General features: G+C 47.9%; 230 protein-coding genes, 2 pseudogenes and 1 other annotated feature (2 of these 233 running past the window's edge). Of the genes and pseudogenes, 189 read left to right on the top strand and 43 right to left on the bottom strand.

Going from position 1 to position 230,686, the window contains the following annotated elements:
• The 6 genes from JNUCC32_RS13605 to glnA all read left to right on the top strand — a co-directional run.
• On the top strand, positions 1 to 234 hold the 3' end of the coding sequence (locus tag JNUCC32_RS13605) for a YdcF family protein (protein ID WP_192572408.1). Its footprint begins 420 nt before the window's first position; the window shows 234 of its 654 coding nt (coding positions 421–654); the start codon falls outside the window, past its left edge; the stop codon is at positions 232 to 234.
• An 82-nt stretch (positions 235 to 316) separates the two neighbouring features.
• A complete protein-coding gene (locus JNUCC32_RS13600; RefSeq protein WP_096773369.1) occupies positions 317 to 1,300 on the top strand; it encodes an AAA family ATPase in 984 nt (327 codons plus the stop codon).
• Between the two features lie 120 nt (positions 1,301 to 1,420).
• The gene (gene hflX, locus JNUCC32_RS13595) at positions 1,421 to 2,713 is read left to right on the top strand and encodes a GTPase HflX (RefSeq protein WP_192572407.1); all 1,293 of its coding nucleotides are present in this window, start codon (positions 1,421 to 1,423) and stop codon (positions 2,711 to 2,713) included.
• A gap of 147 nt (positions 2,714 to 2,860) precedes the next feature.
• Entirely contained in the window at positions 2,861 to 4,114 is a 1,254-nt protein-coding gene (locus tag JNUCC32_RS13590; RefSeq protein ID WP_192572406.1) for a methionine gamma-lyase family protein, read from the top strand.
• An 81-nt stretch (positions 4,115 to 4,195) separates the two neighbouring features.
• On the top strand, positions 4,196 to 4,606 hold the full coding sequence (locus tag JNUCC32_RS13585) for a MerR family transcriptional regulator (protein ID WP_006209652.1): 411 nt from the start codon (positions 4,196 to 4,198) through the stop codon (positions 4,604 to 4,606).
• A 61-nt stretch (positions 4,607 to 4,667) separates the two neighbouring features.
• Positions 4,668 to 5,996: a type I glutamate--ammonia ligase gene (gene glnA, locus JNUCC32_RS13580; RefSeq protein WP_015734665.1), complete on the top strand. Its 1,329-nt coding sequence runs from the start codon at positions 4,668 to 4,670 to the stop codon at positions 5,994 to 5,996.
• 70 nt (positions 5,997 to 6,066) lie between these two features.
• Here glnA and JNUCC32_RS13575 read toward each other — a convergent pair whose 3' ends face one another.
• The 3 genes from JNUCC32_RS13575 to JNUCC32_RS13565 form a co-directional block, all read right to left on the bottom strand.
• The gene (locus JNUCC32_RS13575) at positions 6,067 to 7,221 is read right to left on the bottom strand and encodes a site-specific integrase (protein WP_192572405.1); all 1,155 of its coding nucleotides are present in this window, start codon (positions 7,219 to 7,221) and stop codon (positions 6,067 to 6,069) included.
• A 75-nt stretch (positions 7,222 to 7,296) separates the two neighbouring features.
• Positions 7,297 to 7,707, bottom strand: coding sequence for an ImmA/IrrE family metallo-endopeptidase (locus JNUCC32_RS13570; protein ID WP_192572404.1), 411 nt, complete (start codon positions 7,705 to 7,707; stop codon positions 7,297 to 7,299).
• Positions 7,708 to 7,717: 10 nt separating this feature from the next.
• Positions 7,718 to 8,170 (bottom strand): helix-turn-helix domain-containing protein, encoded by a 453-nt coding sequence (locus tag JNUCC32_RS13565; protein WP_192572403.1) that lies wholly within the window; start codon positions 8,168 to 8,170, stop codon positions 7,718 to 7,720.
• A 228-nt stretch (positions 8,171 to 8,398) separates the two neighbouring features.
• Between JNUCC32_RS13565 and JNUCC32_RS13560 the strand changes: the two genes are divergently transcribed.
• The 42 genes from JNUCC32_RS13560 (at position 8,399) to JNUCC32_RS13355 (ending at position 39,911) form a co-directional block, all read left to right on the top strand.
• Positions 8,399 to 8,608, top strand: a complete 210-nt coding sequence (locus JNUCC32_RS13560) for a helix-turn-helix domain-containing protein (RefSeq protein ID WP_228468957.1) — start codon at positions 8,399 to 8,401, stop codon at positions 8,606 to 8,608.
• 1 nt (position 8,609) lies between these two features.
• The gene (locus tag JNUCC32_RS13555) at positions 8,610 to 8,888 is read left to right on the top strand and encodes a group-specific protein (RefSeq protein WP_192572402.1); all 279 of its coding nucleotides are present in this window, start codon (positions 8,610 to 8,612) and stop codon (positions 8,886 to 8,888) included.
• Between the two features lie 165 nt (positions 8,889 to 9,053).
• On the top strand, positions 9,054 to 9,296 hold the full coding sequence (locus tag JNUCC32_RS13550; RefSeq protein ID WP_192572401.1) for a hypothetical protein: 243 nt from the start codon (positions 9,054 to 9,056) through the stop codon (positions 9,294 to 9,296).
• Positions 9,297 to 9,477: 181 nt separating this feature from the next.
• Positions 9,478 to 10,392 carry a DnaD domain-containing protein gene (locus tag JNUCC32_RS13545; protein ID WP_192572400.1) on the top strand — a complete coding sequence of 305 codons (915 nt, stop codon included), beginning with the start codon at positions 9,478 to 9,480 and terminating at the stop codon, positions 10,390 to 10,392.
• A 358-nt stretch (positions 10,393 to 10,750) separates the two neighbouring features.
• Positions 10,751 to 11,095, top strand: coding sequence for a Cas9 inhibitor AcrIIA9 family protein (locus tag JNUCC32_RS13540; protein ID WP_192572399.1), 345 nt, complete (start codon positions 10,751 to 10,753; stop codon positions 11,093 to 11,095).
• Between the two features lie 4 nt (positions 11,096 to 11,099).
• Complete coding sequence (locus JNUCC32_RS13535) at positions 11,100 to 12,656, top strand: PcfJ domain-containing protein (RefSeq protein WP_192572398.1); 1,557 nt, start codon at positions 11,100 to 11,102, stop codon at positions 12,654 to 12,656.
• Entirely contained in the window at positions 12,653 to 13,567 is a 915-nt protein-coding gene (locus JNUCC32_RS13530) for a DUF3102 domain-containing protein (protein WP_192572397.1), read from the top strand. Before JNUCC32_RS13535 ends, JNUCC32_RS13530 begins: the two co-directional genes overlap by 4 nt.
• Positions 13,564 to 13,836 (top strand): hypothetical protein, encoded by a 273-nt coding sequence (locus JNUCC32_RS13525; protein ID WP_192572396.1) that lies wholly within the window; start codon positions 13,564 to 13,566, stop codon positions 13,834 to 13,836. Before JNUCC32_RS13530 ends, JNUCC32_RS13525 begins: the two co-directional genes overlap by 4 nt.
• 1 nt (position 13,837) lies before the next feature.
• Complete coding sequence (locus JNUCC32_RS13520; protein ID WP_192572395.1) at positions 13,838 to 14,038, top strand: hypothetical protein; 201 nt, start codon at positions 13,838 to 13,840, stop codon at positions 14,036 to 14,038.
• Positions 14,039 to 14,060: 22 nt separating this feature from the next.
• Positions 14,061 to 14,468: a hypothetical protein gene (locus JNUCC32_RS13515; RefSeq protein ID WP_192572394.1), complete on the top strand. Its 408-nt coding sequence runs from the start codon at positions 14,061 to 14,063 to the stop codon at positions 14,466 to 14,468.
• Positions 14,469 to 15,003: 535 nt separating this feature from the next.
• Positions 15,004 to 16,191, top strand: coding sequence for a hypothetical protein (locus JNUCC32_RS13510; RefSeq protein ID WP_192572393.1), 1,188 nt, complete (start codon positions 15,004 to 15,006; stop codon positions 16,189 to 16,191).
• Between the two features lie 260 nt (positions 16,192 to 16,451).
• Positions 16,452 to 17,159: an acetylglutamate semialdehyde dehydrogenase gene (locus tag JNUCC32_RS13505; protein ID WP_192572392.1), complete on the top strand. Its 708-nt coding sequence runs from the start codon at positions 16,452 to 16,454 to the stop codon at positions 17,157 to 17,159.
• A gap of 301 nt (positions 17,160 to 17,460) precedes the next feature.
• A complete protein-coding gene (locus tag JNUCC32_RS13500) occupies positions 17,461 to 18,006 on the top strand; it encodes a site-specific integrase (RefSeq protein WP_009594507.1) in 546 nt (181 codons plus the stop codon).
• Between the two features lie 316 nt (positions 18,007 to 18,322).
• Positions 18,323 to 18,850, top strand: a complete 528-nt coding sequence (locus JNUCC32_RS31595; protein WP_228468956.1) for a DUF1441 family protein — start codon at positions 18,323 to 18,325, stop codon at positions 18,848 to 18,850.
• The gene (locus tag JNUCC32_RS13490) at positions 18,834 to 20,657 is read left to right on the top strand and encodes a phage terminase large subunit family protein (RefSeq protein WP_192572391.1); all 1,824 of its coding nucleotides are present in this window, start codon (positions 18,834 to 18,836) and stop codon (positions 20,655 to 20,657) included. The genes JNUCC32_RS31595 and JNUCC32_RS13490 overlap by 17 nt, the downstream gene beginning before the upstream one ends.
• Positions 20,648 to 20,878 (top strand): DUF6148 family protein, encoded by a 231-nt coding sequence (locus tag JNUCC32_RS13485; protein ID WP_036643349.1) that lies wholly within the window; start codon positions 20,648 to 20,650, stop codon positions 20,876 to 20,878. The genes JNUCC32_RS13490 and JNUCC32_RS13485 overlap by 10 nt, the downstream gene beginning before the upstream one ends.
• Positions 20,878 to 22,383, top strand: a complete 1,506-nt coding sequence (locus JNUCC32_RS13480) for a phage portal protein (RefSeq protein WP_228468955.1) — start codon at positions 20,878 to 20,880, stop codon at positions 22,381 to 22,383. The genes JNUCC32_RS13485 and JNUCC32_RS13480 overlap by 1 nt, the downstream gene beginning before the upstream one ends.
• Entirely contained in the window at positions 22,334 to 24,358 is a 2,025-nt protein-coding gene (locus tag JNUCC32_RS13475; RefSeq protein WP_192572389.1) for a prohead protease/major capsid protein fusion protein, read from the top strand. The genes JNUCC32_RS13480 and JNUCC32_RS13475 overlap by 50 nt, the downstream gene beginning before the upstream one ends.
• Before the next feature lie 37 nt (positions 24,359 to 24,395).
• Positions 24,396 to 24,788, top strand: coding sequence for a hypothetical protein (locus JNUCC32_RS13470; RefSeq protein ID WP_192572388.1), 393 nt, complete (start codon positions 24,396 to 24,398; stop codon positions 24,786 to 24,788).
• The gene (locus JNUCC32_RS13465; RefSeq protein WP_192572387.1) at positions 24,785 to 25,111 is read left to right on the top strand and encodes a hypothetical protein; all 327 of its coding nucleotides are present in this window, start codon (positions 24,785 to 24,787) and stop codon (positions 25,109 to 25,111) included. The genes JNUCC32_RS13470 and JNUCC32_RS13465 overlap by 4 nt, the downstream gene beginning before the upstream one ends.
• A complete protein-coding gene (locus JNUCC32_RS13460; RefSeq protein WP_192572386.1) occupies positions 25,108 to 25,659 on the top strand; it encodes a phage tail protein in 552 nt (183 codons plus the stop codon). The genes JNUCC32_RS13465 and JNUCC32_RS13460 overlap by 4 nt, the downstream gene beginning before the upstream one ends.
• Entirely contained in the window at positions 25,659 to 26,132 is a 474-nt protein-coding gene (locus tag JNUCC32_RS13455; RefSeq protein ID WP_192572385.1) for a hypothetical protein, read from the top strand. Before JNUCC32_RS13460 ends, JNUCC32_RS13455 begins: the two co-directional genes overlap by 1 nt.
• Positions 26,125 to 26,469 carry a hypothetical protein gene (locus tag JNUCC32_RS13450; protein ID WP_192572384.1) on the top strand — a complete coding sequence of 115 codons (345 nt, stop codon included), beginning with the start codon at positions 26,125 to 26,127 and terminating at the stop codon, positions 26,467 to 26,469. The genes JNUCC32_RS13455 and JNUCC32_RS13450 overlap by 8 nt, the downstream gene beginning before the upstream one ends.
• Positions 26,470 to 26,472: 3 nt before the next feature.
• Positions 26,473 to 27,915 (top strand): phage tail sheath family protein, encoded by a 1,443-nt coding sequence (locus JNUCC32_RS13445; protein WP_192572383.1) that lies wholly within the window; start codon positions 26,473 to 26,475, stop codon positions 27,913 to 27,915.
• Between the two features lie 11 nt (positions 27,916 to 27,926).
• On the top strand, positions 27,927 to 28,448 hold the full coding sequence (locus tag JNUCC32_RS13440; protein ID WP_192572382.1) for a phage major tail tube protein: 522 nt from the start codon (positions 27,927 to 27,929) through the stop codon (positions 28,446 to 28,448).
• A gap of 21 nt (positions 28,449 to 28,469) precedes the next feature.
• Positions 28,470 to 28,799, top strand: coding sequence for a phage tail assembly protein (locus JNUCC32_RS13435; RefSeq protein ID WP_192572381.1), 330 nt, complete (start codon positions 28,470 to 28,472; stop codon positions 28,797 to 28,799).
• Between the two features lie 238 nt (positions 28,800 to 29,037).
• On the top strand, positions 29,038 to 29,793 hold the full coding sequence (locus JNUCC32_RS13430; protein ID WP_192572380.1) for a phage tail tape measure protein: 756 nt from the start codon (positions 29,038 to 29,040) through the stop codon (positions 29,791 to 29,793).
• A gap of 123 nt (positions 29,794 to 29,916) precedes the next feature.
• On the top strand, positions 29,917 to 31,644 hold the full coding sequence (locus JNUCC32_RS13425) for a phage tail tape measure protein (protein WP_192572379.1): 1,728 nt from the start codon (positions 29,917 to 29,919) through the stop codon (positions 31,642 to 31,644).
• Positions 31,641 to 31,847: a tail protein X gene (locus tag JNUCC32_RS13420; RefSeq protein WP_192572378.1), complete on the top strand. Its 207-nt coding sequence runs from the start codon at positions 31,641 to 31,643 to the stop codon at positions 31,845 to 31,847. Before JNUCC32_RS13425 ends, JNUCC32_RS13420 begins: the two co-directional genes overlap by 4 nt.
• A gap of 7 nt (positions 31,848 to 31,854) precedes the next feature.
• The gene (locus JNUCC32_RS13415) at positions 31,855 to 32,886 is read left to right on the top strand and encodes a phage late control D family protein (protein WP_192572377.1); all 1,032 of its coding nucleotides are present in this window, start codon (positions 31,855 to 31,857) and stop codon (positions 32,884 to 32,886) included.
• A gap of 2 nt (positions 32,887 to 32,888) precedes the next feature.
• Entirely contained in the window at positions 32,889 to 33,353 is a 465-nt protein-coding gene (locus tag JNUCC32_RS13410; RefSeq protein WP_192572376.1) for a phage baseplate assembly protein V, read from the top strand.
• A complete protein-coding gene (locus JNUCC32_RS13405) occupies positions 33,350 to 33,748 on the top strand; it encodes a phage tail protein (RefSeq protein WP_192572375.1) in 399 nt (132 codons plus the stop codon). Before JNUCC32_RS13410 ends, JNUCC32_RS13405 begins: the two co-directional genes overlap by 4 nt.
• Positions 33,745 to 34,086 (top strand): GPW/gp25 family protein, encoded by a 342-nt coding sequence (locus JNUCC32_RS13400; protein ID WP_192572374.1) that lies wholly within the window; start codon positions 33,745 to 33,747, stop codon positions 34,084 to 34,086. Before JNUCC32_RS13405 ends, JNUCC32_RS13400 begins: the two co-directional genes overlap by 4 nt.
• Positions 34,083 to 35,192: a baseplate assembly protein gene (locus JNUCC32_RS13395; RefSeq protein WP_192572373.1), complete on the top strand. Its 1,110-nt coding sequence runs from the start codon at positions 34,083 to 34,085 to the stop codon at positions 35,190 to 35,192. The genes JNUCC32_RS13400 and JNUCC32_RS13395 overlap by 4 nt, the downstream gene beginning before the upstream one ends.
• Positions 35,185 to 35,745 carry a phage tail protein I gene (locus tag JNUCC32_RS13390; RefSeq protein WP_192572372.1) on the top strand — a complete coding sequence of 187 codons (561 nt, stop codon included), beginning with the start codon at positions 35,185 to 35,187 and terminating at the stop codon, positions 35,743 to 35,745. The genes JNUCC32_RS13395 and JNUCC32_RS13390 overlap by 8 nt, the downstream gene beginning before the upstream one ends.
• A 1-nt stretch (position 35,746) precedes the next feature.
• Positions 35,747 to 37,396, top strand: a complete 1,650-nt coding sequence (locus JNUCC32_RS31590) for a tail fiber protein (protein ID WP_228468954.1) — start codon at positions 35,747 to 35,749, stop codon at positions 37,394 to 37,396.
• Positions 37,397 to 37,511: 115 nt separating this feature from the next.
• Positions 37,512 to 37,889, top strand: coding sequence for a hypothetical protein (locus JNUCC32_RS13380; protein WP_192572371.1), 378 nt, complete (start codon positions 37,512 to 37,514; stop codon positions 37,887 to 37,889).
• Positions 37,890 to 38,030, top strand: a complete 141-nt coding sequence (locus JNUCC32_RS13375) for an XkdX family protein (RefSeq protein ID WP_192572370.1) — start codon at positions 37,890 to 37,892, stop codon at positions 38,028 to 38,030.
• An 84-nt stretch (positions 38,031 to 38,114) separates the two neighbouring features.
• A complete protein-coding gene (locus tag JNUCC32_RS13370; protein ID WP_009594467.1) occupies positions 38,115 to 38,582 on the top strand; it encodes a phage holin family protein in 468 nt (155 codons plus the stop codon).
• On the top strand, positions 38,527 to 39,324 hold the full coding sequence (locus JNUCC32_RS13365) for a peptidoglycan recognition protein family protein (protein ID WP_192572369.1): 798 nt from the start codon (positions 38,527 to 38,529) through the stop codon (positions 39,322 to 39,324). Before JNUCC32_RS13370 ends, JNUCC32_RS13365 begins: the two co-directional genes overlap by 56 nt.
• 1 nt (position 39,325) lies before the next feature.
• On the top strand, positions 39,326 to 39,601 hold the full coding sequence (locus JNUCC32_RS13360; RefSeq protein WP_192572368.1) for a holin: 276 nt from the start codon (positions 39,326 to 39,328) through the stop codon (positions 39,599 to 39,601).
• 145 nt (positions 39,602 to 39,746) lie between these two features.
• Entirely contained in the window at positions 39,747 to 39,911 is a 165-nt protein-coding gene (locus JNUCC32_RS13355) for a hypothetical protein (protein WP_192572367.1), read from the top strand.
• On the opposite strand, the gene JNUCC32_RS13350 is transcribed toward JNUCC32_RS13355, so the two are convergent.
• On the bottom strand, positions 39,895 to 40,818 hold the full coding sequence (locus JNUCC32_RS13350) for a DUF6414 family protein (protein ID WP_192572366.1): 924 nt from the start codon (positions 40,816 to 40,818) through the stop codon (positions 39,895 to 39,897). The two genes, JNUCC32_RS13355 and JNUCC32_RS13350, sit on opposite strands and share 17 nt — an antisense overlap.
• Before the next feature lie 394 nt (positions 40,819 to 41,212).
• Here JNUCC32_RS13350 and JNUCC32_RS13345 point away from each other — a divergent pair, with 394 nt between their 5' ends.
• Positions 41,213 to 41,368: a hypothetical protein gene (locus tag JNUCC32_RS13345; RefSeq protein ID WP_192572365.1), complete on the top strand. Its 156-nt coding sequence runs from the start codon at positions 41,213 to 41,215 to the stop codon at positions 41,366 to 41,368.
• Positions 41,369 to 41,390: 22 nt separating this feature from the next.
• Here JNUCC32_RS13345 and JNUCC32_RS13340 read toward each other — a convergent pair whose 3' ends face one another.
• A complete protein-coding gene (locus tag JNUCC32_RS13340) occupies positions 41,391 to 41,603 on the bottom strand; it encodes a hypothetical protein (protein ID WP_192572364.1) in 213 nt (70 codons plus the stop codon).
• Between the two features lie 132 nt (positions 41,604 to 41,735).
• On the opposite strand from JNUCC32_RS13340, the gene JNUCC32_RS13335 reads away from it, so the two are divergent.
• The 3 genes from JNUCC32_RS13335 to JNUCC32_RS13325 all read left to right on the top strand — a co-directional run bounded on the left by JNUCC32_RS13335 (position 41,736) and on the right by JNUCC32_RS13325 (position 43,659).
• Entirely contained in the window at positions 41,736 to 41,957 is a 222-nt protein-coding gene (locus JNUCC32_RS13335; protein ID WP_192572363.1) for a helix-turn-helix domain-containing protein, read from the top strand.
• Positions 41,958 to 42,049: 92 nt separating this feature from the next.
• Entirely contained in the window at positions 42,050 to 43,321 is a 1,272-nt protein-coding gene (locus JNUCC32_RS13330; protein WP_228468953.1) for a DNA polymerase IV, read from the top strand.
• Positions 43,318 to 43,659, top strand: a complete 342-nt coding sequence (locus tag JNUCC32_RS13325; RefSeq protein WP_192572362.1) for a YolD-like family protein — start codon at positions 43,318 to 43,320, stop codon at positions 43,657 to 43,659. Before JNUCC32_RS13330 ends, JNUCC32_RS13325 begins: the two co-directional genes overlap by 4 nt.
• A gap of 146 nt (positions 43,660 to 43,805) precedes the next feature.
• On the opposite strand, the gene JNUCC32_RS13320 is transcribed toward JNUCC32_RS13325, so the two are convergent.
• Positions 43,806 to 44,366: an Ltp family lipoprotein gene (locus JNUCC32_RS13320; protein ID WP_228468952.1), complete on the bottom strand. Its 561-nt coding sequence runs from the start codon at positions 44,364 to 44,366 to the stop codon at positions 43,806 to 43,808.
• Positions 44,367 to 44,591: 225 nt separating this feature from the next.
• Here JNUCC32_RS13320 and JNUCC32_RS13315 point away from each other — a divergent pair, with 225 nt between their 5' ends.
• Together JNUCC32_RS13315 and JNUCC32_RS13310 are read left to right on the top strand one after the other, a co-directional pair.
• On the top strand, positions 44,592 to 45,857 hold the full coding sequence (locus JNUCC32_RS13315) for a DUF4062 domain-containing protein (RefSeq protein WP_192572361.1): 1,266 nt from the start codon (positions 44,592 to 44,594) through the stop codon (positions 45,855 to 45,857).
• A 138-nt stretch (positions 45,858 to 45,995) separates the two neighbouring features.
• Entirely contained in the window at positions 45,996 to 46,181 is a 186-nt protein-coding gene (locus JNUCC32_RS13310; RefSeq protein ID WP_192572360.1) for a hypothetical protein, read from the top strand.
• A gap of 19 nt (positions 46,182 to 46,200) precedes the next feature.
• Here the strand turns inward: JNUCC32_RS13310 and JNUCC32_RS13305 are convergent, their stop codons facing one another.
• The gene (locus JNUCC32_RS13305; protein ID WP_192572359.1) at positions 46,201 to 46,716 is read right to left on the bottom strand and encodes a hypothetical protein; all 516 of its coding nucleotides are present in this window, start codon (positions 46,714 to 46,716) and stop codon (positions 46,201 to 46,203) included.
• A gap of 236 nt (positions 46,717 to 46,952) precedes the next feature.
• Between JNUCC32_RS13305 and JNUCC32_RS13300 the strand changes: the two genes are divergently transcribed.
• On the top strand, positions 46,953 to 47,498 hold the full coding sequence (locus JNUCC32_RS13300) for an RNA polymerase sigma factor (RefSeq protein WP_430623458.1): 546 nt from the start codon (positions 46,953 to 46,955) through the stop codon (positions 47,496 to 47,498).
• Positions 47,491 to 48,297, top strand: coding sequence for a hypothetical protein (locus JNUCC32_RS13295; RefSeq protein WP_192572357.1), 807 nt, complete (start codon positions 47,491 to 47,493; stop codon positions 48,295 to 48,297). The genes JNUCC32_RS13300 and JNUCC32_RS13295 overlap by 8 nt, the downstream gene beginning before the upstream one ends.
• A 68-nt stretch (positions 48,298 to 48,365) precedes the next feature.
• Here JNUCC32_RS13295 and lexA read toward each other — a convergent pair whose 3' ends face one another.
• Positions 48,366 to 48,992, bottom strand: coding sequence for a transcriptional repressor LexA (gene lexA / locus JNUCC32_RS13290; RefSeq protein ID WP_009596010.1), 627 nt, complete (start codon positions 48,990 to 48,992; stop codon positions 48,366 to 48,368).
• A gap of 176 nt (positions 48,993 to 49,168) precedes the next feature.
• Between lexA and JNUCC32_RS13285 the strand changes: the two genes are divergently transcribed.
• The 5 genes from JNUCC32_RS13285 (at position 49,169) to JNUCC32_RS13265 (ending at position 52,255) form a co-directional block, all read left to right on the top strand.
• Positions 49,169 to 49,540, top strand: coding sequence for a LysM peptidoglycan-binding domain-containing protein (locus tag JNUCC32_RS13285; RefSeq protein ID WP_009596006.1), 372 nt, complete (start codon positions 49,169 to 49,171; stop codon positions 49,538 to 49,540).
• Positions 49,541 to 49,831: 291 nt separating this feature from the next.
• On the top strand, positions 49,832 to 50,038 hold the full coding sequence (locus JNUCC32_RS13280) for a DUF896 domain-containing protein (RefSeq protein ID WP_015734670.1): 207 nt from the start codon (positions 49,832 to 49,834) through the stop codon (positions 50,036 to 50,038).
• A gap of 158 nt (positions 50,039 to 50,196) precedes the next feature.
• On the top strand, positions 50,197 to 50,721 hold the full coding sequence (locus tag JNUCC32_RS13275; protein WP_009596012.1) for a hypothetical protein: 525 nt from the start codon (positions 50,197 to 50,199) through the stop codon (positions 50,719 to 50,721).
• A 43-nt stretch (positions 50,722 to 50,764) separates the two neighbouring features.
• Complete coding sequence (locus JNUCC32_RS13270; protein ID WP_192572356.1) at positions 50,765 to 51,556, top strand: HAD family hydrolase; 792 nt, start codon at positions 50,765 to 50,767, stop codon at positions 51,554 to 51,556.
• 294 nt (positions 51,557 to 51,850) lie between these two features.
• The gene (locus JNUCC32_RS13265; RefSeq protein WP_015734672.1) at positions 51,851 to 52,255 is read left to right on the top strand and encodes a FixH family protein; all 405 of its coding nucleotides are present in this window, start codon (positions 51,851 to 51,853) and stop codon (positions 52,253 to 52,255) included.
• A gap of 99 nt (positions 52,256 to 52,354) precedes the next feature.
• Here JNUCC32_RS13265 and JNUCC32_RS13260 read toward each other — a convergent pair whose 3' ends face one another.
• The gene (locus tag JNUCC32_RS13260) at positions 52,355 to 52,891 is read right to left on the bottom strand and encodes a cupin domain-containing protein (protein ID WP_090911665.1); all 537 of its coding nucleotides are present in this window, start codon (positions 52,889 to 52,891) and stop codon (positions 52,355 to 52,357) included.
• A gap of 169 nt (positions 52,892 to 53,060) precedes the next feature.
• Between JNUCC32_RS13260 and metH the strand changes: the two genes are divergently transcribed.
• From metH to JNUCC32_RS13150, 22 genes are all read left to right on the top strand, one after another.
• Positions 53,061 to 56,501, top strand: coding sequence for a methionine synthase (metH, locus tag JNUCC32_RS13255; RefSeq protein WP_192572355.1), 3,441 nt, complete (start codon positions 53,061 to 53,063; stop codon positions 56,499 to 56,501).
• A gap of 86 nt (positions 56,502 to 56,587) precedes the next feature.
• Positions 56,588 to 57,514 (top strand): ribonuclease Z, encoded by a 927-nt coding sequence (rnz, locus tag JNUCC32_RS13250; RefSeq protein WP_096773378.1) that lies wholly within the window; start codon positions 56,588 to 56,590, stop codon positions 57,512 to 57,514.
• Between the two features lie 360 nt (positions 57,515 to 57,874).
• Entirely contained in the window at positions 57,875 to 58,663 is a 789-nt protein-coding gene (locus JNUCC32_RS13245) for a TIGR01457 family HAD-type hydrolase (RefSeq protein WP_192572354.1), read from the top strand.
• Positions 58,664 to 58,716: 53 nt separating this feature from the next.
• Positions 58,717 to 59,535 carry an Fpg/Nei family DNA glycosylase gene (locus JNUCC32_RS13240; RefSeq protein ID WP_192572353.1) on the top strand — a complete coding sequence of 273 codons (819 nt, stop codon included), beginning with the start codon at positions 58,717 to 58,719 and terminating at the stop codon, positions 59,533 to 59,535.
• Entirely contained in the window at positions 59,525 to 60,373 is an 849-nt protein-coding gene (locus JNUCC32_RS13235; protein WP_192572352.1) for a deoxyribonuclease IV, read from the top strand. Before JNUCC32_RS13240 ends, JNUCC32_RS13235 begins: the two co-directional genes overlap by 11 nt.
• Positions 60,374 to 60,388: 15 nt before the next feature.
• Positions 60,389 to 60,727, top strand: a complete 339-nt coding sequence (locus JNUCC32_RS13230) for a cyclic-phosphate processing receiver domain-containing protein (protein ID WP_096773382.1) — start codon at positions 60,389 to 60,391, stop codon at positions 60,725 to 60,727.
• Positions 60,728 to 60,780: 53 nt separating this feature from the next.
• The gene (locus JNUCC32_RS13225) at positions 60,781 to 61,071 is read left to right on the top strand and encodes a thioredoxin family protein (RefSeq protein ID WP_228468951.1); all 291 of its coding nucleotides are present in this window, start codon (positions 60,781 to 60,783) and stop codon (positions 61,069 to 61,071) included.
• Positions 61,068 to 61,841 carry an ABC transporter ATP-binding protein gene (locus JNUCC32_RS13220; RefSeq protein ID WP_192572350.1) on the top strand — a complete coding sequence of 258 codons (774 nt, stop codon included), beginning with the start codon at positions 61,068 to 61,070 and terminating at the stop codon, positions 61,839 to 61,841. Before JNUCC32_RS13225 ends, JNUCC32_RS13220 begins: the two co-directional genes overlap by 4 nt.
• A 5-nt stretch (positions 61,842 to 61,846) precedes the next feature.
• A complete protein-coding gene (locus tag JNUCC32_RS13215; RefSeq protein ID WP_192572349.1) occupies positions 61,847 to 62,923 on the top strand; it encodes an SAM-dependent methyltransferase in 1,077 nt (358 codons plus the stop codon).
• Between the two features lie 160 nt (positions 62,924 to 63,083).
• Positions 63,084 to 64,550: a serine/threonine protein kinase gene (locus tag JNUCC32_RS13210; RefSeq protein ID WP_192572348.1), complete on the top strand. Its 1,467-nt coding sequence runs from the start codon at positions 63,084 to 63,086 to the stop codon at positions 64,548 to 64,550.
• A gap of 28 nt (positions 64,551 to 64,578) precedes the next feature.
• The gene (locus JNUCC32_RS13205) at positions 64,579 to 65,682 is read left to right on the top strand and encodes an SAF domain-containing protein (protein ID WP_192572347.1); all 1,104 of its coding nucleotides are present in this window, start codon (positions 64,579 to 64,581) and stop codon (positions 65,680 to 65,682) included.
• A gap of 54 nt (positions 65,683 to 65,736) precedes the next feature.
• Complete coding sequence (locus tag JNUCC32_RS13200; protein WP_015734685.1) at positions 65,737 to 66,444, top strand: hypothetical protein; 708 nt, start codon at positions 65,737 to 65,739, stop codon at positions 66,442 to 66,444.
• Complete coding sequence (locus JNUCC32_RS13195; protein ID WP_192572346.1) at positions 66,441 to 67,310, top strand: CpaE/TadZ family protein; 870 nt, start codon at positions 66,441 to 66,443, stop codon at positions 67,308 to 67,310. Before JNUCC32_RS13200 ends, JNUCC32_RS13195 begins: the two co-directional genes overlap by 4 nt.
• Positions 67,297 to 69,210, top strand: a complete 1,914-nt coding sequence (locus JNUCC32_RS13190) for an ATPase, T2SS/T4P/T4SS family (RefSeq protein ID WP_192572345.1) — start codon at positions 67,297 to 67,299, stop codon at positions 69,208 to 69,210. Before JNUCC32_RS13195 ends, JNUCC32_RS13190 begins: the two co-directional genes overlap by 14 nt.
• Positions 69,200 to 71,272 (top strand): hypothetical protein, encoded by a 2,073-nt coding sequence (locus JNUCC32_RS13185; protein ID WP_192572344.1) that lies wholly within the window; start codon positions 69,200 to 69,202, stop codon positions 71,270 to 71,272. The genes JNUCC32_RS13190 and JNUCC32_RS13185 overlap by 11 nt, the downstream gene beginning before the upstream one ends.
• 83 nt (positions 71,273 to 71,355) lie before the next feature.
• On the top strand, positions 71,356 to 71,814 hold the full coding sequence (locus JNUCC32_RS13180) for a hypothetical protein (protein ID WP_009596009.1): 459 nt from the start codon (positions 71,356 to 71,358) through the stop codon (positions 71,812 to 71,814).
• Positions 71,815 to 71,838: 24 nt separating this feature from the next.
• Entirely contained in the window at positions 71,839 to 72,234 is a 396-nt protein-coding gene (locus JNUCC32_RS13175) for a hypothetical protein (protein ID WP_228468950.1), read from the top strand.
• Positions 72,235 to 72,239: 5 nt separating this feature from the next.
• Positions 72,240 to 72,794 carry a hypothetical protein gene (locus JNUCC32_RS13170; protein ID WP_192572343.1) on the top strand — a complete coding sequence of 185 codons (555 nt, stop codon included), beginning with the start codon at positions 72,240 to 72,242 and terminating at the stop codon, positions 72,792 to 72,794.
• A complete protein-coding gene (locus JNUCC32_RS13165) occupies positions 72,781 to 73,770 on the top strand; it encodes a hypothetical protein (protein WP_192572342.1) in 990 nt (329 codons plus the stop codon). Before JNUCC32_RS13170 ends, JNUCC32_RS13165 begins: the two co-directional genes overlap by 14 nt.
• A 122-nt stretch (positions 73,771 to 73,892) precedes the next feature.
• Positions 73,893 to 75,446 (top strand): ABC-F family ATP-binding cassette domain-containing protein, encoded by a 1,554-nt coding sequence (locus tag JNUCC32_RS13160; RefSeq protein WP_192572341.1) that lies wholly within the window; start codon positions 73,893 to 73,895, stop codon positions 75,444 to 75,446.
• A 313-nt stretch (positions 75,447 to 75,759) separates the two neighbouring features.
• On the top strand, positions 75,760 to 76,569 hold the full coding sequence (locus JNUCC32_RS13155; protein ID WP_192572340.1) for an aminoglycoside phosphotransferase family protein: 810 nt from the start codon (positions 75,760 to 75,762) through the stop codon (positions 76,567 to 76,569).
• Between the two features lie 183 nt (positions 76,570 to 76,752).
• Entirely contained in the window at positions 76,753 to 77,829 is a 1,077-nt protein-coding gene (locus tag JNUCC32_RS13150; protein ID WP_192572669.1) for a ThiF family adenylyltransferase, read from the top strand.
• A gap of 84 nt (positions 77,830 to 77,913) precedes the next feature.
• Here JNUCC32_RS13150 and JNUCC32_RS13145 read toward each other — a convergent pair whose 3' ends face one another.
• Positions 77,914 to 81,276: a discoidin domain-containing protein gene (locus tag JNUCC32_RS13145; RefSeq protein ID WP_192572339.1), complete on the bottom strand. Its 3,363-nt coding sequence runs from the start codon at positions 81,274 to 81,276 to the stop codon at positions 77,914 to 77,916.
• Between the two features lie 266 nt (positions 81,277 to 81,542).
• Here JNUCC32_RS13145 and JNUCC32_RS13140 point away from each other — a divergent pair, with 266 nt between their 5' ends.
• Entirely contained in the window at positions 81,543 to 82,262 is a 720-nt protein-coding gene (locus tag JNUCC32_RS13140; protein WP_192572338.1) for a response regulator transcription factor, read from the top strand.
• A 40-nt stretch (positions 82,263 to 82,302) separates the two neighbouring features.
• Here JNUCC32_RS13140 and JNUCC32_RS13135 read toward each other — a convergent pair whose 3' ends face one another.
• Positions 82,303 to 82,797 carry a C40 family peptidase gene (locus JNUCC32_RS13135; RefSeq protein WP_192572337.1) on the bottom strand — a complete coding sequence of 165 codons (495 nt, stop codon included), beginning with the start codon at positions 82,795 to 82,797 and terminating at the stop codon, positions 82,303 to 82,305.
• Between the two features lie 268 nt (positions 82,798 to 83,065).
• Positions 83,066 to 83,710 carry a thiamine diphosphokinase gene (locus JNUCC32_RS13130; protein WP_192572336.1) on the bottom strand — a complete coding sequence of 215 codons (645 nt, stop codon included), beginning with the start codon at positions 83,708 to 83,710 and terminating at the stop codon, positions 83,066 to 83,068.
• A gap of 137 nt (positions 83,711 to 83,847) precedes the next feature.
• Between JNUCC32_RS13130 and JNUCC32_RS13125 the strand changes: the two genes are divergently transcribed.
• Positions 83,848 to 84,495 (top strand): trimeric intracellular cation channel family protein, encoded by a 648-nt coding sequence (locus JNUCC32_RS13125; protein WP_192572668.1) that lies wholly within the window; start codon positions 83,848 to 83,850, stop codon positions 84,493 to 84,495.
• Between the two features lie 70 nt (positions 84,496 to 84,565).
• Positions 84,566 to 85,030: a low molecular weight protein-tyrosine-phosphatase gene (locus tag JNUCC32_RS13120; protein WP_096773396.1), complete on the top strand. Its 465-nt coding sequence runs from the start codon at positions 84,566 to 84,568 to the stop codon at positions 85,028 to 85,030.
• 303 nt (positions 85,031 to 85,333) lie between these two features.
• On the opposite strand, the gene JNUCC32_RS13115 is transcribed toward JNUCC32_RS13120, so the two are convergent.
• On the bottom strand, positions 85,334 to 86,062 hold the full coding sequence (locus JNUCC32_RS13115) for an alpha/beta hydrolase (protein WP_036665370.1): 729 nt from the start codon (positions 86,060 to 86,062) through the stop codon (positions 85,334 to 85,336).
• A 256-nt stretch (positions 86,063 to 86,318) separates the two neighbouring features.
• Between JNUCC32_RS13115 and pdhA the strand changes: the two genes are divergently transcribed.
• The 8 genes from pdhA (at position 86,319) to JNUCC32_RS13075 (ending at position 97,085) form a co-directional block, all read left to right on the top strand.
• Complete coding sequence (pdhA, locus tag JNUCC32_RS13110; protein ID WP_036665657.1) at positions 86,319 to 87,386, top strand: pyruvate dehydrogenase (acetyl-transferring) E1 component subunit alpha; 1,068 nt, start codon at positions 86,319 to 86,321, stop codon at positions 87,384 to 87,386.
• Positions 87,387 to 87,552: 166 nt separating this feature from the next.
• Positions 87,553 to 88,530, top strand: a complete 978-nt coding sequence (locus JNUCC32_RS13105; RefSeq protein ID WP_009589183.1) for an alpha-ketoacid dehydrogenase subunit beta — start codon at positions 87,553 to 87,555, stop codon at positions 88,528 to 88,530.
• Between the two features lie 29 nt (positions 88,531 to 88,559).
• The gene (locus JNUCC32_RS13100) at positions 88,560 to 89,882 is read left to right on the top strand and encodes a dihydrolipoamide acetyltransferase family protein (protein ID WP_015734700.1); all 1,323 of its coding nucleotides are present in this window, start codon (positions 88,560 to 88,562) and stop codon (positions 89,880 to 89,882) included.
• A gap of 3 nt (positions 89,883 to 89,885) precedes the next feature.
• Complete coding sequence (lpdA, locus tag JNUCC32_RS13095) at positions 89,886 to 91,301, top strand: dihydrolipoyl dehydrogenase (RefSeq protein WP_009589200.1); 1,416 nt, start codon at positions 89,886 to 89,888, stop codon at positions 91,299 to 91,301.
• Between the two features lie 196 nt (positions 91,302 to 91,497).
• Entirely contained in the window at positions 91,498 to 92,292 is a 795-nt protein-coding gene (gene thyA, locus JNUCC32_RS13090) for a thymidylate synthase (protein WP_192572335.1), read from the top strand.
• A gap of 68 nt (positions 92,293 to 92,360) precedes the next feature.
• Entirely contained in the window at positions 92,361 to 92,849 is a 489-nt protein-coding gene (locus JNUCC32_RS13085; RefSeq protein WP_036665368.1) for a dihydrofolate reductase, read from the top strand.
• Between the two features lie 341 nt (positions 92,850 to 93,190).
• A complete protein-coding gene (locus tag JNUCC32_RS13080; RefSeq protein WP_015734702.1) occupies positions 93,191 to 94,678 on the top strand; it encodes a glutamate synthase subunit beta in 1,488 nt (495 codons plus the stop codon).
• Positions 94,679 to 94,793: 115 nt separating this feature from the next.
• Positions 94,794 to 97,085, top strand: coding sequence for a type IA DNA topoisomerase (locus JNUCC32_RS13075; protein WP_192572334.1), 2,292 nt, complete (start codon positions 94,794 to 94,796; stop codon positions 97,083 to 97,085).
• Positions 97,086 to 97,158: 73 nt separating this feature from the next.
• On the opposite strand, the gene JNUCC32_RS13070 is transcribed toward JNUCC32_RS13075, so the two are convergent.
• Both JNUCC32_RS13070 and JNUCC32_RS13065 read right to left on the bottom strand, forming a co-directional pair.
• Positions 97,159 to 97,896: an HAD family hydrolase gene (locus tag JNUCC32_RS13070; RefSeq protein ID WP_192572333.1), complete on the bottom strand. Its 738-nt coding sequence runs from the start codon at positions 97,894 to 97,896 to the stop codon at positions 97,159 to 97,161.
• A 16-nt stretch (positions 97,897 to 97,912) separates the two neighbouring features.
• Positions 97,913 to 98,830, bottom strand: a complete 918-nt coding sequence (locus tag JNUCC32_RS13065; RefSeq protein ID WP_192572332.1) for an ArsR/SmtB family transcription factor — start codon at positions 98,828 to 98,830, stop codon at positions 97,913 to 97,915.
• Positions 98,831 to 98,959: 129 nt separating this feature from the next.
• On the opposite strand from JNUCC32_RS13065, the gene JNUCC32_RS13060 reads away from it, so the two are divergent.
• From JNUCC32_RS13060 to JNUCC32_RS13035, 6 genes are all read left to right on the top strand, one after another.
• Positions 98,960 to 100,141 carry an MFS transporter gene (locus JNUCC32_RS13060; RefSeq protein WP_192572331.1) on the top strand — a complete coding sequence of 394 codons (1,182 nt, stop codon included), beginning with the start codon at positions 98,960 to 98,962 and terminating at the stop codon, positions 100,139 to 100,141.
• 83 nt (positions 100,142 to 100,224) lie between these two features.
• The gene (locus tag JNUCC32_RS13055; protein WP_009589188.1) at positions 100,225 to 100,944 is read left to right on the top strand and encodes a phosphonate ABC transporter ATP-binding protein; all 720 of its coding nucleotides are present in this window, start codon (positions 100,225 to 100,227) and stop codon (positions 100,942 to 100,944) included.
• A 140-nt stretch (positions 100,945 to 101,084) separates the two neighbouring features.
• A complete protein-coding gene (locus JNUCC32_RS13050) occupies positions 101,085 to 102,329 on the top strand; it encodes a hypothetical protein (RefSeq protein ID WP_139083827.1) in 1,245 nt (414 codons plus the stop codon).
• Positions 102,330 to 102,332: 3 nt separating this feature from the next.
• On the top strand, positions 102,333 to 103,031 hold the full coding sequence (locus JNUCC32_RS13045) for a response regulator transcription factor (protein ID WP_009589197.1): 699 nt from the start codon (positions 102,333 to 102,335) through the stop codon (positions 103,029 to 103,031).
• Positions 103,028 to 104,482 carry a sensor histidine kinase gene (locus tag JNUCC32_RS13040; protein ID WP_015734708.1) on the top strand — a complete coding sequence of 485 codons (1,455 nt, stop codon included), beginning with the start codon at positions 103,028 to 103,030 and terminating at the stop codon, positions 104,480 to 104,482. The genes JNUCC32_RS13045 and JNUCC32_RS13040 overlap by 4 nt, the downstream gene beginning before the upstream one ends.
• Positions 104,483 to 104,733: 251 nt before the next feature.
• Positions 104,734 to 105,261, top strand: coding sequence for a GNAT family N-acetyltransferase (locus JNUCC32_RS13035; RefSeq protein ID WP_192572330.1), 528 nt, complete (start codon positions 104,734 to 104,736; stop codon positions 105,259 to 105,261).
• Positions 105,262 to 105,408: 147 nt separating this feature from the next.
• Here the strand turns inward: JNUCC32_RS13035 and JNUCC32_RS13030 are convergent, their stop codons facing one another.
• Positions 105,409 to 106,623: a glucose-1-phosphate adenylyltransferase gene (locus tag JNUCC32_RS13030; protein ID WP_096773405.1), complete on the bottom strand. Its 1,215-nt coding sequence runs from the start codon at positions 106,621 to 106,623 to the stop codon at positions 105,409 to 105,411.
• Between the two features lie 223 nt (positions 106,624 to 106,846).
• Here JNUCC32_RS13030 and glgB point away from each other — a divergent pair, with 223 nt between their 5' ends.
• Both glgB and glgA read left to right on the top strand, forming a co-directional pair.
• On the top strand, positions 106,847 to 108,826 hold the full coding sequence (gene glgB, locus JNUCC32_RS13025; RefSeq protein ID WP_192572667.1) for a 1,4-alpha-glucan branching protein GlgB: 1,980 nt from the start codon (positions 106,847 to 106,849) through the stop codon (positions 108,824 to 108,826).
• The gene (gene glgA, locus JNUCC32_RS13020; RefSeq protein ID WP_096773407.1) at positions 108,823 to 110,256 is read left to right on the top strand and encodes a glycogen synthase GlgA; all 1,434 of its coding nucleotides are present in this window, start codon (positions 108,823 to 108,825) and stop codon (positions 110,254 to 110,256) included. Before glgB ends, glgA begins: the two co-directional genes overlap by 4 nt.
• A gap of 91 nt (positions 110,257 to 110,347) precedes the next feature.
• Here glgA and JNUCC32_RS13015 read toward each other — a convergent pair whose 3' ends face one another.
• Positions 110,348 to 112,096, bottom strand: coding sequence for an alpha-glycosidase (locus JNUCC32_RS13015; protein ID WP_192572329.1), 1,749 nt, complete (start codon positions 112,094 to 112,096; stop codon positions 110,348 to 110,350).
• Positions 112,097 to 112,667: 571 nt separating this feature from the next.
• Here JNUCC32_RS13015 and JNUCC32_RS13010 point away from each other — a divergent pair.
• The 3 genes from JNUCC32_RS13010 to JNUCC32_RS13000 all read left to right on the top strand — a co-directional run bounded on the left by JNUCC32_RS13010 (position 112,668) and on the right by JNUCC32_RS13000 (position 115,737).
• The gene (locus JNUCC32_RS13010) at positions 112,668 to 114,110 is read left to right on the top strand and encodes an ABC transporter substrate-binding protein/permease (protein WP_036665363.1); all 1,443 of its coding nucleotides are present in this window, start codon (positions 112,668 to 112,670) and stop codon (positions 114,108 to 114,110) included.
• Positions 114,097 to 114,819, top strand: coding sequence for an amino acid ABC transporter ATP-binding protein (locus tag JNUCC32_RS13005; protein ID WP_192572328.1), 723 nt, complete (start codon positions 114,097 to 114,099; stop codon positions 114,817 to 114,819). The genes JNUCC32_RS13010 and JNUCC32_RS13005 overlap by 14 nt, the downstream gene beginning before the upstream one ends.
• Positions 114,820 to 115,005: 186 nt before the next feature.
• Positions 115,006 to 115,737, top strand: a complete 732-nt coding sequence (locus JNUCC32_RS13000) for a 3D domain-containing protein (RefSeq protein WP_192572327.1) — start codon at positions 115,006 to 115,008, stop codon at positions 115,735 to 115,737.
• A gap of 80 nt (positions 115,738 to 115,817) precedes the next feature.
• On the opposite strand, the gene JNUCC32_RS12995 is transcribed toward JNUCC32_RS13000, so the two are convergent.
• On the bottom strand, positions 115,818 to 116,666 hold the full coding sequence (locus JNUCC32_RS12995; RefSeq protein WP_192572326.1) for a polysaccharide deacetylase family protein: 849 nt from the start codon (positions 116,664 to 116,666) through the stop codon (positions 115,818 to 115,820).
• Positions 116,667 to 116,832: 166 nt separating this feature from the next.
• On the opposite strand from JNUCC32_RS12995, the gene JNUCC32_RS12990 reads away from it, so the two are divergent.
• The 7 genes from JNUCC32_RS12990 (at position 116,833) to mobB (ending at position 122,544) form a co-directional block, all read left to right on the top strand.
• Complete coding sequence (locus JNUCC32_RS12990) at positions 116,833 to 117,855, top strand: NADH:flavin oxidoreductase/NADH oxidase (RefSeq protein ID WP_036665360.1); 1,023 nt, start codon at positions 116,833 to 116,835, stop codon at positions 117,853 to 117,855.
• Between the two features lie 160 nt (positions 117,856 to 118,015).
• Positions 118,016 to 118,684 carry a PspA/IM30 family protein gene (locus JNUCC32_RS12985; RefSeq protein WP_009589445.1) on the top strand — a complete coding sequence of 223 codons (669 nt, stop codon included), beginning with the start codon at positions 118,016 to 118,018 and terminating at the stop codon, positions 118,682 to 118,684.
• Between the two features lie 198 nt (positions 118,685 to 118,882).
• Positions 118,883 to 119,287 carry a DUF350 domain-containing protein gene (locus JNUCC32_RS12980; RefSeq protein WP_009589371.1) on the top strand — a complete coding sequence of 135 codons (405 nt, stop codon included), beginning with the start codon at positions 118,883 to 118,885 and terminating at the stop codon, positions 119,285 to 119,287.
• 31 nt (positions 119,288 to 119,318) lie between these two features.
• Positions 119,319 to 119,825, top strand: coding sequence for a DUF4178 domain-containing protein (locus JNUCC32_RS12975; RefSeq protein WP_009589430.1), 507 nt, complete (start codon positions 119,319 to 119,321; stop codon positions 119,823 to 119,825).
• A gap of 10 nt (positions 119,826 to 119,835) precedes the next feature.
• Positions 119,836 to 120,567: a DUF4247 domain-containing protein gene (locus JNUCC32_RS12970; RefSeq protein WP_015734720.1), complete on the top strand. Its 732-nt coding sequence runs from the start codon at positions 119,836 to 119,838 to the stop codon at positions 120,565 to 120,567.
• Positions 120,568 to 120,754: 187 nt separating this feature from the next.
• The gene (locus JNUCC32_RS12965) at positions 120,755 to 122,044 is read left to right on the top strand and encodes a molybdopterin molybdotransferase MoeA (RefSeq protein WP_192572325.1); all 1,290 of its coding nucleotides are present in this window, start codon (positions 120,755 to 120,757) and stop codon (positions 122,042 to 122,044) included.
• Complete coding sequence (mobB, locus tag JNUCC32_RS12960) at positions 122,041 to 122,544, top strand: molybdopterin-guanine dinucleotide biosynthesis protein B (RefSeq protein ID WP_192572324.1); 504 nt, start codon at positions 122,041 to 122,043, stop codon at positions 122,542 to 122,544. The genes JNUCC32_RS12965 and mobB overlap by 4 nt, the downstream gene beginning before the upstream one ends.
• 10 nt (positions 122,545 to 122,554) lie before the next feature.
• Here mobB and xerS read toward each other — a convergent pair whose 3' ends face one another.
• A complete protein-coding gene (gene xerS / locus JNUCC32_RS12955) occupies positions 122,555 to 123,637 on the bottom strand; it encodes a tyrosine recombinase XerS (RefSeq protein ID WP_015734723.1) in 1,083 nt (360 codons plus the stop codon).
• A gap of 200 nt (positions 123,638 to 123,837) precedes the next feature.
• Here xerS and JNUCC32_RS12950 point away from each other — a divergent pair, with 200 nt between their 5' ends.
• The 6 genes from JNUCC32_RS12950 (at position 123,838) to JNUCC32_RS12925 (ending at position 129,958) form a co-directional block, all read left to right on the top strand.
• A complete protein-coding gene (locus tag JNUCC32_RS12950) occupies positions 123,838 to 124,341 on the top strand; it encodes a GNAT family N-acetyltransferase (RefSeq protein ID WP_192572323.1) in 504 nt (167 codons plus the stop codon).
• Between the two features lie 82 nt (positions 124,342 to 124,423).
• The gene (locus JNUCC32_RS12945; protein ID WP_192572322.1) at positions 124,424 to 125,197 is read left to right on the top strand and encodes an SDR family NAD(P)-dependent oxidoreductase; all 774 of its coding nucleotides are present in this window, start codon (positions 124,424 to 124,426) and stop codon (positions 125,195 to 125,197) included.
• Positions 125,198 to 125,321: 124 nt separating this feature from the next.
• Positions 125,322 to 126,209 carry an aldo/keto reductase gene (locus JNUCC32_RS12940; protein ID WP_192572321.1) on the top strand — a complete coding sequence of 296 codons (888 nt, stop codon included), beginning with the start codon at positions 125,322 to 125,324 and terminating at the stop codon, positions 126,207 to 126,209.
• A 533-nt stretch (positions 126,210 to 126,742) separates the two neighbouring features.
• Entirely contained in the window at positions 126,743 to 128,089 is a 1,347-nt protein-coding gene (locus tag JNUCC32_RS12935; protein WP_192572320.1) for an ABC transporter substrate-binding protein, read from the top strand.
• 117 nt (positions 128,090 to 128,206) lie between these two features.
• Complete coding sequence (locus JNUCC32_RS12930; RefSeq protein ID WP_009589479.1) at positions 128,207 to 129,064, top strand: carbohydrate ABC transporter permease; 858 nt, start codon at positions 128,207 to 128,209, stop codon at positions 129,062 to 129,064.
• Between the two features lie 21 nt (positions 129,065 to 129,085).
• Positions 129,086 to 129,958 carry a carbohydrate ABC transporter permease gene (locus tag JNUCC32_RS12925; RefSeq protein WP_009589480.1) on the top strand — a complete coding sequence of 291 codons (873 nt, stop codon included), beginning with the start codon at positions 129,086 to 129,088 and terminating at the stop codon, positions 129,956 to 129,958.
• Positions 129,959 to 130,078: 120 nt separating this feature from the next.
• Here the strand turns inward: JNUCC32_RS12925 and JNUCC32_RS12920 are convergent, their stop codons facing one another.
• Positions 130,079 to 131,017, bottom strand: a complete 939-nt coding sequence (locus JNUCC32_RS12920) for an NAD(P)-dependent oxidoreductase (RefSeq protein WP_192572319.1) — start codon at positions 131,015 to 131,017, stop codon at positions 130,079 to 130,081.
• A 285-nt stretch (positions 131,018 to 131,302) separates the two neighbouring features.
• Here JNUCC32_RS12920 and JNUCC32_RS12915 point away from each other — a divergent pair, with 285 nt between their 5' ends.
• The gene (locus JNUCC32_RS12915; protein WP_096773420.1) at positions 131,303 to 131,737 is read left to right on the top strand and encodes a MarR family winged helix-turn-helix transcriptional regulator; all 435 of its coding nucleotides are present in this window, start codon (positions 131,303 to 131,305) and stop codon (positions 131,735 to 131,737) included.
• A 56-nt stretch (positions 131,738 to 131,793) separates the two neighbouring features.
• Complete coding sequence (locus JNUCC32_RS12910; protein ID WP_192572318.1) at positions 131,794 to 132,429, top strand: NAD(P)-dependent oxidoreductase; 636 nt, start codon at positions 131,794 to 131,796, stop codon at positions 132,427 to 132,429.
• Between the two features lie 344 nt (positions 132,430 to 132,773).
• Here JNUCC32_RS12910 and JNUCC32_RS12905 read toward each other — a convergent pair whose 3' ends face one another.
• Positions 132,774 to 133,235 (bottom strand): alpha-crystallin domain-containing protein, encoded by a 462-nt coding sequence (locus tag JNUCC32_RS12905; RefSeq protein ID WP_192572317.1) that lies wholly within the window; start codon positions 133,233 to 133,235, stop codon positions 132,774 to 132,776.
• Positions 133,236 to 133,356: 121 nt separating this feature from the next.
• Between JNUCC32_RS12905 and JNUCC32_RS12900 the strand changes: the two genes are divergently transcribed.
• From JNUCC32_RS12900 to JNUCC32_RS12880, 5 genes are read left to right on the top strand one after another with little or no spacing between them, the layout of a single operon-like run.
• A complete protein-coding gene (locus JNUCC32_RS12900) occupies positions 133,357 to 133,578 on the top strand; it encodes a spore germination protein (protein WP_192572316.1) in 222 nt (73 codons plus the stop codon).
• An 18-nt stretch (positions 133,579 to 133,596) separates the two neighbouring features.
• Positions 133,597 to 133,824: a spore germination protein GerPB gene (locus JNUCC32_RS12895; RefSeq protein WP_192572315.1), complete on the top strand. Its 228-nt coding sequence runs from the start codon at positions 133,597 to 133,599 to the stop codon at positions 133,822 to 133,824.
• 47 nt (positions 133,825 to 133,871) lie between these two features.
• Entirely contained in the window at positions 133,872 to 134,489 is a 618-nt protein-coding gene (gerPC, locus tag JNUCC32_RS12890) for a spore germination protein GerPC (protein WP_192572314.1), read from the top strand.
• Positions 134,467 to 134,652 carry a hypothetical protein gene (locus JNUCC32_RS12885; protein WP_015734741.1) on the top strand — a complete coding sequence of 62 codons (186 nt, stop codon included), beginning with the start codon at positions 134,467 to 134,469 and terminating at the stop codon, positions 134,650 to 134,652. Before gerPC ends, JNUCC32_RS12885 begins: the two co-directional genes overlap by 23 nt.
• Positions 134,649 to 135,068, top strand: coding sequence for a spore germination protein GerPE (locus tag JNUCC32_RS12880; RefSeq protein WP_192572313.1), 420 nt, complete (start codon positions 134,649 to 134,651; stop codon positions 135,066 to 135,068). The genes JNUCC32_RS12885 and JNUCC32_RS12880 overlap by 4 nt, the downstream gene beginning before the upstream one ends.
• Before the next feature lie 60 nt (positions 135,069 to 135,128).
• Here the strand turns inward: JNUCC32_RS12880 and tlp are convergent, their stop codons facing one another.
• Entirely contained in the window at positions 135,129 to 135,356 is a 228-nt protein-coding gene (gene tlp / locus JNUCC32_RS12875; RefSeq protein ID WP_009589405.1) for a small acid-soluble spore protein Tlp, read from the bottom strand.
• Between the two features lie 222 nt (positions 135,357 to 135,578).
• On the opposite strand from tlp, the gene JNUCC32_RS12870 reads away from it, so the two are divergent.
• The 3 genes from JNUCC32_RS12870 to JNUCC32_RS12855 all read left to right on the top strand — a co-directional run bounded on the left by JNUCC32_RS12870 (position 135,579) and on the right by JNUCC32_RS12855 (position 138,717).
• On the top strand, positions 135,579 to 136,877 hold the full coding sequence (locus JNUCC32_RS12870; protein ID WP_192572312.1) for a YCF48-related protein: 1,299 nt from the start codon (positions 135,579 to 135,581) through the stop codon (positions 136,875 to 136,877).
• A 608-nt stretch (positions 136,878 to 137,485) separates the two neighbouring features.
• Positions 137,486 to 137,902 (top strand): DUF2500 domain-containing protein, encoded by a 417-nt coding sequence (locus JNUCC32_RS12860; RefSeq protein ID WP_015734745.1) that lies wholly within the window; start codon positions 137,486 to 137,488, stop codon positions 137,900 to 137,902.
• A gap of 65 nt (positions 137,903 to 137,967) precedes the next feature.
• Positions 137,968 to 138,717 carry an SDR family NAD(P)-dependent oxidoreductase gene (locus JNUCC32_RS12855; RefSeq protein ID WP_192572311.1) on the top strand — a complete coding sequence of 250 codons (750 nt, stop codon included), beginning with the start codon at positions 137,968 to 137,970 and terminating at the stop codon, positions 138,715 to 138,717.
• Between the two features lie 109 nt (positions 138,718 to 138,826).
• Here the strand turns inward: JNUCC32_RS12855 and JNUCC32_RS12850 are convergent, their stop codons facing one another.
• Positions 138,827 to 143,245, bottom strand: coding sequence for a cadherin-like domain-containing protein (locus tag JNUCC32_RS12850; RefSeq protein ID WP_228468949.1), 4,419 nt, complete (start codon positions 143,243 to 143,245; stop codon positions 138,827 to 138,829).
• 200 nt (positions 143,246 to 143,445) lie between these two features.
• Between JNUCC32_RS12850 and JNUCC32_RS12845 the strand changes: the two genes are divergently transcribed.
• The 8 genes from JNUCC32_RS12845 (at position 143,446) to JNUCC32_RS12810 (ending at position 153,106) form a co-directional block, all read left to right on the top strand.
• Entirely contained in the window at positions 143,446 to 145,779 is a 2,334-nt protein-coding gene (locus JNUCC32_RS12845; RefSeq protein ID WP_192572309.1) for an AraC family transcriptional regulator, read from the top strand.
• A gap of 137 nt (positions 145,780 to 145,916) precedes the next feature.
• The gene (locus JNUCC32_RS12840) at positions 145,917 to 147,548 is read left to right on the top strand and encodes an extracellular solute-binding protein (RefSeq protein WP_192572308.1); all 1,632 of its coding nucleotides are present in this window, start codon (positions 145,917 to 145,919) and stop codon (positions 147,546 to 147,548) included.
• 84 nt (positions 147,549 to 147,632) lie between these two features.
• Positions 147,633 to 148,592 carry an ABC transporter permease gene (locus JNUCC32_RS12835; protein WP_009589453.1) on the top strand — a complete coding sequence of 320 codons (960 nt, stop codon included), beginning with the start codon at positions 147,633 to 147,635 and terminating at the stop codon, positions 148,590 to 148,592.
• 13 nt (positions 148,593 to 148,605) lie between these two features.
• Positions 148,606 to 149,487, top strand: coding sequence for a carbohydrate ABC transporter permease (locus JNUCC32_RS12830; protein ID WP_036665327.1), 882 nt, complete (start codon positions 148,606 to 148,608; stop codon positions 149,485 to 149,487).
• 14 nt (positions 149,488 to 149,501) lie between these two features.
• Positions 149,502 to 150,629 carry a glycoside hydrolase family 88 protein gene (locus JNUCC32_RS12825; RefSeq protein ID WP_192572307.1) on the top strand — a complete coding sequence of 376 codons (1,128 nt, stop codon included), beginning with the start codon at positions 149,502 to 149,504 and terminating at the stop codon, positions 150,627 to 150,629.
• Between the two features lie 173 nt (positions 150,630 to 150,802).
• Positions 150,803 to 151,438, top strand: a complete 636-nt coding sequence (locus tag JNUCC32_RS12820; protein ID WP_192572306.1) for a copper resistance CopC family protein — start codon at positions 150,803 to 150,805, stop codon at positions 151,436 to 151,438.
• Positions 151,438 to 152,526, top strand: a complete 1,089-nt coding sequence (locus JNUCC32_RS12815) for a copper resistance D family protein (protein ID WP_192572305.1) — start codon at positions 151,438 to 151,440, stop codon at positions 152,524 to 152,526. Before JNUCC32_RS12820 ends, JNUCC32_RS12815 begins: the two co-directional genes overlap by 1 nt.
• A 145-nt stretch (positions 152,527 to 152,671) precedes the next feature.
• Entirely contained in the window at positions 152,672 to 153,106 is a 435-nt protein-coding gene (locus tag JNUCC32_RS12810) for a GNAT family N-acetyltransferase (RefSeq protein ID WP_192572304.1), read from the top strand.
• 122 nt (positions 153,107 to 153,228) lie between these two features.
• Here the strand turns inward: JNUCC32_RS12810 and JNUCC32_RS12805 are convergent, their stop codons facing one another.
• Positions 153,229 to 154,101 (bottom strand): AraC family transcriptional regulator, encoded by an 873-nt coding sequence (locus JNUCC32_RS12805; protein WP_192572303.1) that lies wholly within the window; start codon positions 154,099 to 154,101, stop codon positions 153,229 to 153,231.
• A gap of 200 nt (positions 154,102 to 154,301) precedes the next feature.
• Between JNUCC32_RS12805 and JNUCC32_RS12800 the strand changes: the two genes are divergently transcribed.
• From JNUCC32_RS12800 to JNUCC32_RS12780, 5 genes are all read left to right on the top strand, one after another.
• Complete coding sequence (locus tag JNUCC32_RS12800) at positions 154,302 to 156,986, top strand: glycoside hydrolase family 78 protein (RefSeq protein ID WP_192572302.1); 2,685 nt, start codon at positions 154,302 to 154,304, stop codon at positions 156,984 to 156,986.
• Between the two features lie 132 nt (positions 156,987 to 157,118).
• Complete coding sequence (locus JNUCC32_RS12795; protein ID WP_009589484.1) at positions 157,119 to 157,541, top strand: cell wall hydrolase; 423 nt, start codon at positions 157,119 to 157,121, stop codon at positions 157,539 to 157,541.
• 88 nt (positions 157,542 to 157,629) lie between these two features.
• On the top strand, positions 157,630 to 158,031 hold the full coding sequence (gene gerQ, locus JNUCC32_RS12790) for a spore coat protein GerQ (protein ID WP_374705876.1): 402 nt from the start codon (positions 157,630 to 157,632) through the stop codon (positions 158,029 to 158,031).
• 444 nt (positions 158,032 to 158,475) lie between these two features.
• A complete protein-coding gene (locus tag JNUCC32_RS12785) occupies positions 158,476 to 159,795 on the top strand; it encodes a hemolysin family protein (protein ID WP_192572301.1) in 1,320 nt (439 codons plus the stop codon).
• A 162-nt stretch (positions 159,796 to 159,957) separates the two neighbouring features.
• Entirely contained in the window at positions 159,958 to 160,455 is a 498-nt protein-coding gene (locus JNUCC32_RS12780) for a hypothetical protein (protein ID WP_192572300.1), read from the top strand.
• A gap of 68 nt (positions 160,456 to 160,523) precedes the next feature.
• Here JNUCC32_RS12780 and JNUCC32_RS12775 read toward each other — a convergent pair whose 3' ends face one another.
• The 4 genes from JNUCC32_RS12775 to JNUCC32_RS12760 all read right to left on the bottom strand — a co-directional run bounded on the left by JNUCC32_RS12775 (position 160,524) and on the right by JNUCC32_RS12760 (position 164,912).
• Complete coding sequence (locus JNUCC32_RS12775) at positions 160,524 to 161,342, bottom strand: DUF4367 domain-containing protein (RefSeq protein ID WP_192572299.1); 819 nt, start codon at positions 161,340 to 161,342, stop codon at positions 160,524 to 160,526.
• The gene (locus JNUCC32_RS12770; RefSeq protein ID WP_036665307.1) at positions 161,320 to 161,910 is read right to left on the bottom strand and encodes an RNA polymerase sigma factor; all 591 of its coding nucleotides are present in this window, start codon (positions 161,908 to 161,910) and stop codon (positions 161,320 to 161,322) included. Before JNUCC32_RS12770 ends, JNUCC32_RS12775 begins: the two co-directional genes overlap by 23 nt.
• A gap of 370 nt (positions 161,911 to 162,280) precedes the next feature.
• Entirely contained in the window at positions 162,281 to 163,510 is a 1,230-nt protein-coding gene (locus JNUCC32_RS12765) for an aminopeptidase (protein ID WP_192572298.1), read from the bottom strand.
• Between the two features lie 169 nt (positions 163,511 to 163,679).
• On the bottom strand, positions 163,680 to 164,912 hold the full coding sequence (locus JNUCC32_RS12760; protein ID WP_036665303.1) for an aminopeptidase: 1,233 nt from the start codon (positions 164,910 to 164,912) through the stop codon (positions 163,680 to 163,682).
• A 145-nt stretch (positions 164,913 to 165,057) separates the two neighbouring features.
• On the opposite strand from JNUCC32_RS12760, the gene JNUCC32_RS12755 reads away from it, so the two are divergent.
• On the top strand, positions 165,058 to 165,345 hold the full coding sequence (locus JNUCC32_RS12755; RefSeq protein WP_192572297.1) for a hypothetical protein: 288 nt from the start codon (positions 165,058 to 165,060) through the stop codon (positions 165,343 to 165,345).
• A gap of 88 nt (positions 165,346 to 165,433) precedes the next feature.
• Here the strand turns inward: JNUCC32_RS12755 and JNUCC32_RS12750 are convergent, their stop codons facing one another.
• Positions 165,434 to 166,786 (bottom strand): TrkH family potassium uptake protein, encoded by a 1,353-nt coding sequence (locus tag JNUCC32_RS12750; RefSeq protein ID WP_192572296.1) that lies wholly within the window; start codon positions 166,784 to 166,786, stop codon positions 165,434 to 165,436.
• 77 nt (positions 166,787 to 166,863) lie between these two features.
• On the opposite strand from JNUCC32_RS12750, the gene JNUCC32_RS12745 reads away from it, so the two are divergent.
• From JNUCC32_RS12745 to JNUCC32_RS12730, 4 genes are all read left to right on the top strand, one after another.
• Positions 166,864 to 167,781 carry a DMT family transporter gene (locus JNUCC32_RS12745; RefSeq protein ID WP_192572295.1) on the top strand — a complete coding sequence of 306 codons (918 nt, stop codon included), beginning with the start codon at positions 166,864 to 166,866 and terminating at the stop codon, positions 167,779 to 167,781.
• Between the two features lie 111 nt (positions 167,782 to 167,892).
• Positions 167,893 to 169,029, top strand: a complete 1,137-nt coding sequence (locus JNUCC32_RS12740; RefSeq protein WP_192572294.1) for a zinc-dependent alcohol dehydrogenase — start codon at positions 167,893 to 167,895, stop codon at positions 169,027 to 169,029.
• Positions 169,030 to 169,199: 170 nt separating this feature from the next.
• Positions 169,200 to 169,934: an AzlC family ABC transporter permease gene (locus JNUCC32_RS12735; protein WP_036670975.1), complete on the top strand. Its 735-nt coding sequence runs from the start codon at positions 169,200 to 169,202 to the stop codon at positions 169,932 to 169,934.
• Entirely contained in the window at positions 169,925 to 170,251 is a 327-nt protein-coding gene (locus JNUCC32_RS12730; RefSeq protein WP_009589408.1) for an AzlD domain-containing protein, read from the top strand. Before JNUCC32_RS12735 ends, JNUCC32_RS12730 begins: the two co-directional genes overlap by 10 nt.
• A gap of 102 nt (positions 170,252 to 170,353) precedes the next feature.
• Here JNUCC32_RS12730 and JNUCC32_RS12725 read toward each other — a convergent pair whose 3' ends face one another.
• Complete coding sequence (locus JNUCC32_RS12725; RefSeq protein WP_192572293.1) at positions 170,354 to 171,295, bottom strand: NAD-dependent epimerase/dehydratase family protein; 942 nt, start codon at positions 171,293 to 171,295, stop codon at positions 170,354 to 170,356.
• Between the two features lie 173 nt (positions 171,296 to 171,468).
• On the opposite strand from JNUCC32_RS12725, the gene JNUCC32_RS12720 reads away from it, so the two are divergent.
• The 6 genes from JNUCC32_RS12720 to JNUCC32_RS12695 all read left to right on the top strand — a co-directional run bounded on the left by JNUCC32_RS12720 (position 171,469) and on the right by JNUCC32_RS12695 (position 178,268).
• Complete coding sequence (locus tag JNUCC32_RS12720) at positions 171,469 to 173,394, top strand: LTA synthase family protein (protein ID WP_192572292.1); 1,926 nt, start codon at positions 171,469 to 171,471, stop codon at positions 173,392 to 173,394.
• A gap of 200 nt (positions 173,395 to 173,594) precedes the next feature.
• Positions 173,595 to 174,593 carry a biotin synthase BioB gene (gene bioB / locus JNUCC32_RS12715; RefSeq protein WP_192572291.1) on the top strand — a complete coding sequence of 333 codons (999 nt, stop codon included), beginning with the start codon at positions 173,595 to 173,597 and terminating at the stop codon, positions 174,591 to 174,593.
• A 127-nt stretch (positions 174,594 to 174,720) separates the two neighbouring features.
• Positions 174,721 to 175,110 carry a rhodanese-like domain-containing protein gene (locus tag JNUCC32_RS12710; protein ID WP_015734771.1) on the top strand — a complete coding sequence of 130 codons (390 nt, stop codon included), beginning with the start codon at positions 174,721 to 174,723 and terminating at the stop codon, positions 175,108 to 175,110.
• Between the two features lie 150 nt (positions 175,111 to 175,260).
• Positions 175,261 to 175,599 carry an antibiotic biosynthesis monooxygenase gene (locus tag JNUCC32_RS12705; protein ID WP_036665294.1) on the top strand — a complete coding sequence of 113 codons (339 nt, stop codon included), beginning with the start codon at positions 175,261 to 175,263 and terminating at the stop codon, positions 175,597 to 175,599.
• Positions 175,600 to 175,771: 172 nt separating this feature from the next.
• On the top strand, positions 175,772 to 177,025 hold the full coding sequence (locus JNUCC32_RS12700; RefSeq protein WP_192572290.1) for a DHH family phosphoesterase: 1,254 nt from the start codon (positions 175,772 to 175,774) through the stop codon (positions 177,023 to 177,025).
• A gap of 73 nt (positions 177,026 to 177,098) precedes the next feature.
• Complete coding sequence (locus tag JNUCC32_RS12695) at positions 177,099 to 178,268, top strand: cell wall-binding repeat-containing protein (protein WP_228468997.1); 1,170 nt, start codon at positions 177,099 to 177,101, stop codon at positions 178,266 to 178,268.
• Between the two features lie 282 nt (positions 178,269 to 178,550).
• Here JNUCC32_RS12695 and qoxD read toward each other — a convergent pair whose 3' ends face one another.
• From qoxD to JNUCC32_RS12665, 6 genes are all read right to left on the bottom strand, one after another.
• Positions 178,551 to 178,838, bottom strand: coding sequence for a cytochrome aa3 quinol oxidase subunit IV (gene qoxD, locus JNUCC32_RS12690; protein ID WP_009589381.1), 288 nt, complete (start codon positions 178,836 to 178,838; stop codon positions 178,551 to 178,553).
• A gap of 1 nt (position 178,839) precedes the next feature.
• Positions 178,840 to 179,436 carry a cytochrome aa3 quinol oxidase subunit III gene (gene qoxC, locus JNUCC32_RS12685; RefSeq protein WP_009589471.1) on the bottom strand — a complete coding sequence of 199 codons (597 nt, stop codon included), beginning with the start codon at positions 179,434 to 179,436 and terminating at the stop codon, positions 178,840 to 178,842.
• Positions 179,433 to 181,376, bottom strand: a complete 1,944-nt coding sequence (gene qoxB / locus JNUCC32_RS12680) for a cytochrome aa3 quinol oxidase subunit I (protein WP_009589459.1) — start codon at positions 181,374 to 181,376, stop codon at positions 179,433 to 179,435. Before qoxB ends, qoxC begins: the two co-directional genes overlap by 4 nt.
• 63 nt (positions 181,377 to 181,439) lie before the next feature.
• On the bottom strand, positions 181,440 to 182,444 hold the full coding sequence (qoxA, locus tag JNUCC32_RS12675; RefSeq protein ID WP_096773452.1) for a cytochrome aa3 quinol oxidase subunit II: 1,005 nt from the start codon (positions 182,442 to 182,444) through the stop codon (positions 181,440 to 181,442).
• A 431-nt stretch (positions 182,445 to 182,875) separates the two neighbouring features.
• Positions 182,876 to 183,457 carry a hypothetical protein gene (locus JNUCC32_RS12670; protein WP_192572288.1) on the bottom strand — a complete coding sequence of 194 codons (582 nt, stop codon included), beginning with the start codon at positions 183,455 to 183,457 and terminating at the stop codon, positions 182,876 to 182,878.
• Complete coding sequence (locus JNUCC32_RS12665) at positions 183,447 to 184,895, bottom strand: MocR-like pyridoxine biosynthesis transcription factor PdxR (protein WP_192572287.1); 1,449 nt, start codon at positions 184,893 to 184,895, stop codon at positions 183,447 to 183,449. The genes JNUCC32_RS12670 and JNUCC32_RS12665 overlap by 11 nt, the downstream gene beginning before the upstream one ends.
• Before the next feature lie 145 nt (positions 184,896 to 185,040).
• Between JNUCC32_RS12665 and JNUCC32_RS12660 the strand changes: the two genes are divergently transcribed.
• Together JNUCC32_RS12660 and JNUCC32_RS12655 are read left to right on the top strand one after the other, a co-directional pair.
• A complete protein-coding gene (locus JNUCC32_RS12660; protein WP_096773455.1) occupies positions 185,041 to 185,658 on the top strand; it encodes a LysE/ArgO family amino acid transporter in 618 nt (205 codons plus the stop codon).
• 98 nt (positions 185,659 to 185,756) lie between these two features.
• Positions 185,757 to 186,569, top strand: a pseudogene (locus JNUCC32_RS12655) (sugar phosphate isomerase/epimerase family protein).
• Between the two features lie 99 nt (positions 186,570 to 186,668).
• On the opposite strand, the gene JNUCC32_RS12650 reads toward JNUCC32_RS12655, so the two are convergent.
• The gene (locus JNUCC32_RS12650) at positions 186,669 to 188,516 is read right to left on the bottom strand and encodes an ABC transporter ATP-binding protein (protein ID WP_096773457.1); all 1,848 of its coding nucleotides are present in this window, start codon (positions 188,514 to 188,516) and stop codon (positions 186,669 to 186,671) included.
• Positions 188,509 to 190,245 (bottom strand): ABC transporter ATP-binding protein, encoded by a 1,737-nt coding sequence (locus tag JNUCC32_RS12645; RefSeq protein WP_192572286.1) that lies wholly within the window; start codon positions 190,243 to 190,245, stop codon positions 188,509 to 188,511. Before JNUCC32_RS12645 ends, JNUCC32_RS12650 begins: the two co-directional genes overlap by 8 nt.
• Before the next feature lie 193 nt (positions 190,246 to 190,438).
• Here JNUCC32_RS12645 and JNUCC32_RS12640 point away from each other — a divergent pair, with 193 nt between their 5' ends.
• From JNUCC32_RS12640 to JNUCC32_RS12630, 3 genes are all read left to right on the top strand, one after another.
• Positions 190,439 to 191,365: a M15 family metallopeptidase gene (locus JNUCC32_RS12640; RefSeq protein WP_192572285.1), complete on the top strand. Its 927-nt coding sequence runs from the start codon at positions 190,439 to 190,441 to the stop codon at positions 191,363 to 191,365.
• Complete coding sequence (locus JNUCC32_RS12635) at positions 191,362 to 191,922, top strand: VanZ family protein (RefSeq protein WP_192572284.1); 561 nt, start codon at positions 191,362 to 191,364, stop codon at positions 191,920 to 191,922. The genes JNUCC32_RS12640 and JNUCC32_RS12635 overlap by 4 nt, the downstream gene beginning before the upstream one ends.
• Positions 191,923 to 191,983: 61 nt before the next feature.
• On the top strand, positions 191,984 to 192,367 hold the full coding sequence (locus JNUCC32_RS12630; protein ID WP_096773521.1) for a hypothetical protein: 384 nt from the start codon (positions 191,984 to 191,986) through the stop codon (positions 192,365 to 192,367).
• Between the two features lie 132 nt (positions 192,368 to 192,499).
• Here JNUCC32_RS12630 and JNUCC32_RS12625 read toward each other — a convergent pair whose 3' ends face one another.
• A complete protein-coding gene (locus tag JNUCC32_RS12625) occupies positions 192,500 to 193,726 on the bottom strand; it encodes a nitrate/nitrite transporter (RefSeq protein WP_192572283.1) in 1,227 nt (408 codons plus the stop codon).
• Between the two features lie 437 nt (positions 193,727 to 194,163).
• On the opposite strand from JNUCC32_RS12625, the gene nirB reads away from it, so the two are divergent.
• From nirB to JNUCC32_RS12605, 4 genes are all read left to right on the top strand, one after another.
• A complete protein-coding gene (nirB, locus tag JNUCC32_RS12620) occupies positions 194,164 to 196,317 on the top strand; it encodes a nitrite reductase large subunit NirB (protein ID WP_192572282.1) in 2,154 nt (717 codons plus the stop codon).
• Between the two features lie 31 nt (positions 196,318 to 196,348).
• Positions 196,349 to 198,469 (top strand): assimilatory nitrate reductase catalytic subunit NasC, encoded by a 2,121-nt coding sequence (nasC, locus tag JNUCC32_RS12615; RefSeq protein WP_192572281.1) that lies wholly within the window; start codon positions 196,349 to 196,351, stop codon positions 198,467 to 198,469.
• A 74-nt stretch (positions 198,470 to 198,543) separates the two neighbouring features.
• Positions 198,544 to 198,766, top strand: a binding site (T-box leader).
• Between the two features lie 43 nt (positions 198,767 to 198,809).
• Positions 198,810 to 199,277, top strand: a complete 468-nt coding sequence (locus JNUCC32_RS12610; RefSeq protein ID WP_192572280.1) for an HIT family protein — start codon at positions 198,810 to 198,812, stop codon at positions 199,275 to 199,277.
• Positions 199,274 to 200,071, top strand: a complete 798-nt coding sequence (locus tag JNUCC32_RS12605) for a PP2C family serine/threonine-protein phosphatase (protein ID WP_192572279.1) — start codon at positions 199,274 to 199,276, stop codon at positions 200,069 to 200,071. The genes JNUCC32_RS12610 and JNUCC32_RS12605 overlap by 4 nt, the downstream gene beginning before the upstream one ends.
• 75 nt (positions 200,072 to 200,146) lie before the next feature.
• Here JNUCC32_RS12605 and JNUCC32_RS12600 read toward each other — a convergent pair whose 3' ends face one another.
• Entirely contained in the window at positions 200,147 to 201,367 is a 1,221-nt protein-coding gene (locus JNUCC32_RS12600; RefSeq protein WP_192572278.1) for an RNA polymerase sigma factor, read from the bottom strand.
• A 194-nt stretch (positions 201,368 to 201,561) separates the two neighbouring features.
• Between JNUCC32_RS12600 and JNUCC32_RS12595 the strand changes: the two genes are divergently transcribed.
• Positions 201,562 to 201,963 carry a hypothetical protein gene (locus JNUCC32_RS12595; RefSeq protein WP_192572277.1) on the top strand — a complete coding sequence of 134 codons (402 nt, stop codon included), beginning with the start codon at positions 201,562 to 201,564 and terminating at the stop codon, positions 201,961 to 201,963.
• 91 nt (positions 201,964 to 202,054) lie between these two features.
• On the opposite strand, the gene JNUCC32_RS12590 is transcribed toward JNUCC32_RS12595, so the two are convergent.
• On the bottom strand, positions 202,055 to 202,966 hold the full coding sequence (locus JNUCC32_RS12590) for an aminoglycoside phosphotransferase family protein (protein WP_192572276.1): 912 nt from the start codon (positions 202,964 to 202,966) through the stop codon (positions 202,055 to 202,057).
• Positions 202,967 to 203,204: 238 nt separating this feature from the next.
• Here JNUCC32_RS12590 and JNUCC32_RS12585 point away from each other — a divergent pair, with 238 nt between their 5' ends.
• On the top strand, positions 203,205 to 203,519 hold the full coding sequence (locus JNUCC32_RS12585; RefSeq protein ID WP_192572275.1) for a DUF1904 family protein: 315 nt from the start codon (positions 203,205 to 203,207) through the stop codon (positions 203,517 to 203,519).
• Positions 203,520 to 203,670: 151 nt separating this feature from the next.
• Positions 203,671 to 204,615, top strand: a complete 945-nt coding sequence (locus tag JNUCC32_RS12580) for an aminoglycoside phosphotransferase family protein (RefSeq protein WP_192572274.1) — start codon at positions 203,671 to 203,673, stop codon at positions 204,613 to 204,615.
• A 91-nt stretch (positions 204,616 to 204,706) separates the two neighbouring features.
• On the opposite strand, the gene mraY is transcribed toward JNUCC32_RS12580, so the two are convergent.
• Entirely contained in the window at positions 204,707 to 205,657 is a 951-nt protein-coding gene (gene mraY / locus JNUCC32_RS12575; RefSeq protein WP_176502375.1) for a phospho-N-acetylmuramoyl-pentapeptide-transferase, read from the bottom strand.
• A 434-nt stretch (positions 205,658 to 206,091) separates the two neighbouring features.
• On the opposite strand from mraY, the gene JNUCC32_RS12570 reads away from it, so the two are divergent.
• The 24 genes and pseudogenes from JNUCC32_RS12570 to JNUCC32_RS12455 all read left to right on the top strand — a co-directional run bounded on the left by JNUCC32_RS12570 (position 206,092) and on the right by JNUCC32_RS12455 (position 229,810).
• A complete protein-coding gene (locus JNUCC32_RS12570; RefSeq protein WP_228468948.1) occupies positions 206,092 to 206,637 on the top strand; it encodes a phage lytic cycle repressor MrpR family protein in 546 nt (181 codons plus the stop codon).
• Positions 206,638 to 206,757: 120 nt separating this feature from the next.
• On the top strand, positions 206,758 to 207,291 hold the full coding sequence (locus JNUCC32_RS12565; RefSeq protein ID WP_176502377.1) for a GNAT family N-acetyltransferase: 534 nt from the start codon (positions 206,758 to 206,760) through the stop codon (positions 207,289 to 207,291).
• A gap of 158 nt (positions 207,292 to 207,449) precedes the next feature.
• The gene (locus tag JNUCC32_RS12560) at positions 207,450 to 208,115 is read left to right on the top strand and encodes an NUDIX hydrolase (RefSeq protein ID WP_228468947.1); all 666 of its coding nucleotides are present in this window, start codon (positions 207,450 to 207,452) and stop codon (positions 208,113 to 208,115) included.
• Between the two features lie 230 nt (positions 208,116 to 208,345).
• A complete protein-coding gene (locus JNUCC32_RS12555; protein WP_192572273.1) occupies positions 208,346 to 209,113 on the top strand; it encodes a hypothetical protein in 768 nt (255 codons plus the stop codon).
• 359 nt (positions 209,114 to 209,472) lie between these two features.
• Positions 209,473 to 210,180 carry a hypothetical protein gene (locus JNUCC32_RS12550; RefSeq protein WP_192572272.1) on the top strand — a complete coding sequence of 236 codons (708 nt, stop codon included), beginning with the start codon at positions 209,473 to 209,475 and terminating at the stop codon, positions 210,178 to 210,180.
• Positions 210,180 to 210,779, top strand: coding sequence for a hypothetical protein (locus JNUCC32_RS12545; RefSeq protein ID WP_192572271.1), 600 nt, complete (start codon positions 210,180 to 210,182; stop codon positions 210,777 to 210,779). Before JNUCC32_RS12550 ends, JNUCC32_RS12545 begins: the two co-directional genes overlap by 1 nt.
• Before the next feature lie 300 nt (positions 210,780 to 211,079).
• Positions 211,080 to 211,625, top strand: a complete 546-nt coding sequence (locus JNUCC32_RS12540; protein ID WP_192572270.1) for a hypothetical protein — start codon at positions 211,080 to 211,082, stop codon at positions 211,623 to 211,625.
• A 171-nt stretch (positions 211,626 to 211,796) separates the two neighbouring features.
• Positions 211,797 to 213,593: a DUF7380 domain-containing protein gene (locus JNUCC32_RS12535; RefSeq protein ID WP_192572269.1), complete on the top strand. Its 1,797-nt coding sequence runs from the start codon at positions 211,797 to 211,799 to the stop codon at positions 213,591 to 213,593.
• Between the two features lie 156 nt (positions 213,594 to 213,749).
• Positions 213,750 to 214,958, top strand: coding sequence for a hypothetical protein (locus JNUCC32_RS12530; protein ID WP_192572268.1), 1,209 nt, complete (start codon positions 213,750 to 213,752; stop codon positions 214,956 to 214,958).
• 183 nt (positions 214,959 to 215,141) lie between these two features.
• Positions 215,142 to 215,981, top strand: coding sequence for an MAE_28990/MAE_18760 family HEPN-like nuclease (locus tag JNUCC32_RS12525; RefSeq protein ID WP_192572267.1), 840 nt, complete (start codon positions 215,142 to 215,144; stop codon positions 215,979 to 215,981).
• Between the two features lie 459 nt (positions 215,982 to 216,440).
• Complete coding sequence (locus JNUCC32_RS12520) at positions 216,441 to 216,674, top strand: hypothetical protein (protein ID WP_192572266.1); 234 nt, start codon at positions 216,441 to 216,443, stop codon at positions 216,672 to 216,674.
• Between the two features lie 840 nt (positions 216,675 to 217,514).
• Positions 217,515 to 219,752, top strand: coding sequence for an NACHT domain-containing protein (locus JNUCC32_RS12515; protein ID WP_192572265.1), 2,238 nt, complete (start codon positions 217,515 to 217,517; stop codon positions 219,750 to 219,752).
• A gap of 261 nt (positions 219,753 to 220,013) precedes the next feature.
• On the top strand, positions 220,014 to 220,430 hold the full coding sequence (locus tag JNUCC32_RS12510; protein ID WP_192572264.1) for a GNAT family N-acetyltransferase: 417 nt from the start codon (positions 220,014 to 220,016) through the stop codon (positions 220,428 to 220,430).
• A 235-nt stretch (positions 220,431 to 220,665) separates the two neighbouring features.
• Positions 220,666 to 221,154: a hypothetical protein gene (locus tag JNUCC32_RS12505; protein ID WP_192572263.1), complete on the top strand. Its 489-nt coding sequence runs from the start codon at positions 220,666 to 220,668 to the stop codon at positions 221,152 to 221,154.
• 242 nt (positions 221,155 to 221,396) lie between these two features.
• Positions 221,397 to 221,711 (top strand): hypothetical protein, encoded by a 315-nt coding sequence (locus JNUCC32_RS12500; RefSeq protein ID WP_192572262.1) that lies wholly within the window; start codon positions 221,397 to 221,399, stop codon positions 221,709 to 221,711.
• A gap of 211 nt (positions 221,712 to 221,922) precedes the next feature.
• Complete coding sequence (locus JNUCC32_RS12495; protein WP_192572261.1) at positions 221,923 to 222,420, top strand: hypothetical protein; 498 nt, start codon at positions 221,923 to 221,925, stop codon at positions 222,418 to 222,420.
• Positions 222,421 to 222,627: 207 nt separating this feature from the next.
• Positions 222,628 to 223,188 carry a hypothetical protein gene (locus JNUCC32_RS12490; protein WP_192572260.1) on the top strand — a complete coding sequence of 187 codons (561 nt, stop codon included), beginning with the start codon at positions 222,628 to 222,630 and terminating at the stop codon, positions 223,186 to 223,188.
• 195 nt (positions 223,189 to 223,383) lie between these two features.
• On the top strand, positions 223,384 to 223,995 hold the full coding sequence (locus JNUCC32_RS12485) for an HD domain-containing protein (protein ID WP_192572259.1): 612 nt from the start codon (positions 223,384 to 223,386) through the stop codon (positions 223,993 to 223,995).
• A 309-nt stretch (positions 223,996 to 224,304) separates the two neighbouring features.
• Positions 224,305 to 224,634 (top strand): hypothetical protein, encoded by a 330-nt coding sequence (locus JNUCC32_RS12480; protein ID WP_192572258.1) that lies wholly within the window; start codon positions 224,305 to 224,307, stop codon positions 224,632 to 224,634.
• Positions 224,635 to 225,505: 871 nt separating this feature from the next.
• Positions 225,506 to 226,054 (top strand): annotated as a pseudogene (locus tag JNUCC32_RS12475) (ATP-binding protein).
• A gap of 244 nt (positions 226,055 to 226,298) precedes the next feature.
• On the top strand, positions 226,299 to 227,066 hold the full coding sequence (locus JNUCC32_RS12470) for a nucleotidyltransferase domain-containing protein (protein WP_192572257.1): 768 nt from the start codon (positions 226,299 to 226,301) through the stop codon (positions 227,064 to 227,066).
• Positions 227,067 to 227,281: 215 nt separating this feature from the next.
• The gene (locus JNUCC32_RS12465; protein ID WP_192572256.1) at positions 227,282 to 228,094 is read left to right on the top strand and encodes a class I SAM-dependent methyltransferase; all 813 of its coding nucleotides are present in this window, start codon (positions 227,282 to 227,284) and stop codon (positions 228,092 to 228,094) included.
• 263 nt (positions 228,095 to 228,357) lie between these two features.
• The gene (locus JNUCC32_RS12460) at positions 228,358 to 228,954 is read left to right on the top strand and encodes a chloramphenicol phosphotransferase CPT family protein (protein ID WP_192572255.1); all 597 of its coding nucleotides are present in this window, start codon (positions 228,358 to 228,360) and stop codon (positions 228,952 to 228,954) included.
• Between the two features lie 202 nt (positions 228,955 to 229,156).
• Complete coding sequence (locus JNUCC32_RS12455) at positions 229,157 to 229,810, top strand: lysozyme inhibitor LprI family protein (RefSeq protein WP_192572254.1); 654 nt, start codon at positions 229,157 to 229,159, stop codon at positions 229,808 to 229,810.
• Between the two features lie 218 nt (positions 229,811 to 230,028).
• Here the strand turns inward: JNUCC32_RS12455 and JNUCC32_RS31785 are convergent, their stop codons facing one another.
• Positions 230,029 to 230,112, bottom strand: coding sequence for a putative holin-like toxin (locus JNUCC32_RS31785; protein WP_220687457.1), 84 nt, complete (start codon positions 230,110 to 230,112; stop codon positions 230,029 to 230,031).
• A gap of 364 nt (positions 230,113 to 230,476) precedes the next feature.
• Between JNUCC32_RS31785 and JNUCC32_RS12450 the strand changes: the two genes are divergently transcribed.
• A protein-coding gene (locus JNUCC32_RS12450; protein WP_192572253.1) for a GNAT family N-acetyltransferase crosses the window boundary here: on the top strand, positions 230,477 to 230,686 show its 5' portion. The gene runs 222 nt beyond the window's last position; only the first 210 of its 432 coding nucleotides appear in the window; its start codon is at positions 230,477 to 230,479; its stop codon lies beyond the right edge, outside the window.

The raw sequence follows: 230,686 nt of genomic DNA, 5'->3' as shown, positions 1-230,686 counted from the left end.
CTATACAGCCAAGCGATCATGGAGGAGCACGGGTGGAACACCGCTATCATTGTAACCCATGATTACCACGGGACGAGGGCCATGGAGGTCGCAACAGCCCTTGGCTACGATCAACCCTCGATGTCGCTGACGGAATCTACCGTTCTGCCCATGGCCAAGCACAAGTCCCGGGAAGTGCTGGCTTATACGAAATGGACGGCGGATCGGCTGTTGATCGCCATGGGTGTCCTATGAGGACGAAACTTCTAATAAGCAGGCTGTAAATAGAATACATTGGAATAGATAGTCAGCCCTTTGGATAAAGAGGTGAGGAGCAATGAACGGGCGTGTAACGGCCGCTAACGGCCGATCTGAAGGACGGCCATCCCGGCAGATAAATGTCGTGCTCCGCAGCGCGGAACCCCCACTCATCAGCAGTGCGGTTCCGGAACGCGAACCGGCCCCTTCGCCGAACCCTGTTTCCCAGCACAGTCTATTCCAGGAAATACAAAAAGAGCTGGATCAGCTGGTAGGTCTCGAACAGATCAAAGACCTGGTGTTTGAAATCTATGCTCTGCTTCAAGTAGCCCAGATGCGTTCGGAAGCAGGCTTATTAAGCGGCGGTCATGTATACCATATGATTTTCAAAGGAAATCCCGGTACGGGCAAAACGACGGTCGCCCGCATCGTGGCGAAGCTGTTTCAGAAGATGGGCGTGCTGAATAAGGGTCATCTGGTCGAAGTGGAGCGGGCGGACCTCGTAGGCGAATATATCGGCCACACGGCACAAAAGACCAGGGAACTGGTCAAGAAGGCGTTGGGTGGCATTTTGTTCATCGACGAGGCCTACAGCCTCGCGCGCGGAGGCGAGAAGGATTTTGGCAAGGAAGCGATCGATACGCTTGTCAAAGCCATGGAGGATCATAAAAACCAGTTCATTCTTATTCTGGCGGGTTACAGCGACGAGATCGATTTTTTTATGGATTCAAATCCCGGTCTCTATTCCCGTTTTCCGATCCAGATGGACTTCCCCGATTACAATCTGGATCAACTGATCCAGATTTCCGAGCTGATGGCGAAGGAGAGGGATTATATCTTGATGCCGCAGTCGCTGAGCAAGCTCAAGGAACACCTGCAGATGGAGAAGGATCACGGACTACACGCCTTCAGTAATGCACGTTATGTAAGGAATGTCATCGAGAAATCGATAAGGAATCAATCGGTTCGGCTGCTGAATCAGTACGTAACCGGAAATCCCGGCAAGCTGGAGCTTATGACCCTGCGGCCGGAGGACTTTAAGTTAAACGGAAAATTACAATGATTTTAAGCTTGTCTTCGAACATAATGAAGGGGTAACGCTGCTTTCTTTGGATCATAATGTTTATTGCAGGCAGCAGCGGTTAGTTAAATTAGGAGACGTATCGTTAGAAGGAGTTGCTATATGACAAATATAACGCATGATACCCGGACAGAGATCGAAGATAAGGCCGTTCTGGTCAGTTTGGTAACGGACGCGGTTAAACGCACCGGGATTAATCCGGAACACTCGCTGCAGGAGCTGGTTCAGCTGGCCGAAACCGCTGGAGTAGAGGTGCTGGATGTCATTACGCAAAATAGGGAAGTGCCGGATTCCAAATGGTTCATCGGCAAAGGGAAAGTCGAAGAGCTGCGCATGGCGATTGATGGCTTAGGCGCAACCACGGCCATATTCGACCAGGAATTATCGGGAGCGCAGGTTCGAAATCTGGAAGAATCGCTTGATGTCAAGATTATCGACCGGACTCAATTGATTCTGGATATTTTCGCGCAGCGGGCGAAAACGCGTGAGGGAATTATCCAGGTGGAGCTGGCCCAGCTTACGTACCTGCTCCCGAGGTTATCGGGACATGGCAAAAATCTGTCCAGGCTCGGAGCGGGAATCGGGACGCGCGGACCGGGGGAGAGCAAGCTCGAAACCGACCGCAGGCATATTCGCGACAGAATCAGCGATCTGAAGCGGCAGTTGGATGAAGTCACCCGGCATCGGAAGCTCCATCGGGAACGCCGGAAGAAGAGCGGGGCCGTGCAGGTTGCGCTTGTCGGTTACACCAATGCCGGCAAATCGACTTTGTTGAATCGGTTAACGGCCGCAGACGTTTACATCGAAAATCAATTGTTTGCGACGCTGGATCCCACTTCGCGCGTGCTGGAGCTGCCAAGCGGCAAAGAAGTCGTGCTTACGGATACCGTAGGATTCATACAGAATCTTCCCCATGATCTGGTGGCTGCGTTCCGTGCGACGCTGGAAGAAGCAAACGAAGCCGATCTGATCCTTCATGTCGTGGATGCTTCTTCACCTATGCGGGACGAACAGATGGCGGTGGTTCAGTCCATTCTTCAGGATTTGGGAGCCGCCGATAAACCTCAAATCGTCCTGTTTAATAAAAAGGATGCATGTGAGCCGGGCCAGCTGGAAATGCTGCCGACGGGTGAGGGGCAATTAAAGATCAGTGCGTACGTTGATCAGGATTTGGAATCGGTGCGCGAAGCGATTCAGGACCGGCTCTCCGGAGGCAACGTCACGTTCCGGATTCCGGCCGACCGCGGCGATTTGAACTCGGTAGTATACCGGGTCGGAGACGTCCTGGAGCAGTCTTTTGACGAGAATGATATCCTCTATGAGGTCCGGATCAATAAAGCGGATTATGAAAAGATGGGTTATTTGCTTCATGAGTACGTTCAGAATGGATCTTAAGCATAGGTAGTAAATGCGCATAAGCCCCTGTTCAGGGGCTTATATTGCGTGTTCGGGGCGGTTTTGAAACGTTGATGAGTTCTATGTAACAAAAATATGTGTTAAGATGTGAGACATCATGTGTATAAGAGGAGAGAGCAGTTTGTCATGGCAAGATTTTCGCAAGATATACTTGAATTGAGCAGTGAGATTGAGTCCAAAATCAGTCGGCGTATACGGGAGATTGACACCATTGTTGATTTTAATCAGTGGAAGGTCATTGATGCTTTCCAGAAATTTCAGGTGAGTGATTTCCATTTTGCGGGTTCCACCGGCTATGCCTATAATGATCGTGGCCGTGAAGTGCTGGATGAAGTTTACGCTGACGTATTCAGAGCCGAATCAGCCTTGGTCCGGCCCCATTTTGCTTCGGGAACCCATACGATCTCGACGGCTTTGTTTGGTGTATTACGACCGGGAGATGAGCTGCTGTATATTACAGGGCGTCCCTACGACACGCTGCATAAAGTCATTGGCGAGCCCGGGGACGGCACCGGATCGCTGCGCGATTTCGGTATCGGCTATCGTGAGGTGGCCCTGACAGAACAAGGGGACATTGATTGGGAGCGGGTTGAGAGTGCCATCGCGCCTTCAACGAAAGTTATCGGTATCCAGCGTTCCCGGGGATATGATTGGCGGTCTTCGTTTACCGTTGCCCAGATTGGCGAGATGGTAAGCCGTATACGGTCCATTCGCGAGGATGTAATCGTGTTTGTGGATAACTGCTACGGTGAGTTTACGGAGCGTCTGGAACCGACGGAGGTCGGCGTTGATCTGATGGCGGGTTCCCTAATCAAAAATCCTGGCGGCGGCATTGCCGAAACCGGCGGCTACATATGCGGCAAAGCAGCCTATGTCGAGCAGGCGGCGTATCGGTTGACTGCACCCGGAATCGGACGTGAAGTAGGGGCAATGCTGGGAACAACCCGAGGAATCTATCAGGGCTTATTCCTGGCACCTTCCACCGTCGGGCAAGCCATTAAGGGAAGCGTCTATGCTGCTGCGATGTTTGAAGCCGTGGGATTTACGACCAAGCCGGGCTGGCAGGATGAGCGTACCGATTTGATCCAGGCGGTATCTTTTAGCGGAGCGGAACATCTGATCGCTTTTGTACAAGGGATTCAACGGGCCGCTGCCGTGGACAGCCATGTGGTTCCCGAACCTTGGGATATGCCGGGATATGAGCATCCGGTGATCATGGCGGCAGGCACGTTCATTCAGGGAGGAAGCCTGGAATTGTCCGCGGATGCGCCTATCCGTTCACCCTATATCGGCTACATGCAGGGTGGTTTGACTTATTCTCATGTTAAATATGGGGTACTTATGGCACTCCAAAGCATGAAAGATCGTAAACTATTGTAAGTTATCCTTACATGCGGTTGACGTGGCTGATCAGGAAATGTACAATAGGATCAGAATAACCACTTGGAAGGTTGATGAGATATGGGTGATGAGATTCGGAGGAATATGGCGTTATTTCCGATAGGCATTGTTATGAAGCTTACGGATCTATCTGCCAGACAAATTCGCTATTATGAGCAGCATAATTTAATTGTCCCAGCCCGTACGTCGGGCAACCAACGCCTGTTTTCCTTCAATGATGTGGAGCGACTGCTAGAGATTAAGGCTTTGATTGAAAAAGGCGTGAACATTGCCGGCATTAAGCAAGTCATGAACCCGGTCACGAAAGAGTCTGAAGAGGCTACCGTCATTACGCCGGATACGGAGAACAGACGCCGTGAGATGTCGGAGTCGCAGCTGCGCCGGTTGCTGAAGCAGGAATTGATTACCGCTAAAAGACCGGGTCAGGTTTCATTGATTCAAGGGGAATTATCCCGGTTTTTTAATAAATAAGGATTGCCATGCTGTCATTCTTCATGGAGCCTAGTTTTTTATTTAAAAAGGAGAGGATAAAGTGAGTTATACCAGAGAGGACATTCTACGCATCGCCAAAGAAGAAAATGTTCGATTTATCCGCTTGCAATTTACAGATTTGCTGGGAACGATCAAAAACGTTGAAATTCCGGTAAGCCAGCTGCCTAAAGCGCTTGATAATAAAATGATGTTTGACGGTTCTTCCATCGAAGGGTATGTGCGTATCGAGGAATCCGATATGTACCTGTACCCGGATCTGGATACCTTCATGATCTTCCCTTGGGTATCCGAGGATCGCGTCGCACGTCTGATCTGTGATGTTTACATGCCGGACGGCACCCCGTTTGCGGGAGATCCGCGCGGCATTCTGAAGAGAGCACTGAAGGAAGCCGAAGAGATGGGCTTCACTTCCATGAATGTCGGTCCGGAGCCGGAATTCTTCCTGTTCAAAACCGACGAAAAAGGCAATCCGACGATGGAGCTGAATGACCAAGGCGGATACTTTGACCTGGCGCCTACGGATCTCGGCGAGAACTGCCGCCGTGACATCGTGCTGACGCTGGAAGAGATGGGCTTCGAAATCGAAGCTTCTCACCATGAGGTTGCGCCTGGCCAGCACGAAATCGACTTCAAGTACGCAGATGCGATCAAAGCGGCTGACCAGATTCAAACCTTTAAATTGGTTGTTAAGACGATCGCTCGTCAGCATGGGCTGATTGCAACGTTTATGCCAAAACCGCTATTCGGCGTAAACGGCTCCGGCATGCACTGCAACCAATCGCTCTTCAAAGGCGGCGAGAACGCGTTCGTTGATGAGAGCGACGAGCTTGGCCTGAGCGTAACGGCTCGGAACTATATGGCGGGTATTCTTAAGCATGCACGCGCGTTTGCTGCGATCACGAACCCGACGGTGAACTCGTACAAGCGTCTCGTGCCTGGTTACGAAGCACCTTGCTACGTGGCATGGTCTGCAAGTAACCGCAGCCCGATGATTCGTATTCCAGCATCCCGCGGTCTGAGCACGCGCATCGAAGTGCGTAACCCGGATCCGGCTGCGAATCCGTATCTGGCTCTGGCTGTCATGCTGAAAGCTGGCTTGGACGGCGTTAAGCGTGAGCTGTCGCTTCCGGCACCGATCGACCGCAACATCTACGTGATGACGGAAGAAGAGCGCATCGAGGAAGGCATCCCAAGCTTGCCGGCAAACCTGAAGGAAGCGCTCAACGAATTGATCCGCAGCGAAGTCATTTCCGATGCACTCGGTGACCATGCGCTGGCTCACTTCTACGAGCTGAAAGAGATCGAATGGGATATGTACAGAACGCAAGTTCACCAATGGGAACGCGATCAGTACATTACAATGTATTAATAGAGGAATCCCTTGCGCCGTAAGGCGTGAGGGTTTTTTGTTTTTGGGGGCAGGTGGTGTGGAATGATAGCTATTCTTGTTTCACCCCCGAAATGCCCCCGAAATTATTATTCTTCTCGTATTTCTCCATGTTGTCTGTTTCGATTTTTTTGGAGATGTGAGCGTAAATATCAGAGGTTATTTGTATACTTCCGTGACCTAAACGTTCCTGGACATATTTCATATCAACTCCAGATTCAAGCATTAGTACAGCATGTGTATGTCTAAGACCGTGTATTGGCATGCTGGGTATGCCTGCGCGCTTTAGGATTCTTGAGAATGAATTAAAGAGTGAAGACTTAGGAATGAATTTTCCATCATCTTTACAAAGAACTAGGTTGAGATCGTGTCTGTAAACATTATTTAGTGCTAGCTTGTTTTGATTTTGATAATTCAGATGATACTTCAGATCGTTTACAAGTGACTTGCTCATTCGTATTGTTCTTTTTGAATTAAAAGTTTTTGTATCCCCGAATAGGCTCTCATTTTCTTTAGCACTAAAATCAAGGGTTTTACTAATATTAATAGTTTGATTCTTGAAATCAATGTCTGTCCATTGCAACGCTGCTGCTTCACCTTTTCGCATTCCAGTCTCAATAAGCACTTTAAAGAAAATCCAATAGATGTACCCATACTGATGAGCAGATTGTAGAAATTTGGGAATATCACAAGATTCAATGAATTGTACAGATTGTTCCTTTTTATGTCCTTTGATGGTTACTCCATTACAAGGATTTTTTTCGATTTTGCAAAGAGTAACAGCCTTTTCCATAGCATTATGCATTGTGGCATGAACCAATTCAACAGTTCTTTTACTGTAGTTGCTTTCTGTTAAGGAGTTTAGAAATTTCTGATACATAATTGGTTTGATGTCTTTAATTCTAATTTGTTTGAAATATGGAACGATGTGATTATCAATGTTATTCTGATGCAAAATCAACGTGTTTTTCCTAATAGTCCCCTCCTTGTATTCTTTAAGCCAATTTTGGAGAAAAGTAGATAATTCAATATCATCGGTCTGTTCAAAACCTTCATTGATTTTCTTCTCAAAATCAGCAGCAGCCAACTGCGCTTCTTTTTTTGTGAGGAAACCTCTTTGTGATTTTTCTCTGAATTTCTGAGTGAAGGGATCTTTATATTTCACTCGGTATTCCCAGCCTGTACTGTGTTTCTTGAAATTTGCCATTCAATTCCCTCCATAGGAACGCCAGTTCCCCTTAATATGTATGTTAAACCGCCTTGCAGCGGTGAAAGCGCAAGGTTATGAATAGAGGTTATGAAGTTCTTTTGGAATACCACAACGAAGAAGATAATTTTCTAAGGATTCATCTTCGTTTTGGTTAGTCGAATAGGTAAGGAGTTTCAGTGCAAAAACATTAGCTTGTTTTTCAAATTTTCCGGCGTTAAAAAAGGTGTGCTCATCAAGCCAGAAACGGCTTATGCCTGGGTGTAACCTATCGTGCCCGAGTTCATGAGCACAAACTACCTTTTGCCATTGCTCGTCTAAACCGTTGTGAATTACGATAAACCTTCGCCTTAGCTTTCGGTAGTATAGTCCTCGTGTACCTTCATCAAACTCTGCATATCGAATCAGAATATTCAATCCTTTGGCAATCTCGAAGGGGTCATTTGTCTTAAACTTTCGTACAAGTTTATGAATAGTAGTATCCAAACTGAACCACCTACTCTTTGTTGTCGTTTGAGGTGTCTTTAGTTTTGTTGTTCTTTCTACCGTAAGTTTCTTTGTTTAATTCTTTTGCCTCCCAAAACAGCCCCGTTAAAACATCCAACACTCGTTGACGTTTTTCGCCCTCAATGGGAACCCCATCAAACATGACAGGTTTATCATCCTCAAGCATTTTTTTGAAGTCAGCTATGTCTTTTGCAGAAGCCCATTCTGGAATTTCTAATGGGTTTGATTCTGACGATTTCTCAACTGATCGACCTAAAAGATAATCAACTGATACATTGAAGTATTCAGCTAACTTAGATGCTATTTCTGTACTCAAAGATCGTGTTCCTTTTTCTAGGTTGTATAAGTATTGTGGAGTAATTCCAAGATATTCGGCAACATCCACACCGCTAATATCCTTGAGTTTTCTTAGCTCTCTTATTCTATTGGGATAACCAGGCATGATTTTCCAAAACCCCTTTAAACTAATTGATGATTATATATTATCAACAAATAGATTAATAAACAAACATCAAATAGATTAAAAATGGAGCAAATGGACGAAAAAATGAGCAAATAAATTAAACAATAGGATTAATAAAGGAAAATGCTTGAAAATGCATCTATTTGATTAATTTTTCGTTTGATTATATTAATCTATTAGATTAATATTTAAACAAGGAGGTGATTAATGATGAGTATTTCAGAACAAGTAAAACCGATTATCGATAGTAAAGGGCTTAATCCATCAGAGCTGGCTCATTTAATAGGTTGTTCGCCACAGTATATGCACAACTTGCTCAATGGCAGCAGAAGATGGAATGAAACAACACTAAATAAAATTTGTGACGCTCTGGATCTGGAGTTCAGAGTGTTACCCAAGATAAAGGAGAGGAATTGAAATGAACGGATTACTCGAAATCAATATAGATGAATCGGAGGTAAAGAAGCTATGCAGAGAACGTATAACGGAGTTAATTAAAGAAATTGATGCCGAATATGTCTTTTGGGATTCCTCAGAATTAAAAAAACGGACATGCATGAGCTGGAATACCATTCAGGATAACTTTTTTAATGATAAGCGGTTCCCTAAGGTGAAAATCGGTGGAAAGTGGTATTTTCCAGTTCGTGAAACGAGAGAGTTTTTACAACATTGGCTTTATGAGCAAGGGGGCAAATAAATTGTCTCCTGAGCGTTTAGAACAACGATGTGCTGCAACTTCTAGGCTGAATGAAATCCGTAAGTTATTAATTCATGGACATTTGTTGAATGATGCTGGCTTTGACCTGATGAGCAATGAGGCCGCCAGGTTGGAAGCAGAGTTACGGAGAAAGGAGGCAGAATCTTGAAGGATGTATTTTCTAGTAGGGACAAGAAACGCCGCTCGATCAGGAAAGAACTCAACTCTCTATACCGCGAATTTATGGAGGCGGAAGCCGCTAAAGATCTTAAATTAATGATTTCATTGGATCAAAGAATCAGGTCACTAAAAGGGACTTTGTTGCGCATTGATCCGGCGGAAGAACCGGAGCCATGCAATAGAATACCCAAAAAAGAACAAAGATCACGTCTGGGAAACGTGATCTAAGTCGGAACTTTTTAAAAATTTTGTACATCGATTATACCAAATTTGAGATGGCTCAACAAGTCGTCGTGAAATTATTCAGGATTTACTAGGCTATGTCACGCATCCGTCACACGTGACATAGCCGTGACAACAAGAGCATGTCACAGATACATGCAGCAGCAGACGGAAGGAGGTCACGTTTTTGGCGTGGATAGAAAGTCACCAGTCTTTACCCGGACACCCTAAAACCAAAAGATGTGCTCGTAAGCTTAAGGTATCTATTCCTACTATGGTCGGACTTCTTCATTTGCTTTGGTATTGGGCCATGGACTATGCCCCAGATGGTGATTTAACAAAGTTTGAACCTGATGATATCGCAGATGCCATGCAGTGGGAGGGTGATGCCGATCAATTGCTCTCCGTGCTTACAGATGCAAGGTTCATCGATCAGGACAACGGACATCTTCTGATACATGACTGGTTTAATTATGCTGGCCGACTCATTGAAAAACGAGAGCAAAACACTCAACGGAAACGAAAGTCACGGGAAAAGGCTAAACAATCAGATGACCGTCACGCATTCGTCGCGCGTGACACAACCGTGACGAATGAAGGAGTCACGGGGCTACCTAACCAACACAACCAACACAACATAACCGAACCTAACCAACCATACCAAACCGAACAACAACCAACAGAACCAAACCCGATCAATCCAGTCGGTAGTAGTCGTCCTGAGTTTGAAATGAATCCTTATAGAATGTTTGAAAATGAAGGCTTCGGGACCATTAGTCCTGTGATCAAAGACCAGATCGACGACATGTTGATTACATACGGTGAACGTTGGATATGTGAGGCAATGAAGCGATCTGTAGTAGCCGGTAAACGAAAGATATCCTACGTAGAAGGCATTTTAAAGAACTGGAAAGCTGAGGGGATTGATGAACCTTGGACGAAGGAGCAGCCAAAGAAACGGACAGGCTCCCAAAGTAAATCAGGCAAACCGTCAATTCCAATCATGACTAACGAACCGCCACCTGACAATCATATAACTGATGAACAAATGGCCGAGATGATGGAGTTTGCTCGTCAGATGTCGGATAAACCAGATGCGTAGGTTATGGCTGAACAAAGCTCAGGCGCAAGCGTCCAGAATGCCATGCCTCATACCTCGACAGGTCGAAATCGACGGCAAATGGGTGTGGGAAGGTAAATGGGTGAGCGCTCCTGAACCGGTTGCAGACATTTTGCTGACGTACACACGTTGCACTCAATTAGGTTGTCCAGTAGGTGAAAAGGAAAAGCCAGCTGCATACGTATATTGCTCGAGCGAACTCAGCAGTTACCGATATGTGCCGATATGGCCCAGGTTCATAGAGCAGATCGATATAAGCAAAGTGAACGAGCTGGAATTACGAGTGCTTAAACGCCGAAGAGGCGATGGAGTTAGAGATAAATCGAAAGGGTGAACTGAGATGGAACAAGCAGTGAAGAAACTGCAAGACGAGATCACAGGCAGCCAGAGCAATCCATACATCCAGGTAATCGGAAATTTTTTGATTCAACATGTACAAGCCCATCCAGAATGCGCGGAGAAGATTCTGGATAAAGGCAAGAGCATTGCCAAGAGCTTGGAAGCTATGAAAAACGAAGCAAAAAAGAAACAATCAAACGGCATGGCCATGTTAACAGATGCTGAAGGCTATGCAATTGTCTTGAAATACTTCGAGATCGACGGGCAACCTGTCCAAGCCGTGCAAACCATTCAACCAGAGCCGGAAGTTTCACGATTCGATGTGAAGCTTGACGACTTCATGTGAGGTGATGGCGATGAAATATGAAGAATTCAAAGCCCATTTCCCGGAGAAGATCAGCGCTCAGTTGGAACGGTATGTGACAGACAACGTTTTTAAGGAAAGCCGGTACTTGTTTATTAAAACGGTCGCAAAGGTGCAGTTTGCTTATTGTACACATTGCAAAAAGCAACATCGCCCATTGGAGAGATTGCGTCACAAGCAAGTAGAACTTGCTATATGTCTGAACTGTAAATCCAAGTGTGGCGTCCGGTCGGCGGGGATCGGCAGAAAATTCATGTGTGATACTGCGGTGCTGGTCTGGTACGAAAAGTCTGTGCAAGACAACCAAGCCATAACGGCCAGGGTGATTAGCGTCTATCGGGATTATAGCGGTGACTTCAAAGAAGTGATCACCAAATACAATTCCAGTCATATGTACTTGTTTCAATCGGGAAACAGCACCTATTTTAGCTACTCAATGAAACAGCCTAAAAAGCTACGTTCGGCATTTGATGGGGAATATAAGTATGGAAGTTGGAAGAAGCATATGTCCGTGAAAAACATTCGCCAAGCTGTACAGGGCACGCCGTTTCAATACTGCACTTGGGAGCAGTACACCAAGTACGACAACGGTGCATACATCAGCGATATGACCGAGTTTTTCGACTTAGCTGCACGTTATCCTTGCATCGAATACCTGACCAAATCCGGATTTTCCTCCATGGTGTGGGCCAAGCTCTACAGAGATAAAACATATGGTGCAATCAATTGGAATGGGAAAACGATATTCGATGTACTCAGGCTGAACAAAGCGGAATTGAACGAGATCCGCAAGTCAGGTTTGGAAGTATCCCCTCAGGCACTGAGAACTTATCAAAAAAATCGAAAAAAGGACATGGGGTTAGGGGTGGTAGAGTCGATATTGGCGGCGGATCTTGAAATGCCGATCTACCAGGACTATCTTAAAGAGCTACTCAGGTTGACTACCGAGAAAGCAATTTACAAATACGTGTTAAAGCAGATACGGAATCATGGTGATCACTATAAGCGTGCAGCGAATGTTATCACGGATTGGCGAGATTACCGCTTAGATTGCCTGGAATTGAATATCGATATCAGGGAGGATAGAAATCTATTCCCGAACGATCTTCATGAAGCGCATGACAAGTTGAGGAAACAGATCAAAATGAAAGCGGATGAAGCGTTGAACAAGAAAGTCGCTAAACGAGTTTCGATTCTTGAATCATTCCGATTTGAAAAGTATGGTCTCATTTTACGACCAGCAGAATCAACGATTGAACTCTTTGACGAAGGTAAAATGCTTAAACATTGTGTGGGCAGATATTCGGAAAGATACGCGACAGGGTACTGCGATATTTTCTTTATCCGAAAGGCAGAGGAACCGGACAAGCCGTTTTACACCTTGGAGATTCAAAAGGGCAAGATTGTCCAATGCAGGGGGTTCAAGAACAACGATATGACTCATGAAGTTGTCGCCTTCGTTAAAGCATTCGTTAAAGAGAAGCTTACAAAAAAGAAAAAATCCAGAATCAAACTAAATAGCCGCCAGGAGGTTGCCGTATGACAACGCAAATTATGTTACGTTCACCTGAAGTTATCGCTGCTGAGATTAGATCCATTGACCAACAAGCAAGGCAGTATGTCCTTCAATCCGCTATCGATATCGGTAGAAAGTTAAAAGAAGCAAAGGAACTTGTTGCGCACGGTGAATGGGGCGGCTGGCTCCAGGACAACGTGAACTACAGTCAGTCAACGGCCAACAATTTCATGCGAGTATCCGAAGAGTATGAGAATTCCCAAACGCTTGCTAATTTAAGTTACACGCAGGCGGTCGCGCTGCTCTCCATTCCAGCCGAGGAACGGGAATCCTTCGCGGAAGAGAACAAGGTAGAGGATCTTTCAACGAGAGAACTTCAAACCTTGATCAAAGAGAAAAAGGCGCTGGAGAAGCAGCTGAAAAAGGCTAATGAGCAGACGGAGTATGAACGAATGGAACGCGAGAAGGTGGAAAGCAGCTTAGCCGAAATGCAGAAACAGAACGGCATGAACTATGAACTGGCCGAGCGTTACAAGTCCGATCTGGAAGCAGCTCATAAAATTGGAGATGTCGATCAAATTAACGCGATTCAGAAGAAACTCAACGAAAAAGAGTCTGAGTTGGTGGACAACCAGAAGAGAATCAAGGAGCTTGAAAAACTACTCAAGGCCAAACCGATTGATATCCCAGCGCCTGAAATTATCGAAAAGGTACCGGAAGATGTAGAGAAAGAATTGGCCCAGCTGCGCGAACAAGTGAAGCGAAATGAAAACAAGGCAATGGCAAAGTTCGCTGTTATTTTCGAAACAGTAGTCAAGGACTTTGATAATCTGCTCGGTGCATTATATGAAATCAAAACAACAGCACCTGATGAACATGCTAGATTTTTGAATGCAGTTTCTGGCCTGCTTGGACGAATGTCAGAAAAAGCGAAATGAGTACGCTGATCCCGAAAGCAGCTCAAATGGTCGATGATGCGTTACATCGGGTGATTCAAAAAGGAAGCAAAATCGAGAACTTGAAGCTGATGGTTTGTCCATCAGCTCCGATTTCTCAAAATCAGACGATAGAAACCAGATTCGGAGTATTGCGGATTGAACCAGGCATGTATGTCCCAAAAGGGGTGGCTTACATAATTGAAGACCCACTACGTAAAGGGTTCGGGTTTGCCTGGGTGTCTAAACGGGATGAGATCAAGGAGGCATAGCATGAGGATCGATAAATTAAAGACTGGTCGAACATACGTATATCGAAACGGTTTGTTGCGCCGGCTTGAGAAAATAGAAGTCAAAGAAGGAATATTGTCAGCGGGTTATATACCGATTGATCGTAAAGGAAGCGAAGGCCAGATCCGATGGTCCAAAGCTGAAACGTTTGCTCAACATGCGTTGGGAGAGGCCAAATCATGAATATGAAAGAAAGGAGCCAAGTATGGGGGCAACGGTGATTCAAATGGAAATATACCCGAGCGTGACAGAAGCCGAACGTAAAACTGTAAAAAAGCTATTGACCAACTATCCAAAGTTTTCCCGTCAGGTTAATGATGTGAGGCGGAGAGATCCAGAAAGTTTAACGCCCCAGCAGCAGAAAGTTTTAAATGAAGGCGGTCGGATATTAGATGAAATTAATGTTGCTGTTGGGCTGATTATAGATGAAGAAGTAAAAAGGATTTTTGAACACAGGTACATCAAAGGTGTTAAATATTCTGGAACGATAGATGCTTTCTGGTCGGAGCATGGGCGCAGTGAAAAAACGATTGATCGCCGAATAGGGGTCGGTGTGGATACGATTGCGGAACATTTGAAGCTATGCGGAATCATCGGAAAAAGTGACGGTTAACTGACGCAGTAATGACGGCGGTTTGACGCCAAAGTGGCGGTTGATTAGCTATACAGTAGGCACATAGAGAGGAGTTCAACCTCTCCGGTGTGCCTACTGCCCGTTATCGCGGTAGGAACTCGGCCGCGCTGTGGGATGGAACGAATCATCCTTAGACGTTCATCGTCAGGGGTTCGGTGTGAGGTGGGGTTCGATGCCCCGAAACCGCTCCATCCGGGCGGGATAGAAGTACGGATTCTTCATGGCCTTCAAGGATTAGATAGGTTCGAATCCTATCAAGGCCTTAATAATATACGAAGGAGCTTCCATATGAAGCCGAACCAAGACGAATCAATGTTCCAACAGCCCGAGAAATGCAGAGGCTGTGAGTGGGGGGCCTGGACCGGCACTAAGCAAACTTGTATCCGAAAAGAATGCCAGAGGGATAGTATAGCTACTAAAAAACGTGACTGTTTTTTCTATCTCCCCAAAACTTTTTGATAAAGGGTTCCTATTTCTATAATCTGTGTTATTATTTTAGGAAGAATTACCCAAAATGATAAAACAGGTGGTCTATATGACGGATATATTTGAAGCAGAAAATGTTAATGATTCTGAGTCCTCTTACAAAAAGTTATTAACATCGACGATATCTGAAGGATATCCAAAGTATATACAAGACGGCTTGCTAAAGAATATGGAGAAGGGAGAGGTTTTGCTTTTAAGAAAAAGAAAGACACCCCGATCCGAAGACATCCTTGATCTATCAGAGGTAGAAAGCACGATTGATCGACTTTCATTGGCTATTGACCGTGAACAGAAAGCAGTAAAGCATATTGAGCGGAACGAATTCTATAAATCGTATAAATACGCTGCATTTTTTCATGTTAATCAAATAAAGGAAGATCTAATTAATGACTTGCTAGATAAAGGGGAAATCAACGACTTTGTAAGTCCTAGTTACAAACACGATTTCTCTACCAATATATTACAAGGCGTTGCCAAGCCAACCCTTTTTGTGATTGGTAATGTCTTTATGTTTAAGTTTAGTAAAGTTCTGAGTGGTCATGTTCCTGGATCGGGAGAAAAAAAGCAAATTAAGTACCCAATGCTGGGTATTTATTTTAAACACATGAATATCCTTGAAGTCCGATTAGATAGTGCGAGCGCGATGTTTAGACCATCTGAATTATTTTATGAATCGCAAATCGGCTCTGTTTTAGATTGGTTTGCAAAAAAACTTCAATGTTCCTTTAAACCAGTTAATTTTCCTCCGGTTATTGAATACATCAGAAAAAATAAACAACCAGAAGTAGTAGTAGATGCTCAATCAATGAGTTTCCAAAAAGGTGGAAAAGCTATTCTTGAGAATGGAATCAATGAAAATTACGTTCTTCCTTTACTCGGTGAATTGAAGGAATTGATGAGTGCTAATAAAGAACTCTTTGATAATAGCCCAGAAATAAAAAAGTTGCTTGAAACCTTCGTTACTGAAACCGAAACGCTCGCGGACTTACCATGGATTACTTTGGTTTGGAAAAGCGACAAGACTAAAGTGAAGTTCAAGTTCGGTGTCACAGATGAAGATTATACAATTTTACAGTATTATGGTCGTCATTCTGAGATGGAGAAGATGGATTATGTCACCGAGTATATTATTAAAAATCAGAAAGAGCTTAGAAAAATCGAAAAAGCTAACGCCGAGCAAGCTAGAGAGCTTACTCTCGATGATCAAGTCGTATAAAAAAGGGGATTATATTTACCCAGGTGCAATTATTAGGCATCTTGATATCCCAATGAGTGAAGTTTATGGCATTCTAGAAACTGTAAAAGACCTGGGGATAATAAAACCGCATTACGAGTTATATTGTAGAAATTGTAGGAGATTTACAGGGATCGGATACGAAACGATTAACCAGCTGCCACAATATGTTGAATGTGAAGAATGTATAACTGAGTTAGATCCAATTAAAGACAGCATAGTTATTTACAAGGTGATCATTGATGGGTGATGTCGGGCTTTCAATTAAAGAATATTTCTTAAGTCAGTATGCTGATGAGAAGACGAGGTTTAGAGAAATCACAAGGCTTGATGAAAAAGACGAACATGAATATAAAGTACTTCTTGAAAAGCTAATTAAGCTACATGAAGGATCAGGTAAAGCAACTACAGGAGAAAAGGGGAAAGCCCTTGAACATTTGGTGACATTTCTTCTCGAAAAATCAAGTATATTTAACGTGTATGAGAATATAAGGAACACCACCAATGAAATCGACCAGCTGCTTGAGCTAAATCACATCGGAAGAGACCTGAAGAAATTTATTACACTTCCTGGGGAAATGTTTCTCTCAGAATGTAAGAACTATAATAAAAAAATTGGTGTAACATGGGTTGGAAAGTTCTTTACACTTCTTGCCTCAAATCAATCTAAAATTGGTCTTCTTTTTTCTTACTATGGCCTTGCGGGGAGTAATTGGAGTTCAGCTTCTGGGTTAACGAGGAAGCTTTTCTTACTCAGGGAGAAACTAGAGGATCGAACACATATTATCGATATCAATATCAAGGATTTCAAAGCGATAGAGCAAGGTAAGAGTTTATTGGAGATTATTGATGCAAAAATGAAAGCACTAAGAATCCAAACAAACTTCGATAAATTCCTTAAGGAAAAACACCCTGCTTTATTAGAAAATTCGGATGATGACGTTGACTAGTCGCCTTTAAAGGCGACTTTTTTTATTTCCGCTGAAGGAACTGAAGCTCATTCTTATAAAGTTTGTAGAAAATGTTGCTGCAATAAGTAAGCTAACCAAAATTGGTTACAGGAGCGATTCCGAATTACATACAGTGTTGGATTAATCGATACTGAAAAACCATGTTGTAATTGGGGACATAGATCCAGAGATGTTTGTTTGTCTTAATAAGGATAAGCGATCCATGAAAAGAAAGGGTTGGCTTTTCTAAAGTATCTAAAAGAGATATTCCCAAACGCTTGGGAATTTGTGAGGTGGTGATATGAATTTTGTTCAACCGATACGAGATCAAGAAACGATTGAAGCGATTAAAGATTTCCTGATGCAACAATCCCATCGGAATTACATGTTGTTTGTATTCGGCATTAATACCGGTTTGCGTATCCAAGACATGCTTAAGTTTAAAGTCAAAGACGTGATGGGCGAATATCTCGTCATGACAGAGATGAAGACCGGGAAGCGAAAGATAATGAAGATTCCACCGGTACTGAAGCGAGAGATAAAAAGGTACATCGCCAATATGAATCCGGAGGATGTTCTCTTTCCCTCCAGGCAAGGCGGGAAGAATAAACCGATTAAAAGGGACATGGCCTATAAGATTATGAAGGCAGCAGCCAAAGAGTTTGGCCTCGTGGATATCGGCACCCATACTCTTAGGAAGACGTTCGGCTACCACATGTACCAAAAGAAAAAGGATATCACCTTGGTTCAGAACTTGCTTAACCACTCAGACAGGAGCATTACGATGAGGTATATTGGCATGGATCAGGACATGATGGATGCGGCCATGAATGACTTTGGTTTATAGAGATCCCTTCATTGAATGAGTGTGGAACTCAAACCATGAAAGAAGCTGAAAGCCTTGGGAGAGTAAGAAGAAATCAACCTGAATGAGTTATGCTCTTTATTAAGATATGAATAACTTAGAGAGCAGAAGAGGCCATTCAGTTCATATATAGAAGGTGATGAAGCCTGAGAGCCCAATCGTGGCGCGGCCTCGCGGTTTTTTGGGTCGCGGGTCCTTCCCAGGGGGTGGGTGCCTATGCGGGTACGAGTGAGCCCGGCATTCCACCGAATTTTATAAAAATTGCACACTATGCATTGTGCAAAAAGGAGGGGGTTATATGGGTGAAAAAGTGAGAGCGAAAATGATCGACGGAGCCTTATGTATCGCGACTTCTGAGCTTTGCGAAGTGTTCAATGTTCACCGCAATACGATTGCACAATGGGAGCGAAACGGAATGCCCAAAAAGGCCCGAGGATGGTACTCGTTAAAAGACACCATCAAATGGGTGACGGATAACCGGGGCGTGAAGAAGAATCCGGACGACGAAGAAGGAATGACATTATCCCAACAAAAGCTGAAATATGAAGCGCAGCTGAAAGAGCAGCAGGCCGAAGCGGCAACATTGAAAAATGCTATCTCCAAAGGTGAATACATTAGACGCGAAGACGTTGTGAGTGAGCTCCAGCGTTTTTTTATTTCTCTTCGACGATCGATGGGAGGATTCAGCCGCAAGATTGCAATGGAGATTTCGCCGTATCTGGAACCGGAACAAGTTCGTTTGATCGAACAGAATATTGCTGATACCACAAACGCCGCTTTGCTCCAGCTGTCTGTCCGAGGTGTGTACGATGCCAAAAAGGACTGATGAGCATTGGCCGGAATGGTTGCACGCTGGCCTTGACGTATTGCGGCCTCCGGAAAAGCTATCGGTGTCAGAGTGGTCTGATCGTAATCGAATTCTCGATGAGAGATCCGCCGAACCTGGCCCATGGAGGACGGAACGCACGCCATATCTTCGGGGCATCATGGATGCATTCACTGATCCTCGGATTGAGGAAATCATTTTTGTGAAACCGACCCAGGTCGGCGGCACTGAAAGCCTCAACAATATGTTCGGGTATACCATTGCCCAAGATCCAAGCCCGGCGCTCATCGTTTATCCGATGCTCGATTTGGCCGAGTTTACTTCCAAGAACCGGCTACAACCGATGATCAGGTTAAGCCCAGCCCTCAATGAGCGCTTTAAAGAAGAGGACAGCAAGCTTCTGGAGCTCCAGTTCAACGGAATGTACGCCGTTATCGCAGGCGCGAACAGTCCGGCGTCGCTTTCTAGCCGGGCCATTCGATATTTGTTCATGGATGAGGTGGACAAGTACCCGAAAAATTCCGGAAAAGAGGCTGACCCGAGGGCGTTGGCACGGGAGCGGACCAAAACCTTTCCGTTTAATAAAAAGATCATGCAGACTTCAACGCCGACGCTGAAAGGTGGGCCGATATGGCAAGCCTGGCTGACGGCGGATGTTCGTATGCATTATTACGTTCCTTGTCCGCATTGTGGTTATTTCCAGACATTTAAGTACAAACAAATTATTTACAATAAGAGTCTGGATCGGGAGAAAATCAAGGAAACGGCCCATTATCAATGCGTACATTGCGAGCAAATCATTCGGGATGCTCATAAACCTGCCATGCTGCGCGGCGGCGAGTGGCGATCAGAGAACGGCTCCACGGTTCCAGGGATTAAGACGGGCTTTCATTTGAATGCGATCTATAGTCCGTGGGTTCGATTTGGTGATGTCGCGTATGAATTTGTATCGTCAAAAAATACGCCTGAAGAGTTTATGAACTTTATCAATTCTTGGCTGGCGGAACCTTGGGAAAATACGCAAGTCAAACTGAGTAGCAGCAAGGTGCTCAGTAAGGTGAGCGGTTATGAAGAGGGTGTTGTTCCGGAACGAACAATTCTGTTAACTGGCGGGGTTGACGTGCAGAAAGACCGGTTTTATTACACGATCCGTGCGTGGGGCGAGAAAATGGAGAGCTCTAATATTCGCCATGGAGTCGTTGAAACGTGGGCGGAGATTGAAGATGCAATGAACATCTCCTATTTCACCAGGGACGGGACCGAATACTTTGTGAATCTTTGTGCCGTGGACTCCGGATATAACGCTGATGAAACCTATGATTTTTGCGCTCAGAATCCGGAATGGGCTGTTGCAATCAAGGGTTCGAACACACCTTTGCGAACAAAGTATACCCTGACCAAGATTGACCGGGCGGAGCGAGGCGTTTTTGGCCTTTCTCTTTATCTCGTAGACGGCGGTTACTATAAAGACTTTATTTCAGGCCGATTAAACCGAGAAGAGGACGGTCCCGGTGGCTGGTATGTATATATCGATTGCGATGAGGATTACGCGGAGCAAATCACGGCTGAAGAAAAGGTAATTGAGAAACATGGAAAGCGGGAAATTGAGGTTTGGCGCAAGAAAACAGCCCATGCAGATAACCATTACCTTGACTGTGAAGTTTATGCCGCATTCGCGGCGGATTGTTTGGGTATCCGGTATATGCGGTATGAACAGACGCCTGAGAAGAAAGCGGCAGGAAGTGAAAATGTCCCGGTAAAGCCTGCGAATAACAATTGGGTAGGGGGTGGAGGCTCATGGCTATGACGCCGCTGGAAAGATTGGAACAATTGAATATGGAACTGGCTGAGGTACGCGCAGCGATTAGCGCAGTATTGCGAGGGGCGCAAGAATATCGAATCGGGAGTAAATCATTCCGTCGTGCAGATCTTGGCTTGTTATACGAGGAACGGACACGCCTCGAAAGAGAAATCGCCGATATTGAAAACGGCGGGATGTTCCGAGCAGTTTACTTTGAAGGGAGGTGATGAATCTGAATTGGCTAGAACGGTCCATTGCCACGGTCAGTCCGCAATGGGCATATAAACGAATGGCTTGGCGGTCGGCGGTATCCGCATTTGATAGCGGGAGTACAGGGCGTTTGAATCGTAACTGGAATCCTGGCACTGAAGGATATGACAATCTCTCTCGGGGAGAACGGACGCTTGTTCGACATCGAGCACAAGACCTTGAACGAAATAGTGATATCGCCGGTGCAATCTTATTAGCGTTTGAACGAAATGTTGTCGGAAGTGGAATGATGCTTCAGGCGAAGATTCCGCATACCAAACCGGGTAATGAGGATGGTCAAATAAACCATGCCATCGAGGACCTATGGGAAGAGTTTTGCAAAGCTGAGAATGTGGATATCACGGGAACGCAATCCTTGGATGAGATTGAAGAAACTCTTTTACGACGGTATATCGTGGATGGCGGAATCATTGTCGTCAAGGTGTACACAAAAGATGATAAATTTCCTTTCAAAATCCAAATGCGTACAGTGGATGATTTGAATGATCTGAATACGATCGTTCCAACGGAAAATGGCAATCGGATCGTGGAAGGGATCGAGCTAGACAAGTTTAATAAGCCTGTTGCATATCATTTCAAGAAGTTAGACGGCCAAACGCTGCTGCCTGGAGAATCGGTCCGGGTTGAGGCGAAGGACGTCATTTTTTTATTCAAAAAAAATTCGCCAAAGCAAATCCGGGAAGTGTCGCAGCTCGCGACGGCCTTACCGCGAATTAAGGATGCGAATCAGTTTATCGAGGCGGTATCCATTAAGGAGCGGGTGTTGGCATGCCTTTCCGTTTTTATCAAACGAGAAACACCATCTAATGGCGGTCCAGGACGCGGGGTTTCGCAATTCGCGAATACGGATCGTAAGGATTACAGCGGGATGTCCATAACGCCGGGCATGATCGGCGAATTAAATCCTGGAGATGAGGTTCAAGCCGTCATACCAGCAGGACAAGCCTCCAACTCGAAAGAGTTTATTACGACGTTGGTTCGGTTGTCTTCAGCCGGAATCGGTCTTAGCTATGAAGCGGTGTCGCGTGACTTATCTCAAGTTAATTACTCTTCCGCCCGACAGGGACTGATCGAGGACCGGAAGCTATACAAAAAAATGCAAAAAATGCTGATTAAAAAGGTGCTTACTCCGATCTATCTTGAATTTTTGGACGCGATGCACCTGACAGGGCAACTCGAACTGCCTCATTACAGCAGCAACAAAAAAGATTACCTCGCTCATGTCTGGATACCACCAGGTTATAACTGGATCGATCCAGGCAAAGAAGCTAACGCCAACAAGACAGCGCTGGAAACCAATCAGGACACGCTCGCGAGAATTTGCGCAGAACGGGGTGAGGATTGGCGCGACGTTTTGAAACAGCGGGCAGCGGAACGGAAATATGAAAAGGATTTGTTGAAGGAGGATGACGGTGAAGGACAATCTGAAGATGCCGACGATCTTGACGAGGACAAGAACTAAGGAGCCGTCAACGTTAACACGCACCTTGACCTTTCAGCGGGACACGGTTAATGAATCGGACCGCACCGTGGAGCTCTCGTTTTCGAGTGAAGCACCATACGAGCGTTATTTCGGTTCTGAAATATTAAGCCATGATCCGGAAGCGATTGACCTTTCTCGCCTGGAGGAAGTCGGCGTACTGCTGTTTTCCCATGGCCGTGATGCGAAGTATGGTCGTATGCCAATTGGCAGCATTGAAAAGGTCTGGTTAGACAGCTCGCAGCGGAAGGCTCGGGCGCTTGTCAAATTCGATGATGATGAAGATAGCGACCGAGTATTTCAGAAAGTGCTCAAAGGGATTATCAAGGGCGTTTCCGTTGGGTATTCCGTTAGCAGCTGGGAAGAGGTCAAAGCGGGCAAATCATCGGCCAATGGACGCTTTACAGGTCCGGCCTATGTGGCTTTGAAGTGGCAACCATTTGAAATCAGTGTTGAACCAACGCCAGCTGATCCATCAGTTGGTGTAGGAAGAAGTCATAATGATGAAAGCGAGGATGAAGGAATGAAGGGATTAAAAATGTTGGCTTTGGCCGCACAAGGCTTAATGCATGCACCTGATACGGGAGCGGGAGCAGGTGGAGGAAATCCGGCACCTGAAGGCGGCGAACGCGCTGGAGCTCCAGCAAATACACCGCCTGGAATTGATCCAGAGGCGTTGAAACGCCAGGCAATGGAAGCAGAGCGCTCCAGAGTGTCGGGGATCTCGCAACTTTGCCGGGATTTTGGTTTGGATGCGAATCCATTTATCCAGGATGGCAGCACGTTGGAAAAGGTTAAAGATGCGATTTTAACCAAGCAGCGCGAAAGCCGCGCGCCGCATCCATCTGGCATTGAGTTTGGGGCGGAGGATCAAGACAAGTTCCGAGATGCGGCAACGGATGGATTGCTGATGAGAGCAGGTCGTTCGATCATCAAACCGGCTGCAGGAGCATTGGAGCTTCGTTCCATTCGCTTGCGTGATCTTGCGGTGGAATGTTTGGAACGCGCTGGTGTTCAAGGTGCGCACAGAATGAGCGATGAAGATCTCCTGAGACGTGCGTTGTCCCCGGATTCAACGTTCCAATCGATTCTATCGAACGCAGCGAGTAAAACACTTTCGCAAGCCTATCAAGAGGCTCCAACCACGTTCCAATACTGGACGGGGAAAGGATCGAATTCCGACTTCAAAGCAGCTGAACATTATCGCATTTCCGAAGCGGGCGACCTGGAACTGACACCGCAAAATGGTTTGATTCCGTATGACACGGCTATGAAAGATGAGAAGGTGACGAAAGCTGTCCTGACTTACTCCAAGCGTTGGGGGTTCACGCGCGAAGCGTTTATCAACGATGACTTGGGCGTGTTGAACAAGGTGCCTGCCGCTTACGTTATCGGCGCCAAGCGCGGCATTAACAAGCTGGTGTACAAAATGCTAGCCACAAACCCACTCATCTTTGACAGTGAGAAGTTGTTCAGTGCCGCACACAACAACTTGGGAACTCCAGGCGCAATCAGCACAACGACGATGAGCGAAGGCCGCAAAAAGATGCGCACGCAAAAAGGAATTCGAAATGAGGCCACGCTGAACATTGCTCCAAAGTTCCTTTTGGTTCCAGCCGAGCAGGAAACAGGAGCAGCACAGTACATCCGAAGTGAAGCTGATCCAGAAGGCAAACACAGCGGAGTGACGAACGTCTTCCGCAACTCCATGGACATCATCGTGGACGCGGAACTTGATCAGTACTCCGAGTACGCTTGGTACCTGGCTGCTGATCCGAACATTGCGGATACGATTGAGGTGACATACCTTCGTGGTCAGGAAGAACCGACATTGGAAACGGATATTGCCTTCGACCGCTTGGGCATGGATTTCCGAATCTACTTTGATTACGGTGTTACGATCTTGGACAGCCGCGGACTCTTTATGAACCCTGGACAAGCCCCTTCAAATCCATAAGCTTTCGTTAATCTATTACAGGAAGGAATGAAGCAAAATGATACTGAAAGAACCTTTGAATTTTGCTGGCCGGTTGTATGCAGCGGGGGAGAGCGTGAAAGGTCAGCTCCCCCTCGACATGATCGAGGCTTTGCGAAAGAATAACAAGCTGGATGAGGTTGCGAATGACACGGAGACGGAAGTCACGGAACAGACGCAAGACGATTTCAATCTTGATAGTGGCGGAGGGTCAAACGACTTGGGCAATCTCCCGGTTGTTGGTAATACGATTCTTTCTCCTGAAGACTTCAAAGAGTTGCCTGCTCCTGATCAAAAAGATCGCCTCAAGGCTTTGGAGATTGAGCCAGCCAGCAAGGCAGAGGACCGTCTTGAGCAATACGAAACGTGGTATTTTGAACAGGTCGCCAACGCTGCCCCGGATGCCCAATGAGTTTCTTTCAGGAGCAATTGGAGCGGGATGCCCGGAACGTCTTCTTGAATCCGGAAGAATTCGGGACGCCTCATATCGTGAATGGCCGTGAAATGATCATCGTCATCGATGAAGATCAATTGCAGCACCGAAAATCCAGCGCTTCGAATCCCACGGATGGGGTTTATAACGCTTCTCTTCTCTTTTATGCCTTGAAAACGGACTTCGAAAAACGGCCAATTACGGATTCGTCCATACGGATAGATGACCGTAATTTCAAAGTCGCGGATGTCCAAGAGGATGAGGTCATGTACACGATTACGCTGAAGCGGGTCGGATCATGATTACGATTGACGCCGACAAGCTGAAAGAGGTTGAAAAGCGATTAAGCCAGTATCCGAAGCAAGCGCCAGCAGTCTTGTCCAGGGCATTAAATCGGACGGCAACCAATGTAAAATCCAATGCCTCGAAAAAGGCACGCGAAATCTACCGGATCAAAGCCCAGGACGTAAACAAATCCTTTAAGATCAACCGGGCTTCGCGAAACAATTTAGGGGCTTCAGTGGTTTCGACTGGCGGGAGCATCGGGCTTGAGAAATTTAAAACCAACGCTCGGGAACCGTCAGCGAAAAAACCACGGGCCTTCAAAGCGGCTGTCAAAAAACAGGGCAGTCTGAGAACGATTCTACGGGGCTTTGTCGCCAATATCAGTGGCGTTAAGGTGTTCCAGCGTACAAGCAAGAAAAGGCTTCCTATAACGCGCCTGTTCGGCCCTCCGGTGCCTCAAATGGTGGATAACCCGGAAGTGCGACAATTCATTAATGAGCAGGCCGTGGAGACCTTCGAGAAACGATTGGATCATGAGATAAAACGAGTCATGGAGGGGAACTGATGGCTACTCCCTATCTACTGCAAAAAGCCTTGGTCGAAGAGATCAAGGTTCTTTTTGCTGGCTTTGAAACGGAGAATGCGGCCGGGGAACTGGTACCGTTAAATGTGTATCCTCAATCGCTTCCAGAAAAGACGGATGAAGAGGATTCTGCCCATTTCCCATATATCGTCGTTCGGATTATCGATGGCGGAATTGGAAGTGAGGAAGAAGCAGCTGCTTGCCGGATGGTGTTCATTGCTGGAATCTACGATTCAAATCCGGATTATCAGGGAAATCAGACGATTTTGAATATCTTGCAGCGGATTCAAACGCATTTGTTGGCAAAACGAATCATTGACGGGAAGTTCTCCATTCAGTATCCGTACAACTGGCAAATTTATGATGATGAAGACCTGCATCCGTATTATTTCGGCGGAGCAGAAACCAATTGGACCCTGCCAGCGGTTCAACAGGAGGTGGATGACGATGAATGAAATCCAAGAAGAAATATTAAATCCGAAAGTCGATAAAACGCCACGGAAGAAGAAAGAAAAACCGGAATCGGACAAATCGCCAAACGCTTGGGAATATGAGACAGCCGTTATCTATGTTGGCCCTACCATTCCGAAGCTGGCGCGATATACGACCTTCCGAGCAGGTTTTCCGCGACAGATTCAAAAGTTGATGGGGCAAATTCCTGAGCTCAAAGATTTATTTGTTCCCGTTCCGGAATTTCCAAAATTGCGGTTACAAACGGAAACGGTAGGCACGCCGTTACATGCGGCCTATCAGGCGGTATTGTTCGCACAGACGCAGAAAGGAAGTGTTTAACGTATGGCAGAACGTCATGGTGTTTATGTAACGGAGGTACCTGCATCTATACTCACGCCGGTTTCGCCACTGGCGACTATTCCGGTTGTATTCGGAACGGCACCTATTCACATGTCTAAACTGGCATCGCCTCCAGTGAATGTGCCTTTTTTGGCAGAGAGCTGGGAGCAATACAAAGACGCTCTAGGATACTCGGAGGATTGGGAGAATTATACGCTTTGCGAATTTGCTTTCTCTCATTTTCAGCTGTATAAACAGTCTCCAGCCGTTTTCATTAACGTGCTTGATCCAGAGATGCATAAAGAGAGTGTAAATCCTTCCCCGGTAACTTTGACGAGCGGCACTGGCACGATTAACGTTCAGGGTATTTTGATAAATACGGTTAAAGTATCGTCCACGGGTCAGACGCCAACGGATTATGTGCGGGATACCGATTATACACTTTCATTCAATTCTGCCGGACATCTTATACTGACCGCGAAGCCAGGCGGGGCAATGATTGCGGAAAGCTCCGTCAATGTCGGATATGACAAGCTGAAACCTGAAGATGTGGATTCGGGGGTCATCGTCGGCGGAACGGACGGCGTTACAGGGGCAGTTACAGGCCTTGAAGTATTGAAACAAGTGTTTCCTCGTTTAAGAGTTGTTCCAGGTCTGATTTTAGCTCCTGGCTTTTCTCATGACCCGGTGGTTGGCGCGGTCATGGTTGCAAAATCACGCAAGATCAACGGGAATTTCAACGCTCAAGCGATTACGGATATTCCGGGAAATCAAACGGCAGCTCAAGTTGATAAATGGAAAGAGGACAATCTCTACACAGACAAAGCCCAGTTCAATACATGGCCCAGAGTAACCAAGTCTGGCCGTACCTATCGGTTATCGACGCATTTGGCAGGTGTTATTTGTCAAACTGATGCCGAGAACGACGGTGTTCCATATCGTTCGCCGTCCAATAAGGCCCTTCATATCGACGGCATTGTACTCGATGACGGTAAAGTAGTTGCCCTTGGCCCGGACGAGGCGGAATTGATCAATGCGGAAGGAATCGTAACCGCTTTGAATTTTATTGGTGGTTTTCGTTCGTGGGGCAATCGTACGGGGGCGTTCCCGGATGCTATCGACCCTCAGAGCTCCTTTATCCCGGTGAGGCGCATGTTTGACTGGTGGAATAACACCATCATTTTGACTCAGTGGATGTATGTTGATGATCCGGCAAATAAACGTTTGGTGGAGGCGGTCGTTGATTCGCTGAACATTCGCCTAAATGGGTTGCAGTCGTCTGGCTTTATCCTGGGTGGACGGATTGAGTTTAACAAACAAGACAATCCGAAGGAATCCACGATGAACGGCAAGCTGAAATTCCGGAATTACTTTACACCACCGTCTCCAGGTCAAGAGTTGGAATTCATGGTGGAATATGATGCAGAATACTTGTCTGCAATTTAGGAGGGGTACCCTTGGCTGGCAAACAAATACCTGATAGATTAACGAATTTCACGGGTTATCGCAACGGATCGGAATACCTCGGAGTCGCCGACGTGGATCTTCCGGATTTAGAGTCGTTGACGGAGACGATCAACGGCGCAGGCATAGCCGGAGAGATCGAAAGTCCGTTGATTGGCCACTTTGGTTCCATGGTTACGACACTGAACTGGCGTGTGCTGGATCGTGCCAATTTCAAACTGGCCCGGCAGGAAATGCAACACCTTGACTTTAGAGGCTCGATCCAAACATTAGATGCTACGCAAAGCTATATTCATATCCCGGTTCGCGTTACCATTCGAGGCATGCCGAAAACAACGCCTCTTGGAAGCTTTTCCGTTGGTGGCACTATGGACAACTCGAATGAGCTGGAAATATTCTATCTCAAGATTATTTATAACGGTGAGACTGTGGTTGAAATTGATAAAACGAATTTCATTTGTATCATTGACGGCGTTGATTATCTAGCCCAGGTTCGCGAGAATCTAGGGCTTTAATAAAAGGAGGAACAACGAATTATGGCGGAAAAAAAGCAAGAAAGCCAACCGGTGAACAACGAGAATGTTTACCAATTGACCCGACCAATCACCTTTGAAGGTGAAGAAATTAAAACCTTGAATCTGGATTTCGACAGCTTGGGCGGTCATGAACTTATGAATTGTGCGCGATTGGCCCAAAGCATGAATCCGGAAGAGGTTCCAGTGTATCGAGCGCTGTCGATTAATTATCAGGTTGCGGTAGCAGCAAGAGCAGCGGGCGTTGCTCCTGATGTGATTTTGAACTTGAAGGCAAAAGACTTTACCCAAGTGACTCAAAGGGCAGCCAATTTTTTAATCAGGGAGGAATAAGCGGGGATATTGTTCAGGATCTACGAGAAACGGCAATCATCCTTTGTTCGCTTATTCCAGGTTCAAGCTTAACGTTCTGGCTTAGTCAGCCGCTCAAAGACCTTGAGGGCTGGCTTGCAGCCTGCGAGAACGTCGAAAAACGAAAGAAGAATCAAAAACCGAGCCCAAATACCAGCCGTAAGGTGAAAGCAAGGAGGCGGGGCTAGGGATGGCTAGAACGTATGAAACGATATTTGCCTTGGGTGGACAAATAAGCCCGACGTTCAAAAAAACGTTCAAATCCGCCGGCGATGCAACGAGAAATATGGAGCATGGGTTGCAAGCGGTGAACCAAGAGGCGAAGGAAGCCCGAGGGGTCTTTGGTAAGCTGGGCAAGGTAACAGGTGATTTCGGAAAAGCTCTTTACCGTGTTACACAGTATTCAGGTGCTTTTGCCCTTGTCCAAGGCGCAGCCGGATCTATCGGGGATCTAGCTAGTTCGATTACGGATTACCAAGACAGCATGAACCAACTACAAGCCTCAACAGGGGCAAGCAAACAAGAGATGGCCGCACTGTCTGGTTCGGTTAAAAATTTGTACAACCAAAACATCGGGGAAAACTGGAATGACTTGGCCGATGCGTTAAGCAGGGCGAAACAAGTCACGAAGGAAGAAGGCAAAGAGCTCGAAATGACGGCCCGAAATGCGATTGTTTATCGGGACGTGTTCGGAGAAGATATTCCGGAGTCAGTTAAAGCCTCGGATACGATGGTAAAAAACTTCGGGATTACGAGCGATCAAGCTTTTAACCTGATGGCTCAAGGTGCTCAAAAAGGTTTAGATAAATCCGGCGAACTGCTGGATTCTTCGAACGAATACGCACCACACTTTGCATCACTGGGATTTTCCGCGAATCAAATGTTTGATACCTTCAGCGCTGGACTTGAGTCCGGCGCTTTTAATTTGGATAAAGTCGGTAAAGCTCAGCATTGCCGACTTAAAATCGCGGCATAAAGCAAGAAGGGTGAGATTCCTGACTTGAACCGAAGGCTGTCATGATGGCAGTCAGGGGCAGAGCATAGAGGGTGAAAAGATATAATCCCTCCACGAGACCGCGACACCGCAAGGTGAAAACATATGCCGAACTTACAGGAATTCAACTGTAAGAGCCGAGGGATAAAAAGCCTTTGGGATAACAAAAAGGATGCGGTAAAAGAGTTCAATATCCGATCTAAGGACATGTCCAAAACATCAGTTGAATCATACCAAGCACTCGGGCTAAATGCGGAAAAGATGTCCCAAACCTTTGCGAAAGGCGGTCCAGAGGCGCAAGCAGCTTTCAAACAGATTGTTCATTCGATTTCATCCATTGAAGATCCTGTTAAGAAAAACGCAATTGGCGTGGGCCTCTTCGGAACAATGTTTGAAGATCTTGAAAAAGATGTTGTTGCTGCGATGGGTACCGCCCGAAGTCAGTTTGACATGACCAAGGATACCATGGGCGAAATCACGGAAATTAAATATGATTCTGTTAAATATGCGTTTCGAGGAATCGGTCGTCAGCTCATGACGACGTTCATCATGCCCATTGGTGATAAAGTGCTCCCGTTGCTAAATGATTTTAGTAATTGGTTTCAAGGAGCGATGCCTGGCATTCAAAGTTTTTTCGGGAAAATCGGAGGATCTATCGATAAGGTGTTTGGAGGTATCGGGAAGACTATTGGCCCGATTTTCGAGAGCTTATTCAGCGGTGATATCGGCGGGGCAGGATTCAACTACGCAAAAATGCTAGGGATGTCCGATGGAGATGCAGCGGCGATTGGTAAAGGCTTTGCAGGTGTCTTCTCCGAAGTCATGTCCTTGAAAGATCAATTCCTGAAAGGCTGGGACAATGTAATGCCTCATATCAAGAGCATTATGGATTCCGGGAAGAAGATCTTTCAGCAATTCGCTCCAGTCGTGGCAAAGGTCGCCATCGGGGTGTACCAGGCTGGTACGAAAATTGTTCGAGCCTTATTACCCGTTGGTCAGTATATCGGGGCCAAGCTTTGGCCGATCGCTTCCAAGGTGTTTGGATTCCTTGCCAATGATGTGGCTCCAGCCATCTCCCGTGCATTTTCCAGCATGGTGCCGGTCTTTACTTCGGTGGCCGGGAAAATCGGCCAAACGATTTCCGCTGTATTTACGGTAGTCAAACCGATCATTGACGGATTGGTAGGTGCGTTTAACGTTGCCTTCCCTGTGATTAAAGCGGTCGTTGTCGGAGCCATCGATACAGTGTCTGGTGTGTTCAATGGCTTAATGACGACGCTTGGCGGGATCTTGGATTTTGTGAGTGGTGTGTTTACCGGAGATTGGTCGCTTGCGTGGTCGGGTGTTGTGGACACGTTTGCCGGGATTTGGTCCGGGCTGAAAGCATTAGTCGCTGCACCGATCAATGCGGTTATACGCCTAGTGAACAAAGCCATCGAAGGTATCAATAATGTCAGCGTCGATATTCCGGATTGGTTAGGCGGCGGTACCCTCGGGTTTAACGTTGGCTTGATTCCGGAACTTGAAGGATTCGCTAAAGGCGGGATTGCAACCAAGCCTTCCATATTTGGCGAGGCTGGTCCTGAAATGGCGATTCCACTGAATAACAAACCGCGTTCACATGCCTTGCTGGATAAGGCTAATCAGATTATGGGTGGCCCTTCAGCAGCTGCGAGCTCCAGCCCGATCTACATTACCTATGCGCCGAAAAACTATTGGAGTGGAGACGTCTCGAAAGAGAAGGCCCAAGAGATTACGCGGATACAGCACGATGATTTCGAGCAGCGGATGAAAAAATACACGAAACAAAAGCAAAGGGTGAGTTTTGCATGACGACGTACACAACCATACAGGGCGATACCTGGGACGGCATTTCCTTTAAAGTTTATGGCGAGGAAGAGCACGTTACCTACCTCATGCGAGCAAATCCGGATTATATGCGAACAACCGTGTTTTCAGGCGGAATCACATTGATGATTCCGCCTTACCCGGTTGGGCAATCCAGCAGTTTGCCACCGTGGAAAAGGGAGGGATAGAGCAGGGATGAAAACGATCGAGGCGAGGCGTTCCGAGCTGATATTATCGTATAACGGATATGATCTTTCCTTGGATATCACCAAGGGCTTACTTGATTTCACGTACACGGATGCCCCTCCGGGGGAGCTGGATGACCTTCAGATTAATTTGCAGGATCGAAACAATCTTTGGCAAAGTCCAGATTGGATGCCCTTACCTGGTGACAGTATAAAAGCTGAAATCCGCACGCATCATTGGGAAAAAGAGGGGGAGGTCAAGAAGCTGCCGCTTGGTGATTTCGAAGTCGATTCATTTCAATTAACGGGCGCACCGGACACGGTATCCATCAAAGGAGTAAGCCTTGGGGTTGGCTCCAGTATTCGGCAGGAGAAACGAACAAAAGCATGGGAAAAAGCCACGCTAAAAACGATTGCGGGTGAGATTGCCAAACGGGCAGGGCTGAAGCTAAGCTATAACGCACCTGTAAATCCAACGTATGACAGGCTGGATCAAACGGAGGTCTCCGATCTAGCTTTTTTATTTGAACAAGCTAAAGCGGAAGGGCTGTCCGTCAAAATATCGGGTAAGCAGCTGGTGTTGTTCGATGATTTCGAATTCGAAAAATTGCCGGTAGTCGCTACCTTCAAGCGTGGGAGAGATCGAATTTTATCCTATGACTTTAATTGGAGCTCGTCGTATGCATCCTATGTCGCCTGCGAAATCAGCTATACCCAAGCTAAATCAAAGAAAACGATTAAAGTGAAGTATACGCCGCCCGGCGCTCCCAAAATCGGCCCTATCCTGAAAATTAACGAGCAAGTAGACAACGAAGCGGAGGCACTCCGAAAGGCAAGGAATGCGCTGCGCGAGAAGAATCGCGAGATGGGCGAAGCTAGTTTGAGTGTGGTTGGCGATATTCGTATCGCTGCCGGGGTAACGATCCAGGTCGAGGGTTTTGGTACGTTTGACGGCAAATATTTAGTAGTGAATGTAAGTCACGGGATCGGAAGTTCAGGCTATGTCACGAACATGACGATACGGCCAGTGTTGGGGTGGTAAACATGAGCGTCATTGAAAATCTAATCCGCATTGGACTGGTTTCCTCTGTCAATGCGAAAAAGCATACCGTTCGAGTGGTGTTTGAGGACAAAGATAACCTGGTTTCGGGCGATCTTCCTGTTATTGTCCCATACAGCGCCAGTGCGAAAGCTTATCGGTTGCCGGAAGTCTCTGAGAGCGTCCTATGTGTTTTTCGCGGGAACGGCATACAGAATGGATTTTGCTTGGGTAGCTACTATACAGACGAGGACGTGCCTCCTGTCTCAAATAAAGATCAGATAGGGACTTGGTTTGAGGATGGAAGTTATGTCTTCTATGACCAGGCTTCAGGCAGTTTACACGTTAAAGCTGCCGGTAATGTTCGGATCGAAGGAGATCTAACGGTGACAGGCTCCATCACATCGGAATCGCTTCAGACGAAATCCATCATGACGGACTCAATCACACGGGCAGGTGAAGCGCTGTGAACAAGATCGGATATTTAGGAGACGTTGTATTCGTCGTTTCAGAAAAAACGCTCAGAACCTTCAACGAATTCACACGAAGCAGCTCGTCACGTTGGGCCAAGCATGAAGTACTAGGCAAGAAACCATTATCCCAATGGATCGGACCGGGCTTGGATACAGTATCCTTTACGATGCGGTTCGATGCACAATATCGCATGAATCCACGCAAAGAATTAGACCGGTTGACGGCTTTAGATCGTAAAGGGAAGGCTTTACCATTAGTAGTTGGCGGAAAGGGCGTCGGCGTGGGATTATGGGTCATTACGTCCTTGGAACAATCATGGTTGAATATCGATCATCTTGGAAACCTCTTGGCCGCAACGGTGAATATCTCATTGGAGGAATACGTGAAATGAGCGAATACATTGTGGATATGACAATGCCAGCGAAGATGAATTTCCGTCCGGCCACCTTGGCCGAAGAGATCGGGCAAAACATCCGGACGATTGTAACAACGCCGTACGGATCAGCACCGTTTGCCCGATCAATTGGGTTGGATTATGAAATGGTTGATGAGCCACTGCCCATCCTGAAGGCAAGAATGAGCGGTGTAATCACGATGGCCATCGCCGAACAAGAGCCCAGGGCTGAAATTACAGAGATCCTTTTTCACCTTAATGACCAAGATAAGATGAACGGGCGTTTGCTGCCCATCATCAAGTATAGAATTGCCGAAGGAGGGGATTCCGAATGAGCGAGATTAAGTTCATAGACGATGACCCACAAGTGACCATAAACAACATTCTAAAGATGCACGAGGCGATAACCGGTCGGCAGCTGTACCCAGCTGATCCGGAACGCCTTTTTATTTTGTCGCTATGTGAGATTATTGTTCAGCAGAAAGTTTTAATCAATGAGGCGGCAAAGCAAAGTCTTTTACGGTATGCAACCGGGGAAGTGTTAGAGGCAAAGGGTGAAATGTATGATACAGCTCGCCTGCAAGCTGAGCCATCCAGGACAACGGTTCAGTTTCAGCTGTCCATGCCGTTAACATCGGCGGTTATCATTCCAGCAGGAACGAGAGTCGGCCCACAAGGCGGCGGAGGGGAGCTGTTCTTTATAACTGTTAACGTCCTGGAGATTAAGCCGGGCGAGGTATCCGGAAATGTTCCTGCTGAGTGTTCGATTCCTGGCATTGATGGCAACGGGTTTTTACCTGGGCAATTGACGGAGTTGATTGATCCTATTCCTTTTGTGCAAAGTGTAACGAACATATCTGAGAGCTCAGGCGGCGCTGCCGTTGAATCGGACGAGGCTTATCGCGAACGCATTCGGACTGCGCCCGAATCGTTTAGCGTAGCCGGACCGGATGGAGCATACGAGTATTGGGCGAAAACTGCAAGCTCAGCCATTATTGATGTTGGCGTTGAATCCCCTTCGCCTGTGGAAGTTGTATTGATTCCGTTATTGGTCGGTGGGGAGCTTCCGCCTCAAGAGGTTTTAGATGCCGTGGACGCTGCCTTGAATCGTAAGGTCCGACCCTTAACGGATCGTGTCACGGTCCAACCTCCGGAGCCTGTTGATTACAATATCAAATTAACCTACTGGATCAGTAGAGAGAAAGCAGCTGATTCAGCAGTCATACGGAGCAATGTCGAAACTGCCATAGCCGAATATCGCTTGTGGCAAAAATCCAAGCTTGGCCGGGATATCAATCCCTCGGAACTCATTCGGCGCGTTATGGCAGCTGGAGCCTTGCGATTGAATGTCTTAGAACCATCTTTCACCGAATTAACGAGGATGCAAGTAGCAAGAGAAAGCCAAGTCGTTTTTGATTTTGGAGGGCTGGCAGATGACTGAGATTTCACAAGTAAGTATGCTCGATCTCCTGCCTCCAAATCTCAAACGAGATCCAGCGCTAGCGGCAGCAGCTAAATCGATTGATGAAGAACTACGGAGCATTACAGCGGCAATTTCGAAGCTTTCCAGATATGACCGGCTCGATGAATTGACGGACGCTGAAGCTGATGAACTCGCTTGGGAGATGCATGTTGATTTCTATGATACAAGTCTTCCGCTTAGCCAAAAACGCGAGCTGGTGAAAAATGCGATCCCATTCCACCGGCGAAAAGGGACGCCAGCGGCCGTCGAGGAATTGGTGTCGATCCTTTTTGGTGAGGGCAAAGTCGAGGAATGGTTCGAGTACGGCGGAGATCGAGGATACTTCCAGGTCATAACGAACAATCCGGAAGTGACCCAAGAGCGTGCTCAGGAGTTTTATCGAGCGGTTGAGTCAGTCAAGCGAAAAAGTGCGCACCTGGAGCGTGTAATCTTGTCTCAATCCGAACCGATGAATCTCTATTTTGCCGGGGTGCTTCGTATGGGCGAGAAAATGACAGTAAGGATGGTGTAATATGGGCGCGTTTGGCGGATTAATTCAAACAAATAAAGGCCGGAACCTCCAGGCCAAGGCGGAAACCGGAACGCAGCTGAAATTTACAAGGATGGGGATCGGAGACGGGCAGCTTAGCGGCCAATCCATTCCCTCCATGAATCGGTTGATTAGCGAGAAGAAATCTCTCCCAATCACTAGGTTGAAGACGCAGCTTCCAGCTCAGGCAATTGTCGGGGCGGTGTTGTCTAATCAGGATGTAACTACAGGGTTTCATTTTCGGGAGATGGGGATATTTGCGGAAGATCCAGATGAGGGAGAAATCCTTTATGCCTACGGGAATTCCGGAAGCGGAGCAGCGGAGTACATTCCAGCAGGAGGCACGGCAGACATCATTGAGAAAACAATCGATATGATTGTTACGTTCGGACAGGCTCAGAACGTATCGGCGGTTATTAATAGTTCCCTGGTGTATGTAACCCATGAAGAGTTGGCCGAGGCTTTGGAAGGGTTGGACCCGGATATCCCGGGGGCGTCGCTCACACAACCGGGTATCGTACAGTTGTCCAATGCAACGAACGGGACGAGGGAGAATGTGGCGCCAACTGAAAAGGCACTCAAGGCGGCATATGACCGGGGGAGCGAAGGGGTGACAGCAGCGGCAGCTGCACAGGCGAAGGCGAATGCTGCAGAAACACCAGCGGGCGCACAGGCGAAAGCGAACACAGCCGAGGCAAATGCGAAAAACTACACGGACACAAGACCTTGGCAAAAACATAGAGTGTCTGCTGATGATGGGGCAGCAATTGATATATCTGGCCAGAATTTGAACAATATCCTGCTGACTGGGTTTTATAAAGGAAACGGCATGATCAATGCCCCTGCCTTGTCCAGTGGCTGGGGTTACGTGGAAGTAATCCGACATACCGATACATGGGTCTTACAAAAAGTTTACGATCTTCACGCGGATCGCTTTTACATGCGGAGACGGACAGATCCCGGTTGGACTGCGTGGACCCAAGACCTTTTTCAATCTGTCGCTAACGGGAAACAGGCGATCGCTACCGCCATTAGCGGCAAGGGTATAGCGGCATCAGGTAGCGACGAGTTTGCAGTATTGGCGAATAAGATTTCGCAGATTCAAACGAGCTCATATCAACGGACATATTATGACTGGTCTTCTGGGACACTTCCCGTCCAAAGAGGTGTGATGAAATATACTACCCTTGCAGATTTGGGTGTGGTGAAAGGTGTTTTATCTGTAATGTCATACACAACAGGTACGCATCCCGACTCTACGTACAGTGCAATGGCACGTACATGGGTGACAACCGGTGCTTATACTAATGATACTGTCACAGCAGGATTTTCTTTGACCAATAGTTTGGGACAAGTGCAATCTTTAGCAACACTTACAGATAACGAACCGTACACATATAAGCGTGCCGAACTTTATCTATTATCACTTCACGTGGATATCCCCAACAGAAAGTACACAATTGTGACATACAACTACCAATCAGAAAGATACAATTTATCAACGAATTTATTTACGCCTGAATTTAACTTAACTGTGCCACTATCTCTTAAAACAGTCAGTTATACAAATTCGAGTGCAGCAAAGGATGCTGAAGGTGACGGTCGGATTAAAGGGTTTGTCACAATAACCTAAAGTAAAGGGGATGCGATAAATGAATCCATCAAGAGACATTATTCCAGTCCCTAATTACTAGGTTAAACACTAATAGGATTTAGTTATATGATCATTTAAAGGAGAGTGAATTGCCGTGTATGTTATATACCAAGAAGTAACTCAAACTACTGGTAAAGTATCAGAGATAATCTTTGTTCCATCTGCAGCCGACATGAAAAGAGGTGGTCGTGAGATAGAAGATGGATCAATGGTCTATCCAGTAAATATACCAGGTATGGAATCAAATTTAATGATAAATCTGGAAAATAATGAGCTGTATTACGACTACTACGCAACAGAAACAATTTATACAAAGGTATCTGGTTTGCAACAAGCAAATGCGGAACTCAACTCAACCATCGGGTCATTGTTACTTGAGAGCGCAAACGATAAAGCTACCATATCGAACCTAAACGATACTGTCGGCAATCTGCTGCTCGAGGTCGCCGCACTGAAAGGAGGTGCAGAGTAAATGTGGTATCCAATCATCAAGCGTTATTACGATAGCCAGCATCCTTTATATAACGAAGACAGTCTGAAAACCTTTGTAGTTGCAAAGATGATCACTCCAGAAGAATACAAGCAAATCACAAACGTTGATTATGCAGCATAACGCGCCGTGAGGCGTATTTTTTATGCCCCTGGGTGGTCTGGGGGCTCTTTTTAATAGAGAGACAAAGACAGGAGGAAGGGTCGAATGGGGGAATGGTCTTCAATAATTAAAACCATATCCACAGCTTTGGGGGCACTGGCCGGGTATATGTTTGGAGGTTGGAACATGTTAATGAACTTGCTTCTATGGCTTGTCGTCCTCGATTGGTTAACCGGTTGGGCGGCCGCATGGATAAAAGGAGAGCTCAAAAGCAGAAAGGGATATCATGGAATTGCACGTAAGGTTGCGATTTTCGGGCTTGTTGTGATCTCACATTTCATCGATGTCATATTAGGAGGGCAACAGTATTTTCAAAATGCTGTGGTCTTTTTTTATTTGGCGAATGAGTTGTTATCGATAATCGAAAATGTGGGTCGCATGGGTGTGCCGGTCCCAAAGATATTCAGAAAGGCAATCGAGGAATTTAATGAAATAAGTGGGGAGAAGGATGACGGTAATGAAAATGGTCGATCTTCGGGGGAAACTCCCGATTCACAAGACAAAGCGGTATAGTACCCGGAAACTGACGGACATCCGTTCGATTGCCATTCATCACTCGCTTACATTAACGGGGTCACCTGAAGCCTTCGCGACTTATCATGTTAACACCAATGGATGGCCGGGCATCGCCTATGCTTTTGTGGTCCAGCGTGACGGCACCGTGTACAAGTGTTGGGACCCTGAAAAGGTCACTTATCACGTTGGAAACAGTAATAAGCACGCTCTTGGAATTTGTATGGTCGGAGACTTCCGGACACAGCAGCCGACGCCAGAGCAGTACCAGGCGACGCTTGAGCTTGTACGACAGATCCGGAAGGTCATTCCTTCCGCTCAGCAGATCAAAGGTCACAGCGAATATCCAGGCTATTCATGGAAGGCATGCCCCGTCATTGACATGGAAAAGTTCCGGGATGACGTGGACGGCAAAACAATCGAAAGGGATGATAGCATGAATGCATCTGAAAAAGCTGCATTTGAGGCATTGGTACGGAAAGTTGCCAGTTTAGAGAACAGTAAAAACGTTCTGAAGAAAGGGTTGCAAGAACAAGGCTCTACCATCAAAAAACAATCGGCCCGCATAGCAGAGCTTGAAAAACTGCACTTCATGGAGGCTCCTTCATGGGCTAAATCAGCAGTTAATGAAGCTATGGCAGCTGGCTTGATCAGCTCGCCAAGTGGGGGAAGTTATGACTTTTATCGATTGCTGACGGTCCTTCAGCGCGGCGGGATGATCATTAAGAGAGGGGATGTTTAAAATGAAAAACGAAGTATTAACATCAGTTTTGACCTTTGCCACGACATTAGCCGTTATTGTATTGGCTTTAGTGCAATTTGTTAAGAAAACAATCAATATGCCTTCCAATGTTGTACCATGGATTGGCTTAGGTATTGGCGTTTTAGTAGGCGCTGCTGCCTACCCATTTACTGATCTCGACCTGACTTTACGCCTTTGGGCTGGTGGTTTTGCCGGATTATCTGCAACCGGCTTTTTTGAATTAGTTTTTAGTGATCGAAAAGGGACAACAAAATAAGCAAAGCAACACCTAGTAACTAATAATTTGATGAACACCCTGTTAGTTATGCTGACAGGGTGAATATTATTCCAGAAAAAAAACGGGTTTATCAATAGCAAATTTGGGGAAAGTTAAGTATACTGTGGTAAAGGCGGTGTTTTTAATGAGAAAACACATAAAAACATTTATAGATCAAGGAATAATAAGAACCAATAAAGAAAAAGAACTCTTTGATAAAGAGTTCAAAATGGTATCCGATCGAATCGCTTTAGAAAAAGAAAATATGAGAAAGAAGTCAAAGGAAAGATCACTTATTCGAAATAGATAGCAACAGGGGATACAATTGCGTCTCCTTTTTTTATTGACTTCATTTGACTAAGAATTAGTTCCACTATTCCATGGATACTGCTAGATAAATCCGCAAAATTTCCTTGTTCCTCGAAAATATTAGTTTCAAACGATTCGAATATTTTTGTAACCCTCCCTATTAAAGTAACTTTAATACCAGAACCTTCTCCATACTTGAAATTTAGTTCTTGGCTACTTTCCCTTAGATAATCAGATTTTAATGGCGCTATATAATTACCTTGTTTAAGATAAAGTTTTGTTGGAAGTATAGAAGATAAATATTTCATTACTACTTCCACGGCTTTAATCCCTTGTTCGAGTTGAGAGTTCTGTTGTTTGGAATTCTGTTTGCCTGAATTTTGATTTGAATTCGCTGTGTTGCTGGCGATTCGGATTAAATTCTTCATTGAATCTGGGTCTGTAAGGTTTCTAATATACTCTAAGTCAAACAAACTGAAGTGGGATGTTATCTTAACATAATTCCCTATTTGCTCTTCTATATTTGTAGAATCAGTTATAATATTCAGTAGTTGTTTTTCAACTAAATATTCTTCATAATCATCTAGAGCATTATCATGAAGTTGTTTAGAAACAATTTCTTTGCCAGCGTCAGTTTGTGTTAAAGATACTGCTTCCTCATATTGTTTATTCCCACTGTATTTATAAATTATTTTTCCACTCGGTGAAGAAATTATAAATGGAATGTCCACGCCCCCAGTGCTGGCTTCTCCCTGGATATCATTTGTACCAGATTTCTTGGCAACATCACTATTTGTTTGGGTATCTTGTTGCATATGTTCAGTGATGTTTGATAATGGTAATCCTTTGTATTTTTGCGCCATAAAAGAATTGATGAAATCTGTGTTAAGATAGATTATTTCTTTCAAATTTGTCCCTCCATATTCTGTAAGTATTCGTGGAAAAATTACACAATTCTATTTACATTATATACTAATGTAAGTATAAATAACTACAAAACACGTTTTAAATATAGGCTTTTTGTATTACCTCTAATAATCTTATGCTATAAACCAGGTTCGAATTATAACTTTATTGCAAGTGTCCTAAAAGGAGATTACGTATTTACTATATACCCCATGTGGCTTATAATCGTCTTAATATCAACGGTAGCACCGTGGTGCAATCCGATGGAATCGGTAGAAAGTACCTCACTGGCTTAGGCTGGCGGGGTTCTTTTTTTTGTTTAGCGAAGTTTATTTATGCCATGAGTTAATATATAATATTGGAAACAAGATGATCCTGAATAAGGAGGGAAATCTGGTGACTAAGAAAATCCAGTATCTCGACTACGCCGTACAGGACAATGTTTTGATACCTCTGGTCTATCTTTCTTCTGAACAATTCGACCAGTTGATGTTTGAATACGATTCTTTTAACCTGAAACAGGTACGGCGGCGTAAAAAAAGAGGGGCCTGATCTCGGCCCCTCTCCCTGAAACTTATCCGCGACGCTTGTGCTGCGTCATGCGGTGGTGCAGGTCATACGCCCGCTGTTCTGCCTCCGTGAGGGCATACCGTCCAAGTATCTGATCCTCACGATTTTTGAACTCCTCCTTGGTGATCCGTCCCAGCCCCATCTGGTCTCGGGTCACTCTTAGGAGGTGTTCGCGTTTTTGGAGCTTTTCAAAAGCGTCCTTAAGTAGTTTGTCCATCCTTGTCTCTCACCTCCTTTCTGATTTAATTATATACGATAATCGTATAATTGTAAACGAAAATCGTATAAATTATTCAAATATCGTTTACATTTAACGATAATCGTATATAATAAAGTTGAGGTGATCGAAATGTTCAAGCTCAAGCTGGACAAAATACTATTTGAAAAGAGAATGAATGCGAATCAATTATCTGAATTGACCGGAATCCGCTATCCTACAATACTGGATATGGTCAAGAACAAATCAAAAGCATGGTCTCCTGATAATTTGGACAAGGTATACAAGGCGCTGGAATTAAGCAGCGTTACTGAATTAATTGAATATGTGAATGAAGAAGCCACCGAGGCATAGAGCGCGGTGGCTTTTTTTTACATTGATAAAAGAACGTTAGTTCGCATATAATACAAACAAATGTTCTGGTTTTGATCGAAGGAGGAATACGCGTGAAATCATCCAAACGTGTAATCATGCTTGGTGACTGCCAATCCTTTTATGCCTCAGTTGAAAAGGCCGAACACCCTGAATATAAGGATCGGCCTTTGGTAGTCGCAGGAGATCCGGAACGCCGTTCAGGAATTGTATTGGCAGCCTGCCCACTTGCAAAAGCGAAAGGAATCACTACAGCAGAACGACTTGGGGAAGCAGTGGCAAAGTGTCCGGATCTCGTTGTGATTAAGCCGCGGATGCAGCGATACATTGACGTATCCATGCTGATTACGGACATTTACAAGCAGTACACGGACTTGGTTGAGCCGTACAGTATTGATGAGCAATTTCTAGATGTAACCGGCTCGATGCATTTGTTTGCGGACACTCCTGAAGAGATGGCCCGAATTATCCAGACCCACGTTCAGGCAACCACAGGCGTTTATACTCGCTTCGGGATTGCCGAAACCAAGATCCTCGCCAAAACCGCCTGCGACAATTATGCGAAAAAGAATCCATCCGGGATTTACATCTTGACTAAAGACATGCTGCCGGACACGCTGTGGAAACGGCCCGTAAGTGACATGTTTATGGCTGGGAGCAGGATGACGAGACATTTTACTACTATGGGCCTCCCTACGATCGGCCATGTCGCACAGACCCCGTTGGGCAAGCTCAAACAGATGATGCGACGGAAATTCGGCAAGAACTCTGACATTAATGCTGAAATGTATTGGCGGATCGCTAACGGAATCGATTACAGCCCCGTACGACCGGGGACCCACCAGGTCGCCCCTAAATCTGTCGGCCACATGATGACCTTACCGCGGGATTACGGCACCATCGAAGAGATTAAGGTCGTGCTGCTGGAACTCACGGAACTGGTTTGCCAGCGCTGTAGGGCACTTGGTTTCATGGGTCATGTTGTATCGGTCGGGTGTATGGGAGCTGACTTTGATCGCCCCACTGGCTTTTCAAGACAAATGAAGATGGAGGACCCCTCCAACATCACCATGCAAGTATATCGCTGGGCCTGCAAGCTACTGGCAGAGCATTGGGATGGCATGCCGATCCGGAGGGTGGGCATTAGTGTGACGCAGCTCACTCCCGATAACGAATACCAGATGTCTCTATTTGATACTGGCCGCGAGCGTCAAATGGCATTAGAGCGTACAACCGATGCATTGAAACAGAAGTACGGGAACTCAATCGTGATTCGAGCTGTCTCTATGACGGCAGCTGGGCAGGCACTCGATCGATCGGCTAAGATAGGGGGACATTATAAATGACGACGTCACGTAAAAAGCTTGAGGGTAACGGTCTATGGGAGTCTAGCCGGATGATGCTTCCGGAACATAAAGAAACAATCATCCGCCGGCAGCTCGAAGAGGGAAGGAAGTATAAGCCGGTTCTTGATCCGCAGGAAATGGAATTGATTGAACAGGCGCTGGCCGAATCATTTCATATGCACCGTACAATCAAATTGCGTTTATTCGATGAATATGAGGACCAGGAACTGACCGGCACAGTATCCACAATTCATACGTATCGACGGGAAATCAAGCTTGCGACCGGTGCAGGCGAATGGGAATGGATCAAGATCGATGACATTGTTTCGGCAAATTGAAAATGCTCGCCAAATGAGAACTCCGTTGGATCAGGCTGATTTTTGAAAATCCCAAGCGTTTGTGAATATAAAGATTAGCTCTGCTGAGTGGAATCGGTAAAAAACACCCCACTAACCTTATTCGGTCTGTGGGGTGTTTTGTTATTTTATTCTAAATTATCTATCGCGTATTGCGCTTCTTCCTTAGTAAATTTTTCACCGTATTCAGAAATCAATTGATCGTAAATAGCATCATCTGACATATTCATAGATTCTGCATACTGTTGCGCTTTTATTAATGCATTTTCTTTCCAATCGAATACAATGTTATCGATAGCATATTGAGCGGCTTCCTTAGGGAAATTCTCTCCATATTCTGAAGTCAATTGATCGTAAATGCCTGCCTTTGACATACTCATAGCTTCCGCATACTGTTCCGCTTTTTTTAATGCCGATTTATGTTCCCTAGGGACATTATCTTCTTTCGGTTCTTCTTTTGGTTCTTCTTTTAGTTCCTCTTTCGGCTCTTCTTTTGGCGCCTCTTCTTTAACATCCTCTTTGACACTAGTTTGTTCATCATTTTTCGCCGTGGTATCAGGCTCTGCAATTACTTCCTTGTCCGGCGCTGCTTGTTTTGGTTCTTCTGAATTCCCAAGATTGCCTATGACTCCAACCACAATAACAATAAGTACCCAGAACCACCATTTCTTATAAAGCGGCTTTTTCAAAACGTTCTTCCCCCAATTCTGTGATAATATGACAAACAATAGTCTATCAGAACTAGGATTTATTTACCATAAGATTTATAGAGATATCATAAATCTGCATTTACAGATTAAACCAAACAAGCTAACATTATTATGAATAGAATGGTTCTATGTGTAGTCATGATAGGTGAAATTTACACTTCATTAGGATCGTTCTACTAATATGATAATTCTGAGGTGACCTAATTGAGTTTTTCCGCTGAAGTGTTACGTGTTTTTATAGCATCCCCCTCTGATGTATCCGCTGAACGTAATGAAATAACAAATGCAATTTTTGAATGGAATCATTCATTTGCTGAAACATTAAATGTAGTACTCCTACCTGCAAGATGGGAACGTGATGTGGTTCCGGCCTACAGAGGAAGTGATCCTCAACAGATTATAAATGAACAAATTACGTCTAAATGTGACATAGTTATTGGCGTCTTCTGGAGTAAATTGGGGACACCAACAGAAGGTTTTGTTTCAGGGACATTAGAAGAGATTGATCTATTTATTAAGTCTGGAAAAGAAGTTCTTGTTTATTTTGTTGATAAACCCGTACCACGTAGTGGTATTAATTACGATGAATTGAGAAGAGTTGATGAATATAAAGCTGAGTATCAACAAAAAGGGATATATGCTAAATATGATTCCCTGAGTATTAAAGAGCACCTTTATAAAAAAGTGTTAGACTACAAAAAAAAAGTAGGAGATGAGAGACAACAAAATGACGTAGGGGTTGAACCAGGTGCTGTTGAAACAAAAAAGGCAAGTGAATTGATGACTGTTCCTGTTTTTCATTCTAATCCAGAAGTTGTTAAAGTGAAGGAGTTCTGGGAATCTAGGGTTTCAGAGATCGAAAAAGGAAACACAGTTGTTCCTTTAGTGGAGGATTTAACAACATATTTAAGTGTCCATGTGGTACCTCACAACAATTACTCGTTGTCTATAAAGGATATGGATCAAACTGTAGTTAAACTTAGACCCCTCTATACTACTGGTTGGGATCATCTAATCAATATAGATGGTCTTATGACATATGCGAAGTGGCCAAATTATAATCATCCTCACTCTTATGTTCAGTTTTATAAATCAGGAGGTATTGAGTCAGTAGACAACGGACTCTTAAGATCGGTAGACTCGCGAAAAAAGATACCGGTATACAAATTGCAGAGAGACATAATAGATCGTGTGTTTTATTATTTAACCGCTCAAAAAGATGTCGGAGTTGAAGCGCCAGTATCTGTATTTATTTCATTGGTGAACATCAAAGGATATACACTTGCGATAAGTCCAGATTTTTTCAATCATAATTTTGCTGAAGTTTATAACAGGGATAATCTACACCTTCCTGAAGTAGTGATATCTGATATGGCAGTGAGTCAAGATGAGTTGTATCAAATGTTTAGATCTTCATTTGATACTTTATGGAACGCCTTTGGATTTGCACAGTCGAGGTATGAGAACTAATAAAGGACCCATGGGGTCCTTTATTAATTGCTAGTTTGTTTATTTTTGAAGTTTTAAGAGTAATGCCTTCTTGTTAAAGTTATGCCCCCAAAATGTCCCCCTGATTGCCCCCAAACTTAAAATAAAGGATACAAAGGTATGAAAAGCTTGAAATTTAAAGCCATGAAAAACGCGCTATATAATGAAGGGAAAATTTTATTTGAAAGCTTTGACCATAAACAGAACGCAAGTTCACCAATGGGAACGCGATCAGTACATTACGATGTATTAATAGAGGAATCCCCGCTGCCAAGTGGCAGCGGGGATTTTTTAATGCAAACATGATTTCAGCATTTAAAATTCATTAGTAAACAGCATGAATTGTGAGTCGGTATGGATCTAATATATTGAAGCCCATGTTCCCGTATACCATAACATAGTAATTAGGGATGGTACCGTCGCTTTTTAATCCCGGTACACTAACGCCGGCGACACCGTTTATTGCATAGGAGCGAGCAACTTCAGTATATCCATTTTGGCCAGGCACTTTCTCGTAGACTGCAAAGTTATAATTAAAGTAAGAGCCAGGCGAATATAGACTGATATTATAGGAACTTGCGTTATTAGTCGGCAAGTGCCAGAAATCAAGATCGCCCATGCTGCTAATATATCCATAGTTTGTACCGTTATCCCATTCATACAACACGGCAGTGTCAGCCGATTCATAATTATCGTTGGGCTCACTTTCATAATTCGTCAGTGCCTGAATAGTGGCTGTATCTGAATCAGGGTTCGGGCTTGGGGAATTTGCAAAGGCAGAATGAGCAGTAGCAAGAATTAATACCGTTGCGATAAATGTTGCTATGGATAATTTCTTCATTTAACTACCTCCCAAAAACAGTTTAGGTCGGCCAACCTCCTAAATAATACCATTAAATATTAGAGATTGTAAGTTAAATATGTTAAATAGTGTCTTTATATCTACATTTTAGCGCAAATGAAAGATCGGGTTGTTTATACTTTATAGAATAGAATCTTCCCTTACCTACGGGAGATTCTTTTTTATTTTGCGAAAAAAGGAACCTTTGCTCGCTTCCATGACTCTAATTAGATGAGGTGAATCGGTTGGAGCTCGAATACTTAAAGCAGATGACGGTCATGGACAGCCAGACGCTGGATAAAATCATGAATGAATATGGAAACGATGTGTGGAATTATGCGTATTTTTTGACCAAACAGCATGCCTTGGCAGACGATATTGCACAAGAAGCCTTTATTAAGGCCTATTACGGCATACATACCTTTCGCGGTCAGGCGACGCTGAAAACGTGGCTGCTAACGATCACGCGACATACGGCGTTTCGGTACAAACAGGCTTTTTTCTTTCGGAAAGTCATCCTTAAAGACAAGCTTACCGCCAGTTCGTCAAGCCGGTCAGCGGAAGCGGAATATTGGGACGAGCAGTATACGGATGAAATATGGGCAATGATTATGACTTTGCCGAGCAAGCTTAGGGAAGTATTGGTCCTGGACCTATACTATGAAATGCCGATGCATGAGATTGCGAAGCTGCTTCATATTGCGATAGGCACTGTAAAATCCAGATTGCATCGGGCCAGGAAAAAAGTACAAAAACTAATGAAGGAGAAGAACGATGAGTGAGGATAAACCAGACTGGTACAACCGTGCTAAAAAAGCTCCTTTTTCAAATGAAAAGTTCACGTCCGAAATGAAAAAAAACGTGCATAGGTCCGTGATTTTCACCGACAGCAAACCTAAACGTCGAAAGTACTTACAAGTTGGATTGGCTGGCGGGTTCATGCTTCTGATTATTTTAATTGCCTTTCAATTGCCTTTTGGCGGGGACGAACAACAGAGAGCAGGGACTATGCCCCCTACTAAGGAGGAGACAATCCGGGCACAAGGCGTAACGGATGAAGGACAGTTAAACGTTATTGCAGTTGGACAGGAAAAAATAACGACATTGGGTGCACCGAGCTGCTTCGGTATCGAAACAGATCGGTCGTTTACCGGAAACTACAGCGTGCAGTATAGCACTAACCAAGTTACAAATGAAGTCACTACGCTGGAGGGGCTTACATTTATTCAACCGACATCTGCTCCGGTTGATATGATTCGCCTGCCGTTTCAAGATGCCGATGTATTTATACTCGCACCGCAATATAGGGACTGTCATGGCATACAAATCTATGCGTTCGCCGTAGAGCATGAAACGGGTAATGCCGTGCAGCTTCGATTTCAGGATGAGTCCTTGGTATCCTACTTTTCGTATTATAGACCAGGTACGGCTCCCGAGGTGAAGGAGAATAAGCTTGTTCTGCAGTCTACGGAGGGACCGGGAGGCGAAGGTTCGCCGGACTATGTTTCTGAAAGAATGTATCAATTAGATCTTAAGCAAAATGCGTTGGTTCTAGTGTTGCGTAAGACCGGAACGTTCTAGTGCATGTCCTAAAAAAGAGGTTACCATCCAAATAAGGAAGGTAACCTCTTATTCATAATTCTATGGAATTAGTGTACGTCCCTGAAGAGACCGATCACTTTCCCGAGAATCGTAACATGGTTCAAGCGCAGCGGCTCATAGGTAGGATTCTCCGGCTGCAATCGTACATGGTCCTTCTCCTTATAGAAGGTCTTCACGGTTGCTTCATCTTCTTCTGTCATTGCTACGACAATGTCACCATTGTCCGCGGTTTGCTGCTGGCGAACGATGACGTAGTCACCGCTGTGAATACCGGCTTCAATCATACTGTCGCCGACTACGGACAACATGAACACCTTATCGTCGCCCACGTAATGCTGCGGGAGCGGGAAATAGTCTTCAATGTTCTCCATGGCCGTAATCGGCACACCTGCTGTGACTTTCCCGACGACAGGCACTCTGGCAATGGTGTGCGTAAACAGATTCGCGCTCTCGGATTCTTCTTGGCCAAGCAGCTCGATCGCTCTTGGTTTCGTAGGGTCACGGCGGATCAGGCCTTTCTTCTCCAAACGGTCCAGATGACCATGGACCGTAGAACTGGAAGCTAGTCCGACAGCCTCGCCGATTTCCCGGACAGAAGGCGGGTAACCCTTGCTACGAACTTCGTTGCGGATAAACTCTAAGATCGCCAGCTGGCGGCTGGATATTTTCGACATGCCGTATCAACCCCATTTAGTAACGTTTGGGAAAATTATAACATAGAACTACCGTTCGTACAAACATAAGTTCTAAAATAAAAATAGAACAAATGTTCTTTTGGGTATTGAATCAAACAAGTGTTCGTGTTAAGATGAATCCATAAGAGAACACTTGTTTGGGAGATGATGATTCCATGTTGAAATACAGTACATACCGCAGCATTTATGAGAACGTTCCGGTGGTAACAGAACAATCATCGAAGACTTGGGGCATTTACTTGAAATCGAAGATAGCTTCGATCCCTTTGAATAAACTGTTGTTCACCCTGCTAATTGTGGCCATCTTTTGGACAGGTGCATATTCCGTTTTTGCCGGTGGGACAGAGAAGCCGACTGGAGAGAAGCAGGTGATCGTTCAATATGGCGATAGCTTGTGGCGAATTGCTTCCCTTCACAAACCTGCGGATATGGATACACGCGTATATCTGGATAGCATACGAAGAATGAACGGATTGAAGGGTCCGGACATACAGGCTGGGGAAGTGCTGTCATTGCCGGTTTGGTGATTTGACGTTGCTTCTAACCAATTGGCATTCATACTCCATATAATCACCACATACTACTGGTTACTTCCTGTTTAATTACACATCATATTCTGCTTGTCAGATTGAATCATTTACGCGTAATAGTGCGTTTACAATAGATAACTATAGATTACCTCTCCATAGACGGTATTCGTTTATGCGCATCATATGTTCCTATTTGTTCTTAGAAGAGTTTGCAAGGGCTCAGTTGCCTTGACAAGCTCTTTTTCACATGTTTAAGTTATACATGATATCGAAATTGGAGGAGAAGTCATGGACATCGATACTTTGGTAGAACGCATCAATGTATTAGCAAGAAAGAAGAAGAATGAAGGGTTGACCGAGGAGGAGCTCAAAGAGCGGGCCGAGCTTCGGGAAATATACCTTAACAATATTCGCAGTAACTTTAGACAACAGCTGGAATCGATTGAATGGGTTGATGAAAACGAACAAAAAGGCGGCCCGCGATTAAAGCACTAGTCGATAACCGTTCAAGGATATATATTCAGAGGATCCGTGAACAGATCGAAGGATAGCATAATAATACTTGGGGTACCGGCCATTCGGATAATCGATTACGGTTACCCCAAGTTTATATGGTTTATAAACATTTTGATTATGAGTTCAGGGGGAACCAAATGTCACGTTCATGGGAAAGAAAAGTCAGCAAAAATATGTCGCAACTTAACAAACAGCGCAAAAAGCAGGGATTGACCTCGTATCAAGGGTCTGCGATTAATGATAAGCATGACGTGTTTAAGGGACGTAAGTATGTACTTCCGTTAGTGCTTGTTGCATTGGCCGGTTTGTATGCGCTTCTCGGAACGGCAACTTCACAGGCAGCCGGCGGAAGCAATGATGTATTGAATTGGGTTGGCGTCAGCTTGTATATCCTGTTGGCGCTCATGATATTTCTCCGCAAGCCTTATTTGAAGATTGAGCGGGCTTCCGTGTCGACCATGAAGTTCAACCGGGAACGCCGTCTGGCCGTATCGGATATCGAGAAGATCAAATTGGCTTCGGGTTCCGTCGTGATCCAAGGCAAGGGAAAAGCAGGCAACTGGGTGTTCTCACGAATGATGAATCTTTACGATACCAAAGCCATGGGCGAAAGATTGGAAGAGTTTGCAAAGACTCATCAAATTCCAGTGGAGCACAACTAACCCGATTGAGTAGATCACAATGTATATGAGGAGTGGGAGAGAAATGCCGATTGCTGCGGTTTTGTTTGATTTGGACGATACGTTGTTGTGGGATGAACGCAGTGTAGAAGAAGCGTTTGAAGTGACATGCCAAGCCGGAGCGGCGGAAACCGGCGTTGATGCCGGCGCGCTTTTGGCCGCGGTGCGTGAAGAAGCAAGAGCATTGTATGAATCCTATGATACTTTTGCTTTTACCAAAATGATCGGGATCAATCCGTTTGAAGGCTTGTGGGCTAATTTTACGGCTGGATCCCAGCCCGAATTCCGAAAGCTGCAAGAATTGGCTCCCGTATACCGCAAGGAATCCTGGCGTCGCGGACTTCATCGCCTTGGCGTTGATAATGAAGCGTTGGCTGAGACGTTGGCAACGCAATTTGCTGCGGAACGCAGAACAAGACCTTACGTATATGAAGAAACCTTTGAAGTGCTGAAGGAATTGCAGGGTAACGTGAAGCTGCTGCTTCTAACGAACGGAAGTCCGGATTTGCAGCAGGAGAAGCTTGATGGCGTTCCGGAACTGGTCCCTTATTTTGACCACATTATTATCTCGGGTGATTTCGGCAAAGGCAAGCCGGATGTTTCCATATTCAAGCATGCGCTTGATCTGTTAGGCGTCGAGGCGGATCAGGCCGTGATGGTGGGAGATAAGCTGACCACAGATATTAAAGGCGGCAATGCCGCAGGACTGCATACGGTTTGGATCAATCGGGTAGACCGGCCTCATGATCCGGCCATTCAGCCGAAGTTTGAGATCAAACATTTATCCGAGCTGCATGCTATTGTGGCGTCCTTATAAATGACGTGATCAAGAGTTCACGACTATTCTACAAGATCTATTAGCGAGATATATTAGCGTACATAGGAACAGTCCTGGCAGCAGCTGATGCGATTCGGGGCTGTTTTTTTGTTGGTTGCCATGTTTGAAAGGAAAGAGGCTGTTGGCAGTGACAAACGTCACACAATTGTAAGCTGCATGAGATAGAAGTTAAAGAATAATGCGATATAATGAATTAGGAAAATGACGCTGTTTGGAATGGACCATTACGTGAATAAATCATACATAGCATGAATTCGTAAAAGAGGTGGTTGGATGACCAGGAAAAAGATGGCCTTTATTGCAGCCATGGTGTTGATGGCGGTTGCGCTTGCCGCATGCAATGACAGCAAGGCGGCGCCCAGTGATGATGTGATGGCGGAGCCGATTATCGTAGAGCTCTCTCTGACGCCAGAGAGCATTAAGGCAGGCGAGAAAGTGTTGATCGAAGCGAAGGTAACACAAGCAGGCAGCCCGGTCGAAGATGCAAACGACGTGGAATTCGAAGTGACGCTGGAAGGCGGAGGCGTTCAGGCAAAGGTTCCGGTTAAGCATGATCAAGGCGGGGTCTACAAAATGGAGAAAACCTTCGAGGAAGCAGGAACCTATCGCATCGTTTCCCATGTCACGGCAAGAGGGCAGCACTCCATGCCGCTGAAGGAATTGACGGTAACCGAGTAATACACCATACACAGCCAATAAATAAGGCAGCGCATCCATCCGTTGGGCGGATCATGCGCTGCCTTATTCCATTTTCCTATTCAGTCAGCCGCTTTAGGCTTATTGGAATTGGGGATCTTCTACCGGAGTAGCTACCCAGCCGTTCTCTTCAATAAAGAGACGAACCGCAATGATCTGCTTGTTCTCCATCAGCGTGAAGAAATGAGGCGTATTTTCCGGTACGGAAATAACGTCGCCCGGCTCAAGCTCTACGTTAAAGTAACCGACATCGTCGGAGCCTTTAATAATGAAGATCCCTTTGCCGCCAACGATCGCTCGGATTTCGTCTTCCGAGTGGGTGTGAACTTCTTCGAATTTTTTAAGCAGGTCCTCTATATTGGGCGTGGACTCGGAAAGCGTGATGACATCCCAGATTTTGTAGCCGCGTCTTGCAGCCAGGTCGCGAATTTCTTCGTCAAAAGTGTCCAAAATGCGCTGCTTATCTTCATCACTCAGCTTGAAATTTTCTTGAAGATCTGCCGGGAGTTTATCCATATTCCAATGCTCATAAACAACCTCTTGGTTATTCAGGAATTCCCGAACATTTTCTTCCCCAGTAATGCGTTCGTTCGTGTTGCGAATCACGATTTCTGCCATAGCTTTAACCCTCTTTCTCCCGTTGGATTAATATGTATTATAGCCCCCCTCACCGCATTTGTCATCTGCAAATGTTGATTTGTACCGATAGCTGCGCAATATTTCGACTTTTCTATTGAAAAGTATTCTGATACACTAAGATTTAACGTTTTCGGGGGAGGTTTATGAGTTGAACAAGCCTAGCTTACAAGAAGTGCTTAAAGAACGAATATTAATTCTTGACGGTGCCATGGGCACGATGATCCAGCAAGAGGACCTCTCGGCTGAAGATTTTGGCGGCCCGGAGCTGGATGGCTGCAATGAAATGCTGGTCATTCATCGGCCCGACGTCATTCAAAAAATACATGAACAATATCTTGAAGCAGGTGCCGACCTGATTGAAACCAATACATTTGGCGCAACCTCCGTTGTGCTTGCTGAATACGATATACCTGAACTTGCCCGGGAAATCAACCTGAAAGCGGCTCATCTGGCCCGCGCTGCAGTTGAGAAATATTCCACGCCGGACAGCCCGCGATATGTCGTGGGTGCGATGGGTCCGACAACCAAGACGCTGTCGGTTACCGGCGGCGTGACCTTCGCCGAATTGATCGAGAGTTACGAGGAGCAAGCCGTAGCCTTGATTGAAGGCGGCGTGGATGCCCTATTGCTCGAGACGTCGCAGGATACGCTCAATGTGAAAGCAGGGAGCATTGGGATTCGACAAGCGTTTGATAAGACAGGCGTCACCCTTCCCATCATGATATCCGGCACAATCGAACCGATGGGAACAACGCTTGCGGGGCAGAACATCGAGGCGTTTTACATTTCTTTGGAACACTTGAATCCGGTATCCATCGGCCTGAACTGTGCAACGGGTCCGGAGTTCATGCGCGACCATATCCGTTCCTTATCCGAAATGTCGAGAAGCGCGATCAGCTGTTATCCGAATGCGGGTCTGCCTGACGAGAATGGTCAATACCATGAATCTCCTGAATCGCTTGCCCAAAAGATGGGGGCTTTTGCTGAAAAAGGTTGGCTTAACATCGCTGGGGGATGCTGCGGTACGACACCTGACCACATCCGGGCTTTAAAACAAACGATGGATGGCTTCACCCCACGTCCGCTTGAGGGCGGGCACTTGCCGGCATTGTCCGGCATCGAGCCGGTATATATCGAGCAGGAAAACCGTCCGTATATGGTGGGCGAAAGAACAAATGTTCTGGGTTCGCGCAAATTTAAGCGTTTGATCGTGGAAGGAAAATATGAGGAAGCTTCCGAGATCGCTCGTGCTCAAGTCAAGAATGGCGCCCATGTCATTGATGTATGCGTACAGGATCCGGATCGCGAAGAAGCTGAGGATATGATCCAATTCCTGGAGCTGGTGGTCAAAAAGGTGAAGGTGCCGCTGATGATCGACACAACCGATCCGGCGGTCATTGACTTGGCCCTGCAATATTCGCAAGGGAAAGCGATCATTAACTCCATTAACCTTGAAGACGGCGAGGAGAAATTTGAGCATGTGACTCCGTTGGTGCACAAATACGGCGCTGCGGTCGTCGTAGGTACCATCGATGAGAGCGGTCAAGCGATTCATCGCGACGACAAGCTCAAGGTGGCGCAGCGGTCTTATGATCTCTTGGTGAACAAATACGGTATTTCGCCTGAGGATATTATTTTCGACACGCTTGTGTTCCCTGTAGGTACGGGTGACGAGCAGTACATCGGATCAGCCAAGGAAACGATAGAGGGCATTCGCATGATAAAAGAAGCCATGCCCAAAGTGCATACGATCCTCGGCATCAGCAACGTTTCCTTCGGATTGCCGGAAGCGGGCCGTGAAGTGCTGAACTCCGTGTATCTGTACGAATGCACGAAGGCCGGATTGGACTACGCAATCGTGAACACGGAAAAGCTCGAGCGCTATGCCTCCATTCCGGAGGAAGAGAGGCGTCTGGCGGAGGATCTGATTTATCGAACCAATGATGAGACGCTGGCGGCATTCGTCGCCGCGTTCCGGGATAAAAAGGTAGAGAAGAAGATAAAGGTATCCAATCTGACGCTGGAAGAAAGACTTGCCTCTTATGTGGTGGAAGGCTCCAAGGAAGGCCTGATTCCGGATTTGGATGAAGCCTTGACCAAATACGGCGCGCTGGAGATCATTAATGGCCCGCTAATGGCAGGGATGACCGAGGTTGGCCGCTTGTTTAACAACAACGAGCTCATTGTGGCGGAGGTGCTGCAAAGCGCCGAAGTGATGAAAGCCTCCGTGGCGTATTTGGAATCCTTTATGGAGAAAAACGAGTCGTCTGTCAAAGGGAAAATCATGCTGGCCACCGTGAAGGGCGACGTCCATGATATCGGTAAAAACCTGGTGGAGATCATCTTGTCCAACAATGGTTACCAAATCATTAATTTGGGTATAAAAGTACCACCGGAGCAAATTATCGAGGCTTACCGGCGGGAGCAGCCTGACGCCATCGGGTTATCCGGTTTGTTGGTCAAATCGGCACAGCAGATGGTATCCACCGCCCAGGACTTGAAAAACGCGGGCATTAGCGTTCCGATCATGGTTGGCGGGGCCGCGTTGACGCGGAAGTTCACGAAGACGCGCATCCGCCCCGAATATGACGGAATGGTGCTCTACGCGAAAGACGCGATGGACGGGCTTGCATTGGCCAACCAGCTGAGCGATCCGGTGCTGCGGACCCAAATGGCTGAAGAGATTAAGGCGGAGCAGGAAGCGGATGCAGCGGCGCCACAGGTTGTAAAAGTAATGCCGAAGCTGTCTGAAGGACTCCGATCCAAAATATCGACCGAAGCCCCGGTGTATATACCGCCGGATATGGAGCGGCATGTGCTCCGGAATTATCCGATTTCGCACATCCTGCCTTATATCAACATGCAGATGCTGTTGGGACATCATTTAGGCCTTAAAGGATCCGTGGAACAACTCCTCAAAGCCAATGATCCGAAGGCGGTATCGCTTAAGGAAACCGTTGACGGCATTCTGGAAGAGGCAGTTCAATCGGGAATCATACAGGCACATGCCATGTACCGTTTCTTCCCGGCGCAGTCGCGAGGAAATGATATTATCATATACGATCCAAAGGATGCATCGAAAATATTGCATACCTTTACGTTTCCAAGGCAGCAGGTGGAGCCGTATCTGTGCTTGGCGGACTTCCTGAAATCCGTAGACAGCGGGGTGATGGATTACGTCGGGTTCCTGGTCGTTACGGCAGGGCACGGCGTCGGGAAATTGTCCGGGGAATGGAAGGATAAAGGCGACTATCTCCGTTCCCATGCACTTCAATCGGTTGCCCTGGAAACGGCTGAAGGGCTGGCAGAACGAATTCACCATATGATGCGGGATACGTGGGGATACCCAGATCCGGCAGACATGACGATGAAACAGCGCCTGGGAGCGAGATACCAAGGCATTCGCGTATCCTTCGGATATCCGGCATGTCCGGATCTGGAGGATCAGGAGCCTTTATTCAAATTGATGCAGCCAGAAGATATCGGCGTTCATCTTACCGAGGGTTTCATGATGGAACCGGAGGCGTCGGTATCCGCGATGGTGTTCAGCCATCCGGAGGCTCATTATTTTAACGTGGATAAAGCTTAACATTTGAATACCGGTACAGCCGGTTTGAAATCCTCCGAATGTTTCGGGGGATTTCTCCGGTTTACAACCGAAAGGGGAGAAGAGGGATGGAACTCTATTTTCTAGGAACAAATGCGGGGGTTCCGACGCTGCAGCGTAACGTGACCTCGATTGCACTGCGAATGCTGGAAGAACGAAGAAGTCTGTGGCTGTTTGATTGTGGAGAAGGCACGCAGCATCAAATATTAAAGTCCCCACTCAAGCTGTCCAAGCTTGAAAAGGTATTCATTACCCATATGCATGGTGATCATGTATTCGGTTTGCCAGGTTTGCTATCCAGCCGAGGTGCCCAAGGGGTAACATCACCCCTGACGATTTATGGTCCCCCAGGCATCAAAGTCTTCATTGAAACTACGCTGAGCATCAGCCAATCGCGCGTTCCTTATACGATGGAGGTCATCGAGCACACCGGTGGCGTTTTGTTTGAGGACGATAATTTCCTCGTGGAATCGGCCAAGCTGGATCACAGGGCCGAGAGTTACGGCTACCGTGTCGTGGAGAAGGATCTCCCTGGCAGTCTGGACCTGAAACGGTTGGCGGACTATGGACTCAAGCCAGGGCCGCTCTATGGCAAGCTGAAAAGAGGGGAAAGCGTGGAACTCGGCGACGGCCGATGGATTCATGCCTCGGATGTGCTCCTGACACCGAAAAAAGGGAGGGTGGTCACGATTCTCGGGGATACGCGGCCATGCGCAGGCGTGGAGGCTTTGGCCAAGGACGCGGATCTCCTGGTCCATGAGGCCACGTTCATGGAGGATCTGTCGGAGCTCGCGCACGAATACTATCACAGTACCGCCAAACAGGCGGCGGAAGCGGCTGAACGGGCTGGGGTAAAAGCGCTGTTCTTGACCCACTTCAGCTCCCGGTATAAGGATATCGATCATTTACAGCCGCTGCTAAACGAAGCGCGGGAGATATTTGCGAATACGCGATTGGCGGAGGATTTCGGGTTGTATCCTATCCAGCGTTCCTAGGCACGCACAGCGGTGAATTACGTGGAAATATCGGGTGGTCGGGGGCATTATTTTCCGGGAAAGCGCAGGATGCGACAAAGCGGTTCATAAACGCTAAGACTTGGACAGTCTTCGATTTCTTTCGACGCGTCGACCGTCAGAATGAAGCGATCGGCATGAACCTTGCAACCGGTAATGGGCTTCTTTACAATAATACTATCGGTATTTCTAAGTTCATTATAGTAAAGGACAGCTGAATGCCTGCAGCCATACATATATTTATGATGATTAACCCTTACAGCACGGCCTTGAATGGTCACCTTTTCATCAGATGAATCATTTATGCCGTGAAGGAAAGAAATAAAGAAGGTGCATTTATTCATGGAAAAACCAAAAGGATTGCTGATTGACCTGGACGGAACGCTGTACCATGGCCGGAATCGAATCGAGGGGGCTGACCTGCTGATCGAGCGGTTGAAAGAAATGCAGATTCCGTTCCTGTATGTAACGAACAATTCTTCACGCACGCCGGAGCAGGTGGCGGCTCACCTGATGGAGATGGGGATTCCTGCTTTGCCGGAGGAAGTATGCACATCCTCCCTCGCTGCAGCTAAATATATCGCTGAGGAGTCGCCCGGTGCCAAGGTGGCGATGCTCGGGGAAGATGGACTTCGCAAAGCGCTGTTGTCCGCGGGCCTTACCATCGTGGAGCAGTCCCCTGAATACGTCATTCAAGGAATCGACCGCTCGTTTGATTACGAGAAGTTAACCCGTGCCGTTCGCTGGATTCAGGAGGGAGCTGTGTCGATCTTGACCAATCCGGATCTGCAGCTGCCATCCGATACCGGCCTGATGCCTGGTGCTGGCTCGCTTGGGGCTGCGATCGAGGCCGCTTCGGGAGTTAAGCCGACGGTTATCGGTAAGCCGTCCTCGATCTTGATGAAGTATGCCTCGGATCGCTTGGGTTTGGCTCCGGAAGATACTTATGTAATCGGAGATAATATCCGTACGGATATTGCCGCTGGCGTGCATGCCGGCTGCAAGACGGTTCTCGTCATGACCGGAATCACGACCGATCGCAATATGGAAGCGCATTTGGAAGCCGCCGGCGTCACGCCAGACTATATATGCCGGGATTTGAACGAAGTGATCAGCCTGCTGTGTTCATGATAAGCAAAAGTATTATACATAAACTTGTGTCTTGACGAAAGGGAAGATGAATCATGCCGGAACTGCCGGAAATGGAGAATTACCGAAGATTGTTATCTCAGAGCATTCTGAATGTGCCGATCACCGATGTGGTCGTGAACCGCGAAAAATCCTTGAATGTGACGATTGACGAGTTTACTTCGGCCCTGAAGGGAAGCAAGGTCATTTTTGTGGAGCGGAGAGGCAAGCACCTCATATTCCATTTGCATAACGGAGGCAGACTCCTGCTGCATCTGATGCTGGGGGGCATTTTGTATCTGGGAGGCAGGGATGAGGAGCGCCCTTCCCGTTCGACCCAGGTCGAGATCACGTTCGGTGACCAGGTGCTGTATTTTATCGGCCTTCGCCTGGGTTATCTGCATTTTCTAACAGCGAGGGAAACCGAGAACGCCCTAAAAGACCTTGGTCCTGAGCTTCTGGATCGGCGAATGACCAAAGCGCGTTTCGTCGAACTGATTGGAAAACGGCGGGGCGCCTTAAAAACGACGCTGGTCAATCAACAAGTCGTCGCCGGCATCGGCAACTGTTATGCGGACGAGATCGCTTTTGATGCCCGAATCCACCCGCTATCCAAAATTCAGGATTTGCCGGAGGAGTCGCTAGAGCAGCTGTACGACAGCACCGTCAAAGTGATGCACGAGGCAACGGACGGCGGAGGATACATGGAAATGCCCTTTCAGGAAGGGGATGAGCTGACAGGTGCTTATAACGACGAATGCAAAGTGTACGATCGTGAAGGAGAGCCCTGCGTTCGCTGCGGTATGCCGATCGTGAAGGCGGAGCACGCCTCGCGCAAAGTTTTCTTTTGCCCGAATTGCCAGCATGAAGTCTAAAGTCCGGATTGGAAGCCATGTCAGCACACGGGGCGGATTTCTCGCGGCAGCCCAGCATGCAGCCGGGATCGGTTCACTGGCGTATCAGTATTTTCCGAAAAATCCTCGCAGTCTTCACTTGAAGACGCCGGATGTCCGCAATGCTGCGGCTTGCGCGAAGTTTTGTCGGGAGCAAGGTCTCGTCTCGATCGCGCACACGCCTTATCCAACGAATATGGCGGTTGGTTTGACCCGAGGAGAAGAATTTTATCGGTTGACCGTGGATTCCCTTAAGAATGATCTTATGATTGCCGAGGCTTGCGGGTCGCTGGGCATCGTTGTACATTTTGGGCATCTCAAGAGCCAGAACGTGCTTGAAGGGTACCAGAACATTATTCGCTGCATGAATGATGTGCTGGCTTCCTGGGCGGGCAGGGCCAAGCTGCTGATCGAGAATCAGGCGGGAGACCATGGAGCTATGGGAATGACGCTTGAAGAGTGCGTTAAGGTTAGACAGCTTGCCGATTATCCGGAAAAAATAGGCTTTTGTCTGGATACCTGCCACTTGTTTGCCGCCGGAGGCTGGGACTTATCGAATACGGATGAGCTCCTTGCCAGAGGCAAGGAGCTAGCCTATTGGGAATCGGCGGTAGCCGTTCATTTAAACGATTCGAAATATGGAGCCGGCTCAAGAAAAGATCGCCATGCCCGCATCGGGCAAGGCATGATAGGAACAGAAGCATTGAAGCGCCTGGTTCTGGCACCGGAACTTGCGGGTAAGGCATTTGTCTTGGAAAGTGAAAAAGGAGCTGACGGCACGCATCGGGAAGACATCGCCAAGGTGCTGTCCTGGTCCTGATCGGGAGAGGGTAGGATGATTCATCTTTATTTAGACGACTGGCGCCCCAATCCGAAAGGATTCGCGCTGGCTCGAAACGGGGAAGAATGTTTGCTGATGCTCCGTGAATGCGAAGTGGACGTTCTGTCGCTTGATTTCGAACTCGGGCATGGCCAAATGAACGGCGGAGACGTCGTTGCGGCCATGATTGCCGAGAATCTACAGGCTAATGAAATATATTTGCACACCTCAAGCCCGTCGGGCAGAAGAAAAATGTATGAGCTGCTCTATGAGCACATGCCAAAAAGCGTCAAGGTCCACAATGGACCGATGCCCGATTCCGTGCTGCGGGAAGTTGCCCAAGGTTCAAGATGATTGAGGTTACGCAGCGCGAACTGTTGGAGAGGCTAGAATGGCAGGAGCGTCTGATGAAGCGTGACGCGAAGGCGGATCCTGTCATCGTTTTTTTGCATACGCCATTATGCGGTACTTGCGCGGCAGCGCGTAAGATGCTGGATGTCGCGGAGTTTGTGGTGCCCGATGTACAGCTGCTGGCAGCGGACGTGAATTTCCTTCCGGGCATCGTGGAACGGTATCAAATTCGAAGCGTCCCGGCACTGCTCGCGATCCCATCAAGCCCTGGAGCAGACCCGGAAGTGCTTTATCGGATGGGCTCCGTACAGGATATCGTCAGTTTTGTAAGGAGCGTGAAGCCATGATTTCTTTGCAGCACCTGTCGCTCATTCGGGGGAACCGCCACATTTTGGATGATGTCAGCATTGAAATGAAATCGGATGAGAATTGGGTGATCCTGGGCAGGAACGGATCCGGCAAAACAACGCTGCTGGAAATGATGACGGGATATATGTTCCCTTCCAGTGGACGCGTAGAAGTGCTGGGCCATGTATACGGCCAATGTGACGTTCGGGAGGTTCGTAAATCCATCGGTTATATCAGCCAATCGCTGCTGGAGAAATTGACGCTGAGCGACCCGGTGTGGGAGGTTGTCGCAACAGGGGCGTATGCCTTTTTACGCTTTTATCAGGACATTCCGGAAGAGGCCAGAAGTTTAGCCTACAGCCTGCTGAACGAAATGGATTTCGGCCGCTTGGCGGAGCTGCCTCTCGGGACCTTGTCCCAAGGGGAACGGAAAAAAGTGATGCTGGCACGCTCCCTGATGGCCAATCCGAAGATTCTGATTATGGATGAACCGTGTGCCGGTTTGGATTTGTATGAACGGGAGAAGATGCTGCATGAGATTGACCGGCTGAGGCAGCGTAATATTACGGTCGTGTACGTCACGCATCATGTCGAGGAGATTGTCCCTTTATTTACTCATGTGGCGCTTATTAAAGACGGGCGGTTGACGGCCGCGGGACGCAAAGATGAAGTATTGAACCATGAACTTATCAAACAAACTTATGATATCGACGCTCAGCTGGAATGGGATGGCGGACGTCCCTGGATCAAAGTTATTTCTGGAGGTTAATCCGTTTGGACGAATTAATTGTAATGCAGGAACATGAGGAACAGAATCAGAACCATCGGGATTTTCACAGTAAATGGGTATGCACGGCAAATCATGGTTTCGCTCCGTATGCCCAGGAAGAGCTGCGCCGGATGTTTGGCAGCATAAAAAGCACCATGATGATGCCAGGCGAGGTGTTTTTGATGACACTCGGCAGCTCCGAAGCTGAGGCTAAGCGGCTGATTACGTCAAAGCCTCCTATTTTCCTGCGGCATCTCTTTCCGGTACAATGGGAAATCGCGGCCGAATCCGTAGACGCAGCGCTGCAATTGACAGCAGATCATGTGCTGAGGCGGGAGGAGATTAGCCAAAGCCGCGCATCCATCCAAATCCGCAAGACGGATAACAGTTCATGGAAGGAGAGCCCTGCAGCCCTTCGGGACGATTTGCAGCTTCGCTTGGCACCGCTTGAGCTGGAATACACGGTCCAGGCACCCGAATGGATCATTTCACTATTCGCTGCTGACAATGTCTGGTATGCCGGTGTGTCGCGTCCGGAGGACAACCTCTCGGATTGGAACGGAGGCGCGGTCCGTTTTCAGCGGGAAGAGGGTCAAATCTCAAGAGCCAAATTTAAGCTGCTTGAAGCCGAGAAGCAGTTCGGGATACCCTTCGAGACGTTCCGCAAGGCTGTCGATATCGGAGCAGCGCCGGGAGGCTGGACATCCTTTTTATTGGAACGCGGCTTGCAGGTTACGGCGGTGGATCCGGCGAAAATGCACCCATCCCTGGAAGGGCATAAAAACCTGCGTGTCATCCACAAGAATGCTGCGGACGTAACGTTTAGAGAGCATGAGTTCGATCTGCTGGTATGCGATATGAGCTGGAGTCCCAAACTGATGGCCCGAATGGTGACCGGGCTGCTGCACAGCCTTGAAACGGGCGGCACGGCCGTCGTCACGGTCAAGCTGCTGACCAAGAAGCCAATGGCATTGGTGAAGGAGATCATGTCGGTATTTGAAGCGTCCAGAATGCAGATTCAGGGAGCGAAGCAGTTGTTCCATAATCGGGACGAGATTACGCTTTATATGATTAAGTATTAAAAAAGCCTTTACAAGTTCAAGTATTTTGTTCTATAATGATTCCAAAATTAACCAACGGCAACTTAAAGGGAAAGCATCCCGCTATGATCACGTTTCAGTGATACGGCGGAGTGCTTTCCTTTTTTTGTTGTGCTTGTAAGTCAGAGGAGAGGGCATTGAGATGAATCAGCCTTGCAAATTGGTGCATGGGGATGTATTGGGTGAGCGTTACGTCATTGACCGCGTCATCGGCGAAGGGGGCATGAGCTGTGTATATCTGGCCGAAGATCTGAAGCTGCCCGGGAAGCAATGGGCGGTGAAGGAGACTTTGTCTGATCCGGGTATGCAGCGCACCGTTCAGGATGAGGCACAGCTTCTGATTAAACTGAGCCATCCGCGTCTGCCGCGCATCGTCGATTTTTTTCGTGATGAGGACAACGGCTATACCTATTTGGTTATGGATTACATTCAAGGCATGACGTTGGAAAAATATTTCCGGGGTTACCGTGGAAACGTGAATCCGGACTTCATCATGGAGCTGACGGAGCAGCTGCTGGACGTCCTGGAGTATCTTCACCTTCACGAGCCCCAAGTCATATTCAGGGATTTAAAGCCTTCGAACATCATGCTGACCGATCAGCTGGAAGTCCGACTCATCGATTTCGGAATCGCGAGAAGCTACAAGCATGAGAGCGGCGAGGATACGGTCAAGCTCGGCACGGTCGGATTTGCGGCACCGGAGCAATACGGTGGCAGGCAAAGCGATGCCAGATCGGATTTGTACGGATTGGGGGCGCTTCTGCTTTATCTCTCGACCGGCGGCAAATTCAGCGAATGGATCACAGGAGTGGAGCGCCATATTCGCGGCGATTTGCCAAGAGAGTTAGTGCCGGTTATCCGAAAGCTGCTTCAATATGCTCCGGAGCATCGATATCAATCGGCAGCTGAAGTTCGGTCCGCGCTGAAGCGGCAGCATTCGATTTCCGCGAATCTATCTGCGGTTCAAACCAGCACGGTGCCCGGGACGCTTGTTGCGGCCGTACTAGGTGCATCGTCCGGCGTAGGAACCACGCATAGCTGCATCGCCTTCGGACATTTCCTTGCTTCAAGGTACGGAAAGGTAGCCGTCGTTGAAATGAGCGCCAAATCCACCTCGTTCAGCCGCATACAGGAAATAGCGGAGGGCGGAAGGCTCGGCTCTATCCGCAAATTCGAGATTAACGGGATCCACTTTTGGCGACAAACAGCGAGGACGGAAGTGATTTCGCTGCTCGGGGGCAGTTACGATGCGGTTGTATTGGATTTGGGGGCGTACAGGGACAGCGAAAGGCTGGAGGAATTCCTGCGGGCCGATCTGCCGATTGTTATCGGTTCGGGAGCGGAGTGGAGGCGGCATGATGTGGCGACGCTGGCCCGAATGCTGTCCAGGCACCCGCAGCCGGGCCGGATCTATGCCCTGCCCCTTGCCGGAGAAGAAACGATTCAGGAGATGAGGAAAACGCTAGGCACGAATAAGGTTTATGCCTTGCCCCTGCAATTGGACCCTTTCGAAATACCTGACAGCAGTCGGCAGGCATTCGCCCGGCTCTTCCAGGACTACTTGCCGCAGGCTGAACGGAAGCGAAGATTCAGGTTTCTTAAGAATTGACCGCATTTGAACCGAAGGAGATGAAGCCATGCCGATTATCAGGAGGCGAAGCCGCAAACTGATATTTGCCGGACTTGCCGGCGCAGCCGTAACTGGGGCTGTATGTGCCGGCGCCATGTTGTATTATGTGCACGGCTCTAAAGAGGAGCGGCACGTGGAGCGCACCCAATACGAGCAGCGAATCGCGGAGCTTGAAGAGACCCAGCTGCAGCAGCTCAATTCGATGCAGGCGGCATGGGTCCCGGTAAGAGATATTCCGCCGGGTCATTTCATAGAAGCCGAGGACATCAAGGAAGTGCGTATGCCGTATGACGGCTCGTCCGGCAATCTCTTCTCGGGCAGGGAAGAGATTGCCGGGAAGGGCGCCAAGATCGAGCTGCTTCAGGGAATGCCGATTACCGGCGCGATGCTCTTTGAAGAGGAGCCGACGCGGCCCGATCTCCGTCACCGGGAGATGAAATCCGTATATCTGCCAAGCGACTTGCAAAAGGGGGATGTCATTGATGTTAGAGTCCAGTTCCCAACCGGACAGGATTACATCGTTTTATCCAAAAAGAAGATCGACAGGCTCCAAAATCCGGCATTTTGGACAACGTTAAGCGAGCAGGAAATCTTATTGCTCTCCAGCGCATTGGTTGACGCTTATCTGCATGATGCTACGCTCTATGCGCTTACCTATGTAGAACCCGAGCTGCAAGAGAGAGCGATTCCGAACTATCCGCCGAACGCGGAGGTGACGAAGCTGATTGCAAGCAACCCGAACATCGTGAAGAAAGCCGAGAAGCAATTGGAGCTTACGCTCCGAAACACGCTGGAAGACGATTTAAGCAAACTCCAGCCGAGTCAGCAAGCGCAAGTGTCCGACATGCCTCCTAATTCCGCCTATGCTGGCGGAGCCAGGAGTCCGGATTCTTGGAGCCCGGCATCCAATATAAATCCCCCTGCAAAATCCGCTACCGGAACGAGTTACGATGGCATTCTCCCGAACGATGACGTGAATACGGAGGTTACGCTTCGGGAAGAGAAGGCTTCGGAGGCCGAGCAGATTTTGGGGTCAACCGGGAGGACAGATGCCCAGGACGGCAGTGATAAGACACCGCCAGAGGCTGATTTCATATTCTCGAGCCCGTAGGAATGACAAAGTGAGCCCCTGAGAACAGTTGGTAAGCGAAGGAGTGTAACCAAAGTGAAGAGGTGGATATTTTCGGGCATCTGCGACAAGAGCGATATGCTCCTGTACATGTGCAAAATACTAGCCAATGGAGACAGCAGGGTGCTGCTCGTCGATGGCGCGATAGATGCGAAGTACAGACATTGCATTAGCGTAATGCATCCACAGCTGCCGGTCATGGAGTTTGCCGGTTTCGATGTGGCAACAGGATTTGGGAGTTATACGTCACTGATGGATTATCTGGAAGAAATGAATGAGAAGAAATATGACTATATTGTGATGGACGTGGAGAAGCCGCAATTTATGGACAAGGATCAGTGGGATACGGCGGATGCCCATGTTTGGGTCAGCGGATTCGAAGTAACGGGATTGCGAAAGAGCGCGGCCTTGCTGGATGAACTAAGAGCAGCAAGAACAGATGACCCGCTGCCGCCTTTCCATCGCGTATACGTACAGGTTATCGAAGACCTGGCGGACGGATCCTATATTGAAGGCTTTATGGAGGATAGCCGGATTCAATGGCTGGGCCCCCCTGTGAAGATGCCTTGGGATGAGTTGTTTTTTGCGCTGAAAATAAAAAACGAACATGCAGGCAGACTGGGCATCAAGCCATTGTCACGACAGTATAAGCGGTCGCTTACCGAACTGATTCGGATCCTGACGGAGATGGAGCAGCGGCATATCCGCCGGGCGTTTAGGCAAGCGGGAAGGAGGCATGCATGAGTCTGATTGCTGTATGGAGCCCATTAAAAAGCGGGAGCGGCAGCACGCTGTTGGCCGCATGTTTACCGATCGTATTGGCGTTTGAATACCAGGTCAAAGTGCTGCTTGCCCATGGTGGACAAGCAGGAGAACGAGTGGAACAGGCCTTTGCGCTGAAGGAGGAAGCGTTCGATTATATGGCGGCGTTTCAGGATACCGGATTGGATGCCCTCGAACGGCTCAATGCAAGCGGGAGGCTGAATCCAGATAATGTCCGCAATTATGCCCTGCCGCTGCTGTCTGATCGGCTAGATCTTTTGTGCGGACCGAAGCCGACGTCGGCCAATGATTTCAGTTCGGCTAGACATGCGGAAGGTGTGAATCGGACTGAACTAATGTTCAAGGTCTTGGCGTCCTCCAAACGAAGTTATGACGTTACCGTAGCGGATGCCGGAAATGGTGTTCCCCGAGCTGCGGATCGTGCAATACTTCAAGCGGCAGACTTGATCATCGTTGGATTGAATCAGAATTTGCATGTCCTGAAGAGAGAGCTTGAGAAGGAAAGACTTCCTCCGGAGCTGAAGGAAAAAGACTGCTTGTACATGATCGGCAAATATGATCGGGAGAGCAGCTGCACACTGCAAAATATGAAGCGCCGCTTTGGAATCAAAACGATGGCGGTTGGCGTTCCGTATTGCTCCGGCATGACGGATGCATGGAATATGAGTTCGATTATTCCCTACATGCAGCGCAACCGTGGGGGCGCGGACCTGAAAGGTTTGAATTCACTGTATAATGCCGTCCGTCACCTGGCTGATGCGTCGGCTGAACAGCTCGGACTTCCGTCCGGCCGTTCGAAAGCGGGGGGCCTGCATGCTTTTGGGTAACGCCTTGAACACGATGTGGATCATCATCCTGGTTTTGTTAGTCGTGTTGTTTGTCTATCTGCGTTATATGGATACCCGCAAACCGGCGGCTGCTATAACGCGGGGCTCGGATCCCTATTCGATCGAAGCCATGACGGCATTTGTTAAGGAAAGCCTGCATCAGCTGACGCACAGCCAATTGTCTGATTTAGGGCTGCACGAAGAAGCGTATCGCCGCAGGCTGAACAAGCGGAGCGAATTGCGAAGCGCGCTCAAGGGCTGCGTATCCGGTGATGCGATGGACAAGGCGTATGTTAAGGATTTTTTAAAGCAGCTGCTTGTCAAGGATCTGGGATTGAACGAGTCCAACATTGATGCAGCCATTCCGTTTGAAAGCCTAACCGAATTAACGGCCCAGGATCAATTCGAGATTCTCTTGTACTTGTACCAGCAGCGGCACGGGGAGGATGCTTTATCCGTACTTCTGGAGACATACGATCTTGCGCAGCCTCGCGTCATTCCCGGTTACGGGGAGGGCAGCGTTTATGCGGTTACCGCGGAAGACATTGCTTATATTTATGAGTCAGAGCAGCGTACGCTTCTGTTTCAGGAGAAGCTGGATATCGTCGTTCAGCGCATTTATCAGCAGTACAAAGGATTTTCCGTCGTGGATGAAATCAGGGATCAGCGGATTGACGGGATCAGTGGGGGAGTCAGCGGCGTTCCCGTCGACCGCGATAGCGGACAGGGTACTTCTTTTTACGGACCGGATGATTTTTTGGGGCTAGGTCTTTCGAATGCCGAATTGCCTGCATCAGGCTGTGAGAGCGTCTGGATTTTTTACCGGGGTGTTTCGCTTCATCTTGCTTTTTTATCGTTTGGTTCGATGCTGGAGCTTAAGCGGGTATGTCAAAACATATACAAATATAATCATCCGGGACAGCTGTCGGAAGCCAGCGGTTACAAAGTGAATGAGATGAAGGATGGCTCCAGGGTTGTTGTGGTAAGGCCACCGTTTGCCGAATCCTGGGCATTTTTTGTACGCAAGTTCGATTTGCCCAAGGCTACGCTTGATCAATTGATTACGGGGAGCGGCTCCGAGTTGGTGATCGGTTTATTGAAATATTTGATGAGAGGCAGCCGGATTACGGCGATTACCGGTGCTCAAGGATCAGGAAAAACTACGCTGCTGATGGCAATGGTTGGCCATATCTATGCCTCCTATACCCTCCGGGTTCAGGAGATGGCCTTCGAGCTTCACTTAAGGAAAATCTACAGCCGCAGGAACATTCTCAGCTTCAGGGAAACGGAGCATATCAGCGGACAGGCAGGGCTGGATCTGCAGAAGAAAACCGACGGTACGGTCAATATCCTTGGTGAGGTTGCTAGCGACGAGGTTGCGTCATGGATGATACAGATGTCTCAAGTGGCAAGTCTGTTTACCGTGTTTACCCATCATGCCAAGACATTCAGGGATTTGGTTCAATCCCTGCGCAACTCCCTGCTCAAGAGCGGCGCGTTCAGGCAAGAGCACATTGCCGAGCAGCAGGTGGTCAGCGTGATCAACTTTGACATTCATATGAGAAGAGACGCTTTCGGTAACCGTTACATAGAGCGAATTACAGAGTGCATTCCGGTGGATAAGGGGGCTCTGCCGCAATTCGAAGTTTCTACGGAAAACAATTGGAAGAGCAGCATGGAGGAGTATTTTCATTTAAGCTCAGAGCATATGCGGAGACTGAACGAGGACCGCTGCTATGTGTCCCGCAATGTGATTGAATACCGGGACGGTGCATATATTGCTTGCGCCAAACTATCCGAAATCAGCATTCGCGAAATGACCGAGCAGATGCATCCGGAGGATGCGGAGGAATTCAGAATATTTCTGGACTCGGGCTGGGGGGAACAACGTGGCCTCTAAAGACGTGTTAATCCTGATATTCATTACATCCCTGACGCTGTTCTCGATTACGTTCGGTTTGGTGTCGTGGATGTCCAGAAGACGAGGAAACCGTGGAAATTATGCCGGAAGGTTCGATGCGGGTGAAGCAAAGTCGTTTCGCGGTATATACCGTCAATGGTTCCAATTGGCTTATATGTATGGAGTGAAACTCCCGCTCGTCCAATCGTATATCAAACGGATCAGACAGAGAATCGCGATCATCCATCCTTACGATGAAATTTCGCTTCGGTATGAGACGGTGAAGCTTGCCTGCGCGATTACAGGGATTATCGGGTTAACGGCCTTATTGCTGATATGGAGTCATCCGGACCTGGGGTTTATCGTGATAGTCATCCTTGCCGCCGTGGTTATTAACAATATGCTTGTTGAGATGTTCATTAACCGGCTGGAGCGGAAGCTGCTTGTTCAATCGGTTGAATTGTTCTCCCTCGTCCGTCATCATTATCAGCAGCATGGAATGGTCGAGGAGGCTTTGTATGAAGGGGCAGAGACTTCGGGACATGAAATCTCCATACATGCCCATCGGATCTATAATGCCCTCGTATCCCAAGATCCTAATGATGAGCTGGAGCGATATTATGAGGTAGCGCCTAACCGGTATTTAAAGGCGTTTGCGGGCATTTCCCATCTGGTAATGGAGTTTGGCGATCATGCGAGAAAACAAGGCTCTATTTATCTCCTTGGGCTCAGCGGTTTGACCAAGGAAATCCAATTGGAAATATTGCGAAGAGACAAGCTTGATTACTTGATGAAGGGCTTGAATGCAATTGCGCTGGCCCCGGTTTTTTTTACGAAACCGATCGAACGGTGGGCGAGAAGCAGTTTTCCGTCGATGGATGAGTTTTACATGAGCAAGCTCGGATTTGTGACCAAGATATCCATTTACGTCATTATCCTGATTTCTTACATCCTGCTCCAGAAGCTCCAGCAAAATCGGGAAACCGACTACCGTGCAGTGGCACGCAAGGTGTCGTGGGAAGAAAGAATGTACCGAATTCCAACTATTCGCTGGCTTGCGGGGATCATGACTCCGACCCCAGGCACGATGAAATATGACAGCCGGGTTCGGCTGCTGAAGGAGAGCAATGCGAAAATCAAATTCGAGTGGCTGTATATCAGAAGGGTGACGTTTTTTTTCCTCGGTTTCTTTTTAGCGCTGTCGCTGGCCGTTGGACTGCATGTACAGTCTAGGCATCATTTGTTGTATGTCCCCGTTCCATTAAATCATTCTCTGTTCGGACAGATGAATGATGATGAGCGCTTGCAGGCAGAGGAGACTGCCCGGCGGGATCGGGTAATCATGGAGCAGCTGCAAATGTCAACGAAAGCAACGCATGATCAGATCCAACAGGCCGTAAGAGATACAGATTCTGTTGGTTTGACCAAGGAACAAATTGAGATTGCAGCCGATCGAATCATGACCAAGCTGAAGCGGTATGACAGCGAGTATTTGAAGTGGTGGGAGCTGCTGCTCTCCTTCATGGCAGGTATTGCAGGTTATGGGGCGCCACTGTGGCTGCTGTATTTTCACCGGAAAGTGCGAAACATGGAAATGCGGCATGAAGTATATCAATTTCAGACGGTCATATCGATCCTGCGCGGTATGGAGCGAATCACGGTTGAAGTTATATTGGAATGGCTTAACCGGTTCGCCGTTATTTTCAAGGTTCCCATTCAAAAAAGCCTGCTTCACTATGAACATGGCGCGCAGTTGGCTTTACTGGAGCTGAAGGAAGACGTCTGGTTACCCGAATTTCAACGGTTGGTGGACAAGCTGATCCTTGCGGTGGATAAAGTTCCGATCAAGGACGTATTCGACGATCTCGACGGGGAGATGATATTCAGCTTCGAGCAGCGCAAGCAGGAATATGAAGCGATGATCGACACGAAAGCCGCATGGGCGCGGATGATCGGTTTTACTCCGATGTATGCGCTGATCTTTATGTATCTTGTCATTCCGCTGATCGGCATGAGTTTCTCCCAAATGGAAACGTATTATGAGCAAATTCAACGACTTTGAAGCAATACAAGGCCTAAGCACTACTGAAACGATAATCACTAGGTTCATATAAAAAAACAATAAGGGAAATGAGGGGGATTTCAATGAATAACGCATCATCCGCATTAAAGGTTGCAGCAGGCATATTTTTGACCATTGCCCTGATTACGATCGTTGTCATTTTGTTTATTTCGGCCCAGGAGGCAACCAAAACCGCCCAGAACAATTTTTCGGATATACAGACGGAGCTGTCCCAGGCAGCCTTTACCGTGTATGACGGAACGACGATCAGCGGTTCTCAAGTTACGAATGCACTGCGCAAATATAAGGACAAGGATCAGTTCGGCGTTTTCATTGCAACAGGTAAAAATAAAGCAGGGCAATGGTACGGCAACGTACTGGAGTCGGACGGATCGATCCTGAATCCGGATTCCAGGCAAGGGAACATCAACCTTGTCATGGATGAGAAAAGCCCGGAGTACGTCAACCCAAGCGGGAAGTTTAGGGCGACCATCGTGAAAGACAATTCCAACGTGATCCGGGGCATTAAATTCGATCAATAGATATGAATAGAAAGGTGAATAAACTTGCGCGAAGCAACAATAAGCATGCTTGAATTGGCTGCGGGGGTGGCGTTGTTTCTCGGCGCATCCTTGTATGCTTTCCATATTCAGGAAATGGTTGGCGGCGGGATAACAGCCGCGGACCGAATGACTCAAGAACAGCATGCCGGAGTGACAACCGTAAAGATGACTAACGATAACGGGAAGCTGACCTATGTAGGAAGCGAAGTCTTGTTTACGCTGCGAGAATTAGAGGCAGGCGACTTTACCGTTGATGTGGATGGAACGGTGTTCCATTCAGGCATTCATCCGGAGGAGCTGGATGTTTCGATCATCGACTTAAATGCTCGGTATCATGCGGAGTACATTCGGGGAGCGGATGGGGAAGTAGATCGGATCCAGTTTCTAAAAGCGAGGTAACAACCATGTCTAATTCGGTATCGAAATGGTTTGCGGCATTTCTGGCGCTCCTTCTGTTATATTTGGTTCCCGCTGGCGAGATGGCAAGAAGACAGGATGACCTGTCACGACTCATCGTTTATCAATCCGTTACCAAATTCGTAGACAGTGTTCGCACTAAGGGATATATTACCCCGACCATGTATAATGACTTCCTTCAAGAGTTGGCGGCCACAGGGAACATTTACAATGTCGAGATGGAGCATCATCACAAGAAATACCACCCGGAATATGCCGATCCTTCGGATCCCGGATCATTCTTGAACCGTTATTCCGTTGTATATGATGCTTATTATCAGGATGATCTGATGGGGTATCTGTTCCCGGACTCGAATCTGGATAAAAGCGATGATAGCCGCCGCTACCGTCTAACTGCCGGCGATCACTTTCAGGTTAGCGTTACCAGCTTGAATCGCACACCCGGATTGGTGATATTCGATACGTTGACAGGATCCAATTCAGAAGGAACAGCAGCTATCGCATTCCCTTACGGAGGATTGGTTCTGAATGAAGATTACTGATCTTGCCATCGTGTTTACTGCCGTGTTCTTCCCCATGTTTCTCGTCCTAGGCATGCGCGCCGAGAGCCTGGAGGATGTCCGGTTTGCCGAGATGAAATATACGGGTGCTCTGCGCACGGCCGTTCAAGACGGCGGGATGAAACTGAACGATAACGAGACGCAGTCCAAGGAGTCGGCTTATGATTCCGTGAAGTATATGCGTGCGGATAAAGAACAAGCGCTGGAGTCATTTTCCCGGACATTGTATATCAACATGGGGATCGGAGATGACAAGGCTGCACAAGCTGCCTTATGGCGGTATATTCCTGCCATCGTTGTGCTGGACTATGACGGGTATTATTTGTTTGTATCACAGCCCTATGTTGACGATGACGGCAAGGAGCTTATGGAGCATCGATGGACTCCCAAAATTCCTTATGCCTGGAATGATGGCAGCGGCAACAGCATTCAGTTTACGCTGGATTCTTACGTTCAGGTATATGAATCCAATTCCTCTATCTGGCATTCTGGATTTCGGAAGGATCTCATTGGCAGAACAGGCGTGGCTTTGTTGGATCATGAGGATGTGTTTGAACAAGTCCGGCGGATCACCATCGTGAATACGGTTCAAGAGCGTCTAGCCTATTACATACAGCTCCACAATCAAGTGGCGCTGCGGAACGGAATCTCTTATACGTTCACGCTGCCTTTGATTTCCCAGGAAGAGTGGGTAAATACGATTGATGATATCGGTATGATGGCTTTCATTCAAGGCATTCCCATGGGCGAACAATATTACAATAACTACGCGCTTGGAGGCGGCCGACTCGTTAAAGCTCCGACCTATTTCGGCGCGGTGGATGACAGGGGGCTCCCCTATTATTATCGGGATACCTGCTCATTCAACGATCGGGTGGAGGAGGTGTTTCCGAATGCCAAGGAAGCAGCGGCAGCCGGTTATCATGAGAAAAGCTGTTATAATCCCGGTGTCCCGTGATCCCCGAAAATCGTAGTTTCGGCCGGACTCGATGATGTGTTACAATAAACTCTTGACTGTGTACAATTCGCTAAATTAACATGAAATAAGTTCATTTTATACAGACAGGAGTTACTATAGCCATGAGTTTATTGACCGTAGAGAACGTATCGCATAATTTCGGGGATCGTACTCTATTCAAGAATGTATCTTTTCGTTTGCTGGCCGGCGAACATGTCGGTCTTGTCGGAGCAAACGGCGTAGGCAAATCAACATTAATGAATATTTTGACGGGTCAGCTGCTTAAAGACAGCGGCAAGGTAGAGTGGACGCCGAAAATCCGTTACGGATACTTGGATCAGCATACCAAGCTGACACCGGGGAAAACGGTACGCGATGTTTTGAAGGATGCCTTTCTGCCCCTGCTGGAGCTGGAAAAAGAAATGATGGAAATCACCAATAAGATGAGTGATGCGACTCCTGAAGAGCTGGAACTTCTGCTCGAACAGATGGGCGAGATTCAGGAGCAGCTGGACATCGGGGATTTCTACATGCTGGACGTAAAGGTTGAAGAAATGGCGAACGGTCTAGGGTTGTCCGTGATCGGCCTGGATCGCGATGTGGCGACATTAAGCGGTGGGCAGCGCACCAAGGTGCTGCTGGCGAAACTTCTGCTGGAGAAGCCTAACGTTCTTCTATTGGACGAGCCTACCAACTATCTGGATGTTGAGCACATTGAATGGCTGACTCAATATTTGAAGCAGTACCCTTATGCGTTCATTTTGATTTCCCATGATACGGAATTTATGAACCAGGTGGTCGACGTCATCTATCATTTGGAATTTGCGAAATTAACGCGTTATACAGCGAACTACGAGAAGTTTCTGGAAATGGCCGATATCAACAAGAATCAGCATATCGATGCCTACGAGAAGCAGCAAGAGTTCATTAAGAAACAGGAAGACTTCATTCAGCGGAACAAGGCCCGCTACTCCACGTCCGGCCGAGCAAAGAGCCGGGAGAAGCAGCTGGATCGCATGGAACGGATTGACCGTCCTGAGGAAGCGGCTAAACCCGTGTTTAACTTCAAGGAAGCCCGCGCCAGCGGTAAAACGGTATTTGAGGGCATTGATTTTGAGATTGGCTACGATCGGCCATTGCTTCCCAAATTGAGCATCATGATCGAACGCGGAGAGAAGATTGCCATTGTCGGATGTAATGGCGTGGGTAAATCAACGCTGCTCAAGACCATCTTAGGGAAAATCCCGGCCTTCTCGGGCAAGACATATCAAGGGGACTTTCTCGTGCCCGCTTATTTCGAGCAGGAAGTACGTCCGGGGAATATCACGCCGATTGATGACGTGTGGAACGAATTCTCACATTTGAACCAGCACGAGGTTCGTGCGGCCCTTGCTCGCTGCGGACTCAAAAACGAGCATATTACCCGTCCGATGAAGGCGCTTAGCGGTGGCGAACAGGCAAAAGTCCGTCTGTGTAAACTTCTGATGCGCGAGAGCAACTGGATTCTGTTTGACGAACCGACAAACCATCTTGACGTTGTGGCCAAGGAGGAACTAAAACGTGCCTTGAAGGAATACAAAGGCACCATACTGTTGGTTTCCCACGAACCTGAATTTTATGAAGATTGGGTAACGAAGATCTGGAACGTCGAAGATTGGTCCAACCAGAACGCTTGACCCCATTGACGGATCACAATCCAGCGCACAAGTTGGATGATGAACCTGAATCTAAACGAGTTTAATCGTTACTCCTTAAGGATGACCGGAAGCACGCTGCTGGTCATCCTTTTTGGCGTACTCGATCCTCTTCGGCTCTCGGTCCTGCTATGGATGAATCCTTTTTTATGATATGCTAGAAGCAACTTGACATGAACGGAGGAGATGTTGATGGAAGACATGGATTTGACCATCGGGGCATCAATATATGAAGGGAATACACTTCCATAGCCCCATTAACCGTGTTATTCCCTTCCGAAGGGGAGACGAGTTCATGAATTCGGAAAATCCAACAGGACAGGGAGAGGGCCTTATTCTCTCCGCCGAGAAGTCGGTTGTACGACGAGGTCAGGTTGTGTATCGACCTTGCGGGGAATGGACCCCGTCCGTACACTCCTTATTAAGGCATTTGAAGCAAGCAGGGTTTACGTCCCTGCCTGATATTATTGGCTCGGGTTGGAATGAGGAAGGTCAAGAGACGTTAAGTTATGTAGAGGGCGAATTTGTTCATCCCGGACCTTGGAGCGATGAAGCCATCGTCGCTGTAGGACGATTATTACGTCAGCTTCATGACGCTTCCGCTACATTCTCGCCGGGTCCCCAGGAAGTATGGAAACCGTGGTTTCTACGTGAACTAGGCAATGCCGGGGTTGTATATAGCCATGGTGATGTTGCGCCTTGGAATATGGTTACCCGCGACGGGATGCCTTACGCTTTAATTGACTGGGAATTCGCGGGACCTGTACAGCCGCTTGTTGAGTTAGCCCGGGTATGCTGGCTCTTTCCGCAGCTGCACGATGATGATGTTGCCGAAAGAGTCGGCTTGCCGGATGCTAATGCCCGTGCAAGGCAGCTCCGTTTATTGGTTGACGCTTATGGCGTCGAACCTTCTCTTCGAACGGACTTGTTGGATATGATCGTAGAGGTGGTCGTGCGGGAAACGGCTGAAGAAGCCATTGAGCAGCAGGTATCGCCGGAAACGGAAGGTCTGTTATGGGGGATCGCCTGGAGAGCTCGGAGCGCTGCCTGGATACTGCGTCATCGTAGTATCCTTGAGAAGGCGCTGAATACCCGATTGTGTTAAGGCGAAATTCGTTAAACCGCCCATCCTGTTTAGCGGGATGGGTATTTTTGATCATGAATAGCTTTTGGTCAGATTTTATGAAAGTCAAACTTCATTAGCATGTTCGGAGAAATGGATCGGGAGGAAACATACATGTCTGGACTACATGATAACAGGGGGAAGGCAATCCTCAAGGGACACCAAATGAACACTGCTTTGGAGTCCTCGGAGGGCAAGGAGGCTGCTAAAGCGGAAAGAGAGGATCGGTATTCCAGGCAAGAGCGGTTCACGCCATTGGGAAAGGAAGGACAGCTTCGCCTCCGGAACAGCCGCGTGCTCGTTCTAGGCGCAGGGGCGCTGGGAAGCGCCGTGTCGGAGACCTTGGTTCGCGCAGGCGTCGGACACGTGACCATCGTGGACCGGGATTACGTGGAATGGAGCAATTTGCAGCGTCAGCAGCTGTTTACCGAGCAGGATGCCATCAACCGGCTGCCAAAGGCCGTAGCTGCTGCCAAGCGGTTATCCGAGATCAACTCGGACGTCAGCGTGGAAGGTGTCGTTATGGATGTACGAGCCCACGAATTGTCGGTGCTGTGCCAAGGCGTTGACTTGATGATGGACGCTACCGATAATTTTGGAACCCGGCTGATCTTGAACGACATCGGTTTCAAGCATGGAATTCCGTGGATTTACGGGGGATGTGTCGGGAGCTCCGGGATGAGTTATACGTTTTTACCGGGAGAAACCCCATGTTTGAACTGTTTGCTTGGAATGATTCCTTTAGGCGGCGACACTTGCGACATTAACGGCATTCTCCCCCAAGCGGTACAGATGGTCGCTGCCCATCAAACGATGGAAGCGCTGAAGCTATTATCCGGAAACCGCCAAGCCTTGAGGAAAAAGATGCTGTCTTTTGATTTATGGCGTAACGAACAGTTGGAATTTGGAGTAGACCGTGCGAAAAAATCGGACTGCTCCACATGCGGCGAGGAACCGACATACCCTTATCTGTCGGCTGAGCATGCCGATAAAAGCGAAGTGCTGTGCGGCAGGGACACCGTGCAGATCCGGCCGGGCAGACCCATGCAGCTTCAACTGGAGGAGATGGCGGATCGATTGAACAGCCTGCCTCAAGGAAAAGCTACCGTTACCCCATATATGATCATTTTTCAGGCAAGTCCGCACCATTTGGTTATATTTCAAGACGGCAGAACCCTGGTGCATGGCACATCGGATATCGCCAAGGCTAGATCGCTATATAATCAATACGTTGGCGGTTAAATAAGAAGGAGCAAAGCTAACGTGCTTCATCCCACATCGTATACGACAAAGGAGTGAGCCTCACAGGCCCACTCCTTTTATCGTTTAATCCCCAATCGCTTCATTCAAAATTAAATGGAAACCATTCTGGATGAAATAGAGATCAGGGTGAGCGATATTTTGCATGGTCAGATTGTTGAATGTTGCGGACCCGTTGCCCGTGTACGTGTAGATCGCCGCACCCGGATGCGGACTCGAGAATCTCGAGGACGTTACTCCGTCAAGTCCCGTACCGTCTATACGGATATGGTTAAACACGATGTTCTCAAACCCGCCGCCATAACCGAACTGTACCGCACTGCGCTGGGTGTTCAGAATATCGATGTTGGTAAACGTAACATTGCGGATCGGATCATTCGATGCTTCAAGGTCGATGGCCCCGCGCTCCCCGTTGTACAAGTCTTTACTGGTACCACTGCCAATGATGGTGGTATCGGAGAACAGAATGCCGGTATTATTCTGGAAATGATATCCAGGGAATACCGTGTTCATTCGGATGCCGGAACCGCCAACGGTGTCTACAATCAAATTGTGAGTGGCCTTGTGACCGCTTCCCCCAAAGAAAGCGATGGCCGCCGCGCGCCAGTTGTTTTCGATGGTGTTATAGGAGAAGGTGTTGTTAACACCCGCTGGTGCACCGTTCACGTTACTCGTCCAGACAGCGAGTCCATCGTCGCCGTTATTTCGAATGCTGCTGTTGCGCACCGTCGAATGGCTGGTCCCCTGCGCAAAATTAACCCCATCCGCTAAGTTGTTGCGGATCCGGCTGTTTTCTATGACCAGCCCTTCTGCGATCTTGGCCGGCGTATGGGCATAATCGCCAACCCAGAATCCGCATTCGAAATGCTCCACCCACACATTGTGAATCTTGGAGTTGGTGCCGAAATTGTCCATGAATCCTTTGTAAATGGCATTCTGATTATATCGGGACCGCAGATTCGAGTTGAGATAGATATGGCTGAAATCCAGCTGGCCCCCGATTCGAAGCGAGATCCCGCCGGAAGCCGCATTCGGGTTGGTAAATTGGATGTTGGTGTGCCAGATGCCTGCCCCCATAATCTTCATGTCATTGATCATATTGCCGACCGAGCCGATCTTCCACATATTGCCCAAATGGAACGTCCCCTCAGGAATGTAAAGGGTTTTGCCTGATGAGGTCGCTGCCTGCACGGCAGCCTCAAATGCCGTTAGGTCATCTTGGCCGTCGTTGGGGATCGCACCGAAATCCGTGACGGAGACCGAGTTGGCAGGACGGGCGATAGCCGCAGTTACCGGCTCGATTTCGATGAAATCGACGCCGTATTCCAGGTTATCCGCATTAGACTTCTGAATACGGATTTTGTCTCCCGGCTGAAGCGCCGTATCCATTTTCCAGTGTACTTCATCGAACCGGAATAGAGGACGTCCTCCTCCAGGCGCATCTGCCGGATGATCGCTGGAAAAATACTGCCAGCTGTAGTAGGACGTTAATGGAACCGTCTTCTTCTTCGAACCGTTTACATAGACGTCGAGCGAGCCGTCTAATCCCATGCCGTCCGATGAGTCCGGCATCGTATATCGCATGGTGATGCCTGCGCCCCCTTCGCCTTCACGAACCGTCCATTCCAGGTTGGATCCGCTTGTAGGGAGAGCAACATAACGTTGTCCGGATGCTTCCGATGCCGTGAGCGCTTGATCGAACGTGGGCGCTGATTTTAGCAATGCGCCGCCGCCGCGTATGGCGTCATCGGTATCATAGCGGGTATACGGCATGCTGGCACCGCGTGATGAGTACACGGTTAGGTTGGCATGACTGACATTGTTCTCCCGTTTAACCGGTACTTCGTTAGCATCGGGTGCCACGGAGGTTGTTAATGTATAGCTGCCGCTTGCAGCGGTCCATGTGCCGGGAATTTGGACGGTGGCGGATGCGCCTGCGGCAAGGGCACCATGGTAGCTACCGTTAAAGGTCTGGATCGTTGATCCGGCCGGATTCTTCAGTGCAACGGAAATCGCATGCGAGCCGCTAGCCGTGGCTTTGTTGCCTTGGTTCTTAAGATTGACGGTAAAGGCTACGGCATTGCCGGTCATAGGCGTGGTTGGCGTCCACTGTATCGTTCCTACCAAATCGGAGCTTTCCACGCTGCCAATAACCAAAGGGGACGAATGGGAATAGCTGTTGTTCCCATCGTTCAGCTCGATGATGTTGTCATCCTCGTCGACCTTGGCGCTGAGGGTATACGATGCAGCCGCTGGGGCTCCGGTTTGCAGGGAGACCGTGGCGGAAGCTCCTGCTGCAAGCGGCCCTAACGGCGAGGAGCCTGCTTTTGCGTCATTCAGGTAAAAATTGACCGTCGTAGCGCCGGCTTCCGCGCTTCCAATGTTTTTAACCGTGGCATGCAGTGTGATATCATCGTTTTCGCTCGGAGAAGACGGCGTCCAGGACATATCCGTAATGGTAAGGTCCGGGTTCTCGCCGGCGGTGCCATACACTTCAATTTCCGCAATCTGTCCCGCAGGGGCGCCGGAATTCGATGTTATGTTCAATTGCAGACGTTTAACCGTTGCATTTACCGGAATCGTTACGAAATTTCCGGAAGCGGGGGCGAACGTATAGGACTGAGCCGACACCAGATTACTAAAGGTCGTTGTAGTTTGGTCATGCCCAAGGACTTGTATGGTTTGCGTGCGGGCGCTCCATTCCGTAGACGGATTCAGTTTCAGTACGATGGAGGTAATATCATGGTTTGATTCCAGATCCAGGGTCAGCGTACTGGGGTTGCTGCCGCCTTCCCAGTAAGTTTGGACGTTGTTGTCGTTAGCATGGGCCGCTACATACGTGAAAGTGCTTGAGGAGGCGGTAATCGGTTTGCCGCTCGCGACATTGTTTCCCGTTGGAGGCGTCGGAGGGGAGACCGATGGTCCATAAATTTCAAATTCAGACAGCTGCGCAGCCGGCCATGTCGTATTGTTGGCTACACTTAAACGAACATATCTCGTGCTCGTTTCGTCAAAACTCACGGTCACCGAGTTTCCTTCGGCAGGGTCGAATGCATAGTCGGCCGGACCCGTGATATTTGTGAATGTCGTGCCGTTCAAGCTGCCTTGTACGCTCAGCGTTTGAGTCCGCGGCTCCCAGCTGGCAGGAAGTTTTAGGACGAATTCGTTGATGCTGGTGGCGGTACCGAGATCAACTTGTATCCATTGCGGGAACGCATGGTTGGTGCTTTCCCAGTACGAATTTGGATTGCCATCGTTTACGTTGGACGGCCCGTAGGTTTGGGATTGGCCGCTAGCCGTCACGTTTTTGCCGATGGATAGGTTTATTCCGCCTGCTGCAGAAGCCTTAGCGGGAGGCCCGGCGGCCGTGAATACAATGGATACCAGCATGATTACGACTAGAGGCCATCCCACGAGTTTGTTGCGCATATTATTTTTCCTCCTTCATCATGTTGATGAGTTATACCGGGTAAAGATATCCCCCTTTCCTGATCTTATATCCATTATAAAAATAACGTCTCGACCGAAATAAGATGCAATTCTACGGAAATCGTATGCGATCCCAGCATCTTTTGGATCAGGCTTGAATTTTTGTAAGAAAATGCGTTCTGGTTGTTCTTCATCCATTGCAGGAGTGAAAGCAGGATGAAACAGACATACTTACATTATTAAGCGATGAAAGCGGGGGAGAACCCGTGGACAAAGTCATTTTGATCGCGGCAGACAATCAAGCTCGGATCCAGACGATAACGGAGATACTAGAACAAGCGGGTTATAAGGTTACAGACGCTGCGAATTATTCGGAAGTGGTTGCCGCACTGCAGCGCGCAGGCGCAGACCTGCTGCTCATCGACAGCAGACTGCCGGGTATGAACCAATTCAATCTCGTGGAGCGACTGGCGGGCAGAGGGGAACAGCTCCCGATCATTGTCATCGGAAGCGACGGTTCTAACGAAGCGATTCATGCTTTGGAAGCTGGAGCCCATGACTACATCCCGAATGACAGAGATGAGAGGGAGCTGTTGGCGCGAATTGCCAATTTGCTGAGGCTTTTTCAGACAGGACGCGCGGAACAGGAGGAGATCATCCGAATCGGAGATCTGGTGATCGATCCTTTGAGCCGCAATGTAATTCGGGAAGAGGAGCCCGTGGAACTGACTCATCGCGAATACGATTTGCTGTTGTTTTTGGCTCGAAGGCAGGGGCAGGTATGCACGCGTGAGGATATTTTAAAACAGGTATGGGATTATGATTTTCATACGGGTACCAACGTGGTCGATGTCTACATTCTCCATTTGAGAGAGAAGATCGATAGAGGGCGCAAGCAAAAACTGCTTCGTACGATACGGGGGGCCGGTTATAAGCTTTTATCCCAGAAAGAAATCGATGCAAGCAAAAAAGACCGCCTTCCCTGAGCGGAAAGACGGTCTTCGATATGATAAGTGGAAAATAAGACTACAGTACGCGACGAGCTTTCAGGTAAGTCTTGCTCCAGTTGCCGGACAGGCTGGAGATCGTTACGCCAGGCTTGCCGTAAGTGTGCAAGATTTTGTTGTTGCCCATATAAACGGCAACGTGTGTTACGTTTCTGCCATTCGCACGGCTTCCGCTCGAGAAGAATACCAGATCGCCGGCTCTCAGGTTCGATTTCGAAACGGCCTTGCCGACCTTGGATTGGGCAGCGGACGTACGCGGCAGGTTCACGCCGTATTTTTTAAAGATATGTTTCATGAAGGAAGAGCAATCAAACACTCTTGTCGTGGATGTGGATGCTCCGAATTTATAAGGTGTTCCCATATATTGTTTACCGAAGTTAACGACTCGAGTTCCTGTGCTTACGGATGCTGCTTCTACAGGTGCCGGCGGTGCAACAGTTAGTAATGCGCCTACGCCCAAAGTTGCGCTCAAGCTGATGACTACGGCTTTCTTAATCCAATTCTGTCGATTCATGTTGTATGACCTCCAAGCAGTTATTGTTTTTTGCGATGAACCGAGTATATCAGATTTGAAACCGGCCATAATCTGGATAATCGGCGGAAGTCCTTGGGCCGCATGAAATGAAAGCGAATTATTAAAATATCATTAAAAGTAACAAAAAATTAAGAATTTCGGCTGATTCGCGAGTTCTAAACAAGAAAAAACCCTTGATATACAAGGATTTTTCAAAAGAATTACGAGGTTGAATATTTTGCGATAAAAGATGACAAAATAGTAATGATTAGCGATCCTTGCTTTGAATAATGAGCAGCAGACCGCCTTCGATCCGAACCGTTCCTTTCTCCTCGGCCAGCCTGTTGCTGACCCCGAGCGACTGCCCCAATCGCAATGTGGCATCTTGGAGCGGATACTGAAAACCTTCGAGATAAATGCCGGTAACTTCCGTGGTGAGCGGCAGAAGGGAGACATATGTAAACCCTTTGTTCTCGACGAGACAGCTGGAGCCCGTCAGGGTAATAAAATTGTTTTCATCTAATATGGAACACGGGATATGATGCTGAAGGCCGCGTATGAGCATGTGGATATTGGCCAGCGTATGATCCAGGCGCGTGCCCGTAGCCCCCAGAATCATGATGGATTCGGGCGAGCGTTCCATAGCCAGCTCGAAGGCAAGCTCGGTGTCGGTCAAATTTTTATCGATCGGGTCACAATCGATGACCTTTCCGCTCATGGAGTGGACACGATCCATCTGCTCGGGCGAAATGGAATCGAAATCTCCGACGGACAGATCGGGTTTGATTCCATGTTCAATCAAGAAGAGAGCGCCGCGATCGGCTCCTATAATGAAATCCCCTTCTTGGACCTCATTCAGGAATCCCGTTGACAACTCCCCACCTGTGAAGATCAGGACGCGAGTGTGTTTCATTATATATTCCTCCTTTTTCGAGAGAATTGTCATTGAATTCTAGTATAGTGCAGTTTTCATGCTTGCACAATTTTAATAGGCGCGGCTACAATGTAGTATGTAAATTGACGGGGGAGCGGGGGAACTGAATTTTGGACATGCATGTGTTTGACGTATTCAGCATCATTGGCACCATTGCGTTTGCCATGTCCGGAGCTTTTGTGGCAATGGAAGAGGAATACGATATTTTGGGGGTTGTGGTGCTTGGATTGGTCACGGCCTTCGGCGGGGGTATTATAAGAAACGTCCTGATCGGCGTGCCGGTTACCACCCTGTGGGGTCAGGGAGATTTAATCATGCTGGCGATGATTTCGGTTTTCGTGGCGTTTGTGCTGCCGCTCGGCTTGATTCAGCATTGGAAGAAAACGGAGGCCTTGTTTGATGCAATCGGGTTATCCGCCTTCGCGATTCAAGGAGCATTATATGCTACGCAAATGAATCATCCATTGAGCGCGGTCATCGTGGCGGCTGTGCTGACAGGCAGCGGCGGAGGAATGGTCCGCGATTTGCTGGCCGGGCGGAAGCCGCTCGTGCTGCGCGACGAGATTTACGCGGTCTGGGCCATGTCAGCAGGTGTCGCTATCGGCTTAGGGGTCGCCACCAAGACCTGGCAGCTGTTGACCTTATTTGTTATAGTCATCGTTTTCAGGATGCTGTCCGTTCTATATAAATGGAGATTGCCCAGAAGGTCGCTGCACGCAGCCCAGTCTTCGGCAGCCAGCGGAAAAGAAGTCAGATCCGGTTAAAATAAGGTATGGAACAGATTAAATAAAATTTCTCGATTGCGATTCATCATAGCGTGGAGGTGGAAGGACCATGGTATCCGTTTTGTTTGTATGTTTGGGCAATATCTGCCGCTCGCCCATGGCGGAAGCGGTGCTGCGGCATAAAATAGTACAGCGCGGGCTGCAGGATCAAATAAGCGTGGATTCGGCCGGCACCGGGGATTGGCATATCGGCAGCATTCCCCATGAAGGCACGAGAAAGCTGCTCGACAGCTGGCGAATCAGTTATGAAGGAATGGTCGCGCGCAAGGTAGTCAGCGAGGACCTTGAACGTTTCGATTACGTTATCGGCATGGATGATTCGAATGTAACGAATATCCGCAAGTTAGCTGGAGGCGATCAGGCTGAGATTTTGAAGTTCATGGATTTGCTGCCGAACGAAAAATTGCGCGAGGTGCCCGATCCGTATTTCACCGGAAACTTTGACGAAGTGTACCGGCTGATTGATGCGGGGTGCGACATCTTACTGGACAAAATCATGGAAGAAAAGCTATAATCGATTCGAACAAGCGGTGAATCAGCCGCTTTTTTGAAGAACATCATTGAAAGCGATACCAAGAAGAACGGGCTGCTGAACATAAAAGATGAACAATGCACATTCCATAAAAAATGCGCGGTTGTTCATCTTTTTTTGGAGTGGGGCAGAAGCTGCAGACGATCATGTCCTAGCTTTGCCTCACAGGTATTCTTTTTGCCAACGGATTTCAATCGTAACGCATGGAGTCCCGAGTGGGACAGTTAAACCATTTTGCAGTAACAGGTCATTTATATAGCCCATGGATTTTGCCGATTCAAACATTTAACCAAGGAAGTACATAAGGGCAGCAGGGAGCTCTTTTTGCCAAAATCCCCAAAGGTGACGACCTTCTTTTTCAAGATATGATACGGTAGCACCCCGTTCTTCCAGCAAAGCCTTTGTTGAGCGATTTAATTCGACGAAGTTATAGACACCTGTATCGGTTGCGTAGTTGTCTTCTTGCAAGCCTACAATCATGTAAATGTTGAGCCAGGACAAATCACGCTCTTCCTGAATCATGTTCTGGGTCTTCTCATAGTAGGCCCCGGACAAGCTGATGATTCTTGTGAAAAGATGCGGATAACGCAAGGCCAAATGCACGGAGACGCTTCCCCCGAGGGAGTCGCCGGCAAGCACTCTTTCCGCAGGCTCTTTGCGCACGGGATATTTTTGCTCCACGAAGGGAATAATCTCTTCGGCGAAGCAGGACAGGTAAGCATCGAAGCGGTTGCCGAACGGCGCGTACTCCTCGGTTCGTACCTTGGTGTTCACTTCCACGCCCACAATGATGAACGGCTCCACGCCTTCTTCGAGGATGAGCTGGTTGGCCCAGGTCGCGATGCGGCCGAAGTTGAAAAATTCCTCTCCGTCCTGACAGTAAACGACGGGATAGCTGAGGATTTCATTGTATCCGGGAGGAAGATAGATGCGCAGCGTTCGAGTCTCCTGCAAAAACTTGCTGTCAATCACTTCTTTTACGATGGTTCGCTTCAATAAACGTTCATTCGTCATCATTCGTCACCTTTTTCGGGTTAGTTTTTGAAATGCGGTAAACAATAAGTTAAAATTACCCTGACATGTTGAAGTTGTCTGCTGTTCTATGATGTTTGTCATACTGTTATAGTATTATTCGTCAACTGTTATACATACAAACGTGAAAGAATATGAAATTTTATCCCGTATTTCTTTGACGAATGGAGTGAAACAGGTGTATAATAATTCTATAACAGCGGAACTTGATATTCAAATATTTATTGAGGTGAAAAAAATGACCAAGGTTCCTTATGAAGTATATACCGAGGAAGTAGGTACTCTATCTGTACTTTCCCCGGATGGCAAAATCGTAAACAAAGATCTTCTGCCTGAATTGTCGGACGATCAACTGAAAGAAATTATGTACCGTATGGTATTTACCCGTACTTGGGACGACCGCGCCGTAAACCTCGGCCGTCAAGGACGTCTCGGTTTCTACGCTCCTGTATCCGGTCAAGAAGCTACGATGGTAGGCAGTGAGTTCGCGCTTGAGAAAGACGACTTTATCTGCCCGGGCTACCGCGATATGCCGCAAATCGTATGGCATGGACTTCCGCTCTACCAAGCATTCCTTTATTCCCGCGGACATCAGCATGGCGGACAAATTCCCGAAGGCGTTAACGTATTGATGCCTCAGATCATCATCGGCGCGCAAATCCTGCATGCCATGGGTATCGCGATGGGCTACAAATTGAAGAAGCAAAAACAAGTGGTTATTACGTATACCGGTGACGGCGGCTCTTCCGAGGGCGACTTCTACGAAGGCCTGAACTATGCAGGCGTGTACAAACTGCCGGTCATCTTCTTCGTGCAAAACAACGGCTATGCAATCACGACTCCGTTCTCCAAGCAGACAGCAGCATTGTCTATCGCGCACAAAGCTGTAGCAGCCGGCATCAAAGGCGTTAAAGTTGACGGCATGGACGTTCTCGCGGTGATCAAAGCGGTTCAGGATGCTGCAGAGCGCGGCCGCAACGGTGAAGGCGCAACGCTGATCGAAGCCGTGACATACCGTTTCCGTCCGCATTCCTTGTCTGACGACGCTACGAAATATCGTACGAAGGAAGAAGAGGGCGAGTGGAACGAGAAGGATCCGATCGCGCGTCTTGCGAAGTACCTGGAAGCCAAAGGCCTCTGGACAGAAGAAGATACAGCTCGCGTGAAAGAAGAAGCGAAAGCGAAAGTCAACGAGCAAATCAAAAAAGCAGAACAAACGGAAAAAATGACGGTACCTGGTTTGATCGACAGCATGTTCGAGCAAACGCCGAAGCATTTGGAAGAACAGAAAGCCGATTTCCAATAAGAGTGACGGGCCGATGATTGTCAAAGGTTGATCCTGGATGATCATCCGGTTTGTCATGGGCGCATCAGGTCTTGTTTTTAAATAACGTTTAACATCGATATATAGCCTTATAAGGCATCACACTGGAAGAACAGTGAACTGTATTTCTTAAGGAGGAAATGAAGCAATGGCACAAATGAACATGAAAGAAGCGATTCGCGACGCCATGCGCGTTGAATTGAGCCGTGACCCTAACGTTGTCATCTTCGGTGAAGACGTAGGTAATGTCGGCGGTGTTTTCCGGGTAACGGAAGGCCTTCAAAAAGAATTCGGGGAAGAGCGCGTATTCGATACGCCGCTGGCAGAGTCCGCTATCGGAGGTTTGGCGGTAGGTCTCGGTATTCAAGGCTTCCGTCCGATCGCTGAAATTCAATTCGTTGGATTTATCTTTGAGGCACTCGACCAAATCGTCGTTCAAGCAGCGCGTATGCGTTACCGTTCCGGCGGACGCTACAACTCCCCGATCGTGTTCCGTACACCATTCGGCGGCGGGGTAAAAGCGGCTGAGCTGCATACCGACGCACTCGAAGGTTTGATCACACAAACCCCGGGTATTAAAGTTGTAGTACCTTCCAATCCTTATGATGCAAAAGGACTCATGATTGCAGCGATTCGCGACAATGACCCTGTATTCTTCATGGAGCACTTGAACCTGTACCATGCGTTCCGCGCTGAAGTTCCTGAAGGTGATTACACCGTTGAGCTTGGCAAGGCTAACGTGGTTCGCGAAGGAACGGACGTTACGATCATCGCTTACGGCCTGATGGTTCATACTGCTACGAAAGCGGCAGACGAGCTTGAAAAGAACGGAATCAAAGCCGAAATCATCGACCTGCGCACCATTTCTCCAATCGACATCGATACCGTGCTGGCTTCGGTTAAGAAAACCAACCGCGCCATCGTGGTTCAAGAAGCACAGAAATCTGCCGGCGTAGCCGCAGAAGTAATCGCTCAAATCAACGAGAAAGCGATTCTCCACCTGGAAGCACCGGTGCTTCGCGTTACGCCGCCAGACACCGTGTATCCATTCGCTCAAATCGAGGACACTTGGTTGCCTACTCCGGCGCGTATCGTTGATGCCGTAAATAAAGTATTGAATTTCTAATAGCAGCAATTTCTAGGGAGGTTTTTCAGTTGGCAAAATTCGAATATCGTTTTCCAGAGCTGGGCGAAGGTTTGCATGAAGGTGAAATCATCAAAATGCATATCAAGCCGGGCGACAAAGTAACAGACGACGACATCATCATGGAAGTGCAGAACGACAAGGCGGTCGTAGAAGTTCCTTGTCCCGTGAACGGTACGGTTCAAGAAGTTTTTGCCAAGGACGGTCAAGTATGCCGTGTCGGTGAAGTGGTTGCAATCATCGATGCTGAAGGTGACATTCCTGAGCAAGAGGCTCCTGCCGAAGAGCAGTCCGCTCAAGAAGCCGACGCAGCGAAAGGCAGCGCAGATACGACGTCTTCCCCGGCTCAAGATGCTCCTGCTGACGCTAAACAAGGCGGAAACGGCGAAGCAGCGACGCCTGCAGCACCTAACCGTGAAGTTCTGGCTACGCCAAGCGTGCGCAAATTCGCTCGCGAGCAGGGCGTTGACATCGCACAAGTTCAAGGCTCCGGCAACAACGGAAAAGTGACCCGCGAAGATGTAGAAGCCTTCAAGAACGGTGGCGGCCAAGCAGCAGCAGCTCCGGCTCAAGAAGCTGTTTCCGAGACGAAAGCGGCTCCTGCAGCAGCATCCGCAGCGGTGGACACTCGCGCAGAAGAAGAGCGCGTGCCATTCAAAGGTATCCGCAAAGCGATCTCGAATGCTATGGTTAAATCGGCTTACACCGCTCCTCACGTTACGATCATGGACGAAGTGGACGTAACCGAGCTGGTAGCGTTCCGTACCCGCATGAAACCGATCGCTGAGAAGAAGGGCACGAAAGTTACGTATCTGCCATTCATCGTTAAAGCACTTGTTGCGGCAAGCCGTCAATTCCCTGCTTTGAATGCGATGATCGACGAAGAAGCGAACGAAATCGTGTACAAAAAGTACTACAACATCGGTATCGCCACGGATACAGATAACGGTCTGATCGTACCGGTTATCAAAGATGCGGATCGTAAGAGCATCTGGATGATCGCTGACAGCATCCGTGATCTGGCTGCACGCGGCCGTGAGGGCAAACTGGCTCCTAACGAAATGAAGGGCAGCACGATTTCCATCACGAACATCGGTTCCGCAGGCGGCATGTTCTTTACACCGATCATCAACTTCCCGGAGGTTGCTATCCTCGGTACCGGCCGCATCAGCGAAAAAGCGGTTGTGAAGAACGGCGAGATTGTAGCAGCACCTGTTATGGCGTTGTCCTTGAGCTTTGACCACCGTATCATCGACGGCGCAACGGCTCAAAACTTTATGAACTATATTAAACAACTGCTCGCTAACCCTGAGCTGCTTGTTATGGAGGTGTAACTAATGGTAGTTGGAGATGCTTCTTTAGATATTGATACTCTAGTCATTGGTGCTGGTCCTGGTGGTTACGTGGCGGCGATTCGTGCCGCCCAACTGGGTCAAAAGGTTCTGATCGTTGATAAATCGGAACTCGGCGGCGTTTGCTTGAACCGTGGTTGTATTCCTTCCAAGGCTTTGATCGCTGCAGCTCATCAGTTCGAATCCGCGAAGCATGCCGATGCATTCGGTATTTCCGTGGAGAACGTAACCGTTGATTTCGCGAAAACGCAGGAATTCAAAAACGGCGTTGTCAAAAAAATGACCGGCGGCGTAGCCGGTTTGCTGAAAGGCAACAAAGTGGAAGTTTTCAACGGCGAGTGCATGTTCATCAACGAAAACGAAGCGCGTGTATTCAATGATCATGAATCTCCGCGTTACCGCTTCAAGAACTGCATCATTGCTACAGGTTCCCGTCCAATCGAACTGAAGCCATTCCCGTTTGGCGGACGCATCTTGTCTTCCACCGAAGCATTGAACCTGCCTGAAGTACCGAAGAGCATGATTGTCATCGGCGGCGGCTACATCGGTGCCGAGTTGGGTCAAATGTACTCCAAATTCGGTTCCAAAGTAACGATCATCGAAGGTCTGGACAGCGTTCTGGCTGGCTTTGACAAAGACATGACAAGCCTCGTTACCAAGAACATGAAGAAAACCGGCATCGAAATTATCACAGGTGCTAAAGCTGAAAGTGCTGAGCAAAACGATAAAGAAGTTACCGTGAAATACTCCGTGAATGGCGAAACCAAAGAAGTAACAGCTGATTACCTGCTGGTTACGGTTGGCCGTCGTCCGAACACGGACGGAGAGCTTGGTCTGGACCTGATCGGCCTCGATATGGATGAGCGCGGATTCGTGAAAGTCGACCATCAAGGACGCACCAGCATTCCGCATATCTTCGCAATCGGGGATATCGTGTCCGGCCTGGCGCTTGCACACAAAGCTTCCTACGAAGGTAAAGTGGCTGCTGAAGCGATCTCCGGAATGCCGTCCGTCGTGGATTACAAATGTATCCCGGCCGTTGTGTTTACGGATCCTGAATGCTCCAGCGTAGGTTACACCGAAGCTCAAGCGAAGGAAAAAGGCCATAAAGTAAAAGCTGGCAAATTCCCTTACGCAGGCAACGGACGTTCCGTATCCTTGAACCATCCGGAAGGCTTCGTGAAAATCGTGGCCGAAGAGGGAACAGGGCTTATTCTCGGAGCGCAAATCGTGGGTCTGGAAGCTTCCAACCTGATTGCCGAGCTCGGCCTTGCTATTGAAATGGGCGCTACGCTTGAAGATGTAGCTTTGACCATCCATGCGCATCCGACGCTGGGCGAGATCGTTATGGAAGCGGCGGAATTGGTAATGGGTCATCCGATCCACATCATTGCCCGTTAATCCGTAGACGTATTTTCGAGTCATTATATATTCAGCCAGGAGGCAGAGAACGCGCAGGCGGTTTCTGCCTCCTGTTTTTTTATGAAGATATGCCAACGGATACCCGCCCTCTCCGGGCAGGGTTATTTTAAGCATCCCAATCATTCCGTGAACATGGTAGACTGAGGATATGAGATTTTAGTGAGGTGACTATGAGATGAAACAATATTTGGAGCTGCTGCAGGACATACTGGATCATGGCGTAGAGAAGGGAGACCGGACGGGTACGGGAACGTTGTCCGTATTCGGAAGACAGCTGCGTTTTGACCTATCCCAAGGGTTTCCGCTAATGACAACCAAGCGGATTCATCTGAAATCGGTCGTACATGAGCTTTTGTGGTTCTTGAGCGGTGAAACGAATATCCGGTACCTAAAAGAGAACGGCGTGCGGATATGGGACGAATGGGCGGATGAAAACGGGGATTTGGGCCCTGTCTACGGCTCGCAGTGGCGGGCATGGGAAACGCCGGATGGACGCCATATCGATCAGATCGCCAATGTCATCGATTCGATTAAGAATAATCCTGATTCCAGACGACATATCGTCAGTGCCTGGAACGTGGCGGAGATTGATAACATGAAGCTGCCGCCGTGCCATTTTGTATTCCAATTCTACGTGGCGGGCGGGAAGCTTTCCTGTATGCTTACCATGCGCTCGGTGGACAGCTTCCTCGGGCTGCCGTTCAACATTGCCAGTTATGCGCTGTTAACCCATATGGTTGCCCAGCAGTGCGACCTGGAGCCGGGGGAATTCATCTGGTCGGGCGGCGATGTCCATATTTATTCCAACCATATGGAGCAGGTGAGAACGCAGCTTGAACGCGAGCCATATGCGCTGCCGAAGCTGGTGATCAAGCGCAAGCCGGACAGCATTTTTGATTATGCGTACGAGGATTTTGAATTTGAGGGTTATCAATACCATCCGACCATTAAGGCGACGGTTGCCGTATAAGTTTAAATTGGGTTATGGAGGCTCCATGCGGTGACATCCATAAGATCAATGGAAGGAGAGACGGTGTAATGATATCGATGATATGGGCAATGGGCAAGGATCAGGTGATCGGGCTGAACGGCACGATGCCGTGGCGCTTGCCGCGGGATATGGCCTTCTTCAAGGAGAAAACCCTCCATAAAACGATCCTGATGGGGCGCAAGACTTGGGATTCCTTTGGCGGCAAGCCGCTGCCTCACCGAAAGAACATCGTGCTGACGAGAGATGAGAGCTTTACGTTGACGGAGGATCAGGGCATCGTGATCCATGACATCGAGAACGCGTTACCCTATTCGAAGAATGAGGAACTGATGGTGATTGGCGGATCGCAGATTTATGAATTGATGCTGCCGAAAGCGGATCGTCTGTACTGCACGTTCATTGACGAGAGTTTTGAAGGGGATACGTACTTTCCCGAAGTGAACTGGGAAGAATGGAAGATCGTCGAAGAAGTTCCCGGCATCACGGATGAAAAAAATCCGTATGCCTACCGTTTCGTTACGTTTGAACGGAAATAAACAGCTCGATGGCACGATTCGGAGGGATAGACTTACCGCCTTCCGTCCATGTTGACAATGCTTTCATAGTAGGATAATACAAATGATCATGCATATAGTCCATTTAACAGGCGAAAAGCGAAATGCTACTATATTTCTAATGTTTATGCAAATGGCTGCTTAAATAGCCGCGAGTAGTGGGGATTCATGCTTTGATAAAAATTTTTTTAGCATAAATAGAAAAAATAAATCAGGCTGAAACCTGTTTCTTGGCTCATCTGACGATAGATGTCGGATGATTTATGATATGATAAATTGTACATGGTAATCAGCATGGATAGAACGGATGGGGGTAAAGCAGTATGTCTACACCAACAGGATTTATGGAATATCAGCGCCAGCTTCCGGCAGACCGGAGCCCGGCTGAACGAGTTAAAGACTGGGAAGAGTTTCATAAACATTTAGAAGAAGATGAGCTCCAGACCCAGGGAGCACGCTGCATGGACTGCGGTACGCCATACTGCCATACAGGAATCGATATGGTCGGCGGCACATCGGGCTGCCCGATCCACAACCTGATCCCGGAATGGAACAATCTTGTATATCGGGGCTTGTGGAGAGAAGCTCTGGAGCGTCTCCACAAAACGAACAATTTCCCTGAGTTTACCGGACGCGTATGTCCAGCGCCTTGCGAGGGTTCTTGTACCGTCGGTTTGATCGGGGAGCCGGTTACGATCAAATCCATCGAGCAGGCGATTATCGACAAAGGCTTTGAAGAAGGCTGGGTCGTTCCGGAGCCGCCCGAGAAGCGCACAGGAAGACGCGTAGCCGTTGTCGGTTCCGGTCCGGCAGGACTGGCGGCAGCAGCACAGCTGAACAAAGCGGGCCATTCCGTCACCGTCTACGAGCGTGCGGACCGCATTGGCGGCTTGTTGACCTACGGGATACCGTCCATGAAGCTGGACAAGGGCATCGTGCAGCGCCGTGTCGATCTGCTCGCGGCGGAAGGCGTCGAATTTGTCGTGAACACCGAGATCGGCAAGGATATTCCCGCCAAGCAGCTGATGGAAGACTATGATGCCGTCGTACTCTGCGGCGGTGCAACAAAGCCGCGCGAATTCAACATTGAGGGCAGTGATCTCAAGGGCATCCATTACGCGATGGATTACCTGAACGGAACGATCAAGAGCCTGCTGGATTCCGGTCTTGAAGACGGCAACTATTTGTCGGCAAAAGACAAGGACGTTATCGTCATCGGCGGCGGCGACACCGGCTCCGACTGCGTGGCGACAGCGCTGCGTCACGGCTGCAGCAGCGTTACCCAGTTCGGTACGCATAAACAGGCTCCGCTGCAGCGCGATCCGATTGCGAACCCTTGGCCGCAATTCCCGAACGTGTATACACTGGATTACGCCCACGAGGAAGCCAAAGCGCTGTTTGGCAACGATCCGCGGGAATTCTCCATCATGACCACGAAATTCGTCGGAGATGATGAAGGGAACCTGAAAGAGCTTCATACCGTTCAAATCGAGCGCATTGTAGATGAAACCGGCCGTAAAGTGTATCAGCCGATTCCGGGCACGGAAAAAGCGTTTCCTGCACAAATGGCGTTCATCGCGATCGGTTTTGACGGACCGGAGCAGACGCTGGTAGAACAGCTTGGACTTGAAACGGACCGTCGTTCCAATGTTAAAGCGCCGTATGGCAAATATACGACGAATGTGGATAAAGTATTTGCAGCCGGCGACATGCGCCGCGGACAAAGCCTTGTCGTGTGGGCGATCAATGAAGGCCGCGAGGTGGCACGCGAGGTAGACAAATATCTGATGGGCGCGACCGTACTGGTTTAATCCTTCTCCTAAATATGCTATCATGAATATAGTAGTTAAAGGGACTTCGCGAGAGCGAAGTCCTTTTTGGAGTTAGCCTCCGCGCCAGGCTGCTCATCGGGGAGGAGAATGTCATTTGAAAACGTTGGTCATTGCCGAAAAGCCGGATATGGGACGGAATATCGCTGCGGTCATCGAGCCGCGGGCCAAGAACAACCGTACATATCTTGAAGGTGAGCAATACATCATAACTTGGGCTATCGGACATCTGGTTGGGCTGGCGGAGCCGGATGCATATGATCCGAAGTACAAACGCTGGAATTTACGGGACCTGCCTATCATTCCGGAGCAATTCAAAATCATCCCGAATCCGAAAACCAAGGATCAGCTGAAGGTCATTGGAGAGGTAGCCAAGCGCTGCAGCCATATCGTGAATGCCTGCGATGCGGGACGAGAAGGACAATATATTTTCGCACTAATCCAACAACAATTAAAACTGAAACAGCCTGTAAAAAGACTATGGATCTCGGATTTAACGCCGGAAAGCATTGGCCGCGGCTTTGCGGAGCTTAAGGACGGCGTTGAATTCGAGAATTTAACGCAAGCTGCGCGCGCACGCAGCGAAGCCGATTGGTTGATCGGCATGAATGCGTCGCGCGCCTTTACGACCCGCCATCAGACGTTGCTGTCGGTTGGCCGGGTGCAGACGCCGGTGCTGGCACTGATCTATGACCGGCAGAAGGAGATCGAAGCCTTCGAATCGCAAACGTTCTACGACGTGAAAGCTTTGTTCAAGCAGGATCAGCTGGAGTATACGGGAACCTGGCAGGGAGAGCGGCTGACCTCGCAGGAGAAAGCAGAGACGATTGCAGCCAAGGTCCATGGAAAGAACGGCACCATCACTAAATATGAAGTGAAGGAAACGAAGGAATACCCGTTCAAATTGTATGATTTGACCCTGCTTCAGCGTGAAGCCAATGCCAAGTACGGTTACTCTGCCAAAAAAACGCTGGATCTTGCGCAAGCGTTATATGAACGCCACAAGGTGATCTCCTATCCGCGTACGAACTCCAACTATGTGAATGAACAGAATATCGAAGGCATGCACAAGGCCCTTCATATGCTCAAATCGACCTCGTATGCATCAATGGCCGCAGGAGCGGATCCGAGCCGGGTGCACGTCAACAACAAAGCGGTATGCAATCCGCAGCGGGTTGAAGATCACCATGCCATTCTGCCGACATTAAAGCGGCCGGGCACGCTCAGCAAGGAAGAGCAGCATATCTACGATCTGGTCATCACCCGGTTTCTGTCGCATTTTTATCCTCCGGCCATGTACAAGCAGCATACGGTGCTCACCGAGGTCGAAGGGGAAACATTCAAGACGGGAATCAAGGAGCTTTTGTCGCTTGGATGGAAGGTGTTGATTGCCCAGGATACGGAGAAGAAGAAATCCAAATCTTCCAAGAAGGGGAAAGAGGACGAGGAAGAGGAGAATCAGGAATGGAACGACCGTTCCTTTGACCTTACGCCCGACAAGCCGGTGCAATGCAAAAAATCCGAAGTGAAGGAAAAGGCTACCCAGCCGCCAAAAAGTTATACGGAAGGCACGCTGCTGAAGGCCATGGAAAGCGCCGGTAAGTCCATTGAGGATGAAGCGCTTCGGGATGCGATGAAGGATAGCGGTCTCGGAACGCCGGCAACCCGGGCAGCCACCATCGAGCGGTTGAAAAAGGTCGGATATATTACGATGCAGGGCAAAAAAATCACCGTAACGCAAAAAGGAAGAACGGCGGTGGAGCTGATCCGGCATGCCGGCGTCGAATTGCTGGCTTCGCCCGAGATGACAGGCCAATGGGAGCGGCGCCTCCACCAGATCTCCAAAGGCGAAGCTTCTGCTGACGTATTCATGCAAAACGTGCAGAAGTTCACCGTTTCGATCATAAACAAGGTATCCTCGCAGCGTCCGGCGCCTTCGTCGCTTTTCGGCGGAGATGAGGACAAGTCCAAAGGAAGAGGGAAGCGAAGCGCGTCTAAAGCGGCCCCAGCCTCGAAAGCGAAGAATGAGCGCACGAGCAAGCCCACTCCGAAATCAGCGCCTGCCGATTCAAATGAAGCGCCGTCCGTACGATCTCCCTTGGGGCGCTGCCCAAGCCCCGGATGTGACGGGCATATTATTGAAGGGCGCAAAGGTTACGGCTGCGCGAATTTCAAAACCGGCTGCAGCTATGTCATCTGGAAGGAATTTGCCGGAAAACAAATTTCTCATGCGATGCTGAAATCCTTGCTGCTTCAGGGAAAGACCCAAGTGTTATCCTTTAAGAACGAGGACGGCAGCACGTATAAGGGCAGGCTTGTCCTTGCTGCGGGCGGTAACGGGCAGCTGGCCGTTCAGGCCGTGGACTCCAGTGCGGCCGTAAAATCGTAGAACGTCGAGGGTTAAGCCAAAATAACGAGCCGATCCGGGATATTACTCCAGGATCGGCTCGTTGTCCGTTCGATTAAGTTAAATGCTCTTCAATGACTTCCGGCACTTCAGTCAACGCCGAAACGGTATAGAGCACATTATGCGGCTCTTGCTTCAGCTCGACCAGATTATACTGCCACTCGCGCTGCTGCTTGATGTAGATGCTGTTAATGCCTGCCGTCAATGCCGGAACGACATCCGTGCGGAGCGAGTTGCCGATCATCCACGTGTTCGAGCGGACGAACGACCCCATGCCGAGAATCTCCTCAAGCGCCGTGATGTTTTTATGCTGGCGGATATAAATCCGGTCTTTAAAATAGTCCGCCAGCTTCATCTGTTCGATTTTTCGCTTCTGTATTCTCGTTTCGCCCCCGGTATAGAGGTGAAGGCAGTGGCCATCCTCTCGAAGCTTCTCCAGCGTTTCGACCATGCCGGGGTAGGCTTCAATCTCCTGCTCGTATACGCTGAGCCCCAACTGGTAGAGAAGCTCCTCTTCCTTAGGCGAGGTATCTCTCCCGTGAATTCGGCCGAAAAAATGGTATGTATCGATTAGGGACTGGGGGAAGTTCGCGCTCGCGAATCCCATCTTGTCGATGCCGGCTACGTCGATTTCCATTTGCTTGGCTCGGATTTCTTGGGTGGTTACTTCATAAGGCTGAAACCATTCGGTCATCCATTCGAAATAATCGCCGAGAATCAGGTCGAAATACTTGTTGCAATGTATTAATGTATCATCCATGTCGAAGATAATATGCTGAGATGTTTTACTCATGGTACGCTCCTTCATACTAGGAAAGTCGAATGTAAGTCTCCAGGAACATTTGCAGCTCGGCTGCACCATCCGGCCGTAGGCTGAATCTTTCGTTATTTTCGGATTTCAGATGGGAGCGCAGCAGGCCCGCCGCCCTCAAGATCATCAGGTGGTGCATCAATTGCTCGTAGGGCTGTCCCAATTCGGACGCCATTTCGGACACGGCCTTCGGCTCATCCGCAATATATCTCAGCAGACGCAGACGTTCCGGATCCGCGAGAGCCTCGGTCATGCGCAGGAGAACGACGGGCGGCTCATCCTCGTCTTCTTCCGGTATATCAATAGGGTACTGCAGTAGGAGTACATTATCATAGAAGCAATAGGTATTGATCGGACGAAAATGCGTACCCGGGAACAAAACCACGTTTTCTTGCGGCACGTTATCCAGAATGACTCCGCTGGAAGCATATTCGATCAGATTTTCGTCGTCCATTTTCGGAAGCAGCATTCGTTTCTCTTCGGCATCTTCCTCCAGAAGATGGTACAGCTCAGGCTCCACTTCGGAAAAGTAGTGCTCATACCAGAGCTTCATCAACGGTGTGTAGTTTTCTCGAATTCTGGCCGTTTCATCCCGCGTGAGGGACGGCAAGTGAGGCTGAAGCAGGCCATGAAGCTCTTCCACCGGGGAAGATTCGATCCAGCCCAGAAAATCAGGGATTTCAAGGTGCTCTCCTCGAAGCATGATCAGGGCGTATAAGACATCGTAATCCGCGAGCGGCCATGAGCGGGCTCCACTGAACTGGACACGTACATGCTGCGGCAAACGCTCATCCATCTCCGTTATCAGCTGTTTTCCAATATCCAGGTTATCGGTCCATTTCCTTGTTGCATATATCATGAAGCTGCCCAGCAGCTCATAAACCATGGATACATCGATACTAACTTTATATTTCATGTACGGATACCCTCCCAATTGATGGCATTGTTATTATTATGGCTTGTATCGATTGGGCTTGTCCACTATAATGTTCATTTGGCTGTTTAAATTCATCGTTTTTTCATATTAGAGGAGGACTATATTTCAGTGACAGAAGCTGTTACCCCCCGTCAAGGGAGAACTCATTATTTTATTTTAATTGCCGTCGTGGTTGCGGCTGGTTTAAGCCAGGGACTGCTATTGCCGGTGCTGGCTATTTTTTTGGAACGGATGGGCATCTCATCCTCCATGAACGGATTGAACGCGGCTGCTTTATATGTAGGCTCATTTGCCATGACGCTGGTTGCGGAACGGCTTCTCGGCTGGGTCGGTTTCAAAAAACTGATCGTATCGGGTCTCGTGCTGGTGATGCTGTCGCTGGTCGCTTTCCCGTTGATTCCGAGCGTAGCCGTCTGGTTTGTGCTGCGGGTGCTAGTGGGCATCGGCGATAGCGCGCTGCATTATGCCGCCCAGCTGTGGGTGCTGATGATGTCAACCGTGAAGAACCGGGGGCGGAGCATTTCCTTTTACGGCATGTCCTACGGTCTGGGATTTAGTATAGGGCCGCTCGGCATTCCTCTTCTGAAATACGGCGAAGCGGTACCGTTTCTGATTCTGGCTGTGCTGTTCTTGTTCATTCTGCTGGTCGTTCTGTTCAAACTTCCGAATTTGAAGCCGGAAAAAAGCGAGCAAGGAGAGCAGCAGCCGGCCGGCCGCTATCTCAAGAGCTACCGGCTGGCCTGGTTTGCCTTGATTCCCGCATTTTTATACGGATACATGGAAGCGGGGATTAACAGCAATTTCCCGGTCTATGGGTTAAGAAGCGGGTTCACTTTAGGCGAAATTTCGACATTGCTGCCCTTTGTCGGCATCGGCGGACTCCTGCTGCAGCTTCCCCTCGGCATCTGGAGCGATAAATTCGGACGCAAGCGGGTGCTGACGATCGCGGGGATCGTGGGAGGCTGCAGTTTCCTGCTGATTCCGGTAGCCGGAACGAATTTCTGGGCAACCTTACTATTACTGACGGTGGCCGGCGGCTTGGTCGGTTCTTTCTTCTCCCTCGGTCTGGCTTATGCCGCGGACATCCTTCCCAGGGTGCTGCTGCCGGCGGCCAACGTCGTGGCTTCCTTCCATTTCAATGCCGGCAGTATCGCAGGGCCGAATGCGGGCGGCGCTATCATGGAAACCGGGTGGAACGGGGGAATCTTCGTTTTGCTCGGCGGCTTGTATATTGTGTTTGCGTGCACGGGATTATGGTTCAAAGGCAACAGCGTTTCATTCGATAAATAGAAACATGCGTTCTCATGGCAATTGCTTTCGCTTTCTTCTAAACTAGAGAGTAGGAATATGCACTTGACGGGAGAGACGATAACATGATTAAAGTGGATCGGCTGAAGAAAACGATGGGTCCTGAACGTACACCGGTGTTAAAGGATATCACATTTCAGATGGAACACGGGGAAATGATCGGTCTGATCGGTGCGAGCGGAAGCGGAAAAAGTTTGCTGATGAGCTGTCTGTCGATGCAGCAAAAATGGGACGGCGGCAAGCTGACGATTGACGGCGAAGATATGATGAATCCCGCCGGAAAACGAAGAATTCGACGGGAATGGGCTTATCTCGAGCAGAATCCTTCCCTAAACGTAAATCGAACGGCGCTTAAGAATGTATTGATCGGACAATCCAGCCAAACGCCGCTGTGGCGGATGGTTACCGGGATGGTCCGGTCTGATGATTATATGGGAGCCATGGATACGATCGAGCACCTGGGTTTGCTGGACAAGGCAAAACGCAAGGCCGGCGAGCTGAGCGGCGGCGAGAAGCAGCGGATTGCCATTGCCCGGGCGCTCGTTCACGGCGCTAAGGTGATTTTGGCGGACGAGCCTGTCACGGGACTCGATCCGGCCTCAGCCGAGCATGTTTTGAAGACGCTAAAAACCTTGTGCGAGGAAGAGCGTCTGACGGTATTTACCGTCATCCCGCTTGAGCTTGCGGAGAAATACTGCACCCGAATCATGGGGCTGTCGGGCGGCCAACTGGTAGTGGATGTGACCGGAAGACGTTTAACCCATGGCGAGAAGTCAAGACTGTAATTATTGATCACTTGACGCAAGGCGAAAGCATAGAAATGAGTTGATACTTATTGAAATATAGAGTGATGCAAGCCCTCTTGGCCGGCTTGTTACTATTTATCATAAGCGGCTGTACCTTTATCCAGGATCCGGTGTCTTTAATGAAGCGACCGGATCTGCCGACGGACAAAGCGACGCTGAACGGCGCCATCCAGTCCGCGCTCCAGAAGATCAAACTGGACAACGGCGCTATCATTCGGCCGCGAAGCGACGTCGACAGCAGTTCGATCCGAATTCATGACCTGGACAATGACGGCGTTATGGAAGCCGTCGTTTTCTATCAGACGCCGGATGAAGAGGTGAAAATCCACGGCATGATCATGCAGCAGCAGGGTGATACCTGGGTGAAGAGCCTCGATTTCGACGGAGAAGGAACGGTTTTGGAGTCATTTGATTTCGTTGATTTTACGAACGACGGCAAGGTTGACATCGTAGCCGGTTTCTCCCGCGGAGAAGAGAATCTTCAGAACCTGCTGGCCGTGTATTCATTCTCCGGGGATTCGCTCGAAAAAATCCCGGCTTTGCCGTATACGCATTTCAATATCGGAGACATGAACGGCGACAAGGTCAAGGATATTACGGTGGTATACCTCCAGCAGAAAGAGCTCTCGTATATCAGCACCTATCAATACGACAAATTCGAGGATGCTTTCGTTGAGCTGAACAAACTGGATTTGGGACCAAATATCGAAAGTTATTACAATGTTGTCGCAGGTAAAGTGGCCAAAAACAAAGAAGGTATCATCTTGGATGCTTCGGTCGTGTCCAACTCTTCCTATTCCAAGCTCATTATCATGGAGGACAACAAGTTTATTGACGTGCTCCAGGATGAACTGCTTACTTACAAGGAACTGCCGGTTGAGAGCGAGGACGTGAACGATGACGGTATTTTAGAGTTTGGTGTGCTTACTAGGCCAAGCGGCTGGGAAGATCGGCTGATCCTGGACGAAATCCCGTTCTTCACCACGTACTTCCAGTGGGACGGAGAGGTGCGGGAGAGCAACGAAGTAGAAGGGCTTCAATTCGTGCTCCAAAGATACTACGATATGAATAATCGCTTCTATCTGGATTTTCCGCCGGATATGTACAATAAAATTACCATTACGCCGGAATCCAACAAAAATGCTTATTTGAATTTTGTCATGACCGACACGGGAGAGTCCGTCGCGGAAATCAAGTTTTTCTCCACGGCCCAGTGGGGGAAAGCCGAATCCGATTGGGAGATCTTGGTGAAGGAGAAAAACCGCGTCATCGCTTATCGAAGCCATGGCGATCTGAAATTGAGTAAAAAAGATAAAAAGCCAAGCAGCAACAATGTGGCTCCTATCGAAAGAAAGGGGAACTAGACCTTGAGTAAAGTGCTCATATTAGAAGATGAAGAATCCATTCGCAGTTTTATCGTAATTAATCTGAAACGGAACGGCTTTGAGGTGCTGGAGACCGAGAACGGCAATGAGGCCCTTCGCTTGCTGCAAACGACGCCAGACATCGATATCGCCTTGCTCGACGTCATGGTTCCGGGAATCGACGGCTTTGAAGTATGCCGCAGAATCCGGGAAACGAACGAGCGGATCGGCATTATTTTCCTGACGGCAAAAGTTCAGGAGCAGGACAAAGTGTATGCCCTATCCGTCGGAGCGGATGACCACGTAAGCAAACCGTTCAGCCCGACGGAACTGATCGCCCGGCTGCAATCCCTTCTGCGCAGGGTGAACGTTCAGCGTGCGGGTGCCGCCAAGGTATCCTTCCAATCGGGTCCGTTCACGCTGGATCTGATTTCCAAGCAATTCAAGAAGAACGGGCAGCCGGTGGAGCTGACGCCTACGGAATTCTCGCTGGTCCAGTTCTTCCTGGAAAAAGAAAACACGCCGCTTAGCCGTGATGTGCTGCTTGATCACGTATGGGGCAAAGAATATATGGGCGATCCCAAAATCGTGGACGTGAACATTCGGAGACTTCGCCAAAAAATCGAAGGCAATCCTTCCGAGCCGGAATACCTCCAGACGGTATGGGGACACGGCTATAAATGGAAGGGTCAGGGACAATGATCATCAAAAAAGGCATTCGGCGGCAAATCGTGCTGCACTACTTCCTGGTAGTGTTCATCGCCTTGCTGCTGATTGAGGTTATTTTTCTAATCGCTTTACGATCGTATTATTACGATACGGTGTACAACCATATGGTGAACCATATCCGTACAGCCAACGATTTCTATCAGCCCTTTCGACTGACCTCGTCGGACAACGTCAATCAGCTGAGCGAAATGGTTCGCCATTTTGAACTGTATAATACGGAGCTTCAAATTTTGAACCCGGCTGGGCAAGTACTCTCAACTTCGACCGGCTTCGAAATAGAGCAGACCATCAAGACCAGCGATGTCACCCAAGCGCTTGCAGGCAATACGAGCCGTTGGATCGGCAAACAGCAAGGCACGGGCCAGATCGTGATGGCGGTGTCCCAGTCCGTTTCGAACGGTTTTGAAAATACGTATATTCTCCGTTACGTGACTTCGCTGGAATACGTAAACGACAAGCTGATGAAAATGACGCTGTTTGCCGTCAGCATCGGGGCGGCCGTTCTGGCGATCGTGCTTGCTTTCAGCATCGGGCTGGCCAATTCCATCGTAAAGCCGCTCAACAACATTACCACGGTGTCCGCTCAGATGGCCAAAGGCAAGTTCAACGTGCGGATCAAGGGCGACTACAAATACGAGCTTGGCGAGCTTTCGTCGACCTTGAATTACATGGCGCAGGAGATTGTGCGAAGCAATCAGGTGAAGGACGACTTTATCTCCTCGATCTCGCATGAGCTGCGAACGCCGCTCACAAGCATCAAGGGCTGGAGCGAAACGCTTGACTCCGGCGGCTACGATCCGGAAGAAACGAAAATCGGAATGCAGATCATCTCCAAGGAAACCGACCGGTTGATCGGCCTTGTCGAAGAGCTTCTGGATTTCTCCAAGCTCCAGCAGAATGAGATGAAGCTGGTGAAGGGCATCGTGAATTTACGGGAGCTGCTGCAAGAGATCATGCTCAATCTGTGGACGAAAGCCGAGAAGAAGGGCGTTCAGATCAAACTGGAGTCCGACGAGAAGCCGATTATCTATGGGGACGTCAACCGCTTGAAGCAGGTATTCCTGAATATCGTGGACAACGCGGTTAAATTCTCGCATGAGAACGGGGTAATCAACCTGTCCTTCGCGATGGAAGAGAAGTTTGTTATCGTTACCGTACAAGATCACGGGATCGGCATCTCGGACGAGCATCTTCGGCGGGTAAAGGATCGGTTCTTCCAGGTGAATCCACTTAACGGGGGAACGGGACTGGGATTAGCGATCACGCAGCAGCTCGTTGAGCTTCACGGGGGCACGATGGAAATGGAAAGCGAGCTCGGGCACGGAACAGCCGTGATCGTCAAGCTGCCGCTGCCTGAGGGGAAAATACCGATGGCCGGCGGGTTGGAGAACGGTGAGGATGACGCAGCCGGGCCGATGGCCTAAGCTTTGCCGGCAATCCGGCAAAGCTTTTCTCAACTTTACACCCGCAAAGTATTTGGACTAAGATCGATGCATAGTCTCCACTTTGTGGGGTATTGTTTTTGGGTCCCCCGCAAAGTAATTGGAATAAAGCTCGGAGCATAGTCTCCACTTTGTGGGGGATTGTTTTGGGGTCCCCGCAAAGTAATTGGAATATGCATCGGAGCACAGGCTCCACTTTGTGGGGTTATGTTATAGAGGAGGGGAGAACAGGAGTGGAATCCGCAGCAATGTTTTCAACGGAGCAGGGGCGGTTTGAACTACGAAGGGCAGAAGTCGTGCACGCAGGAGAGATGCTTGCGCTTCTAACGGAGGCGGCCGAGGTGATGGAGCAGCAAGGGCGCAAGCAGTGGAGTCCCTCGCTTTTTTCCCTGGACCTAATGACACAGTACCTGGAAGAGCGTGAAGTATTCATCCTGTGGCATGAAGATAAGGCGGCCGGCATGTTTACGCTGCAGTACGGGGACCCTGACTACTGGGGAAAGCGGGACGATCCGTCCTACGGTTACTTGCATCGTCTGACCGTACGCTTCGCTTATCGGGGGCTGGGTCTTGGGAACAAAATGATTTCCTTTGCGGAATCGTATTTGGTTTCCAAAGGGAAACGGGGCTTCCGATTGGATTGCGTATCCCATTTGCCAACGCTGAATCGATTTTACCAGCGTCAGGGATTTCAATTCGTGGCCGAGCAGGATATGGGCGGTCGCATCGTGAATTTATATGAAAAGAATTTTGTTTCTTGATCTTAAAGTTTCGAACCTCCGTCGCATGCGCTTAGACAAAGTCAGCAGGGCACGATACATGAGAAAAAGCGATCCGCTACGGATCGCTTTTTTGTGTTAATGGCCTGAAAGAAATTCTCAGGGCTCTATTCTGTTCATGACATTCGTTCAGGATGAAGAGACATTTGCACGCAAGCGTCCTTTTTCGTATACATCCTGAAGGAGCCGGGCCGGCTGGGTACGAACCGTTGGTTTCGGAAGCACCGTCTCGTATGGTCCTACGACCACGACATTGCCGGGAGCCCCTTTCACAACGGCTCCGTCCTTGATCACTGCACCTTCCCCGATGATGGCGTGCTCGATATGGACGCCTTTGCCGATTTTGGCATTCGGCATGACCACGCTATCCTTCACGATGGAGTATTTGCCGATTTCTGATCCGCAGAAGATGACGGAGCTTTTGGCTTTTCCTTCGAAGGTGCATTGGTCATGAATCAGGCAGTCCGTATGCTCCACATTTCGGGTACGTGCTGCTGACAGCTTGGTTTTCCAAGCACGCGTATACATAGGCCAGTCGGCTCTCTCAAGGACGAGCTCATTTTGGCTAAGCACATCCATATGGGCTTCCCAGAGGCTTTCTACTGTGCCGACATCGCGCCAGTAGCCCTGGAAGCGGAATGCTAGCAGCGACTCTTCTCCGGACAGCATCTTAGGGATGACATCCTTTCCGAAATCATGGCTGGAGTTCGGGTCAGACGCATCTTCGATCAGGTGCTGCTTCAGATAGTCCCAACGGAACAAATAAATGCCCATGGAGGCAAGATTGCTTTGCGGTTCTGCCGGTTTTTCGGCAAATTCAATGATATTGAGATTATCGTCAACGCTCATGACGCCAAATCGGCTGGCGTCTTCCCATGGTACTTCCATCACGGAGATCGTGGCAGGAGCCCCTTGCTTCATATGGGCTTCAAGCATTTCCCGGTAATCCATCTGGTAAATATGGTCCCCGGACAAGATGAGCACATGCTCTGGATTTTGATCATCGATGTATTGAATGTTTTTATAAATAGCATCTGCCGTTCCCAAGTACCCGTCTTGGTGTGTGCTGTTGGATGGAAGAAGGGCAATGCCTTCACGTCCTGTATGTGTTAATCCCCAGGGTTCGCCTTCGCCGATATGTTCGTGTAATGATTCTGCCTCATATTGCGTAAGCACTCCAACCGTATCGATTCCGGAGTTTACACAATTGCTGAGAGGAAAATCGATTATACGATAATGTCCGCCAAACGGAACGGCGGGTTTTGCCAGCCTGGACGTAAGAGGAGCCAATCGTTTACCTTCTCCACCCGCCAGAAGCATAGCAATACAGTCTTTTTTCTTCATCACGTTTCCCTCCCAATGTATTTTCACGTTGTTCATTACATAAACGACATTCCCGGGGTTTGAAACGATTATATTGAAAAAGTAATTTGAAAATTACAAAATTATTTTTCAGGGACATTTTTTATTTTCAACCTGGTTAGAATGGGGTAATAGCATTAATAATATTGCATTTTTAAGAAAAAGCAGGTGACGACGATTGAACCAAGCAGTTAGGGAAGGAAACATGACTCCGGAACAAGTGTATTTATTTCATGAGGGTACCTGGTTTCACAGTTACCAATGTATGGGTGCACACCTTGCCACAGAAGAAGGAGAAAGAGGCGTGCGTTTTACGGTGTGGGCTCCGAATGCCAGGCAGGTAGGACTTGCCGGAGACTGGAACGGCTGGGATGGTTCCCAAGACCCGTTATATAGGATGCCCGATTCGGGAATTTGGAGTCGGTTTTTCCCTGGGATGGAGACTGGAACTTTTTACAAATATCAGATCACGGGGCCCTTCGGAGAAACGTTCCTAAAGGCCGATCCTTATGCATTTCATGCCGAAGTACGACCTGCGACGGCATCGGTGGTGACCGACCTCTCAGGATATCGCTGGAATGATGCCGCATGGAGAAGGAAGAACAAATCCCCATATGCCAAGCCGGTGAACATTTATGAAATGCACTTCGGGACCTGGCGGCAAAAAGAGGACGGTTCGTTCTTTACATATCGGGAATTGGCCGATCAGCTGATTCCTTATTTGCAGGAAATGAGTTATACCCACGTAGAATTTATGCCCTTGGCGGAGCATCCCTACGATCTTTCGTGGGGCTATCAGGGCACCGGATTTTATGCGCTGACGAGCAGATACGGAACTCCCCATGATTTCATGTTTCTCGTCGACCAGCTGCACCAAGCCGGCATCGGCGTGCTGCTCGACTGGGTGCCCGCACATTTTGCCAAGGATGCCCACGGGCTTCGGCAGTTTGACGGGGCGCCTCTTTATGAGTATGCAGACCCCCAAAAAGCCGAGAAACCTGGCTGGGGAACATTGTCTTTCGATTATGCCAAGCCGGAGGTAATTTCATTCCTCATCTCCAATGCCTTATTTTGGATGGATATGTATCATATTGATGGTCTTCGCGTTGATGCCGTGACGAGCATGATCCGTCTTGATTTTGAGAAGCGTGAGGGTCAGTACAGCCTTAACGAGCACGGAGGCTTGGAAAACCTTGAGGCGATATCCTTTCTGCAGGAATTGAATAAAGCCGTGTTTCGATATTACCCGAATGCCTTGATGATGGCCGAGGAGTCGAGCGCATGGGCGGGGGTTACGGCACCTGTGCATGAAGGGGGTCTTGGCTTCAATTACAAATGGAATATGGGCTGGATGAACGACACGCTGTCTTATATTGAACAAGAGTTCGATCAGCGGCCTACCCATCATAATTTACTGACATTTCCCATTTGTTATGCCTATTCGGAGAATTTTACATTGCCGCTTTCACACGATGAAGTCGTCCATGGAAAGAAATCGCTGCTTAATAAAATGCCGGGAAGCTACGAACAAAAGTTTGCGGGTCTGCGGATTTTGCTTGGATACCAGATCACCCAGCCCGGGAAGAATCTGCTGTTCATGGGGGGAGAGTTCGGCCAGTTTATCGAATGGAAGGATCAGGAGCAGCTCGACTGGCTGCTGCTGGACTATGAAAGCCACCGCAAGCAGTTGGCATATACGGCAGCTCTAAACCGCATGTACGTGGATGAAAAGGCGCTATGGGAGCAGGATCACCGATGGGAAGGCTTCGAATGGCTCAGCGCCGATGATCATGAGCAGAGTGTCGTATCGTATATGAGAATGGGCACCAAGCCCGGCGATACGCTGATCATCGTCATTAATTTTCAGCCGAAGGCATATGACCAATATCGGGTCGGTTTGCCGAGAGCGGGGCAATATGTGGAAATTCTGAATTCCGATCATGCCGATTACGGCGGCTCCGGACTGCTGAACGACGGTGAGATGAAAGCGGAGAAGAAGACCTGGCATGGCCAAACCCACAGCCTGGAGATCAAACTGCCTCCATTAGGCATGGTTGTTTTAAAGAAAAAGCCGCCTCGATCGAGGAAATCGCAAGATCGATCGGACGCGTCGCTGAAGGCGGCAGCGGCAAGAGAGAAAACAGAACAAAAAACGATACGGAGCAAAAGGGGGAAGCAGGATTGAAATTGTTATTTGCAGCTTCGGAATGCGGACCATACATCAAGACAGGCGGACTGGCGGATGTGATCGCTGCTTTGCCTAAATCCCTTCGCGGCATGGGCGAGGATATTCGAGTCGTGCTGCCGAAATATCGCGGCATTCCGGAAGAATACAGAGAGCGAATGGAGCATGTGGGAGAAACCCGGGTGCGGGTAGGCTGGCGCGAGCAATATTGCGGCATCGAGTCCCTGGTGGAAGACGGCGTAACGATCTATTTCGTGGATAACGAGTACTATTTTGGCCGAGACGGCATTTATGGTTACATGGACGATGGCGAACGCTTCTCTTTCTTCAACCGTGCCGTGCTTGAGGTGCTGCCGGTAATCGGATTCCAGCCGGATGTGCTGCACTGTCACGACTGGCATACCGCCATGATTCCGCTGCTTCTTGAAGACGTCTATCGTCATGATCCCTTCTATGCGGGGATTCGAACCGTGTTCACGATCCATAATCTGCTGTATCAGGGCGTATACCCGTACGAGGTGCTGGTTGATCTGCTCGGCATTCACAGCCGGCATTTCACGGCTGAAGGCGTGGAGTATTACGGAAACGTGAATTTCATGAAAGCGGGCATCGTTTACGCAGATCACGTAACGACGGTCAGCCCAACCTATGCCACGGAAATCCAGACGGGTTATTACGGATACGGACTTGACGGACTTCTGTCGGCCCAGGGCTCGAGATTGAGCGGGATTGTGAACGGCATTGATACCAAAAGCTACAATCCGGCGACAGATCCGCATCTCGCCATGAAGTTCCGGAGCGGACTGAACAAAAAAACGCAGAACAAAATCGCCTTACAGGAAGAGCTGAATCTTCCCGTGGCGCCGCATATTCCGTTGATGTCGATGGTAACGCGATTGGTCGATTCGAAAGGACTCGATTTGGTTATCCGCATTCTGGATGAGCTGCTCTACTATGATGAGATTCAGTTCGTTGTCCTGGGAACGGGAGATCCTTCCTATGAGCATTGGTTCAGGGAAGCGGCAAATCGCTATCCCACCAAAATGTCGGCCCAGATCCGGTTCAATGAGCCGTTATCGCGGCGTTTTTATGCCGGCAGCGACCTGTTCCTGATGCCTTCCAAATTCGAACCGTGCGGCATCAGCCAGCTGATCGCCATGCGGTACGGCAGCGTACCCATTGTCCGAGAAACGGGCGGACTGAACGATACGGTTCAGGCATACAACGAGTATACGGGCGAAGGGAACGGCTTCTCCTTCAAGGATTACAATGCGCATGACATGATGAACACCATCCGCCGCGCGACCTCCATGTATCGAATGCCCGAGCACTGGCGTAAAGTGAGCAAGAACGCACTGGGCGGGGATTACAGCTGGAACGTTTCGGCAAAGGAATATCAGGAAATCTATCAACAGATCACCAGCCGATAATAACCATGTCTTTCATGACGCAGGGGTGCACGGATAGCGAAGGAATATCAAGCTATCCGGGCACCCCTGTGCTGTCTGAATATGATCGAAGCTAATGTTTCAATTCCCGGCATAAAATGCGATACGCGTACGGTTCCAAATCGATATGCATCGTACCGTTTACCGGTTTTACAGGTTCTTGGGTTTCGGCATCGATCCAATCGGTCGTGACGATGGGATGCGATAGGGTACGCTTCGAGTCGCTGTTGTTGATCCAGACGATAAAATGCATGGTTTCGTCGGCACGTTCGTACACGATGCAAGGATCATGAAGATTCGCCTGCAGGAAGCGGAAGCGACCTTGCCTGAGGGCTTTATGCTCTTTCCGCAGCGCGATCATGCCTTGATAAAATGCATACAGCTCCTGGTTTCGCTTCTTGGGATCCCATTCCATGCATTTGCGGCAATCCGGGTCTCCATCCCCGGTCAAGCCGATTTCATCCCCGTAGAAGATGCACGGCGTGCCCATGAAGGTGAACAGGAATACGACGGTGAGTTTCATGCGCCGGATATCTTCTCCCACGCGGGTAAGCAGCCTGGGCGTATCGTGGCTGCAAAGCAGGTTGAAGACCACTTCGTTCGTCTGCTGCGGATAACGCATCAGGATCGAGCCGATGCGGTTGGCGAAGGTGAGTCCGTCCATGTTGCCGTTGAAAAACTCCAGCACCTTATCGGCAAAAGGGTAATTCATCACGGAATCGAACTGGTCGCCTTGCAGCCAGATCAACGAGTCGGACCAAACCTCGCCTACGATGTATGCCTCGGGGTTGGCCTTCTTGACAACCTGCCTGAAATCCCGCCAGAAATGATGGTCGATTTCATTCGCGACATCCAGACGCCAGCCGTCAAGCTTGATCTCCTTAATCCAATACTCGGCGACGCCCAGCAAGTACGCCTTGACTTCGGGATTGGCAGTATTGAATTTCGGCATGTTTCCGAAGAAGCCGAAGGTGTCGTATGTCGGTATGCCGTCCTTGATCTCGCAAGGAAACCGGTTCACATGAAACCACCCGGCATATTTGGACTTCTCGCCATGCTTCAGGACGTCCTGAAAGGGCGGGAACTCCTCGCTGCAGTGATTGAATACCGCATCCAAAATCACACGAATGCCTTTTGCGTGGCAAGTATCCACTACCTTTTTCAACAGTTCGTTATCGCCAAAGTGCGGATCCACCTGCTTATAATCTACCGTGTCGTATTTATGATTGGAGGGGGAGAGGAAGAGGGGGGTAAAATATATGGCGTTAATGCCCAGGTCAACCAGATCATCCAGGTGATCCAGCACGCCCTGCAGGTCACCGCCGAAGAAGTTGTCCACCTCCGGCTTGCCGCCCCAGGCTTCTGTTCCGTCAGGACTGATGGCCGGGTTCCCGTTGGCAAAGCGTTCCGTCATGATTTGGTAGAATACGGCTTCTTTGGCCCATTCCGGTACTTTGAATACATCGACTTCATGTATGTACGGAAATTCAAAGTAGCCTGCCGGCGGATAGGGGTAATCCCATCCGATTCCGCTGTCGACCATATACACCGTTTCATCTCCCGCATGAATCCGGAATCCGTATGACAACCTTTTGTATTTGGGCCTGACTCCGCATTCCCAGTAATCAAACATGTCGTCAGAGGCGGCCTTTTCCATGGTGATCTCGAAGTACGTACGGTCCCAATCATATTTGTCGCCCGTCATGGCAACAACTGAATCAATGTCGTTCTTCTTGGTTCGAATCCGAAGATGAATGGTGTGTGTATCGTAAGCATAAGCCCATTTATCTCTAGGAACATGATACAGCGCTTCTAACAGCATGGTTACACCTCCTATATGAGTAAAGCTATAGCTAATTAATAACCAGCTGCTGGCTTGCCTGAATCATGCGGTGAATGAGACAGGCGGCTTGCAATGTAGATGGACCGAAATCATGCGCTTCTATAAGATGGGAAGGCAGCCGATAGATTATGCATCCGTCCGTTCCCTTCCTATATTCCATATCTTTAATTCCTATTTTGGATAATTCTAAAGTCCCGTGTTTACATTTTAATGTAGGGAGAGGAGAAGCTTGCGGATAGGATGAAATCTAAACATTAAATTCCATTTATTTTAGGAATAGAATGGATTCAAACCCGCTTGATTATTTTAATAATTAGTTATATTCCACAAACTGAATCATGTGTGACATGATCACTTTAAGGGTATGATGATTTGACCGTTGTATTAAAATAGTGGAATGAAATACTACAAGTTGATTTTGCCTGTAAGTTACAAATTGAAAACCCATCAATTTTCATTGCATATTCATGCATCCTGTTTTATAATGACTCAGTTGCTTTTTTTCTAAAGGTTTAATCTATTTGTAACAGTTAGGGGAGAAATGAGACATATGAAACGTAAATTTACAGCGTGGATGACCCTGTTCATGGTGGTCGTGCTGTCTTTCGGCAGCCTCGTCCATGCGGAGGGCGAGAAGAAAACGGTAATTCTCGGAACCAGTGCCGACTATGCGCCATATGAGTTCCATAAAACGATAGATGGCGTGGATACCATCGTCGGATTTGATATCGATATCGCGAAGGAAATCGCCAAGGATCTTGGCGCAGAGCTCATTATCAAGGATACGTCCTTTGATGCGCTCTTGCCAGAGCTGACGAGCGGCCGCGTGGATTTCGTCATATCGGGCATGAATCCGACGGAAGACCGCCGAAAAAGCATTGATTTCTCGGAACCTTATTACGCTGCGGAACAATCGGTCGTAGTCCGCAAGGAAGACGCCTTGAAATTCAACACGCTTGAAAGCCTGGAAGGAGCCCGGATCGGGGTTCAGAAAAGCTCCATTCAGGAATCCATCGCAAAAACGATACCGAATGCCAATGTAGTATCGCTCGATAAAATCCCGGATTTGCTGCTGCAGCTGGAATCCGAGCGCGTGGACGTCGTCCTTGCGGAGTATCCGATCGCAAAGACCAACATGAATGAAGCGACCATGGCCATCACGGATGCCAAGCCGACGGCGGAGAACGACGCATATGCCATCGGGGTCCGCAAAGGAAACGAGGAGCTGCTTGGCAGCATTAATGCTACGCTCGAGCGCTTAAAAGAAAATAACCAGATCCAGAAATTTGTCGACGATGCCAGCGATCTGGCTGCAGGACGAACCGCAGAGAACTTGAATACCTTTGAATTTTTCTGGAAATATCGCGACTATTATGCCAAAGGCATTCAATTTACGTTGCTTATTTCGGCCCTCGGCGTATTTTTCGGATTCATTCTCGGATTGATTATCGCGTTAATGCGGATGTCCGGCGTAAAAATCCTTAAGTTCTTGGCTACCGCATATATTGAAATCATCCGCGGCACGCCGATGCTGGTCCAGCTGTTTATTATCCATTACAGCTTGGCGGCGTTTGATATTAAATTCTCACCGATCCAGTCGGGTATTTTGACGCTCTCCATCAACAGCGCTGCCTATTTGGCAGAAATATTCCGCGCAGGCATTCAGGGCGTGGACCGGGGACAACTGGAGGCCGCACGCTCGCTCGGGATGACCAAGGGCAAAGCCATGCGTCATATCATTTTGCCGCAGGCGCTGAAAGGGGTACTCCCTGCGATCGGTAACGAATTCGTTGTCATTATCAAGGAATCGTCCATCGTATCGTTCATCGGGGTATTCGATATTATGTACCAAGCCCAGATTTTGCGCGGTTCAACCTTTGCCCCGCTGAATCCGCTGCTTGTGGCGGCCATGATCTACTTTATACTGACATTCGTTCTTTCGAAGCTTCTGGGTGTCTGGGAAAGGAAGTTGAGTGCAAGTGATAACCGTTAAGGATCTTCATAAATCGTTTGGCAAGCTGGAAATACTGAAGGGCATCAATATCGAGATTGCAAAAGGAGAAGTGGTGGTTGTCATCGGACCGAGCGGCTCCGGTAAAAGCACCTTCTTGCGCTGTCTCAATCTGCTGGAAGTGCCGACCAGCGGCGAAATTTCATTCGAGGGTGAGCTGATCACCGCCAAGAACCACAATATCAATGCCACCCGCGAGAAAATGGGCATGGTGTTTCAGCAGTTTAACCTGTTTCCGCACAAAAAGGTCATCGATAACATTACGCTCGCCCCTATCCAAGTTAAAGGGGTTTCGGCGAAGGAAGCCGAGGCTACAGCAGACGAGCTGCTGAAATCGGTTGGACTGCAGGACAAAAAGGAGTCTTATCCTTCCCAGCTGTCCGGCGGACAGAAGCAGAGAATTGCCATTGCGCGAGCACTCGCCATGCAGCCCCATGTCATGCTGTTTGACGAGCCGACCTCCGCACTCGATCCCGAGATGGTGGGCGAGGTTCTGGAAGTGATGAAGAAGCTTGCCGAAGGCGGAATGACGATGGTCATCGTGACCCATGAGATGGGCTTCGCCCGCGAAGTGGGAGATCGGATCCTGTTCATGGACGGCGGCAAAATCGTGGAGGAAGGCACGCCGGACCAACTGTTCGGCAATCCGACCCATCCCCGTACGCAAGAGTTTTTAAGCAAGGTATTGTAACTTTTTCATCCGGAATGTAACAAATTAAAAACAGCGCCTAGCCTGGTGTTTCAGGCAGCGGCGCTGTTTTTCTTTGTGTGTTGGTAACAATTGCTTGCGGTATAGGTTACAAAATTGTGATATATTCATGTTCGTTGACATACTACATCCGATTTACCAAGCTACATATAAGGGAGGCATCTCTAGATGTTACGACAAATGAAATTTTGGACAAGAAATCGTGGACTTAACCAAAATAATAAAATCGCTGGAAGAACAGCAAAATGGTTTACTGTTACAGCCATGGCACTCGGACTGACTTTTGCCGGAGGCGGGCTGCAAGCACATGCAAGCTCCGTGCATGTTGCTAAGAACGGCGATACGTTCTATTTCTTGTCCAAACAGTACGGCGTTAATATGGACAAGCTGATGAAAGCTAACCCAACAATAAAGGCAACGAATATTTACCAGGGGCTCAAAATCAACATACCAGGGACGGTATCGATGAACTCGGCGGCATCCGCGGCGCCAATCGCTCCAGGAAACTCCGGTTTCACGCCAAGCTTGAATGTTATCCCGCAGAATAACGTAGTCGAAGCATGGGGCAAGACGTTTAATTACAGCAAAACTTTATCCGTAAAAGCTACTGCGTATTCCTCTGCTGCAAGCGAGAATGGCGGTTGGGGCGCGGTTGACTATTTCGGGAATTCCCTTAAGCTTGGCACCATCGCCGTTGATCCCAAGGTAATTCCGCTCGGTACCAAGGTCCTTGTAACAGGACATGAGCATCCAGGATTGCCTAAAAAGGCATTTGTGGCAGAAGCACGTGATATCGGCGGAGCCATAAAAGGGAATAAGATTGATATCTTCATCCCAGGCTCCCAATCATCCGTAAATCAATTCGGCATCCAGGATATCAAATTGTTCATTATCGATTAATTCATATATCATGATGAATCGTAAAGACGGCTTCACTGGTCAACTTCCAGTCAGCCGTCTTTTTGGCGTTTATGCAGGCTCTATCGCGATTCCGGCACGTTTAACATATCCGGAAGCGTTACGAAACTGTACCCTTTGTTTCGCAGTTCCGTTATGATGTCCGGGAGCGCATCGATGGTACCGGTAAGATCGGATCCCACGCCGCCGCCGGCATGCTGGAGAACGATCGATCCCGGGCCGACCGCAGTCATAATATTACTCTTGACCTCTTCCTTCTGCAGTCCTTTCCAATCGAGGGAATCGACATTCCAATTCACGACCTTGTACCCGTTTTTGCGCGCCCATTGGAGCTGCTCTTCATTAATATCGCCATAAGGCGGTCGGATCAGCCGCGGGTCGACTCCGGTCAGCGACTTCAAAATCGTGTTGGTACGCTCAATTTGGCTTTTGAATTTCTCCAGGCTCAGCTTGTTCAGTTGGGCGTGATTGTAAGAGTGATTGCCAATAGCATGTCCTTCTTCATGAATGCGTTTCATGAGCTCAGGGTGTTTCTTGGCACGGTCTCCTACTGCAAAAAAGGTGGCCTTCACCTGCTGTTCCTTCAGCACATCGAGTACTTTTCCGGTAAATCGGGGATCCGGTACATCATCAAAGGTAAGCGCCACCTGTTTGACCCGTGGTCCGCTTGCGCGAAACGTGTCCGGGTATTTCCTCAGCAATTGGCTTAAAGACGGCGCGTCGTCTGATGGTTTGCTCTGATTTCGCTTCGAATGATCCATGACTTGGCCGGACTCCGACATGACGGAAGCATCCTGAGGTTGTGGTGACAGATTATGTAAACCGGACGCGTTTGCCGGGATGCCCGGCACAACGAAAAAGAATGAAAGGATCCACAGCAGGCAGATTCCTGCGCGGCATCTTTTGAACATCACGATCGGCCCCTTTAGCTTTTTAGTATGGTATGCCCAGTTGGACAAACAATTATCCTCAATATGGGAATTCGACGGTTTTTAGTTTTCCCTCGGAAAGGTGTATAATAACCCCTAACAGATTTTATTACATCTTAATCATTTGGATGTGGAAGGAGATAATCGCTTGGCTGACTTGTTTACACCCTACAATTTCAAGAATTTGACCCTCAAGAACCGCATTGTTATGCCACCGATGTGTCAATATTCCGTAAAGGCCGGGGACGGGATTCCGAATGATTGGCATTTTGTGCATTACGTCAGCCGTGCCGTGGGAGGCACTGGCTTAATTATTGTGGAAATGACAGGCGTTCACCCGGACGGACGCATAACCAATCAGGATACCGGGATCTGGGACGACAATCAAATTCCTGCCTATCGCCGTATTGTCGAAGCCGTGCATTCTTATGGAACCAAGATTGGTATCCAGCTCGGCCATGCCGGCCGAAAGGCGCAGGATGCCGAGCCGTCGGTAGCCCCGTCGGCAATCCCGTTCAGTTCCCATTACAAAATGCCGAAGGCACTCTCCACTGCCGAAGTGGAAGATCTCATACAGGCCTTCAGGGAAGGAGCTCGCCGGGCTGTTGAAGCCGGATTCGACACGGTTGAGATTCATGGCGCGCATGGTTACCTGATCCATCAGTTTCATTCGCCGCTGACGAATCAACGCAGTGACGAATATGGCCAAGACCTCCCCCTGTTCGGTGAACGGGTTGTCCAGGCCGTTAAGGAAGTGCTGCCCGAAGGCATGCCGATCATCATGAGGGTGTCTGCAAAAGAATATGTGGACGGCGGTTATGATGTGGAGTATTGTGCGGAAATCTGCAAACGATACCGGGATGCCGGGGTCGATATTTTTCATATCTCCTCCGGAGGAGAAGGGGTCGTCGGTTCCAATGGCGGTCCGGAAGCGAAGCCGGGTTATCAGGTCGATCTGGCTGCGGAGTTCAAACAACTGCTGAAGGTCCCCGTGATTGCAGTAGGGCTGCTTGATGATTACAATGTCGCCCAAGAGGTGGTTTTGTCGGGCAAGGCGGATATGGTAGCGATCGGAAGGGGCATGCTGCGGGATCCGTACTGGGCGGTTCATGCTGCCAAAGCGCTTGATGAAGAACAGAAAGTTCCGAAGCAGTATGAACGTGGATATTAAGAATCAGTGCGTGTTCAAAATTCAGATTTCAGCACCGATAAGGTGATCCCAAGATGACTTTTATCAACCACTAAAAAAATTTTGAAACCGTTTGGGATCATGCAACGTAAACATTTAACATATACCAGTATTTTAAAGCGAAAGCGAGAGGAAGAGAACGATGTCCATATTTAAAAGATTGCGTGACTTGACCATGTCCAATATTAACGCCATTATCGACAAGGCTGAAGACCCGATCAAGATGACGGACCAGTACATCCGCGATATGACCGAAGACCTTGAGGATGCCGAGAAGGCGGTAGCTGCCCAAATCGCCATCGAGAAACGCTTCAAAGCCCTTTATGAAGAGCAAGCTGCTCTCGTGGAAAAACGCACGCAGCAGGCTCATACGGCAGCGCAGGCGCAAAACGTTGAACTTGCCCGTCGTGCGCTGGAAGAGAAGAAGGCAGCTGAAGCCAAGCGCGACGAGTACAAAGCAAGCTACGATCAGAACAAGCTGGCAGCCGACAACCTGCGCGGCAAGCTGGAGGAAATGCGCAAGCAGCTTACAGCGATGAAGAACAAGCGCGAGACGCTGGTTGCCCGTTATAATGCGGCTAAAGCGCAAACCGAGATCAACAAAGCAATGAACGGTTTCGGGTCTGACACGGCTTCCGCCGGGTTGAAGCGGATGGAAGAAAAGATGCTGGCCATGGAAGCGCGTGCCGAAGCAAGCAACGAAATGTCGACGCGCGAGAAATCCCTCGATGAAGAGTTCGAGAACCTCGGCAAGGACAAAGCCGTTGAGGATGAGCTTGCAGCCTTGATGAAGCAATACGAGAACAAGTAATCCGGGTCTGGTGGTCTGACAGATAAATAGTATCGATGGCGAGGGAGACGCAGCAGGGCTGAATACTACTGTGCTTCTCCTTCGCTTTTGTTTGATACCGGATATATACGGGACTACCCTTTAAGGTTGTCTATCTTCGATTGAAGCAGTCTGATCAGGGCAAGTTGATATGTATGTTGAATGTGTGGAGGCTTAGAGATGGATTTTGATATGATCTTGCGTGTATTGCTTTGGACGGCGGTCGGCGGGCTGCTGTTGTTTGTATTGATGTTCGTGGATTCCCTGTTCACGAAATATAACGATCTTGAAGAAGTGAAAGCAGGTAACATGGCGGTAACCACAAGGCTGATCCTCAAGCTGGTCGCCCAAGGGTATATTTTATCCGTGTCGATCGGAACGTCCTATCACCTGCTGGAGGCGATTGTGGTATCGGTCGTTTCGTTTATCATATTGTTTGTTCTCGAAGCGTTGACAGAGCTCATGCTGCGCAATTTTGGCAAGCTGAACCTGGATAAGGGAACCCGCGAGGGCAAAACCGGTTACGGTTTGTTTGCAGGATCGCTGCATGTGGTCGGAGCGTTAATTATTACCGCTTGCTTATAGAACGCATAATGGAGATAGGGGATTAGGAAAGATGAGTATGTGGAAAAGAATCAGCAATTTATTTAGCAAGCCCGAGCCGCCAAAGGTAGAGAAGAGCATGCTGCAGCTGGCTCCGGGCGATATTTGCGAAGTGTCTCTGGTTACTTACGAAGTCACGGGCCGCGTGCACAATCGAGGCCGCAACGCGGTCGTCCTGACGCTTCAGGATGGCAGCACCATTGCTTATCTTCACATCGAAGAACGCGAGACGGTTCAATATGCACTCTACGCGCCCATCGATGGACGCCTGGATTCGCCGGATGAGGTGCCGTCCATCATCGATCTGGACGATCATGTGTTTCATTTGGAAGAGGAATACGGTGGACATGTTTCGATATCCGGCCGTACCGCGTTTATGCAAAGCGGGGAGCAGCACGTATGGCAGTACCAATCGGATGATTACAAGCTGCTGCGAATCGAATGGCAGAATGGACGGTTTATGCTCTATGAAGGCGAGAAAGTGATACCGGGGGACGTAAGGGTTATCCGGGCGACTTAGGAGTGGTGGCATGAAGGAACGCTCTTTTTTATCTGTAAAAATCATACTGGTACTGAGTCTGTTCGTATCTTTATTAAGCGGATGCGGAGCGCCGAATATCAAGGACACGTATCCGCTGGAGTCCGTCAATCGGGACGGAAATGCAACATCCTACGTGTATCGGGCAGCTGATAAAAGCGTTCCCGAAGTGGCGAGCGAGCTCATGGCGGCCAATACGCCGGATCAATCTTCTCCTGAGGATACGGAGCGGATGTTCTTGGTCTATGGCGATGAGTATTACCATTTGCAGCAGGATCCCCAGAAGCCGGCCGATACGCTGATCGAAATCGATTCCAAGGAATATGTTCAGCGCAATTACGATTCCAGTTTCCTGCAGGGATACTTGACCGCCGTCCTTATCGGGAATTTGTTTGATTCGATGGGCGGCGGGGGCTATCGCGGCTATACCAGCAAAGATGTGTATAAACCGGCTCAAGGGAACTATAAAAAGCCGACAAGCCAAGATAAGAAGATCGCTCCGCCGTTGACGGTTGACCGGAGCGGGAAAATTACGCGGCGCGGTCAGGATACGGTCGGCACGGGCGGAAGCCTGTTCAGACGGAATCCGGATTCGAGCGGTGACCGCGGCTCGATCAAACGCGGCGAAAGCGGCGGAAGTTTGTTCGATTCGCCGAAGAAATCGTACAAGAAGCCCAAGACCCGGATCGGATCCGGAAAAATTTCCCGAAGGGGCCGAAGGTAAAACAATTACGTTTCATGCGCATGGTCTAAGGGCCATGCGTTTTTTAATGTTTCGAAACGAAAATATACAACCGTCAGATACGTACATGCGATTTCTTGGAGATCAGCCGCTCGGTTTGAAGATTGCTCGGAATGTAGTACAGTAAGATTATCAGTCTGGGATATAGTCAGAAAGCGAGGAATGCGTTGTGAAAGATCATGAACCGATATCGCCCAAGAAGCCAAACCATAAATTCGATCGGCGTGCACTACAGGTATCAGACGCGCAAGCGTTAGCAACTTCTTATGCGGATTGCGGCCAGGAGGAGCTCATTCGGCTGCAGGACAGCGATGGCCGGGTGCTTGCATCCGATGTCGTCGCTCCCCACCCGTTCCCGGCTTTTGCCCGTTCGGGCATGGACGGTTATGCGGTGTCGTCAGCGGATTTGGCGCCATGCGATCAGGGGGAAAAGGTTTGGCTTGAGGTCGTCGACCATATCCCGTGCGGATATGTCTCCTCCGTGCCGATCGTACAAGGCAAGGCTTCCCGTATCATGACGGGCGCCCAGGTGCCCGAAGGCGCGGACGCTGTCGTGATGCTTGAAGCGACGGAGCTTCGCGTGGAGGATGGCGTAACCTATGTAGGCTTTAAGCGTTCCATCGAGAAGGGAAAGAATATTACCCCTCTCGGGTTCGAACTCCAGGAAGGCGATATGATTCTCCGCCGAGGGACTCGCATCGGGCCGGGAGCGATTTCGGTTCTGGCTACGTTTGGCATACATAAGGTTGGAGTGTATCGTCAACCGGTCGTGGGCATCTTCTCGACGGGCACCGAGCTGCTCGACATAACCGAGCCGCTTGAGCCCGGTAAAATCCGTAACAGCAACACCTATATGCTTGCATCGCAAATTCGGGAAGCGGGCGGCGTTCCGGTGATCATGGAGGCCATTCCCGATCATATCGAGCTTGCCCGTCAGAAGGTGGAGGAAGCGCTCCGGGATTATGACATCGTGGTTACGACAGGCGGCGTCTCCGTAGGCGATTACGATATTATGGGAGAGCTGGTGACATCCGGCGGATTGGACATGCTGTTTAATAAAGTCACGATGCGTCCGGGCAGCGTGACAACCGCGGCGGTGAAGGAGGGGAAGCTGCTCTTCGCGCTCTCCGGTAATCCGGGGGCATGCTTTGTCGGATTTCTGTTGTTTGTCAGACCTTCGATTCGAAAAATGCTGGGCATGGAGCAGTTGTATTTAACCGAATGGACAGCCGAGCTGGGTTCGGATTATGCAAAGGTGAATAATTTTACCCGTTTTGTCAGGGGCAGCCTCCAAGCGGTAAACGGCAAACTTGTAGCCACGCCCGCCGCCCTGGATGAATCGAGTGTCATGATCACGATCAAGGACAGCGACTGTTTGATTGTTATACCGCCAGAGCTTAGAGGAGCGGTTAAAGGCCAAGCCGTGCAGGTGCTCGTTCTTCCAGGGGGTTGGTCATGAAGGTCTTCCAGTTCTGCGGGTATAAGAACAGCGGCAAAACCACGCTCATTGCGTCTCTGATTCCGCAATTGAAACGACAGGGCATCAGGATAGCCGTCATCAAGCATGATGGGCATGGCTTTGATATGGACCGCGAAGGGACGGATACTTACAAATTCCGCGAGGCCGGAGCCGAGGGGATTGCCATTGCCTCGCCGGGCCGGACGGCCATGCTGAGGGAAACGGAGCTGGACCTCGATACGTTGATACATATGTACACTGATTATGACATGGTGCTGGTCGAAGGGTATAAAATGATGCCTCACCCAAAACTGGTGCTGCTGCGGGGAATGGAGGACAGGGGGCTGCTGGATCAGGTCGAGGAGATCCGGGGAATCGTCGTGAATCCCGACATGCTAAAGGAACCGCCCGGCCTGCAGGAGATTCAGCATCGGCTGGCGGTTCCCTTGTTTACTTGGAATGAGACGGAGCGGATCGCGTCGCTTATACTATCACTGTAAAAAACCATAATTACTCGTCGGAACGCCTCTCAATCGCCTCGGACATCGTTTTGTCCGTCAAATGGGCATACACTTCAGTCGTTTCGGTGGAAGCGTGCCCCAATTGTTCTTTCGTTTTATATATGTCATTTTGAAGATAGTAATCCGTTGCAAACGAGTGCCGCAGCTTGTGCACGGTCAGGGACGGCTTGCCAAAACGCTTGGCGTATTTGATGATCATTGCCTGAATCGCCCGTTTCGTCATGCGCTGTCCTTCATTCTGGCCGTTGCGCAGCGCGACGAAGAGAGCTTTTTCTTTTTTCGGCACTTTGTAGCGGGTCTGCCGCAGCTGCAGATAATGCTCGAGATCGTCTTTGGCCTGCGCCCGGAAGTAGACCGGGGTTTTAAAGGTTTCATCGTTATTGCCCTTACGATACACATGCAGCATTTTATTGTTCAGGTCGATGTCTGCAAGATTCAAGTTGACCACTTCGGATACGCGAAGACCCGAGTTTAGAATAAGGCTGGCAATGCAGGCATCTCGGACTTTGTTCTGTTCATGCGCGTATAGAGCCTGTTTGTTATTCTCCACATCGTGCCCGTATCCTTCGTGAATGTAAGTGATGAAATCCTGAAGCTCTTCTTCTTCCAGTATTTTTCCTTTCAACTTGGCAGCCGTATCTTTGGGCTTGTGAATCCGTTTGATCTCCACTTTGGCCATGATGTTGCGTTTAAGGAGCGGGTAAAAATCCTCATCCTCCGCAATCTGGCTTAAATAATGGAACAGAGAGCGAAGCGATGACAGCTTGCGGGAAACCGTAATTCGGGAGTTGGTGCCTTCCCGGCGCGTGGTCAAATATAATCGGTAACCTGTGATGCTGTCCATGCGAAGGGTCTCCAGCTCAAGCAGCGTCACGTCTCGGTTAGAGGCGGCTTGTGACAGCCCTTCCGACCGGAGCCAATTAAAAAACGTTTCATAGTCCCTTACATATTCGAGCAGGGTGGAGGGGGAGAGATCCGGAAGTTTGTAGTCGATAAATTGCTGCACAAACCAAGGCATGGCCGGCGCTTTCTCATCGAGTCGTGCGCGGTCGATATCTTTTTGTATATTCATGTTCCACCTCGAATGATTGTCTTTATAGCGATAATCGCTGTCATTATATACTAGTGTAACATATGGAAAGTCCGTCGTGCTTAATGCCTCACACGATCGTCTCCTCGATCCGATGGCGCTTGTGTTTCAACATAGACGGATACTATGATGAAGATGGGAAGCATTTGATATGATAGTGAAATGCCTAGGGAGGCGGCAGCATGATTTCAGAACGAGCGGAGCGCATGGGAATTGAGCTGGTTCCCAAACGGAAGCAAGCCGTTATCGTAAACTTGATGCAACTGTACTTGTACGATTTTACTAAATACCTGGATATCTCGGTGAACGATCAAGGATTGTTTTTACCCTATCCCGATCTCGATGAGTTCTGGAAAAAGCGGGAACGGAAATATCCGTTTCTGATTACGTTTGATCAACGGCCGGCCGGTTTTGCCTTGATCGAGCGTATGGACAACGCCGCGGAAGCCGACTATTACATGACGGAATTTTTCGTTATGCAAAAATACAGACGTACGGGATTGGGGACTTGGGCGGCGACCTGGCTGTTCGATCATTTCCAGGGACGCTGGAAGGTGACGCAGGTCAGCAGCAATATACCGGCCCAGGCTTTTTGGCGAAAAGTCATCGAGTCCTATACGGGCGGGCGTTATGAGGAATACGTGGCCCCGGTTCGTTTAAATCCGTCTCAATATTTCAATTCCTAGTAAGTCAGCATGAAATCAACTTTTGACGTGTTTCAACTGATTACCTGAGCTGTTTGCATATCTATAACTTGGAGGGATTCGAATGTATTTGCCCAGCTTTAATCTGGAAGGAAAAAAAGCCTTTGTAACAGGGGCGGGGCGGGGAATCGGGCGCGCGATAGCCGTAGGCTTGGCGGAGGCTGGATGCGACATTGGCCTGATGTCCCGAACCCGAAGCAATCTGGAGGAGACCGCGGGTCTAATTGCCGGCTTGAAGAAAGGTCAAGCCTATGTGCTGCCGGGCGATCTGACGATTCGGGAAGAGATGGAGGCGGCGATCCGCGAATTTGTGGACCAGGCGGGGCAAATCGATATATTGGTGAACAATGCCGGCATGAACATTCGTACGCCGGCGCTGGAAGTGACCGATGACGAATGGGACTTAATCGTGCAGACCAATTTGAAATCGGCGTTTGTCGCATCTCAAACCGCTGCCCGTTATATGAAGGAGCAGGGGAATGGAAGAATCATCAACATTTCTTCCGTAGGCGGCCATACCGCCCTACGCACGGGCGTTGTCTATGGATCGACCAAGGCTGCTCTAATCCATATGACCAAGGTGCTGGCGATGGAGTGGGCGCAGTATGGAATCCAGGTCAACGCCGTCGGGCCTTGGTATTTCCGGACGCCGCTGACCGAGAAGCTGCTGAATGACGACACTTACATGCAGGCTATCCTGGACCGGACGCCGCTAAAACGCGTAGGAAGCCTGGAAGAAGTGGTGGGGCCCGTCGTTTTCCTGGCTTCCGAAGCCGCCAATTACATGACCGGGCAGACGTTGCTGGTTGACGGCGGGCTTAGCATTTATGGATTTTGATTGGGGATTCTTTTCATGGATGCAGGTGCTTGAATCCTTTGGCAATTGTATCGGAACAAAGCTTTCAAGATTATCCATAACGGGTAATGTAGAATGGTAATCATAGGGAGGAGAGTGAAGGACGATGGAACGTAGAGCATTTGGGCGGACGGATATGCAGGTCAGTGTATTGGGATTCGGCGGTGCCGAGATCGGACAGTCGGATCAGAAGACGGTGGACCGGCTGCTGCACAGCGCGATTGACGCAGGCCTTAACATGATTGATACCGCGGAATGTTACGGCCACAGCGAGGAATTGATCGGCAAAGCGCTGTCGGGCCGCAGAGATGATTATTACCTGTTTACGAAATGCGGGCACGCCTCCGGATTGGACTACCCGGATTGGGATCCGGTGATGCTTGAGCAAAGCATTGACCGGAGCTTGAAACGGCTGCAGGTGGACCACGTTGATGTCATACACCTTCACAGCTGCTCTGAGGAAATTCTGCGGCAGGGCGCCGTGATCGAGGTGCTGAAAAAAGCAAAAGAGCAGGGGAAAACGCGGTATATCGGCTACAGCGGCGATTCGACGGATGCACTGTACGCCCTTCAAACCGGCGCATTCGACAGCTTTGAAACTTCGCTGAACATTGCGGACCAGGAGGCGATCGACCTCACGATTCCCCTTGCTATGAAGCAGGGAATAGGGGTTATTGCCAAACGTCCCGTAGCCAACGTAGCCTGGAAGCATGAAACATTAAGCGAACGGGACTATGCCTATCCTTACTGGGTTCGGCTCGGCGAGCTGAACTACGATTTCCTCTCTGACGTTCAGCAAGGCGTTGAGACGGCACTACGGTTCACCCTAAGCACGCCGGGCATTGCGACGGCCATCGTGGGTACGGCAAATCCCGACCGTTGGGGGCAAAATGCCGCACTGCTCGAGAAAGGGAAATTGCCGGAGGAGGTTTACGAATCCATCCGCGGCCGCTGGAGAGAGGTTGCCGGATCCGACTGGGTAGGTAAAGTGTAGATCGCGGCTTGCTTAGAATCTGAGATTCAGGCCAAATAGAGTATGAGGTTGATGCGCAATAAATACCGTCTTGGTATCCCGGAAGAGCTTGTCAAGATTTCTTGACAAGCTCTTTTGCCGTGATGAGAGCGCGGATGCCGCGTTTCGGCAGATCGATACCGATAAAGTGGAATGATGTTTCCGGGGAGGGCCGGCCATGCGAATGGCGGGTCTTTTTTTGTTGAATAAGAGAGCATGAGCGTTTCGATGGTGAATAATTATATTAATTCAACATATGAAAAATTCATAATAGGGAAATACCAACCACTTACGTTACTCTTGCCGCCCCGATGTTCCCGCTTAACTATGCCTTAACCTAGCACAATGATATGGCCTAAAAAAAGAGCTAGGGTGCGAAGAAAAGTTGACATGGAAATATTTCCCCCTGCTAAAGATGAATGTCCCCCTTTGAAAGCAATAGGGCTTGGAATAAAATTCTGGTAGACAGCAAGTGTTTGCATCAGGTTCTGAAAACATACTTAGGGGGATTAGAAATGAAAAGGACTTCCATGTTACTCATGAGTGTCATGCTGCTGCTCTCCATGTTCCTCGCAGCCTGCGGAAACAGCGGTGGCACCAACACTCCTGCCGCTGAAGGAGAAACGCCGAAGACGGAAACAACTCCGCCGGCGGAAGAGAAGAAGGATGAAGCCGCTCCGGTTTCGCTTCGCGTGTTCTCGACCTTCGGAGGAACCGACGCAGCACGCGAAGCCTTCCAAGCCGCGTTGGATGAATTCACGAAAGAGCATCCAAACGTAAAGATTGATAACGACACCATGTCAGCAAATGATGACGGTTTCAGAACGAAAGTCAACACCGATATGAACAGCGGCAACGAGCCAGACCTGTTGTTCTACTTCATCGGGGCTGACGCAGAAGGGTTCGTCAATGCCGGCAAAGTCGTGCCGCTGAACGAAATTCTCGACGCTGACGCTGACTGGAAGAACGGATTCATTCCGGATGCGCTTGAGCTTGCCAAGCAGAAAGACGGCAACATTTACGCTGCACCTTTGACCGGCTTCTACGAAGGCTTGTTCGTTAACAAAAAAATCTTCGAAGAAAACGGTCTGGAGCTCCCAACCGATTGGGCGAAGCTGACCACGGCCGTTAAGGCATTGTCCGAAAAAGGCATTATTCCTTTGTCCGTACCGTTTGACCAATCGCACTACCTGATCGAGCATACCATTTTGTCTGCGGCTGGTCCTGAAGGACAAAATAAAGGCCTGCTCGATGGCATCGATCCAAACTGGGAAAAAGCTTATGCCGCTATGAAAGAATTGTATGATCTTGGCGCATTCCCTAAAGATGCCGCAACAATCGACCTGAGTATGTCCGGCAACTATTACAGCGAAGGCCTGGCAGCCATGACCATCGAAGGATCCTGGGCCATCGGCGGCTGGAGCGACGATACTCGCGACAATTCCACGGTTGTGCCATTCCCGACGGTTCCTGGCGGCGTGGGCAGCGGCAATGATATCGTAGGCGGATTCGGTTCCGGCTTCTACCTCTCCAAAGCCACCTATGACGATGCAGCCAAAAAAGAAACAGCCATTGCTTTGCTGAAACACCTGACTTCCCCGGCGTCCATTCAAAAAATCGCTTCGGCTAACGGCGGTACACCTGCTGCTGACGTTGAAGTGACTGGATTGCCGCAAGTCGCACTCGACGGCTTCGCTATGGCAGCAAAAGCAGCCTCCATCAGCGCACCGGTTGACAGTAAAGTTTCGCAAGAAACGTTCGGTAACCTTCGTGCCAGCGTTCAGCCTGTAGTGGAAGGCAAGAAAACTCCTACTCAAGCGATCGAAGAAGCGAAGAAAACCGAGGATGCCAACAAAAAATAGTTGTTATCAGAAACGGTAGAAATAAAAGTGACGTACGCCGCCCCTCTGCTTTCATTCGGGCGGCGTAGTCATTTCGGCATGGACGATGAAGAAAAATAAACATCAAGGGTGATTAATATGAAGGGTGATCGCAAGTACATTGTGCTGTTTTTATTACCCGCAGCGGCCATCATGACAATCTTTCTATATTATCCGTTCTTCAAGAGTTTGTATCTCAGCTTTTATCGCACAAGCGGCTTTTTCGACAAAAAGTTTGTGGGCTGGGCAAACTATGAGAGACTCGTTACGGATAAGCTGCTTGGCGCTGCAACGCTGCACACGCTGGAAATTATGCTCTATGTTATCGTGTTCCAGGTGGGAATTGCGCTAGTGCTGGCCGTCCTGGTAGATAACATATCCAAGCTGAAAGGGTTCTATCGAACCGTATTCTTCTTCCCGGTGGTTATATCCGGTACGGCTATTTCTTTGTTGTTTGTGCTCTTCTACAACTACAACTTCGGTTTGCTGAACAACTTGCTGGCGAATTTCAACATCGAGAAGGTATTGTGGCTGGATGCGAAAAATGCGCTTAAAGCGGTATCGATCCCAACGGTATGGCATTATGTGGGCTTTTATTTCGTTCTGTTCTTGACCGCCATGTCCAAAATACCTTCGGATTATTATGAAGCCGCAAAATTGGAAGGAATCACGGGCCTCAAAAAAACAACGATGCTTACAATTCCGCTTATCATGAGTGACATCAAGGTCGTCATTACCCTTGCCATTACGGGTACGTTGAAGGTGTTCGAGTTCATCTGGGTCATCACGAGCGGCCAGAACGGAACCGAGGTGCTGGGGACGTACATGTACAAAAAGGCCATGGTGGACCAGAACTTTGGTTACGGATCGGCGGTTGCGATATACATGGTGGTCTTTGGCGTGCTGCTTGCGTTGATAGCCAACCGTTTGTTGAAAAGAGACGAGATTACATACTAAGCATTATAGGGGTGTACTGTTATGGAGCCAACCATCGTCGTTGAACACAAAACTCAGCGCGTTAGGAAGCGTCGGTTTAGTCTAGGCACCACGTTGATGTACGTGATTTTGACAGCGTGGTCCTTAACGACCATCTATCCGTTATTCTGGATCGTGAACAACTCGTTCAAAGTATCCCGCGATGTGATGAATAATTCCTTTGGCATCGCCTGGGAACCGGTGTTTGTTAACTATCAGAACGCATTTGACCGCATTAATATCGGAAGAAGTTATATCAATAGTTTGGTGATGTCCTTCAGCACCGTATTCTTGGTATTATTGCTTGGAGGATTAGCTGCTTACGTATTGTCCAGGTTCAACTTTCGAGGAAAGCGAACCATTTATTCCATTTTGTATGCGACGCTGCTGATTCCTGCGTTTGCAACCGTGGTTCCGGTCTATGAGCTGCTTATCAAAACCAGTCTGGTCAATACATACTGGGGTTTGATTTTTCCGCAAACGGCAGGCAATCTGACGTTTGCGACCTTGGTTATTGCCGGTTACATGGCAACCATTCCGAAAGAACTTGAAGAAGCGGCATTCATGGACGGCTGCAACCGATGGCAGATGTTTGTGAAAATCTTCGTTCCGATCTCTCAGCCCGTATTCGCGTCGGCAAGCATCTTCGTGTTTATGTGGTCGTATAATGATTTGTTCTCGGCATTGATCTTTGTGAACAAAGAGAATGTTCGTCCAATCGTTGCCTTGCTCAATGAGATCAGCTCGCAATACGGAACGGACTTTGGTCTGATGGCGACGGCAGTATCATTGACGGTTATTCCGGTTCTGATTGTATATCTGTTTATCTCGAAATATATCCAGAAAGGTCTGACCGAGGGAGCCGTCAAAGGTTAAGGAAACGGCGAACTCAACGAATAGGCAAGTCAAGAGGGGACATGAAGTCGCCTGTTTGACTTGCCTATTCGTTGTTAGGTTTCATACGAGTATTAAACTGCAGCGAGCGCGATCGGTAAATTATGGCGAGGTGAGATTATACTCGATCAAGCGGGAGAAGCCGTCTTCTCCATGGCCGGCCTGGATTGCTTTTCGGGCAATTGCTTTTGCTGCGATTAAGACGCTGCTATCAATTCCATGATGTTCGGCAGCGTGGATGATATGCTCCATGCTCGTTACATTCGAGATTAGGTTGGAACTGTCCCCAGGGTAAACGCCCCGATCCGCATCATGCGCCATATAGGTCATGATATCCGGCATTATGCGAATGATATTGTGCGCATAAGGGGCGATGTCTTCCGCAGCGATGTTCTCCGCCCGTGCAATGGCCAGCGCGTGTACATAACCGCTCATGGCTGTCCAGAACACATCTAGCAGCGCCACGTCATATGCCGCTGCACGACCCGGATCCTCGCCCAGGAACGAAGCGGTGCCGCCCAGGCTGGCGAGTATACGATGATGGCTGCGATAAACGTCTTCTGGCCCGCTGTACAAAATGACGGCCGAAGGCTCCCCAATCGTAGGTATCGGCGTCATTATGGCACCATCGATGTAGTCAATTCCGTTGTGGTAAGCCCATTCCGCCATTTCCCGTGCACGTTCAGGTACGTCGGCTGTCAGGTTTATAAGCGTTTTTCCTTTCAATGCACTTGTCTCAGAAGACAAAACGGCGTTCACCGCATCATAGTTGAGTACGCAGATGATAATAAGCTGGCTGGCAAGCACCGCATCCTTAACGGACGGAGCCAGCACGGCACCTTGCTTTACCAGCGCGTCAGCCTTTGCCGAGGTCCGGTTCCACACCGTTGTGGAATGGCCGCTCCTGATAAATGCACCGGCCAGGGCTTGCCCCATGGGTCCGAGCCCCAGCACCGTTACTACGGTTTGGCTGCCGTTTGCAGGCGTTTGCCGAGTTTCAGTTTCGAGCATTTGTTCTTGATGTTGTTTCGATGGTTTCATTGTATACCTCCTTAAGGATTAGCTTCGAATACAGTGTAGACCTTGACACTAATGACAAGGTCAACGATTTTTTACAACCCTAGAGGGGAGAATAATATTTCAACATATGAAAAATTCACAAAAGTAGTTGTAACACGTTCTACCATCTGTGGACCATGCTTACGGCTGAATCCGAACTTATTGACAAACGAAAGAGGAAAAAGCATTTAAACTAACTAAAATAAAGTTGTTGACAATAACATAGTTCAATGTTAATTTGTATATACAAATGAGAGGTGGCTGGATATGAACATCGATGATTCCATTTTAAGCTCGTGCCTGTTTTTTACGTCAAATCGGTTTGCACGTTCCATGACCAAGATGGCGGAGGATGCATTTGCAAAAGCCGGCTTATCCCCAACGTACTCCTATGTGCTGGTGGTGATCCATCAATATCCCGGAATTACGCAGAAAGAGCTTAGCGATAAATTGTCGATTGCTCCATCCACAAGCACCCGATTCATTGATAAGCTGGAGGAGAAACTTCTGGTAAAGCGCAAATCCGAATGGAAGGAAACGCATATTTTCTTGACGGACGAGGGGATGGCGTTATACCGGGAGCTGAACCAATATTTTGAAAAGTTATACGGAGAGTATGTCACCCTCTTGGGGAAGGAGCATAGCGAACAGTTAGCGAAACTTCTCCATGAATCCAGCGAATTGCTGAAAAGGGGAATGTAGCCTCTGTCTTTTTCACCACTCATTTGTACATACAATTGATAAAGGAGAGATTCGAAATGCAGATTGGTATTATCGGTGCGACAGGGAAAGCGGGAAGTCTGATTCTCAAGGAGGCTCAAGCACGCGGTCATGAAGTAACGGCGATCGTGCGTAATGCATCCAAAATCTCCGATTCCAGCATAAACATTTTGGAGAAGAACGTGCTGGATCTGACCAGCGCCGATCTTCAGCGGTTCGACGTTGTCGTGAATGCATTTGGCGCGGCGCCTGGGCAGGAGACTCAATATGTGGAAGTAGGCCGGGTGCTGATACAAGCACTAAAAGGCACGGATACCAGACTGTTTGTTGTCGGAGGAGCCGGCAGCTTGTTTGTGGACGAAGCCAAAACGCTTCGACTTTTAGAAACGCCCGATTTTCCGAAGGAATATTATCCGACGGCATTCCATGCCGGCGAGAATTTGAAGGACCTGGAACAAACTTCGGATGTAAAATGGACGTATCTTAGTCCGGCAGCGTTCTTTAATCCGGAAGGTCGGCGGACAGGGAGTTATCAGGAGGGCAAAGATCAAGTCATTGGCAACGCTAGCGGTAAAAGCTACGTCAGCTATGCCGATTACGTCATCGCGGTGCTCGATGAGCTTGAGCAGCCTAAACATCTCAACGAGCGCTATACAGTCGTATCCGAGGCTTAACAGGCCCGGACATGCGGCCTTCATATAGATCTTTGAATAAGCTGGTTTCTTAACTGAAATCAGCTTATTTCTTTTTGATTATGTTATTTCAATATATGAAAAATTCACAATAGAAAACACCTCAAGCGATATCTAGCAACATCCTCTTAAATACAGCCTGACCACTTACATAGCAGCTATGATAAAGGTTTAAACAAGGAAATCGCCCCATTACGATATCGCAATTCAGGCATCTATAAGTATTAGATAAGATGAGTCAAAACAACCTGCATACAACGGATATTGCATACAGGTTGTTTTGAACGGTGCTTCTGTTGGCTGTCCTTGTTGTTATCCGTCTGATCTCACAAGAAACGAATATTGATATCACGCAGGCGTCCGGGAGACATTTTCGGCATCTTAATTTGAAGCGTAGGCTGTCTATAGGTCGCAACGGATTGCGCAGGCAGTATGGGAACGGGTAAAGATATGGTTTGGTGTTGTTCTTTTGGCAAGCCGTTGATTTTGATCTGCGTCCGGTTCAGCTGAATCCATAAATTTTCCGGATGGATGCGTTTAGGCACATAACATTTCACGACCAGAAAGTTATGAGTATCAAACGTTTCATAGCGAAGCGAGTGTGGATCGGGAAGAATTTCATTTCCGGCAGTCGCTTTTCGTATCGTATCCTTTACATAATCCTCAATGATCGTGGGATCCAGCTGATAATCCTCATTGAGATGATTCAGATCCTTAAATGGAAAGGAATTGTTGTTAAAGAAAGAGTCCTGTGTCAACCAGTCCGGCTTTTTGGATCTTGAGCTCACGATAATCCCTCCTACGTTCTTTGCTTCCAGTGTATGGGCGAAGGAATGTTATAGTGACATCTGGGCATCCGACCACATAGAATAAATCGAAGCGGACGATTATGAACAAAGAGGTGGAATTGTGGTTTCAATTATCGGCAATATGAAAATCGTAAACGTGGGCCCCAGTTCTACGGTATTGGTAGGAAATACAGGGGTCATCGATTTAAACAGCACGACAAAAGCTTATTCCGGCGCCAACTCGTTCACCACCGGGGACAGTATTGGTACGAATATAGCAAATAACCAAGCCAACAATACGAATACATTCGATCCGGACCTTATTGATTCGCCAAATGCTTAATTAAGGTTGTGAGCCCCAGTGAATCTAACGGTACATCAATGCATTAATATACAGCAGCTTCGGGTTGGCGCGGTGACCAATTCCTCGGTGCTTCAGATTGGAACCGCAGGTGAGATCCGCGCATTATCCAACATTTATAACACGGGCGGTTTTACGGGACCTGCTCCGGAATTCGAGCCTCCGAATAATATGGCCCCCCTGGTTCCGTTACCTGCGCCGATTGAAGATCTATATCGGCCAGAATGAGGCTCATAACTTACGCATACAATCATTAGGGAACGGGGGGAGATGCCATGTATCAATACCATATCCAGCAATTGTTCCATTGTCTTCAGTCCCAGTCGGAGCAGCTTAACAGAATGGAACAAATGCTAAAGGAAATGCGTAATGATATAAATCAATTACAACAGGGCAATCAAAAGCCGACGGATCACGTCGAATATAAATTTGATTTATTGAAAATCGAAAAATTGGAAGGGACCTTAAATATTGGAGTAACACCCTCAGATGGGAAGTCTCTGGGGGATATCACCGTCAATGGCCAGCCGGCAGAACAAATCCAGGCGGGAGCTGCCGGAAGAAATCTATACTCAAACATATATCAGCAAGTTTCAAGCCACTTGGAACATGCGGTGCCGGCGCAACTCGAGCAAATGAATCCCCAGTCCAATCACGAACTTGGAGATCAATATGCTGCGGTGATGATAGAAGATATCCGAAAACAACTCGAAGATCGCATCAATGTTTACTTACAGCAATATCAAACGAACAGCGCCTCGATGAATCCGGGTGATGTTGAGCAAACGATCGCAAATCAAATGAAAAAAGAAATCGATACGGCAGTCGAGCAGCATCTTCATCATTTGCAACAAGGAAAGAGGAATACGAATGAAAATGACGGTCATCAATAAAGAGCTCCGGGTTGGTTCGATCCGTATTACGGCGATCTCCAGCTCATCCGTGCTGTTGATCGGAGATACCCGGGTTATTAATAGCAGTTCCATCTACGACACTCCTTCCGAATCCCTGCAGATCACCCCGCTCGTTCCGTTATCACCGGCTACGGCACCATGAAGCGCCATGTACTCGTTGATAACGTATATATCATCAATATCTCTAATAGTTCGGCGTGCATCTGCGGCGAATCGGGACATATCGATGCCTATACCCGGGCATTGGCGATTCAACGTCAAGTTCCGGTTTTTTTTGAGGACGAAGGCAATTATGAGGACTATCCGATTTTTTCGAGATCCATACCTGCATGGCAGCTTCCGTCAGAAGTAGACTTAGACGTTATACATGACCATAAAACGATTCATGTGGGATGCCTGGACGTGATATCGACAGCGTCTGCATCGGTTGTGCAGGTAGGTTCAAACGATACGATGAAATTAGAATCAAGGGTGAAGGCGATCAGGCACTTTATTACGGATGCGTCCCAAGAATTAAAGGATTATAAAGGCGTCATTGTCAGAAAGAGCCCACGCTAGTGTGCGGCAAAAAACAGGAGGAGCTTCATAAGCTCCTCCTGTTTTTTTGCGGTCTGAAGTTTATTCTCCTTGCTGGTGGGCAGCCTCGTCTTTAATCTCTTCCCGGAAGCCGGAAATACTCTTTTCGCGACGAGCATTGCGGTCTTGAATCTGTTCTTTCTCGCTTGCGGGAATCTCATCCCCGAACTCCTGAAGATAATCTTCTGCCTCGCGGAAGTTCTCGATCGTGTTTTGGACGGCCTGCTGCAAATGTTCGACATTGTCTTCGCGATTATCAGGTTTAGCCATGAAAGTTCACCTCCTTGTATGTAATGATCTTGCTCATTCGCACACCTCAAAAGTCTTCCATAATCGAAACATCCTTATGCATCTGAGAATGACGCTATCAAAAAAGCTACAGTATTGTAAATTTTGCAAGCCGGTTCTTTACATTTCCGTAGGATGTAATATGTTATAATGTCGAAAAAGCAGACTTGCCGGCATGACATCGAATAAGAGGAGGAAGAATTCTTGATATCTAGACGTTTTATATTCTGGCTCGGTATGCTGATGATGATTGTATTCATGTTAGCAGCCTGTACCTCAGAACCGATAAAACAACAACAGCAAACTTCTACTGTAGAAGACCCTCCTGAATCAATTGAAGATGAAGAAGAAGGTCAGACCATCACACTAGTAACGCCGGATACGGCCATGAAAGCACCTGAGGAAAAAAGCAAATATCAGATACATACACGGTTGACGGATTTCCATCTGCTCAATGAGTCAACGGGGATTGCTTGGGGGATCACGAACACAGAACTGCGTCTCTATCAGACCGAAGATTACGGTGAGACCTGGGTCGATATCTCTCCATCATCCAATGTCCAATTCGTTGATAAGCTGGAGTATGGGAAAGACATCGTGTTCACGGATAAAAATCATGGTTGGATTATACGAAACAAACAGAGATCGGCCGAAACGATCCTGCTCAATACGACCGACGGGGGCGGCAGCTGGAAGCTCTCTTCGCTTCCGGAGACGGGAGTCGTTACGGCAATGTCCTTCGTTTCATCCCAGCAGGGATGGATTATGGCGAAAGGCGATCTCTCCCGGGGATCGGAAGAGAAGTCGCTGTTTCACACCAGCAATAATGGCGGAGTATGGGATGAGATTATGCAGAATACGGAGTATCCGACATCCCGAATTCCGGGAAGCGTCATTCCGCGAACCGGATCCGTCATCGGATTAACGTTCACGGATTCGCTTGTCGGGTTTGCGACCATCCGTGAAATGCAATCTTCCAAGTTGTATATAACACGTGACGGAGGACAGAAGTGGAAGTCTTCCGGCCAAGTATTCAAAAGCAAGCTGCTCGATACGTGCGGTTCCGTTTTTGCCGGGACTCCCAAGTATCTGGGCAAAGGTGGAAGCGGAAGCGAGATTTATATACCGGTTACCTGCGTGAAGGAAGATCAGGCGAACTATTTGGGTTACTTTACGGCCGATACGGGGAAGTCATGGAATTTGGTGTCGTTCCCCATGACGGGAAATAGCGGGAAGGGAACCATCCAGCCTGTCTTCCGTCGTCTGCATGACGGATGGAGAATGGTGAACGGCATCGTCTATCATACGAGCGATATGGGCAAGACCTGGACACCATTCCCTAGAAGCAAGCTGTTGTCCGATAATCTTGCAAAATATCCGAATGTGGTCAAATTGCAATTCACATCGTCGGATGTCGGCTGGATGCTGATTGAAACGACGGACAAAAACCGATCGCGCCTGATGAAAAGTAGTGACGGCGGCGTTACCTGGCAGGGGTTGTAATACCGACTAATAACCTACAAGCAGGATCTGATTCGCCAATCGAAAACTCTCTCGATGACGAAGGCTTTATCGGCTAAAACCAACGGTTCCGATAAAGCCTTTATAAACTTATTATATTGTGAAATAAATCACAAATAAAATTCAACCTGTATGCTACTATAAAGATGTAATCAGGTACGTCAAAAAGTTTGGAAGGGGACGATCCTTATGCATACCGATCAAATGACGATAAATTTCCTTCGCTTGTGCTACCATTGCGATGATGCATGTTTATGTCAGACGGAGGAGCAATGTTTGGCTTGCTGGAACGAGCAGGACATGGCACCGCAGGACCATGAAATGACGGGACAAGAAGAAACGATGAAGTGGATGAGATTGGCTTACGATTAAGCGGGTATGAACAAGATGAAGACAATGAATGGATCAGGGCGTTATAAGGTTCCGTGAAGAAGCTGATGACTGGCACATTGCCGGCATCAGCTTTTTTTGACGCTCCCAGAAAGGGACAAGTTCTTTAAAATTTCAATCAAACTTTCCATGATGCATGAGTTAAATTGTCCGACATAAAGCATATACATATTTCAAGACAAGGTGGAGGGGGGAGCCGTATGGGATCGGGGTCAGATTGGATGTTCGATTTTTTCGGCAGCGTTATGCCCGTGTTTTTCATCGTCGTCATCGGGATCATTTTGCTGTCGGCCGGTAAGGGAATCCTGCAATGGAGTCAGAATAACCGACAGCCTTTGCTATCGGTCGATTCCAAAATTGTGAGCAAGCGAACGGAAGTGAAACATACACAGCAGACGGATGATACGATGTCGAGCCGTACTCGTACCACCTATTATCTGACATTCGAAGTGGAGAGCGGAGATCGCATGGAATTTGCCGTAAACGGCGAGGAATTCGGCATGTGCGCGGAAGGGGACGAGGGACTGCTTCGTTTTCAGGGAACCCGGTACTACGGATTCGTCAGGCACCCCAGAGCGCATCTTCATGTGGTCCGGGGTTATGAACAACCTAAATAAGAGGCTGGTTCATTTTATGACGCCTTCTCCTGTGGTATATAATGTAGGGGAAGGAGGAGCTGCCTATGAAATTTCAGGATAAAACGGTGGTGATAACGGGCGCTGCGAACGGGATAGGCCGCGGATTGGCTGAGGCTTATGCGGCTAGCGGAGCTCGAGTGATAGTAAGCGATGTTCATGAAGAGCAGGGCTATCTGGCGGCAAACACCTTGAAGGATCAAGGATTTCATGCCGTCTTCATCCCCTGCGATGTGAGGAAGGAAGAAGAGATTAAACGCCTGATGAACCAAGCGGCCCAATATGGGGGCACCATCGATATCTTAATAAACAACGCAGGGGTCTCCCGATGGAAATCACCATATGAGCTTACGGTGGGAGAATGGGACGACGTAATCAACACGAACGCCAGAAGCTGTTTTTTGGCGACCCGCGAGGCTGCCGCATATATGAAAAAGAGTGGGAATGGCGGGGCTGTCGTCAATATATCCTCCACGCGTTCCATCATGTCCGAGCCGAATTCGGAAGCTTATGCGGCTTCCAAGGGAGCCATCGTTGCGTTGAGCCATGCCATGGCCGTTAGTCTGGGGCCCGATGGAATTCGGGTGAATTGCATAAGTCCGGGCTGGATTGAAACCGGGGATTATGAAGAGCTTCGATCCGAGGACCATAAGCAGCACCCTGCGGGTCGGGTCGGGATTCCGGCCGATATCGCCAAAGCCTGCTTTTATTTTACCGATCCGGAGAATGACTTTGTAACAGGGGCCCATCTGGTGGTGGACGGCGGCATGACCCGCAAAATGATATATGAACCTTAACTTGTTTCGGATAAAATAAAAAAGGATCGTCTCCTCGGGGACGATCCTTTCCTGATTATAACCCGTATTCGCAAAACAGTGGCGAATATCTCAATATAGCCGCTTGGACTTAACGGACGGTTATAGCCATGGAATCCGTCTTGCCGCTCGTCCGGTCGGTTACGCTGACAACGGCAATTCCGCTTTGATTCGCGCGGGCAACTCCCTGTGCGTTAACGGAGATGATATGGGGGTTGCTGCTGCGATAGCTGAGTTTGTCGAGGGATTCCTTGCGGCCATCGGGGTGAAGAAGTTCAGCACGAAGCTGCTGCGTTGTCTTGGAAGTCATTAGATCCTTGCCCAGCAGCCGGAGAAAAGGCTGATTTCCATCGAATGCGGCCGTGACATGGAGCGTTTCAACGAATCCGTAACGTTGGTCCTTAACCGAGATCGCAGCGCTTCCCGGAGATATCGCCTTCATCCGTCCGGTTGAACTCACTTGAATGATATCCGGAGCATCGGATGTGTACGTCAGCTCTTCCGCCTGTTCACGCATCCCGCCCGGGAAGCCGTACCAGGCTTCGATCTGTCCCGATTCGCCCAGTTCGAGCTCATCTGAAGCTTCCACGCGCATCACGATCGGGGCTAGCGGGTAAACGCCGACTTCGGTGAAGCTATTCCAAGGGTTGGCATTATTTCCTTGGCCCAGTATCCGAATGTATCGGGCTGTCGTTTGCTCCACAAGAAAAGTTTCAGGCTGCACAGTCGTGCCGGAAGTCAGCCCATTCTCGTAGATGGTCGACCATTCCTCGCCATCGACGGAGGCAAGAACATCAAACCGGTTTTTACGGGTATCCCCTAAATATATGGCCAGCGAAACAGCGCCCACTGGCTTCGGCTCACCCAGGTCAAGCTGTACGTATTCCGTACCCGGCGCGGACCAGCGAGTGCTCAGGTTGCCGTCGACGGTATGTTCCGGAATGTTCGCCGATTCGGGAACGGCGCTCGCGGTAACATGCCGTACCTGATATTTTAGATGGTTCGGCGGTTCGCCTATGGCCGGATTCCGGGTGAATTTGATGGTATATTTATTGCTCAGATTCGGTTGAGCGTCGTTCTGAATGACGATGGTTGCCGTACCCGGAATCGTTTCTGCCTGATCAATGGACACGGCATGCTCCGCTTCGGCCGTCATCACAGGCGGAGAGGGAGCATCAAACGGAAGTCCTACTTCATAATACGTGATTTCTGGACGAAACCCATGGAGCGGCATTCCGTCCATAAATAAACGGTTAGCCATAGGTCGGGCTGCCGGTTCGGGCAGATCGCCGTCAGGTATGGTCCATTCCAGCAGGGGAGTATACCCCGTCTCCGCTGGAGGTAACGGATCGTTTGCATATAAAGGAACCATGCGAACGGACAAGCGGACATCCTGGACGTGCTCCAGGTGTATGGTCAGCTTGCGCATGCCTTCGTTGCTGGATTGGCCATCCGGATTCGGGGAGGTGGCCAGCGGCGCTGCATCCATGACGGAGAACCGGGCACCGGCAGGTCCTTCGACCAGCTCAACATACAGCCGCTTATCCAGTTGTGAAAGAATGGCGGCGCGTCCATTCTTCACAATCTCCACGTCCGCTCCGGTGTGCATGAACCAATACAGCTCTGAAGGAAGCTTCAGTTTCATCTCATCCTGGATGACCAGCTCGCGTCTATCGGCGGAGAGTTTCATTCCTCTTAACATCTCGCCTGCGTCTTTCCGGTACAGGTCGGTCATATCCAGAATCGTATAGGCTCCTCTTGGCTTCGATTCCTTTTTTATCGTAACGGCTGTGCCGTAAGGCTCTTGCTGAACAATCGGATTCTGGACGGGATTGATGACGATGGTATTATGTCCCTCGGTTTTTTTGCGGTAATACGTCCAGCGATTATAATTGTAATCCCAGAAGCCGGGCAAGCTGTAGGATTCGTTCCCCAGATCGGATGCCCACCTTACGCCAAGCGCGTCAAAAACGAAGGTACCGCCATCCAGATCGTTATGGCTTCGCATCGTTTCGTTAACGCCTTTCATGGAAGCAAACAAGGCATAGGGATCATCCCATGCGCTCCGCATGGAGGCCGATTCAATGCCGGTGAAGAAACGATCCAGCTCGGTCGGAACCGTTTCAAACATGCCAGGCTCGTAAAACACCAGATAGAGAGGGTGGAAGTAGCCCTTGCGCTCATACAGATCGCCAATAAACCAGGCGTATTCAGGTTTGTTGAAGAACGAGGCGAACCATAAGGATTCATACATGTTGTAGCTGACGCCGCCATCATAAAAATTGAACACGCCGCCTTCGCCTAGCAAATGATACGGATAAGCGCCCGATGCCTCGTATCCCGGCAGCAGGGACAGCCCAAAATCGGTACCCAGGCTTTTATTCAAGCCTTGAATATACATGGCCAAGTATTGGCCTCCATAATGCCAATAAGCAGGACCTTCCGGCCAAGAACCGTCCACGGTATAGTGACGAAGCGCATATTGCAGCTTCTGAAACGTGCTCTGGATGACTTCCAGCGCCTGATCCTCGGTCTCAGGCTCATCCGCAACGGTTAACGCAAGCAGGCCAAGGCCTCCGTTGTCTACCAGGTTAATGTTATTGTGCTCCCCGTTATGGCGGAATTCACCCCGGTACCAATCGAGCGCGACAGCAAGCGCATGATCTCGAATCGCCGCATTCAATTGGGATCGCTGAGCTTCATTCAAATCGTCGTATATCCAATCGTAGGCCAGCGCAACGGCGAAAGACAATTCGGACAAGGCAAGGATGTTGTTGGTTCTGCCGCCCCAATCGGGGTAGTGCGTCATCGCTTCCAGTTCCTGCCACGCACGTTCGGCATAACGGGATTCGCCGGTCAAGCGATACATGAGCGCGGTCGGAATCAAGCGGTCGCGTAGCATGTAGGCATTGCCGCCATTAGGTTGGTAGGTTAGCGGCGAAGTTGCAAGGACGGGGTCCGCTTGATTTCTCAAGAGTTCCATCCACTCCGTCATATAACGATCTCCGCTTGCCAGCAATTGCTTGGAGCGGTTCAAATCGTCCGTGGATGCGAGAAGGCGCGGATGGGAACGGGTGGATGAGGCATGACCGTGCAGCGATTCCGAAATTCGATCTGCCGTCGGCCCGACAAAGACCAGCATATCGCTTTCCGTACGTCCGCCACGTCCATCTTCAGCCGATACGCGAAAACGGTCGTACCCCAGATAGTTTTCATTAGGAGCATATCGATAAGTACCCTCGGCATCCACTTGAACCGTGCCCTGTGATGGCGGTGCTTCAAGTTTCCATGCGATCGGATCTCCATCCGGATCCTTCGCTTTCGTGAACTGGCCGGAAAGGGAAGTATTCATCGTCGTATAACCCCATTCCAAATCCAACAGGGGAGCAGCATTCACAGGAGTAACGTGGATCGTGCCCTGGCCGAATTTGGCGCCGCCCGTATCAGCCTGCAGGGCAGCAAACTGGAAGAGGTCCGTACCGCTAAAGCCGCTGTCGGGATAGTAGGTAAAGCTGCCGTTCTCCTTTACGGTAATCTTGCCGTGCGCAGGCTGGGAGACGAGGAGATACGTATGGTCGGCACCGCTGCTGTCGCGCGCGGACAATTGCCCGAGCAAAGCTTGGCCTTGAGCCGTTTCGCCTTCGTAATCGTCCACCAGCAAGGTGTCCGGCGCATTGACGCTGACCGCCATAGAGGCGGTATGAGCACCGTCATAAGTCGCTGCGGTTACGGTTGCAAGTCCTGTGGAAAGGCCGGTTACGTCACCTTGATCCGTCACTTCCACGACTTCCGGATTGGACGGAGACCACTGCAGCTGAGGGGGAGGTGACGAACCTGGCTCATAACGGACGGAAGGTGTTATGGTCTCGCCCGTATTCAGATAGGCCACATCCGGTTCGATCGCGATGGATTGAAGCGGCTCCTCAACCAACACATCGTCGAACCAAGCTTTGCCCGTTCCGGTTTCCAGAAACAGCTCAACGGTCAATAGGGGCGGTGAGGCTGCATTATCCGGAACGGTGAACAGCTTCTCCATATACGTCCAGTCTTGGGTGCCCTTGAGCGTTCCGACATGAACCAGCACATTGCTGGTGCCGGTTCGCTTCATTTGATATCGGATGAGCGCGGCATTGCTGACGGACTCCGTTTTGACCCAGCCGCTGATCCGATACGTTTTCCCGACCTCTACCGGGATGGACTGGGTTATGGCTGCCCGGCTGGACGTTCCTGCGGGACCTTCGATGCTGACCGATTGTTTCCCGGATTTGAATATTCCCGAATCTACTCCCAATATGGGCGAGCCTGTTGGAAGCCACTGTCCCCAATTTGCCGGCTTGATTCCGCCTGACCAGCTGGACCCCGCCTCCGTTGCCTCAAAACCGCTGTTCACAAGCAACCCCTCCTGTACCTGATCTCGTTCGCTCTCTGCCCATGCCAATGGGGGCGGCAAAAAGCCATGAAGCCCCGTAATCAGCACGAGTACAATCAGAGCCATTCGTTTCACATCCATTCCCTCCCGACTGATATCGATTTCCGGCCATGAAACCGGAACACTTCCATCGTAGAGGAAGCCGCAGCGTTCGAGTATGATACAATTTCGTGATGCATTAACATTTTTGAAGAAAACCTGTTCATGTTAAATAAAAACAGTATGATGTAATTAATGTAAGTGCGGAAAGAACACATCTAAAGAATGGAAGGAATGAGGGTATGGGGAAATTGACGACAACCACTGCAAGAAATGAGCGATCCAATCGCGTATCCGTGTTCGTTACGTTGCTCATGTCCTATCTTGTGGTACTGCTGATCCCGGTCATCGTGTTCTGGGGTCTGTATACCCAAATCGAGCGAATTATGATCGAGAATGCCAACAACTCCAACATGGCACTCATCGAACAGGCCAAGCAGGTCGTGGACAGCCGATTGGATGAAATGCATTTGATTTCCCGGAACATTACTTCACATCCGAGACTGGATACGCTGTTAAAGGCAGGATCCCCTCAAACCGGAGCGGAGCATTACAATTACTACACCTTCATGCAGGAAATGCAGCGGTACCGAAACAGCAGCAGTTTTATCACCGATTTTTATGTGTATCTTGATGAGAGCGATACGGTTCTCAGCCCAACCTTAAAAACGACGTCCAGCGTCTTGTTCTCCGATATCTACGGATATGAAAGCTTAACCTTTCAACAATACCAAGCGGATATACTGCGCGGCGTTCATTTCAACCGGTATCTGCCCGTAACGGAGGTCGGCAAAGGCCTGAACCAGAAACGAATGCTCACATATATGCAAACGCTTCCATTCGGCGAGAAAAACAACCCCAAAGGCGCCCTTGTCATGCTGATCGACGAAAGGCAGATTACAGGCTTGCTCGAGGAGATCGTGAAAACCAACAACGGAACGATATCCATTAAGGATGCCAGCGGTCAAGTGATTCTTCGTGCCGGTGAAACCGCAGTATCCAATGTGGGTAAAGCTGAGGATAAGCAGGCCGTCATGACGGTATCGTCCAGATCCGCACGCAGCGGGTGGGAGTACGTGTCGGTCGTGCCGGAAAAAGTGTTTATGGAAAAGGTGAATATGGTCAAACGAATGGCCGCAGGCGTTCTCGGCATCTGCCTGGCCGCCGGAGTTGCCGCTTGCGCGTACATGACGTACCGGGCGTATTATCCCCTGCGCGACATTATCCGCTTTATCCGCCAATCCCATCCGGTCAAGGAGGGGAAGGTACGCAACGAATATGATTTCATCAAATCCACGATGGCCGATTCCTTTGGCAAGCAGACAGAAATGAAGGAGCAATTGTCGAGGCAAACGCCGGTGATCCGGTCCAACTTTTTGCAGCGTTTATTGAAGGGAAACGTGGATGCGGCCGATATGTCGGAGCATGCCCTGGAATTCATGGGGATATCGTTTCCGCATCCCGGCTTTGCCGTTGCCCTGATCGAGCTGAGGGATGCCAGCGGGTTCATTCATAACGAACGGGAAAGCGAATGGGCCCTGATCCGCTTTGTCACAGGGAAGGTGGCCGAAGAAATTCATCCCTTTACCGCGTATTCCGTGGATCTGGAGAAGAACCAGGTCGCCATGATTCTGAATATGCCGGAACCTCTGCAGGACAAGGCGGGCGAGCTGTACGATTGGGCGGAACAAGTGAAGCTGGTGATCGAACAGCGCTTCAAGTCCGAGATCACGATCGCGATCAGCGATATCCGTTCGGATCTTGGATGTTTGGCAAGCGGATATACCCAAAGCTTGAAGGCGCTGGAATATTCCATTTTTACGGCCTATAAACCGATTTTATTCTACGATGAAATGAAGCAGAAAACGGGGGTGTATTATGATTTTCCCATTGAGACGGAAATCCAGCTCATCAACGCCATGAAAAGCGGGGATACGGATAAGGCTCAGGATATCATTCAAAGTCTGTACCACAACAACTTCAGCGGTCAATCCATCTCGCCCGAGCTCGGTCGACTCATGTTCGCGAACCTGCTCAGCACGATGTTCAAGCTGCTCAATGCCTTAAATTTGAAATACGAGGACGTATTCGGTCAGGCAGGCAAATCGATCGAGGACATTACCGAGGGCAGCACGGTAGAGGAGCTGTACCGGGAAGTGAAATGGATGTTCGGCCAAGTCTGCCTGTACGTAAGAGACCAGAGAGGCGATTCCTCCTCGCAGCTCCTGGATAAGATAAAAAGCTACATCGCGGAGCATCACGACGATGCCATGATCAGCCTGGCTTCCATTGCCGAGCAATTCGATATCACGCCGCCCTATCTGTCGGCCTTCTTCAAGAAGAACAGCGGGACCAATCTGACCGATTACCTGGCCAAAATTCGGATCGAGCGCTCCAAGGAAATGATGCGGGATGCCAAAAATACGATTTCGCACATCGCCCGTTCCGTCGGTTATACCAGCGATGTCGGTTTTATCCGGGTATTCAAGAAATACGAAGGGATCACCCCGGGAAAATACAAGGAAACCCTGCATTCCCTATCATCAACCTTAAGAAAAGATCATCTCAATTCTTAATCGCTGTATATGGATCCAGAAACTGTACGATATACGTTGAAAGCGCTTCAGCATTAATATTTGAGGCAGGGCCGGCATCAACTCGGCCTGAACATTTGGGATGATCATTCATTAGGAAAAAAGGGAGGCGTCGTGATTTGAAAACAAACCGGAAACGTATGACGAGACTGGCCATCTTCATGCTGATTGTGGCTATGATTGCCGGGTGCAGCGGAAAAGGCTCGGGAGCCGAGGAGCCTGCCGGCGACAAAGGCAAGGAAGGAACGGGCGTTGCCTCAGGCGGAGAAACGGGGTATCCCGGCCAGCTGACCTACTGGGTATCGCTGAATGCCAACGCATCGGCAACGATGCAGGATATGAACGGCATTGCCGCCTATCAGGAAATGGAGAAATTGACAGGGACCAAGGTTGAGTTCCAGCATCCGCCGGCAGGGCAAGAGGCAGACGCCTTCAACATTATGGTCTCGTCGGGCAACTTGCCGGATGTCGTGGAGTATGGCTGGGCCAACGTATCCGGAGGGCCGGATAAAGCGATATCGGACGGTTCGATCATTCGCCTGAATGAGCTGATTGAAGAGCATGCTCCGAACCTATCGAAACTGCTGAACGAACACCCGGAATACAAAAAGCTGATAACGACGGATGGCGGAAACATTTACGTATTCCCGTTCATCCGCGGAGACGAGTATCTGCTGACCTTTAACGGCCTTATCATCCGCCAGGACTGGCTGGATCAGCTCAACCTGCAAGTGCCGGAAACGATTGACGAGTGGTATGAAGTATTAAAAGCGATCAAGACCCAGGATCCCAACGGGAACGGCCAGGCGGATGAAATCCCGCTCCTGCTTGATATGGATATGACGGGCATTAACCATGCATTTGTCGGCGCGTGGGGAATTACGACAGGATTTTATCAGGTGGACGGGAAGGTACAGTACGGCCCCATCCAACCGGAATTCAAATCTTATTTGGAGACGATGAGCAAATGGTATGCCGAAGGCCTGATCGATCAGGATTATGCGGCAACGGACGGGACGCTCAAAGATGCCAAAGTGACCAACAATCAAGTGGGTGCCTTCTCCGGATACATGGGCAGCAGCCTCGGCCGCTATTCCGAACTCATGTTAAAAAGCAATCCGGATGTCAGTCTGGTGGGCGCTCCCAACGTTGTGCTAAAGAAGGGGGACACGCCGCTTCTTGGACAGAAGGATTCGCCGTTCAACGGATTTGGGGCGGCTGTGACGAAAGCGAACAAATTCCCGGCGGAAACGGTGAAATGGCTCGATTACAAATATGGGGAAGAAGGGCACATGCTGTTTAATTTCGGGGTTGAGGGAGTCAGCTACGAGATGAAGGACGGGTACCCGACCTATACCGACGAAGTGATGAAGAATCCAGATGGGCTGTCGATCACCCAGGCGTTGTCGAAATACAACCTGGCCAGTTATTCGGGACCTTTCGTTCAGGATCGCCGTTACGTCGAGCAGTATTCCGCGCTTCCTCAGCAAAAAGCGGCCATTGAGACATGGATGAAGGCGGAGAACGACCGTTTAATGCCGATTATTTCGCCGACGGCAGAAGAGAGCACGCGTTATGCCTCGATCATGAACGATATTAATACGTATTACGAAGAGATGGTCAACAAATTCATTATGGGCGTGGAGCCGATCAGCGGCTTTGATCAATTTGTCCAAACGGTGCAAGGAATGGGCATTGAAGAAGCCCTTCAGATTCAGCAGTCTGCGCTGGACCGTTTTAACAGCCGGTAAGTTGTAGAAGCGCATGAAGAGGGAGAAAACGGGCGAGCCGTATCCTTCTTCATGCGGGTTATTTTTCACAGAGGAGGGCATACGGTGCAGCTAAAGGAAGAAACAAAACGCATGACGATACAGAGCAAATCCGAGAGCTTCAGCGCAAGAGCAGCGAAGGACTTTCGCCGGAATTCCACGATCTACCTGATGCTGCTGCCGGTTGTGGCGTTTTATGCCGTGTTTCATTACGGACCGTTATACGGCCTGCAGATTGCGTTCAAGAACTTCTCCGCAGGGCTCGGCATCTGGAATAGCCCATGGGTCGGCTTTCAACATTTCAGCGATTTTTTTAACGGATTTTTCTTTGAGCGGGTCGTTTCCAATACCATTATCCTCGGCGCGTACGATCTTATCTTCGTATTTCCCGCCTCCATCGTGCTGGCCTTGATGCTGAACGAGGTGCGACATCGGATCTTTAAGCGGACCGTACAATCCATTACGTATATTCCGCATTTCATTTCCGTTGTCGTTGTTGTCGGGATGCTGGTTGATTTTTTGGCGGTGGACGGCCTGATCAACCATATCATCACCTACTTCGGCGGCAAGCCGATTTCGTTCATGCGGCTGCCGGAATGGTTCCGCACCATCTATACCTCGTCCGCCATCTGGCAGGGGATTGGCTGGGGCTCCATCATTTATCTGGCAGCGATTTCCAATATTGATCCGTCCCTGTATGAGGCGGCGAAAGTGGACGGTGCTGGCCGCTGGAAGCAGATGCTTCAAATAACGCTCCCTGGCATCCTGCCGACCGTGATCATTCTGCTTATCTTGCGGATCGGTTCCTTTATGGCACTGCAGGATGAGAAGATCCTGATTATGTACAACCCGGTCATCTACGAGACGGCAGACGTGATCGGGACTTATGTCTACCGCAAGGGAATACTGGAAGCAAGCTACAGCTTCAGCGCCGCTGTCGGCATGTTCAATTCCTTGATTAACTTTGCGCTGCTCATTGGAGCCAATTATCTCAGCAAGCGGTTTACCGATACGAAGCTGTGGTAGAGAGGGGGATCTCATGCGAACTACTAGATCGGTCAGTGAAGTCCTGTTTGATTCTGCGAATGTCATTCTATTGTGTTTGTTATCGATCATAACGTTATATCCGTTTCTCTACGTATTGTTTGCTTCGATCAGCACGCCAGCCGAATTCGTTCAGCACCGGGGCATCCTGCTGTGGCCCAAGGGCTTCTCGCTGGACTCCTATCGTATGGTATTCGAGAACCCGAATATCATCCGAAGTTACCTCAACACGATATTTTATGTAGTCGTCGGCACGACGCTGAACATTCTCATGACGGCTCTCGGAGCCTATGGTTTATCCAGGAAAAACGTGATGTGGAAAGGCGCCATCATGATGCTGATCGTGATGACGATGTTTTTTGACGGCGGGCTCATCCCGAAATACCTGCTCGTGAAAAATATGGGTCTGCTTGATACGTACTGGGCATTGATTATTCCAAGCGCCATGACGACATGGAACTTGATTATTATGCGAACGGCATTTCAAGGGGTACCCGATGCGCTCGAGGAATCCGCGCGGATCGACGGAGCCACCGACTGGACCATTCTGTTCCGGATCATCATCCCGTTATCGCTGCCGGTCATTGCGGTCATGGTCCTCTTTTACGGGGTGTGGCATTGGAATAAATGGTTTGATGCCCTCATCTATCTAAGGGACCGGGACTTGTTTCCGCTGCAGTTGATCCTGCGCGAGATTCTGATCCAGAACGATACCAGCAGCATGATGACCTCGGTAGGAGGGGGAGATCGGATGCCGGTTGGCGAAACGATTAAGTATGCGACGATTATGGTGGCGACGCTGCCGATCTTGTTTCTGTATCCGTTCTTGCAGAAATATTTCGTGAAGGGCGTCATGATCGGCGCCATCAAAGAATAGGAGGTATGTGAACCATGTGGGATCAGGCCATCATGGATGCGGTTGAAAAGACCAAGAGGAACATCGGTTTATTTCCGATGAAATTCCCTCACATCACGGCGGAGAAGCGATACGAGTGGGGAGAAAGCAATGACTGGATTGAAGGATTCTACACCGGAATGATCTGGCTGTGTTATGAATATACGAAGGACCCGCTGTTTAAGGATACGGCAATCGCTCAATTGGAGGATTACAAGGCGCGGCTGGAGGAGAAGCGGCATCTGGATCATCATGATATCGGATTTCTGTACCTGCCCTCCGCATTGGCCGCGTGGATCGTGGATGAACATGAAGAGGGCAAACAGCTGGCCCTAAAAGCAGCCGACCATCTGATGCTGCGCTGGCGGGAAGAAGGCCAGTATATTCAGGCCTGGGGCCGGAAGGGCGACGAGAAGAACGGCGGCCGCATTATCATCGACTGCATGATGAACATACCGCTGCTGTATTGGGCGTATGACCAAACAGGCGACGAACGCTACAAACGCGTGGCCGTCGCGCACGCGGAGAAGAGCCGCCGTTATTTAATGCGAGGGGATGATTCTTCGTACCATACCTTCTACTTCCAGCCGTCGGACGGGAAGCCCATCGGCGGTGGGACGCACCAAGGATATCACGACGGCTCCACCTGGACGCGCGGGCAAGCATGGGCCGTCTACGGATTTGCGCTTTCCTACCGTTATACCCGTGATCCCAAGTATTTGGATACCGCCGTGCGAGCTGCCCGCTATTTTATCGAGCATTTGCCGGAAGACCATGTCGCCTATTGGGATTTTGACGTTCCGATCGAAGCGGGTACGCCTCGCGACAGTTCCGCTTCCGCCATCGCCGCATGCGGGATGCTGGAGATCTTGGAGCACCTGGAAGAGGAAGATGGCAATAAAGGGCTATTGACAGACGCCGTCGAGAAGTCCATGATCTCCCTTGTAAACCGTTATTCCACTATCGGTGAAGCTGCCGAGGAAGGCTTGATCAAGCATGGTTCCTATTATGTCAGAGGCGGGATGGGACCGGACGATTACATGATCTGGGGGGATTATTATTATCTCGAGGCCTTGCTGCGACTGACCAAAGGGATACCTGGCTATTGGTACGAGAGAGGATAGTAGAACCGGATCCGTGAACTATAACGGGAACGCCGCAATCTGTGCGGCGTTCCCTTTTTTGTGTAAAATAGGATAGGATCATTGTTCACAATATACTCATTAGCATTGAGAGAACGTCTTTGTTATGATGGGGAAGATTCAAATTTAAGATAAATGGTTTGGAGGAGATAGGCATGTTGAAACATGTGAAAACTTCGGTTCTGCTGACCTTGGGTCTGCTGCTTGTACTGGTGTTCCCGACAGCAACGTGGGCGCATTCCAAGCTGGAATCCAGTACGCCCGCGGCAGACGCCAAGATCACGGAAAGCGTGAAGGAAGTCAATCTGTCATTCAATGAAAATATCGATGAAAATTTAAGCACCCTCAAGGTGAAGAATGCGCAAGGCGAAGAGGTTGAAGTATCGGAAGTCAAGGTTAGCCAGAACACTATGGCTGGAACGCTGGCAGCACCGCTTCCATCCGGTTCTTACACGGTGGAATGGAAGATCGTTGGCGGAGATGGACATCCCGTTGACGGAACGTATGCTTTCGAAGTCGATGCACCGGAAGGGGAAGCTGCTCCGGAGACTTCTGCCGACACCGAAGAAACGTCTGCGGATACAGGAAGTACACCGGATGAAACAGCAACGGCGGATGATACAGCCGCAGACAACGCAGATCCGTCGACGGATACGAATCAGCAGGCGGAGAATACGCCGGCTAATGACACATCCGAAGGAAACGGGTCGACCGTGTGGATCGTGATTATCGTCATCGTGGCCGTTGTCGCAGGATACTTTGGAATTAAAGCATCCCGGAAGAGAAAGTAATGTCTTATTATTGGTTAAGCGAGCCGTTTTTATATTTAGCATACGCCATTCTGGCCGGGATCACGGTGTTGTCCCTGGTACCGAAGGCTTATAAGCCGGACATTTCGGTACCGGCCTGGCTCGGCCCAGCGGCGGGGGCAGCCATCATCCTATTCGGCTTTGTGCCGCTGCTGCAAATCATCATGTTCTTCAAGGATGATATCGGATTCTGGCAGTCCTTTAACAGCATCATGTTCAAATTCAGCGAGGGCGAGCGTTATGCCTGGATACTGGTTCTTTCGATCCTATTGGCGGTACTGACCCTGATCGTCCGCCGGAAGCCCGGCTCTCCCTTACGCTGGCTTATGCCCGCTCTTCTGTTGGGCATTGCCGTCGCCATGTCTTCGTTCAACCACGCTGCATCCCTGTTCGATGGCGTTGGACAGCTTGCTTTCTTCGCCCATTTCACGGCGATGGCCATATGGACGGGAACGCTGCTGCTTACAGGATGGTTCAGCACGGAACATGATCGCTGGAGTGCGTTTCTCCGATGGTTCCATCCATTAGCCATCGCCTGCGTCATCCTTGTCATCGGATCGGGTCTGTTCCTGATGACAGCCGTGACGCCGGAACCCGTAAACAGCTGGACGCTGTCCTACGGTCAGGCCCTGCTGGTCAAGCATATTCTCATTCTGCCGCTGCTGGTGTTCGCGTTCGTTAACGGTTATCTCGTCAAGCGCAAGCTGCGCAGGGATACAAGCTATCGACCTGCGGCATGGGCACGAAGCGAGGGAATCCTGATCGGGCTGATTTATATCGTCACCGGCTACATGAACCAGCAGCCGGCGCCGCACGAGGTCGTGGATACATTGGCGTCATATGGCCCTGCAGCAACGTTTGTCTGGTTCCATCCCGGGTTTACGATCGGTGAATTGGCCTTTACGTGGAGCTGGATCGGGATACTCTGCCTGTGCCTTGGGCTTGGTCTCCTCTGGAATGTCGTGAACGTATTTCGCAGGAACCGGGCAGCAGCCGCCGGGCTGTTAAGCGGGTTAGGCGCCGTTGCGCTGATATATTGCGGCTTGATGTTTTCGGTTACCGCCGTTTAATTTGTTTGAAGTGAAAGGTCCTTGCTGTTTAATCAGCAGGGCCTTTTTTTGGTATGGGAGCAATGATAGTTGGCTGGATAAAGGTGGTATACTTGGGGGTGAAGATCGAACATGGACCAAATCTTGAACTGGGGGGAAATATGATATGGAAAAAGTGAAATTTATTCGCTTAGCATCTCCTACGGATGCATCCGTACTGGACCGATTAAACGAGGAGTTTAATGGGATTAGAATGCCGCTGGAGGAAATTAAATATAGTTTGGAACAAGCGGATGAGATCGTGGCCATCGCTTATTTAGGCGATGATCCTGTTGGATTTGCCTGCGCGCAATCATTTAAGTCCTTTTGTTACCGGGAGCTTGTCGGCGAGATAACGGAAATGTACATTCAGGAGCGGGCAAGAAGGCAGGGGCTGGCAGGAATGCTGCTCGTTTTTCTGGAGGAACAATTGATAGCGCGCGGGGTGAGCACGGTTAAGGTGCTTACGGGTCATGATAATCGCCAAGCCATCGCAGCATATGAGAAATCAGGTTATAAGCGGGAGGATGAAGTGCTTCTGGAGAAAGAGCTGGGGGAATAGGAACGTGCTAGCATCCAGGATATCAGATAAGGGTCAGCGACTAATCGTGCATGTACAAAAGCATGATATCCGAGTTATATAAGGATCATCATGCTTTTATATTTGCTGGAGAATCCGGTCAATTATCCATGATGCTGCGTTTCGGAGCGATATTGACCTGGCGTGAGTCCCGTGCTTCGCTTGAATACCGAGTTGAAGGAATGCATGTCCTTGTAACCGACCTTTTCGGCGATCATACTGACTTTGTCTGTCGTGGTTCGCAGCAGCTCGCGGCTCATTCGAATGCGTACGGTCTGCAGATAATGATGCCAGCTCTGGCCGGTATATCTGCGGAACAATCGCTGAAGATGGCGTTCGCTGAAGCCGCTGATCTGCGCAAGACGCGTCAGCGTGAGCTCATGCATGTATTGTCCCTCCACGTATTGAAGGACATCATGAAAAGAGGGATGCGAAGGCTCCGAGGTCATAGGCTGCGAATGCTCGATGGCCCGGCTGAACTCAATGATCAGCTGTAGCAGCAGCGTGTGCAAATAGACGGCTGAGCCGCTGATCTGCATGGCATATTGTTCATAGAGGGAGACGAACAGCTTCTCGAAACGGTCATGCCGATCCGTAATGGCGCGGTACCCAAGCGAGCCGTCTTCCATCTGTTTCAATAAGGAGGCTGTCCTCGAATCGGAAGCAAAGGCAATCAGTTTCGGCAGGAGATTGACGGAGAATATGCAATTGTTCACGATGAGCGGCTTCCCGTTCGAAGAGGTAGGCCGGAATACGTGAGGCATTCCGAGCGGTATATAAAACATATGACCTTTGCGAACCCGCTGCACCGAGTTCTCCATGTGATGGAAGCCTTCTCCCTCAGCAATATACGCTATTTCCAGAAAATCATGGTTATGGTAAGACCCCGAAAAATTCTCCGCGTTACGATTTACATACATCAGGGTGTCATCCCGGAAAAAATAATCTCCGTAATAGGTTTCCATCGGTCGTTTCATCCTTTTTGCTCCTTTTCATAAATCGAGGATGGATGTCCGTTTTACCACATTGAATTGTCCGTTATCCCCATCATCCTGCTTGGAGGTTCACTTATAATAATAGTTGAAACAGGGACAGAAATGAAAGCGTATATCAAGCCAAGCGGCTAATTCAAACGGATTGTTGAAGCAGCCTTCTTGAAGTGAACGGAGGAATGAGCATGTTCAGCGTAACGGATGTACGATGCGAATATCTTCATCAACCGATAGGTATCGGAGAGCGAAAGCCGCGCATCAGTTGGAGGTTGGCCTCGGACGAAAGAGCCGTCAGCCAAACCGCTTATGAGATTGAGGTTTCCAACGAGAAGGAATTTGCCAAGCCCTGCTGGACATCAGGGAAAACAGCCTCGTCGCAGTCGGTTCACGTGGAATTAACGGGGCTGAGCGTAACATCATGTAAGCGCTATTTCTATCGCGTGCGTGCCTGGAACCAAGCCGGGGAATTGACGGAATGGTCCGACACGGCCTACTGGGAGACAGGAAAACTGGAAGGGGAGCCATGGGTCGGACAATGGATATCTGCACCACGATCCTTGCTGCCTGTTGAAGCCGGTCACCTCCCGCTGCTCCGCAAGAGCTTCAGCTTAAAGTCGCCCATTACGAAAGCAAGAATATATGTCACGGCGCTGGGCCTTTATGAACTTGAGCTTAACGGACAGAGAGTGGGAGACTGTTATTTCACGCCAGGCTGGACGAGTTACGATCATACGATTCAGACGCAGACCTATGACGTGACCGAGATGCTGAAATCTGGCCAAAACGCGATCGGCGCTTGGCTCGGTAACGGTTGGTACAAGGGACAGCTGGGCTGGGAGGATCGTCACGCGATTTATGGAGATCGATTAGCGCTTCTGCTGGAGCTGCATATCACGTATGCTGACGGCAGCGAAGAAGTGTTGGCAACCGATTCAAGCTGGCAGTCGGCCAAAGGCCCGATCGCCATGTCGGAGCTATACCATGGCGAAACCTATGATGCGCGCCTCGAACTGGACGGCTTCAGTTCGGCAGGTTATAACTCGGTTGATTGGCATGGCGTGGAAACGATCGACCAAGGTTACGACAAGCTGAAGCCCCAGATCAACGAGCCCGTGAGAGCCGTTCAAACGGTGCGGCCCGTGGAATGTCTGACCACGCCCAAAGGTGAAACCGTCATCGACTTCGGACAGAATTTGGTAGGCTGGGTCCGATTTAGCGTGTCCGGTGCGGAGGGCACAACGGTGACGCTGCAGCATGCGGAAATCCTGGATGCCGAAGGTAACTTTTATACGGAGAATCTCCGAACCGCTAAACAAACGATTCAATACACGTTAAAAGGCGGAGGGAACGAAATCCATGAACCTCATTTTACGTTCCAAGGCTTCCGATATGTTCGTTTAGACGGTTTCACGGAAGAGCAGCTGGACCTCCGGCATTTCGAAGCGGTCGTGCTCCATTCGGATTTCGAAGAAACCGGAACTTTTCAATGTTCGGATCCCATGGTGAATCAATTGCAGAGCAACATTCGATGGGGACTGAAGGGGAATTTCCTCGACGTGCCCACGGATTGCCCGCAGCGTGACGAGCGGCTTGGCTGGACCGGCGATGCGCAGATGTTCATCGGGACGGCGGCCTATCTTGCCAACGTGGCGCCTTTCTTCACGAAATGGCTGTCGGACCTGGCCGCGGAACAGCGCGATGACGGAGCGGTTCCGTTCGTTGTTCCGCATGTGCTCGGCGATGAAGCCTATGCTTCGGCCGCATGGGGAGATGCAGCGGTCATTTGCCCGTGGACGGTGTACGTCAATTTTGGCGATCGACGGATATTGGAGCGTCAATATGAGAGCATGAAGCGCTGGGTCTCCTACATTCAAGCTCAAGGGGAGCATGAATATCTGTGGAATACCGGCTTCCATTTCGGCGATTGGCTGGGACTGGATGCGAAATCCGGGGACTATGTGGGTGCTACGGAACGGGACTTTATCGCTTCGGCGTTTTATGGTTATTCGGTGGAACTGCTTAGGAAAACCGCGGTCGTATTGGGACGAGAACAAGATGCTGCCCTGTATGCCGAGCTTAAAGAAAAGGTTGTCGCTGCATTCCGTAACGAATTCGTGACCCCGTCCGGAAGGCTTGCGGCGTCGACGCAGACCGCGCACGTGCTTGCGCTTATGTTCGGGCTGCTGGATGAGGCGGCGGAAAAACGCGCGGCGGATCGTCTTTATGCATTGCTGGAGGAGAGCCGGTTTCATTTAACGACCGGTTTTGTGGGCACGCCTTATATTAATCATGTGTTAAGCCGGCACGGCATGCACGATGCGGCGTATAAGCTTCTGCTGCAGCAGGACTATCCTTCATGGCTGTATCCGGTGACGAAAGGCGCCACGACGATATGGGAGCATTGGGACGGCATCAAGGAAGACGGCAGCTTCTGGAGCCGCGACATGAATTCATTCAATCATTATGCATACGGAGCCATCGGCGAATGGCTGTATCGTTCGGTTGCCGGCATACAGACAGTGGAGGATGCGCCGGGTTATAAACATATCCGGTTTGCGCCTGTACCGGGCGAAGGCCTGACATGGGCGGAAGGCAAAATCGATACGATGTATGGAACCGTCCGGTCATGCTGGCGGATGGAAGATGATGGCGAGTTTCAGCTGGAAGTGTGCATTCCGCCTAATACGACTGCTGAAATTTGCCTGCCTGGTGTTTTTGACGTTTCAAACGTTAAGGAAGGCAGCACGGTCCCTCTGAACGAAGCGAAGGGGATCCATTCGGCAGTCGATGGCGAAGCGGGTGTTGTGATTCAAGCGGGCTCGGGGGAGTATACGTTCCGTTATGTATACAACCATCCTAAAGCGAAGTAAGGCATGATAGCAGGAGACCAAAGTTCTTTACCGCGACGGACGCGGTAAGGAACTTTTTTTTCGTATCCAGGCACATTTCTGGGCGAATGCACATACGATACAAAGTGATCTTAAGGAAGCGAGGGGAACTCTGTGGCAGTCATCAAAGCGAATTCGAATGATGTGGATCTTCTGGCAAGATTGATCCGCGCAGAGGCAGAAGGCGAAGGTGAGCAGGGCATGCTCATGGTAGGGAATGTCGGGGTGAACCGGATACTGGGTAACTGCCTGGATTTTCGAAACATCCGCAACATGAACGATATGGTATTTCAGAGCCCGGGTGGTTTTGAAGCAACACAGAAAGGCTATTTTTATCAACGGGCCAGGGATCGGGATCGTCAGCTAGCCCAAAGGGTCATTAATGGGGAACGCATATGGCCGGCTAGCAACGCGCTATGGTTTTTCCGCCCGGCAGGGGACTGCCCGGCAACCTGGTACAATCAGCAGAACACAGGCCGATTCAAGGCACACTGCTTCTTCACCCCGACATATGCCGATTGCCCGTCCGTTTTTTGATTCATGTTATACAACCGCTTAGGCGGGAGTTATAAATTAAAGGAGGAAATTACTTATGTACAATCAAGGTGTGCCGCCTGTGAACTTCATGAATGGAGTCCGTTATCCGGGAGTGCCGAACCGCGGGACCGCTGGTTACACGGCAAACGTTCCACCGCAGGTGCCCAGCGGAAGTCCAATGACGCCGGGAGGCACCGTTGTTCCGGCACCGCCGCAATTCGAACAATCTTACGTGGAGAATATCCTTCGATTGAACCTTGGGAAGCAGGCAACGTTTTACATGACGTATGAAAACAATTCGCAATGGAATGCCAAGGTGTTCACGGGCATTATCGAAGCCGCCGGTCGCGATCATATCGTCATCAGCGAACGGACGACAGGGCGCCGGATCATCCTGCTGATGGTGAACCTGGACTATGTCGTGTTTGACGAGCCGCTCAATTACCAATATCCGGGCGTGATCGGCAATCCGCCTCCAACGGCAAGATAAATCTATTTTTGCGAATGCCCCAATAACCTTCGTTTACACCGATGTGAAACGGAGGTTATTTCATTTGGCCTTGGCAGAATATTCAATGGCATGCGTTTTTCTAACGACACTCCGCGCGGCCGCATTGTATTATTTTAACATTATGAATGTTTATTCATAGAATCGTTCAATTCATCGGAAAACGAGTGTTAACGGCTGAGAATCAAATTAAAGCTCATAACAACGATGATTAATGTCATAAGACAACGTTTGACTGTGTATCGTAGTACTATATAATTACTTATATAGCTTGAATAAGTCGGAATAAGACAAGGAGATGAGACCATTGGGAAGTTGATGCGTAGTCCGAACACGCTGTTATGCTTGATGGCACCACACATTTTTAATAACCGAAGGAGGTGTTCCTATTCGTCATAGCATGCTGTATGGCGGGTAGGAGATCGATTGAGTGACCCCTTACCGAGTTTGATAAGTTTAACCTTGGTATTGATTCTCGTCCTATTAAACGGATTTTTTGTATCGGCTGAATTGGCTTTTGTTAAAGTGAAGAGCAGCCGGATTGACGCTTTGGTTGAAGAAGGACATAGACGTGCACAATTTGCGCAGAACATACTGAAGAACCTGGACGGATATATATCCGCTTGCCAGTTTGGGATTACCATCGTGTCCATCGGCCTTGGCTGGATCGGCGAGAGAACGATTTCCGCCATGATTACGCCTTGGTTCAACGGAATAGGATGGAGCAACACAGCCGTTCATGCGGTGTCCTTGGTATTAGCCTTCATCTTGATCGCACTTATGCATATCGTATTCGGTGCATTAGCGCCTAAGACGGTGGCCGTACGCAAGGCGGAACAAATCACGCTGCTGTCCGCAGGCCCGCTGCGGGTATTTTACACCATCATGTTCCCGTTTATCTGGTTTGCCAATGGGCTTTCCAATAACGTTCTTCGCATATTCCGGATGAAGCCGGTGGTTGAACGCAATGTCCATACCGAGGAAGAACTGCGGGATATGATGAAAGAGAGCAGCGAGAGCGGATTGATGGATAGCACGGAGATGACACTGGTAGACAACATTTTTGAATTTGCCGATACAACGGCAAGGGAGATCATGATCCCCCGTACAGAAATGATCTGCTTATACAACAATCTTTCATTGGAAGAAAATCTGAAGATTGCAAGCGAGGGCATGCGAACCCGTTATCCGATCTGCGACGAAGACAAGGATCATATCATTGGCTTTATTCACATTAAAGATCTGATGCGCGGCTTCGTTGGCGACCAGCTTTCCCTGATTCGCCCGATCATTGCTGTTCCTGAGTCAATCAAGATCAGCGAACTGCTGCGAAGAATGCAGCGGAGCAAGACGCAAATCGCCATTCTTATCGATGAATACGGCGGGACCTCGGGACTCGTGACCCTGGAGGATATTATGGAAGAAATCGTCGGTGAAATTCAAGACGAGTTTGACGAAGAGCGTCCAGGCATTGAAAAGGTGGGGGAGGATGAATACTCCATTGATGGATTGATGCTGATCGATGAAATCAATGACCAATTTGGTCTGAATGTGGATACAGAAGATTACGATACCATCGGTGGATGGCTGTCTGCGCGACTTGAGGTGCTGCTTCCGCACAAAGGCCAGTCTGTTATATACGAAGACTGTCGCTTTGTGATTGAGGAGACGGAGAATAAACGCATCTCCCGGATACGCCTGATCAGGCAAGAGCAGCAGCTGATACAGGAAGAAGCGGGCGCGTAAACTGGATATTAGAAGAAGCAGCGACATTAAATGTCGCTGCTTCTTTTTATTTGCAGAAAAGTTTCGAAAATTATATCAAACCGTGAAAAAATAGAAACTTTTACGCTAACACGACGTGTTAAAATATGGATGTTCCTATCATATTGAAAGAAAGGTGATATTATGTCGAAAGTACGCAGTCCAAAACGTATAGCTTCAGCACTTGCAGTCAGTGTTTTATTAAGTTTATCCTTGGCAGGAGGGGCTTACGCGGACTCCGCTGCAGACATTGCACCCGGTGCTTTGACGACTCCGCCTCCGGTTGAAATGAATTTGAATTCTTCCATCAGCCTCTTAGCGAATAAATATTTGATCAACTACTATTCTACGATTAGCAAGGCAAGCGGCACCCAAGTGAGCATCAACGGATTTACGGGCGCTGGACAAGCCGTAGACAGCATCGGCATTAATTATGTTCTACAGCGCTGGACAGGGTCGGCTTGGGTGGATGCTGGCAGTGCATATGAAAACGGAACCAACAAGCTTTCGCTTAACGGCACCAAAAATTTCAACGTTCAGGCAGGCTACTATTACCGTGGCAAAACCATTCATTGGATTAATGAGAACGGTACATATGAGGAAGGCACTTATTATACGAACTCGATATTAGTAGAACAGTAATTTCAATAGGTTATCACAAAGAAGGACACTTTATGCAAGTGTCCTTCTTTGTGTGTGCAGGTATGGTTCTAGTGTATGCTGTTGGCGATTTTAATGAATTCTTCTCTAGAGAACAATCCGCTAATATTCACCAATATTTTGTCATTGTCATGCAAAAAGCGGAGGTTGGTTTCAGTCAGGTAGGCTACGGCTCCGGATTTCAGCTTCAGCGTCTCGGTAACCTTTCCTCCAAGGCCGATGGACCGTTCTGCCGTCATGTCGATTAAATCGATGTAGAATACCTTTTCATCCGCATTCTTGTAGTGAAGATGAAGATCCAGGATCGGCGCGCTCTCGCTTTCCGCGATTCCCGTCGCCTCATAGAACTCAAAGCCAGGCGGAATATAGCCGATTTCAGGGATCTTGAATAATACGCGCTTTTGCGATTCGATTAAGGATTCGTCGGAATCCGTAAAGGGAACGTCTTCGGTTTCCACCAATTCAGCGGGCGGTACTTGATCGGCGTTATCTGGGACAGGGCTTATATCCGGCGGAGGCGCAGTAAGGGCCTTGCTGGGATCGACGGGCTCTTTCTTGCCGAATATCTGGCCCGTTATGCCATTGCCCCAATCCACGATTTGCTGATAAATCGGCGATACGGCTTGCGTGACGGTAGGCTGGGAGAACACGAATGCCCCGAATGCCATGGAAGCTGCGATAATACCGGCCAACTGAAATCTGCGGCGTCGCTGTTTCCGATTGTTAAGTTTCTCGACCTGCAGCTTGACTTGCTGCCAGGATTGTCGCTTGGATTCGTTGTCCGTAGGGAGTGAGGAACGTGAAGCTGCACGATCAAAGGCTTCATCAAAGGCCTCGTCAAACCAATCATCGTATTTTTCGTTGCTCATCCAATTCACCCCACTCTCTATACAGCATTTTCTTAACGGATTCCCTGGCCCGGAACAAACGCTGCTTCACGATCTCTTCGCGAGTATTCAGCAGCTCCGCGATTTCCCTGTAGGTCAGGCTGTGCTTCCAACGATACTCAATCAATAGCTTGTATTCAGGCTTCAACTGGTCGAGGTACTGCCCGATCGATTCCTCCAGCAAATTCGATTCCACCTGGTGTTCGACGTTCGTGGAAGAAACTACCACGTCCTCTTCATTAATAAAAACACTATCGACATCCACCTGGTTACGGTATTTTTTATTTTTTCTTAAATAATTCATGGTTGAGTTTTTCGCGACGACACGGAGCCAGCCCCGCATCTTGCTTTCCGTTTCGAACTTCGGCTTGCTTGTGATCACTTTGATAAAGGACTCCTGAATGATATCCTCAACAGCAGCATGATCCCGTACGACATACAGTATTTGCCCATAAACGAGGTCATAAAATTCATAATAGATTTCTTCCTGAATAGGTTCGCTCAGATCAGCGAAATCTGCTGCAAGGAGGAGCTGTAATCGGTTGGACACGCGATAATCCCCTCTCTGGTGTAACCATCCTATTTCTCTCATCATTTTACAACATATCGGGTAAAAAAGCCCTACAAATTCTAGTAACAGCCGACTCTGGAGACCGGAGGCATCCCGGCTTATCCTATTGAATTCATGGTATTGGGCCCGCTTTTCGCCTCTGTTATCAGCAAGCCAATGAGCTGCGCCCATCTCTTCATCATATGCTCGGCCATCAATGGGTATTAATCGAATCTGGGATTGACTCGGCAAGAGAAAGGGCGGGGATGGACCAGATAAAAACAGGACAGCCTCTGAGAATCAGGCTGCCCTGTCGATCGTTCTTAATCGAATGCTGGGTTGCTAGTCATGGTAACGGCAAATATGGCGATTATGCCCAGTTACCATCGATGAAGACCGGCTCTTCCTTGCCATCATGCGTGATTCCCGTAATCTGAAGCTCCTTGGAGCCCATCATGAAGTCGACGTGGGTAATGCTGGTGTTCAGGCCGCTTGCCTGGAGCTGTTCGGACGTCATGGTCTTGCCGCCTTCAAGGTTGAAGGCATATGCGCTCCCGATGGCCAGGTGACAGGAGGCATTTTCATCAAACAGCGTGTTGTAATACAGGATGCCGCTTTCCGAGATCGGGGAGCGGTGGGGGACAAGAGCCACCTCGCCCAGATAATGCGACCCTTCGTCCATGGAGATCAGTCGGGTTAAAGTATCCTGGCCTTGTTCGGCGGAAAAATCGACGATGCGCCCGTTCTCGAACGTAATCGAGAAATTGTCGATGATGTTGCCGCCGTAGCTCAAAGGCTTCGTGCTGCGTACGGTGCCGTTGACGCCGGTTTTGAGAGGGGCGGTGAACACTTCCTCCGTCGGGATGTTGGCAACGAAGCGCTCGCCTTTTTCGTTGTGGCTGCCCGCCTGGGCCCATATATGACCCTCCGGCAGCTCGATTGTCAGATCCGTTCCAGGTGAAGTGAACCGGAGCTTGTGATATTTCTTGGCATTGAGTTCATCCGATTTGCGTTGAAGGGTATGGATATGCTCCTCCCACGCCCCAATAGGATCTTCCAGGTCCGCGCGAACCGCGCGGAAAATCGCGTCCCACATTTTGTCCACCTGTTGGCCGGCAGGAACGTCAGGAAACACCTTGGCGGCCCAATCAGGGGAAGCGTACGCTATGCCGGTCCAGCTCATTTTGTCGGCCTGCTGGTATTGCCGGTATTTCGACATGGCTGCGCCATATGTACGTTGATAATTGGATATACGCTCGGGATCGACTCCTTTTAACAGGTCGGGGTTCGAGGAGAGGATCGTCAAGAAAGCGGCTCCTTGTTCGGCAAGTTCGGTTACTTCCTCTGCGTAATAAGTAGGCGGTTCCAAAAAAACTTCGTCGGGCGCCAGATCGTACCGAATCCGATTCACGATTTCGTCACTGTAATTCACTTTCACTTGCTTGGCACCCGTTTCGTAGGCTTTCTTCACGATCAGACGCACCAGCGGCGCCGCATCAATCATGGCGTTAACCACCAGCGTTTGTCCCGGCTGCACGTTGGCGCCGACCTTAACTGCTAGCTCCGCATAGCGTTCCAATTTTTGTTCAAAGCTGGACATGACAGACCCTCCATTTCTTATATGCTGCCTCATAGCAACTTCAAGCGTTGTTTAGATTATCGCACAATTTTTAAGTTTGTAAATCAACCTCGGGTCAATTAAAGTCCGAAAAAGTTAAAAGAAAGCAGCTACTTCGCGAGAAATAGATGCTTAATGCTGCAACTTATTCTTAAAATGCCCAGTTTCCTTTCAGGAATACGGGTTCTTCCTTGCCATCTGCCGTAACGCCGTAAATATCCATGTCGCCGGAGCCGATCATGAAGTCGACATGGGTTACGCTCGTATTGAGGCCGCTCTGAATCAGCTGCTCCTGATTCATGTCCTTGCCGCCCTCGAGACAGAAAGCATAAGCGCTGCCGAGCGCCAGGTGGTTGGAGGCATTCTCGTCAAACAACGTGTTGTAATACAGGATGTTCGACTCCGAGATCGGGGATTGATGCGGTACAAGCGCCACTTCACCAAGGTAACGTGCACCTTCATCCATGTTCAGGAGGCGCTCCAAAGTCTCATACCCTTGCTCCGCCGTGAAGCTGACCACCTTGCCTTCTGCAAAAGTAAGGGAGAAGTTGTTTATGATGTTACCGGCATAACTTAATGGCTTCGTACTATGTACGGTCCCGTTGACGCCTGTTTTGAGCGGAGCGGTAAAGACTTCCTCAGTCGGCATGTTAGCCACGAAGGAGTGTCCTCGTTCGTTGATGCTGTCGCCTTGTGCCCAAATGTGCCCTTCCGGCAGCTCGATGGTAAGATCGGTTCCAGGCGCAACATAGTGGAGCTTCTTGTATTTCTTGGCGTTCAGCACGGAGGATTTGGCTTCAAGCACTTCGAGATGTTGGTTCCAGGCCTCTACCGGGTTCTCCTGGTCCACACGTACGGTGTGGAAAATCGCATCCCACAATTTGCCGACCTGCTCGGATTCCGGAACATCCGGGAATACCTTTGCGGCCCACGCAGCCGAAGGAACTGCGACCAGGCACCAGCTGAACTTGTCGGACTGCTGATAGGCACGGTATTGCTTCAATGCTTCGCCGCGCGCCTTGTAGAAGTTTCCGATGCGCTCGGAATCGATGCCGCTGAGCAGATCGGGGTTCTCGGCCAGCACGTGCAGAACGGCTGCCCCGTTCTCGACCAGCTCCGTCATTTCTCCGGCATACCATTTTGGCGCTTCGGTAAACACGTCATCCGCAGCTTTTTCGAATTGAAGCCTTGTTATCGTTTCGTCGGTCCACAGGATCTTAACGAGGCGGGCCCCCGCTTCGTATGCCTTCTTAGCGATCAAGCGGGTAAACTCGGCGGAATCGACAGGAGCATGGACCACCAGCGTTTGCCCTTCCTGTATGTTGACTCCAACCTTTACGGCCAACTCGGCATATTTGTCCAGGTATGTATTGAAATCGGACATTTGGAACCCTCCAATGCAATTAATAATGTAACACCCCATATTATACTAGATCGAGCTGTATAAGAAAAACCATAATCAGCGATCAAGAAAAGTGATATACTGAGTCTTGTGAGTGCTTTACAACGTAACGAAGGAGCGTGAAAACGTGTCACAAGTCCGAATCGAGCGTGCGGATATGAAGCGGGATAATGCCGATCAATTCGTGGGATATACCGTATTTTCTATAGATGGACATGCCTCATCCTACGAGATCACCTTCCTGAGCAAGAACGGCCGGGATTGGGATTACAGTCTGAACTTTGCCGGCGAGCCGGGAATCGAGGAGCAGTTTCTCCAGATAGACGAACGGATCGAAAACGATGACGAGCTGTTTGACGATTTGCTGGATGCAGCCATTGATGCCAGCGAATTCGGGGCATCAGAGGCGGACTAAAGAAACGTATTTAAGAAACAAACCGTACACCTCTCTTAGATGGAGGCGTACGGTTTGTTTACATGCGGCAATGAGCGGGCCGGATAGCTTATCCTATTGTGATTCGTCCTTCGGGATGGCGGTACAGCTCCTTGTTATTCTTGCGGCTAAGCGCGTAGGCAAGCGTTAGCGGCCCCAGCCGGCCGAGGAACATGAGCATGGCAATGGTAACCTTGCCAACCCCGGAGAGCTCGGTGGTCAGACCCATGGATAACCCGGCCGTGCCGAAGGCGGATACGGCTTCGAACAGAATCCTTAAGAATTCGCCTGATTCCGTAACGGACAGGAACATCGAGGCGCCTACCAATAGCAGCAGCGATAGAATCGTCAGCGTGATGGAGCGGTAAACCAGGGCTTGGGAGATGCGGTTGCGATAGAGCACCACATCGCGTTTTCCCTGAATCATCGTGACCACGGCACCGATCAGCACGGCAAAGGTAGTCACCTTGATGCCGCCTCCGGTCGATCCGGGGGCTGCCCCGATGAACATCAGGAGAATCATGAAGAACTGGGACGATTGCTCCAGACTCGCAATGTCCAGGGTGCTGACGCCTCCCGAACGGGGAGTGATCGATTGGAATATGGAAGCCATGATCTTTACCGGATACGAAAGAGGCCCCAAGGTTTTGGGATTGCTGTGCTCCAGGATAAAGATCATGACGGCCCCGATCACGATTAACAGGGACGTCACCGTCAAGACAACCTTGGAATGAAGCGAAAGCTTTTTGCATTTCGGATACTCGATGAGATCAAAGATAACGATGAAGCCGATGCCTCCAAGGAAAATCAGGAACATCACGATGATATTGACAAAAGGATCCGCTACATAGGTGGCAAACCCTGAGAAGGGGCCGTGAATTTGGCCAAAGAGATCAAAGCCTGCATTGTTGAAGATGGAGATGCTCTGGAATATGCCGAAGTATGCCGCATCGGAAAGCGGCATGATGGCAGAGAACCTGAGCGTCAGCAGCAAGGCGCCCGCGCCTTCTATGATCAGCGTGTAGACCAGCACTCTTCGGATGAGATCCACGATGCCTTGTATTTGGTATTGTCCCATCGCTTCCTGAAGGATCATCCGCTCCCGGAGCGAGATTCTGCGGTTGAACATCAATGCAATCCAGGTAGCCGAGGTCATAAACCCCAAGCCGCCAAGCTGAACCAGCATAAGCATGACAATTTGTCCAAACATCGACCAGTGGGTGCCCGTATCCACGACGGTTAACCCCGTCACGCTGATGGCTGACACTGCCGTGAAGAGAGCATCTACCAGCGGAGTCGAAGTCCCGTCGGCGGTAGCGATAGGGAGCTTAAGCAGAAAAGTTCCGATCAGTGTGATCGATGCGAAACCGATCGCCAGAAATTTAGGAGGCGTCATTTGATTGCGTAGGTCTTTCTTTTTCATGCCGATTATCCTTTACCGAAAGTTTAATTTTAAAATCAATCTCTAATATAACACGAAAGGTGAATCATTTAACCATCATGAATTCGAACCGAGCACCGATTCCCGTTTTTATCCCGTTATTTATAGGGATTATAGCCATATCCTTTTCATCGATTTTCGTAAAATGGTCCGGCAGTCCCGTTTCCATTCAGGCCATGTACCGATTGGTGATCACGTTTCTGATCATGCTGCCGTTCGCGGGAAAGTACATGCCCGTTATCCGATCGCTGAAGCGCTCCGAAGTGCTTCTGCTGATTCTGTCCGGTGCGATGCTGGCCCTGCACTTTTTGTTGTGGATGGGCTCCCTGAAGTGGACTAGCGTAGCCAGTTCTACGATCATCCTGGCCCTTCAGCCGGTATTCGTCATGATCGGCGCCTACATCTGGTTTAAGGAGAAAACGTCGCTGGCGGCCATAGGAGGTATGGCCATCGCCTTTCTCGGCGTGTTCCTTCTCATTGGCAGCAGCGGCTTCAGCGGGAGCAAGGGACATCTGACCGGCGATATCATGTCTTTGCTGGGGACGGCCGCGGTGGCCGTCCATATGCTGCTCGGACAACTGTTGCTCAGAAGGCTGCCGTCATTCCTGTACAGCTGGCTGGTTTTTGCGGTAGCTGCTGCCGTATTGGCGGTATATAACGTGGGCATGCAGATTCCGCTGACCGGGTATTCCGCTCGCGAGTGGGGGATATTCGCCTTGTTGGCCGTCGTGCCCACGGTATTCGGTCATCTGTTATTCAATTGGCTGATGAAGTATGCGACTGCCTCCACCGTGTCGATGAGCGTTCTCGGAGAGCCGGTTGGAGCGAGTCTGCTGGCTTTTCTCCTGCTGAATGAGTCGATGAATTCGCTGCAAGCCGCAGGCGGAGCGCTGGTGCTGTTAGGGCTGGTATTGTTCTTGAAGGTCGGCAGAACCAAAAAGCAGCCGGTGGACGTCCAGCCTGAAGCGCTGGGCTGATCCCGCATTATTTTGCCTGGATAGACTAGTTCCCGCAAAATTAGCGCACACTGAACATTAAAAAGCCAAAATATTACAATTATGGAATAAAGGCTTAGAACGGGGGCGCGCGTGAAAGCAGTCACTTATCAAGGCAGACATCGGATCAAAGTGAAGGAAATGAAAGACGCCGTTCTTCGGCACAGCGACGATATCTTGATTCGAGTCACCACCACGGCCATCTGCGGATCTGACTTGCATTTATATAACGGCGAGCTGAAGCATCTTAACGATGATTACATTATCGGCCATGAGCCGATGGGGGTCGTCGTGGATGCAGGGCCGGAAGTAAGCAAGGTCAACGTGGGGGATCGGGTGATCATTCCTTTTATCGTGTCTTGCGGCAAATGCAACTTCTGCCAGAATCAAATGGAAAGCCAATGCGATTATGCTAACGAAGCCAAGGATACCGGCGGTTTTTTTGGATACAGCGACGCGTACGGCGGCTTTCAAGGCGCGCAGGCGGAACTGCTGCGGGTACCTTACGGTAATTTCATGCCCTTTGTCATCCCGGAGGATGCCGAAATGGAGGATGAGAAGCTGCTCATGCTGTCCGATGCGCTGCCAACCGCCATGTGGAGCGTGGAGAACGGAGGAGTTAAGCCCGGCGATGTCGTCATTGTCCTCGGATGCGGCCCGATAGGATTGTTAACGCAGAAGTTTGCATGGCTGAAAGGAGCGAAGCGGGTCATCGCCATCGACCATGTGGACTACAGGCTGGCGCATGCCAGCCGCACCAATCATGTGGAAACCTACAACTTCGAGAAGATACCCGAGATCGTGAACTATATCCTTGAGATAACCAAGGGCGGCGCCGACGTGGTCATCGATTGCGTGGGCCTGGATGCCAAACGGACTGGCATCGAGATGCTGGGCAGCATGCTGAAGCTTCAGGGAGGCTCCTTGGGGGCTTTTCGCATGGCTGTGAGAATGGTGCGCAAATACGGGACCATCCAGCTCACGGGCGTATATGGGCTTATCTACAATGCATTTCCGCTAGGCGAGCTGTTTGAACGCAATATTACGTTAAAAATGGGTCTTGCCCCGGTCATTCATTACATGCCCCGCCTGTATCAAATGTTGAAAGAGGGGACGGTGGATCCTTCGGATATCATTACCCACCGGTTTCCGATGGAGAAGGCTGCCCTTGGCTATGATATTTTCAATGAGAGGAAGGATGGCTGTATCAAAGTCATCCTGAAGCCTTAGACCACGCCAATCCAATTAAAATGAGGAGCGTTTCGGAAGATGAGCAGCACGTCCGGAACGCTTTTTTATTTGTATGGAAAAAAAAACGATCCCTGGCGTTGACAAGCCAGCAAGAAGTATTCATAGTAATGAAAAATAGAATTGTAGAGGGAGAGAGGAATCGAACACAGATGAGCACCAAGTCAGAACGGCTTCCCGCCGATATCGAGGGAAACCAGGCCAATTCCTATCTTCAAGGATTCAAGGATTGCATACCAACACTGCTGGGATACCTGAGCATCGGTTTTGCGGCAGGCGTCGTCGAGCGTACCGCAGGTTTCAGCCTGCTCGAGATCGCGCTCCTTTCGCTGCTGCTCTATGCGGGCTCCGGACAGTTCATAGCCGCGGGGATGGTAGCCGCCGCAAGCCCGGTCTTATCCATTATTGTCACGATATTTTTCGTAAATGCCAGGCATCTGCTGTTAAGCGCGGCGATTGCACCGTATTTTAAAGGGTTGTCCTCGGGAAAAAGCTTCTTCATCGGTTCCCTGCTAACCGACGAAACGTTTGGTGTGGCGGCAGCCAAGGCGGCCGAGCAGAAGAGGCTGGGTTATCGGTGGATGGTGGGACTGAATATTACGGCGTATCTGTTCTGGTGTGCAGCGAACGTTGCGGGAGGTCTTGTCGGAGCGTGGATACCGGAGCCGGAGAAGTTTGGCCTTGATTTTGCATTGCCTGGCATGTTTATCGGATTGCTGGCCCTGCAATGGATCAGCCGAAAGAAGTATAAACTGGACTTCATGGTGATTATGGTCGCCGCCGTTTCGGTAATCGCGATCAGTACGATCATGCCGGGAAGCGCAGCGGTCATCGCTGCGATTATGGTTGCGGCTACAGCAGGGATGGTGATCGAACGATGGAAATAAGATGGCATATCGCCATACTGATTATCGGATGCGCTGTCGTCACCCTGATTCCAAGGGTTCTGCCGCTCATGATTCTGAGCAAGCTCCGCATTCCGGAATTGATGATCCGTTGGCTGGATCATGTGCCGATCGCGGTCATGGCGGCGCTATTAGCGCAGGAGCTGCTCGTTAGTGACGGACGCGTGGATCCGGGGGGCCATACACTGGAACTGATAGCGGCTGTCCCTGCTTTTCTGACCGCATTTCTTACGAAAAGCCTGTTTGCCACCGTCATTGTCGGGATCCTAACCTTGGTGGGGCTCCGCTTGCTGATCTGACCAAACGAAGCGTTATGCATGAGATGTTTATCGTAGCCCTAACCGGAACGCTTGCAAACAGCCGTATTCCTTGGAATGACGAGGAATGCGGCTGTTTTATGTTCATTTGCCAGGGTCGCTTTGGGAAACTAGTGTGCCAAGCCAGTGACGGTAGGTTTCTTTCATGCCTTTTTCCAAGCTGAACAACGGACTCCACCTCAGCCGCTCCCGGGTCTTTTCATTATTCAGGCAGCTGTGCCGAATATCGCCGATCTTCGCGGGCAGATAATCGACATCGATGCGGTCTGGGTGCAGCCGGCTGATGAGATCGACGATCGTATTGACGGAATGGTCGGTGCCGGTGCTAACATGAAGCACACTCTGATCACCATGAAGGATGGAGGCAAGGTTGGCGTCAACCACATCTTTGACATAAATGAAATCCCGGGTCTGCAGACCATCGCCGTATATTGGGAGCGGCGCGCCTTGATACAGGCGTTCGCCGAAGACCGCCACGACGCCGCCTTCTCCCTTTGCGGTCTGACCCGGTCCGTAGACATTTCCATAACGAAGAATGGTGTATTGCAGGCCGAAGAAGCGGTGATAAAGACGGATATATTGTTCGCCTGCTACTTTCGATAGCGCATAGAAGGAGACCGGGTTAACCGGATCGTCTTCCGTTAGCTGAGATCTCTCGAGGTCTCCATACACACCGGCTGTCGAAGCAAACACGATCTTACGAACGCCAGCCTTACGGCAAGCGTCCAGTATGTTTAGGGTGCCCATGACATTGGTATCCGCATCAAGCCGAGGTTCCTGGATCGATCGCTGCACATCGGCCTGTGCTGCTAAATGAAATACGACATCGGGCTTCAGCACCGAGATGTATGCCGTTGTCTGCTGACTGTTTACGTCAGCTACATGTAAAATCGCCTCACTGTGAAGGCGACCTGGTTCTCCGGTTGTCAGGTTATCAATTACATGGACTTCATAGCCTTGATTAACGAGTCCGTTCACCAGGTGGGAGCCGATGAAGCCCGCTCCGCCGGTTACAACCATCTTCATGCATAAACCCTCCAGCCTTTGATTGGGATGCATTATCCTACGTGGTACGGATGGATCATGCATTGGACACTTGACGGGGGAGCGAAGGAATGGGCGGATTAGATCGGTGTTTACATTCCTGTTATAATGGAAGCTGCAAATTAACATTACTTTTACAAAAGAGGGAATGGGAAATGGAACGCTACCTTGAACAAAGGTTGAAATTATGTGTACTCGTTTTTTTGACGCTCTTAGTCAAGCTGATCCTTCTAAGAGTGTTTCTGTTTAATGGGATTGCATGGGGGAAGGTGCTTACCGATGCACTGTCGCTCCTCGCCCTGATTAGCTTTCTGGAACTGCTGCTGCCGGTCAGAGGGAAAAAGACGGTCTATGTGATCCTAAATGTCGTCTTATCTTTCATCATGTTTGCATCGGCTGTTTATAACGTTCATTTTGGGTCCATACCGACGTATACCGCGCTTGCGGGTATCGGTCAAGTAAATCAGGTACGGGCCAGCATTACGGCTTTGCTGGAGCCGGAGCATTTTCTATTCTTCCTGGACCTGCTGCTCCTGCTGGTCATATGGGCGGTCCGGAAAATACGTTCACGCTCCCAAAGGGGCTTGCATTTCGGTGGAGCTCGTTCCGGATATTCCGTAACCTACTCACGCAGGCCTGGTCTGATGTGGCGTACTTCCATGACCGTTGTTCTTATCGTAGCGGTTGTTCTGTCCGGACTGATCATTCGCAAAGAATGGGGAATCGAGAATGAAATCGTGCGGGCGGAGCAAATGGGGTTCATGAACTACCAGGTGTCTGCTGTCGTGCGTAACTCGCAGGAGAAACGTGCGCTGGCCGAGGGAAGTCTGCAGGACACCATCCTGCGGTCCCAGCAGCTGCTCGCGACGTATCCTTACGTCAAGGAAGCAAAGGATAAGCCGGACTATTTCGGCGCTGCAAAAGGCAAAAATCTGATCATCGTCCAGATGGAGTCCTTGCAGAACTTTCCGGTGGGTCAATCCCTGAACGGCCAGGAACTGACACCGGTGATGAACGAGCTTGCGGATGGCGGCCTGTATTTCCCCCACGTCTTCCAACAGATCGGCCAAGGCAATACATCGGATGCCGAATTTGCGGTGAATACCTCGATCTATCCGACAGGAACGGTTGCCATGTCCACCGGTTTCGGAAATAAAGAGCTGCCGGGCCTTCCGCGTCTCTTGAACAAGCATGGCTATGCGACCGGCACATTCCACGTGAATGACGTGAAGTTCTGGGATCGCAGCAAGATGTACCCGGCGCTTGATTTTCAGCATTATTACGACAAGCCGTATTTTACGAATGATAACTTCAATGAATTCGGTCCTTCCGATGAAGAGTTGTTCCGAGTCGGCGTAGACAAGCTGCTGGAGAACCAACAGCAGAATAAACCTACCTATGCCCACTACATCACGGTCTCCAATCATTCTCCATACCATGTAAAGGATGAATTCGCGAAGATCACCTTGCCTGCCGAGCTGGAAGGGACCCATTTGGGAAACTATCTGAAGTCGGTGAACTATTCCGATTATGCGCTGGGAACGCTGGTAGACCGCCTGAAGCAGAACGGGCTGTGGGATGAAACGGTACTGGTCGTATATGGAGACCATTTCGGCATCAATCCGGCAGAAGCGGATGCGGAGATGATCTCGTCAACGCTGGGCATTCCTTACCATGAGCGCGTCAATCGATTTAACATTCCGCTCATCATTCATGTTCCCGGCATGAAGGAAGGGAAGGTGGTTGAGCAGGTAGGGGGACAGGTGGATATTCTGCCTACCGTCGCAAACCTTCTGGGCGTCTCGCTTGATGAGGAGGGGTTTAACGCGTTTGGGCATGACCTGCTGAACGTGGACCGCAACGTTATAGGAATGAGGTATTATTTGCCGACGGGATCATTCTTTAACAACGACATTCTGTTCGTGCCGGGAGACGGGTTTGAGGACGGTACCGCAGTATCCTTGAAGACGCTTGAGCCCGTAACGGATTTCGAAAAATACCGCAGCGATTACGACTATATATTGCAGCTGATGAAAATGTCCGATGAGTACGTGAAAATGCTGCCCAAGCGGGCACCGTAAAGCCAACAATTCGTTAAAATAGGAAAGGGATTGTTTCATTAAGCCTTAAACTGGCTTTGATGAAGCAGTCCCTATTTTTATGCGGAGGCTTCAGTGAAGGATTGCCTCACTTTCGTGGCCTGTGCTATTATTATCCTTATTGTTAACCTATTCATTATTAAAAATGGTTGACAATCAGAATGGAGAGGGAGATTTTGAATATGACAACACAAACCCATTACGATTGGTTGACGCTGGCGGATCGGGTCGTGAAAGGACATGAAGTGACCCCGGCCGAAGCCTTGGCGGTTCTGAACAGCGAGGACGGGGAGCTTCTGAACATTATGCAGGCCGCCTATCACATCCGTCGCGAGTATTATGGAAACAAGGTTAAGCTGAACATGATCGTGAACGCGAAATCCGGCCTCTGTCCTGAGGATTGCGGATATTGCTCCCAGTCCATCGTGTCGGAAGCACCCATCGAAAAATACGCATGGCTGACCAAGGACAAAATTCTGGAAGGCGCGCGCGAGTCGATTCGCCGAAAAGCGGGAACTTATTGCATCGTGGCATCCGGACGCCGCCCTTCCAATCGGGAGATTGATCATGTAGCCGAAGCGGTGAAGGAGATTACCCGGACGACCGATCTGAAGGTGTGCTGTTGCCTGGGCTTCTTGAACGAGGAACATGCGCGCAAGCTCGCCGATGCCGGGGTCCATCGATACAACCATAATCTGAATACTTCCAAAGATAATTACGGGCATATTACGACTACGCATACATACGATGACCGGCTGGACACGGTGAAGCAGGCAAGCTCTTCCGGAATGTCCCCTTGCTCCGGAGCGATTTTCGGAATGGGGGAGAGCATAGAAGAACGGGTGGAGATTGCGTTTGCTCTGAAATCGCTTGGAGCGGATTCGATTCCATGCAATTTTCTGAATGCGATCGAGGGAACCCCTCTGGAAGGACGCAGGGAATTGACACCGATTATGTGTTTGAAGATTCTTGCCATGATGCGGTTTGTTAACCCGACGAAGGAGATACGGATTGCAGGGGGCCGGGAAGTGAACCTGCGATCCCTTCAACCCCTTGGCCTGTACGCGGCGAACTCCATATTCATCGGCGATTATTTAACGACAGAAGGCCAGGCCCATACGGCCGACTGGGGATTGATTGAAAACCTTGGGTTTGAAATTGAAGAAAACGCGCTGTCATGATGTATTGACAATTAGGTGCGGAGCACATACTATATACCCGTAGGGGTAGGATTGGCGTTTTTTTAAGCCCGTGATCTTACCGCCATGCATCATGCTGAAACACATGATATTGATGGGGGAATGATTCGTGCTGATTGCATCTGCCGCACTGATAATCTTTATATCCGGTCTCTACTACCGGAGGTATGTACCTATAACAGGTTTGCGCTTCATGAAGTGCAGTGATCTTCGTCTGGCACAGAAGGAATGCCCGAATCTGAAAGTGCTTGATGTACGCGATGTGTCCGAATTCATGGAATGTCCGAGGAAAGAGACCATAAACATCTCGCTTGGAAGGTTGCCGTATGTGTGGGAGAAGGAGCTCAAGCCCGATGATTCCGTAGTTATCGTAACGCCCAAGCGCTCGGATGGAATCCTGGCTGCGCGCAAGCTGAAGAAGGCCGGCTTTACTTCGCTTTTTTATTTGCAGGAAGATTGCACGGCGTGCAATTCCGTGCAGCGCGCATCGATGAATTGATCCCAATCTGATCAGCAGGTTCATGCTGGTCAGATTTTTTTTTGCAAAAGTTGAACGCTTTAACGGTTTGACAATGATAATCGTTATCATTTAGAATGGTATATAGTTCGTTTAATTAGGCAGATTTTCGCTAAGGGAGTGTTTATGGATATGTTGATCGAGACTAAAACGATTATTGTTAAAGCAGGCACCTCCAACCTGGTCGTGGAACGTTTCAGCAAGCCGGGACCCATTGAAGAAATTGAAGGATTTATCGATCTGAACGTTCTTGTGAAGAATGCGAAACGTACCGACGAAACGGAAGAAGTTATCGTGATGATCCGCTGGGAGTCGAAAGAAGCGTGGAAACGCTGGGAAACCAGTCCCGCGCACATCCAAGGACACCGCGACAACCGCGGAAAGCCGCAGCCTGAGCATGTCATCAGCTCCAGCCACGGCATGTACGAGGTCATGGCATCCAAAGGGCCGAGACCGGTTCAACAGGCATAATCATTCTCTATATTCCAGAAGAAGCGGCTGTAGCAGCCGCTTCTTCTTTTTTAGTTTCCTTGTCGATTCTAAGGGGCTGACAGGGGTTAAAACGACGGAATTTAGGGAACCGTAAAGGGATGAAAGGCAAGAACAACTAATCATTCCACCTTCTGCTGGGAGGAAGTCAACCATGTATCATCTGTACAGCCATAACGATTTAGATGGCGTCGGCTGCGGCATCATCGCCAAATGCGCCTTCGGTGAAGGAATCGATGTCCGTTACAACTCCATTCACGGATTAAATCAACAAGTCGAAAGGTATTTGAACCGGACCTCCGTTCAGGAGAATCCATACGATATGCTGTTCATTACGGATTTGTCGGTCTCTCCTGACATCGAGAAGGAATTGAACGTGTTTGTCGAAGAGGGGGGACAGGTGCAGCTTATCGATCACCATAAAACCGCCCTCCACCTCAATGAACACAGCTGGGGACAAGTGGATGTAACGCATCGGGACGGCCGCTTGGCATCGGCAACCTCGCTGTTCTATGAATATTTAATCGAGCATGGACATCTCGGCAGAACCGAAGCGCTGGACGAATTCGTTGAGCTGGTGCGTCTCTATGATACATGGGAATGGGATGAGAGCGGCAAGATCGAGGCTAAGCGCTTGAATGACTTGTTCTACATGTTGTCCCTGGACGAATTCGAGAGCAAGATGTCTGAGCGCCTCCGGGAATCGCACGAGGGCTTCTTCTTTGATGAATTTGAACAGAAAATCCTGGACATGGAAGAGAATAAAATCGAGCGTTACATTCGCCGCAAGCAGCGGGAACTCATTCAAACCTTCGTCGAGGAGCATTGCGTCGGCATCGTTTACGCCGAATCCTATCATTCCGAGCTTGCCAGCGAGCTGGGCACGAGCTATCCCCATCTTGACTACATCGCGATACTGAATATGGGCGGAAGAAAAATGAGCCTTCGAACCATTCATGATCATGTGGACGTGTCCGAAGTGGCGATGCGGTATGGCGGTGGCGGCCATGCCAAGGCTGCGGGGTGCACCATAACAGAGGATGTGTATCAATTGTTTGCGGCGGACTCGTTTGAGCTGGAACCGATCCGGTTCGATGCTTCGCGCAATCAGTTCAATATCAAAGGAAGCGAGTCCGGCGTGCTGTACGAAAGCTGGGGCGAGGATTTGCTGTTTGTTTACGCCAATGCCGGGGAATGGGTGATCGAGTGGAACGGAGAACCTCTCCCATTCCGGTTCAGGTCGTTCGAGGAAGCAGAGCGGCATATGAAGCGCCAGTACGGGGTCTGGTTGTCCCGGGATGACGTATTTGTGAAGATGCTGAAGGAACAATGGATCCGAAACCGTACCCAAGAGCGTCCAGGCTTGCCACCGGATATGGATGAGGAGAAATTAATGGAAGATCTGTAGACGGATCAGCAGGAAGAATGATCTCGCACGATGCGTTTTATTGTGAAGACAGGAGGAATATTCGGTGAAAAAAATGATCGCCGGCTGGGCCCTTGCCCTGCTGACGGCAGGTATCCTCGCTTGGAGTCAAACGCAGAGCCATTCCGAGCCCTCCATTCCCTCGGCGGTTCACAGCAAAGAACTTCTGAAGGATGTTCCCGTACCTTGGTCCGCCACGAAAAACACGATTCGCTTGAATACATCCGATCCAGTAAGTGCGGCCGTACTGACTTCCAAGACGCTGTGGCAGTCCACGAACGTGCACAGCCGTCCGCAGACCGTGATCCTCGTGGATTCGGCTCACTGGTCGATCGCGGCTGTCAGCGTCGATCTGACGCAGCTTAGCGAGGGGCCTTTACTCTTCGTTGAAGAAGGGGGGATCCCGAAGGAAACCTTGGAAGAGCTGAGACGGCTGAAGCCGAGGGGAGCGGAGCACAACAAGGGGATTGAGATCATTACCGTCGGCCCGATCTCGGATCAGGTGATGAAAGAGCTGAACGGACTTGAATACAAGGCCGATCACATTCCTGCCGGGGAAGCCGCGGAAGCGGCAGCAGCAATTGATGCCTATGCTTCCAGGGTAAACGGTTCAGTACCGACCTCGGTTATTGTCGGATCGATGGAACGGCCCGACTATACGCTGCCCGCGGTAAGCTGGATTGCCCATATGCCGGAAACGATGCTGTATGTCAGCGAGAAGGTCGTGCCCGAAGAGACGGCGCAGGCCCTAAGGCAGCGTAAAGGGAAGGCGAATATCTACGTCATCGGACCTGAAAAGGTGGTGTCCCAGGCCGTTGAAGACGAGCTGCGGCAATATGGGAAGGTAACGCGCATAGCCGGAGACGATCCGTATGAGAATGCCATTCATTTTGCCCAGTATCATGATCCCGGGACGGGTTTTGGCTGGGGAGTACAATCGCCGGGATACAGTTTCTCCTTCTCGAGGCCGGACTCGCCGGCATTGTCCATTGCGGCCGCTCCATTGTCCCATATGGGTAAACACGCCCCTCTATTGTTTACGGAGCGCGACGGAGTGCCACGCTCGATTACGAAGTATGTTGACTCGATCAGGCAACAGAGTGACGCCACCAAAGTGGATACTCCCTATAATCATGCCTGGATCATCGGAGATGAACAGACCCTGACCACCAAGCTCCAGAGTGAGATTGATGAAATTCTGGATACGCCTGCAGGACATAATTAATGGAGCCGCAAATGGCATTGGCAGATGAAGCTGCATATGGAATGCAAAAAGAAACCGTTCCTCGTAATTGGCGGGCCGCACGTCCCTAGTTCCGAGAAACGGTTCTTTTGCATGTTTGAAGTATGATGGGGAAATGATTCGCATGCAGCACCTTCAATAGGAAAAAAAAGGGCATCCCTCGAGATCCAGGATCTTTTGGGACGCCCTCTTTGATATTGGTCATACGTTCGTGACAGCGAACGATGATCGACGGTACACGTTCACCCCAGATTTTCGCGAGACTTAAGCGTACCAGCCCCATATGAAGATGAACAGCGTTCCGAAGATAGTAACCAGCCCTACGAACAGGGCGAACGCAATGTTGATATAGACGGACTTTTTGTCTTCGCTTTCGCCGACGTGCATGAACAGCATAAGCTGAACGGCTGCCTGCAGGATCGCGGTGACCAGCAGAACGGCCACTTTCGAAGCTGCCGGCATATCCAGCAGAACCACGAGCGCGACAGCTGAAAGGACGAGGGACGATATATAACCCGCTACATGCTTAATTGGAAACAGCTGTTTTAACATGTCACATCAGTCCTTTCAGATACACGAAGCTGAAAATGAAGATCCACACAACGTCCAGGAAGTGCCAGTAGAGCGAGAAGATAAAGGACTTGTTGGCTGTGGAATGATCCAGTCCATGCTTTTTAAGTTGAATCAGAATGGCGGTTCCCCACAGGAGACCGAAGGTTACGTGAGCTCCGTGCGTGCCAAGCAATGTGAACAAGCTGGAGGAGAAGGCGCTGGTTGAGAGCGTTACTCCTTCATGAACATAGGTGAAGAATTCAAAGATCTCGATCCCGAGGAATCCCGCACCCAGCAGCAGGGTGATGACCATGAAGATCATCATCTGCTTTTTCAGGCCCAGACGCATCGCATGAACAGCCAAACCGATGGTGAAGCTGCTCGTTAAGAGCAGGAACGTCTCAAGCAGGACCGGCGTAATTTCAAAGATTTCCGCTCCGCTCGGACCGCTGGCAAAGCGGTTCACGAGAACGAAGTAGACGGTAAACAAGGTAGCAAAGAGCGCAATTTCAGCTCCGAGGAACAGCCAGAAGCCGAATATACGATTGCGGTTTTCCTCTGTTCCATATTCCAGCGGCTGAGTGGCATCTATTTTCATACCGTATCACCCCGCAGTTTCTGTTCGGTTTGAACAATCTCTTCAACCGGAATGTAATACCCGTGATCACGGTCGAAGGACATGGTAGCCATAATAATCAATACCGCGATACCGGCAACGATGGATGGAATCCACCAGCTGAATACCAGGAAGAAGCCCAGGAAGAAGAAGGCGATGCCCAGTATAAACGGTTTTCCGGTGTTGCTTGGCATGTGAATCTTCGTGATTTTCTCGTCCGAAAGCGGCTCGTTGTTTTTCTTGGAGAACCAGAAGGCGTCACGGCCTTTGACTTTCGGCGTTACCGCAAAGTTGTAAACAGGAACCGGACTTGGCGTCGACCATTCCAGTGATCGTGCATCCCATGGATCTCCCGTTTTGTCGCGCGGCTCGTAACGTGTACTCCAGTAAATGTTGTACACCAGAAGGATGAATCCGATCGCCAGTCCGACCGCGCCGACCATCGACAGCATATTCAGCGGACCAAAGCCGGTCTCGGCCGAATACGTGTACGTACGGCGGGTCATCCCCATAAGTCCCAGGAAGAACATTGGGAAGAACGTAACGTTAAATGAGATGGCAATGAACCAGAATGCGATTTTGCCAAGCTTTTCGTTCAGACGGAAGCCGAACACTTTAGGGAACCAGTAGTGGAAACCGGCAATGACGGCGAATACGGCGCCTGGAATGAGCACATAGTGGAAGTGGGCCACCAGGAACATCGTATTGTGATACTGATAGTCGGCACTGGCCATCGCCAGCATGACGCCGGTTACGCCGCCGATCGTAAAGATCGGAATAAAGGCAAGCGAGTAGAGCATCGGCGTCGTAAAGCTGATTCGGCCCTTGCGAAGCGTAAAGAGCCAGTTGAATATTTTGATCCCGGTCGGTACGGCAATCGCCATCGTCGTGATGGAGAAGAAACCGTTGACCATGGCCCCTTGACCCATCGTGTAGAAATGGTGGGCCCATACCAGGAAGGACAATCCGGAAATAATCGCCATACTCAATACCATGGAGCTGTAACCGTACAGGTTCTTTTTGGAGAACGCTGAGATGATCTCGCTGAAAATACCGAATGCCGGCAGAATAACGATATATACCTCAGGGTGACCCCATACCCAGAACAGGTTGGCCCAGAGCATATCCATGCCCCCGTTGGCCATCGTGAAGAATTGCGAGCCGAAGATGCGGTCGAACATCATAAGCAGAAGCGCAATCGTAAGCACAGGGAAAGCAAAGATAATGATGACGCAAGTGATCAATACCGACCACGTAAACATTGGCATGCGCATCAGGGTCATACCCGGCGCGCGCATTTTCAGGATGGTTACGATAAAGTTAAGGCCTGTCAGCAAAGTACCAATCCCTGAAATCTGAAGCGACAGAGAGTAGTAGTTGTTGCCGACCGTCGGACTGAATTCGATACTGGCCAGCGGGAAGTAAGCGGACCAGCCGGCATCAGGCGATCCTCCGATAACGAAGGAAATGTTGAACAGCATCGCTCCGGCGAAGAACAGCCAGAAGCTGATTGCGTTCAGTTTAGGGAATGCAACGTCACGGGCACCGATCTGGAGCGGAACGATGACGTTCATCAGACCGAAAATAAACGGCATGGCCATAAAGAGGATCATGATGACCCCGTGAGTCGTGAATACTTCATTATAATGCTGACCGGTCAGAAACTTCATCTCCGGTGCGGCGGTCTGCGCACGCATCATGATCGCGTCGACGCCCCCGCGGAACAGCATGATCAATGCACAGATGATGTACATGACGCCAATTCTTTTGTGATCCACGGTCGTCAGCCATTCCCGCCACATATATCCCCACTTCTTGTAATAGGTCAAGCCGAAGAGGATTGCGAGCGAGACGAGCACGATACTCACCATGGCGCCGTAAATTAACGGATCACCGGTAACGAAAAATTCGTCCCATTTCATAAAGGCCTAGCTCCTTTCTGGATGTATGAAGTAGATCGGGTGAACAACGTTTCACTCACCGATTTAATGTCCATCATGTTGATGATTTGGGCTTTCTTCAGCCGGGAAGTTCGGCAGCGGTTCGTTTGGATCCACGTTCGTTTCGCTGTCAAATTCCGTTTCTTCCGTTGTTGCAGGATCCGGGTGGACGTCTTTATGGTCCTGATGCTCCTCATTGCCGTTGACGTCACCGCCATGGTGATGGTCTTCGGATGGCGGCGGGCTGAATTCCAGATGCGTGTTAGAGAAGGTCATTCGTCCGACATGCGCGGTCTCCAGAAGCTTCTTGAACTCATCTTCCTTCAGTTCAGGCGCCGTATCCTTTACATCCTGAACCCACTCATCATACTCGGCAGAGGTCATGGCAAGAGCTTCGAACTCCATATGGGCGAAACCTTCGCCGTTGAAGTTCGCGTTACGGCCCATCATCGAACCCGGTACGTCGGCAACCATGTTCAGCTTGGTGATCATGTCGCTCATCGCGTACTTCTGTCCGTGAAGCTGAGGGATCCAGAAGCTTGTGATCGGACCGAACGAATACAGTCGGAACTCGATCGGACGATTGGTCGGAATGTTAACGTAATTGACGGTTTCGATTCCTTCTTCCGGATAGCTGAAATGCCATTTCCAGTTCGAAGAGGAAGCATAAATGACCAGAGGCTCTTGGTTCTCGTAGCCTTCAGGCACGTTCTCGACGGCCACCGTCGTTTTGACGGTTACGACCGAGAGCACGGCAACGATCAGGATCGGAATGGCAGTCCACAGAATCTCCAGCCATTTGTTGCCCTCTTCATGTGGCGGTTCATAACCTTCGTTGGATTTCTTGGCTCGATATTTCGTGAGCATGTAGATATAGAGCGCGTAAACTACCGCTAGGATTCCGACCATCATGAGAATGGAGAATATGATTGTATCGGATAGGGTTCTGGCAGCCGGTCCTTTCGGATCTAATACCGTGAGCGAGCTGCAGCCCGATAAGAGCAAGGTAAAGCATAAAAACAATGCAAATAACGGCCCTCTTTTGTTCATGATGTACCCCTTTCCTTGAAACGTTCGTTCGATTCAATGTTACTGACACATCTATAGTAGAAAGTTCCGGTCGGCTTTGCAAAACACATAAACTTGTATAAATAACAGATAAATCCATATTCGTGTCAATGTATGTAATTTTATGTGTTCAATTTGTTACAAAAGGGGAGGGTTGTGAGCGAAATCATTGTAGTGGCGCGGTTTTGAGGCAGTTCATACTTTGTTCAAACATTCACGAGAGTTACCAGTTTCGTCACAATTCCGGGCCTGTTTTTCACTGGTTTCACCTCCTTAACCTGCCGAATAAATCCCAGTACTGATAAGGGTTTAGACGTGAAAGTGTAATTTTTCACAATAAAATCGAACCCGATTTTTATTTCCAGTTTACTTATTTAACCAAAAGGCTCGAAGACGCTTGTGATATGATATAACTAAAAATTGGAACGTGATATTTTGCTGGGAATTGTGAAACGCTTGACAGGAAAGAGAGGGGAGCCGGTGCGGTCGTTCTGGATATGGTTTTTATTTCTTGTTTTGAGCTGGCTTTGCGCCTTCGTCCCCGTGCTGCAGCATGTTGATCCGGATCCATTGCCTTGGCGATTGGGAAGCAGCGCCATTTTTTTCACGGGCTTCTTTTTGGCGCCGTTGTTCCGCGCCAGGCCTGCAATGCTATTTGTCACACTGCTCGCAACGTCGGTATTTTCGGTAATCTCCTTGGGACCCGCGAGTACGGATGCAACGAACCCGTAGGATATTTGCGATGAAAGCTGAGTGAACTCGATGAAAGTGAGTGTTCTGCAAAGTTTGCTCGACGGACTTCTCAGCATGGTTAATTGCTGCTCATCGGGGTATTGTGCATGGGTATTGGGATCAATCTGATGGAACGGCGTCATGTGTAGGCTGCAAGCAAGCATAAACGATAACATGATGGCGCGCTGAATAAAGAAAGGGCTAATCCGGGAGGGTACGGCATTCCTCGGAATAGCCATTTGCTTTTGCTGTTTACAACACATGGAGGCGAATAAGCTCCGCAAGCCGAATAAGTCCCTTCTCCAGTTGATCGTAGGAGGCGTAGGCAAAAGATAACCGCAGATGCTGCTGGTCGTTACGGTCATAAATATTTCCGGGATTGAGCAGCAGGCCTTCCTTCAACGCATGCTCGAATAACGTACGAATGGAGATCGGCTTTGCGATGCGGAGCCAAACATAAAATCCGCCTTGGGGTTTATTCCAGTGGGCAATATCTCGAAAATATCGTTCCAGCAACGACAGCGTAAAGTCTCTGCGTTTCATCAGCTCTGCCCGGGTCTGAACGAGATGCTTCTCATAGGATCCGCTCGAGAGCCACTCCGCGACAGCATGCTGGGACAGCGAGCTGGACCCGTAATCGGTCTGCATTTTAATGTCGGACAGCCGATCGATGACAGGCTCCGGCCCGACGACCCATCCGATGCGCAGACCGGGCCCGAGGGTTTTGGACATGCTGCCCATATAGAGCACGAGTCCTTGTTTATCCGAAGCTTTCAAAGGGGGCGGAGAGGGAGTATCCAACCATAAATCGCCATACACATCATCCTCGATGACGGGCAATCTTTCTTGGGCACAGATTTGCAGCAGCTCCGTCCGTCTGTCGGAAGACATCATCGTGCCGGTAGGGTTATGAAAGGCAGGGATCGTGTAGAGCAGGGCGGCTCTGTGCTGACGCTTGAGCCTTCCGATAGATTCCGTTCTGATCCCTTTGGCATCCATCGGGATGCCGTGCAACTGCATGCCAGCCGACTGGAATACATGAATCGAGTTCAGGTAAGTGGGATTCTCCACCAGGATGGCGGAACCGTGATGCAGCAGCCCCAGGGAAATAAGCTGCAAGCCCTGCAGCCCGCCGGAGACGATAAGAATGGAAGAAGGAGAGGCGGATATCCCCTTCTTATTCAAATAATCGCTGATGATTTCCCTTAAGTATAGGCTGCCTTTCGGTTCCGAATATCCCAAAGTGAAACGGCTGGACATGCTGCCGTTAAACGTCTCCCGCATTTGGGCGGTCGGGAGGAGCTCAGGCGAAAGCTCGCCAGTACCGAGTCGGATCACTTCGGGATCGGTTTCCGCACGGTTGATCTGCTGGATCATATGGATGTTCGGCTGGTAGGAGCCGGATTTCACGTATTGATTCCAATCAGGCGGGGGCGTGGCGGCCAATACGCTCCAAGTATTGTTCACAATAACCGTGCCTTGTCCCACCCGGGATTCTATGAAACCGTCAGCCGCAAGCTCACCCAAGGCATAAACGATGGTGCTGCGGTTGACTTGAAATTTGGCGGCGAGCTCCCTCTGCGGGAGAAGTCGGGTTCCGACCGGCCATTCCCCGTTCATGATTCGGCTCTTCATGTGATCATAAATTTGCTGATGCAGGGGCACTTCGGAAGCTTTATTCAATTTCCATTCTTCTGTCATGGACAACCTGCTTTCTGACAACGTTTCTATAGTATTATGCCCAGTTTACATCATTGGTTGGGTCGAAAACCAACCAATTGGTTGGAGACGCAGTCAAGCACCTCCATTACAATGGTGAAAATATGTACTGGAGGTTTGCTTTCAAATGATAGGCGTTATACTTCATGGATTCATTCTGGCTATTGGCCTAATTCTTCCCTTGGGCGTGCAGAATGTGTTCGTATTTAATCAAGGTGTCGTCCAACCCCGGTTTATTAGGGCGCTGCCCGTCATTATTACCGCATCGTTATGCGATACGCTGCTGATTTCATTGGCGGTGTTGGGCGTATCCGTGATCGTTTTGGAATATGAATGGATCAAATTGACGTTATTTACATTGGGCATCTGCTTCCTGGTCTATATGGGAGCGGCGACGTGGAGGAGTAAGCCTTCAGGTCAGGACCCGGAAAGCGCCCGTTCGTTCTCTCCCAAGAAGCAAATCGTATTTGCCATGTCCGTGTCGCTGCTAAATCCGCATGCGGTTCTGGACACGATGGGCGTCATCGGCACGAGCTCGCTTCAATATGAAGGGGCGGACAAAGTGATTTTTACCGTTATATGCATCGCCGTCTCCTGGTTGTGGTTTCTGGGACTCGGAATTGCCGGCAGGGCGGCCGGAAGAATGGATCCGTCAGGCAGGCTGCTATTCGCGCTGAACCGAATATCGGCGGTGATTATGTGGGGGACGGCCGCTTATCTCGTCTTTCATTTGATTCAAACCTAGTGAGGAGAAATTTAGAAGGGACTGAGAATTTATGCTAATTAAGGAATAGAAAATGTGGTAAGTTTGTATGTAACCCGGGAATAGGAGGAGGCAATGCGATGAACATTTCGATTGGCGGCTATTCTTTTTATAACACGTTTCTCGACGGCAAAATGGATGTGTTCGGTTATTTGGAGACGGTGAAGTATCGATACCGAATGGATGCGGTTGATTTGTGGAACGGTTTTTTCATCGATCGAAGCGGCCCCATATACAAGCTTGCCGACGAAAGCTAGATACGGAAAATCAGGGAAGCGCTGGATGAGAAGGAGATGAGCGTGGTTAACTTTGCTGTTGACGGGGCTCATCTATGGGATCCCGACCCGGACATGCGGGAGAAGTTGTATGAAAATGCGCTTGCCCATCTGGATGCCGCAGAAATTTTGGGGGCCGAAACGGTGCGGATCGACACCGGCGGCGGTTATAAAGAAGCGGAGCCAATGCCGGACGAACAATTCGAATACCTGGTTAAGCGCTATCGGGAATTGGCGGAGCGTGCAGGGGATAACGGTTATACGGTAGGCCCGGAAAACCATATGGGCGCCTCCCTGCTCCCACGGGAAATGAAGCGGATTGCAGAGGAAGTCCGGCATCCGGCTTTTGGTTTCCTGCTTCACCTAGGAAGATGGAGGGCGGATGAGGCCGAAGGCGACGAGATGGTTGCCCCGTGGACGGTGCATACGCATTTCGATGCGAAGACCGCGGTTCATCCCGATGCGGAGGAGAAGGTGCGCTGCCTGCTCGCCGGGGGCTATCAGGGATATTGGGGCGTCGAATACAACGCGCCGGGCAACCAATACGTGGAAATGGAATGGATCATTGGGGCCGTGAAGCGGATCGTGAGCAATGCCGGTCGAGTCGTACAAGAATGACATGATGTTTTCTCTTAAGGATAAAAAGAGGACCGATTCTAGAGAATCGGTCCTTGAATGATTTTGCCAGTAGCAGCTAAAGAAAACTTCCAACACCCGTTAGCTGGTCAGCTTAAATTGGCTGTTGTACAACTCGTAGTAGAAGCCGCGCTTGGCCAGCAGCTCTTCATGTGTGCCGCGCTCCGCGATTCCGCCATGATTCATGACAAGAATCTGGTCGGCCTCGCGGATCGTGCTTAGACGATGGGCGATGACAAAGCTGGTCCGGCCTCGCATCAGGGCGCGCATGGCGGTCTGAATATGCATCTCGGTTCGGGTATCGATGCTGCTGGTTGCCTCGTCGAGAATCAGAATAACGGGATCGGCAAGCACGGCGCGAGCGATCGTCAAGAGCTGCCGCTGGCCCTGGCTCAGGTTGCCGCCGCCCGACAGGAGCTGCGTATCATAGCCATCGGGCAGCTTCATGATGAAGTCATGCGCATTGGCAAGCTTGGCGGCGGCTTCGATCTCTTGGTCCGTGGCATCCAGCCGGCCATATCGAATGTTCTCCCGGATCGATGCCGAGAATACATAAGCATCCTGAAGCACGATCCCCAGCTGACTGCGCAGACTGTCTTTATCCAGTTGGCGGATATCGCTGCCATCTATGGTGATTACGCCATCATCTATCTCATAGAAGCGGGTGAGGAGATTGATAATGGTGGTTTTGCCGGCGCCTGTCGGGCCGACGAGCGCAACGGTCTCACCCGGCCGGGCGGTAAGCGAAACGTCCCTCAGAATCGGGACGCCTTCCTTATAGCTGAAAGACACATGGTCGAATCGTACCTCGCCATACATATCGTCCGCTTTTTTCGTCTGTTCATTGCCTTGGTATTCGGACTCCGTATCGATAATCTCAAAGACCCGTTCTGCCCCGGCAACCGCGGACTGCACCAGGTTGAACTGGTTCGCCAGATCGTTCAAAGGCCGTTGAAACTGCTTCGAATAATTCAGAAACGCAACGACGACCCCGACGGTTGTGAAATCCTTGAAAGCCATGTAGCCGCCAACCGCTGCTATCAAGGCAAAACTGACATTGTTCAGCACGTTCATAACCGGCCCGACCGTGCCCGAATAGATCTGGGCTTGAATGCTGGCGTCGGTCAGCTTTTTGTTCATGTCATCAAACTGGGCAGCGGCATGCCGTTCGCGGCGATATACCTGCACGACCTTTTGGCCCGAAACGGTCTCATCAATGAATCCGTTAAGCTCACCCAGCAAGCTTTGCTGCTTGGAAAAATGCTTTCTTGTCCGGCTTGCCACCGTCTTCGTGAACAGCATGACGAGCGGTATGGTCACCATGCTGAGCAGCGTAAGCCATACGTTGAGGTACAGCATGATGGCAAGGGATCCGATCAGGGACAGAACGCTGGAGATGAGCTGGGTTACGCTTTGATTCAACGTACCGGAGACATTCTCGATATCATTGGTCGTGCGGCTCATCAATTCGCCGTGCGTCTTGCTGTCGAAGAAGCGGAGCGGCAGGACTTGAAGCCTTGCAAAGATATCCCGCCGCATGGCCAGAATGGACAGCTGGGAGACTTTCACCATGACATGCTGCTGAAGCCATGCCGTGAGCGCGGTGCCAGCATAAACGGCAAGAAGTATCGCACATAACCCCATAAGTCCTCTGATGTCTCCCGGGATGATGTAATGATCCACGGCGTTCCCCAGCAGATAAGGGGCAATCAGTGAGAGCAGCGTCGTTACGAGCGTGAATACGAAAACAGCCATCATGCCGCCTTTGAACGGACGGATATAGCTCCATATCCGGCGTATCGTATCCATCGTATGTTTCGGCTTGGCTTTGGCTATCGTCATTCCGCGGATGGCGTTGCCGCCTCGCATGCTAAGGTCCGGACCGTCCGTATGATGGGCATGCTTGGAATCCTGATTCGGTTTAGCCATGAGAAGACACCTCCTTGCCGAATTGCGATCGATAAATGTCCTGATATACTTCACAGGAAGCAAGCAGCTCGTGGTGCGTGCCCTTCGCGATCAATTCCCCGTCATCCAGCACCAATATCAGGTCGGCGTCGATCACGGATGAGATCCGCTGGGCTATCATAAGGCAGGTCCGGTCTTTCATCAGACGGGCCAGCTCTTTCCGAAGCCGCGACTCCGTTCCCGTATCGATGGCGCTGGTGCTGTCATCAAGAATCAGAATGGCGGGTTGAAGCAATAATGCCCGCGCAATGGATATCCGCTGTTTCTGTCCGCCGGACAGGTTCACGCCGCGTTGTCCAAGCACGGTATCGTAGCCATCCGGCATGGAAGTAATGAAATCATGCGCTTGGGCAGCTTTAGCCGAGGCCATTACTTCTTCATCGGAAGCGTCCGGTTTCCCGTAGCGGATGTTGTCCCTTATAGTGCCTGTAAAAAGGATGGATTCTTGCAGGACGATGCCGATTCGTTCGCGCAAAGCGGACAGCTCCATTCTCCGCACATCGGTTCCGTCGATTCGTATCTGCCCGGAGGTCACATCGTACAGACGGGGGAGCAGGGATACCAGAGAGGTTTTACCCGAACCTGTTGCACCCATAATGGCTACATGCTGTCCTGGTAGAACCTTGAAACTGATGTCGCGCAGTACGGGCCTCTGCATCTCCGAGTTATAGGAAAAGGTAACGCGGTCAAACATGATCTCTCCTTGCTTGTACGCATCGGTTGCCGGTTGAACCTCGTTCACAATTTCGGATTCTGTACGCATGACCTCATGAATACGGTCAGCGGAGACCTTGGCCGTAGAAATCCGTACCAGCATCATGGCCACGGAAGAAACCGAGAACAATACCTGCGTGACATAGTTTATAAAGGCTACCAGGCTACCGACCTCAAAGGATCCGCCGATAGCATCCTTTCCGCCGAACCACAGGACGGCCACGATGCTGACATTCAGAATCATGGTCAGGATGGGCATGTTGAGCGCAACGATCCGCTGGGTTTTAACCGAAACTTGCGTGAAGTCGTGGTTCGCATCATGAAATCGGTCCTTCTCGTAACCGGCACGCACGAATGCCTTGGAGACCCGGATTCCGGCGAAATTTTCCTTCAATACCGTATTCACCTTATCGAGTTTCTTCTGAACGGTGGCGAACAAGGGCAGGGTAGCCCGGATCAGGAAAAACATCACGACGAACAGCAACGGAACGGCAATAGCCAGAATGATGGCCAGCTTGGGGCTGATGATCACCGCCATGATCATGCTTCCTATGGCAAGAAACGGTGAGCGTACGAAGATGCGCAGCAGCATCTGCACCATCGTCTGAAGCTGAACGATATCGCTCGTAAGCCGGGTGATGAGCGACCCGGTTGAGATGTCGTCCAGATTGCGGAAAGACAGGGTCTGAACTTTGCGGAACAAATCCCGGCGAAGGTCGGCGCCAAAACGCTGTGAAGCAATGGAAGAATAAATCGTGCACCCGAGACCTCCAAGCAGCCCGATGGCTGCAGCTCCCAGCATGAGCAGCCCTGTACTGAGGATGTGTGGCGTATCGTTCTGCATGACGCCGCGGTCGATAATGCTGGCCATCAGCATGGGCTGAAGCAGATCCATGGCGACCTCCAGCAGCATCAATAGCGGTGCAAGCAGGGCCGCTGTCCAGTGAGGACGTAAATAACGAAATAGTTTAAGCAAGAATAATGGCACCTTCTTTATTCTTATTAGTCTAAATACCAAGGTAAGCCATGGGCTTCAGCCTTGTCAAAGGGTAAAGAGCGAAAGCCCGGGAGGGATTCGCATCTCTTAAGAAAAACTTTAACTTTTCCCTACTTTTCCTTAAACTATATTCTTTAAGATGGTGGGACAAAGATAGAGGGAGTTGTTGAAATTGAAGAAGGGTTTGATATTGCTCGTGATCTTCCTGTTGGTCGGATGCGAGCCCGCACTAACGGAGACGCCAAACGCGAATGATAACGAAGGAACACATAAGGAACAGGATATGAACGCTGGCTCCGACGCGCAGGCGAATCCTCAATCAGAATACGATAACGATGGGAATAAAGCGGCTCAAACGGTCTCAGTGACAGATGAACAAGTAACGCAGGGGAATCTGGTTTTGGTCAACAAGGATCACCCGCTGGATCCGGCAGCCGTACCGACGGATATCGTGAATTTGTTTCACGATCAAGACTTAATGAATGGTTACGTCGTTCTTGACAACACGATCCGTTTATCGCGCACTGTGGCGGAGCGTTTTGGCGATATGATCCAAGCAGCAGGAGAGGACGGGGTCAATCACTTCATGATCAGCAGCGGGTACCGGGATGAGAGCGAACAAGAGGCGTTATATCGCGAAAAAGGCGCAGATTATGCATTGCCACCAGGCTACAGCGAACATAACCTTGGGTTATCCATGGATATCGGATCTACGCAGAAGGCGATCGATCAATCTCCGGAGGGCGAGTGGCTGAAGAAGCATGCTTGGGCGCATGGATTCATTTTGAGATATCCCCAGAACAAGACGGATGTCACAGGGATCCAGTATGAGCCGTGGCATTTTCGTTATGTTGGGCTTCCGCACAGCATGATCATGCACGAGCTGGATTTTACGCTCGAAGAGTATCTGGATTTTCTCAAGGAGAAAAAAAACTATAAGGCAACCGTAAACGGGAAGGCCTACGAAATCGAGTACGTACCCGTCCAGGCGAAAGAAACGGAAATTGAAGTTCCGGCCGGCAGCGAGTATGAGATATCCGGCAACAACATCGATGGCATGATTGTGACGGTGCAGCTCGGCAAGGATGAGAATGAATGAAACTAACGCCTAAATGGATGGTATTATTGCTGTATGCGTTGTATGTATATGTGCTGGTCAAAATCATTCTGTTCAAATTCGGCGACGTGAACATTTCGTTTCTGTGGCATCAACTGCAGCGTTCGATGGATAATCCCGAATATATGCAGAATCGATTGCAATTTGCCAATTTTACGCCGTTTAAGTCCATTCATCAAAATATGAAACGACTCTCGAGCCCGCATGACGTGATCAATCTGTTCGGAAATATCGCGATTTTCATACCCAATGGCATATTCGTCAGTGTATTGCTGAAAAACAAGTGGATGGGATGGCTTGGCGCTTTCGTGACTTCCTTCGGGCTAAGCCTTGGGCTGGAGTGCTCGCAGATTCTCTTTTCGATGGGAAGCTTTGATGTGGACGATTTAATCCTGAATACGGCTGGCGGGGTGATAGGCTGTTCCATGGTCCTCGTCTTAAAACTAACCTTATCGGAAAAACAATCCCATATTGATGAGGGTAGGGGCGGGAAAGGCAAGCCGTTATCGGGGGCGAAGAAGCAAGAGGCCTCATCTTGAACCTGATGATGAGTACCGATTTGACGTTGAAGACATATCTATAAAGGCGGTGGTTATGATCGTGAATAAACGCTGGAAAAGGATCTTGTTCGGTTCCATCGGATTGGTCTTTGTCATGTTCGTCATAAATATCGCATTATATATCCATTCGATCGGTTGGAATAATATCAAACTGATGTATTCGCTTCATACCACCGACAAATCCGTCGTTAAGATTGATGATCCTTCGAACGGCCATGGACTGTATCTTACGAAGATGAGGCAACCGGCTGAAATGATTAAGGAGCGGATGCAGCGCGAGGATTGGCATTATGTAATGCAAGAGGGCTCCGGCTATTTTTTTGAAAAGGATGACCAGGATGTCGTGGTGACAACCAAGATATGGCCGAATCGTTATTTTGTCAGAATTTCGGTTCAGCATGACGTCGTGAATTTAGCCGACTGATGGCATGGCCGTTATCCCAAACAAAAAAAGCATCGATAAGATGCTTTTTTTGCGTGGGTGCCCGCTAATCGACCGTTTCTATGGCAATATGCCGTGAAACGGTCGCAGCGTTAACATGGATCTCGCTTTCTCTCACGCCTCGGCCGATCCGGTCTGCGCGCCGGATGGCACGCCGCGGAGCCAGCTGCGCCGCCATTTCAGCTGCATCACAATCGTAAGGGCCAGCGATGCGGCGGCAATGAAGCTCAGAATGATGAACCCGGCGGTGTATGAGCCTGTCGCTTGGTACAATCGACCCAATATCAGCGGAAGCGCGTAGCCGCCCAAGCCTCCGGCAGCCCCGACAATCCCGGTAACCAGGCCGATCTCGCCGGCAAACCGTTGAGGGACAAGCTGAAATACGGAACCGTTCCCCGCGCCCAGGCACATCATGCCGATAAACAGCAGCGTGACGACAAGCCATAGCGGCGGCAAGAAGGAGACGCCGATCAGCATAATGGCAGCTCCGGCATAGAGAAACATCAGCATTCGCGAGCCGCCGATACGATCGGCCAGAAAGCCGCCTACAGGACGGAAGAAGCTCCCTGCTATGACGCAGATCGTTGTAATGTCCGCAGCCTGAACCGCGGAAAGGCCATACTGGGTGTTGAAGAAGATCGTTAAATAGTTGGCGAGCCCGACAAAGCCGCCAAACGTCACGCAGTACAGGGCACAGAATACCCAAGCATCGCGCTGTTTAAGCACATTGCCATATTCGGACAGCCGTTTGGGGGCAGGCCGATTCGGACTGTTGCGGGCAAACAGCGAGAAGTAGATGAAGACCAATACAATGGGAATGATGGCAAGTCCGAAGACAATCTCCCAGCTTCCGAAATGCTGCGCCAGCCGGTTGGCGAACAGGGTCGCCAGGACGGTGCCGCTGTTCCCGGCTCCGGCGATTCCCATCGCCAGGCCTTGATGTTCTTTGGGATACCACTGTCCCGCAAGGGGAAGTGCTGCGGCGAACGAAGCTCCCGCGACGCCGAGAAGAATCGCAACGACGTACAATTGATCAAGGGAATCTACCCATAACCAGCCAAGCAAAAGAGGGACCAGCGTGACGATCATCCCGATCTGAGCCGTTAGCTTCGGGCCGATGCGATCGGCAAGGAAACCTAATACGAGCCGAAGTATCGAGCCGCCAAGAACGGGAAGTGCCACCAGATTTGCCTTCTGCACCGGATCCATCGGATAATCTCCGGCAATGACTACCGCGAGCGGTCCGAGCATGCCCCATATCATGAAGCTGATATCGAAATACAAAAAAGCACCGAACAGGGAGGGCTTGTGCCCGCTTTGCCAAAATCCTTTCTTCTCCATGGTTTTCGCTCCTTATCCAAATGTGTACGTTCTCTATACCTGGTGCGGATCTTCAGATGCAGGCATAAAAAGGCCGCAATTCGCCCATTGCAGAACGACTTGCGGCCTCGTTGCCCAAGACGCAGACACGTCATTGTGTCTTCCGTCTGTGAAATATATGATTTTGCTGATTCACATTATAGATAACAGGTCAAATGAATGTCAATATACATCACACAAAAAATCGAATAATTATTAATCATTAAAATTCCGATGAATATATGTCATATATCTTGACGTATCGAATTTCGTCAACTAAGCTAGATGTATGTTACGAATACCAATACGGCACAAGGATGTGCCCGTTTTGAAGGCAATGACGCCCTTTCCTGTTCCCAGGGAAAGGGCGTTTCGTATTTTCTTACATGAAAGTGACAAGGGTAGAGTGGAGGTAATTCATGAAGAGAAAGAAGCTCATTGTTGTCGGAAATGGAATGGCAGGGATACGATGCGTAGAGGAAATACTCCAGCTTGGGCCGGAGCTTTTCGATATTACGATATTCGGCGCCGAACCTCGCCCCAACTATAATCGGATTCTGTTGTCCAAAGTCCTTCAAGGCGAACATTCCCTCCAGGATATTATCCTGAACGACTGGTCTTGGTATGAGCGGCATGGCATCCGGTTATTGACCGGTGAAGCCGTTCATCATATCGATGTCAAAGCCCGCTGCATCGAGACTGTCTCCGGTAAACGGGAAGGTTATGATGCATTAATTCTGGCAACAGGCTCATCCCCTTTCGTTCCGCCTATCCCCGGGACGGATAAGGAAGGCGTCCTTTCATTTAGGACGGTGGATGATTGCACGAAAATGACCGAAATGTCCAAGGTCTACACAAAAGCGGCCGTCATTGGCGGGGGATTGCTGGGGTTGGAGGCTGCCCGGGGACTTCTCCATCTCGGCATGGAAACCCATGTGGTTCATAATGCCCCTTACATCATGAACCGGCAGCTGGACCGGACGGCAGCCCATATGCTGCAGCGGGAGCTCGAAAGCCAAGGGATGCGATTCCACTTGGCGATGGATACCACGCGAATCGTTGGCCGAACAAGGGCGCAGGGGCTTCGGTTTATCGACGGAACTCGGCTTGATGCGGATGTAGTGGTGCTTGCCGTAGGGATCAGGCCTAACGTGGAGCTGGCCCAGAGAAGCGGTCTGCTGACGGGGCGGGCTATCCTGGTGGATGACTACATGAGGACAAGTGAGCCGAATATTTATGCGGTGGGAGAATGCGCGGAGCACCGGGGGATTAGTTACGGCCTAATCGCTCCCCTGTATGAGCAAGGAAAGGTGCTTGCCCGGGTTATCTGCGGCCGGCAGGCCGAGCCTTATGTCGGTTCGATTCCTTATTCCCAGCTAAAAGTCTCGGGTGTGGATGTATTTTCGGCCGGCGCGATATCGGGGATCGATGCGGAAACCGCCATTCAGCAATACGATGCCGTAAGCCGCACGTACAAAAAAGTGATCATGCACAAAGGCAGGGTTACGGGTGCCATTTTGTTCGGAGACACGACTGAGGGTTCCGCGCTGTTGTCCATGGTGAAGAAGGGCGCGGCTGTCTCGGAGCTTATCCCGCAAGAAGGCATTGTAAGCTCGGCGGAAGCAGCTGCACAGACGCTCCCGGATCATGAAACGGTGTGTGCTTGCAACGGCGTGAGCAAAGCGGAGATCATGCAGGCCGTTACCGATCGCAATCTCCAAAGCACGGATGAAGTTAAGCAGCTGACCAGGGCATCCGGTTCGTGCGGCGGCTGCCGGCCAATGGTGGATGCCCTGGTCAGACATGCGCGAAGCGGCAAAAAGAGGGCTTCGCAGAGGGCGGCCATAACGCAAGGCGAGATTCCCGTATGTGAATGCACGAAGCTGGGGCACTCCTCATTGAAGCAAGCGATTACCCATGCGGTGAGTCAAGGCTGTCATACGATATCGGATTTCATGCTCCATCAGGGCTGGAAGAAGCCGGGCGGATGCATAGTCTGTCGGCCAGCCCTGCGTTATTACCTTGAAATGACGGGGATAGGGAACGGTGATGAACCGGTTCGGAAGACTTGGCATGATGTCTCCGATGCGGATCATGGACTCTACCAAGGCGTTCAGGTATGGATGGAAGACACGGAAGGCTCGAGGATGGAGGCGGCAGGCATTCGGCGCATTGGAGAATGGCTTCGCCTTCGCTGGCAAGAGGTATCGCTGCCTTATCCTGTACATGCAGGGGTGTCCGATCGTCTAGCATCGTCCGTCAGCATACTGGTTCAGGGGATCGGAATATCGTCTTCGCCCGCAGGCTGGGAGGTTTATCTCGGCGGACATGCGGACCACCCTGTCCGTGAAGGACAATTGATCGGCGTTGCTGAACGTGAGGAACATGTAATGCAGCTCGTATCCGCTTGTTTGCAGTGGTACCGGCAGAACGGCTTGTATGAGGAGCCGATGTGGAAATGGGTGGAACGTACGGGTGTGACCTCGATCCGGGAGCATGTTCTGGACCACGATCTGCAAATAGAGCTTGCAGAGATGCTGTCTCGGCGGGAATGGAAGACACAAGTGGGTTAAACAAGCGAAAAATAGGGAGAGGCGGTCAGTTATGGTTTATTCGGAATCGTCCGCTGCGGGAGGAGCTGCGGCCGTGGTAGAGACACAATGTCCGTTTTGCAGCGTACAGTGCAAGATGACGGTTGAAGAGGAAGAGAAGAGCGTCCCGGGACGGTTCAGGGCCAAGTATAAGGTGGAGGGGATACCGAACCTCGCTTCCGAAGGCAGGGTGTGCGTCAAAGGCATGAATGCGCATCAGCACGCAGCCCATTCCCAGCGGCTGCAGCATCCACTGATCCGTTCAAACGGCGAACTCGTTCCTTGCTCTTGGGATGAAGCGATGGCCGTGATTAGCGATCGATTTCAGGCGATATCCGAGAGATATGGTCCCGATGCCAATGCCGTCTACGGCGGCGGGTCCCTGACCAACGAAACGGCCTATTTGCTCGGGAAATTTGCCAGGGTGGCGCTCGGTACCCGGTATATCGATTATAACGGCCGTTTCTGCATGTCGGCCGCAGCTTCTGCCGGGAGCAAAACCTTTGGAATCGACAGGGGGCTGACGTTCAGGCTGTCCGATATTCCTCTTGCCCGCTGCATCGTGCTGGCCGGCACCAATATAGCGGAATGCCAGCCTACGCTGCTCCCTTACTTCAACCAGGCCAAGGAGAATGGGGCGAAGATCATCGTCATCGATCCGCGCAGAACCGCAACGGCCGCAATAGCCGATATGCATTTGGCGATCAGACCTGGGACGGACGCCATGCTGGCGGATGCGATGCTGAAGATGATCGTGGATGAAGGTCTCATAGACGAAGGCTTCATTCAAGCAAGAACTACGGGTTACGAGGAACTGAAAACCTATTTGGGCAGCTTCGATTTATCTCGGGCCGCCGATTTATGCGGATTAGATGTGGAGCTGATCCGGGAGGCCGCCGTATCCTATGCTATGGCGGATACCGGGATGGTGCTGACGGCCCGAGGGGTGGAGCAGCAGACGGATGGCCATCTTGCGGTACGCCGTTATCTGAATCTGGTCTTGGCAACAGGAAAAGTCGGGAGGGAAGGCTGCGGATACGGGGCGATCACCGGTCAGGGAAACGGCCAGGGAGGAAGAGAGCATGGGCAGAAGGCCGATCAGCTGCCAGGCTATCGATCGATCGAGAATGAGGAGGACCGGGCATATGTTGCCTCCGTGTGGGGCGTTAAGGCTTCCAGCCTGCCTGGAAAGGGCGTCTCTGCCTACGAGATGATGGAGCTGATTCATGAAGGCGAAATTAAGTCGCTCTTCGTGATGGGGTCCAATCCCGTTGTTTCGAATCCGAATGCGGGGCTTGTGGAGGAAGGCTTGAACCATCTCGATTTTCTGGTGGTTGCGGATATGTTTATGTCCGAAACGGCCCGATTCGCCGATCTTGTCCTGCCGGTAACCTCCTATATGGAAAATGAAGGTACGCTGACGAATTTGGAGGGACGGGTTCTTCTCCGGAAGGCGGCGCGACCGGCGCCTGGGGAGGCCCGTCATGACTGGATGATTCTATGTTCGATCGCAGACAGATTGGGCAAGGGTGAATATTTTGACTTTCATGAGCCCGAAGAGATATTTAATGAGCTGAGGCTTGCAAGCAAAGGCGGCATTGCAGACTATTTCGGCATCACCTATGATCGGTTGCGCCGGGAAGAGGGAGTATATTGGCCGTGTCCCTCTGAAGAAGAATCGGGGACGGGGCTTCTGTTTCGGCAGTCGTTCGCCCATCCAGACGGAAAGGCCGTGTTTTCTGTGACGCCGGGGAATCCATGGGTGGGGGTGTCCGAGGAGTATCCGCTCATTCTGACCAATGGCCGTCTTCTGTCACACTACTTGACGGGCGTGCAGACCCGGAGAAGTCCTTCCCTGCTTGCACGCGAGCTTGAAAATTTCGTGGAGATCCACCCGATTATCGCGCAGCGTTACCGAATCCGCGACGGGGAGTGGGTGGAAATCGTGTCGGAGCATGGACGTTTTTCCGTACGCAGCAGGATTAAAGAACATATAAGAGAAGACACGCTGTTCGTCCCGATGCATTGGGGCGGCGTGCAGAATGTCAATCATGCGACCCGGCCGGAGCTGGATCCGTTCTGCAAGATGCCCGGTTTTAAGACAGCAGCTGTCCGGATACGGTCATTGAGGTAAGGGTGATGCAACAATGAGTCCGTTCTTCATTGACAGGATGAATATGGAAAATTATAATAGGAACAATTTTATATACAAACACAATGATTGGGAGTAGTAGAAATCGTTCATGGTTCAGAGAGCTGCAGCAATGGTGAAATGCAGTCCATGAGGATTCCGAAGCTCGCCCATGAGTGGTGAGGCAGAAATGGAGTATGCCTTGACGTTTAGCCTTCGTGATCGGGCTTCAAGCGGATTTGATGAAGATCGGATCAAGTAGAGTGGTACCGCGCGGGTAGTTAGCCTGTCGTCTCTTATGGGATGGCGGGCTTTTTATATTTTATCGAAGGGAAGGGTTCATATGGTTAACGCGAAAGAGCGCGATTGTTTTATCTGTCGAAAGCATCGGGGAGAGATCCAGCTACCGGGGGGAGCGATTTATGAGGATGAGCTGCTCTACGTAGGCCATATTTCTTCCGATTCCAACGAAGCTTATCTGGGATATATTATGATCGATATCAAGCGGCATGTATCGGGATTAGCGGAGCTGCGGGACGATGAGTCGGCCGCCGTCGGCCGGATGCTGACCCGGGTGAGTCGCGCCTTGAAAGCATGCTTAGGCGCGGAACATATCTATTCCTTCGTGCTGGGAGATCACGTCCCTCATCTGCATATCCATCTGATTCCGCGTTATCCGAATACGCCCCCGTCTTATTGGGGGTTTGGAATCAGCGGCTGGCCGGAAGCCCCTCGAGGTGATGCCGCTCAGATCGAAGAAGTGTGTTCGCGAATCAGGCGTTGTATGGCGCAGGATGAGGTTTCTCCATGAGACCCTATATCGTGAAGTGGCACGGCAGCTCCAGCATGTTCCTCGACGATCCGCAGACGATTGCGGTTTCCCATGGGGTACTGGGCCGGTATGGCGGCAGCTCGGCAGCCGGGGCGGATAAAAACGAGGATGGCGCTTATATCTGGATCGATGCGGAATCTGATTTGGAATTCGTCCTGCTGCTGGATGCCCATGAAACCGATGAGAGCGCCCAGCTCGTCTTATCCTATATCGATGGGGCCGCTTCCGAGATTGCTGGCATCCTCCGAGAGCCAATCGAGCAGTGTTTTCAAAACCTGCATGACTATTTGCTGGGCATGTTGACTTCCGAACGCTTTCGCGAGGATTGCAGGGGAATTGCGGGTGAAACTTCCTGTCTGCTATGCTGCAGACGCGAAGAATACTTGTGGTGGTTTAACGTCGGGGATTGCCTGCTTTATCTGCTTCATCCCGAATTGACGGCGCTCGGGCAAACCTTGCTCAATCAACGGAATTTCTACGAATGGATAGGGAAGGTAAACACCTTCGATAAGCAGGTCCCTTGTTATTCCACGGGCGTAAGAGAGCTGCGCTCCGGGAAAAACGTGATTGTATTAAGCACCGATGGCGCTTTAGAATGGGGACCGTTATTTCTGGAATATATGAAACAGCTGCGTGGCGTTGATCTGGAAAAAGGCGTGAAGGATTTCATGCAAATGTCGCATGAACGCGGGATCAAGGACAGCGTCACCATGATTGCATGGCAAGTGGAGCTCGAGCATCATCCCAGCTATCCATCCGATGGTTCAAGATAGGAAATGCATGCAAGGCATGATGAATTCAATTGAAAAAGGCTAGGAAACCCGGTCAATGACCGGGTTTCCATTGATTTAATTAAGCTGGTGCTGGAGATTTTTCGTCCACTGTTCATGAAGATCTTCCTTGGAAAGATGGAAGATGCCGTAATAATCATCCGGATTGCGAATGAATTGGTTCAATGAATCTAACCCGTATTTTTCAATCATGAACGCAACGATCAAATATGAAAACTGAAATCCTGTTTTGCCGAAATCCCAGGAATCATCATTCAGATCCTCGAAGCTTGGAAATGCCCGACTAAGAATGGCTTCGGTCGTCGTGCTTCGGATGAAGTCTTCCGACATCTGCTGAGCTTCGTACCCCCCGATGCCCTGACGGATCCATCTAGGTGCCAGCGGATTAATATCACTAATCAACCACATGGCATACAAGTGCAGGGTGGACCGGAGGATCGAGTGGTAGGTATGCTCGGGTCCCGGGTTCAAGGGCGAGACGATTTTTAACGTGCAGTTATCGAACGTGCCCATGAACCAATTAGGTGCATCGCTTTCGCCTACGGCTTGATGGAATGTGGGCAGGTCGGGATAAATTTCAATAACGATTTTGCGGGAAGGCTGATGATTATATTTCGCGGCCATCTGTTCTACATTATTCTTGAGTTCTTGAAACAGGTCCTGATGCACCTTGTTCTGATGATGATTTGCCTCACTTTTACTTTCAATGGATATCAAGTCGAGTATCGACATAATCGTGATGTCACCCCATTCTCTTAATTCTTTCTTCAGCTTCGCTAAGGACCGATACAATCGGTTTTTCACCGCACTCTCGCGCATGCCGACAATCTGGGAAATTTCCTGCAGCGTACAATCCACAAAAAATCGTAAAGATATGATCTGCTGATCCCGTTCGCTTAACTTCTTAAGCGCCGCTCCGATATCAATTCGAATATCAACATAACCTGCAAAATCAAGGGAGATGGACTGCGATTCAAAACGTGTAAAGTCATAAGGTTTTTCATTTTTTCGCGCTAAACTTCGATACTCATTTTTGACTGTGTTTTGAGCAATTTTGAAGATCCAAGTGAACAGACTGGATGTTCCGTTAAACTTATCAAGGTTCTCCATTGCCTTTAAAAACACTTGCTGGGTTAAGTCATCTGCCGCCGTCGGATTCAATTTCAGTGCGAGATAATGCCGGATCCTCGGGCGATATTCATCATACGTATCTTCAAATGTTCGTTTTGTTCCTTGATTATCCGGATAACCAGGGAGTTTGTCATGAGCTCTAGACATGGATAAGAACCTCCTCTTGACCTTACAGTTTATTAGACACCGGAGGTATGCAAAAAGCCACAGTGGAACGAAATATTCTCGGAATCTAGGTTTTTATGCATTTATATTCATCATCCTATAAAGGCACAAGAAAGAAAGGCGTTTTGTGCATATGATGTCATCATCATGTATATGGGAAGCGAGGTGATCCTTATATGCCTTCGAAACGCGCAAGGAAGTCCAGATCCGCTTCCAAACCGAGACCGCCCCAGCATTGGGTAGGTCAGCCGGTCGTGGTCGTTCTGAAGGACGGCAGCTATTACGTCGGCGAACTGAATCAGATCCAAGGCGGGGAAGTGACGCTATCAGGGCTCCGGGCCAACAATAAGATGCCGGCTGCGATTGCCCGAAGCGGAGACAAAGCGCAAATATCCGGATTTTTAAGCGACCTCTTTGGCGGACCTCCAAGCGCTGCGTCAGCCGAAGGAGCCGAGGAGGGAGTGGCGGCTGCGCCTGCAGGCCCTCTCGGCTTCCTGGGACAGATCGTGCCTCATATTAAACTGGGCATGAACGTGATAAAAGCCATCATGCCATTAATGGGAGTGTTGAAAATCTAACCAAGGGCAAAGGTCTGATCGAACAAAAAGAAGCTTGAACCCTCAAGCTTCTTTTTGTTATGCCGTTTGATACAAAAATCTCATGGATGCATCAAATCGAGATGGCACGCTTCATAATCGATTTGGCTTCCTGTGCAACGGCTTCGTCCTTATCGTCGATAGCCTGCATGAAGATGAGCATGGGGATATAAACGGCGATTAAACGAGCCAGCACTTTCGTTTCTTCGTCCACGCTGCCATAGGCTTCAAAAAATCCCTCCCTTGAAGCCGGAGGCAAGAAGCTGTAAGCAATGCTCAGGTCGCAGGCGGGATGTCCGATGCTGACGTCGCCCCAATCGATGATGCCGGAAAGCTTGCCTGTTTCGTCCACCAGCATGTTTTTGAAATGGAGATCTCCATGAATAAGAATATGTCGCTGCTTGACCCGATCCAAGGAAATGCCGTGCAAATAGTCGGCGATCTCCTTCATTTCTGCATCCGTAAAATGGAGGGCAAGCCGGGCTAGAAAGTCCAGCATTTTATCTTTGCGCCCAGCGAGATCGGTCAGATTACGATGGTCCACCGCTACACCTTCTTGCTGCGCTATGTCCACGGGAAAGGCATGCAGGTTCTTCAGAAAGCGCGCGAGCGCTGCCGCCGACTGCATCCGTGTTTCATCCGTCAGTCCAATCGGAAACGAACCGGAAAGATAGGTGTACCCCAGAAAAGGCGCGGGGTAGTCTGCGCTTTCTTTTCCGAAGAAAAGGGGCTTAGCATAGGGTAATGTTATGTAATTCGCCAGCTTGGGCAGGATTTTGGCTTCGGTTTGAAGTAAAGGGATGGCAAATGCTCTTCTGGGAAAACGAAACACATACTCTTCGCCGATGCGATAGACGGTATTGTCCCAGCCGCTGCCGATCTCTTGGATGGGTAATGAGGACAGCTGGGGGAATTGACGGTTAAGCAGCAACCGGACTAACGGCTCCGTCACTTCCCATTCGGCATCCCATGGATTTTGTCCCATATTCGTCTTCACCTCCATGAATGAATAATTTCCACGAAACGGAACACTTACTCAGTGTATCGGAATCGCATCGTACGGGCAACGGAAAGGACAGCTGTAATTGAACTTTACCGGCCAATTTAGATATCTGTATCATAGTGATTCCTTTCACAATAACATTATTGTATAGTAGAAGAGAGATAAAAGTCACTTGCGGACATCCAGAAGACCAATAAATCGATGAAATGAAGGGATAAGTGTGCCATATTTACGTTTTAAAGGATTTTCAGAAGTTTTCCTCGAAGAAATAACGCCAACCGTAGTTGAAACATTCGCCGGTATTGTTCAAATTCCGAAAGAAATCGTGAAAATCGAACAGCTTCCATATCGGATCATTACGAATACGCCGTTATCCGTCGAAATCCTGATGTTCCAGCGGGCTCAGGAGACCCATGATGCGATTGCGGCCAGCATACACCAGATCCTGTCGGAGCACGGGTACCGGAACGTACATATATTCTTCGTGATTCTCAATCGGAATCTCTATTATAAAGAAGGCAGGCCATTAGAATAAAATAAGATATGATGAGTGAAAACAAGGATGCTAGAAGAGCATCCTTGTTTTTTTAATTAAAATGAATGATGGACTTTATGTCATATCTTCTTACCGTTATGATATATCAAAGAGATTATGAGGCATGGTAAGTGCATGGATAGGAGGAAACATGGACCGACTACAGGGCATTTTGAAGGAATATTACGGTTTGGCTCATCCCGTTATTGTACCCCAGCAGGGCGGTTGGGCTGCGCTTGCTTACAAAGTGAGTAACGGCGCACAGGACTATTTCCTGAAAGTTTATGAGAAAAGCCGGGCCTCCACGCCCAAATGGACTGCGCTGATTGACGAATATGTTCCGATCCTGCTGTGGCTTGAGGAGCATAGTCGATTAAAGGGCAGCATTCCGGTGCCGATGCTGACGACAGACCGACGTTATCGATGCAAGGATAACGAAGGCATTTATTTGTTGTATGAATATATCGACGGGGACACGATCGCAGACCGCAAGCTGACGGAGAATCAAGTGAGACAACTGGCAGAGATCATCGCTGAGCTCCATCGTTACGGGGAGGATTTTCCGCTGGTGACAAGTGCCATGACGGAAAGCTTTACGGTGCCTTTTCTTGGTCAGCTAAGGGAGGCTCTGGATACGAAGAAGCCGGTTGACATCGGTGAAGTCGTGAATCCCCATATCGACAGCTTGAAGGGTTTGATGCTTGATGTGGAAGCGCTGTCCGAAGCGTTGAAGAAACGCGATCTTCGCCTGGCACTGTGCCACACGGACGTGCATGCCTGGAATCTGATGTCGGATGGTCAGCAATTGATATTGATTGACTGGGAGGGGCTGAAGCTGGCGCCGGTCGAAGCCGATATGATGTTTTTTGTCGATGAACCCTATTTCGAATCATTTATGAGGATTTATAAAGAAACGCATAGCGATTACGTGATGAACAGCGAGGCGCTGACGTTTTATCAAGGCAGACGTAAATTGGAGGATATCTGGGAGTTCATGGAGCAGCTGCTTTGTGATGTCCAGAATGACGAAGAACGCGCGTCCACGCTAAACAGCCTGAAGAAAGAGCTTGAAGAGATCACGATGTCTAAATCCTAATCAGCGTTGGGTTTCAATATGTAAAAAGCCTTCTGGCAGAGTTCGAGGCATCTACCAGGAGGCTCTTGCTTGGCTTGTCCATCGGAATGGTTCACATGACGTATTTTGCCAGCACCCAACAGAGCAGAGCCATAAACCAGGAGACAAAACCGAAGATCATCACGATTTTATTCTCGCTCCAGCCGTACTTGAGACTGAAGTGGAAATGGATCGGGGCCATCCGGAACAGGCGCAGCTTGGTCCGTTTGTAATACCATACCTGCAGGATAACCGAAAGCTGCTCCGCCAAATAGATCAGGAACAGCAGCGGAATCAGAATTTCGACCTTCTCGATCACCGCCAGGAATGAAAGGGAGCCGCCGATAGCGAGGGATCCCGTATCACCCATAAAAGCCCGGGCCGGATGAATGTTGTAGAGCAGCAAGCCCAGCAGACAGCCGATCATGACCAGCGAGAACATCTGAACCTCCGGTTTATCGGAGATCAGGAAGAAGAAAAAGTAGGTCGGAATGGCCACATTGATCAACAGTCCGTCCAAACCATCGGTAAAGTTGATGGCATTCGCCGAGCCTACAATGAACAGCAGCATGATGATAATGTAGACGCTGATCGGCAGGTGAAGCTGGAACCCGTTGAAAAGCGCGATATCACTAGTCAGGGAGAAGGACTGGAACAGGACATACAATAATGCCCCGGTAAACAGGAACTGAAGCACAAGCTTCGTTCGGCCGGATATTCCGGACGGGTCCTGCCACGCTGCTTTTTTGAAGTCGTCCATAAACCCGATCGAGCTGAACAGAAGAAAGGTGGAACATAAAAAAACGGTCAGCGGCGTAGGCTGAAACTGCAGCGACATCCCAATGCCAATCAACAAAATAAGGCCAGCCATCAACGGTGTCCCGCGTTTGGCCTGATGATCGGGAGGCAGCTCGGTCCGGATCGGCTGCGTTAGCTTTAAGGTGCGCAAACCCCAGATGAGCAGCGGCGTAAATAGCGTCACCAGCAAGAACGATAGTCCGGATACACCCAGAATTCCATTCATCTCATACACATCGCTTTCTATCCATTTCCGTTAGTTCATTGTATTTCGATGGAATGGACAAATATTCCTCCTGATTAGAAGTTAATAAAAAGAGTAACGCATCCTATTCTCGACGGGGAGACGTTAATGATCGGGAGCTTACAACGTCGATTGCGGCGACTGTAAGCTCTTTTTGCTTTCCAATAATTAGGTTACTGCTATAATGGGAGGGTGGAAATGTGAGATAAAAGCTTATTGTAGTCAAGTCCATCGATTTCACACTTTTGTACATTCAGAGTTATTCCTTGTACTTACTTCATAGGAAATGTTCCCATTCCTATGTTAATCAAGCGCTCAGCGCGATCAAATTCTATGCTCAAAAAGTACTATTGCATGAGGAATCAGTCTCTTATGTTCGCCCTAAGAAAGAAAAGAAGTTGCCGAATGTGTTATCGATGAAAGAAGTGATGTTGATCTTAAAAGCACTCGATAATTTAAAACATCGTGCGATCCTATACCTTACCTATTCCTCAGGATTACGGGTAGGTGAAGTGGTCCGGTTGAAAACTCAAGACATTGACTTCGAGCGAAAAACGCTTCGAGTTTCTCAAGGAAAAGGTCGAAAGGATCGTCTTACGCTATTATCCGATACAGCTATGGATATTGTTCAACCGTATTTACAACAAGAAAAGTCCGAGAAATGGATGTTCCCAGGTCAACACCCAGAGCGCCATATAACGGAACGAACGGTTCAAAAAGTGTTCGAACAAGCACGTACTGCCTCTGGAATCCAGAAAAAGGTTAGTATTCACGCCTTACGCCATTCATTCGCTACCCACCTGTTGGAAGGTGGAATTGACATTCGCTTCATTCAAGAGTTGCTCGGTCATCAAAGTGTACGCACCACCGAAAGGTACACACATGTGAGTGTGAAGGACATAAGAAGGATTAAAAGTCCGTTAGATCAATTGGAAGTGGAGATTCAGGGAGAAAAATCGTAAACATGGTTGGTGAAGGAGTGTTCACGAACTTCGTAAACACCTCAAGAGATGATATTTTTGCGAAGTTCGTGAAAAAGACGTTACATGAAATCAATGCTGTTTATTTTGGAGGATCATTCAATGAAGGTTTATTTAGAAGCATTATCAGAACAAGATTTTACAACGATCATAGAATGGATAAATCAAAAAGATGAAGATTTCATCGTACAATGGGCAGGTTTAACTTATTCCTATCCATTAACCATAGAACAATTGAAAGCACATTACAGTAAAGGAATAAATACGATTGAATCGGATGTTTTTATATATAGGATCAAAGAGGCAAAGCAATTTGTTGGCACAATACAACTTTGCAGGTTTAATAAAGATCTTGAAGAGGCTGTAATTGGAAGATTTTTAATTGGTGAAACGCAAAATCGAGGAAGAGGAATTGGAAGCAAGGCATTAAAGGAAATTGTAAAGATTGGATTTGAACAATTCAGATTAAAGGCAATAAATTTAAACGTATTTGATTTTAATATATCGGCAATTAGATGTTACGAGAATATTGGTTTTGAGAAGATGAATCGTAAGGAGAATGTATATCAAGATAAAGCAGGACGCACATGGAATAATATCGAAATGAAATTAATTAAAGATAATTTTGTGGGCTAATTCGAGAGGGCACTGACATCATGTAACATAATATTCACGCATCGGAGCCTGGTGGCTCCTCGGTCAGTGAGATGTGATCGGCAGAGGAGTAGATTCAGCGGACACATCCGCACCGACTAACCGCATCGCGGCCGCAGACCCTGGGGGGCCTTAAGTCGGTGGGACGTCGTGAATACGGGAACGTTATAGGAAATTTGGGCAAAACATATATAAACAAACTGAGCCAGGCAACTGGTGATCTTTGTAATGCTCGAATAGAGACATCGAATAAAAGGATTGATCTGATGAAATTAATTAGAAGAATTACTGATAGTGATATTTTCGGTGGAACTCCTGAATTGATTGAGTCGGTATCACGATATGCTTCAAGAGGTGTCCTAATTGATGAAGAGATGAATGCAGCTATGATGTATATGTCAGAAATTAATCTATACAAATTGCCAGGTGGAGGAATCGAAGAAAAAGAAACAATAGATCAATCATTTTTAAGAGAGATTAGAGAAGAGACTGGATATGAAGCTAAAGTATTCCATGAACTGGGATATATTGAAGAACATAAGAAGAAAAATGATTTTATGCAATTATCCTATTGTTGGATAGCATATGCAAGGAGAAGAGTCAGCGCTGTAAAACTTAGCGAAAGCGAAAAGCAACTTGGAATGGTGGTTAATTGGATGACTTTAGATAGGGCAATGGAATTGATGAATGAGTCATTGATAAACTGTAATGATTATTCAACAAAGTTCATGATTCTGCGTGATAAGACTATCCTAAATATTGCATATGAAATATTAAAAAGGAACGAAAGTGAACATTTTAAGTGACTCGAGGAAGGCCCGAACATCCTATAACATCATATCCACGCTTCGGAGCCTTACGGCTCCTTCGGTCCGCCCGACGGGAATTGGCAGGGGAGCAGAATCAGGCGGACACATCCGCACCGACTAACCGCATCGCGGCGGCTCCTTACGGAGCCTTAAGTCGGTGGGACGTCGTGGATACGGGAACGTTATCTGAAATTACTTAAAGGATATAAAGAAAGAGAGTGATTTGTATGTCCAAATATATTGAATATCTTTGTACTTCAACTACAGCTTTTGTTGATAAAGAAATAGTTGTTAATTTTGATCAAGGAGAAATCACTGCGGTTAAAACGCAACTTTCAACTGAAGGAGATCAACCTAAAAGTGGTATTGTTAGAATAACAGTTTATTTTAAAGAAACTATTGAATACGATCAAGCCGAAGAGCTAGGTAACCATAAGGTGAAGCAGATTATCAATAGCTTAGTTTATGTGAAAGGAAGTCAAATTAACGATCCTTACATTTTTAAAGAAAATATTAAACCAAATTCAACTATTGTTGCTAGGATGCAAGGAAGGTTTAGTACACTATCTGATTTTGGACAGGAAGAGATTGATGAGTTTGTTGAACTAACTAAAAACGAAAAAACGAATCATATCTATTACACCCTGTATAAACAATCAATGAACCATAATGATAATTTGGGTAAATTCATGTTTTTGTATAGCTTGTTAATAGTGATGATAGATGCAAAGAAACAGAAGGATGTAGATTCTTATATTATCTCAAATTACCCTAATGAAGAATTTAATCAGAGACAATCTACAAGAATGGTGAAGAGAGATGGAATTGAAACAAGAAGTGATGAATTAGAAACAAGATTTACTTGGCTCCGAAATCAATTAGGACATACTCAACAAGATAGTGAGATAACAGTTGTTATAAAGGAAATTAACGAATGCTGGAGAGATCTAGATCGTATAGTGAAAAACGTAATCAAAGATAAAGTCAGCGAGTAAGTTAATCACAGCGGGAGTAACTTCAGATAACATAATATTCAAGCTGCGGCTCCTAACGGAGCCTTGGTCTGCGAGAAGGAATTCAGAGAGGCAACTCAGCAGACACATCCGACTACGTCGGACGTCATGAACACAAGAACGTTAAGCGCAACTTCTGAAAGAAAACTGTAATACAAATTTAAAACTGATGAGTGCTTACTTTTGGAAAGAGAACAGAGAAGTGGATTCTAAATTAATCAAGAAAGAATCAAAAATTAATTCTTCATTATTTGATGGCGTGTTTAAGCTATCGATTTTGATATGATAACAAAGAAGTATAGAAAAGATCAATAATGCTAAAGGGAGATGATCTTATAAACATGTATAAGAAATTCATGATTTTCAGATGTCTAACTTCGTTTCATGAAATAGCTGCACTTTTTGATAAAAACCAAATGAGTAGCGTAGAATACATTTCCATAACAGATATAGAAACAAAGGAGTCTAAGCTTTATGATAGTCTGTTAATCAAGTATCGAAAACTGCAAGATAAGAGCGGTATAGAATACATTAATAATTATCCTGAAAAACAATATAAGCATATAAGTGAGGGAGAAGTAGTAGATGAAGAAATTGAGCTGCTCTACTTTAGAGAGTATAAGATAATTTTGTTTATATCCAATGTGCTAAATATTAATTTATTGAGGAAAATTATACCTATTTATGATTATAAAAAAATTAACGAAGCAATGCTTCCTATTGATATACCGAATGAATATTTCAAGCAATTGTTAAAAGAAAATAATCTTAGTTTTAAAGAGATTACGTATTTTCAAGATGCAAGGCTTGAAAACATTAACGCCAGTAAAATGGAAATTACATTTAAATTGCGAGATGGATTCTTAAAAAATATAAATGATTTAGGTATAGATCTATATGAGGCACAAATCACCGAAGTTAAATTTGAATATTATAGTGTTTTAATAAAACTAAATTCTAAAGGCCGGGTATTACTGAATAAGTGGGTAGATGAATATGCATTGAAAAAAATAGTAGATTACTTGGCTGAAGGATTGGAGGAAATTTGATGGATTCGTTTCGAAGAATATCCGAAAATCCTATCTTTATATTTATAGCTAGTTTGTCATCAATAGTATCACTAATAGTAAGCTATTTTTTCAATGAATCCCTTAATTGGATTATACTTTTAGTTTGTTTTGGATCATTTTTACTTATAATTCTTTTAAATATTCAAAACAAAAAAATAATAGGTATCATGGATAGAATTGATTTAAGCGTATCGACAAAGTCTATTGATCTTGAGACTGACGATGATGAAATATATAAGTCAATTAATGGATTTATATTGTTTTACCATGGAACTTTATCTCAAGAAGCATTAAAAAAGAATCCAAAAGCATTAATCACTTTAACTGCTCCTTCCCAGTTAAAGTTGTCAGTGCAAGTAGGGAAAAACTCGTTCATCAGAAACTCTTCTAACGACAAGCACATCATTGAAACAGCAATTACCAATGGTCTGGATTATATGATAATAATTTCATTTGAATTACGTCAAAATGAGTTGAATGAATTCGAAAAATCTAGCAAGCATATTCAAGTTAACGTGGTCTGTAATGAATTGGAATTGAACTATAGTGAAGCTATTCTTATTCAAACCATGGGTTAATAATATTTTAAGTTTAAGAATTAAACAAGTAATGTTTGCTGGTCTATGCTAGGGCACACGAAGCAGATTAAAACTTCTAAATTGAAAAGATGAGCAAATTAAATTTGAAAGGAAGTAAATCGATAAATTAAGAATAAGTTTAAGGTACCTCAGGAAGTCAGAAGCAACACTTAACATAATATTCACGCTGCGGGCATACGCCCTTGGTCCGGCATTCGCCGGACACCCTAGCATTCGCTAGGGTCGTGAATACAGGAACGTTAGCTGAAATAGCCTAAATACGAAGGTAGGAGATATAGAATGGATAAAAATGCTCAACTAAGAGATGTGAAACAGAAAGTAGATAAAGCGATTACAAAAATTTTTGAACGTGATCTATATTTATTAATTAATGATTTAAATGAAAGAACAATCGCTCATAAATATGCTACATATCTTCAAGAACAATTCAGTGAATATGATGTTGATTGTGAATATAACAAAAACGCTGATGAAGATAAAAAGAAGAAGATGATTTACATCGTAGAAAAAGAGTATTGGAAAATCAAAAGACTAAAAAGAACATTCTCTGCCGATATTATCCAAAACAATATAGAGTATATGGCACTATCAATTTTCCCAGATATTATAGTTCATAAAAGAGGAGAAAATTTAAGAAATCATTTGATTGTAGAAATAAAGAAATCGACAAATAACAATCTTCACGAAAAAAATTTTGACCTGACAAAACTTAATTGTTATACGGATAAAACAAGGCATAATAGGCTTGCATATGAATTCGGAGTATTTATTGAATTTGAGACAGGAGTTCAAGATCCAGCAAAGCCTAAAACAACTTGGTTTTGAAGCCTATGAGTGATTATTCTAAGAAGCGGCTACAACAGATACATAATATTCACGCTGCGGACATACGTCCTTGGTCCGGCATTCGCCGGACACCCAGCATATGCTGGGTCGTGAATATAGAAACGTTAGATGAAATCATTTCACAATGCTAAAAATTAAAGGAGTATTTTTATGTTAAATATAAAAGTCGAAACTAAAGATGTTCTAGGTATCGATTGGGATGAGGCTATAAGTGGCCCGGTTGAGAAAGAATGCCATTTTTATTACTCGCTCTTTTATAAAGCTTCTGATGAAGCAGAAAAAAATAAAAATATTACACATAGTGAAATTTTAAAGCTCTTAGGAATGATCTGCTCATTTCATTTAGATTTAGAAAACTATGAATGTCCATTTGAGCCAGCTCTCATTCTTAGAGAGTCAAGAAGTCCAAGTATAGAAGATCTTACTGAGAATGATTATGAAGCACTTCTAATGATTGTCGAACTTGTAAAAGACTCAGAACTAAAATCACGCATAGCTGATATTCTATGGGTTGGGAAGCGTCAGCATCTTCAAGCTAAGAATGCTGTTTATTCTTATATTGAATCATTTTGGACTTTGTTTGATCCAATACATTGGACTAGTTGTATAGAGAGAATCGAAAGAGCATTACAAATTGCAATTATACTAGGCCGAAAAAACGAACCGTTTGAGGCTTCTGTTAAAGTAATTGAAGAAGCACTCAATAGGATTAATGGAGAAGACTCTTCATTTCTTTCGGCTAGATTAATGGAATTACTAATTGAGAATGGTATAGGTGATCCAGAAAAATACTCTATGTTATCAGAGAAAATTGCTATTAAAGCAGAAGAAGAGTTGGATTTTCGTAGAGCGAGAAATTATTGGGGCATATGTTCAAAATGGTACCATCTTAAAAAAGATAAAGAAAATCAGCACGCTAAGTTAAAGAACTATGCTGAAACCTACGTGAAAGAAGCAAAATCAATCCTCGCACGCGAGAATCCAAGTTATATGCTTGCATCTTCTCAAATATTAAGCGCTATTGAGGCACATAGAAGAGTAAGAGGAAAAAACGAACGTATTGAAGAACTACATAGACTTTTATTAACTTACCAAGAAGAGTCAGTAGATGAGCTACAAAGCATTTCCTCTGAAAAAATAGATATTAGCAACTATATAGAAGAGGCAGAAAGGCTAGTAGAAGGTAAAGACAAACAGAAGGCCATTTTTCAATTGGGCTTAATAGGAGGAGTGCCTCAAAAGAATGCTCTACGTGCGCAAGTTGAAAAAAACTCAGGAAAATACTTTCTTCAAAATTTTTTTTCTTCTGTGTCTATAAATGAAAGTGGAAAAATAATTAAACGTCATCCTTCTATGATATCAGGAGATCAAGAAGAGGTTGAGGCAGCAATTAAAGTAGAGATGTATAAAAATGCTCAATATTATCACCTCATCCATACTCAAGGTTTAGTGGAGCCTGCTCGAAGAAAAATAATTTTCGAACATTGTATCCGTTTGAAAGACGTTTTTGATTTAGTCGAAAATAATCCCTTTGTTCCATATGGAAGAGAAATTATATTTGCAGAAGGCCTATTAAAGGGGTTTTATGGAGAATTTTTAGTATCTGCACATTTGTTGATCCCACAACTTGAAAATTCAATTCGGCATATTCTTTACGAATCTGGAGAGATTGTTTCTAGTCTTGATTCTGAAGGAGTTCAAGATGAAAAAAATTTAAACTCACTTTTATTTGTTCCAAAGTTTGAAGAGCTCATTTCTGAAGATATAGCCTTTGACTTACAAGGACTTTTAGTTGAAAGATCTGGGAGTAATCTGAGAAATAAGATAGCTCATGGATTGATGAGCTATGAGAACTTTTTCTCAAGCGAACTAACATATTTATGGTGGTTAACTTTACACTTATGCTGTATCTATAAAACACTATATCTTAAGTCCTTAAAACAATAGTTAAAAACATGAATGAAATGACATCACCTAACAATATATTCACGCTGCGGGCATGCGCCCTTGGTCCGGCATTCGCCGGACACCCAGCATGCTCTGGGTCGTGAATACGGGAACGTTTAGGTGAAATAACATAAATAAGAAAGAGGAGTAGATAACTTGAAGGATGTTAAAACAATAGTCGATTTTTCGGAATTATTGAAAAAAGATGAAGATCTTAATGAAACTAAAAATCAAATTTTAAATTGGCTTAAAGAGTACTTACCTTACACGAAAAATATCCTAAAGGAACTACATCTAAACGGATTTTCTAAATATCCAAGCATTATTGATGAATATTTTAAATATTTGAGAGAATTTAATGTTGTTGAAGAAGAGAAGCATGAATTAATTAAAGTTAGAATACTCGCTATATTAGCGTTACTGAACGAATTTTATGAAAATAAACACGACTTATATATTGATAGTTATGAGTCTATTTTAAATATTAAAGCTAAAGCTTTTAGAAATATGCTCTATATGTCTTCAAAGGCACAATCTATTAATAAGCTTGATCGTGAACAATTAAGAAAGCAAGATATTATTATGTTTCATCTAACTGTTTATAAAGATACGATAGAAGGAGTTTTAAATAAATTATTAAGCCCAATAATATTTGTTCTAGAGTGTGAGTCTCATAATACTCCAATTGAGACGATTGAAAATAGATATTTCTCTGAAAAATACTTTGACAGAAGAAATAGAAATTTCAAAAACATAGAGCGTGATTTTAATGTATTGTTTGAAGATACCAATATGTATCTAAGGAATGCTGAAGCTCATTTTGATTTTTCAATAGATGAAAAGAGTGAGATGATCACATACAAAACCGGAAACAGGAATTCGCCTACGATAAGTCAGTCTTCTTTTAACGATCTAAAATGTGAAATCAATGTGCTTTCTGAGGTAGCAAGACAAATTGGAATTGCTTATGAGATATTTTGGTATGAGCATGCTAATGAATTCAATAATATATTCCCAGAGACTAATTTTGATGAAAAATACATTGCGCTGAGACAAGCCTTGTTAAGAAATCGATTTATATTACATGGGTATAAATACTTAGGAGGCTTGTTGAACTTATATTTTAATTATGATGAAGAACTTATAACTACTAGTGACCTTATCCCACTCTTAAGGCAAAGCATTAACTTTTTATCACTAGGAGATGATTACGAAGAAGAAGTAAACAATATAGATCTTATCGTAAATGAGTTCGTAACACTGAAAATTGAATTATGCATAGTAAGAGAACTAGAAAATGATCTTACTAAAGAGTCTTTCGAGTTGTTTGTAAATAGTGTATTGGCTAACATTAAGATAAATTAGAGGGTAGTTCAAGATGATAAGTTACTTCACCTAACATAATATTCACGCTGCGGCTCCTTCGGAGCCTTGGTCTGCGGATGGATTTCGGAGAGAAATTTCAGCAGACAACCCCTTTGGGGTTCATGAATACAGAAACGTTATTAGAAATCCCTAATAATATTTAGTAAACAAGGAGAATACAAAATGAACTTTTGGAAATTGAAATATAAGATTGAGTCGTATCTGAATTTCTTCAATAAAATCACAATCAAGGACGTTAGCTTTTATCGGGTTGATGCGGTTAATTATGCTGAACTGAAAGTTGATGCTCAAGACATTCAAGAAGCTGAAAAGCAAGGTGAAATGAAATTGCAAGATGTCTTGAGTGCTATGGAATTTACTTTAAACGAGAGAATTAACTTTCATGTTATGGATATCCAACAGGAAAAAGGTGATGGAAAGTCTCAATTTTATGGTGCTTCGAATTTAGCTAGCGCTGTTGCAGTAAGAGTTCCATTCCCAGAAACTGAGTTGGAAAATATCAATGATATTTTTACAGGGATCAATAACTCCAATAATATTGGAACTATAGCCTATCAATCATATTTGAAAGGAATTGAAGTCGGAGAATGGTATAACGAAGCGTTTCTGAACTTTTTCAAAGCAATAGAAGTTATTGCAAATACATATCTTGAAGCAGGAAAGAGGGAAAAAGAAATTTCTAGTGAAGAGAACCTAAAATCTTTAGTAAAAGATCTTGAAGATTATGTAAAACACAAAGAAGATAATCTTGATAAGTTAAAAAAAATTTGTACCAACATACACAGTTTGGGATTTATTGAACTTAAAATGAAAATTGATATAGCTTTAATGGATCTAGGTTTGAGTGAATACAGCAAAGAAGCAAATAAATTAGTGAACTTTAGAAATAAATTTGTAGCTCATGGAAGTAGTAACAAAATCATTAAAATTCAAGAGCTTGAGAAGTGCAAAAGCATTTCTAAGATGATGATTAAAAAATACATTGAGAAAAATCATACTTAAGAGATTACAAAGAAGTTAGGGACATCTTATAACATAATATTCACGCTGCGGCTCCTTTGGAGCCTTGGTCTGCGGGAAGAATCTCAAAGAGGGATTTCAACAGACAACCCCTTCGGGGTTCATGAATACAGAAACGTTATCAGAAATCGAGGTAAAGCTGAAAAAACAATAATTGCATAAAGAAATATATATGGAAAAAGTGATTTTTATAGAAGAGCAAATTATTAAAAGGCATAAAAAAATAAATCAACATTATAAAATCTTGGTAAATGATATTAACGTCAAAATACTTAATTACAAAATACCTAACCGCGTCGCGGCACCTTTAATGTACTTGAAGATAGTGTAATTAAGGACTATGTAGTTTGGATTTTTTCTGCGTTATATCCCCTGATTTTTCGAGTATCTACTAAGTATCTCGAAGAAAGTATTTGGAAGATTATAAAGGAAACCTTTAAATTGAGTATTATTCCAATGTTTATCATTAGTGAATATACACTTTCAATTTGGGCTGAACTAATTATTGTACCAGTACTTGCAGTGATTAGCGGTCTTTTAGTAGTTTCTGAAAAAGATAAGAAATATCATCAATTTAAAAAGCTTTTGAATATTATTTTAATCGTTATAGGCTTTATTTATATTTTTGTTGGAATTAAAGGGTTTATAACTAATCTTAACGATGCTCCAAAGTAGACTTTTGGCAGAAAATGTTTATTGATACATTGGAATAATGTTGCATTTTCCTTTGTTATTCTTTTTACAATACGTAAGTATTTATGAACAGATAATTAAAAGGACAAAACTTAAAAAGAGAATACAAAAGTTTCTTGCAATTTGGGTTATCTTTTTTGAGAATAAGTTTCACAAGAATGAACTCTTGAGAAGTTTGAGGAACTATAAGTATGGAGAGCTATACGTTAGAAGAACTGAAGAATTGTTTAATGGAGATTCAATGAAGAGTTGACATCGCCTAACATTATATCCACGCATCGGAGCCTTGCGGCTCCTAGGTCCGCCAGAAGGAGATTGACAGGGGAGTAGAATCAGGCGGACACAATCCGCACCGACTAACCGCATCGCGGCCGGACCCTGGCGGTCCTTAAGTCGGTGGGACGTCGTGAATACGGAACGTTATATGAAATTGGGGCACAAGAAAATATAAAAGAATCGAAAAATGTTGAAGGCTAAGGTAAAATAAGGAAGATGGGAACCAAACTTCAAAACGGGGGATCACAATGGATAATCTAAATGTCGACGGCTATAAAATTCTATTTTTTATAGAAAAACCTACTGAGAGAATGTATAATCAAGTACTTACCTGAAGCCTCTTTTAACAGAGAGATTGCTGAATATGCTAAGAAAACAGCAAATGAAAACGGTATTACTGATACTTTAACTTACCGTGATTTGCTTGAGTACTTACATATAGGGCAACTCTTCGATGTTATTAAGTCAAATACCTTTCAAAAATATAAAAATAATGATATAGGCCGTGTTAATATATCACCATTGATAAGACGTAGAAATACAATCATGCACTCTCGTTATATTTCTTTTCAGCAGTACGAAGAAATTAAAGAGATTTGTGAGAGAGTTGTTTCAAGTATTAAGGACGAATATTCCAGTCAAAATTGGAATAGGTTTTTAACGGAAGATATTGAATCGTATTCTATCCCTCTTATCTATGTGGAGTACCCTTTAGGAAAAAACTTCGAGAAACTTATCGGTAGAGAAAAAGAGTTGGGCGAAATAAAACAATATTTAAAACGGCCATTTCCAATCTCAATTATTCGCCATGGAGGACTTGGTAAGACGGCACTTGTTCTTCAGTTGGTAGAAGATCTACTGTATTCTCCCCATCGTCCGTTTGAGAGGATTTTTTTCATGAGTTTTAAAAACTCTGTATTTGAGAACGGCGTTGTAAGAAAACTGGAAAAGGTTATAAGCAATCACACTGATTTGATAAATAGATTAGCTTACTACATGGATATTCGGACCGTTGATAGGTTTTTTAAAGAAGTCGAAGAAGAAGTTTGGAAAAATATATTTAGTAAAAAAACACTTTTAGTATTGGATAACCTAGAGACAGAGATTGTGCAAAGTAATCTGTCGGAGTTTACTAATATTGCAGATATGTTTTTAACTAATTACACAAATCCTTCTAGACTTATAATTACAAGTAGACTAGGACTGGGAGATAGTGAGAAAAAATACCCCCTCTTAGAATTTGATATGGAAAGAACAAAAGAACTAGTGATAACTAATTTGCCTGAAAGGCACAATATGTTAATAAAAGCGGAACATACAGATTGGGAATGGGTACAAAAATATACCTGCGGCAATCCAGGATTAATATTATCTTTTTGTGATTCATTGAGAAATAGTAATAAAACATTAATGGACTTAAGGGTTGAATTTTTTTCGAAATACACTCTTGAAGCACGTCAACTATATGATGCACAAGACGTTTTTCTTGAGTTTTGTTTTGCCAATACTGCTGAGAGCCTTGGTGCTAATTCCCAAGTTTTTATGGCGGCTTTAAGTTATTTGTTCTTAGAGGCAAATTTAAAGGAGGTCAGTGAGGAGTTACTGGGTTTCTTAATTGATGAGATTGGTTTTATTAAACTCGGACTTCATAATGTAAAAGCACAAGTATTTGTTAATATTGGGTTTTTAAGGCCTATTAGTGGGTCAAATAAATACTACGTGAATGAGTTATTTGTCAACTATATAAATGGAAATTATTCAAATAGAGGAGAGGTATATACTGTCTTCGACTTGAAAAATTCAGAATGGTTTGCTCCCCTAAAGCAGATGGTAGTCAGTATTATTGACCTTCAATATGAAGAAGATCTGTCTGTTTCTCAAATATTATCTAATCTTTATAAAGTAAAGTACGAACAAACAAGTAATAACGCTTTTCTCATGAAGGCATTCTTCTGTGAACCAACTTTATCAAACTTACTTTTTTATTTGGAGAAGTCACAACCAGTCGAAGTTTTAAACAATTTCAATCTTCTGGAAAAAGTAAAATCATTACTGATTCAAAATAAAGATCAACAAACTATTGAAAGAATCGTATCTAGATTGATATATTGCATGTCTGAAATTAACCACTTAATCAAACGTGGTGATCGTTCAGTTGTAACGCATTTAAGGCAATCAGATCTATATGACTTTTTTCAACAAATGCAAAGTAGGATCTCTGTGATTAAAATCGGGAGTATGAGCATTTTCTTAAGAAGAAAGATTGTTGATTTTTTAGTCTCTATAAACCAATTAGATGTTGCTGAAACATATGTGGAGAGTCATGAGGAACAGATGTCCAAATCATGTTTTGAGCTATATTCAAAACAGATTGGTATTTGGGCAGGTAGGGATAGGAGTAGATGTGAAAGATACATTACCAAATGTAATCATCTGATAGGGAGTAGGTTTATTCGTGATGAAGCTAAAGCTGGGTTTTATGTTTACCTAGGGCGTTATTATAGGGATGAAAACCCGCTACTAGCTTATAAAGTTTCCTCTGAGATTGATAAAATTCCAGCAGTAAATAATACAATTTTTTCGTTTTATCTAGAGTCACTTCTTCTAAGGGCTCAGTGCCTCATTGAGGCAAAACATAACAAAGAAGAAATCATAAAATTTATAGACGCTTTTAAAAAGGAAAGCAGGACCTCGAGATTTAAGGATATTCAAATAAGAAAACGTAAAGGTTTTGAAGAGAGTATCCGAGTAATCGAAAGAACTCTAAGGCGACAACAAATATAATTAGTATATAAGGACAGTAATTAATTCATACTGTCCTTAATTTCTTTTGTAACTCAGGATGGCCCCAACACCGTATAACAACATATTCGCGCATCGAGCCATTTGGCCCTCGGTCCGACAGAGCATTTCGAGAAGCAGGAACAGTCGGACACATCCATTCCCCTAAGATAGGAGCTATCTAAGAGGGATGGACCTCGCGAATACCTGAACGTTATGTGAAATTCCTGAAAGAACTAAACTCATAGAAATCAGGTGAAATCCATGATTAACCTAATGGACTATAAAGATCGAAAGGAAATAATAAATTTGCTAGCTGAATGTATGTATCCAGATAATAAACGAGTAATTCAAGAATATGAACGATATAAGAATGATAAATCAAGAATATTACTGGGAAGAATTGAAAATCATGAATTAGTCGGACTTATCGGAATTATTTATCAAACAGATTATGAAATTGAACTAAAACATATAGCAATAAAATTTAACAATAGAAGAAAAGGATTAGGAAAGAAATTAATAATGGAATTTATGGAAGAGAATCTTATAAGAAGAATGGAAGCCGAAACCGATAAGAATGCAGTGAACTTTTACAAAAAGATCGGTTTTAACATTACAAGTTTAGGAGAGAAGTATCCTGGAGTAGAACGTTTTAAATGCACTTTGAATAAGGATTGATTTTGAAAGTATATTCAGGAAGTCAGGAACTTCACATAACACCATGTTCCCACTGCGGTTCCTACGGAACCTTGGTCTGCCCGAGGAATTTCGAAGAAGAGGATTCTGTCAGACACACCTGCACCAACTAACCGCGTCGCGGCTGCCCTTCAGGCTTAAGTCGGTGAGGCGTCGGGAACACACAAACGTTAGGTGAAATTACGGGAAACACAATTAAATAAAGGACTGATTCAAATTGCTCGAATTTTTAAGTATGTATGCTAATAAAGCATATAAAGAAATAGAACAAATCATCAACAACCCTAATTTTTTATTTTCCAACGATCCAAGATTAATTGAGGTAGAAGCACGAAATAATTACAAATACATACATGGTTTTACTCGTCAATTGAAGAAGAGCAGTATCAGTAATAAAGATGTGATTGAATCATTGTTCTTTGTAGAAAGTAAGATTGAACAGTATTTGCAAAGATTTTATAAGGACAAGGATTTTATATTGGTTATTTATGGCGATATAGGGATTCCAGCATTTACTTTGACCGTTTTTTCACACTACAATAACGACAATAATGTTGATAGATCAGAGCTGGTTGAGCTCGTAGATTGGTTTAAGAACAATGCTCTTTTTAATGGATTAGAGATAGGTGAAAAAGAAATAGAGGGAGAACAAGAGCAGGATGATTTTAAATTTAAGAGATACTATAGAAAGATTATTAAAACCTAGTTTGTAAGAAGTTCAAAGAAGTCCGTAACATCACCTAACATCATATCTACGCCGCGTCACTACGCTCCTTGGTCTGTCAGAGGCTTCTCGAGGAAGCAAATCAGGCAGACAACCCTGCGAGGCTAAGCCCGGGGGACCCGGCGCGTTCGCGCCTTCAGCCTCTCGGGTTCGTAGATACCTAAACGTTATAGGAAATCAGCAGGACCCCTTAATAAAAACTTGAAGAAGGTATAAAACAAATTATGGAGCAAATAAGTAACGACGATTGTTATGCTTATCGTATATATCCAGAGCCAGACGGAACAAGCTATTTACAGAACGATTTAATGACTACAAAGCAAGTCGAACAATTATTTGATTTTTGTCAGATTCTCGAAGCTATTATATATGATGTAGGTTGGGATTTCTTGATCCAGCACTACGGATATAAATTGCTATATGAAATCAACAACAAAAGTGGATGGTTTGAGTGTTCCGATCTCGAAGAGTATAAGGCCTATGTAGAAGCTTATCGAAATGACATGAAGAGAATTGAAAAAAGGAATCAAACTAGATAAGTGATTATGTATCAAAAGCATTTTAATAGTTGAAAAGATAAATAAAAGTGAGCGAATTCGATGAAGATGCTGACATCCTATAACATGATATTCACGCATCGGGCATACGCCCTGGGTCCGGCATTTGCCGGACACCCGACATACGTCGGGTCGTGAATACAGGAACGTTATGTGAAATCAGCATAAATAAAAGATTGAAAGAGTGGTATGAATGACTGGATGCAGATATTTATTCATTTCTAATGGAGATAAAATTATAAAGATCTCCCAGCCCAAGAATCACAAATATAAGTCTGTACCTCAATTAGCAAATCAGGATGTACTTGAGGTCATTTTGTATTACAAAAATAAAGATAGGAAGCCACACCAATTGCTTACGGTCGAATTTGATCGATTCCGATTAGATTCTAATGGTAATTATGAAGAAACAGAAGCAGATAGGAAAAGAGCTTTTCATAATTTCTTTGCTTTTGGAATGCCTAGTTTACTCGAAGAAGTAGAAGCAGAAGATAAACCACTACCTATACCTGTTGCCCCGATAAATCCAACCGATAATGAGAAAAGATTGTTATATAGTTACATAAATGAGAAATTACCTCACTTAGCAACTGATGCCCCGTATGTAGTAGAGAGTAAAATTAAAGCATCAAGAGAGAAATATGAAGAGTTTAAAAATATGGCAAAGAAATCAAAGAACCGAGTCAAGTAGTTCGAAGAAGATGCTGACATCACAAAACAAAATATTCAGGCTGCGGCTCCTAATGGAGCCTTGGTCTGCTGCATGGATTTCGTAGGAGTATTTTCAGCAGACACATCCGACTTCGTCGGACGTCGTGAATACAGGAACGTTATCCGAAACCACCGTAAGAGTTAATTTTTAAAAAAATATCAAATCTATTAAAAGGGAGTCCTCCAAATGATATGGGAATCAAGTTATTGGAAAGAAGATCTTTTAAAACTTTCTGACAAGATTAATAAAGTGTATTTATCAACAGCATACGATGATGATATGTTAGTGGAGTTTGAGAAAGACATAATGATCGTAATGTATTCAGTTAGAAAGCTAGTTGAAGCCAAGAAATTATCCCATGACACTGAACAAATACAATTAAAGGTTAAATCGTTTAAAAACAGAAAAGATGTTACAAGATTTAATTGGCATAGAATTCAAGAGCTATATGATTTAGATACACCATCAAATGAAAGTATGAAGGCAAGCTACTTATATAATCAGATAATACATAGTTACATTTTTCTAGTTTCACTGAATGATGAGGAAATTGTAGAAGGGTTTTATTTCACTTCTGATAGAATACGGAATCAAAAACTATTTTTTATTGAATTAAGAGAATTAAATAGGTACATAAATATAGTTGGAAATGATTATCCCATAGAAGAAAGATATGAATACAATAAATTAATTGAAGATTATAAAAATTTAACAAGCGCATCGAAGAGGGCCGGTAGCATCGGATAACAAAGTATTCACGCTGCGCGCCTAACAGCCCTTGGTCTGCTAGAGGCTTTTCGGGGAAGAGGAGTCAGCAGACAACCCTGCACTGGCTAAGTCCGTTGGACCCGGGGCTTTCGCCCCTTAAGCCAGTGAGGGTTCGTGAATACGGAAACGTTATCGGAAATTCTTGCGTGCGGTTAATACGTTTTAGGAGGGCTTATGAAGTCAGTATATAATAATCTTGTTATAAATTCTTTATCCGGAAATCTCAAGGATGACATATATAATTTTTTAGTGAACAATGGTTGCCCTAAAACTGCGGAGCATTGTGTCAGGGTGGGGAAAGAGGCAAGAAAGATAGCGGAAAGATTTAATGCTAATGCAGATTCAGCTGAAATTGCTGGATATTTACATGATATAAGTGCGGTTTATTCTAACGATGTAAGGATTCAAGTTTCCTATGATCTAGGTATTGAAGTACTGTCTGAAGAAGAGGCTTTTCCAATGATAATTCATCAGAAGATATCTAAAGAAATGGCTAGAGATATATTTAATATTATGGATCAGGAAATTCTTGATGCAGTTGGGTGTCATACGACACTAAAGAAAAATTCAACTATTTTAGACAAGGTTTTGTTTGTTGCAGATAAGATTGAATGGGACCAAATTGGCGAACCTCCATATTTATTTCAGATTACGCAGAAACTAGATCATTCTTTGAACGATGCAGCATTCGAATATATTGATTTTTTATGGAAACAGCGAGATAACCTTAGAGTTATTCATCCATGGCTTAGAGACGCTTATTATGAATTGAAGGACTTAGTTTAGTAATTCGAAGAAGGCAAGAACATCAGATAACATCATATCTACGCTTCGTGCCTTTCGGTCCTTGGTCTGCAAGAGGTATTTCGCAGATGAAACTCAGCAGACAACACCTTCGAGGCTAAGTCCGTTGGACCCGATCGGGTCCGACGGACTTAGCTTCTCGGGTTCGTAGATACAGAAACGTTATAGGAAATCAGCGCAATAACGAAAAATCAAAAGCAATTCATTATTAGTTGATTTAAACTAACTGTGTAGTTTAGCTTATAAAGAGCAAATTGAAGTATAAGAATATATATTGGAGGAGGAGTAGAAATGTACACACACAAATCGTTTGAAACTTTAGGAACATTCACTTTGCTAAGACCTATTTTTATCTCTATTTTGGTTGTATCACTACTTTTATTTTTTATACTGATAATCCCTAAATTAAAAAATAAAATGATAAACGGTTTTACTGTCCTTAGTTTGTCAGTTATCTCGATTTTTGTTTCTGGTCAACTTTTATATAATAGTGGAATCATCGTTGACGAGATTGGATTAAGTGGAGACCCTGTATCGTTTTATATTTTTTTAGCAATTACAGGTATTTGGATAATCAATCTTATAATCTATTTTTCAACACAAGGAAAATCAAACAAATAACCAAATTAACGGGGGATTGAATAGTGTAAGTCTTTCGAAGAAAGTGCTAACATCCTATAACAATGTATCTACACTTCAGGCTGCGCCTTTGGTTCAAAAGAAGCATTTACAGAGAAGCGGAATCAGCGAACAACCCTGGCGAGGCTAAGTTCGTCGGGCCCAGTCGCTGGCGCCCCTTTAAGCCTCTCGGGTTTGTAGATACAAGAACGTTAGCTGAAACCATTGCATAGAAAATTCTTGTAAAATGAAAAATCAAAAGATAAAGGAAGAGCCAACGTGCAAACATTTGTTTTAGATTATTATTGAAAACACAGATTTGAGTTTGTTGGTAGTTTAACAGAACACTACCTTGAAGGAAGTTTAATTTAGAATGAATATATAAAGAATAAAATAAGACAAATAGATGAAATAATAGATAATGAGAATAAAAATTGGTACTTAGATTTAAATGGTTACAGATTAGAAGATATTGAATTATTTAAGAATAGTCCTTGGTCAATTATTAATGATGATAATGAGATTAAGATAGTTTCAAGATTTTTTGATTACGGAACTGGTGAAGCAAGATTTGCTTTGCAACCTTGGTTTAGAACTGGTGACGAATTGCTCAGAAATAATAAAGATTAGTAGTAAGTAATTCGAGGAAGGCAATTTCATCAGCTAACACCGTATCCACGCTGCGGACCTGGTAGGTCCTTGGTCAGCTCGAGGCTTTTCGGAGGAGTTGGTCAGGCAGACAACCCTGCAAAGCAAAGTGGCGGAACCACCCGCTCCCGATTGCCGCTTAAGCCACTCGGGTTCGCGAATACAACGACGTTATCTGAAAGATTGGCAAAAATCATAATAGAAAACATTGATGGGAGAGCATTTTATGAGCCGCCTGGTAATCATGACGGTTGGAAAAACTCATAGTGGAAAAACCACTTTTGCTAAAGAATTAGAATCTGTACTACAACAAGCCATAGTCATTGATCAGGATAATCATGCTGAATTTATTAATAGCCATTATAAGAAACTTCGCCCTATAGAAGGTCCCAATACTTTAAAATTCTCTATAACAAATGCTATTGTTAACTATGCTATGGAGCAAAGCAATTTCCACATTATCTTAAGCAATTCCAATTTAAATAAATGAGGAAGAACAAATGTACTCCAGAACTTTCATGACAATGGATTTGAAAGTATTATAGTCCACTTTAATTTACCAATTGATTTATTGAAAGAACGTGTTACACAAACCCAAAGAAGTAAAGCTATATTTAGAAGTGCCTTGAACTTTTTGGAAGTATTGGAGAGACAAGAAAATACGATAGAAGTTCAACCTACTAAAGATGAGGCTAATTATCTATTTGACATCAAGGACCCCAATGATACTTTGGAAATTATTCAACAAATAAAAGAGATAAGTGAATTTAGATAATTCGAAGAGGGCCGATCCATCAGCTAACATGGTATTCACGCTGCGTCGCTATCGCTCCTTGGTCCGGCCGAGGTAGAAGAAGTGGAATCAAAGAGTCATTTCATTTGCAGAGAAGCTAACTCAGCCGGACAACCCTGCACAGCCTAACCGGGTCGCGCCACTCCCTACGGTTGTTTAAGGCAGTGAGTGTTCGTGAATACAATAACGTTAGCCGAAAGAAGTTCTTAGTTTAGGAGGAGTCTATATGATATTAGAAAAAGTTATAAATAGAATTGCAATACAAAGTGAATATAAGGATTTTGTTGATAAGTATATAAATCATATACTTACCGAATTTAAAGGAAAGATTCATAGCATTTATATGTGTGGCTCGATTCCAAAAGGAACTGCTAAACCTTTTAAGTCAGATGCAGACTTTACTATTGTATGTGTAAATCCCAAAGATATTGATTACGAAAGATTGTCAAATATTAAAGACAGGCTTTTGGAAGAATATCCAATAGTAACTAAGATTGATACGATAATTTGCTCGATTGACGATGTATTAAGTAAACCGAATGAGTGGGGTTTTTGGGTTAAGATCATTTGTGTTTGCATGTATGGTCATGACATTGGTGAAAAAGTACCACCGATCATTATTTCTCCAGAGTTCATTCTAGGCTTAAATACAGAGACCAAGGAAGAAGTAGATCGTGTACGTCGTTCACTTTCTACTGCTAGTGATCACACGATGAAAACTAGATATATTAAAGGGTATTCGAAGAGATTAATTCGTGCATTATACTCTTTGGTTTTAACAGATACAGGTGTATGGCAAGATGACATTATTGAGATGAAGAATGCCATAATAAACTATTGCGAGATTGACTCCGCTTTAGTTGAGTATCTGTATGCTTGTTACTTGGATAGTGATGTATTTGTTGAAGAGTTTCTGGGAAATGCAGATGAAGTATATAGCTATTTTGAGAACGCCTTAAATACAATGGCTGCTTCCAGAACTTCTCTCGGCTAACACCATATTGACGCTCGGGGTCACTCTCAGAAGCGAGTGACCACATCCGGCCCCCTAAGCCCGTCGGGACGTCCTGCATTAGGTGTTCGGCAAGCCTCACAACTATAAGCAGCGACTCTAAGGGGCCAGGACGTCGTGAATACAAGAACGTTATCTGAAATCAATGCAAATCTGAAATACTCAAATATAAATACCTACTAAGAGAAGGTGTTTTCATGGACAAGAATTCATTAAATAGAAGAAACATAATTGTGGATGTGGAAAATGGTGTCGGCAGCTCGGAAGATTTAAAAACGGATGTTGTTCATAAAACAAACAGCCTATATTGGGATACCAAAGGCAATGACTTCTTAAAAGCAATCGTGCTCCCTTATTATGGAGCATTTATCTCAGAAGAAAAGTGCCAGCTTTTTGGTGATATCTCAGGAAAAAAACTGCTGGAGATCGGCTGCGGAAATGGTCAATCTTTGCAATATCAAGGGGAACGAAATGCATCTGAACTATGGGCTGTGGATATTTCAGAAAGACAAATTGAAAAGGCAGCGCAACATTTGAAGTCATGTGGTATAGCAGCAAAATTGATATGTTCTCCTATGGAAGAAGAATGCGGCATCCCAACGGATTATTTTGATTATGTTTATTCAATTTATGCCATAGGTTGGACCACCGATCTTGAGGGTACCTTTCGACGAATATCTTCTTACCTTAAAAAAGACGGGCTATTTATTTTCAGTTGGTCTCACCCTATACACAGATGGATTACTACAGAAAATGATAGGTTTGTAATTAATAAGAGTTACTTTAATGAAGGTTGGTATCCGGTAGCAGTTGATGAAGGTGAGCTATTGTTAGCGGACCGGATGCTGTCTACCTATGTAAACGCGCTTGCGAAAGCAGGGTTTGTAATTGAGCTAATGATTGAGGAATCTGATCATGAATTTATGCAATCGCGGGATGAAAACAGCGATATGGCAAAGAGAGCAAAAATGCTTCCAGTAACTTTTGTGATAAAGGCAAGAAAACTATAAAATATAAAAACAAAAGCGAAACTGACTCCAAGATTTTTAGAGGTTCAAGGAAGGCATTGACATCCGATAACAAAACATTTACGCTGCGGGTCGCTGTCGCGCCCCTTGGTCTGCCCGAGGATTTTCAGGGAAGATGAACAGGTGGACAACCCTGCACTGCCTAACCGCATCGCGGCCGCTCCCGTTGGTCGCTTACTGCAGTATGGGTTCGTGAATGCCTGAACGTTATCTGAAAGATACGCTTATAAGTGAGGGTGATTCGTTTGAAGCAAGGACAGATTGTGTTCTTGAACGGAACTTCAAGTGCAGGAAAGACTAGTATTTCTATGGAACTGATCAATCAGAAAGAGATTCTTTTTCATCATTTATCCATAGATGATTTTTTTCATAATTTCAATGATCTTATTAATAACAAATTTCCAGATTTAAAACCAGTAAAAGAATTGGATGATGTAGTTATCGGACAAATAATGTTTGATCCTATAATCTCCATGTACTACGCCACAATTAAACTGTTTTTAGAATATGGTCTGAATGTAATCGTCGATACCGTAATCGAAAATGACAAGTGGTTTAATGATTATCTTGATGTACTTTTTGATTATCCTACATTATTCGTAGGTGTAATATGCTCGAAAGAAGAACTCACAAGAAGAGAGCAAATCAGAGGAGATCGAATGATTGGACTAGCAAATTCCCAGTTCGACAAAGTATATTGCTTTAATGAATATGACCTTGAAGTAAATACTGAAGAGTTGAATCCAACAGAATGTGCCGAAAAGATATTAAATTTTATTAAGTCCGATCAGGATTACTCGGCATTTAAGAAATTAAGTAAAAGAGATGTTAGTAGTTCATAAAAGGCATCCCATCAGATAACACCATATTCACGCTGTGGGGCTATCGCCCCTGGGTTGTCAGATGAATAATTATGGAAGAAGTTCAGACAACAAACGCGCCAACCTAAGATAAGAGTTATCTAAGTCTGGGCCGTTTCGTCAATACAAGAACGTTATGCGCCATTTCCGGTAAATATTAAAGAAATATTTAAGGAGATCATTTATGAAAGGTAAGATACTCATATTATTTTTTATTACGATAGTGTTTTCATCTTGTCAAAATAATAGTCAATCGACTACCTTGAACAGCGAAACTAAATCAATAATGAATTCTGAACTGCCATCTGATGTAGTGAGTACAGGTATTGGAACAGAATCGAAAGAAATAACTGAAGGTCGTTCAGATCCTTCTAACTATGAAGTGTTAACCATGAGCATTGGGAACCTTGATTTGAAAGGAGAATTTTATGATGAAATGCTTCGAAATCCTATAGATCATGATTATGAGGTGGAATTTAATGAATTTCAAAATTCCAAAGAGATTATTACAACATTAGAATGGGGGGCGTTGGAAAGCAAATATACAGAGATTTGGGATAATGAGTTAAATCATATATATAAAAAGCTTCTTTCTAAGTTGGATAGAGAACCAAGAGAAGCACTAATTGAATCGCAGAAAGAATGGTTACAGTATCACTTAAGGGAAACAAAATTTGTAGAGAAGTCATTTATTAATAATGGTTACCTTGGATCACAAGGGTCGGTAAGCCTAGGCAGGGTTATAAAGGAGAGAATTAGGGAAAGAACAATGCAATTATTTGAATATCGATATTTGCTAGATGGTGAAGTTGAGTTTTTATACCAAAGCAAAAAATAGAGTTGGAATCTTGATCAAAGGTTTTTAGCACTACAGACCTTATATAAATAAAAAATAATCAACAAAACATATAAAAGCGTTATAAAATGAGTTATACTGAGGTAAGAATAAGTAAGGAGCCGTGCTGGAACACGACTCCAAAGCACAATAACTGCATAAAGAGCAGTCGGCCACAGGAGTTAGGTCGAGAAATAGACCGTTACCTTAGCGAGGGCGGTCTATTTCTTTTTCATGTAGGTAAGCAATGCCAGAATGAACATGCCGAACATGAACATTAAGGAAAGTGCATCTTTGACCTCCATGGGCATCACCTCCCTTCTGGGAGATTAGCCGACCGCCCTTAAAGCCGTATATTGTACTAGAAAATTATAACATATAAGATATGATGAAATACCATTAAAATACTATAAATAACTAGAATGAATACATAAGAAACAATATATATCCGTAAAACATTTATGAGAATGTAATTACAGATAAGGCAGTAACATCACTAAACCATGCATCTAAGCTCCGCCCCTTGGTTTTTTCATAAGCAAGCACGCTCATAGGCGAAAATTCAGACAACACACGACCCAGCCTAAGATAAGAGCTATCTAAGGCTGGGTCGCGTCACAGATGCGGGAACGTTATGTGAAATCATCCTAAATACAGAGGAGAATGTGAATGATAATTCGTGAAGCTGGATCCAATGACGCCGAAGCTATTGAAGGACTATATAAAGAGTTGCTTCCAAACAACACAAAAATAAAAGTGTTGGAAGATAGAATAGAAGAAATTAAACAAGATCCTAATAGTTTCTTGTTCATTTGCGAAGTAGACCAAGAGATCGTTGCAACTGCACATCTGCATCTATGTTTAGATGCGTTGATAGAG

Origin of the sequence: Paenibacillus sp. JNUCC32 (assembly GCF_014863545.1) — a bacterium.
GTDB classification, from domain to species: Bacteria; Bacillota; Bacilli; order Paenibacillales; family Paenibacillaceae; genus Paenibacillus_AQ; species Paenibacillus_AQ lautus_A.
Note: the sequence above shows the minus strand (reverse complement) of the source record. Positions and strands in the feature narration are given on the sequence as shown.

What these genes read in the sequence shown, in the direction of transcription:
- JNUCC32_RS13600 (WP_096773369.1), top strand. Translation starts at nt 317, where the DNA reads ATGAACGGGCGTGTAACGGCCGCTAACGGCCGATCTGAAGGACGGCCA.
- hflX (WP_192572407.1), top strand. Translation starts at nt 1,421, where the DNA reads ATGACAAATATAACGCATGATACCCGGACAGAGATCGAAGATAAGGCC.
- JNUCC32_RS13590 (WP_192572406.1), top strand. Translation starts at nt 2,861, where the DNA reads ATGGCAAGATTTTCGCAAGATATACTTGAATTGAGCAGTGAGATTGAG.
- JNUCC32_RS13585 (WP_006209652.1), top strand. Translation starts at nt 4,196, where the DNA reads ATGGGTGATGAGATTCGGAGGAATATGGCGTTATTTCCGATAGGCATT.
- JNUCC32_RS13575 (WP_192572405.1), bottom strand. Translation starts at nt 7,221, where the DNA reads ATGGCAAATTTCAAGAAACACAGTACAGGCTGGGAATACCGAGTGAAA.
- JNUCC32_RS13565 (WP_192572403.1), bottom strand. Translation starts at nt 8,170, where the DNA reads ATGCCTGGTTATCCCAATAGAATAAGAGAGCTAAGAAAACTCAAGGAT.
- JNUCC32_RS13560 (WP_228468957.1), top strand. Translation starts at nt 8,399, where the DNA reads ATGATGAGTATTTCAGAACAAGTAAAACCGATTATCGATAGTAAAGGG.
- JNUCC32_RS13555 (WP_192572402.1), top strand. Translation starts at nt 8,610, where the DNA reads ATGAACGGATTACTCGAAATCAATATAGATGAATCGGAGGTAAAGAAG.
- JNUCC32_RS13540 (WP_192572399.1), top strand. Translation starts at nt 10,751, where the DNA reads ATGGAACAAGCAGTGAAGAAACTGCAAGACGAGATCACAGGCAGCCAG.
- JNUCC32_RS13535 (WP_192572398.1), top strand. Translation starts at nt 11,100, where the DNA reads ATGGCGATGAAATATGAAGAATTCAAAGCCCATTTCCCGGAGAAGATC.
- JNUCC32_RS13530 (WP_192572397.1), top strand. Translation starts at nt 12,653, where the DNA reads ATGACAACGCAAATTATGTTACGTTCACCTGAAGTTATCGCTGCTGAG.
- JNUCC32_RS13525 (WP_192572396.1), top strand. Translation starts at nt 13,564, where the DNA reads ATGAGTACGCTGATCCCGAAAGCAGCTCAAATGGTCGATGATGCGTTA.
- JNUCC32_RS13520 (WP_192572395.1), top strand. Translation starts at nt 13,838, where the DNA reads ATGAGGATCGATAAATTAAAGACTGGTCGAACATACGTATATCGAAAC.
- JNUCC32_RS13515 (WP_192572394.1), top strand. Translation starts at nt 14,061, where the DNA reads ATGGGGGCAACGGTGATTCAAATGGAAATATACCCGAGCGTGACAGAA.
- JNUCC32_RS13510 (WP_192572393.1), top strand. Translation starts at nt 15,004, where the DNA reads ATGATAAAACAGGTGGTCTATATGACGGATATATTTGAAGCAGAAAAT.
- JNUCC32_RS13505 (WP_192572392.1), top strand. Translation starts at nt 16,452, where the DNA reads ATGGGTGATGTCGGGCTTTCAATTAAAGAATATTTCTTAAGTCAGTAT.
- JNUCC32_RS13500 (WP_009594507.1), top strand. Translation starts at nt 17,461, where the DNA reads ATGAATTTTGTTCAACCGATACGAGATCAAGAAACGATTGAAGCGATT.
- JNUCC32_RS31595 (WP_228468956.1), top strand. Translation starts at nt 18,323, where the DNA reads ATGGGTGAAAAAGTGAGAGCGAAAATGATCGACGGAGCCTTATGTATC.
- JNUCC32_RS13490 (WP_192572391.1), top strand. Translation starts at nt 18,834, where the DNA reads ATGCCAAAAAGGACTGATGAGCATTGGCCGGAATGGTTGCACGCTGGC.
- JNUCC32_RS13485 (WP_036643349.1), top strand. Translation starts at nt 20,648, where the DNA reads ATGGCTATGACGCCGCTGGAAAGATTGGAACAATTGAATATGGAACTG.
- JNUCC32_RS13480 (WP_228468955.1), top strand. Translation starts at nt 20,878, where the DNA reads ATGAATCTGAATTGGCTAGAACGGTCCATTGCCACGGTCAGTCCGCAA.
- JNUCC32_RS13470 (WP_192572388.1), top strand. Translation starts at nt 24,396, where the DNA reads ATGATACTGAAAGAACCTTTGAATTTTGCTGGCCGGTTGTATGCAGCG.
- JNUCC32_RS13465 (WP_192572387.1), top strand. Translation starts at nt 24,785, where the DNA reads ATGAGTTTCTTTCAGGAGCAATTGGAGCGGGATGCCCGGAACGTCTTC.
- JNUCC32_RS13460 (WP_192572386.1), top strand. Translation starts at nt 25,108, where the DNA reads ATGATTACGATTGACGCCGACAAGCTGAAAGAGGTTGAAAAGCGATTA.
- JNUCC32_RS13455 (WP_192572385.1), top strand. Translation starts at nt 25,659, where the DNA reads ATGGCTACTCCCTATCTACTGCAAAAAGCCTTGGTCGAAGAGATCAAG.
- JNUCC32_RS13450 (WP_192572384.1), top strand. Translation starts at nt 26,125, where the DNA reads ATGAATGAAATCCAAGAAGAAATATTAAATCCGAAAGTCGATAAAACG.
- JNUCC32_RS13445 (WP_192572383.1), top strand. Translation starts at nt 26,473, where the DNA reads ATGGCAGAACGTCATGGTGTTTATGTAACGGAGGTACCTGCATCTATA.
- JNUCC32_RS13435 (WP_192572381.1), top strand. Translation starts at nt 28,470, where the DNA reads ATGGCGGAAAAAAAGCAAGAAAGCCAACCGGTGAACAACGAGAATGTT.
- JNUCC32_RS13425 (WP_192572379.1), top strand. Translation starts at nt 29,917, where the DNA reads ATGCCGAACTTACAGGAATTCAACTGTAAGAGCCGAGGGATAAAAAGC.
- JNUCC32_RS13420 (WP_192572378.1), top strand. Translation starts at nt 31,641, where the DNA reads ATGACGACGTACACAACCATACAGGGCGATACCTGGGACGGCATTTCC.
- JNUCC32_RS13415 (WP_192572377.1), top strand. Translation starts at nt 31,855, where the DNA reads ATGAAAACGATCGAGGCGAGGCGTTCCGAGCTGATATTATCGTATAAC.
- JNUCC32_RS13410 (WP_192572376.1), top strand. Translation starts at nt 32,889, where the DNA reads ATGAGCGTCATTGAAAATCTAATCCGCATTGGACTGGTTTCCTCTGTC.
- JNUCC32_RS13400 (WP_192572374.1), top strand. Translation starts at nt 33,745, where the DNA reads ATGAGCGAATACATTGTGGATATGACAATGCCAGCGAAGATGAATTTC.
- JNUCC32_RS13395 (WP_192572373.1), top strand. Translation starts at nt 34,083, where the DNA reads ATGAGCGAGATTAAGTTCATAGACGATGACCCACAAGTGACCATAAAC.
- JNUCC32_RS13390 (WP_192572372.1), top strand. Translation starts at nt 35,185, where the DNA reads ATGACTGAGATTTCACAAGTAAGTATGCTCGATCTCCTGCCTCCAAAT.
- JNUCC32_RS31590 (WP_228468954.1), top strand. Translation starts at nt 35,747, where the DNA reads ATGGGCGCGTTTGGCGGATTAATTCAAACAAATAAAGGCCGGAACCTC.
- JNUCC32_RS13375 (WP_192572370.1), top strand. Translation starts at nt 37,890, where the DNA reads ATGTGGTATCCAATCATCAAGCGTTATTACGATAGCCAGCATCCTTTA.
- JNUCC32_RS13370 (WP_009594467.1), top strand. Translation starts at nt 38,115, where the DNA reads ATGGGGGAATGGTCTTCAATAATTAAAACCATATCCACAGCTTTGGGG.
- JNUCC32_RS13365 (WP_192572369.1), top strand. Translation starts at nt 38,527, where the DNA reads ATGAAAATGGTCGATCTTCGGGGGAAACTCCCGATTCACAAGACAAAG.
- JNUCC32_RS13360 (WP_192572368.1), top strand. Translation starts at nt 39,326, where the DNA reads ATGAAAAACGAAGTATTAACATCAGTTTTGACCTTTGCCACGACATTA.
- JNUCC32_RS13355 (WP_192572367.1), top strand. Translation starts at nt 39,747, where the DNA reads ATGAGAAAACACATAAAAACATTTATAGATCAAGGAATAATAAGAACC.
- JNUCC32_RS13340 (WP_192572364.1), bottom strand. Translation starts at nt 41,603, where the DNA reads ATGGACAAACTACTTAAGGACGCTTTTGAAAAGCTCCAAAAACGCGAA.
- JNUCC32_RS13335 (WP_192572363.1), top strand. Translation starts at nt 41,736, where the DNA reads ATGTTCAAGCTCAAGCTGGACAAAATACTATTTGAAAAGAGAATGAAT.
- JNUCC32_RS13325 (WP_192572362.1), top strand. Translation starts at nt 43,318, where the DNA reads ATGACGACGTCACGTAAAAAGCTTGAGGGTAACGGTCTATGGGAGTCT.
- JNUCC32_RS13310 (WP_192572360.1), top strand. Translation starts at nt 45,996, where the DNA reads ATGAAAAGCTTGAAATTTAAAGCCATGAAAAACGCGCTATATAATGAA.
- JNUCC32_RS13305 (WP_192572359.1), bottom strand. Translation starts at nt 46,716, where the DNA reads ATGAAGAAATTATCCATAGCAACATTTATCGCAACGGTATTAATTCTT.
- JNUCC32_RS13295 (WP_192572357.1), top strand. Translation starts at nt 47,491, where the DNA reads ATGAGTGAGGATAAACCAGACTGGTACAACCGTGCTAAAAAAGCTCCT.
- lexA (WP_009596010.1), bottom strand. Translation starts at nt 48,992, where the DNA reads ATGTCGAAAATATCCAGCCGCCAGCTGGCGATCTTAGAGTTTATCCGC.
- JNUCC32_RS13285 (WP_009596006.1), top strand. Translation starts at nt 49,169, where the DNA reads ATGTTGAAATACAGTACATACCGCAGCATTTATGAGAACGTTCCGGTG.
- JNUCC32_RS13280 (WP_015734670.1), top strand. Translation starts at nt 49,832, where the DNA reads ATGGACATCGATACTTTGGTAGAACGCATCAATGTATTAGCAAGAAAG.
- JNUCC32_RS13275 (WP_009596012.1), top strand. Translation starts at nt 50,197, where the DNA reads ATGTCACGTTCATGGGAAAGAAAAGTCAGCAAAAATATGTCGCAACTT.
- JNUCC32_RS13270 (WP_192572356.1), top strand. Translation starts at nt 50,765, where the DNA reads ATGCCGATTGCTGCGGTTTTGTTTGATTTGGACGATACGTTGTTGTGG.
- JNUCC32_RS13265 (WP_015734672.1), top strand. Translation starts at nt 51,851, where the DNA reads ATGACCAGGAAAAAGATGGCCTTTATTGCAGCCATGGTGTTGATGGCG.
- JNUCC32_RS13260 (WP_090911665.1), bottom strand. Translation starts at nt 52,891, where the DNA reads ATGGCAGAAATCGTGATTCGCAACACGAACGAACGCATTACTGGGGAA.
- rnz (WP_096773378.1), top strand. Translation starts at nt 56,588, where the DNA reads ATGGAACTCTATTTTCTAGGAACAAATGCGGGGGTTCCGACGCTGCAG.
- JNUCC32_RS13245 (WP_192572354.1), top strand. Translation starts at nt 57,875, where the DNA reads ATGGAAAAACCAAAAGGATTGCTGATTGACCTGGACGGAACGCTGTAC.
- JNUCC32_RS13240 (WP_192572353.1), top strand. Translation starts at nt 58,717, where the DNA reads ATGCCGGAACTGCCGGAAATGGAGAATTACCGAAGATTGTTATCTCAG.
- JNUCC32_RS13235 (WP_192572352.1), top strand. Translation starts at nt 59,525, where the DNA reads ATGAAGTCTAAAGTCCGGATTGGAAGCCATGTCAGCACACGGGGCGGA.
- JNUCC32_RS13230 (WP_096773382.1), top strand. Translation starts at nt 60,389, where the DNA reads ATGATTCATCTTTATTTAGACGACTGGCGCCCCAATCCGAAAGGATTC.
- JNUCC32_RS13225 (WP_228468951.1), top strand. Translation starts at nt 60,781, where the DNA reads ATGAAGCGTGACGCGAAGGCGGATCCTGTCATCGTTTTTTTGCATACG.
- JNUCC32_RS13220 (WP_192572350.1), top strand. Translation starts at nt 61,068, where the DNA reads ATGATTTCTTTGCAGCACCTGTCGCTCATTCGGGGGAACCGCCACATT.
- JNUCC32_RS13210 (WP_192572348.1), top strand. Translation starts at nt 63,084, where the DNA reads ATGAATCAGCCTTGCAAATTGGTGCATGGGGATGTATTGGGTGAGCGT.
- JNUCC32_RS13205 (WP_192572347.1), top strand. Translation starts at nt 64,579, where the DNA reads ATGCCGATTATCAGGAGGCGAAGCCGCAAACTGATATTTGCCGGACTT.
- JNUCC32_RS13195 (WP_192572346.1), top strand. Translation starts at nt 66,441, where the DNA reads ATGAGTCTGATTGCTGTATGGAGCCCATTAAAAAGCGGGAGCGGCAGC.
- JNUCC32_RS13190 (WP_192572345.1), top strand. Translation starts at nt 67,297, where the DNA reads ATGCTTTTGGGTAACGCCTTGAACACGATGTGGATCATCATCCTGGTT.
- JNUCC32_RS13180 (WP_009596009.1), top strand. Translation starts at nt 71,356, where the DNA reads ATGAATAACGCATCATCCGCATTAAAGGTTGCAGCAGGCATATTTTTG.
- JNUCC32_RS13170 (WP_192572343.1), top strand. Translation starts at nt 72,240, where the DNA reads ATGTCTAATTCGGTATCGAAATGGTTTGCGGCATTTCTGGCGCTCCTT.
- JNUCC32_RS13165 (WP_192572342.1), top strand. Translation starts at nt 72,781, where the DNA reads ATGAAGATTACTGATCTTGCCATCGTGTTTACTGCCGTGTTCTTCCCC.
- JNUCC32_RS13160 (WP_192572341.1), top strand. Translation starts at nt 73,893, where the DNA reads ATGAGTTTATTGACCGTAGAGAACGTATCGCATAATTTCGGGGATCGT.
- JNUCC32_RS13155 (WP_192572340.1), top strand. Translation starts at nt 75,760, where the DNA reads ATGAATTCGGAAAATCCAACAGGACAGGGAGAGGGCCTTATTCTCTCC.
- JNUCC32_RS13150 (WP_192572669.1), top strand. Translation starts at nt 76,753, where the DNA reads ATGAACACTGCTTTGGAGTCCTCGGAGGGCAAGGAGGCTGCTAAAGCG.
- JNUCC32_RS13145 (WP_192572339.1), bottom strand. Translation starts at nt 81,276, where the DNA reads ATGCGCAACAAACTCGTGGGATGGCCTCTAGTCGTAATCATGCTGGTA.
- JNUCC32_RS13135 (WP_192572337.1), bottom strand. Translation starts at nt 82,797, where the DNA reads ATGAATCGACAGAATTGGATTAAGAAAGCCGTAGTCATCAGCTTGAGC.
- JNUCC32_RS13130 (WP_192572336.1), bottom strand. Translation starts at nt 83,710, where the DNA reads ATGAAACACACTCGCGTCCTGATCTTCACAGGTGGGGAGTTGTCAACG.
- JNUCC32_RS13125 (WP_192572668.1), top strand. Translation starts at nt 83,848, where the DNA reads ATGCATGTGTTTGACGTATTCAGCATCATTGGCACCATTGCGTTTGCC.
- JNUCC32_RS13120 (WP_096773396.1), top strand. Translation starts at nt 84,566, where the DNA reads ATGGTATCCGTTTTGTTTGTATGTTTGGGCAATATCTGCCGCTCGCCC.
- JNUCC32_RS13115 (WP_036665370.1), bottom strand. Translation starts at nt 86,062, where the DNA reads ATGACGAATGAACGTTTATTGAAGCGAACCATCGTAAAAGAAGTGATT.
- pdhA (WP_036665657.1), top strand. Translation starts at nt 86,319, where the DNA reads ATGACCAAGGTTCCTTATGAAGTATATACCGAGGAAGTAGGTACTCTA.
- JNUCC32_RS13105 (WP_009589183.1), top strand. Translation starts at nt 87,553, where the DNA reads ATGGCACAAATGAACATGAAAGAAGCGATTCGCGACGCCATGCGCGTT.
- lpdA (WP_009589200.1), top strand. Translation starts at nt 89,886, where the DNA reads ATGGTAGTTGGAGATGCTTCTTTAGATATTGATACTCTAGTCATTGGT.
- thyA (WP_192572335.1), top strand. Translation starts at nt 91,498, where the DNA reads ATGAAACAATATTTGGAGCTGCTGCAGGACATACTGGATCATGGCGTA.
- JNUCC32_RS13085 (WP_036665368.1), top strand. Translation starts at nt 92,361, where the DNA reads ATGATATCGATGATATGGGCAATGGGCAAGGATCAGGTGATCGGGCTG.
- JNUCC32_RS13080 (WP_015734702.1), top strand. Translation starts at nt 93,191, where the DNA reads ATGTCTACACCAACAGGATTTATGGAATATCAGCGCCAGCTTCCGGCA.
- JNUCC32_RS13070 (WP_192572333.1), bottom strand. Translation starts at nt 97,896, where the DNA reads ATGAGTAAAACATCTCAGCATATTATCTTCGACATGGATGATACATTA.
- JNUCC32_RS13065 (WP_192572332.1), bottom strand. Translation starts at nt 98,830, where the DNA reads ATGAAATATAAAGTTAGTATCGATGTATCCATGGTTTATGAGCTGCTG.
- JNUCC32_RS13055 (WP_009589188.1), top strand. Translation starts at nt 100,225, where the DNA reads ATGATTAAAGTGGATCGGCTGAAGAAAACGATGGGTCCTGAACGTACA.
- JNUCC32_RS13050 (WP_139083827.1), top strand. Translation starts at nt 101,085, where the DNA reads ATGAAGCGACCGGATCTGCCGACGGACAAAGCGACGCTGAACGGCGCC.
- JNUCC32_RS13040 (WP_015734708.1), top strand. Translation starts at nt 103,028, where the DNA reads ATGATCATCAAAAAAGGCATTCGGCGGCAAATCGTGCTGCACTACTTC.
- JNUCC32_RS13030 (WP_096773405.1), bottom strand. Translation starts at nt 106,623, where the DNA reads ATGAAGAAAAAAGACTGTATTGCTATGCTTCTGGCGGGTGGAGAAGGT.
- glgB (WP_192572667.1), top strand. Translation starts at nt 106,847, where the DNA reads ATGACTCCGGAACAAGTGTATTTATTTCATGAGGGTACCTGGTTTCAC.
- JNUCC32_RS13015 (WP_192572329.1), bottom strand. Translation starts at nt 112,096, where the DNA reads ATGCTGTTAGAAGCGCTGTATCATGTTCCTAGAGATAAATGGGCTTAT.
- JNUCC32_RS13010 (WP_036665363.1), top strand. Translation starts at nt 112,668, where the DNA reads ATGAAACGTAAATTTACAGCGTGGATGACCCTGTTCATGGTGGTCGTG.
- JNUCC32_RS13000 (WP_192572327.1), top strand. Translation starts at nt 115,006, where the DNA reads ATGTTACGACAAATGAAATTTTGGACAAGAAATCGTGGACTTAACCAA.
- JNUCC32_RS12995 (WP_192572326.1), bottom strand. Translation starts at nt 116,666, where the DNA reads ATGTTCAAAAGATGCCGCGCAGGAATCTGCCTGCTGTGGATCCTTTCA.
- JNUCC32_RS12985 (WP_009589445.1), top strand. Translation starts at nt 118,016, where the DNA reads ATGTCCATATTTAAAAGATTGCGTGACTTGACCATGTCCAATATTAAC.
- JNUCC32_RS12980 (WP_009589371.1), top strand. Translation starts at nt 118,883, where the DNA reads ATGGATTTTGATATGATCTTGCGTGTATTGCTTTGGACGGCGGTCGGC.
- JNUCC32_RS12975 (WP_009589430.1), top strand. Translation starts at nt 119,319, where the DNA reads ATGAGTATGTGGAAAAGAATCAGCAATTTATTTAGCAAGCCCGAGCCG.
- JNUCC32_RS12970 (WP_015734720.1), top strand. Translation starts at nt 119,836, where the DNA reads ATGAAGGAACGCTCTTTTTTATCTGTAAAAATCATACTGGTACTGAGT.
- mobB (WP_192572324.1), top strand. Translation starts at nt 122,041, where the DNA reads ATGAAGGTCTTCCAGTTCTGCGGGTATAAGAACAGCGGCAAAACCACG.
- xerS (WP_015734723.1), bottom strand. Translation starts at nt 123,637, where the DNA reads ATGAATATACAAAAAGATATCGACCGCGCACGACTCGATGAGAAAGCG.
- JNUCC32_RS12950 (WP_192572323.1), top strand. Translation starts at nt 123,838, where the DNA reads ATGATTTCAGAACGAGCGGAGCGCATGGGAATTGAGCTGGTTCCCAAA.
- JNUCC32_RS12945 (WP_192572322.1), top strand. Translation starts at nt 124,424, where the DNA reads ATGTATTTGCCCAGCTTTAATCTGGAAGGAAAAAAAGCCTTTGTAACA.
- JNUCC32_RS12940 (WP_192572321.1), top strand. Translation starts at nt 125,322, where the DNA reads ATGGAACGTAGAGCATTTGGGCGGACGGATATGCAGGTCAGTGTATTG.
- JNUCC32_RS12935 (WP_192572320.1), top strand. Translation starts at nt 126,743, where the DNA reads ATGAAAAGGACTTCCATGTTACTCATGAGTGTCATGCTGCTGCTCTCC.
- JNUCC32_RS12930 (WP_009589479.1), top strand. Translation starts at nt 128,207, where the DNA reads ATGAAGGGTGATCGCAAGTACATTGTGCTGTTTTTATTACCCGCAGCG.
- JNUCC32_RS12925 (WP_009589480.1), top strand. Translation starts at nt 129,086, where the DNA reads ATGGAGCCAACCATCGTCGTTGAACACAAAACTCAGCGCGTTAGGAAG.
- JNUCC32_RS12920 (WP_192572319.1), bottom strand. Translation starts at nt 131,017, where the DNA reads ATGAAACCATCGAAACAACATCAAGAACAAATGCTCGAAACTGAAACT.
- JNUCC32_RS12915 (WP_096773420.1), top strand. Translation starts at nt 131,303, where the DNA reads ATGAACATCGATGATTCCATTTTAAGCTCGTGCCTGTTTTTTACGTCA.
- JNUCC32_RS12910 (WP_192572318.1), top strand. Translation starts at nt 131,794, where the DNA reads ATGCAGATTGGTATTATCGGTGCGACAGGGAAAGCGGGAAGTCTGATT.
- gerPC (WP_192572314.1), top strand. Translation starts at nt 133,872, where the DNA reads ATGTATCAATACCATATCCAGCAATTGTTCCATTGTCTTCAGTCCCAG.
- JNUCC32_RS12885 (WP_015734741.1), top strand. Translation starts at nt 134,467, where the DNA reads ATGAAAATGACGGTCATCAATAAAGAGCTCCGGGTTGGTTCGATCCGT.
- JNUCC32_RS12880 (WP_192572313.1), top strand. Translation starts at nt 134,649, where the DNA reads ATGAAGCGCCATGTACTCGTTGATAACGTATATATCATCAATATCTCT.
- tlp (WP_009589405.1), bottom strand. Translation starts at nt 135,356, where the DNA reads ATGGCTAAACCTGATAATCGCGAAGACAATGTCGAACATTTGCAGCAG.
- JNUCC32_RS12860 (WP_015734745.1), top strand. Translation starts at nt 137,486, where the DNA reads ATGGGATCGGGGTCAGATTGGATGTTCGATTTTTTCGGCAGCGTTATG.
- JNUCC32_RS12855 (WP_192572311.1), top strand. Translation starts at nt 137,968, where the DNA reads ATGAAATTTCAGGATAAAACGGTGGTGATAACGGGCGCTGCGAACGGG.
- JNUCC32_RS12850 (WP_228468949.1), bottom strand. Translation starts at nt 143,245, where the DNA reads ATGGATGTGAAACGAATGGCTCTGATTGTACTCGTGCTGATTACGGGG.
- JNUCC32_RS12845 (WP_192572309.1), top strand. Translation starts at nt 143,446, where the DNA reads ATGGGGAAATTGACGACAACCACTGCAAGAAATGAGCGATCCAATCGC.
- JNUCC32_RS12830 (WP_036665327.1), top strand. Translation starts at nt 148,606, where the DNA reads ATGCGAACTACTAGATCGGTCAGTGAAGTCCTGTTTGATTCTGCGAAT.
- JNUCC32_RS12825 (WP_192572307.1), top strand. Translation starts at nt 149,502, where the DNA reads ATGTGGGATCAGGCCATCATGGATGCGGTTGAAAAGACCAAGAGGAAC.
- JNUCC32_RS12820 (WP_192572306.1), top strand. Translation starts at nt 150,803, where the DNA reads ATGTTGAAACATGTGAAAACTTCGGTTCTGCTGACCTTGGGTCTGCTG.
- JNUCC32_RS12815 (WP_192572305.1), top strand. Translation starts at nt 151,438, where the DNA reads ATGTCTTATTATTGGTTAAGCGAGCCGTTTTTATATTTAGCATACGCC.
- JNUCC32_RS12810 (WP_192572304.1), top strand. Translation starts at nt 152,672, where the DNA reads ATGGAAAAAGTGAAATTTATTCGCTTAGCATCTCCTACGGATGCATCC.
- JNUCC32_RS12805 (WP_192572303.1), bottom strand. Translation starts at nt 154,101, where the DNA reads ATGAAACGACCGATGGAAACCTATTACGGAGATTATTTTTTCCGGGAT.
- JNUCC32_RS12800 (WP_192572302.1), top strand. Translation starts at nt 154,302, where the DNA reads ATGTTCAGCGTAACGGATGTACGATGCGAATATCTTCATCAACCGATA.
- gerQ (WP_374705876.1), top strand. Translation starts at nt 157,630, where the DNA reads ATGAATGGAGTCCGTTATCCGGGAGTGCCGAACCGCGGGACCGCTGGT.
- JNUCC32_RS12780 (WP_192572300.1), top strand. Translation starts at nt 159,958, where the DNA reads ATGTCGAAAGTACGCAGTCCAAAACGTATAGCTTCAGCACTTGCAGTC.
- JNUCC32_RS12775 (WP_192572299.1), bottom strand. Translation starts at nt 161,342, where the DNA reads ATGAGCAACGAAAAATACGATGATTGGTTTGACGAGGCCTTTGATGAA.
- JNUCC32_RS12765 (WP_192572298.1), bottom strand. Translation starts at nt 163,510, where the DNA reads ATGTCCAGCTTTGAACAAAAATTGGAACGCTATGCGGAGCTAGCAGTT.
- JNUCC32_RS12760 (WP_036665303.1), bottom strand. Translation starts at nt 164,912, where the DNA reads ATGTCCGATTTCAATACATACCTGGACAAATATGCCGAGTTGGCCGTA.
- JNUCC32_RS12750 (WP_192572296.1), bottom strand. Translation starts at nt 166,786, where the DNA reads ATGAAAAAGAAAGACCTACGCAATCAAATGACGCCTCCTAAATTTCTG.
- JNUCC32_RS12745 (WP_192572295.1), top strand. Translation starts at nt 166,864, where the DNA reads ATGAATTCGAACCGAGCACCGATTCCCGTTTTTATCCCGTTATTTATA.
- JNUCC32_RS12735 (WP_036670975.1), top strand. Translation starts at nt 169,200, where the DNA reads ATGAGCACCAAGTCAGAACGGCTTCCCGCCGATATCGAGGGAAACCAG.
- JNUCC32_RS12730 (WP_009589408.1), top strand. Translation starts at nt 169,925, where the DNA reads ATGGAAATAAGATGGCATATCGCCATACTGATTATCGGATGCGCTGTC.
- JNUCC32_RS12725 (WP_192572293.1), bottom strand. Translation starts at nt 171,295, where the DNA reads ATGAAGATGGTTGTAACCGGCGGAGCGGGCTTCATCGGCTCCCACCTG.
- JNUCC32_RS12720 (WP_192572292.1), top strand. Translation starts at nt 171,469, where the DNA reads ATGGAACGCTACCTTGAACAAAGGTTGAAATTATGTGTACTCGTTTTT.
- bioB (WP_192572291.1), top strand. Translation starts at nt 173,595, where the DNA reads ATGACAACACAAACCCATTACGATTGGTTGACGCTGGCGGATCGGGTC.
- JNUCC32_RS12705 (WP_036665294.1), top strand. Translation starts at nt 175,261, where the DNA reads ATGTTGATCGAGACTAAAACGATTATTGTTAAAGCAGGCACCTCCAAC.
- JNUCC32_RS12700 (WP_192572290.1), top strand. Translation starts at nt 175,772, where the DNA reads ATGTATCATCTGTACAGCCATAACGATTTAGATGGCGTCGGCTGCGGC.
- JNUCC32_RS12695 (WP_228468997.1), top strand. Translation starts at nt 177,099, where the DNA reads ATGATCGCCGGCTGGGCCCTTGCCCTGCTGACGGCAGGTATCCTCGCT.
- qoxD (WP_009589381.1), bottom strand. Translation starts at nt 178,838, where the DNA reads ATGTTAAAACAGCTGTTTCCAATTAAGCATGTAGCGGGTTATATATCG.
- qoxC (WP_009589471.1), bottom strand. Translation starts at nt 179,436, where the DNA reads ATGAAAATAGATGCCACTCAGCCGCTGGAATATGGAACAGAGGAAAAC.
- qoxB (WP_009589459.1), bottom strand. Translation starts at nt 181,376, where the DNA reads ATGAAATGGGACGAATTTTTCGTTACCGGTGATCCGTTAATTTACGGC.
- qoxA (WP_096773452.1), bottom strand. Translation starts at nt 182,444, where the DNA reads ATGAACAAAAGAGGGCCGTTATTTGCATTGTTTTTATGCTTTACCTTG.
- JNUCC32_RS12670 (WP_192572288.1), bottom strand. Translation starts at nt 183,457, where the DNA reads ATGTGTTGTAAACAGCAAAAGCAAATGGCTATTCCGAGGAATGCCGTA.
- JNUCC32_RS12665 (WP_192572287.1), bottom strand. Translation starts at nt 184,895, where the DNA reads ATGACAGAAGAATGGAAATTGAATAAAGCTTCCGAAGTGCCCCTGCAT.
- JNUCC32_RS12660 (WP_096773455.1), top strand. Translation starts at nt 185,041, where the DNA reads ATGATAGGCGTTATACTTCATGGATTCATTCTGGCTATTGGCCTAATT.
- JNUCC32_RS12650 (WP_096773457.1), bottom strand. Translation starts at nt 188,516, where the DNA reads ATGGCTAAACCGAATCAGGATTCCAAGCATGCCCATCATACGGACGGT.
- JNUCC32_RS12635 (WP_192572284.1), top strand. Translation starts at nt 191,362, where the DNA reads ATGAAACTAACGCCTAAATGGATGGTATTATTGCTGTATGCGTTGTAT.
- JNUCC32_RS12625 (WP_192572283.1), bottom strand. Translation starts at nt 193,726, where the DNA reads ATGGAGAAGAAAGGATTTTGGCAAAGCGGGCACAAGCCCTCCCTGTTC.
- nirB (WP_192572282.1), top strand. Translation starts at nt 194,164, where the DNA reads ATGAAGAGAAAGAAGCTCATTGTTGTCGGAAATGGAATGGCAGGGATA.
- nasC (WP_192572281.1), top strand. Translation starts at nt 196,349, where the DNA reads ATGGTTTATTCGGAATCGTCCGCTGCGGGAGGAGCTGCGGCCGTGGTA.
- JNUCC32_RS12610 (WP_192572280.1), top strand. Translation starts at nt 198,810, where the DNA reads ATGGTTAACGCGAAAGAGCGCGATTGTTTTATCTGTCGAAAGCATCGG.
- JNUCC32_RS12605 (WP_192572279.1), top strand. Translation starts at nt 199,274, where the DNA reads ATGAGACCCTATATCGTGAAGTGGCACGGCAGCTCCAGCATGTTCCTC.
- JNUCC32_RS12600 (WP_192572278.1), bottom strand. Translation starts at nt 201,367, where the DNA reads ATGTCTAGAGCTCATGACAAACTCCCTGGTTATCCGGATAATCAAGGA.
- JNUCC32_RS12595 (WP_192572277.1), top strand. Translation starts at nt 201,562, where the DNA reads ATGCCTTCGAAACGCGCAAGGAAGTCCAGATCCGCTTCCAAACCGAGA.
- JNUCC32_RS12590 (WP_192572276.1), bottom strand. Translation starts at nt 202,966, where the DNA reads ATGGGACAAAATCCATGGGATGCCGAATGGGAAGTGACGGAGCCGTTA.
- JNUCC32_RS12580 (WP_192572274.1), top strand. Translation starts at nt 203,671, where the DNA reads ATGGACCGACTACAGGGCATTTTGAAGGAATATTACGGTTTGGCTCAT.
- mraY (WP_176502375.1), bottom strand. Translation starts at nt 205,657, where the DNA reads ATGAATGGAATTCTGGGTGTATCCGGACTATCGTTCTTGCTGGTGACG.
- JNUCC32_RS12570 (WP_228468948.1), top strand. Translation starts at nt 206,092, where the DNA reads ATGAAAGAAGTGATGTTGATCTTAAAAGCACTCGATAATTTAAAACAT.
- JNUCC32_RS12565 (WP_176502377.1), top strand. Translation starts at nt 206,758, where the DNA reads ATGAAGGTTTATTTAGAAGCATTATCAGAACAAGATTTTACAACGATC.
- JNUCC32_RS12555 (WP_192572273.1), top strand. Translation starts at nt 208,346, where the DNA reads ATGTCCAAATATATTGAATATCTTTGTACTTCAACTACAGCTTTTGTT.
- JNUCC32_RS12550 (WP_192572272.1), top strand. Translation starts at nt 209,473, where the DNA reads ATGTATAAGAAATTCATGATTTTCAGATGTCTAACTTCGTTTCATGAA.
- JNUCC32_RS12545 (WP_192572271.1), top strand. Translation starts at nt 210,180, where the DNA reads ATGGATTCGTTTCGAAGAATATCCGAAAATCCTATCTTTATATTTATA.
- JNUCC32_RS12540 (WP_192572270.1), top strand. Translation starts at nt 211,080, where the DNA reads ATGGATAAAAATGCTCAACTAAGAGATGTGAAACAGAAAGTAGATAAA.
- JNUCC32_RS12535 (WP_192572269.1), top strand. Translation starts at nt 211,797, where the DNA reads ATGTTAAATATAAAAGTCGAAACTAAAGATGTTCTAGGTATCGATTGG.
- JNUCC32_RS12525 (WP_192572267.1), top strand. Translation starts at nt 215,142, where the DNA reads ATGAACTTTTGGAAATTGAAATATAAGATTGAGTCGTATCTGAATTTC.
- JNUCC32_RS12515 (WP_192572265.1), top strand. Translation starts at nt 217,515, where the DNA reads ATGCACTCTCGTTATATTTCTTTTCAGCAGTACGAAGAAATTAAAGAG.
- JNUCC32_RS12510 (WP_192572264.1), top strand. Translation starts at nt 220,014, where the DNA reads ATGATTAACCTAATGGACTATAAAGATCGAAAGGAAATAATAAATTTG.
- JNUCC32_RS12500 (WP_192572262.1), top strand. Translation starts at nt 221,397, where the DNA reads ATGGAGCAAATAAGTAACGACGATTGTTATGCTTATCGTATATATCCA.
- JNUCC32_RS12495 (WP_192572261.1), top strand. Translation starts at nt 221,923, where the DNA reads ATGACTGGATGCAGATATTTATTCATTTCTAATGGAGATAAAATTATA.
- JNUCC32_RS12490 (WP_192572260.1), top strand. Translation starts at nt 222,628, where the DNA reads ATGATATGGGAATCAAGTTATTGGAAAGAAGATCTTTTAAAACTTTCT.
- JNUCC32_RS12485 (WP_192572259.1), top strand. Translation starts at nt 223,384, where the DNA reads ATGAAGTCAGTATATAATAATCTTGTTATAAATTCTTTATCCGGAAAT.
- JNUCC32_RS12480 (WP_192572258.1), top strand. Translation starts at nt 224,305, where the DNA reads ATGTACACACACAAATCGTTTGAAACTTTAGGAACATTCACTTTGCTA.
- JNUCC32_RS12470 (WP_192572257.1), top strand. Translation starts at nt 226,299, where the DNA reads ATGATATTAGAAAAAGTTATAAATAGAATTGCAATACAAAGTGAATAT.
- JNUCC32_RS12465 (WP_192572256.1), top strand. Translation starts at nt 227,282, where the DNA reads ATGGACAAGAATTCATTAAATAGAAGAAACATAATTGTGGATGTGGAA.
- JNUCC32_RS12455 (WP_192572254.1), top strand. Translation starts at nt 229,157, where the DNA reads ATGAAAGGTAAGATACTCATATTATTTTTTATTACGATAGTGTTTTCA.
- JNUCC32_RS31785 (WP_220687457.1), bottom strand. Translation starts at nt 230,112, where the DNA reads ATGGAGGTCAAAGATGCACTTTCCTTAATGTTCATGTTCGGCATGTTC.